Annotated in this window: 235 protein-coding genes and 2 tRNA genes (2 of these 237 running past the window's edge); 115 read left to right on the top strand and 122 right to left on the bottom strand. The window is 70.4% G+C overall.

The features are described from left to right. Window positions 1–165 carry the start of a peroxide stress protein YaaA gene (yaaA, locus tag IM787_RS19190; protein WP_193678305.1) on the bottom strand. Its footprint begins 612 nt before the window's first position, so the window shows 165 of its 777 coding nt (coding positions 1–165); its start codon is at window positions 163–165; its stop codon lies beyond the left edge, outside the window. Window positions 166–177: 12 nt separating this feature from the next. Further along, entirely contained in the window at window positions 178–456 is a 279-nt protein-coding gene (locus IM787_RS19185) for a hypothetical protein (protein WP_193678304.1), read from the bottom strand. Between the two features lie 84 nt (window positions 457–540). Between IM787_RS19185 and hemA the strand changes: the two genes are divergently transcribed. From hemA to IM787_RS19160, 5 genes are all read left to right on the top strand, one after another. Continuing rightward, the gene (gene hemA, locus IM787_RS19180) at window positions 541–1,812 is read left to right on the top strand and encodes a glutamyl-tRNA reductase (RefSeq protein WP_193678303.1); all 1,272 of its coding nucleotides are present in this window, start codon (window positions 541–543) and stop codon (window positions 1,810–1,812) included. A gap of 75 nt (window positions 1,813–1,887) precedes the next feature. Further along, window positions 1,888–2,985 (top strand): peptide chain release factor 1, encoded by a 1,098-nt coding sequence (gene prfA, locus IM787_RS19175; RefSeq protein WP_193678302.1) that lies wholly within the window; start codon window positions 1,888–1,890, stop codon window positions 2,983–2,985. Continuing rightward, entirely contained in the window at window positions 2,982–3,806 is an 825-nt protein-coding gene (gene prmC, locus IM787_RS19170; protein WP_193678301.1) for a peptide chain release factor N(5)-glutamine methyltransferase, read from the top strand. Before prfA ends, prmC begins: the two co-directional genes overlap by 4 nt. Before the next feature lie 45 nt (window positions 3,807–3,851). After that, entirely contained in the window at window positions 3,852–4,181 is a 330-nt protein-coding gene (gene grxD, locus IM787_RS19165) for a Grx4 family monothiol glutaredoxin (RefSeq protein WP_193678300.1), read from the top strand. A 151-nt stretch (window positions 4,182–4,332) separates the two neighbouring features. Continuing rightward, window positions 4,333–5,328, top strand: a complete 996-nt coding sequence (locus IM787_RS19160) for an AAA family ATPase (RefSeq protein ID WP_193678299.1) — start codon at window positions 4,333–4,335, stop codon at window positions 5,326–5,328. Between the two features lie 4 nt (window positions 5,329–5,332). Here IM787_RS19160 and IM787_RS19155 read toward each other — a convergent pair whose 3' ends face one another. Then, the gene (locus IM787_RS19155) at window positions 5,333–6,016 is read right to left on the bottom strand and encodes a lytic transglycosylase domain-containing protein (RefSeq protein ID WP_193678298.1); all 684 of its coding nucleotides are present in this window, start codon (window positions 6,014–6,016) and stop codon (window positions 5,333–5,335) included. Next, window positions 6,013–7,755 (bottom strand): proline--tRNA ligase, encoded by a 1,743-nt coding sequence (locus tag IM787_RS19150; protein WP_193678297.1) that lies wholly within the window; start codon window positions 7,753–7,755, stop codon window positions 6,013–6,015. The genes IM787_RS19155 and IM787_RS19150 overlap by 4 nt, the downstream gene beginning before the upstream one ends. A gap of 93 nt (window positions 7,756–7,848) precedes the next feature. Between IM787_RS19150 and IM787_RS19145 the strand changes: the two genes are divergently transcribed. Beyond that, window positions 7,849–8,499, top strand: a complete 651-nt coding sequence (locus IM787_RS19145) for an RNA pyrophosphohydrolase (RefSeq protein ID WP_193678296.1) — start codon at window positions 7,849–7,851, stop codon at window positions 8,497–8,499. Then, window positions 8,489–9,001, top strand: coding sequence for a CNP1-like family protein (locus tag IM787_RS19140; RefSeq protein ID WP_193678295.1), 513 nt, complete (start codon window positions 8,489–8,491; stop codon window positions 8,999–9,001). Before IM787_RS19145 ends, IM787_RS19140 begins: the two co-directional genes overlap by 11 nt. On the opposite strand, the gene proB is transcribed toward IM787_RS19140, so the two are convergent. The 4 genes from proB to rplU form a co-directional block, all read right to left on the bottom strand. Then, window positions 8,998–10,140: a glutamate 5-kinase gene (gene proB / locus IM787_RS19135; protein ID WP_193678294.1), complete on the bottom strand. Its 1,143-nt coding sequence runs from the start codon at window positions 10,138–10,140 to the stop codon at window positions 8,998–9,000. The two genes, IM787_RS19140 and proB, sit on opposite strands and share 4 nt — an antisense overlap. Then, complete coding sequence (gene cgtA / locus IM787_RS19130; RefSeq protein ID WP_193678293.1) at window positions 10,137–11,213, bottom strand: Obg family GTPase CgtA; 1,077 nt, start codon at window positions 11,211–11,213, stop codon at window positions 10,137–10,139. The genes proB and cgtA overlap by 4 nt, the downstream gene beginning before the upstream one ends. Window positions 11,214–11,278: 65 nt before the next feature. After that, complete coding sequence (rpmA, locus tag IM787_RS19125) at window positions 11,279–11,539, bottom strand: 50S ribosomal protein L27 (protein ID WP_193678292.1); 261 nt, start codon at window positions 11,537–11,539, stop codon at window positions 11,279–11,281. 12 nt (window positions 11,540–11,551) lie between these two features. Next, a complete protein-coding gene (gene rplU / locus IM787_RS19120; RefSeq protein WP_193678291.1) occupies window positions 11,552–11,863 on the bottom strand; it encodes a 50S ribosomal protein L21 in 312 nt (103 codons plus the stop codon). 224 nt (window positions 11,864–12,087) lie between these two features. On the opposite strand from rplU, the gene IM787_RS19115 reads away from it, so the two are divergent. From IM787_RS19115 to IM787_RS19080, 8 genes are all read left to right on the top strand, one after another. Continuing rightward, window positions 12,088–13,017, top strand: a complete 930-nt coding sequence (locus IM787_RS19115; RefSeq protein ID WP_193678406.1) for a polyprenyl synthetase family protein — start codon at window positions 12,088–12,090, stop codon at window positions 13,015–13,017. Between the two features lie 32 nt (window positions 13,018–13,049). Beyond that, window positions 13,050–13,126, top strand: a tRNA-Pro gene (locus tag IM787_RS19110). 221 nt (window positions 13,127–13,347) lie between these two features. Continuing rightward, the gene (gene pilB, locus IM787_RS19105; protein ID WP_193678290.1) at window positions 13,348–15,084 is read left to right on the top strand and encodes a type IV-A pilus assembly ATPase PilB; all 1,737 of its coding nucleotides are present in this window, start codon (window positions 13,348–13,350) and stop codon (window positions 15,082–15,084) included. 18 nt (window positions 15,085–15,102) lie between these two features. Next, the gene (locus IM787_RS19100) at window positions 15,103–16,314 is read left to right on the top strand and encodes a type II secretion system F family protein (protein WP_193678289.1); all 1,212 of its coding nucleotides are present in this window, start codon (window positions 15,103–15,105) and stop codon (window positions 16,312–16,314) included. Further along, on the top strand, window positions 16,314–17,183 hold the full coding sequence (locus IM787_RS19095) for a prepilin peptidase (protein WP_193678288.1): 870 nt from the start codon (window positions 16,314–16,316) through the stop codon (window positions 17,181–17,183). Before IM787_RS19100 ends, IM787_RS19095 begins: the two co-directional genes overlap by 1 nt. Before the next feature lie 4 nt (window positions 17,184–17,187). Next, the gene (gene coaE, locus IM787_RS19090) at window positions 17,188–17,790 is read left to right on the top strand and encodes a dephospho-CoA kinase (protein WP_193678287.1); all 603 of its coding nucleotides are present in this window, start codon (window positions 17,188–17,190) and stop codon (window positions 17,788–17,790) included. 40 nt (window positions 17,791–17,830) lie between these two features. Further along, entirely contained in the window at window positions 17,831–18,583 is a 753-nt protein-coding gene (zapD, locus tag IM787_RS19085) for a cell division protein ZapD (RefSeq protein ID WP_193678286.1), read from the top strand. A gap of 10 nt (window positions 18,584–18,593) precedes the next feature. Then, on the top strand, window positions 18,594–18,809 hold the full coding sequence (locus IM787_RS19080; RefSeq protein WP_193678285.1) for a DNA gyrase inhibitor YacG: 216 nt from the start codon (window positions 18,594–18,596) through the stop codon (window positions 18,807–18,809). Window positions 18,810–18,829: 20 nt separating this feature from the next. On the opposite strand, the gene IM787_RS19075 is transcribed toward IM787_RS19080, so the two are convergent. The 4 genes from IM787_RS19075 to IM787_RS19060 form a co-directional block, all read right to left on the bottom strand. Then, a complete protein-coding gene (locus tag IM787_RS19075; protein WP_193678284.1) occupies window positions 18,830–19,297 on the bottom strand; it encodes an NUDIX domain-containing protein in 468 nt (155 codons plus the stop codon). Next, window positions 19,294–20,169 carry an ATP-binding protein gene (locus IM787_RS19070; protein ID WP_193678283.1) on the bottom strand — a complete coding sequence of 292 codons (876 nt, stop codon included), beginning with the start codon at window positions 20,167–20,169 and terminating at the stop codon, window positions 19,294–19,296. Before IM787_RS19070 ends, IM787_RS19075 begins: the two co-directional genes overlap by 4 nt. After that, window positions 20,166–21,392, bottom strand: a complete 1,227-nt coding sequence (argJ, locus tag IM787_RS19065; protein WP_193678282.1) for a bifunctional glutamate N-acetyltransferase/amino-acid acetyltransferase ArgJ — start codon at window positions 21,390–21,392, stop codon at window positions 20,166–20,168. The genes IM787_RS19070 and argJ overlap by 4 nt, the downstream gene beginning before the upstream one ends. Window positions 21,393–21,513: 121 nt before the next feature. Beyond that, on the bottom strand, window positions 21,514–21,945 hold the full coding sequence (locus IM787_RS19060) for a rhodanese-like domain-containing protein (RefSeq protein WP_193678281.1): 432 nt from the start codon (window positions 21,943–21,945) through the stop codon (window positions 21,514–21,516). A 169-nt stretch (window positions 21,946–22,114) separates the two neighbouring features. Between IM787_RS19060 and IM787_RS19055 the strand changes: the two genes are divergently transcribed. The 6 genes from IM787_RS19055 to IM787_RS19030 all read left to right on the top strand — a co-directional run bounded on the left by IM787_RS19055 (window position 22,115) and on the right by IM787_RS19030 (window position 30,570). Next, on the top strand, window positions 22,115–23,233 hold the full coding sequence (locus tag IM787_RS19055; RefSeq protein WP_193678280.1) for a TRAP transporter substrate-binding protein: 1,119 nt from the start codon (window positions 22,115–22,117) through the stop codon (window positions 23,231–23,233). Window positions 23,234–23,310: 77 nt separating this feature from the next. Then, window positions 23,311–23,925, top strand: coding sequence for a TRAP transporter small permease subunit (locus tag IM787_RS19050; protein ID WP_193678279.1), 615 nt, complete (start codon window positions 23,311–23,313; stop codon window positions 23,923–23,925). Further along, window positions 23,922–26,015 carry a TRAP transporter large permease subunit gene (locus tag IM787_RS19045; RefSeq protein WP_193678278.1) on the top strand — a complete coding sequence of 698 codons (2,094 nt, stop codon included), beginning with the start codon at window positions 23,922–23,924 and terminating at the stop codon, window positions 26,013–26,015. Before IM787_RS19050 ends, IM787_RS19045 begins: the two co-directional genes overlap by 4 nt. A gap of 111 nt (window positions 26,016–26,126) precedes the next feature. Then, window positions 26,127–29,420, top strand: a complete 3,294-nt coding sequence (gene icmF / locus IM787_RS19040) for a fused isobutyryl-CoA mutase/GTPase IcmF (RefSeq protein ID WP_193678277.1) — start codon at window positions 26,127–26,129, stop codon at window positions 29,418–29,420. A 24-nt stretch (window positions 29,421–29,444) separates the two neighbouring features. Then, window positions 29,445–29,801, top strand: a complete 357-nt coding sequence (locus IM787_RS19035; protein WP_193678276.1) for a SpoIIAA family protein — start codon at window positions 29,445–29,447, stop codon at window positions 29,799–29,801. Window position 29,802: 1 nt separating this feature from the next. Continuing rightward, window positions 29,803–30,570 (top strand): alpha/beta fold hydrolase, encoded by a 768-nt coding sequence (locus IM787_RS19030; protein WP_435531172.1) that lies wholly within the window; start codon window positions 29,803–29,805, stop codon window positions 30,568–30,570. Between the two features lie 3 nt (window positions 30,571–30,573). Here the strand turns inward: IM787_RS19030 and glgX are convergent, their stop codons facing one another. Next, on the bottom strand, window positions 30,574–32,721 hold the full coding sequence (gene glgX / locus IM787_RS19025) for a glycogen debranching protein GlgX (protein ID WP_193678275.1): 2,148 nt from the start codon (window positions 32,719–32,721) through the stop codon (window positions 30,574–30,576). Further along, complete coding sequence (locus IM787_RS19020; protein ID WP_193678274.1) at window positions 32,721–33,098, bottom strand: DUF192 domain-containing protein; 378 nt, start codon at window positions 33,096–33,098, stop codon at window positions 32,721–32,723. The genes glgX and IM787_RS19020 overlap by 1 nt, the downstream gene beginning before the upstream one ends. Before the next feature lie 92 nt (window positions 33,099–33,190). Here IM787_RS19020 and IM787_RS19015 point away from each other — a divergent pair, with 92 nt between their 5' ends. Then, window positions 33,191–34,408: an MFS transporter gene (locus IM787_RS19015; RefSeq protein WP_354004450.1), complete on the top strand. Its 1,218-nt coding sequence runs from the start codon at window positions 33,191–33,193 to the stop codon at window positions 34,406–34,408. Here the strand turns inward: IM787_RS19015 and IM787_RS19010 are convergent. Continuing rightward, on the bottom strand, window positions 34,405–34,821 hold the full coding sequence (locus IM787_RS19010) for a response regulator transcription factor (RefSeq protein WP_193678273.1): 417 nt from the start codon (window positions 34,819–34,821) through the stop codon (window positions 34,405–34,407). The genes IM787_RS19015 and IM787_RS19010 overlap by 4 nt on opposite strands. Window positions 34,822–34,968: 147 nt before the next feature. On the opposite strand from IM787_RS19010, the gene IM787_RS19005 reads away from it, so the two are divergent. Then, entirely contained in the window at window positions 34,969–35,223 is a 255-nt protein-coding gene (locus IM787_RS19005; RefSeq protein WP_193678272.1) for a DUF6139 family protein, read from the top strand. A 12-nt stretch (window positions 35,224–35,235) separates the two neighbouring features. On the opposite strand, the gene IM787_RS19000 is transcribed toward IM787_RS19005, so the two are convergent. The 3 genes from IM787_RS19000 to IM787_RS18990 are packed head-to-tail and all read right to left on the bottom strand — an operon-like array spanning window position 35,236 to window position 41,037. Continuing rightward, window positions 35,236–36,609, bottom strand: coding sequence for an efflux transporter outer membrane subunit (locus IM787_RS19000; protein WP_227494476.1), 1,374 nt, complete (start codon window positions 36,607–36,609; stop codon window positions 35,236–35,238). 8 nt (window positions 36,610–36,617) lie between these two features. Further along, the gene (locus tag IM787_RS18995) at window positions 36,618–39,788 is read right to left on the bottom strand and encodes an efflux RND transporter permease subunit (protein WP_193678270.1); all 3,171 of its coding nucleotides are present in this window, start codon (window positions 39,786–39,788) and stop codon (window positions 36,618–36,620) included. 7 nt (window positions 39,789–39,795) lie between these two features. Next, window positions 39,796–41,037 (bottom strand): efflux RND transporter periplasmic adaptor subunit, encoded by a 1,242-nt coding sequence (locus IM787_RS18990; protein ID WP_193678269.1) that lies wholly within the window; start codon window positions 41,035–41,037, stop codon window positions 39,796–39,798. A gap of 99 nt (window positions 41,038–41,136) precedes the next feature. On the opposite strand from IM787_RS18990, the gene IM787_RS18985 reads away from it, so the two are divergent. Beyond that, a complete protein-coding gene (locus tag IM787_RS18985; RefSeq protein WP_193678268.1) occupies window positions 41,137–41,754 on the top strand; it encodes a TetR family transcriptional regulator in 618 nt (205 codons plus the stop codon). Window positions 41,755–41,757: 3 nt separating this feature from the next. Here the strand turns inward: IM787_RS18985 and IM787_RS18980 are convergent, their stop codons facing one another. Beyond that, on the bottom strand, window positions 41,758–42,237 hold the full coding sequence (locus IM787_RS18980) for a hypothetical protein (protein WP_193678267.1): 480 nt from the start codon (window positions 42,235–42,237) through the stop codon (window positions 41,758–41,760). Between the two features lie 122 nt (window positions 42,238–42,359). Between IM787_RS18980 and IM787_RS18975 the strand changes: the two genes are divergently transcribed. The 4 genes from IM787_RS18975 to IM787_RS18960 all read left to right on the top strand — a co-directional run bounded on the left by IM787_RS18975 (window position 42,360) and on the right by IM787_RS18960 (window position 46,052). Continuing rightward, complete coding sequence (locus tag IM787_RS18975; RefSeq protein WP_193678266.1) at window positions 42,360–42,869, top strand: cupin domain-containing protein; 510 nt, start codon at window positions 42,360–42,362, stop codon at window positions 42,867–42,869. An 8-nt stretch (window positions 42,870–42,877) separates the two neighbouring features. Then, window positions 42,878–44,089, top strand: coding sequence for an FAD-dependent oxidoreductase (locus IM787_RS18970; protein ID WP_193678265.1), 1,212 nt, complete (start codon window positions 42,878–42,880; stop codon window positions 44,087–44,089). A gap of 91 nt (window positions 44,090–44,180) precedes the next feature. Next, window positions 44,181–44,621 (top strand): DUF7673 family protein, encoded by a 441-nt coding sequence (locus tag IM787_RS18965; RefSeq protein ID WP_193678264.1) that lies wholly within the window; start codon window positions 44,181–44,183, stop codon window positions 44,619–44,621. 51 nt (window positions 44,622–44,672) lie between these two features. Continuing rightward, entirely contained in the window at window positions 44,673–46,052 is a 1,380-nt protein-coding gene (locus IM787_RS18960) for a hypothetical protein (protein ID WP_227494475.1), read from the top strand. Here IM787_RS18960 and IM787_RS18955 read toward each other — a convergent pair. Continuing rightward, the gene (locus tag IM787_RS18955; protein ID WP_193678263.1) at window positions 46,035–47,135 is read right to left on the bottom strand and encodes a metal-dependent hydrolase; all 1,101 of its coding nucleotides are present in this window, start codon (window positions 47,133–47,135) and stop codon (window positions 46,035–46,037) included. The genes IM787_RS18960 and IM787_RS18955 overlap by 18 nt on opposite strands. An 11-nt stretch (window positions 47,136–47,146) precedes the next feature. Beyond that, window positions 47,147–47,611, bottom strand: coding sequence for an AAC(3)-I family aminoglycoside N-acetyltransferase (locus IM787_RS18950; RefSeq protein WP_193678262.1), 465 nt, complete (start codon window positions 47,609–47,611; stop codon window positions 47,147–47,149). Between the two features lie 144 nt (window positions 47,612–47,755). On the opposite strand from IM787_RS18950, the gene IM787_RS18945 reads away from it, so the two are divergent. Next, complete coding sequence (locus IM787_RS18945; RefSeq protein WP_193678261.1) at window positions 47,756–48,208, top strand: RcnB family protein; 453 nt, start codon at window positions 47,756–47,758, stop codon at window positions 48,206–48,208. Window positions 48,209–48,236: 28 nt separating this feature from the next. Here the strand turns inward: IM787_RS18945 and IM787_RS18940 are convergent, their stop codons facing one another. Together IM787_RS18940 and IM787_RS18935 are read right to left on the bottom strand one after the other, a co-directional pair. After that, entirely contained in the window at window positions 48,237–49,325 is a 1,089-nt protein-coding gene (locus IM787_RS18940; protein WP_193678260.1) for an MBL fold metallo-hydrolase, read from the bottom strand. Between the two features lie 24 nt (window positions 49,326–49,349). After that, complete coding sequence (locus IM787_RS18935; RefSeq protein ID WP_193678259.1) at window positions 49,350–49,922, bottom strand: putative glycolipid-binding domain-containing protein; 573 nt, start codon at window positions 49,920–49,922, stop codon at window positions 49,350–49,352. A gap of 94 nt (window positions 49,923–50,016) precedes the next feature. Here IM787_RS18935 and IM787_RS18930 point away from each other — a divergent pair, with 94 nt between their 5' ends. Beyond that, the gene (locus IM787_RS18930) at window positions 50,017–50,223 is read left to right on the top strand and encodes a hypothetical protein (RefSeq protein WP_193678258.1); all 207 of its coding nucleotides are present in this window, start codon (window positions 50,017–50,019) and stop codon (window positions 50,221–50,223) included. A 10-nt stretch (window positions 50,224–50,233) separates the two neighbouring features. On the opposite strand, the gene IM787_RS18925 is transcribed toward IM787_RS18930, so the two are convergent. Genes IM787_RS18925 through IM787_RS18915 form a run of 3 tightly spaced genes read right to left on the bottom strand, consistent with a single transcriptional unit; the run spans window position 50,234 to window position 51,644 of the window. Next, a complete protein-coding gene (locus tag IM787_RS18925) occupies window positions 50,234–50,386 on the bottom strand; it encodes a hypothetical protein (RefSeq protein ID WP_193678257.1) in 153 nt (50 codons plus the stop codon). An 11-nt stretch (window positions 50,387–50,397) separates the two neighbouring features. Continuing rightward, window positions 50,398–50,667 (bottom strand): KTSC domain-containing protein, encoded by a 270-nt coding sequence (locus IM787_RS18920; protein WP_193678256.1) that lies wholly within the window; start codon window positions 50,665–50,667, stop codon window positions 50,398–50,400. A gap of 11 nt (window positions 50,668–50,678) precedes the next feature. Next, the gene (locus IM787_RS18915) at window positions 50,679–51,644 is read right to left on the bottom strand and encodes a helix-turn-helix transcriptional regulator (RefSeq protein WP_193678255.1); all 966 of its coding nucleotides are present in this window, start codon (window positions 51,642–51,644) and stop codon (window positions 50,679–50,681) included. 89 nt (window positions 51,645–51,733) lie between these two features. Between IM787_RS18915 and IM787_RS18910 the strand changes: the two genes are divergently transcribed. Continuing rightward, window positions 51,734–52,360, top strand: coding sequence for a LysE family translocator (locus tag IM787_RS18910; protein WP_193678254.1), 627 nt, complete (start codon window positions 51,734–51,736; stop codon window positions 52,358–52,360). A gap of 3 nt (window positions 52,361–52,363) precedes the next feature. Here the strand turns inward: IM787_RS18910 and IM787_RS18905 are convergent, their stop codons facing one another. Next, window positions 52,364–52,663, bottom strand: a complete 300-nt coding sequence (locus IM787_RS18905; protein ID WP_193678253.1) for a hypothetical protein — start codon at window positions 52,661–52,663, stop codon at window positions 52,364–52,366. A gap of 86 nt (window positions 52,664–52,749) precedes the next feature. Continuing rightward, window positions 52,750–53,073, bottom strand: a complete 324-nt coding sequence (locus IM787_RS18900; protein WP_193678252.1) for an NIPSNAP family protein — start codon at window positions 53,071–53,073, stop codon at window positions 52,750–52,752. Window positions 53,074–53,179: 106 nt separating this feature from the next. Between IM787_RS18900 and IM787_RS18895 the strand changes: the two genes are divergently transcribed. Next, window positions 53,180–53,896: an ArsR/SmtB family transcription factor gene (locus IM787_RS18895; RefSeq protein ID WP_193678251.1), complete on the top strand. Its 717-nt coding sequence runs from the start codon at window positions 53,180–53,182 to the stop codon at window positions 53,894–53,896. Then, on the top strand, window positions 53,893–54,417 hold the full coding sequence (locus tag IM787_RS18890) for a DUF1697 domain-containing protein (RefSeq protein ID WP_193678250.1): 525 nt from the start codon (window positions 53,893–53,895) through the stop codon (window positions 54,415–54,417). The genes IM787_RS18895 and IM787_RS18890 overlap by 4 nt, the downstream gene beginning before the upstream one ends. A 3-nt stretch (window positions 54,418–54,420) precedes the next feature. Here IM787_RS18890 and IM787_RS18885 read toward each other — a convergent pair whose 3' ends face one another. Genes IM787_RS18885 through IM787_RS18875 form a run of 3 tightly spaced genes read right to left on the bottom strand, consistent with a single transcriptional unit; the run spans window position 54,421 to window position 56,338 of the window. After that, complete coding sequence (locus tag IM787_RS18885; RefSeq protein ID WP_193678249.1) at window positions 54,421–54,732, bottom strand: ATPase with chaperone activity; 312 nt, start codon at window positions 54,730–54,732, stop codon at window positions 54,421–54,423. Between the two features lie 2 nt (window positions 54,733–54,734). After that, the gene (locus IM787_RS18880; RefSeq protein WP_193678248.1) at window positions 54,735–55,373 is read right to left on the bottom strand and encodes a GDSL-type esterase/lipase family protein; all 639 of its coding nucleotides are present in this window, start codon (window positions 55,371–55,373) and stop codon (window positions 54,735–54,737) included. Beyond that, window positions 55,370–56,338, bottom strand: coding sequence for a Bug family tripartite tricarboxylate transporter substrate binding protein (locus IM787_RS18875; RefSeq protein ID WP_193678247.1), 969 nt, complete (start codon window positions 56,336–56,338; stop codon window positions 55,370–55,372). The genes IM787_RS18880 and IM787_RS18875 overlap by 4 nt, the downstream gene beginning before the upstream one ends. Window positions 56,339–56,470: 132 nt before the next feature. Between IM787_RS18875 and IM787_RS18870 the strand changes: the two genes are divergently transcribed. Then, window positions 56,471–56,785, top strand: coding sequence for a hypothetical protein (locus IM787_RS18870; RefSeq protein ID WP_193678412.1), 315 nt, complete (start codon window positions 56,471–56,473; stop codon window positions 56,783–56,785). Between the two features lie 18 nt (window positions 56,786–56,803). On the opposite strand, the gene IM787_RS18865 is transcribed toward IM787_RS18870, so the two are convergent. Next, complete coding sequence (locus IM787_RS18865; RefSeq protein ID WP_193678246.1) at window positions 56,804–57,016, bottom strand: hypothetical protein; 213 nt, start codon at window positions 57,014–57,016, stop codon at window positions 56,804–56,806. 146 nt (window positions 57,017–57,162) lie between these two features. On the opposite strand from IM787_RS18865, the gene IM787_RS18860 reads away from it, so the two are divergent. Continuing rightward, window positions 57,163–57,588, top strand: coding sequence for a response regulator (locus IM787_RS18860; protein ID WP_193678245.1), 426 nt, complete (start codon window positions 57,163–57,165; stop codon window positions 57,586–57,588). Here IM787_RS18860 and glsA read toward each other — a convergent pair. The 6 genes from glsA to IM787_RS18830 all read right to left on the bottom strand — a co-directional run bounded on the left by glsA (window position 57,542) and on the right by IM787_RS18830 (window position 63,084). Next, on the bottom strand, window positions 57,542–58,477 hold the full coding sequence (gene glsA / locus IM787_RS18855; protein ID WP_193678244.1) for a glutaminase A: 936 nt from the start codon (window positions 58,475–58,477) through the stop codon (window positions 57,542–57,544). The genes IM787_RS18860 and glsA overlap by 47 nt on opposite strands. Window positions 58,478–58,631: 154 nt before the next feature. Continuing rightward, window positions 58,632–59,708 (bottom strand): glycerophosphodiester phosphodiesterase family protein, encoded by a 1,077-nt coding sequence (locus IM787_RS21830; RefSeq protein ID WP_255528565.1) that lies wholly within the window; start codon window positions 59,706–59,708, stop codon window positions 58,632–58,634. Between the two features lie 23 nt (window positions 59,709–59,731). Then, window positions 59,732–61,063 (bottom strand): ATP-binding protein, encoded by a 1,332-nt coding sequence (locus IM787_RS18845; protein ID WP_193678243.1) that lies wholly within the window; start codon window positions 61,061–61,063, stop codon window positions 59,732–59,734. Next, window positions 61,060–61,731 carry a response regulator transcription factor gene (locus IM787_RS18840; protein WP_193678242.1) on the bottom strand — a complete coding sequence of 224 codons (672 nt, stop codon included), beginning with the start codon at window positions 61,729–61,731 and terminating at the stop codon, window positions 61,060–61,062. Before IM787_RS18840 ends, IM787_RS18845 begins: the two co-directional genes overlap by 4 nt. 2 nt (window positions 61,732–61,733) lie before the next feature. Further along, window positions 61,734–61,973, bottom strand: a complete 240-nt coding sequence (locus IM787_RS18835; RefSeq protein WP_193678241.1) for a PepSY domain-containing protein — start codon at window positions 61,971–61,973, stop codon at window positions 61,734–61,736. 31 nt (window positions 61,974–62,004) lie between these two features. Next, a complete protein-coding gene (locus IM787_RS18830; protein WP_193678240.1) occupies window positions 62,005–63,084 on the bottom strand; it encodes a hypothetical protein in 1,080 nt (359 codons plus the stop codon). A gap of 106 nt (window positions 63,085–63,190) precedes the next feature. On the opposite strand from IM787_RS18830, the gene IM787_RS18825 reads away from it, so the two are divergent. After that, window positions 63,191–63,634: a hypothetical protein gene (locus tag IM787_RS18825; protein WP_193678239.1), complete on the top strand. Its 444-nt coding sequence runs from the start codon at window positions 63,191–63,193 to the stop codon at window positions 63,632–63,634. Here the strand turns inward: IM787_RS18825 and IM787_RS18820 are convergent. The 5 genes from IM787_RS18820 to IM787_RS18800 form a co-directional block, all read right to left on the bottom strand. After that, the gene (locus IM787_RS18820; protein ID WP_193678238.1) at window positions 63,543–63,884 is read right to left on the bottom strand and encodes an AtuA-related protein; all 342 of its coding nucleotides are present in this window, start codon (window positions 63,882–63,884) and stop codon (window positions 63,543–63,545) included. The genes IM787_RS18825 and IM787_RS18820 overlap by 92 nt on opposite strands. Before the next feature lie 7 nt (window positions 63,885–63,891). Next, window positions 63,892–65,235, bottom strand: coding sequence for an acyclic terpene utilization AtuA family protein (locus IM787_RS18815; RefSeq protein WP_193678237.1), 1,344 nt, complete (start codon window positions 65,233–65,235; stop codon window positions 63,892–63,894). Between the two features lie 33 nt (window positions 65,236–65,268). After that, window positions 65,269–65,520 (bottom strand): hypothetical protein, encoded by a 252-nt coding sequence (locus IM787_RS18810; RefSeq protein WP_193678236.1) that lies wholly within the window; start codon window positions 65,518–65,520, stop codon window positions 65,269–65,271. A gap of 136 nt (window positions 65,521–65,656) precedes the next feature. Continuing rightward, window positions 65,657–67,108, bottom strand: coding sequence for an amidase (locus IM787_RS18805; protein WP_193678402.1), 1,452 nt, complete (start codon window positions 67,106–67,108; stop codon window positions 65,657–65,659). Between the two features lie 93 nt (window positions 67,109–67,201). Next, entirely contained in the window at window positions 67,202–67,810 is a 609-nt protein-coding gene (locus IM787_RS18800; protein WP_193678235.1) for a YitT family protein, read from the bottom strand. Window positions 67,811–68,040: 230 nt separating this feature from the next. Between IM787_RS18800 and hppD the strand changes: the two genes are divergently transcribed. From hppD to IM787_RS18775, 5 genes are all read left to right on the top strand, one after another. Then, the gene (gene hppD, locus IM787_RS18795; RefSeq protein ID WP_193678234.1) at window positions 68,041–69,123 is read left to right on the top strand and encodes a 4-hydroxyphenylpyruvate dioxygenase; all 1,083 of its coding nucleotides are present in this window, start codon (window positions 68,041–68,043) and stop codon (window positions 69,121–69,123) included. Then, on the top strand, window positions 69,120–70,397 hold the full coding sequence (gene fahA / locus IM787_RS18790; RefSeq protein WP_193678233.1) for a fumarylacetoacetase: 1,278 nt from the start codon (window positions 69,120–69,122) through the stop codon (window positions 70,395–70,397). Before hppD ends, fahA begins: the two co-directional genes overlap by 4 nt. Before the next feature lie 174 nt (window positions 70,398–70,571). After that, window positions 70,572–70,880 carry a hypothetical protein gene (locus IM787_RS18785; RefSeq protein WP_193678232.1) on the top strand — a complete coding sequence of 103 codons (309 nt, stop codon included), beginning with the start codon at window positions 70,572–70,574 and terminating at the stop codon, window positions 70,878–70,880. A gap of 85 nt (window positions 70,881–70,965) precedes the next feature. Then, complete coding sequence (locus IM787_RS18780) at window positions 70,966–71,652, top strand: response regulator transcription factor (protein ID WP_193678231.1); 687 nt, start codon at window positions 70,966–70,968, stop codon at window positions 71,650–71,652. A gap of 132 nt (window positions 71,653–71,784) precedes the next feature. Then, on the top strand, window positions 71,785–72,138 hold the full coding sequence (locus tag IM787_RS18775; protein ID WP_193678230.1) for a hypothetical protein: 354 nt from the start codon (window positions 71,785–71,787) through the stop codon (window positions 72,136–72,138). Between the two features lie 3 nt (window positions 72,139–72,141). On the opposite strand, the gene IM787_RS18770 is transcribed toward IM787_RS18775, so the two are convergent. After that, window positions 72,142–72,891: a SapC family protein gene (locus IM787_RS18770; RefSeq protein ID WP_193678229.1), complete on the bottom strand. Its 750-nt coding sequence runs from the start codon at window positions 72,889–72,891 to the stop codon at window positions 72,142–72,144. An 8-nt stretch (window positions 72,892–72,899) separates the two neighbouring features. Beyond that, the gene (locus IM787_RS18765) at window positions 72,900–74,207 is read right to left on the bottom strand and encodes a hemolysin family protein (RefSeq protein ID WP_193678228.1); all 1,308 of its coding nucleotides are present in this window, start codon (window positions 74,205–74,207) and stop codon (window positions 72,900–72,902) included. 75 nt (window positions 74,208–74,282) lie between these two features. Between IM787_RS18765 and IM787_RS18760 the strand changes: the two genes are divergently transcribed. Both IM787_RS18760 and IM787_RS18755 read left to right on the top strand, forming a co-directional pair. After that, window positions 74,283–75,251, top strand: a complete 969-nt coding sequence (locus IM787_RS18760) for a DUF2971 domain-containing protein (RefSeq protein ID WP_193678227.1) — start codon at window positions 74,283–74,285, stop codon at window positions 75,249–75,251. A 2-nt stretch (window positions 75,252–75,253) separates the two neighbouring features. Then, the gene (locus IM787_RS18755; RefSeq protein WP_193678226.1) at window positions 75,254–76,090 is read left to right on the top strand and encodes a symmetrical bis(5'-nucleosyl)-tetraphosphatase; all 837 of its coding nucleotides are present in this window, start codon (window positions 75,254–75,256) and stop codon (window positions 76,088–76,090) included. A 44-nt stretch (window positions 76,091–76,134) separates the two neighbouring features. On the opposite strand, the gene IM787_RS18750 is transcribed toward IM787_RS18755, so the two are convergent. Beyond that, window positions 76,135–77,547, bottom strand: coding sequence for a DEAD/DEAH box helicase (locus tag IM787_RS18750; protein ID WP_193678225.1), 1,413 nt, complete (start codon window positions 77,545–77,547; stop codon window positions 76,135–76,137). 79 nt (window positions 77,548–77,626) lie between these two features. Continuing rightward, a complete protein-coding gene (ypfJ, locus tag IM787_RS18745; RefSeq protein ID WP_193678224.1) occupies window positions 77,627–78,490 on the bottom strand; it encodes a KPN_02809 family neutral zinc metallopeptidase in 864 nt (287 codons plus the stop codon). 25 nt (window positions 78,491–78,515) lie between these two features. Between ypfJ and pcp the strand changes: the two genes are divergently transcribed. The 7 genes from pcp (at window position 78,516) to IM787_RS18710 (ending at window position 84,288) form a co-directional block, all read left to right on the top strand. Beyond that, window positions 78,516–79,184, top strand: coding sequence for a pyroglutamyl-peptidase I (pcp, locus tag IM787_RS18740; RefSeq protein ID WP_193678223.1), 669 nt, complete (start codon window positions 78,516–78,518; stop codon window positions 79,182–79,184). Between the two features lie 112 nt (window positions 79,185–79,296). Then, window positions 79,297–80,094, top strand: coding sequence for a PHP domain-containing protein (locus IM787_RS18735; protein WP_255528576.1), 798 nt, complete (start codon window positions 79,297–79,299; stop codon window positions 80,092–80,094). Next, the gene (locus IM787_RS18730) at window positions 80,091–80,999 is read left to right on the top strand and encodes a DMT family transporter (RefSeq protein ID WP_354004449.1); all 909 of its coding nucleotides are present in this window, start codon (window positions 80,091–80,093) and stop codon (window positions 80,997–80,999) included. Before IM787_RS18735 ends, IM787_RS18730 begins: the two co-directional genes overlap by 4 nt. 3 nt (window positions 81,000–81,002) lie before the next feature. After that, the gene (locus IM787_RS18725; protein WP_193678220.1) at window positions 81,003–81,638 is read left to right on the top strand and encodes an L-threonylcarbamoyladenylate synthase; all 636 of its coding nucleotides are present in this window, start codon (window positions 81,003–81,005) and stop codon (window positions 81,636–81,638) included. Window positions 81,639–81,650: 12 nt separating this feature from the next. Next, complete coding sequence (locus tag IM787_RS18720) at window positions 81,651–82,319, top strand: site-2 protease family protein (protein ID WP_193678219.1); 669 nt, start codon at window positions 81,651–81,653, stop codon at window positions 82,317–82,319. A gap of 4 nt (window positions 82,320–82,323) precedes the next feature. Then, the gene (locus tag IM787_RS18715; protein WP_193678218.1) at window positions 82,324–83,619 is read left to right on the top strand and encodes a tryptophan--tRNA ligase; all 1,296 of its coding nucleotides are present in this window, start codon (window positions 82,324–82,326) and stop codon (window positions 83,617–83,619) included. Window positions 83,620–83,694: 75 nt separating this feature from the next. Then, a complete protein-coding gene (locus tag IM787_RS18710; RefSeq protein WP_193678401.1) occupies window positions 83,695–84,288 on the top strand; it encodes a response regulator transcription factor in 594 nt (197 codons plus the stop codon). A 10-nt stretch (window positions 84,289–84,298) separates the two neighbouring features. Here the strand turns inward: IM787_RS18710 and IM787_RS18705 are convergent, their stop codons facing one another. Then, complete coding sequence (locus IM787_RS18705) at window positions 84,299–85,750, bottom strand: sensor histidine kinase (RefSeq protein WP_193678217.1); 1,452 nt, start codon at window positions 85,748–85,750, stop codon at window positions 84,299–84,301. Between the two features lie 210 nt (window positions 85,751–85,960). Between IM787_RS18705 and IM787_RS18700 the strand changes: the two genes are divergently transcribed. The 8 genes from IM787_RS18700 (at window position 85,961) to IM787_RS18665 (ending at window position 90,908) form a co-directional block, all read left to right on the top strand. Continuing rightward, on the top strand, window positions 85,961–86,194 hold the full coding sequence (locus IM787_RS18700; protein WP_193678216.1) for a KGG domain-containing protein: 234 nt from the start codon (window positions 85,961–85,963) through the stop codon (window positions 86,192–86,194). An 84-nt stretch (window positions 86,195–86,278) separates the two neighbouring features. Next, window positions 86,279–86,623, top strand: a complete 345-nt coding sequence (locus IM787_RS18695; RefSeq protein WP_193678215.1) for a hypothetical protein — start codon at window positions 86,279–86,281, stop codon at window positions 86,621–86,623. 92 nt (window positions 86,624–86,715) lie between these two features. Continuing rightward, the gene (gene ku / locus IM787_RS18690; protein ID WP_193678214.1) at window positions 86,716–87,720 is read left to right on the top strand and encodes a non-homologous end joining protein Ku; all 1,005 of its coding nucleotides are present in this window, start codon (window positions 86,716–86,718) and stop codon (window positions 87,718–87,720) included. A 13-nt stretch (window positions 87,721–87,733) separates the two neighbouring features. Next, complete coding sequence (locus IM787_RS18685) at window positions 87,734–88,234, top strand: hypothetical protein (protein WP_193678213.1); 501 nt, start codon at window positions 87,734–87,736, stop codon at window positions 88,232–88,234. Between the two features lie 28 nt (window positions 88,235–88,262). Further along, a complete protein-coding gene (locus IM787_RS18680; protein WP_193678212.1) occupies window positions 88,263–88,727 on the top strand; it encodes a BON domain-containing protein in 465 nt (154 codons plus the stop codon). Window positions 88,728–88,753: 26 nt separating this feature from the next. After that, window positions 88,754–89,047 (top strand): hypothetical protein, encoded by a 294-nt coding sequence (locus IM787_RS18675; protein WP_193678211.1) that lies wholly within the window; start codon window positions 88,754–88,756, stop codon window positions 89,045–89,047. A gap of 117 nt (window positions 89,048–89,164) precedes the next feature. After that, window positions 89,165–90,301, top strand: a complete 1,137-nt coding sequence (locus IM787_RS18670) for a hypothetical protein (protein WP_193678210.1) — start codon at window positions 89,165–89,167, stop codon at window positions 90,299–90,301. A 382-nt stretch (window positions 90,302–90,683) separates the two neighbouring features. Continuing rightward, window positions 90,684–90,908 (top strand): hypothetical protein, encoded by a 225-nt coding sequence (locus IM787_RS18665; protein WP_193678209.1) that lies wholly within the window; start codon window positions 90,684–90,686, stop codon window positions 90,906–90,908. A 69-nt stretch (window positions 90,909–90,977) separates the two neighbouring features. Here IM787_RS18665 and IM787_RS18660 read toward each other — a convergent pair whose 3' ends face one another. After that, window positions 90,978–92,636 (bottom strand): DUF3455 domain-containing protein, encoded by a 1,659-nt coding sequence (locus IM787_RS18660; protein ID WP_193678208.1) that lies wholly within the window; start codon window positions 92,634–92,636, stop codon window positions 90,978–90,980. Window positions 92,637–92,650: 14 nt separating this feature from the next. After that, a complete protein-coding gene (locus tag IM787_RS18655) occupies window positions 92,651–93,502 on the bottom strand; it encodes a class I SAM-dependent methyltransferase (protein ID WP_193678207.1) in 852 nt (283 codons plus the stop codon). Between the two features lie 103 nt (window positions 93,503–93,605). Between IM787_RS18655 and IM787_RS18650 the strand changes: the two genes are divergently transcribed. The 4 genes from IM787_RS18650 (at window position 93,606) to IM787_RS18635 (ending at window position 98,455) form a co-directional block, all read left to right on the top strand. Continuing rightward, window positions 93,606–95,615, top strand: coding sequence for a transcriptional regulator (locus IM787_RS18650; protein WP_227494474.1), 2,010 nt, complete (start codon window positions 93,606–93,608; stop codon window positions 95,613–95,615). A 25-nt stretch (window positions 95,616–95,640) separates the two neighbouring features. Beyond that, window positions 95,641–96,861 carry an HTH domain-containing protein gene (locus tag IM787_RS18645; protein ID WP_193678206.1) on the top strand — a complete coding sequence of 407 codons (1,221 nt, stop codon included), beginning with the start codon at window positions 95,641–95,643 and terminating at the stop codon, window positions 96,859–96,861. A gap of 45 nt (window positions 96,862–96,906) precedes the next feature. Beyond that, window positions 96,907–97,581, top strand: coding sequence for a Vgb family protein (locus IM787_RS18640; protein ID WP_193678205.1), 675 nt, complete (start codon window positions 96,907–96,909; stop codon window positions 97,579–97,581). A 124-nt stretch (window positions 97,582–97,705) separates the two neighbouring features. Beyond that, window positions 97,706–98,455: an SDR family oxidoreductase gene (locus IM787_RS18635; RefSeq protein WP_193678204.1), complete on the top strand. Its 750-nt coding sequence runs from the start codon at window positions 97,706–97,708 to the stop codon at window positions 98,453–98,455. A 3-nt stretch (window positions 98,456–98,458) separates the two neighbouring features. Here IM787_RS18635 and IM787_RS18630 read toward each other — a convergent pair whose 3' ends face one another. Both IM787_RS18630 and IM787_RS18625 read right to left on the bottom strand, forming a co-directional pair. Beyond that, window positions 98,459–99,349 carry an SDR family NAD(P)-dependent oxidoreductase gene (locus IM787_RS18630; protein WP_193678203.1) on the bottom strand — a complete coding sequence of 297 codons (891 nt, stop codon included), beginning with the start codon at window positions 99,347–99,349 and terminating at the stop codon, window positions 98,459–98,461. Between the two features lie 44 nt (window positions 99,350–99,393). Further along, window positions 99,394–100,245 (bottom strand): AraC family transcriptional regulator, encoded by an 852-nt coding sequence (locus IM787_RS18625; RefSeq protein WP_193678202.1) that lies wholly within the window; start codon window positions 100,243–100,245, stop codon window positions 99,394–99,396. A gap of 136 nt (window positions 100,246–100,381) precedes the next feature. On the opposite strand from IM787_RS18625, the gene IM787_RS18620 reads away from it, so the two are divergent. Beyond that, window positions 100,382–101,260, top strand: a complete 879-nt coding sequence (locus IM787_RS18620) for an NAD(P)-dependent oxidoreductase (protein WP_193678201.1) — start codon at window positions 100,382–100,384, stop codon at window positions 101,258–101,260. Here the strand turns inward: IM787_RS18620 and IM787_RS18615 are convergent. Next, window positions 101,257–101,577, bottom strand: coding sequence for a winged helix-turn-helix transcriptional regulator (locus IM787_RS18615; RefSeq protein WP_193678200.1), 321 nt, complete (start codon window positions 101,575–101,577; stop codon window positions 101,257–101,259). The genes IM787_RS18620 and IM787_RS18615 overlap by 4 nt on opposite strands. A 135-nt stretch (window positions 101,578–101,712) precedes the next feature. On the opposite strand from IM787_RS18615, the gene IM787_RS18610 reads away from it, so the two are divergent. After that, window positions 101,713–102,060, top strand: a complete 348-nt coding sequence (locus IM787_RS18610) for a DUF4148 domain-containing protein (protein WP_193678199.1) — start codon at window positions 101,713–101,715, stop codon at window positions 102,058–102,060. A gap of 25 nt (window positions 102,061–102,085) precedes the next feature. Here IM787_RS18610 and IM787_RS18605 read toward each other — a convergent pair whose 3' ends face one another. Then, a complete protein-coding gene (locus IM787_RS18605; RefSeq protein WP_193678198.1) occupies window positions 102,086–103,054 on the bottom strand; it encodes a LysR family transcriptional regulator in 969 nt (322 codons plus the stop codon). Between the two features lie 108 nt (window positions 103,055–103,162). On the opposite strand from IM787_RS18605, the gene IM787_RS18600 reads away from it, so the two are divergent. The 4 genes from IM787_RS18600 to IM787_RS18585 all read left to right on the top strand — a co-directional run bounded on the left by IM787_RS18600 (window position 103,163) and on the right by IM787_RS18585 (window position 109,940). Further along, window positions 103,163–103,981, top strand: coding sequence for an alpha/beta hydrolase (locus tag IM787_RS18600; RefSeq protein WP_193678197.1), 819 nt, complete (start codon window positions 103,163–103,165; stop codon window positions 103,979–103,981). 87 nt (window positions 103,982–104,068) lie between these two features. Further along, a complete protein-coding gene (locus tag IM787_RS18595) occupies window positions 104,069–105,268 on the top strand; it encodes an efflux RND transporter periplasmic adaptor subunit (protein WP_193678196.1) in 1,200 nt (399 codons plus the stop codon). Then, the gene (locus IM787_RS18590; RefSeq protein ID WP_193678195.1) at window positions 105,265–108,495 is read left to right on the top strand and encodes an efflux RND transporter permease subunit; all 3,231 of its coding nucleotides are present in this window, start codon (window positions 105,265–105,267) and stop codon (window positions 108,493–108,495) included. Before IM787_RS18595 ends, IM787_RS18590 begins: the two co-directional genes overlap by 4 nt. Before the next feature lie 2 nt (window positions 108,496–108,497). Next, window positions 108,498–109,940 carry an efflux transporter outer membrane subunit gene (locus IM787_RS18585; RefSeq protein WP_354004447.1) on the top strand — a complete coding sequence of 481 codons (1,443 nt, stop codon included), beginning with the start codon at window positions 108,498–108,500 and terminating at the stop codon, window positions 109,938–109,940. A 151-nt stretch (window positions 109,941–110,091) separates the two neighbouring features. Here the strand turns inward: IM787_RS18585 and IM787_RS18580 are convergent, their stop codons facing one another. Next, a complete protein-coding gene (locus IM787_RS18580; RefSeq protein ID WP_193678194.1) occupies window positions 110,092–111,012 on the bottom strand; it encodes an EamA family transporter in 921 nt (306 codons plus the stop codon). 88 nt (window positions 111,013–111,100) lie between these two features. Between IM787_RS18580 and IM787_RS18575 the strand changes: the two genes are divergently transcribed. Beyond that, window positions 111,101–111,613, top strand: a complete 513-nt coding sequence (locus tag IM787_RS18575; protein ID WP_354004446.1) for an Lrp/AsnC family transcriptional regulator — start codon at window positions 111,101–111,103, stop codon at window positions 111,611–111,613. Here the strand turns inward: IM787_RS18575 and IM787_RS18570 are convergent. Both IM787_RS18570 and IM787_RS18565 read right to left on the bottom strand, forming a co-directional pair. Then, window positions 111,558–112,469 carry a pyridoxamine 5'-phosphate oxidase family protein gene (locus IM787_RS18570; RefSeq protein ID WP_193678193.1) on the bottom strand — a complete coding sequence of 304 codons (912 nt, stop codon included), beginning with the start codon at window positions 112,467–112,469 and terminating at the stop codon, window positions 111,558–111,560. The genes IM787_RS18575 and IM787_RS18570 overlap by 56 nt on opposite strands. Further along, a complete protein-coding gene (locus tag IM787_RS18565; RefSeq protein ID WP_193678192.1) occupies window positions 112,466–113,101 on the bottom strand; it encodes a glutathione S-transferase family protein in 636 nt (211 codons plus the stop codon). Before IM787_RS18565 ends, IM787_RS18570 begins: the two co-directional genes overlap by 4 nt. Before the next feature lie 108 nt (window positions 113,102–113,209). On the opposite strand from IM787_RS18565, the gene IM787_RS18560 reads away from it, so the two are divergent. Continuing rightward, a complete protein-coding gene (locus IM787_RS18560) occupies window positions 113,210–114,112 on the top strand; it encodes a LysR family transcriptional regulator (protein WP_193678191.1) in 903 nt (300 codons plus the stop codon). A gap of 6 nt (window positions 114,113–114,118) precedes the next feature. Here the strand turns inward: IM787_RS18560 and IM787_RS18555 are convergent, their stop codons facing one another. The 8 genes from IM787_RS18555 to glpD form a co-directional block, all read right to left on the bottom strand. Continuing rightward, window positions 114,119–114,892 (bottom strand): DeoR/GlpR family DNA-binding transcription regulator, encoded by a 774-nt coding sequence (locus IM787_RS18555; protein ID WP_193678190.1) that lies wholly within the window; start codon window positions 114,890–114,892, stop codon window positions 114,119–114,121. A gap of 132 nt (window positions 114,893–115,024) precedes the next feature. Then, window positions 115,025–116,755 (bottom strand): ABC transporter substrate-binding protein, encoded by a 1,731-nt coding sequence (locus IM787_RS18550; RefSeq protein WP_193678189.1) that lies wholly within the window; start codon window positions 116,753–116,755, stop codon window positions 115,025–115,027. Window positions 116,756–116,845: 90 nt separating this feature from the next. Beyond that, entirely contained in the window at window positions 116,846–117,154 is a 309-nt protein-coding gene (locus IM787_RS18545; protein WP_193678188.1) for a DUF2160 domain-containing protein, read from the bottom strand. A gap of 9 nt (window positions 117,155–117,163) precedes the next feature. Then, window positions 117,164–117,976 (bottom strand): carbohydrate ABC transporter permease, encoded by an 813-nt coding sequence (locus IM787_RS18540; RefSeq protein WP_193678187.1) that lies wholly within the window; start codon window positions 117,974–117,976, stop codon window positions 117,164–117,166. After that, complete coding sequence (locus IM787_RS18535; protein WP_193678186.1) at window positions 117,973–118,860, bottom strand: carbohydrate ABC transporter permease; 888 nt, start codon at window positions 118,858–118,860, stop codon at window positions 117,973–117,975. Before IM787_RS18535 ends, IM787_RS18540 begins: the two co-directional genes overlap by 4 nt. After that, window positions 118,857–119,933: an ABC transporter ATP-binding protein gene (locus IM787_RS18530; protein ID WP_193678185.1), complete on the bottom strand. Its 1,077-nt coding sequence runs from the start codon at window positions 119,931–119,933 to the stop codon at window positions 118,857–118,859. Before IM787_RS18530 ends, IM787_RS18535 begins: the two co-directional genes overlap by 4 nt. 3 nt (window positions 119,934–119,936) lie before the next feature. Then, complete coding sequence (locus IM787_RS18525; protein WP_193678184.1) at window positions 119,937–121,010, bottom strand: ABC transporter ATP-binding protein; 1,074 nt, start codon at window positions 121,008–121,010, stop codon at window positions 119,937–119,939. Further along, complete coding sequence (gene glpD / locus IM787_RS18520; protein WP_354004445.1) at window positions 121,010–122,557, bottom strand: glycerol-3-phosphate dehydrogenase; 1,548 nt, start codon at window positions 122,555–122,557, stop codon at window positions 121,010–121,012. Before glpD ends, IM787_RS18525 begins: the two co-directional genes overlap by 1 nt. A gap of 347 nt (window positions 122,558–122,904) precedes the next feature. Between glpD and IM787_RS18515 the strand changes: the two genes are divergently transcribed. Continuing rightward, window positions 122,905–124,041, top strand: coding sequence for an ABC transporter substrate-binding protein (locus IM787_RS18515; protein ID WP_227494473.1), 1,137 nt, complete (start codon window positions 122,905–122,907; stop codon window positions 124,039–124,041). A 21-nt stretch (window positions 124,042–124,062) separates the two neighbouring features. Here the strand turns inward: IM787_RS18515 and IM787_RS18510 are convergent, their stop codons facing one another. Beyond that, window positions 124,063–124,869: an IclR family transcriptional regulator gene (locus IM787_RS18510; RefSeq protein WP_193678182.1), complete on the bottom strand. Its 807-nt coding sequence runs from the start codon at window positions 124,867–124,869 to the stop codon at window positions 124,063–124,065. Between the two features lie 167 nt (window positions 124,870–125,036). Here IM787_RS18510 and IM787_RS18505 point away from each other — a divergent pair, with 167 nt between their 5' ends. Further along, on the top strand, window positions 125,037–125,840 hold the full coding sequence (locus tag IM787_RS18505) for a Crp/Fnr family transcriptional regulator (protein ID WP_193678181.1): 804 nt from the start codon (window positions 125,037–125,039) through the stop codon (window positions 125,838–125,840). Here the strand turns inward: IM787_RS18505 and IM787_RS18500 are convergent. Then, window positions 125,819–125,962, bottom strand: a complete 144-nt coding sequence (locus IM787_RS18500) for a hypothetical protein (protein WP_193678180.1) — start codon at window positions 125,960–125,962, stop codon at window positions 125,819–125,821. The genes IM787_RS18505 and IM787_RS18500 overlap by 22 nt on opposite strands. 37 nt (window positions 125,963–125,999) lie before the next feature. Then, the gene (locus IM787_RS18495; RefSeq protein ID WP_193678179.1) at window positions 126,000–126,755 is read right to left on the bottom strand and encodes an SDR family oxidoreductase; all 756 of its coding nucleotides are present in this window, start codon (window positions 126,753–126,755) and stop codon (window positions 126,000–126,002) included. Window positions 126,756–126,980: 225 nt separating this feature from the next. Between IM787_RS18495 and IM787_RS18490 the strand changes: the two genes are divergently transcribed. The 5 genes from IM787_RS18490 to IM787_RS18470 all read left to right on the top strand — a co-directional run bounded on the left by IM787_RS18490 (window position 126,981) and on the right by IM787_RS18470 (window position 131,286). Continuing rightward, window positions 126,981–127,874 (top strand): AraC family transcriptional regulator, encoded by an 894-nt coding sequence (locus IM787_RS18490; RefSeq protein WP_193678178.1) that lies wholly within the window; start codon window positions 126,981–126,983, stop codon window positions 127,872–127,874. Between the two features lie 81 nt (window positions 127,875–127,955). Beyond that, the gene (locus tag IM787_RS18485) at window positions 127,956–128,561 is read left to right on the top strand and encodes a TetR/AcrR family transcriptional regulator (RefSeq protein ID WP_193678177.1); all 606 of its coding nucleotides are present in this window, start codon (window positions 127,956–127,958) and stop codon (window positions 128,559–128,561) included. A gap of 88 nt (window positions 128,562–128,649) precedes the next feature. Next, window positions 128,650–129,351 (top strand): SDR family oxidoreductase, encoded by a 702-nt coding sequence (locus tag IM787_RS18480; RefSeq protein WP_193678176.1) that lies wholly within the window; start codon window positions 128,650–128,652, stop codon window positions 129,349–129,351. Beyond that, entirely contained in the window at window positions 129,348–130,721 is a 1,374-nt protein-coding gene (locus IM787_RS18475; protein ID WP_193678175.1) for an MATE family efflux transporter, read from the top strand. The genes IM787_RS18480 and IM787_RS18475 overlap by 4 nt, the downstream gene beginning before the upstream one ends. Window positions 130,722–130,785: 64 nt before the next feature. Further along, complete coding sequence (locus IM787_RS18470) at window positions 130,786–131,286, top strand: GFA family protein (RefSeq protein ID WP_193678174.1); 501 nt, start codon at window positions 130,786–130,788, stop codon at window positions 131,284–131,286. On the opposite strand, the gene IM787_RS18465 is transcribed toward IM787_RS18470, so the two are convergent. The 6 genes from IM787_RS18465 to IM787_RS18440 form a co-directional block, all read right to left on the bottom strand. Further along, the gene (locus tag IM787_RS18465) at window positions 131,270–133,003 is read right to left on the bottom strand and encodes a carboxylesterase/lipase family protein (RefSeq protein WP_193678173.1); all 1,734 of its coding nucleotides are present in this window, start codon (window positions 133,001–133,003) and stop codon (window positions 131,270–131,272) included. The two genes, IM787_RS18470 and IM787_RS18465, sit on opposite strands and share 17 nt — an antisense overlap. A gap of 79 nt (window positions 133,004–133,082) precedes the next feature. Further along, window positions 133,083–133,553, bottom strand: coding sequence for a hypothetical protein (locus IM787_RS18460; protein WP_193678172.1), 471 nt, complete (start codon window positions 133,551–133,553; stop codon window positions 133,083–133,085). A 50-nt stretch (window positions 133,554–133,603) separates the two neighbouring features. Beyond that, window positions 133,604–134,491 (bottom strand): sigma-70 family RNA polymerase sigma factor, encoded by an 888-nt coding sequence (locus tag IM787_RS18455; protein ID WP_193678171.1) that lies wholly within the window; start codon window positions 134,489–134,491, stop codon window positions 133,604–133,606. A 15-nt stretch (window positions 134,492–134,506) separates the two neighbouring features. Continuing rightward, entirely contained in the window at window positions 134,507–135,721 is a 1,215-nt protein-coding gene (locus IM787_RS18450) for an MFS transporter (RefSeq protein WP_435531173.1), read from the bottom strand. A gap of 54 nt (window positions 135,722–135,775) precedes the next feature. Next, complete coding sequence (locus IM787_RS18445; protein WP_193678170.1) at window positions 135,776–136,075, bottom strand: hypothetical protein; 300 nt, start codon at window positions 136,073–136,075, stop codon at window positions 135,776–135,778. 112 nt (window positions 136,076–136,187) lie between these two features. Beyond that, window positions 136,188–137,168: an AraC family transcriptional regulator gene (locus IM787_RS18440; protein ID WP_193678169.1), complete on the bottom strand. Its 981-nt coding sequence runs from the start codon at window positions 137,166–137,168 to the stop codon at window positions 136,188–136,190. A gap of 79 nt (window positions 137,169–137,247) precedes the next feature. Here IM787_RS18440 and IM787_RS18435 point away from each other — a divergent pair, with 79 nt between their 5' ends. Together IM787_RS18435 and curA are read left to right on the top strand one after the other, a co-directional pair. Beyond that, a complete protein-coding gene (locus IM787_RS18435) occupies window positions 137,248–138,480 on the top strand; it encodes an MFS transporter (RefSeq protein WP_193678168.1) in 1,233 nt (410 codons plus the stop codon). Next, window positions 138,473–139,498, top strand: coding sequence for an NADPH-dependent curcumin/dihydrocurcumin reductase (gene curA / locus IM787_RS18430; RefSeq protein ID WP_193678167.1), 1,026 nt, complete (start codon window positions 138,473–138,475; stop codon window positions 139,496–139,498). Before IM787_RS18435 ends, curA begins: the two co-directional genes overlap by 8 nt. Before the next feature lie 15 nt (window positions 139,499–139,513). Here curA and IM787_RS18425 read toward each other — a convergent pair whose 3' ends face one another. Continuing rightward, complete coding sequence (locus IM787_RS18425) at window positions 139,514–140,395, bottom strand: LysR family transcriptional regulator (protein ID WP_193678166.1); 882 nt, start codon at window positions 140,393–140,395, stop codon at window positions 139,514–139,516. Window positions 140,396–140,472: 77 nt separating this feature from the next. Here IM787_RS18425 and IM787_RS18420 point away from each other — a divergent pair, with 77 nt between their 5' ends. Next, entirely contained in the window at window positions 140,473–141,705 is a 1,233-nt protein-coding gene (locus tag IM787_RS18420) for an SGNH/GDSL hydrolase family protein (protein WP_193678165.1), read from the top strand. Continuing rightward, entirely contained in the window at window positions 141,702–142,379 is a 678-nt protein-coding gene (locus tag IM787_RS18415; protein WP_193678164.1) for an FMN-dependent NADH-azoreductase, read from the top strand. The genes IM787_RS18420 and IM787_RS18415 overlap by 4 nt, the downstream gene beginning before the upstream one ends. Here IM787_RS18415 and IM787_RS18410 read toward each other — a convergent pair. Then, window positions 142,363–142,953 carry a LysE family translocator gene (locus IM787_RS18410; RefSeq protein ID WP_227494472.1) on the bottom strand — a complete coding sequence of 197 codons (591 nt, stop codon included), beginning with the start codon at window positions 142,951–142,953 and terminating at the stop codon, window positions 142,363–142,365. The genes IM787_RS18415 and IM787_RS18410 overlap by 17 nt on opposite strands. A gap of 82 nt (window positions 142,954–143,035) precedes the next feature. After that, window positions 143,036–145,192: a DUF6351 family protein gene (locus IM787_RS18405; protein ID WP_193678163.1), complete on the bottom strand. Its 2,157-nt coding sequence runs from the start codon at window positions 145,190–145,192 to the stop codon at window positions 143,036–143,038. Between the two features lie 262 nt (window positions 145,193–145,454). Between IM787_RS18405 and IM787_RS18400 the strand changes: the two genes are divergently transcribed. Further along, the gene (locus IM787_RS18400) at window positions 145,455–146,591 is read left to right on the top strand and encodes an ABC transporter substrate-binding protein (RefSeq protein WP_193678162.1); all 1,137 of its coding nucleotides are present in this window, start codon (window positions 145,455–145,457) and stop codon (window positions 146,589–146,591) included. Between the two features lie 697 nt (window positions 146,592–147,288). Beyond that, the gene (locus IM787_RS18395; protein ID WP_193678161.1) at window positions 147,289–148,173 is read left to right on the top strand and encodes a phage exclusion protein Lit family protein; all 885 of its coding nucleotides are present in this window, start codon (window positions 147,289–147,291) and stop codon (window positions 148,171–148,173) included. A 106-nt stretch (window positions 148,174–148,279) separates the two neighbouring features. On the opposite strand, the gene IM787_RS18390 is transcribed toward IM787_RS18395, so the two are convergent. Further along, window positions 148,280–149,491 (bottom strand): helix-turn-helix domain-containing protein, encoded by a 1,212-nt coding sequence (locus tag IM787_RS18390; RefSeq protein ID WP_193678160.1) that lies wholly within the window; start codon window positions 149,489–149,491, stop codon window positions 148,280–148,282. A gap of 67 nt (window positions 149,492–149,558) precedes the next feature. Between IM787_RS18390 and IM787_RS18385 the strand changes: the two genes are divergently transcribed. Beyond that, window positions 149,559–150,377, top strand: coding sequence for a sterol desaturase family protein (locus IM787_RS18385; RefSeq protein WP_193678159.1), 819 nt, complete (start codon window positions 149,559–149,561; stop codon window positions 150,375–150,377). A gap of 40 nt (window positions 150,378–150,417) precedes the next feature. Here the strand turns inward: IM787_RS18385 and senA are convergent, their stop codons facing one another. Then, complete coding sequence (gene senA / locus IM787_RS18380) at window positions 150,418–151,608, bottom strand: selenoneine synthase SenA (protein WP_193678158.1); 1,191 nt, start codon at window positions 151,606–151,608, stop codon at window positions 150,418–150,420. Window positions 151,609–151,634: 26 nt separating this feature from the next. Here senA and senB point away from each other — a divergent pair, with 26 nt between their 5' ends. Further along, complete coding sequence (senB, locus tag IM787_RS18375; protein WP_193678157.1) at window positions 151,635–152,615, top strand: selenoneine biosynthesis selenosugar synthase SenB; 981 nt, start codon at window positions 151,635–151,637, stop codon at window positions 152,613–152,615. Between the two features lie 33 nt (window positions 152,616–152,648). On the opposite strand, the gene IM787_RS18370 is transcribed toward senB, so the two are convergent. The 3 genes from IM787_RS18370 to IM787_RS18360 all read right to left on the bottom strand — a co-directional run bounded on the left by IM787_RS18370 (window position 152,649) and on the right by IM787_RS18360 (window position 154,546). Beyond that, window positions 152,649–153,116 (bottom strand): MerR family DNA-binding protein, encoded by a 468-nt coding sequence (locus IM787_RS18370; RefSeq protein WP_193678156.1) that lies wholly within the window; start codon window positions 153,114–153,116, stop codon window positions 152,649–152,651. Window positions 153,117–153,571: 455 nt separating this feature from the next. Continuing rightward, window positions 153,572–153,662 (bottom strand) — tRNA-Ser (locus IM787_RS18365). Window positions 153,663–153,742: 80 nt separating this feature from the next. After that, a complete protein-coding gene (locus IM787_RS18360) occupies window positions 153,743–154,546 on the bottom strand; it encodes a beta/gamma crystallin-related protein (protein ID WP_193678155.1) in 804 nt (267 codons plus the stop codon). Window positions 154,547–154,748: 202 nt separating this feature from the next. Here IM787_RS18360 and IM787_RS18355 point away from each other — a divergent pair, with 202 nt between their 5' ends. Beyond that, the gene (locus IM787_RS18355) at window positions 154,749–155,528 is read left to right on the top strand and encodes a ZIP family metal transporter (RefSeq protein WP_193678154.1); all 780 of its coding nucleotides are present in this window, start codon (window positions 154,749–154,751) and stop codon (window positions 155,526–155,528) included. On the opposite strand, the gene serS is transcribed toward IM787_RS18355, so the two are convergent. Next, window positions 155,525–156,835, bottom strand: coding sequence for a serine--tRNA ligase (gene serS, locus IM787_RS18350; protein ID WP_193678153.1), 1,311 nt, complete (start codon window positions 156,833–156,835; stop codon window positions 155,525–155,527). The two genes, IM787_RS18355 and serS, sit on opposite strands and share 4 nt — an antisense overlap. 57 nt (window positions 156,836–156,892) lie before the next feature. On the opposite strand from serS, the gene IM787_RS18345 reads away from it, so the two are divergent. After that, window positions 156,893–157,312 carry a VOC family protein gene (locus tag IM787_RS18345; RefSeq protein ID WP_227494471.1) on the top strand — a complete coding sequence of 140 codons (420 nt, stop codon included), beginning with the start codon at window positions 156,893–156,895 and terminating at the stop codon, window positions 157,310–157,312. Here IM787_RS18345 and IM787_RS18340 read toward each other — a convergent pair whose 3' ends face one another. Genes IM787_RS18340 through IM787_RS18330 form a run of 3 tightly spaced genes read right to left on the bottom strand, consistent with a single transcriptional unit; the run spans window position 157,313 to window position 159,667 of the window. Next, a complete protein-coding gene (locus IM787_RS18340; protein ID WP_193678152.1) occupies window positions 157,313–158,254 on the bottom strand; it encodes a threonine/serine dehydratase in 942 nt (313 codons plus the stop codon). After that, window positions 158,244–159,182, bottom strand: a complete 939-nt coding sequence (gene ispH, locus IM787_RS18335) for a 4-hydroxy-3-methylbut-2-enyl diphosphate reductase (protein ID WP_435531171.1) — start codon at window positions 159,180–159,182, stop codon at window positions 158,244–158,246. The genes IM787_RS18340 and ispH overlap by 11 nt, the downstream gene beginning before the upstream one ends. Beyond that, the gene (locus IM787_RS18330) at window positions 159,182–159,667 is read right to left on the bottom strand and encodes an FKBP-type peptidyl-prolyl cis-trans isomerase (protein ID WP_193678151.1); all 486 of its coding nucleotides are present in this window, start codon (window positions 159,665–159,667) and stop codon (window positions 159,182–159,184) included. The genes ispH and IM787_RS18330 overlap by 1 nt, the downstream gene beginning before the upstream one ends. Before the next feature lie 42 nt (window positions 159,668–159,709). Between IM787_RS18330 and radC the strand changes: the two genes are divergently transcribed. Both radC and IM787_RS18320 read left to right on the top strand, forming a co-directional pair. Further along, window positions 159,710–160,387 (top strand): RadC family protein, encoded by a 678-nt coding sequence (gene radC / locus IM787_RS18325; RefSeq protein ID WP_193678150.1) that lies wholly within the window; start codon window positions 159,710–159,712, stop codon window positions 160,385–160,387. Next, window positions 160,384–161,019, top strand: coding sequence for a Smr/MutS family protein (locus tag IM787_RS18320; RefSeq protein WP_193678149.1), 636 nt, complete (start codon window positions 160,384–160,386; stop codon window positions 161,017–161,019). The genes radC and IM787_RS18320 overlap by 4 nt, the downstream gene beginning before the upstream one ends. Here IM787_RS18320 and IM787_RS18315 read toward each other — a convergent pair. From IM787_RS18315 to IM787_RS18245, 15 genes are all read right to left on the bottom strand, one after another. Further along, window positions 161,006–162,013: a M48 family metalloprotease gene (locus IM787_RS18315; RefSeq protein WP_193678148.1), complete on the bottom strand. Its 1,008-nt coding sequence runs from the start codon at window positions 162,011–162,013 to the stop codon at window positions 161,006–161,008. The genes IM787_RS18320 and IM787_RS18315 overlap by 14 nt on opposite strands. 20 nt (window positions 162,014–162,033) lie before the next feature. After that, window positions 162,034–162,627, bottom strand: a complete 594-nt coding sequence (locus IM787_RS18310) for a LemA family protein (protein ID WP_193678147.1) — start codon at window positions 162,625–162,627, stop codon at window positions 162,034–162,036. 50 nt (window positions 162,628–162,677) lie between these two features. After that, window positions 162,678–163,082: a group II truncated hemoglobin gene (locus tag IM787_RS18305; RefSeq protein WP_193678146.1), complete on the bottom strand. Its 405-nt coding sequence runs from the start codon at window positions 163,080–163,082 to the stop codon at window positions 162,678–162,680. A 22-nt stretch (window positions 163,083–163,104) separates the two neighbouring features. Further along, a complete protein-coding gene (locus IM787_RS18300) occupies window positions 163,105–165,627 on the bottom strand; it encodes an ABC transporter permease (protein ID WP_193678145.1) in 2,523 nt (840 codons plus the stop codon). Window positions 165,628–165,667: 40 nt separating this feature from the next. Beyond that, complete coding sequence (locus IM787_RS18295) at window positions 165,668–166,531, bottom strand: formate dehydrogenase accessory sulfurtransferase FdhD (RefSeq protein ID WP_193678144.1); 864 nt, start codon at window positions 166,529–166,531, stop codon at window positions 165,668–165,670. A 66-nt stretch (window positions 166,532–166,597) separates the two neighbouring features. Continuing rightward, window positions 166,598–167,206 carry a hypothetical protein gene (locus IM787_RS21795; RefSeq protein WP_354004444.1) on the bottom strand — a complete coding sequence of 203 codons (609 nt, stop codon included), beginning with the start codon at window positions 167,204–167,206 and terminating at the stop codon, window positions 166,598–166,600. Window positions 167,207–167,216: 10 nt separating this feature from the next. Next, the gene (locus tag IM787_RS18285) at window positions 167,217–168,449 is read right to left on the bottom strand and encodes a formate dehydrogenase subunit gamma (RefSeq protein WP_193678143.1); all 1,233 of its coding nucleotides are present in this window, start codon (window positions 168,447–168,449) and stop codon (window positions 167,217–167,219) included. Further along, the gene (locus IM787_RS18280; protein WP_193678142.1) at window positions 168,433–168,663 is read right to left on the bottom strand and encodes a hypothetical protein; all 231 of its coding nucleotides are present in this window, start codon (window positions 168,661–168,663) and stop codon (window positions 168,433–168,435) included. Before IM787_RS18280 ends, IM787_RS18285 begins: the two co-directional genes overlap by 17 nt. After that, complete coding sequence (gene fdh3B / locus IM787_RS18275; protein WP_193678141.1) at window positions 168,660–169,277, bottom strand: formate dehydrogenase FDH3 subunit beta; 618 nt, start codon at window positions 169,275–169,277, stop codon at window positions 168,660–168,662. Before fdh3B ends, IM787_RS18280 begins: the two co-directional genes overlap by 4 nt. 10 nt (window positions 169,278–169,287) lie before the next feature. Beyond that, on the bottom strand, window positions 169,288–172,257 hold the full coding sequence (locus IM787_RS18270) for a formate dehydrogenase subunit alpha (protein ID WP_193678140.1): 2,970 nt from the start codon (window positions 172,255–172,257) through the stop codon (window positions 169,288–169,290). A 17-nt stretch (window positions 172,258–172,274) separates the two neighbouring features. Further along, window positions 172,275–172,484 (bottom strand): twin-arginine translocation signal domain-containing protein, encoded by a 210-nt coding sequence (locus IM787_RS18265; protein WP_193678139.1) that lies wholly within the window; start codon window positions 172,482–172,484, stop codon window positions 172,275–172,277. A 206-nt stretch (window positions 172,485–172,690) separates the two neighbouring features. Next, complete coding sequence (locus IM787_RS18260) at window positions 172,691–173,308, bottom strand: TorD/DmsD family molecular chaperone (protein ID WP_193678138.1); 618 nt, start codon at window positions 173,306–173,308, stop codon at window positions 172,691–172,693. After that, complete coding sequence (locus IM787_RS18255) at window positions 173,305–175,392, bottom strand: 4Fe-4S binding protein (RefSeq protein WP_193678137.1); 2,088 nt, start codon at window positions 175,390–175,392, stop codon at window positions 173,305–173,307. Before IM787_RS18255 ends, IM787_RS18260 begins: the two co-directional genes overlap by 4 nt. Then, the gene (locus IM787_RS18250; RefSeq protein ID WP_193678136.1) at window positions 175,319–175,981 is read right to left on the bottom strand and encodes a DUF3306 domain-containing protein; all 663 of its coding nucleotides are present in this window, start codon (window positions 175,979–175,981) and stop codon (window positions 175,319–175,321) included. The genes IM787_RS18255 and IM787_RS18250 overlap by 74 nt, the downstream gene beginning before the upstream one ends. After that, window positions 175,974–176,525: a DUF3305 domain-containing protein gene (locus tag IM787_RS18245; protein WP_193678135.1), complete on the bottom strand. Its 552-nt coding sequence runs from the start codon at window positions 176,523–176,525 to the stop codon at window positions 175,974–175,976. The genes IM787_RS18250 and IM787_RS18245 overlap by 8 nt, the downstream gene beginning before the upstream one ends. Before the next feature lie 108 nt (window positions 176,526–176,633). Between IM787_RS18245 and IM787_RS18240 the strand changes: the two genes are divergently transcribed. Continuing rightward, a complete protein-coding gene (locus IM787_RS18240) occupies window positions 176,634–177,047 on the top strand; it encodes a hypothetical protein (RefSeq protein WP_193678134.1) in 414 nt (137 codons plus the stop codon). Window positions 177,048–177,051: 4 nt separating this feature from the next. On the opposite strand, the gene apbC is transcribed toward IM787_RS18240, so the two are convergent. Further along, window positions 177,052–178,140 (bottom strand): iron-sulfur cluster carrier protein ApbC, encoded by a 1,089-nt coding sequence (apbC, locus tag IM787_RS18235; RefSeq protein ID WP_193678133.1) that lies wholly within the window; start codon window positions 178,138–178,140, stop codon window positions 177,052–177,054. Window positions 178,141–178,215: 75 nt separating this feature from the next. Here apbC and metG point away from each other — a divergent pair, with 75 nt between their 5' ends. From metG to IM787_RS18190, 9 genes are all read left to right on the top strand, one after another. After that, a complete protein-coding gene (metG, locus tag IM787_RS18230) occupies window positions 178,216–180,303 on the top strand; it encodes a methionine--tRNA ligase (protein WP_193678132.1) in 2,088 nt (695 codons plus the stop codon). A gap of 9 nt (window positions 180,304–180,312) precedes the next feature. Continuing rightward, window positions 180,313–180,522 (top strand): hypothetical protein, encoded by a 210-nt coding sequence (locus tag IM787_RS18225; RefSeq protein ID WP_193678131.1) that lies wholly within the window; start codon window positions 180,313–180,315, stop codon window positions 180,520–180,522. A 15-nt stretch (window positions 180,523–180,537) separates the two neighbouring features. Further along, on the top strand, window positions 180,538–181,287 hold the full coding sequence (locus tag IM787_RS18220) for a YoaK family protein (RefSeq protein WP_193678130.1): 750 nt from the start codon (window positions 180,538–180,540) through the stop codon (window positions 181,285–181,287). A 69-nt stretch (window positions 181,288–181,356) separates the two neighbouring features. Next, window positions 181,357–183,018, top strand: coding sequence for a SulP family inorganic anion transporter (locus IM787_RS18215; protein WP_193678129.1), 1,662 nt, complete (start codon window positions 181,357–181,359; stop codon window positions 183,016–183,018). 30 nt (window positions 183,019–183,048) lie between these two features. After that, window positions 183,049–183,279, top strand: coding sequence for a DUF3460 family protein (locus tag IM787_RS18210; RefSeq protein WP_193678128.1), 231 nt, complete (start codon window positions 183,049–183,051; stop codon window positions 183,277–183,279). Window positions 183,280–183,293: 14 nt separating this feature from the next. After that, window positions 183,294–184,154: a segregation and condensation protein A gene (locus IM787_RS18205; protein ID WP_193678127.1), complete on the top strand. Its 861-nt coding sequence runs from the start codon at window positions 183,294–183,296 to the stop codon at window positions 184,152–184,154. Between the two features lie 19 nt (window positions 184,155–184,173). After that, complete coding sequence (nadB, locus tag IM787_RS18200; protein ID WP_227494470.1) at window positions 184,174–185,754, top strand: L-aspartate oxidase; 1,581 nt, start codon at window positions 184,174–184,176, stop codon at window positions 185,752–185,754. A 77-nt stretch (window positions 185,755–185,831) separates the two neighbouring features. After that, on the top strand, window positions 185,832–186,527 hold the full coding sequence (locus tag IM787_RS18195) for a hypothetical protein (RefSeq protein ID WP_193678125.1): 696 nt from the start codon (window positions 185,832–185,834) through the stop codon (window positions 186,525–186,527). Beyond that, entirely contained in the window at window positions 186,524–187,069 is a 546-nt protein-coding gene (locus IM787_RS18190) for a hypothetical protein (protein WP_193678124.1), read from the top strand. The genes IM787_RS18195 and IM787_RS18190 overlap by 4 nt, the downstream gene beginning before the upstream one ends. 3 nt (window positions 187,070–187,072) lie before the next feature. Here the strand turns inward: IM787_RS18190 and nadA are convergent, their stop codons facing one another. Continuing rightward, window positions 187,073–188,191 (bottom strand): quinolinate synthase NadA, encoded by a 1,119-nt coding sequence (gene nadA / locus IM787_RS18185; protein WP_193678123.1) that lies wholly within the window; start codon window positions 188,189–188,191, stop codon window positions 187,073–187,075. Then, on the bottom strand, window positions 188,188–189,054 hold the full coding sequence (gene nadC / locus IM787_RS18180; protein WP_193678122.1) for a carboxylating nicotinate-nucleotide diphosphorylase: 867 nt from the start codon (window positions 189,052–189,054) through the stop codon (window positions 188,188–188,190). Before nadC ends, nadA begins: the two co-directional genes overlap by 4 nt. Before the next feature lie 387 nt (window positions 189,055–189,441). On the opposite strand from nadC, the gene IM787_RS18175 reads away from it, so the two are divergent. Beyond that, complete coding sequence (locus tag IM787_RS18175) at window positions 189,442–189,759, top strand: thioredoxin family protein (protein ID WP_193678121.1); 318 nt, start codon at window positions 189,442–189,444, stop codon at window positions 189,757–189,759. Here IM787_RS18175 and IM787_RS18170 read toward each other — a convergent pair. The 5 genes from IM787_RS18170 to IM787_RS18150 all read right to left on the bottom strand — a co-directional run bounded on the left by IM787_RS18170 (window position 189,756) and on the right by IM787_RS18150 (window position 192,815). Beyond that, the gene (locus tag IM787_RS18170; RefSeq protein WP_193678120.1) at window positions 189,756–190,433 is read right to left on the bottom strand and encodes a hypothetical protein; all 678 of its coding nucleotides are present in this window, start codon (window positions 190,431–190,433) and stop codon (window positions 189,756–189,758) included. The genes IM787_RS18175 and IM787_RS18170 overlap by 4 nt on opposite strands. 89 nt (window positions 190,434–190,522) lie before the next feature. Beyond that, entirely contained in the window at window positions 190,523–191,527 is a 1,005-nt protein-coding gene (locus tag IM787_RS18165; protein ID WP_193678119.1) for an NAD(P)H-dependent glycerol-3-phosphate dehydrogenase, read from the bottom strand. A gap of 19 nt (window positions 191,528–191,546) precedes the next feature. Further along, complete coding sequence (secB, locus tag IM787_RS18160; protein WP_193678118.1) at window positions 191,547–192,020, bottom strand: protein-export chaperone SecB; 474 nt, start codon at window positions 192,018–192,020, stop codon at window positions 191,547–191,549. Window positions 192,021–192,122: 102 nt separating this feature from the next. Continuing rightward, on the bottom strand, window positions 192,123–192,386 hold the full coding sequence (grxC, locus tag IM787_RS18155) for a glutaredoxin 3 (protein ID WP_193678117.1): 264 nt from the start codon (window positions 192,384–192,386) through the stop codon (window positions 192,123–192,125). A gap of 21 nt (window positions 192,387–192,407) precedes the next feature. Next, window positions 192,408–192,815, bottom strand: a complete 408-nt coding sequence (locus IM787_RS18150; RefSeq protein WP_193678392.1) for a rhodanese-like domain-containing protein — start codon at window positions 192,813–192,815, stop codon at window positions 192,408–192,410. Window positions 192,816–192,911: 96 nt separating this feature from the next. Between IM787_RS18150 and gpmA the strand changes: the two genes are divergently transcribed. The 3 genes from gpmA to IM787_RS18135 all read left to right on the top strand — a co-directional run bounded on the left by gpmA (window position 192,912) and on the right by IM787_RS18135 (window position 196,557). Then, window positions 192,912–193,655, top strand: coding sequence for a 2,3-diphosphoglycerate-dependent phosphoglycerate mutase (gpmA, locus tag IM787_RS18145; RefSeq protein ID WP_193678116.1), 744 nt, complete (start codon window positions 192,912–192,914; stop codon window positions 193,653–193,655). Window positions 193,656–193,835: 180 nt separating this feature from the next. Next, complete coding sequence (locus IM787_RS18140; RefSeq protein WP_193678115.1) at window positions 193,836–195,278, top strand: S41 family peptidase; 1,443 nt, start codon at window positions 193,836–193,838, stop codon at window positions 195,276–195,278. 523 nt (window positions 195,279–195,801) lie between these two features. Continuing rightward, on the top strand, window positions 195,802–196,557 hold the full coding sequence (locus IM787_RS18135) for a HesA/MoeB/ThiF family protein (RefSeq protein WP_193678114.1): 756 nt from the start codon (window positions 195,802–195,804) through the stop codon (window positions 196,555–196,557). A 3-nt stretch (window positions 196,558–196,560) separates the two neighbouring features. Here IM787_RS18135 and IM787_RS18130 read toward each other — a convergent pair whose 3' ends face one another. Next, on the bottom strand, window positions 196,561–196,716 hold the full coding sequence (locus IM787_RS18130) for a hypothetical protein (RefSeq protein ID WP_193678113.1): 156 nt from the start codon (window positions 196,714–196,716) through the stop codon (window positions 196,561–196,563). 216 nt (window positions 196,717–196,932) lie between these two features. Between IM787_RS18130 and IM787_RS18125 the strand changes: the two genes are divergently transcribed. Then, window positions 196,933–197,313 (top strand): response regulator, encoded by a 381-nt coding sequence (locus tag IM787_RS18125; RefSeq protein ID WP_193678112.1) that lies wholly within the window; start codon window positions 196,933–196,935, stop codon window positions 197,311–197,313. Window positions 197,314–197,323: 10 nt separating this feature from the next. On the opposite strand, the gene IM787_RS18120 is transcribed toward IM787_RS18125, so the two are convergent. Then, entirely contained in the window at window positions 197,324–197,956 is a 633-nt protein-coding gene (locus IM787_RS18120; protein ID WP_193678111.1) for a response regulator, read from the bottom strand. A 110-nt stretch (window positions 197,957–198,066) separates the two neighbouring features. Here IM787_RS18120 and IM787_RS18115 point away from each other — a divergent pair, with 110 nt between their 5' ends. From IM787_RS18115 to IM787_RS18085, 7 genes are all read left to right on the top strand, one after another. Then, window positions 198,067–199,437 (top strand): CHASE3 domain-containing protein, encoded by a 1,371-nt coding sequence (locus IM787_RS18115; protein WP_354004443.1) that lies wholly within the window; start codon window positions 198,067–198,069, stop codon window positions 199,435–199,437. 165 nt (window positions 199,438–199,602) lie between these two features. After that, window positions 199,603–199,767, top strand: a complete 165-nt coding sequence (locus IM787_RS18110; protein WP_193678110.1) for a DUF1328 family protein — start codon at window positions 199,603–199,605, stop codon at window positions 199,765–199,767. A gap of 32 nt (window positions 199,768–199,799) precedes the next feature. Then, window positions 199,800–200,069: a glycine zipper domain-containing protein gene (locus IM787_RS18105; RefSeq protein WP_193678109.1), complete on the top strand. Its 270-nt coding sequence runs from the start codon at window positions 199,800–199,802 to the stop codon at window positions 200,067–200,069. 11 nt (window positions 200,070–200,080) lie between these two features. Beyond that, complete coding sequence (locus IM787_RS18100) at window positions 200,081–200,455, top strand: phage holin family protein (protein ID WP_193678108.1); 375 nt, start codon at window positions 200,081–200,083, stop codon at window positions 200,453–200,455. Window positions 200,456–200,480: 25 nt separating this feature from the next. Then, on the top strand, window positions 200,481–200,942 hold the full coding sequence (locus IM787_RS18095) for a hypothetical protein (protein ID WP_193678107.1): 462 nt from the start codon (window positions 200,481–200,483) through the stop codon (window positions 200,940–200,942). 95 nt (window positions 200,943–201,037) lie between these two features. Continuing rightward, window positions 201,038–201,355: a BON domain-containing protein gene (locus tag IM787_RS18090; RefSeq protein ID WP_193678106.1), complete on the top strand. Its 318-nt coding sequence runs from the start codon at window positions 201,038–201,040 to the stop codon at window positions 201,353–201,355. A gap of 103 nt (window positions 201,356–201,458) precedes the next feature. Beyond that, window positions 201,459–202,601, top strand: a complete 1,143-nt coding sequence (locus IM787_RS18085; RefSeq protein WP_193678105.1) for a zinc-binding metallopeptidase family protein — start codon at window positions 201,459–201,461, stop codon at window positions 202,599–202,601. A gap of 32 nt (window positions 202,602–202,633) precedes the next feature. Here IM787_RS18085 and IM787_RS18080 read toward each other — a convergent pair whose 3' ends face one another. From IM787_RS18080 to IM787_RS18070, 3 genes are all read right to left on the bottom strand, one after another. Continuing rightward, complete coding sequence (locus IM787_RS18080; RefSeq protein WP_193678104.1) at window positions 202,634–203,074, bottom strand: BON domain-containing protein; 441 nt, start codon at window positions 203,072–203,074, stop codon at window positions 202,634–202,636. A gap of 109 nt (window positions 203,075–203,183) precedes the next feature. Beyond that, window positions 203,184–205,646 carry a ligase-associated DNA damage response DEXH box helicase gene (locus IM787_RS18075; RefSeq protein ID WP_193678103.1) on the bottom strand — a complete coding sequence of 821 codons (2,463 nt, stop codon included), beginning with the start codon at window positions 205,644–205,646 and terminating at the stop codon, window positions 203,184–203,186. A 1-nt stretch (window position 205,647) separates the two neighbouring features. Next, the gene (locus tag IM787_RS18070; RefSeq protein WP_193678102.1) at window positions 205,648–206,169 is read right to left on the bottom strand and encodes a MarR family winged helix-turn-helix transcriptional regulator; all 522 of its coding nucleotides are present in this window, start codon (window positions 206,167–206,169) and stop codon (window positions 205,648–205,650) included. 84 nt (window positions 206,170–206,253) lie between these two features. Here IM787_RS18070 and IM787_RS18065 point away from each other — a divergent pair, with 84 nt between their 5' ends. Genes IM787_RS18065 through IM787_RS18050 form a run of 4 tightly spaced genes read left to right on the top strand, consistent with a single transcriptional unit; the run spans window position 206,254 to window position 211,190 of the window. Beyond that, complete coding sequence (locus IM787_RS18065) at window positions 206,254–207,201, top strand: tripartite tricarboxylate transporter substrate-binding protein (protein WP_193678101.1); 948 nt, start codon at window positions 206,254–206,256, stop codon at window positions 207,199–207,201. A gap of 14 nt (window positions 207,202–207,215) precedes the next feature. Continuing rightward, window positions 207,216–208,175, top strand: coding sequence for a Bug family tripartite tricarboxylate transporter substrate binding protein (locus IM787_RS18060; RefSeq protein ID WP_193678100.1), 960 nt, complete (start codon window positions 207,216–207,218; stop codon window positions 208,173–208,175). After that, window positions 208,175–209,506: a sulfatase family protein gene (locus tag IM787_RS18055; RefSeq protein ID WP_193678099.1), complete on the top strand. Its 1,332-nt coding sequence runs from the start codon at window positions 208,175–208,177 to the stop codon at window positions 209,504–209,506. Before IM787_RS18060 ends, IM787_RS18055 begins: the two co-directional genes overlap by 1 nt. A 31-nt stretch (window positions 209,507–209,537) precedes the next feature. After that, window positions 209,538–211,190 (top strand): SulP family inorganic anion transporter, encoded by a 1,653-nt coding sequence (locus IM787_RS18050; protein ID WP_193678098.1) that lies wholly within the window; start codon window positions 209,538–209,540, stop codon window positions 211,188–211,190. A 1-nt stretch (window position 211,191) separates the two neighbouring features. Here IM787_RS18050 and IM787_RS18045 read toward each other — a convergent pair whose 3' ends face one another. The 8 genes from IM787_RS18045 to IM787_RS18010 all read right to left on the bottom strand — a co-directional run. Then, window positions 211,192–212,265: a flavodoxin family protein gene (locus tag IM787_RS18045; RefSeq protein ID WP_193678097.1), complete on the bottom strand. Its 1,074-nt coding sequence runs from the start codon at window positions 212,263–212,265 to the stop codon at window positions 211,192–211,194. Then, window positions 212,262–212,654, bottom strand: a complete 393-nt coding sequence (locus IM787_RS18040; protein WP_193678096.1) for a DUF6841 family protein — start codon at window positions 212,652–212,654, stop codon at window positions 212,262–212,264. The genes IM787_RS18045 and IM787_RS18040 overlap by 4 nt, the downstream gene beginning before the upstream one ends. Before the next feature lie 79 nt (window positions 212,655–212,733). Next, window positions 212,734–213,102, bottom strand: coding sequence for a DUF2784 domain-containing protein (locus IM787_RS18035; protein WP_193678390.1), 369 nt, complete (start codon window positions 213,100–213,102; stop codon window positions 212,734–212,736). Between the two features lies 1 nt (window position 213,103). Continuing rightward, a complete protein-coding gene (locus IM787_RS18030; protein WP_193678095.1) occupies window positions 213,104–213,913 on the bottom strand; it encodes a DUF429 domain-containing protein in 810 nt (269 codons plus the stop codon). A 2-nt stretch (window positions 213,914–213,915) separates the two neighbouring features. Then, the gene (locus IM787_RS18025) at window positions 213,916–214,797 is read right to left on the bottom strand and encodes a DMT family transporter (RefSeq protein WP_193678094.1); all 882 of its coding nucleotides are present in this window, start codon (window positions 214,795–214,797) and stop codon (window positions 213,916–213,918) included. 13 nt (window positions 214,798–214,810) lie between these two features. After that, on the bottom strand, window positions 214,811–215,233 hold the full coding sequence (locus IM787_RS18020) for a BLUF domain-containing protein (protein ID WP_193678093.1): 423 nt from the start codon (window positions 215,231–215,233) through the stop codon (window positions 214,811–214,813). Between the two features lie 5 nt (window positions 215,234–215,238). After that, entirely contained in the window at window positions 215,239–215,970 is a 732-nt protein-coding gene (gene folE / locus IM787_RS18015; RefSeq protein WP_435531170.1) for a GTP cyclohydrolase I, read from the bottom strand. 91 nt (window positions 215,971–216,061) lie between these two features. After that, window positions 216,062–216,278: the 3' portion of a DUF4124 domain-containing protein gene (locus IM787_RS18010; protein ID WP_193678092.1), read on the bottom strand. Its footprint extends 584 nt past the window's final position; 217 of the gene's 801 nt are visible here — the last part of the coding sequence; its start codon lies beyond the right edge, outside the window; its stop codon occupies window positions 216,062–216,064.

Genomic DNA, 216,278 nt, shown 5'->3' with positions numbered 1-216,278 from the left:
CGGGTCGCTGATGTCCATCAGCGTCGCGATCTCCTGGGGCGACTTGCGCCGCAGCACTTCGATCAGGCGGGCGGCATCCTCGAGGAAGTGCGGCAGCGTGTGTGGGACGGGCGCAACGGGGGATGCGTAGTCGAGCGACTTGGCCGGCGAGAGGAGGAACAGCATGGGCGCGCGATTCTAGGCGCGCCAGGCCCGGCCGCTGAGCCACTGGACGGTCGCCACTGCCACCACCAGGGCGGCGTAGGTCGCCATCTTGCCGTCGCGCCCGAAATACCACAGGCCGGCCGCCAGCACGAGCAGGCCTGCTGCGAAATTGAGAGCAAAGGAGCTCCACCAGCCAAGGCGCTGGCCGCCGACGGGGAGGATCAGCGGGCGCGCCAGCGTGACCAGCAGGGCCACCGCGAAGGCCGGGGCGGCGAAGCTGAGCAGGTGGTTCAGGGAGTCGATGGGGCCCACGGGTTCGGCAAGCGGTTGATCCAGAGCAAGTGGAATCGAAGAAGGCCAAGTCCTTGATCTGGATCGAATTTTATAATTCGGAACATGGCAGTCTGGGCATTGGGCATCAACCACACGACGGCACCGCTGGATCTGCGGGGCCGCTTCGCGTTCGCGCTCGACCAGATCGCCCCGACGCTGGGGGCCTTGCGGGACAACGTCGGGCAGCGCGCCGGCCGCGCGCCGGAAGCCGCGATCCTCTCGACCTGCAACCGCACCGAGATCTATTGCGCGGGCGCGCAGCACGAGATCGACACCACCGTCGACTGGCTGGCGCACTCCGGGGGCGTCAGCCCCGGCCTGCTGCGCAGCCATGCCTATACGCTGCAGGACGCCGGCGTGGCCCGCCATGCCTTCCGGGTGGCGAGCGGCCTCGATTCCATGGTGCTGGGCGAAGCCCAGATCCTCGGCCAGCTGAAGGATGCGGTGCGCGTGGCCGACGAAGCCGGCGCCCTGGGCACCACGCTGAACCAGCTGTTCCAGCGTTCGTTCGCGGTCGCCAAGGAAGTCCGCACCTCGACCGAGATCGGTGCGCATTCCATCAGCATGTCCGCCGCGGCGGTGCGGCTGGCGGCGCAACTGTTCGAGGACCTGACGCAGGTGCGCGTTCTGTTCGTCGGCGCCGGCGAGATGATCGAGCTGGCGGCGACCCACTTCGCCGCGAAGAGCCCGAAGAGCATCGCCATCGCCAACCGGACCCTCGAGCGCGGCGAGAAGCTCGCCTCGCGTTTCGGCGGCGAGGTCCTGCGCCTGGCCGACCTGAGCTCGCGCCTGCACGAGTTCGACATCGTGGTGAGTTCCACGGCCAGCCAGCTGCCCATCATCGGCCTGGGCGCCGTCGAGCGCGCGCTCAAGGCGCGCAAGCACCGCCCGATGTTCATGGTCGACCTGGCCGTGCCGCGCGACATCGAGCCCGAGGTGAAGGCGCTCGAAGACGTGTACCTGTACACCGTGGACGACCTGGCGCACGTGGTGCAGACCGGCCACGCGAACCGCCAGGCCGCCGTCGCGCAGGCCGAGGCCATCATCGACGCCGGCGTGCAAAGCTTCGTGCACTGGATGGACCAGCGCCAGGTCGTGCCGCTGATCCAGCAGCTGAACCACCAGACCGAAGAGTGGCGCGCCGCCGAACTGGCGCGCGCCCGCAAGCTCCTCGCCCGCGGCGAGGACGTCGATGCAGTGCTGGACGCCCTGTCGAAGGGCCTCACGCAGAAGATGCTGCACGGCGCCATGGCGGAGCTGCGCGCCGGCGACGCCGAGTCGCGCCAGCGCGCCACCACGGCGATCGAGCACTTCTTCCTGCGCAAAGAGCGTTAGCGGCGGTTCCCACCCGCCCGCCGCGCACGGCCATCGGCCCGGCGCTTCCTTCCGCTCCCCGCTTCCAGCTCCTTCGTGAAACCCTTCCTCCGCCAGCAACTCGAGCGCTTCCCGGTCCGCCTGCAGGAGATCGACTTCTTCCTGTCGCAGCCGGACGTCGTGAACGACATGGAGCGCTACCGCGAGCTCACGCGCGAGCACGCCGAAGTGAGCACCGTCGCCGCGCTCTACCAGCGCTTCCTGCAGCGCGAAAGCGACTTCGCACAGGCCCGCGAGATGATGGAAGACCCGGAAATGGCGGAGATGGCGCGCGAGGAGCTCGCCGCGCTGGAGACCGAGATCCCGGCGCTGGAAACCGAGCTGCAGGCGCTGCTGCTGCCGCGCGACCCGGACGACGTGCGCAACACCTTCCTCGAGATCCGGGCCGGCACCGGCGGCGACGAGTCCGCGCTGTTCGCCGGCGACCTGCTGCGGATGTACACGCGCCATGCCGAGCGGCAGGGCTGGCGCACCGAGATCGTCAGCGAGAGCGAGGGCGAAGTCGGCGGCTACAAGGAGGTCGTCGTCCGCGTGGTCGGCGAGGGCAGCTACGGCAAGCTGAAGTTCGAATCCGGCGGTCACCGCGTCCAGCGCGTTCCGGCCACGGAAAACCAGGGCCGCATCCACACCAGCGCGTGCACGGTCGCGGCGCTGCCGGAACCCGACGAGGCCGCGGCGGTGCAGATCAACCCGGCCGACCTGCGCATCGACACCTACCGCGCCTCCGGCGCCGGCGGCCAGCACGTGAACAAGACGGACTCGGCCGTGCGTATCACGCACATCCCCACCGGCATCGTCGCCGAATGCCAGGACGACCGCTCGCAGCACCGGAACAAGGCCAAGGCCATGCAGGTGCTGGCCGCGCGCATCCAGGAGAAGGCGCGGTCCGAACGGGCCGCCAAGGAAGCGGCCACGCGCAAGGGCCTGATCGGCAGCGGCGACCGCTCGGATCGCATCCGCACGTACAACTTCCCGCAGGGCCGCATGACCGACCACCGCATCAACCTCACGCTGTACAAGCTGGGCGCGATCATGGAAGGCGACCTCGACGAGGTGATCGCCGCGCTGCTGCTGGCGCGCCGCGCCGAGCAGCTGGAGGAACTCGAGGTCGGCATGGGGGCCGCGCGCGCGTGACGCTGCAGCAGGCGCTCGCCGCCGCTGCTCGCCAGGGGCTGGCGCGGCTGGATGCGCAGTTGCTGCTGCTGCACGTCCTCGAGCGGCCGGCCGGCGACCGCGCCTGGCTGATCGCGCACGATGGCGACGCATTGCCGGCGCCGGCGCAGGAGCGGTTCGCTGCGCTTTGCGCGCGGCGGGCCGCCGGCGAGCCCGTGGCCTACCTCACGGGCGAGAAGGAGTTCTTCGGCCTGGCGCTGCAGGTGGATGCGCGCGTGCTGGTGCCGCGGCCGGACACCGAAACGCTGGTCGAATGGGCGCTCGAGGTGCTGCGCCCGGTGGCCGCGCCGCGCGTCATCGATCTCGGGACGGGCAGCGGCGCCATCGCGCTGGCCCTGCAATCGGCCCGCCCCGACGCCCGCGTGGAAGCCGTGGACCGCAGCGAGGCGGCCCTGGCCGTCGCTCGCGCGAACGGGCAGCGCCTCGGCCTGGCCGTGCACTTCCGCCAGGCCCGCTGGCTGGAGGGCGCGGAGGCCTACGACCTGGTCGTCTCCAACCCGCCCTATGTCGCCGCGGCCGACCCGCACCTGGCGGCCTTGCGGCATGAGCCCCTGGAGGCGCTGGCCGCCGGCGCCGACGGGCTGGAGGACCTGCGCGCCATCGTCGCCGCCGCGCCCGCCCACCTGCGGCCGGGCGGCTGGCTGCTGCTGGAGCACGGCTGGGACCAGGCCGAAGCCGTGCGCGCGCTGCTGGCGCAGGCCGGCTTCGCCGGCGTCGCCAGCCGGAACGACCTGGCCGGCATCGCCCGCTGCTCCGGCGGACGCCGACTTGAACTGGGATAATCCACCACAACGTTTCGGCAGAGTCCCTGCCCCAGGAGCATCCGCATGAGCGACGTCCAGCAACGCATCGATTCCCTCGTGAAGCAGAACGACATCCTGCTGTTCATGAAGGGCAACGCTTCCTTTCCCATGTGCGGCTTTTCCGGCCGCGCCATCCAGATCCTGAAGGCCTGCGGCGTCGACCCGAAGCAGCTCATGACGGTGAACGTGCTCGAGGACGACGAGATCCGCCAGGGCATCAAGGAATACAGCAACTGGCCGACCATCCCGCAGCTGTACGTGCGCGGCGAGTTCGTCGGCGGCTCGGACATCATGATGGAGATGTACCAGAGCGGCGAACTGCAGCAGGTGCTGGGCACCCCGGCCCAGAGCTGACCATCAGCACTCCGCGCGGCCGGCTGCCAACAGCCGCGGTTCCCGCGCCCACTGTCGACTCCTGCTGACAAGCTCGTGCGAACGGGCGTCCATCGGTTGCCTGGGTCAGCGGCCTATGCTGGAATAAAGCACAGTCGTGAAGGAGTGGCCGATGGAATCCCGTAGCCTGGTCCCGCAGACCCCCAGCCTCAAGCTGCCGATCGCCAACCTGCGCAGCGTCTTCCGACCGAACGACGTCGAGCGCAAGCTGGCCAAGCTGCCCGCGCGCGACCACGAGATGCTGCGCGCGACCTACGAGCGCATGCTCGAACGCGGCCCCGAGCGCTTCCAGGTCAAGCCCAGCGGGATCCCGGACATGGAAGCGCTGTACGAGCAGCTGCCCAACTTCGCCGATGCGCTCGACGACGTGAAGCGGCACGTGGCGCTCTCGCAGGATGCTTCCGACGGCATCGAGATCACGCCCATGCTGCTGCTTGGCCCGCCGGGCATCGGCAAGACCCACTTCGCGCGCCAGCTGGCGGAGCTGCTCGGCACCGGCATGAGCCTGGTGCCCATGAGTTCGATGACGGCCGGCTGGCTGCTCTCGGGCGCCTCCTCGCAATGGAAGGGCTCCAAGCCGGGCAAGGTGTTCGAAGCGATCGTCGACGGCCAGTACGCCAACCCGGTGATCGTCGTGGACGAGATCGACAAGGCCAGCGCCGATGCGCAGTACGACCCGCTGGGTGCGCTCTACGGCCTGCTGGAGCACGACACGGCGCACGCGTTCATGGACGAATTCGCGGAGGTCGCGATCGACGCGAGCCAGGTGATCTGGATCATGACGGCCAACGACGAGCGCTGCATCCCCGAGCCGATCCTCAATCGCATGAACGTGTTCGAGATCGACGCGCCTTCACTGGACCAGGCGCGCGCCATCGCGCGCAATCTCTACAAGGGCATCCGCGGCGAACACGGCTGGGGCCGCCGCTTCGACGACGAGCCGGCGGACGACGTGCTCGACTGCCTGGCCGAACTGGCGCCGCGCGAGATGCGGCGCGCGTTGATGACCGGCTTCGGCAACGCCCGCCTGGCGCACCGCGAAACCATCCTCGCGGAAGACCTGCCGTCCTGCGGCAAGGGCAAGTCGAAGATCGGCTTCCTGAACTAGCGGGTCAGGACGGACCGCCCGGCACGCGCCCGGGCGGGGTGCCGGGCACCGGCGAGGTCTCGCGCGGGCCCTCTTCCTTCCATTCCCAGTTCTTCGCGGCCGCGAACACGGCGTTCGGATACTGCGGCCTGCCGCGGCTGCCGTTGTAGCGGCCCAGCGCCATGTAGAGGTCGCCGCGCTCGCGGTCCAGGTAGTGCCGCAGGATCACGCAGCCGAAGCGCAGGTTGGTCTGCATGTGGAACAGGCTGGCCGGGTCGCCGTTGCCGATCACGCGCGTCCAGAACGGCATCACCTGCATGTAGCCGCGCGCGCCCACCGGGCTCACGGCGAACTTGCGAAAGGCGCTCTCGACCTGGATCAGGCCCAGCACCAGGCCCGTGTCGAGGCCCGCGCGGCGGCTCTCGTACCAGACGGTCTGCAGGAATTCCTTGCGCTCGGTCCAGTCGGTCTTGCGGCGCTGGAGGCGGCCGCTCATGGCACCCAGCCAGCGCAGGTACTTCAGGCGCTGGTCGGTGTCGGTGAAGTCCGGGACCGGCGGCGCGCTGTTGGCGATGGCGGAGCTGAGCGCCGTGCGCACGGAGTCGGCCAGCGGCTCCTCGAGCTGGCCGCCGGCACGGGCCGGCAGGCCCACGAAGGAAAGGGCCGCGCCGGCCAGCGCCGGCTGCAGCAACGCCCTGCGGGTGATCACGCGGCCAGCCGCGCCTTCAGGAAGGCGGCGATCTCGCCGGCCGGCACCTTGGTGGCGCCAGCATCGCGGCGATGCTGGTACTCCAGCTGGCCTTCCTTGAGGCCGCGGTCGGAGATCACGACGCGGTGCGGCACGCCGATCAGTTCCCAGTCCGCGAACATGGCGCCGGGGCGCTCGCCACGGTCGTCGAGCATCACGTCGACGCCGGCGGCCGCGAGTTCGTCGTGCAGCTTCTCCGCCGCCGCCTTCACTTCGGCGCTGCGGTCCATGCCGATCGGGCAGACCACCACCGTGAAGGGGGCGATCGCGTCCGGCCAGATGATCCCGCGCTCGTCGTTGTTCTGCTCGATGGCGGCCGCCGGCAGTCGCGTGATGCCGATGCCGTAGCAGCCCATCTCGAAGAACTTGGGCTTGCCGTCCTCGTCGAGGAAGGTCGCGTCCATGGCCTTGCTGTACTTCGTGCCCAGCACGAAGATGTGCCCGACCTCGATGCCGCGCTCGATCGCCAGCTTGCCCTTGCCGTCCGGCGAGAGGTCGCCCGCGACGACGTTGCGCAGGTCGGCCACCACGGGCTCCGGCACGTCGCGGCCCCAGTTGACGCCGGTGAGGTGGTAGCCCTCCTCGTTGGCGCCGCAGATCCAGTCGGCCATCACCGCCACCTCGCGGTCGGCGACGATCCTCACCGGCTGCTTCAGCCCGATCGGGCCCAGGTAGCCGGGTTTCGTGCCGAAATGCGCCTCGATCTCGGGGACGGTGGCGAAGCGGAAGCCGTTGTCGAGGCCGGGCACCTTGCCGACCTTGATCTCGTTCATGTCGTGGTCGCCGCGCACCAGGAGCAGCCAGACCTGCGTCTTCACGGGCTGGCCCTTGTCGTCCACGACATCGGTGGCCAGCACCAGCGACTTCACGGTCCGCGTCAGCGGCACCTTCAGCAGGTCGGCCACTTGCTCACAAGTGCTCTTGCCCGGCGTGGCCACCTTCTCCATCGGCTGCGTGGCGGCCCCGCGCGGCTGCGAGGGCGCCAGCGCCTCGGCCTTCTCCATGTTGGCCGCGTACTCGCTGTCCGGGCAGTACACGATCGCGTCCTCGCCGGTGGCGGCGATCACCTGGAACTCCTCGGACAGGTCGCCGCCGATGGCGCCGCTGTCGGCCGCCACGGCGCGGTAGCGCAGGCCGAAGCGGTCGAAGATGCGGCGGTAAGCCTGGGCCATGGCCTCGTAGCTCTTCTTCGCGCCGGCCGCGTCGCGGTCGAAGCTGTAGGCGTCCTTCATGATGAACTCGCGGCCGCGCATGAGGCCGAAGCGCGGGCGGCGCTCGTCACGGAACTTGGTCTGCACCTGGTACAGGTTCTTGGGCAGCTGCTTGTAGCTGCGCAGGTCCTGGCGGGCGATGTCGGTGACGACTTCCTCGCTGGTGGGCTGGACGACGAAGTCGCGGTCGTGGCGGTCCTTGATGCGCAGCAGCTCCGGGCCCATCTTCTCGAAGCGGCCGGATTCCTGCCAGAGTTCGGCCGGCTGCACCACCGGCATCGTGCATTCGACCGCCCCGGCGCGGTCCATCTCCTCGCGCACGATCGCTTCGACCTTGCGGATCACCCGCAGGCCCATCGGCATGTAAGTGTAGATGCCGGCGCCCAGCTTCTTGATCATGCCCGCGCGCATCATCAGCCTGTGGCTGGCGACCTCGGCGTCCGCGGGCGCTTCCTTCAGGGTGGAAATCAGGAACTGGGAGGCTCTCATCGAATTGGCGGTGCGGGTGGGAACGGCTGAGCCCTTCCGGCGCCAGGGAGCGCCGTGCATAATGAACTCAGTTCAAAGATTTGGGGTGTGATTATGCTGGACCGGGACGGCTTCAGGCCCAACGTCGGCATCATCCTGCTCAACCAGAGGAACCAGGTGTTCTGGGGCAAGCGCATCCGGACGCACAGCTGGCAGTTTCCGCAGGGCGGCATCGATCGCGGCGAGAGCCCCGAGCAGGCGATGTACCGCGAGCTGCACGAGGAAATCGGGTTGAAGCCGGAGCATGTGCGCATCGTCGCGCGCACGCGCGACTGGCTGCGCTACGAAGTGCCGGAACGCTACATCCGGCGCGACGCCCGCGGCCACTACAAGGGCCAGAAGCAGATCTGGTTCCTGCTGCAGTTGATCGGGCAGGACCACAACCTGAACCTGCGCGCCACCAACCACCCGGAGTTCGACGCCTGGCGCTGGAACGACTATTGGGTCCCGCTCGACGTGGTGGTGGAGTTCAAGCGCGGCGTCTACGAAATGGCGCTGCGCGAGCTCGCGCGCTACCTGCCGCGCAACGACCACCGCAACCGCTACCTGCGCAGCGGCATGCGCGCGCGCGACGACCAGGGGCCGCACGACCTGAACGGCGGCCCGCTGCCGTCGCCGCAGATGGAGCTGCCGCCCGGCGCCACCTTCGAACCCAATCCGCAAGGGCGGGCGCAGCCCGCCGCCAAGGGAAAGCATGCACCGTAGGATCCTCGCGCTGGCCCTCGCCTGCGCCGCCGGCGCGGCCACCGCGCAGTTCTCCACCCCCGACCCCGACTGGAAGGAACTCGAGACCCCGCCGCCCCCGGCGCTGCGCACGCAGGGCCTCATCGCACTGGACATCCCGGGCAGCAGCCTGCGCTTCGGCGTGGACCCCGGCTCCATCGTCGTCGGCACCGACGGTGTCGTGCGTTACGTGGTCGTGGCCACCAGTCCGAGCGGCACGGTCAACGGCATGTACGAAGGCATCCGCTGCAGCAGCGGCGAGGTCAAGGTGTACGCGCGGCACAACCCGGACAGCGGATGGGTGCAGGTGAAGAACAGCGACTGGCAGCCGCTGCACGGCGGCACCAACTTCCGCTACAGCCTCTACCTCGCCCGCAACGGCGTGTGCGTGGGCCATTCGAACAACGGCCCCGCCGTGCAGATCGTGCGCGACCTGAAGGCCCCGCACGACCGCCGCTTCGAGCGCGGCGGCGTGAACCGCTAGCGCGTCACCACCAGGTTCGTGCGGTGGATCATCTCGGGTTCGGCCATGTACCCGAGCAGCTTCTCGATCTCGCCCGAAGGCTTGCGGCACAGGATGCGCGCTTCGGCTGAAGCGTAGTTCGCGAGGCCGCGCGCGATCTCGGCGCCGGCCGGGTCCCGCACGGCGATGACGTCGCCCCGCGCGAAGTCACCCTCCACCGCCGTCATGCCGATCGGCAGCAGGCTCTTGCCTTCCGCCCGCAGCTTGGCGGCCGCGCCCGCGTCGACCGTCACCGCACCGCGCAGCTGCAGGTGGTCGGCCATCCAGCGCTTGCGCGCCTGCGACTTCTGCGTGGGCGCGACCAGCAGGGTGCCGACGATCTCGCCGCGCGCGACGCGCAGCAGGCAATCGGGCTCGCGGCCCCAGGCGATCACGGTGGACGCACCGGACCGCGCGGCGCGTCCGGCGGCCAGCACCTTGGTGATCATGCCGCCGCGGCCGATGCTGGAGCCGGCGCCGCCCGCCATCTGCTCCAGCGCGGGGTCGCCGGCACGGGCTTCGTGGATGAAGCGCGCCTCCGGGTCCTTGCGCGGATCGGCGCTGTACAGGCCCTTCTGGTCGGTGAGGATCACCAGCAGGTCGGCCTCGACGAGGTTGGCGACCAGCGCGCCGAGCGTGTCGTTGTCGCCGAACTTGATCTCGTCGTTGACGACCGTGTCGTTCTCGTTGATGACCGGCACGACCCGCAGCGACAGCAGCGTGAGCAGCGTCGACCGCGCGTTCAGGTAGCGCTCGCGGTCCGCGAGGTCCGCATGCGTCAGCAGCACCTGCGCCGAGCCCATGCCGTGCTCGCGCAGCTTGGTTTCGTACATCTGCGCCAGGCCCATCTGGCCCACCGCCGCAGCGGCCTGCAGTTCGTTGAGTTCGTGGGGGCGGCTGGTCCACCCCAGGCGCTTCATGCCTTCGGCGATGGCGCCGCTGGAGACCATGATGACCTCGCGCCCGTCGCCCGCCAGTGCCGCGAGCTGCCGGCTCCATTCGCCGATGGCGCGCTCGTCCAGGCCCCGCCCTTCGTTGGTCACCAGGCTGGAGCCGACCTTGACGACGATGCGCCGCGCCTCGCGCAGCGTCGCCGATGCCTTGCCGTTGTTGTCGCTCATGGCGCCGGATTGTCGCCGCCCGCGAAACGCGGATCGACCTCCGCCGGCGGCTGCTCCGCGACCTGCTGCGCGCGGATGTGCTGGTACACGGCCTGCACCAGGTGCTCGCAGCCTTCGCGCGTCAGCGCCGAGATCTCGAACACCGGGCCCTTGTGCTTGAAGCGCTTGACGAAGTCCTTCACGCGGGCGGCGCGCTCGTCCGCCGGCACCATGTCCAGCTTGTTCAGCACCAGCCAGCGCGGCTTGTCGAAGAGTTCCTTGTCGTACTTCTTCAGCTCGCCCACGATGGCCTTCGCCTGCGCCACGGGGTCGACCGTTTCGTCGAACGGCGCCAGGTCCACGATGTGCAGCAGCAGGCGCGTGCGCTGCAGGTGGCGCAGGAACTGGTGGCCCAGGCCCGCGCCTTCCGCGGCACCCTCGATGAGGCCCGGCACGTCGGCGATCACGAAGCTCTGCTCGGGGCCGACGCGCACGACGCCCAGGTTCGGGTGCAGCGTGGTGAACGGGTAGTCGGCGATCTTCGGCCGCGCATTGGAAACCGCGGCGATCAGCGTGGACTTGCCGGCGTTCGGCATGCCGAGCAGGCCGACGTCGGCCAGCACCTTCAGTTCCAGCTTCAGGCTCTTCTTCTCGCCGGGCCAGCCGGGCGTCTTCTGGCGCGGGGCCCGGTTGACCGAGCTCTTGAAGCGCATGTTGCCGAAGCCGCCGTCGCCGCCCTTGGCGATCAGGATCTTCTCGCCCGGCTGCAGCAGCTCGTACAGCACCTCGCCGGTCTCGGCATCGGTGAGGATGGTGCCCACCGGCATCTTGAGCACGACGTCGTGGCCCATGGCACCGAACATGTCGGAGCCCATGCCGTGCTCGCCCCGCCCGGCCTCGTGCCGGCGCGAGAAGCGGTAGTCCACCAGCGTGTTCAGGTTCGGGTCCGCCACCGCCCACACGTGGCCGCCGCGCCCGCCGCCGCCGCCGTTCGGCCCGCCGAACTCCTTGTACTTCTCGTGGCGGAAGGAGACGCAGCCGTTCCCCCCATCGCCGGCGGCGATGTCGATGAATGCCTCGTCGACGAATTTCATGGGAACCTCAAACGAAAAAAAAGCCCCGACAAGTCGGGGCTTCTTGTCAGCGGGATGAGCTTAGCTCAAGCCGCCGGGATCACGTTGACCGTGTGCTTGTTGAGCGAGCCCTGCACCTTGAAGTGCACGTGGCCGTCCACCAGCGCGAACAGCGTGTGGTCCTTGCCCACGCCGACGTTGGTGCCGGGGTGGAACTTGGTGCCGCGCTGGCGCACGATGATGGAGCCGGCGCTGATCAGTTCGCCGCCGAAGGCCTTCACGCCCAGCATCTTCGGCTGGGAGTCGCGCCCGTTTCGCGTAGAGCCGCCGCCTTTTTTCTGTGCCATTTCCTGTGCTCCTTAGCCGGCGATCGCACCGATCTGGAGTTCGGTGTATTGCTGGCGATGGCCCTGGTGCTTCTGGTAGTGCTTGCGACGGCGCATCTTGAAGATGCGGACCTTGTCGTGCTTGCCGTGCGCCACGATCGTGGCCTTCACCGTGGCACCGGACACCAGGGGGACGCCGATCTTCAGGTCGCCGCCGTTGCCGACTGCGAGAACCTGGTCGATCGTGATTTCCTGGCCGATGTCCGCAGCAATCTGTTCTACCTTGATCTTGTCGCCGGAAGCAACGCGATACTGCTTGCCCCCGGTTTTTATGACCGCGTACATGTTGACCTCACTATGGAAACGACCCCCAGCGGGGGTCATCGACTCTCCCGGACCCATTTCCGGAGAGCCCGCGACTATAGCATGGTTGGTGGACGCTCACAAGCGGGGCCGGGCCGCGCCGAAGGGCAGGCGGGGCTGTTTCTATAATCAGGCAAACCCCAGGCTCCCTCTTGACCGATTCCTCCCCCAGCGCCGCCTCCGTGCTCTCCCTGATTTCGGACGACATGCACGCGGTCGACCGGGTGATCGCCCGCCGCCTCGACTCCGGCGTGCCGCTGGTGGGGGAAGTCTCCCGCTACATCATCTCCTCGGGCGGCAAGCGCCTGCGGCCCGCCCTGCTGCTGCTGGTCTGCGGCGCCCTCGGCTACCGCGGAGAGCAGCACCACAACCTGGCCGCGGTGGTGGAGTTCATCCATACCGCCACGCTGCTGCACGACGACGTCGTGGACGAATCCACGCTGCGGCGCGGACGGGCCACGGCCAACGCGCACTTCGGCAACCCGGCCAGCGTCCTGGTGGGTGACTTCCTCTACTCGCGCGCTTTCCAGATGATGCTGGACGCGCACGACATGCGCGTCATGGAAATCCTGGCCGACGCGACGAACGTCATCGCCGAGGGCGAGGTCATGCAGCTGATGAACATGCACGACCCGGAGCTCGACGAGCGCGCCTACCTGCACGTGATCCGCTCCAAGACGGCCAAGCTGTTCGAGGCGAGCGCGCGGCTTGGGGCCGTCCTGTCCGGCGCGGACGGCGCGCTGGAAGCAGCGTGCGCGAGCTACGGCCAGGCGCTCGGCACCGCGTTCCAGGTGATCGACGACGTGCTCGATTACACCGGCAATGCGCAGGAACTCGGGAAGAACCTGGGCGACGACCTGCGCGAAGGCAAGGTCACGCTGCCCCTGATCGCGGCCATGCGGCTCGGCACGGCGGAGCAGCGCGCGCTGGTGCGCAAGGCCGTCGAGACCGGCGCGCTGGAAGAACTCGAACGCATCGTCGCCGTCGTGCAGGAAACAGGGGCACTCGAAGTCGCGCGCGACGCGGCGGCGGCGGAGGCACGGCGTGCCATGTCAGCCGCCGCACAGCTGCCGTCGAATCCGCATGCTCAGGCTTTGGTACAATTGGCGGCTTCACTGCTGCAGCGTCGCAACTGAGGTCCCCTCGGCACACGACACATCGCAGAAATCGGGGTGTAGCTTAGCCTGGTAGAGCGCTACGTTCGGGACGTAGAGGCCGGAGGTTCGAATCCTCTCACCCCGACCAGTTTCCTCCAGACGGACTGGTCCTTTCGCCGCGGAACTTTCCCGCGGCGGCGTAACAAGACTTTGCTTCATGGTGCCGGATGCACCATGCCGTGACTTCCTACCAACGCCAGGACGTCACAAACCCTTTGCGCATTTACATCAACTCGGCTTTTCGGGATGATGAGACCCGACCCTTGCAAGCCCGGGTCAGAGCTTTCCTTGTCCCCGAATTACCGATCCATGGCCGCAGTCGATCCCCTCACCGAAGCTTCCGCCGTCGCCCTCCCGGGCCTCGGCCGCGCCTTGGTGTCCGCCGGCAAGCTCGGCCAGCGGGCGGCCGAGGACATCTACAAGAAGGCGCAGGCCAACCGCACCAGCTTCATCGCCGAACTGACCGGCTCCGGCGCCGTGTCCGCGGCCGACCTCGCGCACACCATGTCGGGTGCCTTCGGCGCCCCGCTGGTGGACCTGGACGCGATCGACCTGCAGCGCCTGCCCCGCGGCCTGCTGGACACCAAGATCTGCCAGGCCTACCGGGTGGTGGTGCTGTCCAAGCGCAACAACCGCCTGATCGTCGCCACCGCCGACCCGTCGGACCAGCAGTGCGCCGAGAAGATCAAGTTCGCCACGCAGATGGGCGTGGACTGGGTGATCGCCGAATACGACAAGCTGTCCAAGGTGGTGGAGGCGCACGCCACCACGGCCACCGAGGCCATGGACAGCATCATCGGCGACGATTTCGAGTTCGACGAATCGACGATCGACAGCACGGCCGGCGAGGAGGACGACAAGGGCGCGACCTCCGACGTCGAGGACGCGCCGGTCGTCAAGTTCCTGCACAAGATGCTGCTGGACGCCATCGGCGCCCGCGCTTCCGACCTGCACTTCGAACCCTACGAGCACACCTACCGCGTGCGCTTCCGCATCGACGGCGAGCTGCGCGAGATCGCCTCCCCGCCGGTCGCCATCAAGGACAAGCTGGCCTCCCGCATCAAGGTGATCTCCCGCATGGACATCTCCGAGAAGCGGGTGCCGCAGGACGGCCGGATGAAGCTGAAGGTCAGCGCCGACCGCGTGATCGACTTCCGCGTCTCCACGCTGCCCACGCTCTTCGGCGAGAAGATCGTGATCCGTATCCTGGACCCGAGCAGCGCCCGCCTGGGCATCGACGCGCTCGGCTACGAGCCGGAGGAGAAGGCCCGCCTGATGGAGGCGATCGGCCGCCCCTACGGCATGATCCTGGTGACCGGCCCGACCGGCTCCGGCAAGACGGTGTCGCTGTACACCTGCCTGAACCTGCTGAACAAGCCGGGCGTGAACATCTCCACGGCGGAAGACCCGGCGGAAATCAACCTGCCCGGCGTCAACCAGGTGAACGTCAACGACAAGGCCGGCCTCACTTTCGCGGCCGCGCTGAAGTCCTTCCTGCGGCAGGACCCGGACATCATCATGGTCGGCGAAATCCGCGACCTCGAAACCGCCGACATCGCGATCAAGGCCGCGCAGACCGGCCACCTGGTGATGTCGACCCTGCACACGAACGACGCGCCCACGACGCTCACGCGGATGCGCAACATGGGCATCGCGCCGTTCAACATCGCGTCGTCGGTGATCCTGATCACCGCGCAGCGCCTGGCGCGGCGGCTCTGCCCGCAGTGCAAGGCGCCGCAAGACATCCCGTACGAAACGCTCATCGACGCCGGCTTCAAGGAAGAGGAAGTCGACGGCAGCTGGACGCCCTACCACCCGGTGGGCTGCTCCGCATGCAACAACGGCTACAAGGGACGGGTCGGCATCTACCAGGTCATGCCGATCAGCGAGGACATGCAGCGCATCATCCTGGCCGACGGCAGCGCCCTCGAGATCGCCCAGCAGGCCAAGATCGAAGGCGTGCGCAGCCTGCGCGAATCCGGCCTGCACAAGGTCAAGATGGGGCTCACTTCCCTCGAGGAAGTGCTCGCCTGCACGAACGAATAAGCAGTCAGAGGAGCCAACATGGCCACCGCAGCAGCAACGAAGGACTTCGTTTTCGAGTGGGAGGGACGGGACCGCAACGGCAAGACCGTCCGGGGGGAGACGCGCGCAGGCGGCGAGAACCAGGTGCGGGCCTCGCTGCGCCGCCAGGGCGTGTCGCCGACCAAGGTCAAGAAGCGCCGCATGCGCTCCGGCTCGCGCATCAAGCCCAAGGACATCGCGATCTTCACGCGCCAGCTGGCCACCATGATGAAGGCCGGCGTGCCGCTGCTGCAGGCCTTCGACATCGTGGGCCGCGGCAATGCCAACCCCAGCGTCACCAAGCTGCTGAACGACATCCGCACGGATGTCGAGACGGGCACCTCGCTGTCCGCCGCCTTCCGCAAGTACCCGCTGTACTTCGACAACCTGTACTGCAACCTGGTGGAAGCGGGTGAGGCGGCCGGTATCCTGGAAGGCCTGCTGGACCGCCTGGCGACCTACATGGAGAAGACGGAGGCCATCAAGTCGAAGATCAAGTCGGCGCTGATGTACCCGATCTCGGTGATGGTGGTGGCCTTCGTGGTGGTGACCGTCATCATGATCTTCGTGATCCCGGCGTTCAAGGAAGTGTTCACCTCCTTCGGCGCGGACCTGCCGGCACCGACCCTGTTCGTGATCGCCATGAGCGAGTTCTTCGTCCAGTGGTGGTGGCTGATCTTCGGCGGCATCGGCGGCGGGTTCTACTTCTTCATGCAGGCCTGGAAGCGCAGCGAGAAGGTGCAGCAGTTCATGGACCGCCTGCTGCTGAAGCTGCCGCTCTTCGGCAACCTGATCTACAAGTCGGTGATCGCGCGCTGGACGCGGACGCTGGCGACGATGTTCGCCGCCGGCGTGCCGCTGGTGGAAGCGCTGGATTCCGTGGGCGGCGCCTCGGGCAACTCGGTGTACGCGCTGGCGACGGAGAAGATCCAGCAGGAAGTCTCCACCGGCACCAGCCTGACGGCCGCCATGATGAACGCGAACGTGTTCCCGTCGATGGTGCTGCAGATGTGCGCGATCGGCGAGGAGTCCGGCTCCATCGACCACATGCTCGGCAAGGCCGCGGACTTCTACGAGGCCGAGGTCGACGACATGGTGGCGGGCCTGTCCAGCCTCATGGAGCCGATGATCATCGTGTTCCTCGGCACGCTGATCGGCGGCATCGTGGTCGCGATGTACCTGCCCATCTTCAAGCTCGGCGCCGTGGTCTGATGGGGCTGGCGGGCGGACTGGAGGCCGCGCTCGTCGCGGCCGTCCTCGGGCTGCTGATCGGCAGTTTCCTCAACGTGGTGATCCACCGCTTCCCGAAGATGCTCGAACGGGAGTGGGCGGCCGAGTGCGCGGAATTCAGCGGCCAGCCGGCGAAGGAGGAAGGCGAAGCCTTCAACCTCGTGGTGCCGCGCTCGCGTTGCCCGCACTGCGGCCACCAGATCCGCTGGTACGAGAACATCCCGGTCGTGAGCTGGCTGGCGCTGCGCGGCAAGTGCTCGCGATGCAAGGCGCCCATCAGCGTGCGCTACCCCCTGGTCGAATTGATCACGGCGGGGTTCTTCGCGCTGTGCGCCTGGCGCTTCGGCATCACGCTGCAGGCCGCGGCCTGGGCCGCCTTCGCGGCCTTGCTGATCTGCCTGTTCCTGATCGACATGGACACGCAGATCCTGCCGGACGACCTGAACTACACCCTGTTGTGGCTCGGCCTGCTCGCATCGGCCGTGGGCTGGACGGTGCCGCTGCATTCGGCGGTCTGGGGCGCGGCCCTCGGCTACCTGGTGTTCTGGGGCATCTTCCAGGCCTTCAAGCTGGCGACCGGCAAGGAAGGCATGGGCTACGGCGACTTCAAGCTCCTCGCCGCGCTGGGTGCCTGGCTGGGCGTGAAGTACCTGCTGGCGATCGTGCTGCTGTCCTCCATCGTCGGCGCCGTGATCGGCATCCTGCTGATCTTCATCGGCAAGCTCGCCCACAAGGACATCCCCATGCCCTTCGGCCCCTATCTCGCCGGCGCCGGGCTGCTGGCCCTGGCGCTCGGCCCCTCCGCCGTCCCGGCGCTGCTCCCCTTCGCGTTCCCCTTCGGCGCGCGCTGAAGCCGTGGCCCTGCGCATCGGGCTCACCGGCGGCATCGGCAGCGGCAAGAGCACGGTGCTCGCCATGCTGCGCGAACGCGGCGCGGCAGCGGTCGATGCGGATGCCATCTCGCGCGCGACGACCGCGCCCGGCGGCGCCGCCCTGCCCCTGATCGCCCAGCGCTTCGGCGCGGACTTCATCACGCCGGAAGGCGCCCTCGACCGAGTGCGCATGCGAGAGCAAGCCTACGCAAGACCCGAGTCCCGGCGGGAGCTGGAGCAGATCATCCATCCGCTCGTGGGCGAGGAGATCGCGAGCCAGGTCGAGGCCGCGCTGGCGGCCGGGGCGCGCTGCATCGTGTTCGACATTCCCCTGCTGGTTGAGACCGGCCGCTGGCGCGCGCAGCTCGATCGCGTGCTCGTCATCGACTGCGAGCCGGAAACGCAGGTCGCGCGGGTCGCGGCGCGCAGCGGGCTGTCCCCGGACGAGGTCCGCGCCATCATCGCGGCGCAGGCACCGAGGGGCCTGCGGCTCGCCGCGGCGGACATCGTGGTCTGCAACGAGGGGCTGTCGCTGGAAGCGCTCCGCAACGAAGTGGAACAGGCGGCGCGATCCTTCGGGCTATGATGGCGCCTCGCCGCCCATCAGCAAACGCCCTAACCCGCGCGTGATCCTCTACGAATATCCGTTCAACGAACGCATCCGGACCTACCTGCGGCTGGAACACCTGTTCCGCCGGCTGGGCGAACTGATCCCGCGCAGCCACCCGCTGGACCACCACTACGCGCTCGCCACGATCTTCGAAGTGATGGACGTCGCCGCGCGCGCCGACCTCAAGTCCGACGTGCTCAAGGACCTGGACCGCCAGAAGCAGGTGCTCAACGGCTATCGGGGCAACCCGGGCGTTTCCGAACGCGCGCTGGACGACGTCGTCGCGCACATCGAAAGCTGCTTCGCCGCGGTGAACGGCACGCCGGGCAAGGCCGGCCAGCCGCTCACCGAGAACGAGTGGCTCATGAGCATCCGCAGCCGTGCCGGCATCCCGGGCGGCACCTGCGAGTTCGACCTGCCCGCCTACTACGCCTGGCAGCACCTGCCGGCCGAACACCGGCGCGCGGACCTGGAGCGCTGGGCCGGCACCCTGGGGCCGCTCGCCGAATCCATCCACCTGCTGCTGAAGATGCTGCGCGACTCCGGCAGCCCCCAGAAGGTGATCGCCACCGGCGGCCAGCTGCAGCAGAACCTGCCGCAGGGCCGCACCTTCCAGCTGCTGCGGCTGCGCATCGCGCCCGAGCTCGGCGTGGTGCCCGAGATCAGCGGCAACCGCCTGATCGTGTCGGTGCGCCTGATGCGGCAGGACACCGACCGGCTCCAGGCGAGCAGCGACAACACCCCTTTCGAACTGACGCTCTGCGCCTGAGGCGAGGACCATGGCCACGCGTGCAGACAAGCCTGCCAAGCCGCGCATCGTGCGCTGCCCCGCCTGCGGCGGCGACAGCGTCTATGCGCCCACCAACGCGTTCCGCCCGTTCTGCAGCGAGCGCTGCAAGAACCTGGACTTCGGCGCCTGGGCCAGCGAAAGCTTCCGCGTCCCGGACGAGACGCCGCCCGACGACCTGCCCTTCGGCGACCCGAAGGAACGCTAGGCTCCCGTGCCCCCGCGCCGTCAGCCGTGCGTGGCGCCGGTGAACGCACGCTCCTGCGCGAACCACTGCAGCACCGGCACCGTGCCCGGGAGCACCGGTTGCACCGCGACGGGCAGCTGCTGCCACGCGAACTGCTGCCCCTCGTGCATGTGCAGCTCACCCGTCCAGTCGAACACCTTGCAGAAGTTCAGCCGCACCAGGGCGTGCGGATAGTCGACGCGCTCCACGCGCCAGGGCTGCACGGCGCCGATGGTCACGCCGATCTCTTCCTGCAGTTCGCGCCGCAGCGCCTGTTCGACGGTCTCGCCCGGCTCGACCTTGCCGCCCGGGAACTCCCAATAGCCTTCGTAGACCTTGCCCGGCGGCCTCGACGTGAGCAGGAAAGCACCGTCCCCGCGGATCAACACGCCGACGGCGACTTCCACTTCCTTGCGGTCCGGACCGCCCTCGCGCGGCCGTTCACCGTCGGCGACCAGGACGCGGTTCACCCGCGCTGCCGTCCCGCGTGGTCGCGCGCGAACTGGTAGGCGACGCGGCCGCTGCGCGAGCCGCGCTCCAGCGCCCACACCAGCGCCTCAGGCCGCGCGGCCTCGATGGCCGCCGGCGCCACGCCGAAGTGCGCCAGCCAGGTCGCGCAGATGTGCAGGTACTCGTCCTGGCTGAAGGGATAGAAGCTCACCCAGAGGCCGAAGCGCTCGGACAGCGAGATCTTCTCCTCGACCACCTCGCCGGGATGGACCTCGCCGTCCTCGGTGTGGGTGTAGGTGAGGTTCTCCTTCATGTACTCGGGCAGCAGGTGGCGCCGGTTGCTGGTCGCATAGATCAGCACGTTCGGCGTCGATGCCGCGACCGAGCCGTCCAGGATCGACTTGAGCGCCTTGTAGCCGGGCTCGCCTTCCTCGAAGCTCAGGTCGTCGCAGAACACCATGAACTTCTCGGGCCGGTTCGCCACGACGTCGATGATGTCCGGCAGGTCGACGAGGTCGGCCTTGTCCACCTCGATCAGGCGCAGTCCGTCCTTCGCGTACGCGTTGAGGCAGGCCTTGATCAGCGAGGACTTGCCGGTGCCGCGCGCGCCCGTCAGCAGCACGTTGTTGGCCGGATGGCCCTGCACGAACTGCAGCGTGTTGCGCTGGATCTTCTCCTTCTGCGGGTCGATCTCCTTCAGGTCGTCCAGTGTGATCGCGCCGACGTGCTTCACCGGCTCCAGGGCGCCATGGCCGCTGGAGCGCTTGCGGTAGCGCCAGGCGATGGCGCCGTTCCAGTCGGGCGCGCCCAGGGGCTGCGGCAGGATGGCCTCGATGCGCGCCACCAGCTGCAGCGCGCGCGCGATCAGCGCGTCGAAGTTCTTTTCGCTCATGAACGGTAGTCGGCGTTGATCGTCACGTACTCGTGGCTGAAATCGCAGGTCCACACCTGGTCGGCGGCATCGCCGCGGCCGAGGACCACGCGCACCGTGATCTCCGCCTGCTTCATCACGCGCTGGCCGTCTTCCTCGCGGTAGGCCGGGTTGCGGCCGCCCTGCCTGGCCACGTGCACGTCGTCGAGGTAGAGGTCGATCTTCGTCTGGTCCAGGTCGGCGATGCCGGCGTAGCCCACGGCGGCCAAGATGCGCCCGAGGTTCGGGTCGCTCGCGAAGAACGCGGTCTTCACGAGGGGCGAATGCGCGATCGCGTAAGCCACCTGGCGGCACTCCGCGCCGGTCTGCCCGCCCTCGACACGCACCGTGATGAACTTGGTGGCGCCTTCGCCGTCGCGCACGATGGCCTGCGCCAGCAGGCGTGCCACCTCCTGCATCGCGTCCTTCACCGCACGGCCCGCCGGCGTGTCGAAGGAGGCGATCTCCGCGTGCCGCGCCTTGTTCGTGGCGATCACGACGAAGGAGTCGTTGGTGGAGGTGTCGCCGTCGACGGTGACGCGGTTGAACGAGCCTTCCGCCAGCTCGAGGGCGAGCGCCGGCAGCAGCCCCGGCGCGATCTTCGCGTCGGTGGCCACGAAGCCCAGCATCGTCGCCATGTTCGGGCGGATCATGCCGGCGCCCTTGCTGATGCCGGTCACGGTGACGGTGACGCCGTCCACCTGCACCTGCCGGCTGAAGGCCTTGGGCAGCGTGTCGGTGGTCATGATGCCCTCGGCCGCGCGCAGCCAGTGCGCGGGTTGCGCGTCGGCCAGCGCCGCGGGCAGGCCCTTCTCGATGCGGTCGACCGGCAGCGGCTCCATGATCACGCCGGTGGAGAACGGCAGCACCTGTTCCGGCGCCACGTCCAGCAGGCGCGCGGCCGCGATGCAGGTGGTGCGCGCGCGCACCAGGCCGTCCTCGCCGGTGCCCGCGTTGGCGTTGCCGGTGTTGATCACCAGCGCGCGGACACCACCGTGCGCGAGGTGCTCGCGGCAGACCTGCACCGGCGCCGCGCAGAAGCGGTTCTGCGTGAAGACGCCGGCCACCGCCGCGCCTTCGTCAAGCAGGAAGACGGTGAGGTCCTTGCGGTTGGCCTTGCGGATGCCGGCTTCCGCCACGCCGATGCGCACGCCGGCGACGGCGTGCAGCGATTCCGCGCGCGGCGCGTTCAGGTTGACTGCCATGGTCTGCTCTCTCGTTGAAGTTCGCGGGATCTCTTTCCAGTGCCACCGCGGAACCGGCTTTGCCGGGCCGCTGGTGGCGCCCCCTTGAGGGGGACGCGGCGCGAGCCGCTTCGGGGGTGGGTCATCCCTGGCGCCACGGAAGGCCGCGGAAGCGCCAGCCGGCCTTGCGGTTGCGGTGGCCTTCCGCATCCGCGTCGCCCTCGAAGCCTTCGAGGATGTTGTAGGCCTCGAAACCGAGTTCGGCCGCGCGCTTCGCGGCCGCGATCGAGCGCACGCCGCTGCGGCACAGCAGCACGACCTTCCGGCCGGGCGGCACCGCTGCGCGCAGTCCTTCGTCGAAGCCCGCATTGGCCTGCATGCCGGGCCACTGCTTCCAGGCGAGCGGCACCGCGCCGGGCACGAACCCGACCCACTCGCGCTCGGCGTCCGTGCGCACGTCCACCAGCACCGCCTCGCCCGCCTGCCACCAGCGGCAGGCGAGTTCGGGACTGACGTCGCCGGCATAGCCTTCGGCGGGCCGGGGCTGGTCGGGCAGGGGCGTGGGCGCGTTCATGGGGCGATTTTGCCAGTGCGCGCGGCAGGGCCTCCAACGCCTCGACGCCGCCGGCCGACAGCGATCCGTCAGGTCCATGCGCGATCGCTCCGTGTAAACCCTATCACTGCTTGGGGGGGCGCCGCCGAGGATAGCTTGCTAACAATTTCACGCCACAGGAGACCCCTCGATGTCCGAAGCCAAGACCCCCCGCCGCCGCAGCCTGCTCAAGGGTGCCGCCGTTGCCGCCGGTGCCATGTCGGCGCCGATGGTCGCCGTCGCCCAGACCACCTCTTTCCGCTTCCAGAGCACCTGGCCGGCGAAGGACATCTTCCACGAGTACGCGCTCGACTTCGCCAAGAAGGTCAACGACATGGCGGGCAACCGCCTGAAGATCGAGGTGCTGCCCTCCGGCGCCGTGGTCCCGGCCTTCCAGCTGCTGGAAGCGGTCAACAAGGGCACGCTCGACGGCGGCCACGGCGTCGTCGCCTACCACTACGGCAAGAACTCGGCGCTGGCCCTGTGGGGCTCGGGCCCGGCCTTCGGCATGGACCCCAACATGGTCCTGTCCTGGCACTACTACGGCGGCGGCAAGGCGCTGCTGGACGAGATCTACAAGTCCATCAACATGGACGTGGTCTCCTACCTGTACGGCCCGATGCCCACGCAGCCGCTCGGCTGGTTCAAGAAGCCGGTCTCCAACGCCGCGCAGCTGAAGGGGCTGAAGTTCCGCACCGTGGGCCTGGCGGTCGACGTGTTCAAGGAACTGGGCGTGGCGGTGAACCCGCTGCCGGGCGGCGAGATCGTGCCGGCGCTGGACCGCGGCCTGATCGACGCGGCCGAATTCAACAATGCGTCCTCCGACCGCGTGCTGGGCTTCCCGGACGTCGCGAAGAACTGCATGCTGCAGTCGTTCCACCAGTCGGGCGAGCAGTTCGAGATCCTGTTCAACAAGCCGAAGTACAACGCGCTGCCGCAGGAACTGAAGTCCATCATCGACTACGCCGTGCAGGCCTCCAGCGCCGACATGAGCTGGAAGGCGATCGACCGCAACTCCAAGGACTACATCGAGCTGAAGACCAAGGACAAGGTCAACTTCTACAAGACGCCCGATTCCATCCTGAAGGCACAGCTGGATGCCTGGGACAAGGTGACGGCGGCCAAGGCCGGCGAGAACGCGTTCTTCAAGCGCGTGCTGGATTCGCAGCGCGCCTTCGCCGAGCGCGCGGGCCAGTGGCAGAACGATTACACCGTCGACTTCAAGATGGCCTACAACCGCTACTTCGCGAAGGGCGGCAAGAAGGCCTGACCGGCAGCGGCCGGCGGAAAGGGCGGCACCGGCCGCCCTTTTTTTGGGCCGCGCTGGCAGGGCAAAAGGGGCAAGCAATGCAGAAAGTACTACTGGCCATCGACCGGCTCTCCACCTGGATCGGGCAGCTGTTCGCCTGGGCCATCATCCTGCTGACGGCGTTCATCTCGTGGGAGGTGTTCTCGCGCTACGTCCTCGGCAAGCCGCACGCCTGGATGCTCGACGTGCAGATCATGCTGTACGGCGTGCTGTTCATGATGGCCGGCGCTTACACGCTGTCCAAGAACGGCCACGTGCGCGGCGACGTGCTGTACGGGTTCTTCCGCCCGCGCACGCAGGCCACGCTGGACCTCGTGCTGTACATCCTCTTCTTCCTGCCCGGCGTGTTCGCCATGACCTGGGCCGGCTGGACCTACTTCCAGGAATCGCTCGCGATCCGCGAGCACACCTTCAACGCGGACCCCATCCCCGTGTATCCCTTCAAGTTCTTCATCCCCTTCGCGGGCGCGATCCTGCTGCTGCAGGGCTTCGTCGAGATCGCCCGCTGCATCATCTGCATCCGCCAGGGCGAATGGCCGTCGCGCGAGCAGGACGTGGAGGAGGTCGACGTCGAGAAGCTCAAGGCGATGGTGCACGCCGACGACCACCGCGAGCTCGCCGCCCCGCCGGCGGAGAAAGGGAGCCCGCTGTGAAGATCCGCAAGGAACTCTGGTTCGGCTTCTCGCTGATGGCGGTCATCGTGGCCGCGGCGCTGATCATGCTGGTGAGCGTGGAGCGCATCGAACGCGGCCACATCGGCCTGCTGATGCTGTCGCTCGTGGTCGTCGCCATCATGCTCGGCTTCCCCACCGCCTTCACGCTGATGGGCATGGGGATGATCTTCACCTTCCTGGCGTACGGGGGGAACACCACCCAGACGCTGGACCTGATGGTGCAGGCGACCTTCAAGACGATGGGCAACGACGTCCTCATCGCGATCCCGCTGTTCGTGTTCATGGGCTACATCGTCGAGCGGGCCAACCTGATCGAACGGCTGTTCCGCAGCATCCACCTGGCGCTGGCGCGCCTGCCCGGCGCGCTGGCGGTGGCCACGCTCGTGACCTGCGCCATCTTCGCGACGGCCACCGGCATCGTCGGCGCGGTGGTCACGCTCATGGGCCTGCTCGCGATGCCCGCGATGCTGAAGGCCGGCTACAGCGTGCGGCTGACGGCCGGCTCGATCACGGCGGGCGGCTGCCTCGGCATCCTGATCCCGCCCTCGGTGCTGCTGATCGTCTACGGCGCGACGGCGGGCGTCTCGGTGGTGCAGTTGTACGCGGGCGCCTTCTTCCCGGGGCTGATGCTCGCCGGCCTCTACATCGTCTACGTGATCATCGTCGCGAAGATCAAGCCGTCTCTCGCGCCGCCGCTGTCCGCCGAAGACCGCTTCGTCCCGCTGCCGCCGCTGACGCAGAAGATCACGAACCCCAACGGCACCGGCCACGCCGTGCTGGGCCTGATCGCGGCCCTCAAGGGCAAGCGCAACCAGGACGTCCCGACGGGCTACCTGCTGCGCCAGCTGCTGCTGGTGTTCGCGCCCCTGCTCCTGTTCGTGTTCGTCTCGCTGTGGAGCTACCGCGCCGTCACGGAGCCGCTGGCCGCGGAAGCCACCTACGAGAACCTCACGCGCATGGGCGAGACCGGTGGCGGCGCCGAGCGCAGTGCCGCCACGGGCCTCGCCGAGCCGCCGGCGGCCGGCGGGCTGGCCGAACCCCCGGCCGCCTCCGGCACCGGACTCGCCGAGCCACCCGCCGAAGGCGGCCTGGCGGAACCTCCGGCTGCGGGAAGCCTCGCCGAGCCCCCGGCGGCCGGTGGCGCCCTGTCGGAGCCACCGGCCGCGAGCGGCGGCCTGGCCGAGCCGCCCGGGGCGGGTGGGGTGGCGGAACCGCCGGCAGCGGCACAGGCGCCCGCGGCTGGTGGCGTGCAGGAGCCCCCTGGTGCGGGCGGCAGCGCCGCGGCGACGCCCGCCCCGGCGGGCGCCGAACGGGAGGCGTCGCGGACGTGGTGGACGGTCTTCGCAGTGTTCGCCGCGCTGTTCGCGCTCTTCTACGGCATGCTGACCTTCGCCCGCCTCGAAGTGTTCAAGATGCTGCTCACCAGCTTCTTCCCGCTGATGGTGCTGATCCTGGCGGTGCTCGGCTCCATCGTCATGGGGCTGGCCACGCCGACGGAAGCGGCCGCGGTGGGGGCGCTGGGCGGATTCCTCCTCGCCATCGCCTACCGGCAGCTCACCTTCGAAGTGGTGAAGGAAAGCGTGTTCCTCACGGCGAAGACGTCGGCCATGGTGTGCTGGCTGTTCGTCGGTTCGGCGATCTTCTCGGCGGCGTTCGCGCTGCTGGGCGGGCAGGAACTGGTGGAGCGCTGGGTGCTGTCGATGAACCTGACCAAGACGCAGTTCCTGGTGCTGTCGCAGGTGATCATCTTCATCCTGGGCTGGCCGCTGGAATGGACCGAGATCATCGTGATCTTCATGCCGATCTTCGTGCCTCTGCTGGACAACTTCGGCGTCGACCCGCTGCTGTTCGGCCTGCTCGTGGCGCTGAACCTGCAGACCGCCTTCCTGTCGCCGCCGGTGGCCATGTCGGCCTTCTACCTGAAGGGGGTGAGTCCACCGCACGTGACGCTCAACCAGATCTTCATGGGGATGATCCCGTTCATGGGGATCCAGATCGTGGCGATCTTCCTGCTCTACATCTGGCCGCAGATCGGCCTGTGGCTGCCCTCGGTCCTGTACGCACGGTAGGCACGGAGCACGGGCGTGAAAAGGCGGCTGCGGCCGCCTTTTCCTTTGGCGATTCCATTGACGTTGACGTAAACGTCAATTAGGCTAGGCGCTCTCCTGGAGACATCCCCCATGACCGACCTGTCCGCCGAATTCAAGGCGCTGGCGAACTATCGCCCCACCCACAAGGTCCGCTTCGTCACCGCGGCGAGCCTGTTCGACGGGCACGACGCGGCGATCAACATCATGCGGCGCATCCTGCAGGGCATGGGCGCGGAGGTGATCCACCTCGGGCACAACCGCAGCGTCGACGAGGTCGTCACCGCCGCGCTGCAGGAGGACGTGCAGGGCATCGCGGTCAGCTCCTACCAGGGCGGCCACGTCGAATACTTCAAGTACATGGTGGACCTGCTGCGCCAGCGCGGCGGCGCGCACATCCGCGTGTTCGGCGGCGGCGGCGGCGTGATCGTGCCGGCCGAGATCCGCGAACTGCAGGACTACGGCGTCACGCGCATCTACAGTCCCGAGGACGGGCAGAAGATGGGCCTGGCCGGCATGATCGGCGAGATGGTGATGCGCTGCGACCAGGACCTCGCGCAGCACGCGCCGCGCGAACTCGCGGCGATCCAGGGCCACGGCGAGCCGCAGTGGCGCGCCCTGGCGCAGCTGATCACCGCGCTGGAGGGCGGCACGGCCGATGCGGCGCTGGTCCACGCCGTCCGCAAGGCGGCGGACACGCGCACCACCCCCGTGCTGGGCATCACCGGCACCGGCGGCGCGGGCAAGTCGTCCCTGACCGACGAACTGATCCGGCGGCTGCGGCTGGACCAGGACGACCGCCTGCGCGTGGCGATCGTCTCGATCGACCCCTCGCGGCGCAAGACCGGCGGCGCGCTGCTGGGCGACCGGATCCGCATGAACGCGATCGCACCGTGGCGGGACGGCCAGCGTGTCTACATGCGTTCGCTGGCCACGCGCGATTTCGGCAGCGAGATCAGCAAGGCCTTGCCCGACGTGATCGCCGCCTGCAAGGCCGCCGGCTTCGACCTCGTGGTGGTGGAAACCAGCGGCATCGGCCAGGGCGACGCGGCGATCGTGCCGCACGTCGACGTGCCGGTGTACGTGATGACGCCGGAGTTCGGCGCCGCCAGCCAGCTGGAAAAGATCGACATGCTGGATTTCGCCGAGTTCGTGGCGATCAACAAGTTCGACCGCAAGGGCGCGGCGGACGCGCTGCGCGACGTGGCCAAGCAGGTGCAGCGCAACAAGGAAGCCTGGGGCAAGCGTCCCGACGAGATGCCGGTGTTCGGCACCATGGCCGCGCGCTTCAACGACGACGGCGTGACGGCGCTGTACCAGGCGCTCAAGCCGCGCCTGGCGGAACTCGGCCTGCCGCTGCAGGACGGCAAGCTGCCGGCCGCGAACGTGCGCCACAGCACCAACCAGTCGCCGGTGGTGCCGCCGGCGCGCACGCGCTACCTGGCGGAGATCTCCGAGACCGTGCGCGGCTACAAGAAGCGCGTGCGCGAACAGGTGAAGCTGGCGCGCGAGGTGCAGCAGCTCAAGGAAGCGGCACGCATGCTCAAGGAGGAGAAGCCGGGCCGCGCGCCGGCGGCCGAAGCCTCCCTCGACCTCGCCGGCCAGCGGCTCGCGCGCATGGACAAGGACGCGCTGCACCTGCTCAAGCAGTGGCCGGACATGCAGCAGGCGTACGCCGGCGACGAGTACGTCGTGAAGATCCGCGACCGCGAGATCCGCACGAAGCTGACGTACACGTCGCTGTCCGGCACGGTGGTCCGCAAGGTCAGCCTGCCGCCGTACGAAGACCACGGCGAGATCCTGCGCTGGCTGATGCTGGAGAACGTGCCGGGCAGCTACCCGTATACCGCCGGCGTGTTCGCGTTCAAGCGCGAGAACGAGGACCCGACGCGCATGTTCGCGGGGGAAGGCGATGCCTTCCGCACCAACCGCCGCTTCAAGCTGCTGTCGGCCAACATGCCAGCCAAGCGCCTGTCCACCGCCTTCGATTCCGTCACGCTGTACGGCAACGACCCGGACCTGCGGCCGGACATCTACGGCAAGGTGGGCAACTCCGGCGTGTCGATCGCGACGCTCGACGACATGAAGGTGCTGTACTCCGGGTTCGACCTGTGCGATCCCGCCACCTCCGTGTCGATGACGATCAACGGCCCGGCGCCGACGATCCTGGCGATGTTCATGAACACCGCCATCGACCAGAACCTGGACAAGTTCAAGGCGGACAACGGCCGCGAACCCACCGAGACCGAAGCCGCGAAGATCCGCGAATGGGTGCTGGCCAACGTGCGCGGCACCGTGCAGGCCGACATCCTGAAGGAGGACCAGGGCCAGAACACCTGCATCTTCTCCACCGAGTTCTCGCTCAAGGTGATGGGCGACATCGCCGAGTACTTCGTCCACCACGACGTGCGCAATTTCTATTCGGTGTCGATCTCGGGCTACCACATCGCCGAGGCCGGGGCCAACCCGATCTCGCAGCTGGCCTTCACGCTGTCGAACGGCTTCACCTTCGTCGAGGCCTACCTCGCGCGCGGGATGCACATCGACGACTTCGCGCCCAACCTGTCGTTCTTCTTCTCCAACGGCATGGACCCGGAGTACACGGTGCTCGGCCGCGTCGGCCGGCGCATCTGGGCGGTGGCGATGAAGGAGAAGTACGGGGCCAACGAACGCAGCCAGAAGCTCAAGTACCACGTGCAGACCTCGGGCCGCAGCCTGCACGCCCAGGAGATCGCGTTCAACGACATCCGCACGACGCTGCAGGCGCTGATCGCGATCTACGACAACTGCAACTCGCTGCACACCAACGCCTACGACGAGGCGATCACCACGCCCACGGAGGAGTCGGTGCGCCGCGCGATGGCGATCCAGCTGATCATCAACCGCGAGTGGGGCCTGGCCAAGAACGAGAACCCGAACCAGGGCGCGTTCGTGATCGAGGAGCTGACGGAGCTGGTGGAAGAGGCGGTGCTGGCCGAGTTCGAGCGCATCTCCGAACGCGGCGGCGTGCTCGGCGCGATGGAGACCGGATACCAGCGCGGCCGCATCCAGGACGAGAGCATGCACTACGAGATGCAGAAGCACACCGGCGAGCTGCCCATCATCGGCGTGAACACCTTCCGCAACCCGCACGGCGACACCATCCCGGACAAGCTCGAACTCGCCCGCTCGACCGAGGAAGAGAAGCAGGGGCAGCTGAAGCGCCTGCAGGACTTCCACGCCCGCCATGCGGGCGAGGCGCCGGCCATGCTCGAGCGGCTGCGCCAGGCCGTGATCGCGGACGGCAACGTCTTCGCCGTGCTGATGGACGCCGTGCGGGTCTGCTCGCTCGGCCAGATCACGGGCGCGCTGTTCGAGGTCGGGGGCCAGTACCGCCGGAACATGTAGGGCGATCCGGGGCATACTTGCCGCGTGAGCTTCACCCTGCACCTCACCCATGGCCCCGCGTACGCCGTCGCGGAGATCTCGGCGCTCGCCTTCATGGAGGCGGCGCCGCCGGTGCTCCGCGCCATCTCGGAACAGACGCGGATGCACGGCGACCGGCGCCTGCTGATCAACCTGATCGACGTGGTCGGCACCTTCGGCGCCGAGGAGCAGCGCACCATCGGGCTGCTCGCGCACCAGCACCTGTCGCACCTGGAGAAGGTCGCCTCGCTGGTGCCGCCGGAGAAGCTGACGCGCGTGAGCGAAGCCGCCGCGCGCGCCCAGGGCATGGAACTGCGCGTCTTCACCGCGCTCACCGAGGCGATCGACTGGCTGGTGGCCTGAAGTGGCGTTCGCGGAACTGGGGGCGGCCGGCGCGCCGCTGCACATCGAGTACGAATGGGTGGGCCCGCCGGACGCCCCGGTGATGGTCTTCCTGCACGAGGGCCTGGGCTCCGTGGCGATGTGGCGCGACTTCCCGGCGCAGTTGTGCGAGGCGGCCGGCTTGCGGGGACTGGTCTACTCGCGCCCCGGCTACGGCAGGTCGACGCCGCGCCGGACCGAGGAGAAGTGGGCCCCCGACTTCATGCACCGGCAGGCCCGCGAGGTCTTGCCCGCGCTGCTGCGGGACCTCGGCGTGGCGCGGCCCTGGCTGTTCGGCCACAGCGACGGCGGCTCCATCGCCCTGCTCCACGCGGCCGCGTTTCCCGATGCGGTGAGCGGCGCCGTCGTGCTGGCGCCGCACATCCTGGTCGAGGACGTCTCCATCGCCAGCATCGCGCGGGCCCGCGCGGCCTACGTGGAGACGGACCTCCCGCAGCGGCTCGCGCGTTACCACGAGGACGCCGACTCGGCCTTCTTCGGCTGGAACGACGTGTGGCTGTCACCGGCATTCCGCGGCTGGAACATCACGGCGGAACTCCGCACGATCCGGTGCCCGTTGCTGGCGATCCAGGGGCTGGACGACGAGTACGGCACGCTGGAACAGATCCGCGGCATCGCGCGCGCGGTGCCGCAGGCGGACTTGCTGGAGCTGCCACGGTGCGGGCATTCGCCGCACAAGGACCAGCCGCGGGCGGTGATCGATGCGGTCACCCGCCTGGTCGCCGGCTGAAGCTCACTCCAGCGGGCACCGGAACAGCTTCAGCGACCGCGCCATCAGCAGCGTCTTCTCGCCGGGGGCATGCGACTCGGCGGCCTCGTCGTCGCTGGTGTCCACGACCACCTCCCACTGCCGGCAGCCGTGCAGGTCGGGCAGCGTGAACTCCAGGTCCTCGTGCGAGGACGACAGCATCAGCAGCAGGTGGTCGTCGTGCAGCGGGCGCCCCTGGCGGTCGGTCTCGCGCAGGCCGTTGCCGGCCAGGAACATCGCGAGCGACTGCGTGTGCGGGTTCTGCCAGTCCTCGTCGGTCATCTGTTCGCCGTCATGGCGGAACCACATCACGTCGTGCACGTCGCTGCCGCGGATCGGCCGGCCGGAGAAGAACTTCTGCCGGTGCAGCGCCGGGTGGCCCTTGCGGATGCGGATCAGCCGCCGCGTGAACTCGAGCAGCCGGTCGTCGACGGCGGACCAGTCGAACCAGCTGATCTCGTTGTCCTGGCAGTAGGCGTTGTTGTTCCCGTGCTGGGTGCGGCCGAACTCGTCGCCGGCCAGCAGCATGGGCGTGCCCTGCGACAGCAGCAGCGTGGCGAGCAGGTTGCGCTGCTGGCGTGCCCGCAGCCGGTTGACCTCTTCGTCGTCCGTCGGGCCTTCCGCGCCGCAGTTCCAGGACCTGTTGTCGTTGTGGCCGTCCTGGTTGTTCTCCTGGTTGGCCTCGTTGTGCTTGTCGTTGTAGCTCACGGTGTCGCGCAGCGTGAAGCCGTCGTGCGCGGTGATGAAGTTGATGCTGGCCGACGGCTTGCGGCCGTCGCCCTGGTACAGGTCGCTCGAGCCGGTCAGGCGGTAGCCGAGGTCGCTCGCCAGGCCGCCCTCACCCTTCCAGAACGCGCGGATCGAGTCGCGGTAGATGCCGTTCCATTCGGCCCACCGCACCGGGAAGTTGCCGACCTGGTAGCCGCCCTCGCCGACGTCCCAGGGCTCGGCGATCAGCTTCACGTGCGAGAGCACCGGGTCCTGGTGGATGATGGTGAAGAAGCCCGAGAGCTGGTCGACCTCGTGCAGGCCGCGCGCCAGCGTGCTGGCCAGGTCGAAGCGGAAGCCGTCGACGTGCATCGCCAGCACCCAGTAGCGCAGCGAATCCATGATCAGCTGCAGCGTCTGCGGGTGCCGCACGTTCAGCGTGTTGCCGGTGCCCGTGTAGTCGAAGTAGAAGCGCGGGTTGTCCGGCACCAGCCGGTAGTAGGTCGGGTTGTCGATGCCCTTGAAGCTGAGCGTCGGGCCCATGTGGTTGCCCTCGGACGTGTGGTTGTAGACCACGTCCAGGATCACCTCCAGGCCGGCGGCATGCATCGCCTTGACCATCTCCTTGAACTCGGCGATCGCACCGACGGCATCGCCCTTGCGGTAGGCCGCGCTGTAGCGGAGTTCCGGCGAGAAGAAGTTCAGCGTGGAGTAGCCCCAGTAGTTGGTGAGGCCCTTGTCCAGGAGGAAGGGATCGTCCAGGTGCGCGTGCACCGGCATCAGCTCCACGGAGGTCACGCCCAGCTTGCGCAGGTACTGGATCATCGCCGGGTGCGCCAGGCCGGCGTAGGTGCCGCGCAGTTCTTCCGGCACGTCGGGGTGCAGCATCGTCATGCCCTTGACGTGGGCCTCGTAGATGACCGTCTCGTGCAGCGGCGTGTTGGGCCAGCGGTCGCGGCCCCAGTCGAAGGCGTTGTCGATCACCACGCCCAGCGGCACGCCGCGCTGGTCCTGCTGGAGCATGGCGTGGTCCTCGTTCTCGTGGCCCAGCTCGTACGCGAAGACGCCGCGGTCGAAGTGCTCGGTGCTGTCCAGGGCGCGCGCGTAGGGGTCGAGCAGGACCACGTTCGGGTTGAAGCGCAGGCCGCGGTCGGGGTCGTAGGGCCCGTGCACGCGGTAGCCGTAGCGCTGCCCCGGCTGCAGGCCCGGCAGGTAGCCGTGCCACACGAAGGCCGTCTGCTCGCGCAGCGGCACGCGGGTCTCGCGCCCGTCGGCGTCGAACAGGCAGACTTCGACGCGGGTCGCGTTCTCGGAGTAGATGGCGAAGTTCACGCCTTCGCCGTCCCAGGTGGCGCCCAGCGGATACGGTTCGCCCGGGTGCACCAGGAATTCGGCGACACCCTGCAGGGCCGGGGTTCCGCGCATCACGCGCGCTCCAGGAACAGCGGGCCGGTCAGCCGGGCGCCTTCGCCGATGCCGCGCTGCGCGAACCAGCCCTGGTTGACCTCGAGCACGAAGCGCACCGGGTGCTCGGACGACTCCCCTTCCAGGTCGTGCGGCTCCAGGTCGGAGATCTTCAGGATGGTGCCGTCCTCGTCGAGGAAGGCGATCGACAGCGGCAGCGGGGTGTCCTTCATCCAGAACTTCAGCACGGCGCATTCGTCGCACATGAAGAGCATGCCTTCGTCCTCGGGCATCTCGCGCCGGAACATGAGGCCCTGCGCGCGCTCTTCGTCGCTGCGGGCCACGTAGACCTGGATCTGGTGCTCACCGGCGGTGAGGAAGACGCGTGGGAGGTTCATCCGGCTATGGTCGCGTGCCGCGGTGCTCCGGTTCGTAGGACGGCACCCACGGCTGGGGCAGAGCAGCCCGGCCGTGCGATGTAGGATCGCCCGTGCCCTCCCGCCCCGAGCCCTCCGCCGCCGCTGCCACGGGGTCCACCCGCTCCTCCGTCCTCGTGCTGGCGCTGGCCGCTTTCTTCAGCGGCGCCGCCCTGCGCATCTGTGACGGCCTGCTGCCCCGCCTGGCCGCCGACTTCGGCATCACGGCAGGCACGGCGGGCCAGGTGGTGCTCACGTTCGCGATCGCCTATGGCGTCTCCCAGCTGGTGTTCGGACCCCTGGGCGACCGCTACGGCAAGGCGCTGGTGGTCTGCTGCGCCCTGTTCGGCTGCGCCGGCGCGGCCCTCGCCTGCGCATTCGCCGGCGGCTTCGACATGCTCCTGCGCCTGCGCGTGCTCTGGGGCATCGCCGCGGGCGGCGTCATCCCGCTGGCGATCGCGTGGATCGGCGACGCGGTCCCCTACGAGGAGCGGCAGGCCACCCTGGCCCGCCTGCTCCTGGGCACGCTGTCCGGCATGAGCGCCGGGCAGCTGGGTGGCGGACTGTTCGCCGACTCCCCGCTGGGTTGGCGCGGTGCCTTCGGCGCGCTGTGCGCCGGCTACGTCGTGATCGCCGTGATGCTGCTCGCGCGGCTGCGCAGCATGCCGTCCGCGCCACCTGCGCAAGGCGGCCGGCTGGCCTTCTTCCCGCAGCTGGCGGCCGTCGCTGCCATTCCCTGGGCGCGGCTGGTCGTCGGCGCCGCGCTGCTCGAGGGCGTGTTCCTGATCGGCGCGCTGGCCTTCCTGCCTTCCTACCTGCACCAGCGCTTCGGCATCCCGCTCTCCGCCGCGGGTGCGCTGGTCGCCCTCTACGCCGTCGGTGGCCTGCTCTACGCGATGGCGGCGAAGCCCATCGTGCGGCGGCTGGGCGAGCGCCGGATGGTGCTGCACGGCGGATGGATCGTCGGCGCCGGCTTCGCCGCCTGGGCGGTGGCACCGGCCGCGTGGTGGGCGGGCCCGATCGCGCTGGTGGTGGGCTTCGGGACCTACATGTTCCACAACACGCTGCAGACGCATGCGACGCAAATGGCGCCGGCCATGCGCGGCAGCGGCATGGCGCTGTTCGCGTTCTGCCTGTTCCTCGGGCAGGCGATCGGCGTGTGGATGGCGGGCGCCAGCTTCGATCGCTTCGGGGCCCTGCCCTTGCTGCTGCTGCCCGCCGTGGCCTTGCCGCTGACCGGATGGGGTTTCAGCGCGGCGTTGCGGCGGCGCGCCGGGGCCGCCGCCGCCTAGTGCTTCAGCGCGCCCCGGTCGAGGATCAACTGGTCCAGGGTGGCCAGCAACGCTTCCGGGTCGACCGGCGCCACCATGTAGGCATCGGCGCCGGTTTCCATGCCGTGGACCTGGTCCTCCTGCGTCACGTACATCGCAGAGACGTAGACGACCGGCAGCGACGCCGTCCCGGCACGCCGCCGCAGCAGGCGGCAGACCTCGAACCCCAGGAGGTCGGGCAGGTGCACGTCGAGCACCACCGCCGAAACGTAGTCCACCAGTTCCAGCGCCTCCGCGCCCGCCGCGGCTTCGAGGGTGTTGAAGCCCGCTGCCCGCAGCGAACGGGAGGTGGCGTAGCGGGTGGACTCGTTGTCGTCCACCACGAGGATGCTGTGCTCGGCGCGGACGAGGGCGTGCAGGAAAGGAGCAGGCATGGCAACGCCAGTTTAGTCGCAACGGTCCCGCTGCTCCAGCGCCGCCCGCCCACGGGGGCCCGCCAGCCCATTGAAGGCGAAGTCCTACTTGCACGAAGGGGCATCTTGACCAGAATGGACCGCATCCCCGATGCAAAAGGAGCCCCGATGAAAGTCGACATCTACCGCCGCCCGGAGCCGCAGAACAAGTTCACCTACCTCATCGTCCCGGCGGGACAGCCGATCCCGGAGGAAGCGGTGAACTCGGACTGGCAGGCACGGCAGCAGGGCGTGAACGTGGACGAATCGCAGGAGCACCTGCACCCCTACGAGATCGACAACCCGCGCGCCCAGATCGACGAGAAGGGCTACGCCATCACCAGCGTGTACCACCAGGTGGAGGGGCAGGCCAACGCGCCCTGAGGGGCGCGGCCGTCAGGGCGCCGGCTCGGTCCAGCCGCCGCCCAGCGCGCGGTACAACTGCACCTGGTTCTGCAACCGGGCGAGCCGCACCTGCACCAGCCCCTGCTGCGCGGAAAAGAGCGAGCGCTGCGCATCGAGCAGGTCCAGGTAGCTCGCGATGCCGTTGTCGTAGCGCAGCCGCGCCAGGCGGAAGCGCACCGCTTCCGCTTCCACCACCGTGGCCTGCGCCCGCACCTGCTCGTCCAGCGTGCCGCGGCCGGCCAGCGCATCCGCCACGTCGCGGAAGGCCTGCTGGATGGCGCGCTCGTACTGCGCCAGCGCGATGTCGCGCGCGGCCTGTGCGGATGCGAGTCCCGCGCGGTTGCGACCCGCGTCGAAGATCGGCTGCAGCAGCGAGGGTGCCACGGTGTAGCCCCAGGAGCCGCTGCTGAACAGGCCGGACAGGTCGCTGCTCGCCGTACCGATGCCGGCCGTGAGCGAGATCCGCGGGAAGAACGCCGCCCGCGCGGCGCCGATGTTCGCGTTGGCGGCGACCAGTTGCTGTTCGGCCTGGCGCACGTCCGGCCGGCGCGTCAGCACCTCCGAAGGCAGGCCCGCCGGCACGTCCGGCAGCCGGATGCCCGCGGTGCGCACGTCGACCTGGTAGTTCGGGCCCACCGGTTCGCCGAGCAGCAGCCCCAGGGCGTTCAGGTCCACGGCACGCTGGCGCTGCAACTGCGCCAGCGTGGCACGCGCCGTCTCGGACAGCGACTGCGCCAGCCGGAAGTCGATCTCCGAGGAAGCGCCGTTCTCGAAACGCAGGCGCGTCAGCCGCAGCGACTCCTCGCGCGTGGCGAGCGCCTCCCGCGTGATCTCCAGCAGCTCCTCGTCCGCCGCGAGGTTCAGCCAGGCGTTGGCGACGCTCGCGACCAGCGCGACCTGCGCCGCCTTGCGGCCTTCCTCCGTCGCGAGGTACTGCGCCAGGGCCGCCTCGCCCAGGCTCGCGATGCGGCCGAAGAAGTCGATCTCCCAGGCGCTGATGCCCAGGTTCGCCTGTAGCGTGGTCGCCTGGTCGCCCTGCGTGTTCGGTGCCCGCGTGGCGCTGAGCGTGCCGCCCACGGTGGGGAAGCGGTCGGCATTGCGGATGTCGTATTGCGCGCGCGCCTGTGCGATGTTCAGCACCGCGATGCGCAGGTCGCGGTTGTTGCGCAGCGCCGTCGCGATCAGTGCGCGCAGCCGTGCGTCGCCGAAGAACTGGTCCCATGCCAGCTCGGAAGCCGGCACGCCGCCGGTCGCGGAGGGATAGGGGAATGTCGCCGGCACGGGCGCCTGCGGGCGCTCGTACTTCGGCATCATCGAGCAGCCCGCCGCCAGCAGTGCGGCGGCCAGCGGGGCAAGGATCTTCATGCGGGGTCTCATACCTGGTCTCCGGCCGTGGCGCCGGCGGGCAGTTCGCGGTCCAGTTCGTGGGTGTACAGCTTGCGCTGGCGCTCGTTGCCCTTGAAGTAGCCGCGCACGACCACGAAGAACACGGGCACGAAGAACAGGGCGAGCGCGGTGCCGGTCAGCATGCCGCCCAGCACGCCGGTGCCGATGGCGCGCTGGCTGGCCGAACCCGCGCCGCTCGCGATCGCCAGCGGCAGCACGCCCAGGCCGAACGCCATCGACGTCATCACGATCGGGCGGAACCGCAGGTGCGCCGCCGCCAGCGCCGATTCGATGACACCCTTGCCCTGCGCCTGCAGGTCCTTGGCGAACTCGATGATCAGGATGGCGTTCTTCGCCGACAGGCCGATGATGGTGATCAGGCCCACCTGGAAGTACACGTCGTTCGAATAGCCGCGCAGCAGCGTCGCCAGCAGAACGCCCAGCACGCCCAGCGGCACCACCAGGATCACGGCGAGCGGGATCGACCAGCTCTCGTACAGCGCGGCCAGGCACAGGAACACCGCCAAGATCGCGAAGCCGTAGAGGATCAGTGCCTGGGCGCCGGCGAGCTTCTCCTCGCGCGACTGCCCCGTCCACTCGTAGGCGAAGCCGGCCGGCAGTTGGCCCGCCAGGCGCTCCATCTCCGCCATCGCCGCGCCGGTGCTGTAGCCCGGGGCCGGTGCGCCGGAGATCCGCATCGCCGGATAGCCGTTGTAGCGCACCGTCTGCATGGCGCCGCTCACCCAGCGCGTGGAGGCGAAGGCCGACAGCGGCACCGGCTTGCCCGTGTTGCTGATGGCGTTCAGGCGCAGCAGGTCCTCCGGCTGCATGCGCGCGGGCGCGTCCGCCTGGACCACCACGCGCTGCAAGCGCCCGCGGTTGGGAAAGTCGTTGACGTAGGAAGAGCCCAGTGCCGTCGACAGCGTGCTGTTGATCGCCTCGAACGGCACGCCCAGCGCATTGGCGCGGTCGCGGTCGATGTCCAGCTGCAGCTGCGGCGCGTCCTCCAGGCCGTCCGGCCGCACCTGCGTCACGATCTTGCTTTGGCCGGCCAGGCCGAGCAGCTGGTTGCGCGCGGCGATCAGCGCCTCGCGGCCGTTGCCGCCGCGGTCCTGCAGGCGGAAGGTAAAGCCGGAGGCCGTGCCCAGTTCGGGGATCGGCGGCGGGCTCAGCGGGAAGATGAACGCATCGCGGATGCCCGAGAGCGCGCCGAAGGCGCGGCCCGCCAGCGACTGCGCGGATTGGCTTTCCTCCTCGCGCTCGTCCCACGGCTTGAGCGTGACGAAGGCAAGCGCGGCGTTCTGGCCCTGCCCCGAGAAGGAGAAGCCCAGCACGCTGACCATGCTCTGCACCTCGGGCTGCTTGAGCACCCAGCCTTCGACCTGCTCCATCACGTTGCGCGTGCGCTCCACGGTGGCGCCCGGCGGCAGCTGCACGTTCACCAGCATGTTGCCCTGGTCTTCCTGCGGCAGGAAGGAGGTGGGCAGGCGCGTGTAGACGAGCGCGACGACCGCGGCGATCACGCCGTAGATCACCAGCGCCCGGCCGGTGCGGCGCAGCAGCTTCGACACCATGCCTTCGTAGCCGTGCGCCGTGCGCCGGAAGAAGCGGTTGAAGCCGCCGAAGAAGCCGCGCTTCTCCACGTGGTGGCCGGCTTCCACCGGCTTCAGCAGGGTGGCGCACAGGGCCGGCGTCAGCGACAGCGCCATCAGGGCCGAGAACGCGATGGATGCCACCATCACCGCCGCGAACTGACGGTAGATGTTCCCGGTGGAACCGGCGAAGAAAGCCAGCGGCACGAACACCGAGATCAGCACCACGGTCACGCCGATGATGGCGCCGGAGATCTGCCCCATCGCCTTGCGGGTGGCTTCGCGCGGCGGCAGGCCTTCCTCGCTCATGATGCGCTCGACGTTCTCCACCACCACGATGGCGTCGTCCACCACGATGCCGATCACCAGCACCATGCCGAACATGGTCAGCACGTTGATGGAGAAGCCCAGCGCCAGCAGCGCGCCGAAGGTGCCCAGCAGCGCGACCGGCACGACCAGCGTCGGGATGATCGTGTAGCGCCAGTTCTGCAGGAACAGGAACATCACCAGGAACACCAGCGCCACCGCTTCCAGCAGCGTCTCGACGACCTGGCCGATGGAGATGCGGATGAAGCGCGAGCTGTCGTACGGGATGTCCCATTTCATGCCGCGCGGGAAGTAGGGCGCGAGCTCGCCCATGCGCTTGCGCACCGCGTCGGCCGTCGCCAGCGCATTGCCGGTAGGCGAGAGCTGCACGCCGATGCCGGTGGAGGGCTTGCCGTTCAGTCGTGCGGCGGTGGAGAAGTTCTGCGCGTTGAGCTCCACGCGGGCGACGTCCTTCAGGCGCACCGTGGAGCCGTCCGGGTTGGCGCGCAGCACGACGTCCTGGAACTGCTGCACCGTCCCGAGCTGGCCGTTGACCACCACCGTGGCGGCGATCCCCTGCCCCGCCACGTTGGGCAGTTCACCGATGGAGCCGGAGGAGACCTGCGCGTTCTGCGCGCGGATCGCGGCCGTCACCTCGGACGAGGACATGTTGAAGCCGACCAGCTTCTGCGGGTCGATCCAGACCCGCATCGCCGCCTCGGTGCCGAACAGCTGCGCCTGGCCGACGCCCGGCAGGCGCTGGATCTCGGGCAGCACGTTGCGCGAGGCGTAGTCGCCCAGGTCCACCGGCGTGAAGTTCGGGTCGTCGGAGGAGAGGATCGTGAACAGCAGGAAGTTCGAACGCGACTTCTCCACCCGCACGCCCTGCTGCGTCACGGCCGACGGCAGCCGCGGCGTCGCGCGCGAGAGGCGGTTCTGCACGTCCACCTGCGCCAGGTCGGCGTTGGTCCCGGGCTCGAAGCTGAGCGTGATCTGGCCGCTGCCGTTGGCCTGCGTCACCGACTCCATGTAGATGAGGCCGGGCGAGCCGTTCATTTCCTGCTCGATCACGCTGATCACGCTCTCCTCGAGCGTGCGCGCGGAAGCGCCGGGATAGACGGCGGAGATCACGATGGCGGGCGGCGCCACCGGGGGGTACTGCGCGATCGGCAGCTGCGTGATCGACACCGCGCCGAGCACGATGATGAACAGCGCGATCACCCACGCGAAGATGGGGCGGTCGATGAAGAACTTGGCCATGCGGTCCTCAGCTCTTCGCGGGCTGCGAGGCGGCGCTCGCCGGCGCCGACGCCGGCTGGGCGGGGGCCGCGGCGGCCGGCGCCGCAGGCGATCCCGCGGCCGCGGCGGTGGCCGTCCACGGCACGGGCTTGACCGGCGCGCCCGGGCGCAGCTTCTGGAAGCCGTCCACCATCACCTGCTCGCCGGGCTGCAGTCCGCCGAGCACGACCCACTTGCCGTCCTGCGAGCCGCCCACCTTGATGGTGCGCGGCGCGACCTGGCCATTGGCGCCGACCACCATCACGCTGTCGCCCTGGGGCGAGCGCGTCACGGCCTGCTGCGGCAGCAGCATCGCGTTGCTGGCCTTGGCCTGCTCCAGCCGCACCCGCACGTACATGCCCGGCAGCAGCATCGCGCGCGGGTTCGGCACCTCGGCGCGCAGGCTGACCTGGCCCGTGGCCTGGTCCACGCTCAGGTCGGCGAACAGCAGCTTGCCGACCTGCGGGTGCTCGGTGCCGTCTTCCAGCACGATGCGCACTTCAGCGCCATCGGCGCCGGCGCGCTTGAGGCGCCCTTGCTCCAGCGCGCGGCGCAGGTTCATGACCTCGCTGACCGGCTGCGTGAAGTTCACGTAGAGCGGGTTGATCTGCTGGATCACGGCCAGCGGCGTGGCCTCGCCCTGCCCCACCAGCGCGCCTTCGGTGACCAGCGCACGCCCGACGCGTCCGGAAATCGGCGCCGTGACCGAGGCATAGCCCAGGTTGATCTCGGACGTGCGCAGCGCCGCCCGTGCGGCGGCGACGTCCGCCTCGGCCTGCTTCTCCGCGGCGATCGCATTCGCGTATTCCTGCTTGCTGATGGCGTTGGCTTCCACCAGCGGCCGGTAGCGGTTGGCCAGCGCGGACGCCTGCGCGAAGTTGGCCTGGGCCTTGGCCAGGGCGGCCTGCGCGCTCTGCGTCGCGGCGGAGAGCGAGGACGCGTCGATGCGGTACAGCGCCTGGCCGGCCCGCACGTCGCTGCCTTCGCGGAACAGGCGCTGCTGGACGATGCCGGCGGCGCGCGCGCGCACCTCGGCCACGCGCGAAGGCTCCAGCCGGCCGGGCAGTTCCGTCACGATCCCGACTTCTCCGGTCGCTACCGTGACGACGCCGACTTCGGGCGGCGGCGGCGCGGCGCCCTGCGGTGCGGCCTGCCCGCCGCCCTTGCCGCAGGCGGCCAGCAGCAGGGTGGCAAGGAGGACAACGGAAACGTGCGGCACGCGAGCAGCCATGGATTCGCCTGGAAGTGAGGAGGACGGCCGGGCCTGGGACGACGACCCGAATGACAAGCCGGCGAGTATACATTCAAGTTTGAATGTATATTCGGAGCCATGGTCCGCCGCTCCAAGGAAGATGCCCTCGCCACCCGCAACAGCCTGCTGGATGCGGCCGAGCGCGTGTTCCTCGCGCAGGGCGTGGCGGGCACGTCGCTCAACGACATCGCGGTGGCGGCCGGCACCACCCGCGGCGCGATCTACTGGCACTTCCAGGACAAGGCGGACCTGTTCAACGCGATGATGGACCGGGTCGTGATGCCCCTGCAGATCGCCATGGAATCGGTCGACGGCGGTGGTGACGCCGACCCGCTGCCGCACCTGAAAGAGGCATTGCGCCAGGCCATGCACCAAACCGTGGCGGACCCGCAGACGCGGCGGGTCTTCGAGGTGGCCACGCACAAGGTGGAATACGTCGACAGCCTTTGCGCGATCCGCGAGCGCCACGTGCAGATGCGCAACGGCGCGACGGGCCATTTCCGCAAGGCGTTGCTGCGCAGTGCCGCGGTGCGGGGCGTGCGCCTGCCGGTGCCCGCCACCGTGGCGGCGCAAGGACTGCATGCGCTGGTCGACGGACTGATCCAGGACTGGCTGCTGGACCCCGGCGCCTTCGACCTCGAAGCCACCGGCCCGAAGGCGGTGGAGACCTACCTGCGCGGGCTCGGGCTGTCCTGAGGGTCAGGACTTGCCGGCCTTCGCCGGCTTGCCGTCCTCGCCCTTGCCGAAGATGCCGCCGGTGCTGTCGACCTTCTCGACGCGCGCCTGCCGCTCGGCCGCCTCGCGCGCCGCCTTGGCGCGGTCCTCGCACCGGTCCTCCGCGCGTCCCTTCAGGGCTTCGCACTTCACCATCTCTACCTCGTAGTTCGCCTCGGCCACCGCGAACTTCGCTTCCTGCACCGCTTCGGGGCTGGGCTTGTAGCGGGCCTCCAGCTTCGCCTTCTCCGCCTTGTCCCGACCCTCGGCCTGCGCCTCGCACAGTTCCTTCGCATGCCCCTTCGCCCGCTTGCAGGCGCGGTCGTCCGCCTTGCGCTGCGCCTCGATGCGCTTGAGCGCCGTCTCGTACGCCGCCTTGCCCATGCCTGCCTTCACCTCGGCGACCGCCGCGCCTGCGCCGGACAGGCCCAGCAGCGCCGCCATCCCGATGAGCTTCCACTTCATGCCGAACTTCCTTTCAGCCGGCAAGCCTAGGTGCGGATGGGCTGCCGGCGTGTCGGAGCGCGGCTCTTCCTGCGTCGGCGGTCCTGCCACGCGCGGCATCGGGAAGGTGTAGGCTGGCGCGCATGAGCGGCCACGACCACCCCCACCCGCACCCCCACCCGCATGGCGACGCCGGACGCTGGAAGCACGACGGCGTGCGCGTGATCCCCGGCGACCGCCTGGACCCCAACACGGCCCAGACGCCGGGCATGGACCGCAAGGCGGCGATCAACTTCGCGCGCGTGGGCGCGCAGAAGCTGTGGGCCGGCACGGTGACCATCCATGCCGACGCCAAGACCGGCGCGCACCACCACGGCCACCTGGAGAGCGTGATCTACGTGGTGCGCGGGCGGGCGCGCATGCGCTGGGGCGAGCAGCTGGAGTTCACCGCCGAGGCCGGCCCCGGTGACTTCATCTACGTGCCGCCCTACGTGCCGCACCAGGAGATCAACGCCAGCCGCACCGAAGCGCTCGAATGCGTCCTGTGCCGCAGCGACGGCGAGGCGGTGGCGATCAACCTCGACATCGAGCCGGTGGAAAAGCCCGAGCAGGTCCTCTGGATCGACCCCACCCATCCCGGCGGCGGCGTGTAGGCCTGGGCATGGCGACCCGCTGCTGCATCGCCGGGGGCGGACCCGCCGGCCTGGTCCTCGGTTACCTGCTGGCGCGCAGCGGCGTGCCGGTGGTGGTGCTGGAGAAGCACGACGACTTCCTGCGCGATTTCCGTGGCGACACCATCCACCCGTCGACGCTGCAGGTGCTGGAGGACGTCGGGCTGCTCGATCGCTTCCTGCGGCTGCCGCACCAGGAGATCGGCGAACTGACGGCCGACGTCTTCGGCGAAGTGGTCGTGATGGCGGACTTCCGCCACCTGCCCGCGCCGCGGCCTTTCCTCGTGCTGGTGCCGCAGTGGGACTTCCTCGACTTCATCGCCGACGAGGCCCGCAAGTTCCCGCATTTCGAGCTGCGCATGGGCGCCAGGGTCACGCGCGTGCTGGAAGAAGACGGGCGGGTGGCGGGCGTCGAGGTGTCGCAGCGCGGCGATACGCAGGAGATCCGCGCCGGCCTGGTGGTGGCCGCCGACGGCCGCCACACGACCGTGCGCACCAGCGCCGGCCTGCCGACGACGGACTACGGCGCGCCCATCGACGTCCTCTGGTTCCACCTGCCGCGCACGCCGGAGGATCCGTCCCGCACCGGCGGCACGATGCGGCCCGGTTCCATGCTGGTCACGCTGAACCGCGACACCTATTGGCAGTGCGCCTACGTCATCCCGAAAGGATCGCTGGAGGCGCTGCGCGCCCGCGGGCTGCCGGCGTTCCGCCGCAGCGTGGCGGAGATCTCCGGCTTCCTCGGCGACGTGGTGGACCGCATCGCGAGCTGGGACGACGTCAAGCTGCTGAGCGTGCAGGTCAGCCGCATGCCGCGCTGGTGGCGCGACGGCTTGCTTTGCATCGGCGACGCCGCGCATGCGATGTCGCCGATCGGCGGGGTCGGCATCAACCTGGCGATCCAGGATGCGGTGGCGGCGGCCAACCTGCTGGCCGCGCCGCTGCGGGAGGGGCGTCTGCTCCCCGCGCACCTCGAAGCGGTGCAACGCCGGCGGGAGTGGCCCACGCGCGTGACCCAGCGCATGCAGATCGCGCTGCAGGATGCCCTGCTCTCGCCGCTGCTCGCCCGCACGGACGTGCCCGCCGGCGTGCCGCTGCCCGTCCGCCTGCTGCAGCGGCTCCCCCTGCTGCGCCGGCTTCCGGCGCGGGCGATCGGCATGGGCGTGCGGCCGGAAAGGGTGCGGCTGCCGCCCGCGGGCTGAACGCAACACCGGCGTTTGCCCGCCTTACCCTTTGGCGCCGGCTGCAGTACAACGGGTGCACCGGACCGGCTCCACGCACGAGGGACACGCCATGAACCAAGCCGAACGCGAGCGCCGCCACCAGGCCAACCTCGAGAGGATCGCCCGGGTGCAGGTCGTCACGGGGCGGGCCGACAAGTCCCGCATCGACCACGAGGGCACCCTGTTCGAAAGGGCCCGGCTGATGGAGGAGGAACTCCGGTCGCACCGCGCCACGGAGCTCGGCCTCGCCGCCTTCGACCGGCTGCTGCGCACCGCGGAGGAACGCAGCTCCCCGCAGGCGCGCGACATCGTCGCCTTCGTCGGCGCGGTGTGGAACAACCGTCCGCTGCCCCTGCTCACGCTGCGCGGCTCCGACAGCGATGCGGGCGACGACATGCTGGCGGTGCTCGACGCCTTCCGCTACGCGCGGTTGAACCTGGTCGAGAACGTGCGCGGCGGCCCGCGCCGGGTCGGCCGCCTGCTGCAGCAATGGAAGCTGGCGAGCGCCTGAACCGGCCGCACGGGGCCATACTCGCCGCTGGCCCATCGCTTCGTCTCCCGCTTGCCGCCGCCCGCCCTGCTCCTTGCCGCCCTGCGTGACGCGCCGCGCCGTTACCGCATGCCGCCGCTGCCGGCGGACCTGCGAACGGCGGCAGCCGCCGATCCCGAAACCGCGCTGGCCTTCGCGATCGAGGCAGCGCGCACCGGCGGCGCCCCCGGCGCGCAGGATCTCTTCACCACGTCACTCGCCGCCCTGGTCGCGGAAGCACTCGCACCCGGGGCTGGCGATGCCGCTTTCCAGGCGCTCGTCCTGCGTGCGCAGGACGCCGACGTCGACGAGCACGTCCGGCTTTCGGCGCAGCACGTGGCGGACCGCCGGTCGGTCCGCACGGCGCTGGACACCGTCGCGCACCCCGGCAAGCTGCGCTTGCTGCCGCAGGGGCGGCTGCGCGACGAACTGGCGGCGTTGCACGCCCTCGCCGCGGGGGGCGGCTGGACGGACCTGCATGCCAGGGGCGCCGCCCTGCTGGGACAGGACGACCTGTCCGTGCCGTTGCGGGCCGTCCTCGACGACCTGATCGGGGGTGCCGCCCTGCGCCGGCTCGCGCGGGCCGAAACGCTGCGCACCCGGGCCGCAGTCCGCCAGTACCAGGCGCTGTGCGAACGCCGCGGTCCCGCGGCCGGCAGCGAGGCCGCCGCCGCGCAGGGCCGTGCCGCCGCGCGCACCGGCGACGCCGCCGAGCAGGACACGCTGCGCACCTTGCGCGCGGTCGCGCGATGTCTGCAGGAACGGGATGCAGCCGGGGGCACCTTCCGCGCAGCCGCAGGCCTGCGCACCCCGCGCGGCTTTCCCGGTGAAGCGGGCAAGGCCAAGGACGAATGGGACGTCGCCATCCTGCGCGAGGGCTCCCCGGGGGCAGGGGCCGACATCGTGCTGCTGGCCGAGGTGAAGGCCGCGCCGGCAGCGGCGACCTCCGACCTGGCGCGGCTGCTGCGCGGGCTGCAGCGGCTGGCGCAGGCGGACGCCGCGGGCAGCTATGCCTTTCCTGCCGCGGACGGCGAGTTGCGCATCGCCGGTGGCACGCTGCGCGAGCTGCAGCCGCACGGGCTCGCGCTGCCGCCGCACGTCATCTACTGTTCCGCGGCGCCGCCCGAAGGGCAGGTGCAGATGCTGAGCGCCGCGAGCAAGGCGGTGCTGCTGTCGGAACCCGCCAGCCTCGCGTTCGCGCACGCCCTCACGCGTGGCGAGACGCCTGGACCGGCCTTGCTGCTGCCGGTGTGGGAGGCGCTCCCACAAGCCCCGCAGCTCCGGTCCGCCCTGCACCAGTACGACACCGCCCGTGCCGCGCGCGAAGCGATGCTGCATCCGCAGGACCTGCTGCTGGCCGTGGAAGCCGCGGCCGCGGCCCTCCTCCAGGAATCCTCAACGGCTTGTGGATGAGCTGGGTGACACCCGGTCCGTGACGTCCGTCACGGCGGACGGTAAGCGCTGCACGCCGGCCTCGGCCGCCGACCAGCCGGGTGGCGGCACGTCCTCGCCCTGCAGGCGCTGCCAGAGCCAGCCCAGCGCCGCGCGGACGTCGCCGCGGGAACCCTGGTTGCGCGGCACCAGCGGCACCCAGCGGGCGCCGTCGGCGCGGGCCACGACGAAGGCGAAGGCGTAGTGCGGCTCCTGCCCCATGCGCAGGTCCGTCACCCAGGCGTGGTTGCGGCGTACGTGCACCGTGTAGAAGCCGTGGGTGAAGCGCGCCAGCCGCTGCACGGGCTCCAGCCGGGCGAGGCCGGCACGCTCGGGAACCGTGCCCTCGAACCGGCGCAGCCGCAGCGGGCGGCCGCCGTCCAGGAGCGAATAAAAACCTTCGTCGTAGCTGCCGTCCGGATGCATCGCCACCACGCGCCACAGCACGGTGTTGAAGGGGGTCGGCGTCACCAGCAGCGGGACGTCGCGCGCACCCGTCGCCGCGAGCGCCTGCTGCGCCACGCCGCGGACATGCCACTGTGCGCCCACGCTCCAGGCCAGGTAGGCGGTGGAAAGCAGCAGTCCCGCATGGTTCCAGCGCAGGCCGCGCGCGTCGCGCCGCGCCAGGACCACGGCGAGGCCCGCGAGCAGCGGCAGGGTGTAGAGCGGATCGATGATGAACACGCTGCCGACCCCGAAGGGATGGTCCGTGAAGGGCAGCAGCAGCTGGGTGCCGTACACGGTCATCGCGTCGAGCAGCGGATGCGTGACGAGCGCCAGCCAGATCGCCAGCCACCAGCGCGCGAAGTGCTCGCGCTGGCGGTGCAGCGCGGCCGGCGCGGCGGCGAGCACCGGCGATGCGAGCGTCAGCCAGAACAGCGCATGGCTGAAGCCGCGGTGCATCGTCATGTTGCGCAGCGCGTCGCCGTGGTCGATGAAGACGTCCAGGTCCGGCAGCGTCCCGGCGATGCCGCCCCAGAGGACGGCCTTCCATGCCGCCGTGCGGCGGCCCATCACCGCCACGCCGACGGCCGCGCCCAGTGCGATCTGCGAGAGGGAGTCCACGGGATGCCGGGTCAGCGCACGGGGATGTCGAAGTGCAGCACGTCCTCGCGCGTGCCGAGCTTGGTGTACAGCGCGATGGCGGGCGGATCCACATGGTCGGCCTGCACGAAGATCACCCAGGCTCCGCGTGCCTCGCCGAGGCGGCCGAGCTCGCCGATGAGCCGCGTGGCGATGCCGCGGCGCCGGTGCGTGGCCGCCACGGCCAGGTCGTAGATGTAGATCTCGCTGCGCTCCTGCTCGAACTTGCGCAGCTCGTACGCCGCGAGCCCGCCGACGACGGCATCGCCGTCCAGGGCCACCAGCGCGATGAAGGTCTCGCTGGCCAGCAGGCTGCGCAGGTACTCCGGCCGGGGCCGCCGCGCCGAATACGTCGCGGCGTCGTCGAAGGCCTCGCCGAACAGGGCGAGCAGGCCGTCCATCCACGGCAGGTCGTTCGCGGTGAGCTGGCGGATGCCGGATGCGGTGTCGTCGTTCATGCGCGAGATTCTCGCAGCGGCGGGCGCGCCCCGCGCGCGTAGGACGCCGGCGCCGATACACCGCTTTGCAACTCTCTACACGCCCTTCGCCTGCGCGAAGCACGGTGCCGCGAGCATGGGGTCTCCCTTTCGACGGAACCCGACATGCACACCAAGACCCTTCTTTGCACCCTCGCCATCGCTTCCCTGGGCTTCAGCTCGGCCTCGTTCGCGCAACCCTCGCGGCAGGACGCGCGGCAGGACGCACGCGAGGCGCGGCAGGACATCCGCGAAGCGCAACGCGACCTCCGCCGCGCCGATGACCGGCGCGATGCCCGCGAGGCGCGGCAGGACCTGCGCGAAGGCCGCCGCGACCTGCGCGAAGCCCGCGAGGACCGGCGCGAGGCGCGCCGCTACGACAACGCCCGCGGGGCGGAGTTCCGCCGCGGCGGCCGGCTGCCGGCCGAACTGCGCGACCGCCACTACGTGGTGAACGACTGGCGCGGCCACCGCCTTTCCGCGCCCCCGCGCGGCTACCACTGGGTGCAGGTCGGCCCCGACTACGTGCTGGCCGCCGTGGCCACCGGCCTCATCGCGAACCTGATCCTCAGCCAGTAAGCAGAATGGCGGGCCGCGCGGCCCGCCATCAGCGCAGCCCTTCCCACCACTTCCGGTTCTCGCGCGGGCGCCCGAGCGTCAGCACCTCGCCGATCTCCGGCGTCGCCAGCGCGATGCCGCGTTGCTGCGCGAGCGCGGCGACGCGTTCCAGCGGGTCGCGCCAGCCGTGGAAGGCCAGGTCGAAGGTGCTGTTGTGCACCAGGTAGAGGGTGCGCGCGCCGAGGTCCTGGAACGCCTGCACCGTCTCCTCCGGCGTCATGTGCACCGTGGGCCAGTAGGTGTCGTACGCGCCGTTCTCCATCAGCGCGATGTCGATCGTGCCGAGCCGCTGGCCGATCTCGCGGAAGCCGGGGAAGTAGCCGGTGTCGCCGCTGTAGAAGATGCGCTCGCGCCCGCTCAGGAGCGACCACGAGGCCCAGAGCGTCTTGTTCCGGTCCCACAGGGTGCGGCCGGAGAAGTGCTGCGCCGGCGCGGCCGTCACCACGACCTCGCCCCACTTGCGCTGCTCCCACCAGTCCATCTCCTCGATGCGGTCGGCCGGCACGCCCCATTCCTGCAGCCGGCGGCCGACGCCGAGCGGCACGAAGTAGCGCTGCACGCGGCCCTTGAGCGCCTCGATCGTGGGCACGTCGAGGTGGTCGTAATGGTCGTGCGACAGCACCATGCCCTCGATCGGCGGCAGGTCGGCCAGTGCCACGGGCGGCGCGTGGAAGCGCTTCGGTCCCGCCCAGGACAACGGCGAGGCGCGCTCGCCGAACACGGGGTCGACCAGCCACCACTTGCCGCGCAGCTTCAGCAGGTGCGACGAGTGGCCGAGCCGGATGATGTGGTTCGCGTCGCGGTCGAGGGCTTCGAGCGCCGCGGCATCGAGGTGGCGCACCGGCACCGCGTCGACCGGTACCGTGCCCTGCTTGGCCTCCAGCAGCACGCGCGACCAGATGGCCCAGGTGGAACGGTGCGGCTTGGCGTCGGGGTTGGGCGGGTTGCGGAAGGTGCAGTCCTGCGCCACGAACTGCGGCGACTTCGCGAAGCGCGGATCGCAGGTTTCGGCGCCGGCCCCCTGCGCCGCGCACGCGGCCAGCAGCGGCAGCACCCAGCCGCGGGCAAGGCGAATCATGGAGGCCCCTCGTTCTTCTGGAGCTCAGAGCATAGCGGGCGGCGGTGACAGGCGCTCGAACAGGTGCTCGTAGCGCAGGACCAGCCCGTGCCCGTCGACCTCCAGGTCGGCCTCGAAGCCGGCGGACAGGCCCAGGTCCACGAAGCGCAGGCGGCCGGGCCCCTGCCGCTCGTAGCGCTGGCGCGAGCGGGTGACCTCCAGCGTGTCACCGTCGATGAACGCCGTGTCCAGGGCCAGCGACGCGCCCGCGGCCGCGGGCGCCCGGCGGATCGGGAAGGTGTTGCAGAAGGGGGTGACCGACAGGTCGGGCTCCTCCGCCCCATCCAGGTCGGGCCGCGCGGCGCCGTCCACGCGCCAGCCGTTGCCGCTGCGCTCCAGCCGCAACAGGCGGTGGCCCGCCGTGCCCCACCGCTCCACGACGACGGACTGCGCGCGCCAATGCCGATCGAGTTCCCAGCGGTGATCGAGCCGGAAACCGCCGGATTCCAGGCACAGCACGGTCGACCGTGCGGCCACGCGGTCGGCCCCGATCTCGAGCTCGAGGCGCTCGAGGCCCTCGACATCGGTGCGCCGCCAGAACAGGATCGATGGGTCCATGCGTCCTCCAGGGTGGCATGGTTTGTACAGGACCACGGCGGATTCGGGTGGGTCCTACAACCGGGCCGCGCCGGCGTCTCCATACTGGGACCCCATGCGAGCAGCGGACGAACAGACGGGGGATGCGAAGCAGCCCGACGAGGGCCCGGGCCTGCAGCCCTCCGACCAGCCGGGGCGCCGTTCGGGTGCCGGCGCCGAAAGCGTCGCCGACCAGATGCGCAAGGACCAGCAGCGCAACAGCAACGAGCGCAGGGTGCGCGACGACGACTTGCCGACGCCCGCGCGCGATTCGACGGCCTAGGGGGGCAGCCTCAGGGCGCCGACACGGCGTGGTAGCGCTCGACCTGGCAGGCGTACGACGCCTCGCCGAGCGCGCAGGCCGAAGCCCCGGCCTGCGGCCGCGGCGCCGCGGCGCATCCCGCCAGCGCGAAGAGCAGGAAGAGGATGCCGGTGCGGGTGGCCATGTTCGCTCCTGTCAGTCCTTCCCGAAGAGGTCGCCGGGCGGCCTGCCCGCGGCCGGGACGGCGGCGCCGCTGCGCGGCGTGCCCTTCGGATACTCCTCGGCGATGCGGTCTTCCCAGTAGGTCGCCGGGTTCGGCGCGCTGCACAGCCGCCGGAACACTTCTTCGGGCACCGACTTGTACGCGAGCACCTTGCCGCCCTCCCAGTGCAGGTCCAGCTGCCGCGAGGCCGCGTCGTAGTCGGCCCGCCGGATGCGGCCGCTGGTGAAGGTCCGGGTGGGCATGCCGCGCCAGTTTACGCCCGGTACGCCCGCGCGGCGGCGGTGCTGCGGCGCCGCAGTTCCTGCCGCAGCTCGGGGGGTTCCAGCGCCTCCACCTCCGGGAACAGGCGCAGCAGTTGGCCCGCCGCATGCGGGACCGATTCGATCGGCATCCGCACGTGGCTGCGTCCGCCCGCGCGCGCCGGCGGCGTCGCGCGCGCCACGGCCAGCGCCAGCGCGGCATTGATGCGCCGCAGCTCGACCAGCCCGCGCGGGGTGGCGGCGACGAGCGCTTCACCGGTGTACACGCCCGCCTCGAAGCGGCGCACCGCATCGCGCCAGTAGGCGGCCAGGTCGAAGCCCTTGGGGCGCAGCACCGGCTTGTCCTGCAGCACCGCTTCCTGAATGCTGGAGATGCGCCAGGTGCGCACCTTGCGTTCGCGCGCCGCCACCAGGTACCAGATGCCGGCCTTCAGGACGAGCCCGAGGGGATGCACGGTCCGCCGCCCGGTCTGCGTCCAGCTCTCGTAGGTGATCGCCAGCTGCCGTCCTTCCCACACCGCCGTCGCCGCCAGCGGCAGGTGCGGCACGGGGTCCGGCTCGCGGTACCACTCCACGGGGTCGAGGTGCAGCCGCGAGCTGATGCGCTGCGCGTCGCCGCGCATCGGCGCGGGCAGCGCGGCGAGCAGCTTGAGCTGCGCGCTTTCGACCTTGGTGGCCAGGCCCAGGTCCGCCGCCGGACCCGCGAGTCCCGCCAGGAACACCACCTCGGACTCCGCGGGCGTCAGGCCGGTGAGCGTCGTCTTCCATCCCGGCATCAGCTGGAAGCCGCCGGCCCGCCCGCGCTCGGCGTACACGGGGACGCCGGCCGTCGTGAGTTCGTCGATGTCGCGGTGCAGGGTGCGCACCGACACCTCGAGGGCCCGGGCGAGCGCCGGGGCGCTCATGCGGCCGTGCGTCTCCAGCAGCATCTGGATGGACAGGAGCCGGCTCGCACGCATGGGGACAGTCTAGGCCAAATACATGCCGCAGGTTGGCATGTATGCCGCCGCAGACTGCCTTCCTTCACCTGCAAGGAAGGAAGCCCCCCATGGACCATCTCTGGCTGTTCGCGCTGTTCGTCTTCGGCATCATCGTCATCCCCGGCATGGACATGGCCTTCGTGCTCTCCAGCGCGCTCGTCGGCGGGCGCCGGACGGGCCTCGCCGCGGTTGGCGGGCTGGTCGCCGGCGGCATCGTCCACACCGCCATGGGCGCCCTGGGCGTGGGGTTGCTGCTGCAGCTCTTCCCGGCCGCGTTCAACGCGATCCTGGTGGCCGGCGCGCTCTACGTCGCCTGGATGGGCATCGGCCTCTGGCGTTCGCCCGCGACCATGACCGACGTCGAAACCGGCCGGCCGCGCACCATGCGGTCCGCCTTCACGCGCGCCATGGTCACGTGCCTGCTGAACCCGAAGGCGTACGTGTTCATGGTCGCGGTGTTCCCGCAGTTCATCCGGCCGGGACAGGACACGCTGCTGGCGCAGGTGGTCGCGCTCGGCGCGATCATCGCGGTGACGCAGGTGCTGGTGTACGGCGCCGTGGCCTTCGGCGCCGCGGGGCTGCGGGCCAACCTGCGGGATTCCGTCGGCGCCCAGTCCGTGCTGGGACGCGGGGTGGCCGCGCTCCTGGTGGGCACGGCCGCCTGGGCCCTCTGGACGGGCTGGGCCGCCGCCTGAGCGCTAGACGGCGGTGGCGAGGTGCCTGGCGATGGCCGCGACGTGCGCGTCCTGCAGCGCCTGCGGCTTCACTTCGTCCTCGGCCGCGGTCTCGTCCTCGTGCCCCTGCACCGCGGCGCGCATCTCCTCCACGCTTTCCCACGTGATGATCTGCCCCTTGGGGCAGAGATGGCGCAGCGTGTGGTACCAGTAGTAGCCGTCGGCGCCGCCGAACAGGCGGTCGATGCCGGCGAGGTCGTTGGGCTTGACGCCGTGCTTCTGCAGCACTTCGTCGAGCACCTTGTGGGAGAGGATGAGGCTCATGGGCGAGGGCATTCTACGGCGCGAGCAGGCCCATGGAGGTCCGCGATCCGCAAAGTCCAGCGCCCGACGCGACGCGCCCCTCCCGATCAGCTGGGTGCGAAAGTGCCGGGCACCGCCTCGCAGAAGGTGCGCTCCTCGCGCAGGATGAATTTCTGCCGCTGTGCCAGTGCGAAGTTGTCGCGCCCTTCGGGGTCCGCGCGCAGCCGGGCCCGGTAAGCCTCGTAGTCTGCCAGGCTGTCGAACCCGATCAGCCCCCAGGCGATGTCATTGGTGCCTTCGTGCGGCAGGAAATAGCCCAGCAGGCGGCCGCCGCAGCGCGGGATGATGCGGCCCCACTGGGCTGCATAGGCCGCGAAGGCCTCGCGCTGGAACGGGTCGATCTGGTAGCGGATGAAGCAGGTGACGCGCATGGGGTCCTCCAGGGAAAGGGAAGACCCGATGGTGGGGGGCGCACCGCTGCCGATGCTTCGCTGCGCGACGAAACGTGGCGCCGCCCGCTGGTGCAAACTCGCGGGCATGAACACCAACCAGGTCGCCCGCATCGCCGCGCTGGTCGGCGAGCCGGCGCGGGCCGGCATGCTGCTCGCGTTGATGGACGGCCGCGCCCTCACCGCCAACGAACTCGCGGCCGCCGCGAACGTGGCGGCGCCGACGGCGAGCCGGCACCTCGCGCTGCTGGTCGAGGGCGGGCTGCTGCGGCTCGACCGCCAGGGCCGGCACCGCTACCACCGGCTGGCATCGGCGGAGGTGGCGCGGGTGCTCGAAGGGATCATGCAGCTGTCGGTGGCGCCCGCCGCTCCGCCGGTGAGCACGGGGCCGCGAGACCCCGCCATGCGGCTGGCGCGCACCTGCTACGACCACCTGGCCGGGCGCATCGCCGTCGCGATCGCGGACCGGCTGGTCGAGGACGGCGCCGTCGTGATCGAGGACGAAACGGCGGTCCTCACGGCCAGAGCCGCTTCGCCGTTGCAGGCCCTGGGCCTCGCGCTGCCCTCCACCCTCGCCGCGCCGGCGTCCCGTCCGGCGTGCCGGCCGTGCCTGGACTGGGGTGAACGCCGCATGCACCTGGCCGGGCGCCTCGGCGCCCTGCTCTGCACGCATTGCCTCGACCAGGGCTGGCTGCTGCGCAAGCCGCGCGTGCGCACGCTCGCGTTGACGCCCGCCGGCGCGGCGGCCTTCCGCGACTGGCTGGGGCTGGCCCGCTGGCAGCGCGTGATGGAGCCCTCCGCATGAAGCGCCATGCGGCCTTCCTGCGCGGCGTGAACCCGATGAACTGCCGCATGGCCGACCTGGCGCGGGCCATGGAAGCCGCGGGCTTCACCGGCGTGAAGACGGTGCTCTCCAGCGGCAACGTGGTGTTCGGCGCCACCGGCACGCCGCGCGCCATCGCGCGCAAGGCCGAAGCGGCGATGCAGGAGCACCTGGGGCGCAGCTTCCTCACCATCGTGCGCCCGGTCGCGGCCTTGCAGGCGATGCTGGAGGCCGACCCGTACCGCGCCTTCCGCCTTCCGGCGGGCGCCAAGCGCGTCGTCACCTTCCTGGCTGCCGCACCGGCGGACGCACCGGAGCTGCCCGTGCGGTCGGATGGCGCCAGCATGCTGCGCCTGGAGGGACTGGAGCTGTACAGCGCCTACGTGCCCGGACCGAAGGCGGCCGCCTTCATGGGGGTGATCGAGCGTGCCTTCGGCAAGGACGTGACCACGCGCACCTGGGACACCGTGCGCAAGGTCTGCGCCGCGGGCCAGGCGGACTGAGTCCTAGCCGTCCTCCGGCTGCGGCCACCCGAGCAGCTCGGCCAGGCGGCGCACCACCCACTGCGCCTCGCGCGGTTCGACGGCCGAGCCGTCCACCGACAGCGCCGCCTGCATCTTGCGCAGCACCACGGACTCGGCGTCGCCGGTGCGGAACTGCGCCGCGGCCGCCTGTTCGGTGAGCGCCTGCGCCAGGTCCTCGCAGAGCTCGTAGCGTTCCCGCACGAAGGAGATCGGCTCCGTCAGGCGCAGGCCCGAGGGCGTGGCGAACAGCGCGAGGAACGAGGGCGGCACCTCAATCTGGTTGGGATCGTCCATGCTCATGCCGGGACCAGGCCGATCTCGCGCAAGTAGTCGGCCAGGCCGCGCGCGAACTTCCCGTAGCCCGCGCCATTCGCATGGATCGGGTCCGAGCGCAGCGCGGGATCGCTGAGCACCGCCGCCCAGCCTCCGGCATACAGCGGCAGCTTCATTTCCGCCGCCAGTTCCGCATACATCGCATGGTCCGCGAGCGATCGCGCCAAGGCCGCCATCGCATTCGCCTCCGGCACGGCAACCAGCACCACCTGCGCGCCGGCGGTCACGGCCGCCTCGCAGATGCTGCGGAGGTTGGCGCGCGTCTCCGCCAGGGGCAACCGGCGCAGGAAATCGTTGCCGCCGATGCTCACCAGCACCAGGGCGGGAGCGTGCTCCTGCAGCAGCGCGGGAAGCCGCGCCAGTGCACCGGCCGAGGTGTCGCCGGGGACGCCCGCGTTCACCACCTTCCACCCGGTCAGCCCGGCGAGCACCGACGGATAGCTCGCCTCGGTGCCGGCCCCGGTGCCGAAGGTGATCGAGTCGCCCAGCGCGAGCACCGGCGTGCCCGCCGGCAGCGCCGCCGCCTTCTTCGGCTTGCGCCCGCAGGCCGCCAGCAGGGCCGCCGCGAGCGGCGCGAGCAGGACGGCGCGGCGCCGCGTCACTGCGGTTCGATCTTCGCGTCGCGGATCGCCTTGGCCCACTTGGCCGTCTCGAGCTGCGTGCGGCGCGCCAGCGCTTCCGGCGTGCCCGGCTCGACGACGAAGCCGATGGGCGCGAACTTCTCCTGCAGCTCCTTGCTGTTGGCGGCGGCGTTGATGGCCTGGTTCAGCTTCGCCACGATCTCGGGCGGCGTGCCGGCCGGGGCGAACATCGCGAAGTAGGCGATCAGCTCGTAGTCCTTCAGGCCCAGCGCCTCGTTGACCGTGGGCAGTTCGGGGATGGCCGCGGAGCGCTGCGTCGAAGTGACGGCCAGGCCGCGCACCTTGCCGCCCTTCACCTGCGGCAGCATCACGGCGAAGTCGGCGGTGAACAGCATCACCTGGCCGCCGATCAGGTCGGTCATCGCCGCCGGGCCGCTCTTGTACGGCACGTTGGTCATCTGCACGCCGGCCATGCTGGCGAGCATCTCGGTGGAGACCAGCTGCGAGGTGCTGGCGCTGGCGAAGGTGACGTGGCCAGCCTTGGTCTTGGCCAGGTTCACCAGCTCGCGCAGGTTCTTCGCGGGCACGTCGTTGTTGACGGCCACGATCAGCGGCACCGAGCCCATGTAGCCCAGCGGCGCGAAGGCGGTGTCCTGGTTGTACGGCAGCTGCTTCATCAGGCTCTTCAGCGCCGCGTTGGTGCTGTTGGTGCCGATCAGGATCGTGTAGCCGTCCGGCGCGGCCTTGGCGACCTCCGCGGCCCCGAGCATGCCGTTCACGCCGGGCTTGTTGTCGATGACGATCGGCTGGTTGAGCACCTTGGCCATCTCCGCGGCGAACGCCCGCCCGATCTGGTCGGTGGCGCTGCCGGGCGCGAACGGCACGACCGCGCGGATCGGCTTGCTGGGCCAGGCTTGCGCCGTGGCGGCAGTGGTGAAGAAGGAGGCGGCGGCCAGGACGGCCAAGGACAGGAAGGTGCGGCGCACGTGGGTCTCCAGGGTGTTTGCGGCGGATTGTAGGGCGCGCCCCTGCGCTCCTACACCCGCTCCCGCCTTCCGCTTGCCCCGGCCGCGTTGCGGAGGGAGAACACTCGCGGCATCCCATCGCGGAGGTCCCTCATGATCAAGATCCTGCTTCCCATCGCCGCGTGTGCCGCCCTGGCGGGTTGCGTCGGCTACGGCGATCCGTACGGCAGCTACGGCTACCACGGCCAGCCCGGCGTGTATGCCTCGCCGGGCGGCTACTATCCCGGCCCGGTCTACGGCGGCGTGTATGGCAGCTATCCGGTGTACCGCACCGACGTGCAGCGGCGCGACGGCCGCAACCGGGACCGCGACGGCGACGGCCTGCGCAACCGGGTCGATCCGGACCGGGACAACGACGGGGTACCGAACCGCCAGGACGCGCGGCCGAACAACCCGCGGCGGCAGTAAGCCGCAGGGCGGCTGCCGCTACAGCTGCGACAGCAGCGACGCGCCGAGGTGCCGCACCAGCTGCCGGCGACGGTCGCGGGCCAGTTCGTGGTTGCGATAGGCCTCGTCGACGACGTGGGCGGGAGCCTTGTCGCGCGCGAGCGCCAGGGCCAGGCGCAGCCACCCGGTTTCGCGCCGGGCGGCGTCGTCCAACTCTTCCTTGAGGGTGAGCAGGGGGTCGAGCGGGTCCATGGCGTCGGAGAAGTCCGGACGCCAGTCTATGCATTCCGGGACGCGCCGTGGTGCCTTCCGGAGTGAAGAAAAAAACGATTCGATGCACCGATGTCCGCCGGCCCCGGCCGACAGTGACAATGGCGTGACCACTTCACGGAGGACCGGTGGAACTGAGGGTGTTCCTGCTCGAGGACCTGCGCGGCATGCGCCTGCTGCTGGACGACCTGTTCGCGTCCATGGGGCAGTACCGCGTCGTCTCCGCCTTGAGCACCGAAGCCGAGGCCAAGTTGTGGCTGGAGGAACACCCGGGCGGCTGGGATGTCGCGATCGTCGATCTCGTGCTCGACGAAGGCACGGGCATGAACGTGCTGCGGGCCCTGAAGGCGGCGCCGGACGCGGGCGCGGTGGCGGTCTTCAGCGGCTACGCCACCGGCGGCGTGCGCCAGCACTGCATGAACCTCGGCGCCGATGCCGTGTTCGACAAGACGCAGACGAGCGATTTCATCGCGTGGCTCGTGCAAGTGGCGCAGCAGCGCGGCGCCCTCATCGATCGAACATCCCCAGCCGCCACTGCGCCGACCACGACCTGAAGACCTCCACGCCGCGCACGCTGTGGCCGTGCGCGTCGAGCCGCGGCGAGTAGACCGCCAGTCCCATGCGACCCGGCACCACCGCCAGGATGCCGCCGCTCACGCCGCTCTTGGCGGGAAGGCCGACGGTATAGGCCCACGCGCCGGAGGAGTCGTACATGCCGCAGGTGAACATCAGCGTGAGCACGTCGCGTAGGTGGTCGCGCCCGATCGCGCGGCACCCCGTGCGCGGCTGCACGCCGCCATTCGCCAGCGTCGCCGCCATCATCGCGAGGTCCGCCGTGTCGACCGCGACGACGCACTGGCGCGCGTAGAGCGACAGCGCGCCTTCGATGTCGTCGCCGATCACCTCGAAGTGCCGCAGCAGGTGCGCGATGGCGCGGTTGCGGTGGCTGCCGCCCAGCGCGCCCGCGTCCACCGCTTCGTGCAGCCGCGCCTCACGCCCGAGATACGCCCCGAACATCGCCATGATCTGCTCCGCCGCCCCCTCCGGCGCCGCATGGTGCAGCAGCGCGGACATGGCGATCGCGCCGGAGTTGATCATCGGGTTGTACGGCAGGTGGTCCTCTTCCAGCTCGATGATCGAGTTGAACGCTTCGCCCGTGGGTTCCACGCTCACCTTGCGGTGCACGTCGGCACGCCCGAAGCGGTCGAGTGCCAGGCCGTAGATGAAGGGCTTGGACATCGACTGCAGCGTGAACGCGTGCCCGTGGTCGCCGGCGCAGGCGAGTTCGCCGTCCACGGTCGCCACCGCCACGGCGAAGGTCCCCGGGTCGGTTGCCCCGAACTCCGGCAGGTAGTCGGTGAGCTTGCCTTCCTCGTTCGCGCGGTGGCGTTCCAGCAGTCCCTGGAGGAAAGCCTGGGCATCGGCGGGCAGCTTGCGGTCCATCGCGGAACCTTAAGGCCTTTGCGCGCGGCCGGGGCGCGGCGCCGCTCCGCGCGCCGCAAAAAAAAGGCCCCCTCGCGGGGAGGGGGCGCAGGAAGATCCCGAAAGAACTCTCTCTAGTCCACGTCGCGCCGCAATGGCGTTTCGTGCAGCCAGTCTAGGCGGCCGGGCGCCCGCGCGCAGCGGGGAAAACACCGGCGGATTCCTGCTCTGCAGGCGGGAACCCTGCCGACCGCCTGCGGTCCAAACCGGCACCTAGCGCGAGCGTCCGAGCGCCCGCCCCAGCCACTGCACCTCGTCGGTCCAGACGCCACCCTGCCACCCTTTCGGCAAGGTCCGCAGGTCTTCCGGCGTGTCCAGCCCCTGCGTGAAGCCGCCGCCCCAGCGCCCGAGCACAAACACGGCGCTGCCGGTGCTCCAGGCGCTGCACCAGCGCGTGCGGCCAGCCCCACATCCAGTGCGTGTAGTTCAGCGGCAGCAGCAAGATCATGCGCTGGCATGGCTCAGGCATCCAGCCGGTCCAGCCCAGGGCGAGATAGCGCAGGCCGCAGGCCTTGATCTGCGAGCGGCTGGTGGTCAGCACGTCCGGCACCCGGGCCCGCACGACGGCCACCGGCACGTCGCCGCCGTACACGGCCAGGAAGCGCCGCTGTTCCGGCGCGAGCGACAGCAGCCAGCCGGCGAGCCGCTCGCCCTCCTGCGCGTCGTTGCTCTTCACGTTCAGCAGGATCGCCTGGCGGGGCAGCGCGGCGAGCACCTCGCGCAGCGAGGGCATCAAGCCGACACCCCTGCCGCGCAGCGGGAACGTGCGGCCGCCGTCGTGCGTGTAGCCATGGCCGATGTCCAGCGCCTTGAGCGCGGCCATGGCGTGGTCGCGGGTGCGGCCCCGGCCGTTGGTGCGGCACTCCAGGGTCCAATCGTGGAACACCGCGAACTCGCCGTCGGTGGTGGGATGGATGTCGACCTCCACCACGTCGGCGCCCGCGCGCACCGCCGCCTGCAGCGAGGGAATCGTGTTCTCCAGGAAGGCATGGGCCGGCGGATGGATGCGCGCGGCCGTGCAGGTGTCGCCGGTGACGCCCGCGGACGGGAAGGTCTGCGCGATGCCCCGGTGCGCGAGCACCACGGGCGCCCGCCCGGCACCGGTGGCCGTGAACGGGGACGGCGGCGCGGCGCGCGCGGGGAGCGCGCCCGCCAGCAAGGCGAGCAGGAGGAAGGCGACCCGGAAGTCCATGGTGCGGTGGCGACGCTGCACGCTCAGGGCGCGGGCAGCACGATGCGAACGCGCCCGCCGCCGAGGTCCGAGCGCGTGAGCTGCAGCTCGCCGCCGTGGCTCGCCACCAGGTCGTTCACCACCGCCAGCCCGACGCCGTGACCCGGCACCCGCTCGTCGCCGCGCACGTGCAGGCCCAGCACCGCTTCCGTGTCGCTGAAGCCGGGCCCGTCGTCGTCGACCTGCAGCACCAGCCTGCCCTGCTCGAGGCCGGCCCGGACGGCAACGCGGCTGCGGGCCCACTTGGCGGCGTTGTCCATCACGTTCCCCATCATCTCGAAAGTGTCGCCTTCGTCGATGCGCCAGCGCAACTGCGGCGGGCCGTCCACCGTGAGGGCCAGGCGCTTCTCGGCATAGACCTTGGCCAGCGCGTCGCGGATGCGGTCGATCACCGGCAGCAGTTCCAGCGGCCGGGCGAAACGCGTGGCGCCGCCGGCCGCCGCGCGCCCCAGCTGGTGCTGCACGATGTCGTCCATGCGCGCCACCTGCTGCTCCACGGCGGCCGGCAATTGCGCCGGCTCCGCGAGGGCATTGCGCAGCACCGCGAGGGGCGTCTTCAGGCTGTGCGCGAGGAAGCTCAGGGCCTCCTTGTAGCGCACCTGCCGCACGCGCTCCTGCCGCAGCAGCGTGTTCAGGTTGCCGGTGAGCCCGGTGATCTCCGTGGGGTAGCTGCCTTCGATGCCTTCCTGCTCGCCGGCCTCGATGCGGCGGATCTCGCCGGCCACGCGGCGCAGCGGCGACAGCGCCCAGCGCAGCAGGAGCAGTTGCGCCATCAGCAGCAGCACGCCGGCGCTGCCCAGCCAGGCCCAGAGCGTGCGCGCGAAGATGCGGATCTCGGCATCGAAGGTCGCCCGGTCCTCCAGCACGGACAGCACCAGCGGCACCGCGCCGTTGCGGCCGGCCCAGTTCACCGAGTAGGTGACGCCCAGCCAGCCCTTGCCGTCCCCGTCGAGGTCGTCGTAGCGCCACTCGCCGACCGGCTGCGCGCGGCGAAACGGCGGCTGCTGTCCCAGCGACGACGGCGAACGCCATTGCTCCCCGGCGCCGGGGCTGGCGATGCTGGCGTACAGGCCGGAAGCCGGCAGCATGAGGCGAGGCTCGGCCAGGCCGGCCGGCATGGTCAGCGCACCCGCCGCGTCGACCTCCGCGCCGGCGAGCAGCAGGTAGACGGTGCCCTGCAGGCGGCCGAAATGCACGGCGCGCACGCTGTCCGCATGCGCGCGCTGCACGGCCAGGCCGGCACCGACGAGGAAGGCCACCAGCACCAGCGCCGCGCCCAGCAGCAGGCGTGCGCGGATGGAGTAGCCCGGGCTCATCCCAGCGTGAAGCGGTAGCCCCGCCCGCGCACGGTCTCGATCGGGCCCAGCTTGCCGTCGGGGTCCAGCTTGCGGCGCAGGCGTCCCATCAGCACCTCCAGCACATTGCTGTCGCGGTCCTCGCCGTGCGGGTAGAGGTAGTCCGAGAGTTCCTGCTTGGTCACCACGCGGTCGCGATGGCGCACCAGGTACTCCAGCATGCGGTACTCGAAGGTGGTGAGTTCCAGCGCTTCGCCGTGCAGCCGGACCTTCTGGCCGGCCAGGTCGATCCCCAGCGGCCCGAGCGTGAGCACGTCGCTGGTGGCCTGGATGGAGCGGCGCAACAGCGCCTTCACGCGCGCGGCGAGCTCCTGGTATTCGAAAGGCTTGACGAGGTAGTCGTCGGCGCCCGACTCGAGCCCCGCCACCTTGTCCTGCCAGCTGCCGCGGGCCGTGAGGATCAGGATCGGCAGCGGCCGCCCTTCCTTGCGCAGGCGCTGGACGATGGCGATGCCGTTGAGCTTCGGCAGGCCCAGGTCGACGATCGCGAGGTCGACCGGGTACTCCTGGGCGATGAAGAGGCCTTCCTCGCCGTCCGCCGCCTGGTCGACGCGATAGCCTTCCGCTTCGAGCTGCCGGGCCAGGCCCGTGCGCAGCGCCGCGTCGTCCTCGATCAGCAGCAGGCGCATGCCTAGAGCGGCCGGCCGGTGGCCGCGTCGATCAGGATCACGCGCACCTCGCCCGAGGGCGTGAGCACCTTCACCCGCCACGCCGGGCGGTTGTCGGCATCGGCGCGCTCGACCGCCAGCACCCGGCCCGGGCTCACGCGCTGGGCGGCGGCGGCCGCGCCGTCGCGGCTCACCTGGGCCCAGGCGCCGGCGCTGGCCACCGCCAGGGCCAGTGCGCAGATCAGCTTGCGGGTGGGTTGCATGGCGGTCCTTCCTTCACGCGATGGTAGTGCCTCAGCCGTGCCGCAGGCGCAGGCGGGTTTCCGCAGTCTGCGCGCCGGTGGTGGAGATCAGCCGCATCTGGTAACCCGTGCCCGTCATCCGCAGGTTCGGGTTCAGCAGGCGGGGCACCACGGCGAAGTTGCCGTTCGCATCCGCGCGCACCGTGGTGTCGGCAATGGTCTGCTGGGTGCCGCCGCCGTTCATTTCGCTCACCGCGTCGACCAGCACGCGCACGGTGGCGTGCGGGAATGTGCGGCCGCGGATCGGGTGCGGGTTGTGGATGTCCCAGACGGCGTCGACCGGATGGCTCATCACCTCGATGGCCGGCGCCGTCGGCGCGACCGCCACCGGCGGAAGGACGGGCACGGGCACCGGCACCGCGCCGACCGGCGGGCTGGCGCGGCCGCGCTCCACAACGTCGAAGCTCCACGACTGCCGCGCGGTGCGGCCGGCGCGGTCGCGCACCGACAGTTCGGCGGTGTGGCGGCCGCGCGGCAGGTTCGCGCGGTACTCGATCTCGTCGCGTTCGATGCGCGCATCGCCGGTGACGTCGCGGCCGTCGACGCGCAGGGTCACGTCCTCGATGCGGCGGTTGTCGCGCAGCTTGGCGGCGATGCGCACGCGGCCGTCGTCGTCCACCCGTGCGCCGTTGGCGGGCGTGACCTCGACGATCTGCGGGCCGCCGTTGCCGCGGCCCGGACGGTCGTCGTCGCGGTCGCGCAGGGCCACGCGCGCCGTCACGCGCTGGCCGTTGTCCTGCAGCGAGGCGACGGCACGTTCGAAGTCGCGGCGGTCGTCGCGCCGGCGGATCACGTACTCGCCTTCATAGACGCCGCGGCGGGTCTCGCGCAGCTCCAGCTGGGTGACGTTGGGGATCTCGACCCAGGCGCGCGCATTGGGGGTGCCTTCCAGGCGGAAGCGCAGCTCGCGGCCCGGCTCGAAGCGCTCGCCACCGCCCCGGACCTCGAAGCTCTCGATCTGCGGCGCCCGCGCGAACCGCGACTGGGCCGCGGCGGGAGCGGCGACGAAAGCGGTGGCGGCGGGGACCAGCAGCATCAGGGCTGCCACATGGGTACGGACTCGGTTCTGCATAGCACCTCCTGTAGGGGATGGAGAGACTGTACGGCCGGGCACGTGAACGCATCCTGAACGGACCGCGCGATGCTGCGTCAGAATCGGCCGGCCCCGCCTGCCACCCGTGAACAAGTTCCGCCTTCCCCTCGCCGCCCTCGCCCTTGCCGTGCTGGCCCTGCTCGCCTGGGAATTCCAGTGGCGCTGGCGGCATGCCCTGCTCAAGCCGCCCGCGCCATCGGCGGACGCGGCGTGGGTGGCGGAGGTGCGCGCCCTGCCCGCGGGCGCCGCGCCCGGCGACCGCGGTGTCTTCCTGCGCGGCGAGCATGCGTGGCTGCGCAGCCTGCAGCCTCGGCTGGTGTTCGCGGGCGATTGCGAGCAGGTCGAGACGCGGTGGTTCGGTGCGCGCCGCCTGGTGATCGATTGCGAATTGCGGGCCGGCGAGCCGCGGCTGCTGCAGCCGCTCGTCGGCGACGTCGTCATCGAGCTGGTGGTGCAGCGGCAGTTCGCGCGGGCACCGTCATGGCCAGCAGGTGGAACGACAGCGCCTTGCCGTGCATGTCGAGGTTGAGCGAATCGTTCACGCCGCCGTCCAGCACCTCGTCGAGCACGAAGTTCATGGCCCCCAGGCGCGGCAGCAGATAGCGGCGCACCGCGGCCGGCTGCCGATGGCCGAACCACGCGGCCACGCGGGCCTCGGTGACCTCCTCGACCAGCCAGTCGTAGTCCTCCGCCCGGTAGGCGATGAGGCTGATGTTGATGCGGTTGCCCTTGTCGCCGGTGCGGGCGTGTGCCACTTCGTGCAGTGGGATGGTCGGCATGGCGGCCTCAGGCGAAGTGGAAGCGCGGCTGCAGCAGCTCGCGCGGAACCAGGCAGGCGCGGCTGGACAGCCGCGGGCGTTTCGCCGTGCGCACGCCGCCGCCGCCGGCGGGCCCGCAGGTCCACATCGCCGTCATTTCCTGCAGCAGGCGGTCGACCGGTTCGGCCAGGGCATGCTTGCCGGCGACGCGCAGGCGCACGTCCAGCGCCGACCCGGCGGGGATGCCGCGCAGGTGCCCGTTGGCGTCGTCGCCGAACAGGCTGCTGACGCCGATCAGGTCGCAGCGCAGCGGCAGCACGCCCGCCATCCGCGCCTGCATCACCTGCATCGCCAGCCGGGCCCGCGCTTCGGCGTTCGGGCCGGCATAGGAGATCTCGGCTTCGCCCAGCCAGCCGCCGTCGAAGAAGGCCAGCGCCTTGAGCGTGCCGGTGCGCGGGTGGCCCTTCACGCCGCGCAGGCGCACGCGGTCGCGGCCGACCTGCCCCAGCTCCGCTTCGCCGATGTCGGCCACGACGTCCGGCGTCAGGTAGGCCGCGGGATCGTGCACCTCGTACAGCAGCTGCTCCTTCACCGTCCGCAAATCGACCAGGCCGCCGGTGCCGTCCGCCTTGCCGACGATGCAGCTTCCGTCGGCCGCGATCTCGGCGATGGGGAAGCCGACGTCGGCGAGGTCCGGCACGTCCTTGCAGCCGGGGTCGGCGAAGTACCCGCCGGTGACTTGCGCGCCGCACTCGAGCAGGTGGCCCGCCATGGTCGCGCCGGCCAGGCGGTCCCAGTCGTCGAGGGACCAGCCGTGGTGGGCCAGCGCCGGGCCGAGCACCAGCGAGGGATCGGCCACGCGGCCGGTGACCACGACCTGCGCGCCGGCGCGGATGGCGTCGGCGATCTCCGCCGCGCCGAGGTAGGCGTTGGCGCAGACGAAGCGATCCGCATCGAAGCCGCCTTCCAGCCGCTCGCGCACGATGGCGCGGCCGCGCTCGTCCGAGAGATCGTCGCCCTGCACCACCGCCACGCGCGGGCGCGGCAGCCCGAGTTCGGCGGCGAGGGCGTGGATCGCCTGCGCCGCGCCCTGCGGGTTGGCGGCACCGAAGTTGCCGACGATGGTGATGCCGTGCCGCAGGCAGTCGGCCAGCACGGGCCGCAGTTCCTGCCGCAGCAGCGGTTCGTAGCCCAGCGCCGGGTCGCGCCGGCGCGCCAGGTGCTGCAGCGCCAGCGTGCGTTCCGCGAGGTTCTCGAAGATCAGCGCCGCCGGCCCGCCGCGCGCCACCAGCGTGCGCACCACGGGCCCGGCCGCGTCGACGCGGTCGCCGGAAAAACCGGCACCGCAGCCCACCGCCAGCGCCTCAGCCATGCATGTCTCCTGTCATCGGAGACGCATTGTTGCCTAGCCGGCGCGCAGTGCCCCGAGATCCTGCTCCAGGCTGCGGAACCAGCCCGACCCGGCGGCATAGCTGCCCACCCAGCCGCGCGCGGTGACGAGCGTGATGCGCGGCAGGTCGTCCCCGTCGAGGGCCGCTTCCGGCAGCTCCAGCTGCGAGACGCACACGTGGCGCGCGGCCATGCCGCTGCGGCGCACGGCCTCGGCGACCGCGAGGCGGTCGCCCGGCGGGAAGGCTGCGAAAGGTATGTGCTTCATGGTCCCCACTTCCTGTTGGCGGGGCCAATCTAGCAAGCGGTCCGCGACGGCCAATGTCGCTTGTGTAAACGCCGGCGCGCGGCGCGCCGGAATGCGCTTTCGTGCGCGCCGCAGGGTGCAACGTCAGGGCGCGCGCTTACGCCGGTCCCGCCAGTGGCGGCGGCTGGCGCACGTTCCACGGCGCGATCGCCTCGAACGCATGGGCCAGCGCGAGCACGCGCAGGTCGCCGCGCGGCGGGCCCGCCAGCTGCATGCCCATGGGCAGTCCGCCGTCGCCGAAGCCCACCGGCACGCTCGCCACCGGCAGGCCGGCGAGCGTGAAGGGCGTGACGATCTCCATCCACCGGTGGTAGGTGTCCATGGAGACCCCTGCGATCGCCCTCGGCCAGCGCTCGTCGGCGGCGAAGGGGAACACCTGCGCGCTGGGCGCGGCCAGGACATCGAATCGCTCGAACAGCCGCCGCAGCGCGTGGTAGACCTCCGTGCGCTGCGCCGACGCCTGGTATAGCTGCGCCGCGGTGAGTTGCAGGCCCTGCTCCACTTCCCACACGGCTTCCGGCTTCATCAGCGCGCGCAGTTCGGGTTGCGCATACGTCGCCCGCAGCTTGCCGCCGGTGAGCATCTGCCGCAGCACCAGCCAGGCGTTCCAGTTCACGTCGCGGGGCACGTCCAGCGTGCACGGCTCGACGACGTGCCCGGCCTCCTGAAGCCGGCGCAAGGCCTGCTCGCACAGCGTGGCGATGCCGGGCTCCAGCGGCAGGTCGCTCCAGAGGCTGCCGAGCCAGCCGATGCGCTGCCCCCGCGGCGGCCCGGCGAGTTCCAGGCTGCCGGGCTCGGGCAGCGGGTCGGCGAGCGACAGGGGCGCACGCTCGTCCCAGCCCGCCATCGTGCACAGCAGGCGCGCCGCATCCATCGTGGTGCGGGCCATCGGGCCCTCGGTTCCGAGCTGCGCGAAGAAGGCATCCTCCGCCGGCACCGCCGGCACGCGCCCGCGCGAAGGGCGGAAGCCGACCACGTTGTTGAAGGCCGCCGGATTGCGCAGCGAGCCGCCGAAGTCGCTGCCGTCGGCCACCGGCAGCATGCCCAGGGCCAGTGCCACCGCCGCCCCACCGCTGCTGCCGCCCGCCGAGCGCGCCGGGTCCCATGCGTTGCGGGTGGTGCCGAAGACCTCGTTGAACGTGTGCGACCCGAGCCCGAACTCCGGCGTGTTCGTCTTGCCGATGACGATGCCGCCGGCCTTCTTCATGCGCTGGACGAACAGGGCGTCGCCGGACGCGATGCGGCCGGCCGTCGTGCGCGACCCCTGCGTGGTGGGAAGGCCCTGCGCATCGCTCAGGTCCTTCACGGCCAGCGGGAACCCGTGCATCCAGCCGGTGGCCTCGCCGCGCACCAGTGCGGTGTCGCGCAGGTCCGCTTGCGCCAGCAGGTCTTCTTCGCTGCGCAGCGAGACGATGGCGTTGTGCACCGGGTTCAGCGCGTGGATGCGGTCCAGCGTGGCGCGCATCAGCTCGCGGCACGAGACTTCGCGGGCGGCGATGCGGCGCGAGAGCGCGCCGGCGTCGAGCGCCAGCAGGGCGGAAGGCGTCAGGTGGCGGGCGTTTTCCAGGATGTCCCCTCCTCGCGGCCCTCCATCATTGCAGCAAAGGCGCAGGCGCGGGGCGCGGGCGGGCGTGGTGCGCGCTCAGGCCGGCCGGTACCGGCCGGGCCGGTGGTTGTAGACCAGCGCCAGGTTCACGGCCACGACGGCAAGCACCGACAGCGCCAGCCGACCCGCGTCGCCGGCCCACCATCCGCCGGCCAGGACGATGGCCGCGTCCACCGCCATCTGCACCTTGCCCGCGGGCCAGCCGAAGCGGTCCTGCAAGCGCAGCACCAGCACGTTGAGGCCGCCGAGGCTGGCCCCGTGGCGAAACAGGATCAGCATGCCGGCGCCGCACAGGAGTCCGCCCAGCACCGCGGCGAAGGCGCCGTCCACCCGCTGCAGCGTGACCAGCCGCGGCAGCCAGGCCGCCAGCAGCGACAGCAGCGTGACGGCGAGCGCCGTGCGCAACGCGAAAGCGCGCCCCATGCGCAGCCACGCCAGGCCGTGGAACGGCAGGTTCACCAGGAACAGCGCCAGGCCGAGGTCCACGCCGCCCGCATGGTGCGCGAGCAGCGCGATGCCGACCGTCCCGCCGGGCACGAGGCCCGCGTTCTGCATCAGGAACACGCCGAAGGCAGCGAACAGGGTTCCGGTGAAGAGGCCCTGCAGGTCGTCCTGCAGCAGGCTGGCGAGGGAAGGACGCGGCATGCCGCGACGCTAAGCCGCGCCGTGCCGGCTGTCCTTGACGCAGGTCAGCAGCGGGCGCGGCCGCCGCCAACGAGGCACAATGCACTCCTCCATGCACGGCTTTGCCCTCTTCATCGGCGACCACCTCGCGCGCAGCGTGCGGGGCGTCCCCGGTGCGCCTCCTGCCTGACGAAGCCGGCCGCGCGCGCGGCCACCGGTCTTTCGTCCATCCACCCGCCAGGAGTACCGCAATGGCTGATCTGTTCGACAACCCCATGGGCCTCATGGGGTTCGAGTTCGTCGAGTTCGCTTCCCCCGTTCCCAACCTGCTCGAGCCGCTGTTCGAGAAGATGGGTTTCACCCTCGTCGCGAAGCACCGCTCCAAGGACGTGCTGCTCTACCGGCAGGGCGACATCAACTTCATCGTCGACCGCGACCCGAAGAGCCAGGCGCAGTATTTCGCCGCCGAGCACGGGCCTTCGGCCTGCGGCCTCGCCTTCCGCGTGCGCGACGCGCACAAGGCCTATGCCCGCGCGCTGGAGCTGGGCGCGCAGCCGATCGAGATGCCGACCGGCCCGATGGAGCTGCGCCTGCCGGCGATCAAGGGCATCGGCGGCGCCCCGCTGTACCTGATCGACCGCTTCGAGGACGGCAAGTCGATCTACGACATCGACTTCGAATGGCTGCCCGGCGTGGACCGGCATCCGCGGGGCCACGGCCTCAAGGTCGTGGACCACCTGACGCACAACGTCTACCGCGGCCGCATGGCGCACTGGGCGGCGTTCTACGAGCGGCTGTTCAACTTCCGCGAGATCCGCTACTTCGACATCAAGGGCGAGTACACCGGCCTCACCTCCAAGGCGATGACCGCGCCCGACGGCATGATCCGCATCCCCTTGAACGAGGAAGCGGGCAAGACCTCGGGCCAGATCGAGGAATTCCTGATGAAGTTCAGCGGCGAAGGCATCCAGCACGTGGCGCTGCTCTCGGACGACCTGGTCGCCACCATCGACCGGCTGCAGATGGCGGGCGTGCCGCTGATGACGGCCCCCAACGAGGTGTACTACGAGATGCTCGAGGAACGCATGCCCGGCCATGGCGAACCGGTGGGCGAGTTGCAGGCGCGCGGCATCCTGCTCGATGGCGACACCAGCGGGGGCCAGCCCCGCCTGCTGCTGCAGATCTTCTCGGAGCCGGTCCTCGGCCCGGTGTTCTTCGAGTTCATCCAGCGCAAGGGCGACGACGGCTTCGGCAACGGCAACTTCAAGGCGCTGTTCGAATCGCTCGAGCGCGACCAGATCCGCCGCGGGGTGCTGCAGGTGGAGAAGGCATGAGCGCCGGCACGCCCGGCCTCGACCCCGCGCTGCGCAGCTGGGTCGACAGCGCCAACGACCCGGCGTGCGACTTCCCGATCCAGAACCTGCCCTTCGGGCGCTTCCGCCGCGACGAAGGGGAGGAGCTGCGCATCGGCGTGGCGATCGGCGACCGGGTCGTCGACCTCGAGGCGGCCGGCCTGTTCCCGCACCAGCAGATGAAGCAGCTGTTGCGTACGTCCCCCTTCGAGCGGCGCGCGCTGCGGCACGCCCTGGTGGAAGGCCTGCAGCACGGCAGCCCCCAGCGGGGGACGCTCGAACGCGCGCTGCTGCCGCTGGCGTCCGTGCAGATGGGCCTGCCTTGCGACATCGGCGACTACACCGACTTCTACGTCGGCATCCACCACGCGACCGCCGTCGGCAAGCAGTTCCGTCCCGATGCGCCGCTGCTGCCGAACTACAAGTGGGTGCCCATCGGCTACCACGGGCGCGCCTCCACGATCAACGCGAGCGGCGCCGCGTTCCGGCGTCCCGTGGGCCAGGTGAAGCCGCCGGACTCCGACACGCCGGTGCTGCGGGCGAGCGCGCGCCTGGACTTCGAACTCGAGCTGGGCATCTTCATCGGGCGCGGCAACGCGCAGGGCGAACCGATCGCGCTCGACGGCGCGGAGGACCACGTCTTCGGCCTTGCGCTGTTCAACGACTGGAGCGCGCGCGACCTGCAGGCGTGGGAATACCAGCCGCTGGGACCGTTCCTGTCGAAGAACTTCGCCAGCACCGTTTCGCCCTGGATGGTGACGCTGGACGCCCTGGAACCCTTCCGGCGTCCGTGGCAGCGCGCGGCCGGTGAGCCGCTGCCTCTGCCTTACCTGGACGGCGAGGCGAACCGCGCACGCGGCGCCTTCGACGTGCACCTGGAGGTCTGGCTGCAGACCGCGCAGATGGCCGCCGCCGGCCATGCGGGCGAGCGCATCAGCCGCTCCAGCTTCGCCGATGCGGCGTACTGGACGGTCGCCCAGCTCGTCACCCATCACACGGTCAACGGCTGCCGGCTGGAAGGCGGAGACATGTTCGGGTCCGGCACCCTGTCGGGGCCCTTGCCGGACCAGGCCGGTTCCCTGCTGGAACTCACGGCCGGGGGCAAGGCGCCGCTTCGTCTGCCCAACGGGGAAACGCGCACCTTCCTCGAGGACGGCGACACGGTCATCCTGCGCGCGTCCTGCGAGCGCGAAGGCGCGCGCCGCATCGGCTTCGGCGAGTGCCGCGGCACCGTGCTGCCCGCACCAAAGATGTAGGCGGCTGCCGCGCTTCCACGGGGCGACGGGGCGGCGGCGGGCTTGGCGGACGGCGGGGACGCCGCGACTCCTACAAGGGCCCTCCCGGCCGAGGCGCACGATCCCTTCCGTAGCGCAGTCCTTCAGTCCTTCATCCCGAAACTGCAGTCGCGCTCAAACCATCTGGAGTCAGAGATGAAAGCCGTTGTGTTCTGCGCCGCGCTGGCCACCTTTGCCGTGGCTCCCGCCTTCGCCCAGGAACTCGTGGCCCGCCAGGGCGACGACTCCGTGCGCCTGTCCGACACCGCCTGCAAGAGCGACCTGGTGCTGGGCCGGCTCGACCCGTCCGCGGCCGCCGAATACCGGCAGGCCTCCGCCGTCTTCCAGGGCCAGCGCTTCAACGCGTGCTGGCGGATGGTCGGCGGTGCCGCGCACCTCGTGTACGAGGACGGCGACCAGGGCATCATCCCGGCGACCGAGCTGAAGCCGGAACTGACCGCCTGATCCGCCCACAGGCGCTGCGCGTGATAACGCAGCGTTACACGCGGCTCATGCACAATCGCCGGGAGGGCCCTGCGGCCCCCCGAAAATGACCCGCGTTCTGATCGTTGAGGATGACCCCACCACCGCCGCCATGATGGTCGGCGTGGTTCGCCGACAGCAGTGGGAAGCGCAGCACTGCGCGGACCTCCATTCGGGGTGGCAGGTGTTGTGCAGCGAGCCGGTCGACCTGCTGCTGCTCGACCTGCAGCTGCCCGACGGCGAAGGCACGGACCTGCTGCGCAAGCTCAGGCGTTCGCTGGCGCCCGCGTTGCCGGACCCGAAGACGCCGGTGCTGGTGATCTCCTCGCGCGCGCAACTGCAGACGCGCCTGGCCGCGCTGGACCTGGGCGCGGACGGCTACGTCATCAAGCCCGTGCACCTGGAGGAAGTCGCCGCGGTCATGCGCGCCCTGCTGCGGCGGCGCAGCACCCTGCAAGCGGGGCAGATCCGGCACCAGGACCTCGTCGTGGACCCGAACAGCCGCTTCGTTCAGCAGAAGGGCGTGCCGGTCGAACTGACCGAGCAGGAGTTCACGGTGCTGCTGGCGCTGCTGGAGGACCGGCCCAAGGCCCTGAGCCGCGCCGAGATCCAGGCCCGCACCGGCAACCGGGTGGGCGACGGCGGCGCCGTCGAGGTCCACGTGCACCACCTGCGCAAGAAGCTGGGCGACGGCGTCATCCAGACCGTGCGCGGCATCGGCTACTGCATCGGGCCCGAGCCCGCTCAAACCTAACCCGAACGTTCGCAACCCGGACGGAGGATGACCTTCCGTCCGGTTTGTGGCAGGACAGCGTAGGGAAAGGCGCTAAGGACGCGCTGCCTTTCCCTTATCTCGAGATGCTCATCCGTGTAAGACACTGTATGCATGCTCACAATGACGCTTGACACGATCCGCCGGGTGCTGTCCCTGACCCGGCGCGACGCAGCGGACTCCGAAGGCTTCCCGGCCTCGCGTCCCGCCGCCGGCAATGGTCAGGGCGCCGACCTCATCTTCCGCCTCAAGGCGTGGCCCCAGCTGCCCGAGTCGGGGCGCACCGCCGAGATCTACCGCATGCTGTCCGTGATGAGCAGCCAGCCCGTCACCCGCCAGTGGCTGCTCGCCCGCTGCAGCATGGCCCCGCGCCAGCTCGATGCGCTGCTCGAGCACCTGGTCGCCGACGGCGCCCTCGAGGTGATCGACCCCGCGTTGTTCGCGGGCCGGCAGCCCGCGCGCGCCTGAGCGTCAGCCGCCGGGCCGCGGCGCCGGCGGCAGGGCAGGGTCGCGCTGCGCCAGCCGGTCGACCAGCGCCTGCATGTTCGACAGGGACGCGAGGTGCATGGACACGAGGTGCAGTTCGCCGGCGCGGAACAACGACAGCGCCGCCGCATCCGGCAGCGCCATCAGCTTCTTCTCGTCGACCACCATCAACCCGTTGACCGTGAAGCTGCGCCCGTCCACCAGGTCGGCGCGCGCATCCATTTCCACCAGCAGTCCCGCCTGGTCCAGCCGCCGGCAGAACGCCTCGGTGCGCACGTACTCGCCCTGGTACTGCGTCAGGAAGTCCACCGCATGCCGCAGGAACGGCGTGTCCCGCCCTTGCGCGTCGAACAGCGCCTCCCCCTCGGCGTCGCCGACGCCCGGGCAGGCTTCGTCGATGCACAGGGCCATCGACTGCCCGGGGAGTTCGGCCAGCACGAACGGGTAGCGCCGCACGAACGCGGGCACGTAGCGCGCGTCCCAGCGGCCGCCGGCGTCGACGAACAGGTTCTCGCGGCTGCGCAGTCCCAGCATGGCCAGCGGCAGGACCTTGCCGCCGGTGCGGCTGAAGACGATGGCGTATTCCTTGAAGGCCTCGCCGAACTCCGCCCCGGCCAGGTACAGCGCATTGGCCTGGCGCGCGAAACCGTAGCCGCTGCCCGGCCGCACGCGGCGCGCGCGGTGCTTCACGCGGTCCAGCAGCACCGGCTTTTCGTAGTAGACAAGGTCGGACATTGGAGCGCTCAATCCCCGGTCGCGGCGTCGGCAGCTTCGGGCACCGGCGTGGCCAGCACCTTGTCGATGCGGCGGCCGTCGAGGTCGACGACCTCGAACACCCACTCGCCGCAGTCGATGCGCTCGCCCGGGCCCGGCAGCTGGCCGGACACCGCCATCAGCAGGCCCGCCACCGTGTTGTAGCGGCCCTTGTCCTCCTCGGGCAGTTCGCGGATCTCCAGCCGCTCCTTGAGTTCCGACACGGGCATCAGGCCGTCGAGCAGCCAGGAACCGTCCTCGCGCTGCGTAGCCCAGGCCTCGTCCTCCTCGGCCGGCTGCAGTTCGCCGGTGATGGCCTCCAGCAGGTCGTGCGGCGTGACCAGGCCCTGCACGACGCCGTATTCGTCCACCACGAACACGAAGCGCGCGGAGTGGGTGCGGAACTGCTCCAGCAGCTCCATCCCGGTGAGCGTCTCCGGCACGAACACCGCGGCTTCCGCGTGCGGCTCCACCGGCCCTTCGTGCTGCGGCCCCAGCGAGATCAGCTTCGAGACGCTGACGATGCCGACGACGTCGTCCAGCGAGCCCCGGCACACCGGGTACCAGGAGTGCGCCTCGCCCTCGCCGGCGCGGCGCAAGCCCTCGCGCACGCTCAGGGTGGCGTCGATCCACTGCACGTCCGAACGCGGCACCATCATGGAGGTGAGCGGCCGGTCGTCGAGGTGGAACACGTTGCGCACCATGCGGTGCTCGTGCGCCTCGATCACGCCGGCGTCCACGCCCTCTTCCAGGCTGTGGGCGATCTCCTCCTCGGTCATGCCGCGCGGCGTGGTGGTGTCGATGGCCAGCAGCCTGAGCGTGGTCTGCGTGGACACCGACAGCAGTCCCACGAAGGGACCGGCTGCCTTCGACAGCCAGCGCATGGGCCGCGCGGCCCAGCGGGCCACCACTTCGGGATAGAGCTGCCCGATGCGCTTGGGCACCAGTTCGCCGAACACGATGGTGATGTAGGTGATGAACAGCACCACGATCGCCGTCGCGGCGATGGGCGCGATGCGCTCGGGCACCTTCCATTCCCGCAGGGCCACGGCGAGGTCCGCGCTGAAGGCCGCCTCGCCGACGATGCCGTTGATCAACCCGATGGAGGTGATGCCCACCTGCACGGTCGAAAGGAACTGCGTCGGCTGCTCCATCAGCTTGAGGGCCGCGCGCGCGCCGCCGTCCCCGCCCTCCGCCATCGCGGACAGCCGCGCCTTGCGGCTGGTGGACAGCGCCATCTCGGACATCGCGAACAGGCCGTTGAGCAGCGTCAGCAGCGCGATCAGCAGGAAATCCATGAATCAGGACAGAATCGCAAGCATCGCACTGTACTGCAACGCCGCAGCGGCCCGGCCGCCGCCCCCCAGGACCCCATGCCCGACACCGCAGAGCCCCTGTCGCCCCTCGACCGCGTGCTGTGGTCCGACATGCAGCCGCAGCCCGCCCCCGGCCAGCTGCCGCTCCTGGCGCACTACACCTCCATCGGCACGCTGGAGCGGATCTCCCAGACCGGGGAGATCTGGTTCTCCAACCCGCTGTACATGAACGACGTGGACGAACTGCGCTACGGCATGAACCTGGGGCTGCACGCGGTGCGCAGCCACGCCGGGCTGCGCGAGGCCTGCCCGCCGGACCACTACAACGCGCTGCTGGACGCCTTCGACCTGCTCTACACGACCTTCGACAACGATTCGGCCTTCGACGTCTATGTCTTCAGCTGCTCGGAACACGACGAAGAGATCGGCGACGACGGGCTGCTCTCCATGTGGCGCGGCTACGGCGGCGACGGCAACGGCGTGGCGATCGTCTTCGACATGGCGCCGTTGGTGGCGGCGGGCACGCCGCTGCTGGTGCGCCAGGTGCAATACCTCTCCTACGAGGCCAGCGAGGCGTGGATGGACGCCAAGCTGCAGCAGTTCTCGCTGCAGCTGCAGCGCGTGGGCGGGCCGGTGGCGTCGATGAAGGACGCTGCCGCGGCGCTGTTCGAACGCATCAAGCTGTTCGCCCTGTTCACCAAGCACCGCGGCTTCCACGAAGAGCGCGAGTGGCGCATCGTCTACCTGCGCGAGCTGGACCGCGACGGCCTGTTCACGCAGCAGCTGCACTACGCGATCGGCGGGCGCGGCATCGAGCCGCGGCTGCGCTTCACCACCGGCGCCTTCGCCGCCGAAGCGGCGCGCAAGCCGCTGCTGGAGTCCATGGTGCAGCGGATCATCCTCGGGCCGGTGCTGGCGACGCCGCTGGCGCTGCGTTCGGTGCAGCGGATGCTGGAGCTGTACCAGCCGGCGTGGGCGGACCGCGTCGCACGTTCCAGCACCCCCTACCGCGCGCAGCGTCCCTGAAGATGGCGCACTACCTCGTCGGCGACGTCCAGGGCTGCGATGCCCCGCTCGGAAGGCTGCTGGAGAAGGTCGGCTTCTCGCCGAGCCGCGACACGCTGTACCTGCTGGGCGACCTGGTGAACCGCGGCCCCGCATCCGCCGCCGTGCTGCGGCGCCTGATGGCGTACGGCGACGCCGCGCAGTGCCTGCTGGGCAACCACGACCTCAGCCTGCTCGCCACCGCCCACGGACACCGCGCACCGCACCGCAACGACACCATGGACGACATCCTGCGGTCGCCGGAGCGCGAGGCGATGCTGGACTGGCTGCGGCACCGCCCGATGGCGCTGCACGCGCACGGCCTGCTGATGGTGCACGGCGGCGTGCTGCCGCAATGGGACCTGCGGCAGGTGCTGCAACTCGCCGGCGAGGTCGAGTCCGTGCTGCGCGGGCCCGGGCTGGTGGATTTCCTCGCCCGCATGTGGGGCAACCAGCCGGACCGCTGGGACGACGCCCTCGCGGGGGCCGATCGCCTGCGCGTGGTGGTGAACGCGCTCACGCGGCTGCGCTTCTGCACGCCGGAGGGCGTGATGGACCTGCGCGCCTCGGGCGGCCTGCACCAGGCGCCGCCGGGAACGCTGGCCTGGTTCGACGTGCCGGACCGCCGGACGGCGGGCGTGTGCATCGCCTTCGGCCACTGGTCGACCCTGGGATACGTCCGCCGCCCGGACGTGATCGGGCTGGACACGGGCTGCGTGTGGGGCGGCTGCCTCAGCGCGCTGCGCCTGGACGCCAGCGGCGCCGGCGCGCACGAACTCCTCCAGGAGAACTGCGAACAGGCGCAGGCGCCGGGGGAGTAGCACCCCCGCGCGTCATCCCCGCCTGCGGGGGGATGACGAGGTGTCTATTCGCTCTTGAACAGCGCCGCGACCTTGCGCTTGGGCTTGATGTTGGCCGACACGCGCGTGGAAGCCGGCTTGTTGGCTTCCCACGCCGGCGCTTCTTCGCGCGCCGGCGGCTCGTAGGGTTGCTCGAAGAACGGGTCCTTCGGCGCCGACGGTGGCCGGGCGTCGCGCCGGAAGTCCTGGCGCGGCTCGCGGCGTTCGTCGCGGCGCTCGTCTTCCTCGCGCCAGGCCCGGCGGCCGTCGTTGATGCGGCCGCGCGGACGCTCGTCGTCCCACTCGATGGCCTCGATCTCGATCTTGCGCTTGAGGAGCTTCTCCAGGTCGGCCATCAGGCGCGTGTCGCTCGGCGACACCAGCGTCACCGCCAGCCCGGAAGCGCCGGCGCGGCCCGTGCGGCCGATGCGGTGCACGTAGTCCTCGGCGTTGAACGGCACGTCGAAGTTGAACACCGCCGGCACGTCCTTGATGTCCAGCCCGCGGGCCGCGACGTCGGTGGCCACCAGCAGGTCGACCTCGCCCTTCTTGAAGGCGTCGAGCGCCTTCAGGCGCTCGTCCTGGCTCTTGTCACCGTGCAGCGCCGTGGTCTTGAGGCCTTCGCGCTCCAGCGAGCGGGCCAGGCGGGCGCAGCCCAGCTTGCTGTTGACGAAGACGAACGCCTGCGTGATGCCGCGCTGGCGCACGATCTGGCGCACCGCGCGGCGCTTGTCGTCGTCCGGCACGCTGTAGAAATGCTGTTCGACCGTGGAGGCGGTGGTGTTGGGCCGCGACACCTCGATGGTCACCGGGTCCTGCAGGTAGCTGCTGGCCAGGCGCTTGATCTCGGGCGAGAAGGTGGCCGAGAACAGCAGCGTGGTGCGCTGCTTGGGCAGGTACGAGAGGATGCGCTGCAGGTCCGGCAGGAAGCCGATGTCCAGCATGCGGTCGGCTTCGTCGAGCACCACGTACTCGACCTGGTTCAGCACCGCGTTCTTGGCTTCGATGTGATCCAGCAGGCGGCCGGGGGTCGCCACCAGCACCTCGACGCCGCGTTTCAGTTCGGCGGTCTGCGGCTTCATGTCCATGCCGCCGAACACCACCGCACTGCGCAGGTTGGTGTGCTTGGCATAGAGCTTGACCTGCTGCGCCACCTGGTCGGCCAGTTCCCGCGTGGGCAGCAGCACCAGCGCGCGCACGGGGTGGCGGGCCGGCGACGTGGACGCGTTCTCGTGCTTCAGCAGGCGCTGCAGCAGCGGCAGGGAGAAGGCGGCGGTCTTGCCGGTGCCGGTCTGGGCGGCGCCCATCACGTCGCGGCCGGCGAGGACCACGGGGATGGCCTGCTCCTGGATGGGCGTCATGGACTCGTAGCCCATCTCCGCCACGGCGCGGGCGAGCGGTTCGGCCAGGGAGAGTTTGGAGAATGCGGAATCGGACATCAACCCGGGATTGTCGCATTGCCGCAAAAATCGAGCCAGGGGGCGCCGAAGTCCCCCTGGCCCAGCCGTTTCGCCCGGGTTACAGGTTGCGCGCGCTGAAGGTGTCGCAGGCCTTCACGCTGCCGGTCTTCAGGCCGGTCATGAACCAGCGCTGGCGCTGCTCGCTCGAGCCGTGCGTGAAGCTCTCCGGCACCACGGCCCGGCCCGAAGCCTGCTGCAGCGCGTCGTCGCCGATCTTGGAGGCGGCGTTCATGGCCTCCTCGATGTCGCCCTGCTCCAGGATCTGGCGCTGGTTCTGCGCGTGGTGGCCCCAGAGCCCCGCGAAGCAGTCGGCCTGCAGTTCCAGCCGCACGCTCAGGTCGTTGGCGTTGCCGGCGCGGCCGGCCCGCGCGCGCTCCACCTGGTCCGTGATGCCCAACTGGTGCTGCACGTGGTGGCCGACCTCGTGCGCGATCACATAAGCCTGCGCGAAGTCGCCGGGCGCGCCCATGCGGCTCTTCAGGGTCTCGTAGAAACTCAGGTCGATGTAGACCTTCTGGTCGGCAGGGCAGTAGAACGGACCCATGGCCGCCTGGCCGGCGCCGCAGGCGGTGCGCACCGAACCGCGGAACAGCACCAGCTTGGGCTCGACGTAGTTCGCCCCGCCCTGCTGGAACTGCTGCTTCCAGACGTCCTCGGTGTCCGCCAGCACGGTGGACACGAACTGCGCCATGCGGTCGTTGGCCGGAGGCGCCGGTGCGTTCTGCACCTGGGGGGCAGGACCGCCGCCGCCGCTCAGGATGCCGAGCAGCGTGAGGGGATTGATGCCCAGCACGGCGCCGCCGATCAGGGCGACGACGATGGTGCCGATGCCGATCGTGCCGCCGCCGATGCCGAAGCCGCCGCCCCCGCCGCTGCGGGCGTCCTGGACGTTCGTGGATTGCCGGTTGCCTTCCCAACGCATGTCGTTCTCCCTGTAGAGTGAGCCCATGCTAGACCGTGACAGCCCAGCCGGACGTAAGCCAGCAACGGTTTTGGTCACCGGCTTCGATCCCTTCGGGGGCAGCCCGACCAACCCGAGCTGGCATGCGGTGCACGCCCTCAACGGCCGAACCCTCGAGGGGCGGCGCGTGGTCGGGGCGGAGATCCCGACCGTGTTCGGCACCTCGCTGGACCGCCTGGCCGAGCTGATGGTGGAGCACCAGCCCGAGCTGGTGGTCTGCACCGGCCAGGCCGCCGGGCGGTCCGCCATCTCGCTGGAGCGCGTGGCGATCAACGTGAACGACGCCCGCATCCCGGACAACGCCGGCCGCAAGCCCATCGATACGCCCGTGGTGAAGGACGGCCCGGCCGCCTACTTCACCAAGCTGCCGATCAAGGCCATGCTCAAGGCGCTGCTGGACGAAGGCATCAACGCCGAGGTGTCCCAGACCGCCGGGACGTTCGTCTGCAACCAGGTCTTTTACGGACTGATGCACCTGCTGGACCAGCGGCAATGGGACGGCGTCCGTGGCGGCCTGATCCACGTGCCCTGGCTGCCGGAGCAGGGGCAGCCCTCGATGCGGCTGGAGGAAATCGTCCGCGGGCTGGAACTGGCGATCACCTGCGCCCTGCGCACGGAGCACGACATCCGCAAGGAAGCAGGCGCCCTGAACTGAGGCGCTTGGCAAGGGCGTGCGCGGGCGGGGGAAAGACCCGCGGCCCTAGAATCGCAGGGTGTCCATCCTCAACGCCGACCTGCACTGCCACTCCGTGGTGTCCGACGGGACGATGACGCCCGAGGACCTGGCGGCGCGCGCCGCGCAGAACGGCGTCGAGCTGTGGGCGCTGACCGACCATGACGAGATCGGCGGCCAGCGCCGCGCCGCCGAAGCCGCGCGTGCACACGGCATGCGCTACCTCACCGGCACCGAGATCTCCGTCACCTTCGCCGGCGAGACCGTGCACATCGTCGGCCTCGGCTTCGATCCGGACGACGCCGGCATGCGCCACGGCCTGGTCGAGACCCGGGGTGGCCGCGGCGCGCGCGCCCTCGAGATCGCGGCCGGCCTCGCGCAGGTCGGCATCAGGAACGCCTACGAAGGCGCGCTCAAGTACGTGGGCAACCCGGAACTGATCTCGCGCACGCACTTCGCCCGCTTCCTGGTGGAGACCGGCGCCTGCCGCGACACCAGCGAGGTGTTCCGGCGCTACCTCACCGAAGGCAAGCCGGGCTACGTGCCGCACCGCTGGGCCTCGCTGAAGAACGCGGTGCAATGGATCACCGACGCCGGCGGCCTGGCGGTCATCGCACACCCCGCCCGCTACAAGTTCACGGCCAACGAGGAATACGCCCTCTTCACCGAGTTCAAGGCGCACGGCGGGCGCGGCGTCGAGGTCGTGACCGGCAGCCACACGGCCGCCGAGTACGTGAAGTACGCCGAGACGGCGAAGGAATTCGGCCTCGCCGCCTCGCGCGGCAGCGACTTCCACAGCCCCGGCGAAAGCCACACCGACCTCGGCCGCCTGCCCTACCTTCCGGGCGAGCTGACGCCGGTGTGGGAACTGCTGGCCGACCGCATCCAGTGAGCGCGCTTCCCGGCGCCCGGGCGCTGCGCACTCCCAACGCCCTGGCCGGCATCGCGCTGGTGCTGGGCGCCAGCGCCTGCTTCTCGGCCCTGGACACCACCACCAAGTACGTGAGCGCCTCGGTGCCGCTGCTGATGGCGCTGTGGTTCCGCTATTTCTTCCAGGCGGCGGCCACGACGCTGGTCGTCGTCCCGCTGCGCGGCCGCACCATCTGGCGCACGCGGCGCCTCGCCTGGCACCTGCTGCGCGGCCTGCTGCTGCTCACCAGCAGCCTGCTGGCCTTCGCCAGCCTGCGCTACATGCCGGTCGGCGAGTTCACGGCCATCGTGATGATCACGCCGCTGGCGGTGACCGTCCTGGCCGCCACGCACCTGAAGGAACACGTCTCGCCCCTGCGCTGGCTGCTGGTGGCCGGCGGCTTCGCCGGCACGCTGGTCATCATCCGGCCGGGCGCCGAGACCTTCGGCTGGAGCAGCCTGCTGCCGCTGGCGCTGGTCGCCAGCAACGCCAGCTTCCAGGTGCTCACCAGCAAGCTGGCGCGCACCGAGGACCCGGTGACCATGCACCTCTACACCGGCTGGACGGGGACGCTGCTGTCGGCGCTGGCCCTGCCCTACGTCTGGACCTCGTTGCCAAACGGGTGGCTGTGGGCCTGCCTCTGCTTCATGGGGCTGATGGCCACCGTCGGCCACTTCATGCTGATCCTCGCCTATTACCGCGCGCCGGCGGCGACCCTCACGCCCTACCTCTACAGCCAGATCGGCTTCGCCATGCTCGGTGGCTGGCTGGTGTTCTCGCACATGCCCGACACCCTGTCGCTGGCCGGCATCGGCATGATCGCGGTCTGCGGCGCCGCCGGTGCCTGGCTCACGGTGCGCGAGCGGCGCGCGGCGGGCGCCGCCTGACCCATGGCCCAATACTTCGAAGTCCATCCCGACAATCCGCAGCCGCGCCTGCTGAAGCAGGCCGTGGCCATCCTGTCCTCGGGGGGCGTGATCGCCGTCCCCACCGACTCGAGCTACGCGATCGCCTGCCACCTCGACGACAAGGCGGCCGCCGACCGCCTGCGCCAGATCCGCCGGGTCGACGACAAGCACCACCTCACGCTGCTGTGCCGCGACCTGAGCGAGCTCTCGAACTACGCGCGCGTGGACAACAAGCAGTACCGGCTGCTGAAGTCGGTCACGCCCGGCCCCTTCACCTTCATCCTGGACGCGACGCGCGAGGTGCCGCGCCGCGTCAGCCATCCGCAGCGCAAGACGATCGGCCTGCGGGTGCCCGATCACGCCGTGCTGCAGCAGCTGCTGGAGCTGCACGGCGCGCCGCTGCTGGCCACCACGCTGATCGACCCGCAGGACAGCGAGCCGCTGAACGATCCCGAGCAGATCCGCAGGCGTTTCGAGAAGCAGCTCGCCGCCGTGATCGGCGCCGGGCCCTGCCCGGACCAGCCCACCACGGTGGTGGACCTCACGCCCATGGGCACCGGCGACGATGCGGTGCTGGTGCGCCAGGGACGCGGCGACGCCTCGCTCCTGGGCCTCTGAGACAATGGGCCGGTGGATTTCAACGACACCATCCAGACCATCCTGATCTACGCGCTGCCCGTGCTCTTCGCGATCACGGTGCACGAGGCGGCGCACGGCTACGTGGCGCGGCACTTCGGCGACAACACCGCGTACATGCTCGGGCGCGTGACGCTCAACCCGGTAAAGCACATCGACCCCATCGGCACCATCCTGATGCCGCTGATGCTGTACTTCGCCACCTCGGGCGCCTTCCTCTTCGGCTACGCCAAGCCGGTGCCGGTGAACTTCGGGCACCTGCGCAACCCGCGCCGCCACAGCATCTGGGTGGCGCTGGCGGGGCCGGCCTCGAACTTCATCCAGGCGATCGGCTGGGCCATCGTCTTCGTCGTGCTCACGGCCAGCGGGGTCGGAGAGCGCTTCTTCCTCGAGATGGCGCGCGCCGGCGTGCTGGTGAACCTGGTCATGTGGGCCTTCAACCTGTTTCCCCTGCCGCCGCTGGACGGCGGCCGCGTGCTGGTGGGCCTGCTGCCGCCCCGCCAGGCCTACGCGCTCTCGCGCGTGGAGCCCTGGGGCTTCTTCATCGTGCTGGCCCTCGTGCTGGCCGGGCTGGTCGGCACCTACTGGCTGCGGCCGCTGATGTCGGCCGGCTACTGGGTGCTGGCGCACCTGATGGCGCCGCTGAACCTCCTCTTCCAATGACCCCATGAGCGCTCCCGTCGTCCGCTACCTCACCGGCATCACCACCACCGGCACTCCGCACCTGGGCAACTACGTCGGCGCGATCCGCCCGACCGTCCAGGCGAGCCGGCGTGCCGGCAGCGAGAACTTCTACTTCCTGGCCGACTACCACGCGCTGATCAAGTGCGACGAGCCGGCGCGCATCCAGCGCTCCACGATGGAGATCGCGGCCTGCTGGCTGGCGGCGGGGCTGGACCCGCAGCACGCGTTCTTCTATCGCCAGTCGGACATCCCCGAGATCCCCGAGCTGACCTGGCTGCTGACCTGCGTGACCGGCAAGGGCCTGCTCAATCGCGCGCACGCCTACAAGGCGCAGGTCGACAAGAACGCGGCGGCCGGCGTGGACGTGGATGCCGACGTCAGCGCGGGCCTCTTCATGTACCCGGTGCTGATGGGCGCGGACATCCTGCTGTTCAAGGCGCACAAGGTGCCGGTGGGCCGCGACCAGATCCAGCACATCGAGATGGCGCGCGACATGGGCGCCAGCTTCAACCACCTGTACGGCGAGCACTTCGTGCTGCCGGAAGCGCAGGTCGACGAGCACGTGGCGCTGCTGCCGGGCCTCGACGGCCGCAAGATGAGCAAGAGCTACGACAACGTGATCGGCCTGTTCGCGCCGCGCGAGCAGGTCCGCAAGCAGATCTTCTCGATCGTCACCGATTCGCGCGCGCCCGGCGAGCCGAAGGACACCGAAGGCTCCGCGCTGTTCCAGATCTACCAGGCCTTCGCCGCGCCCGAGGAGACGCAGCAGCTGAGGCGGGCCTACGCCGAGGGGATCTCCTGGGCGGACGCCAAGCAGGTTCTCTTCGAGCGCATCGACCGCGAGATCGCGCCGATGCGCGAGCAGTACGAGCACCTGGTGGCCCATCCGCAGGAGATCGAGTCGGTCCTGATGCTGGGCGCCGCCCGCGCCCGGGAACGTGCCACGCCCTTCATTCGCGAGCTGCGGCACGCCGTGGGCCTGCGCAACCTGGCGACCGGCGCCACCGCCGCGAAGAAAGTGCAGGCCAAGGCGCAACTGCCCAGCTTCAAGCAGTACCGCGAGGCGGACGGCCTCTTCTATTTCAAGTTCGTGGATGCGCAGGGCCGGCTGCTGCTGCAGAGCCAGGGTTTTGCCTCGCCGCGCGAAGCGGGCCAATCCATCGCGGCGCTGAAGCAGGGCCAGGCGATGCCGGCCGACGGCAGCGCCACCCTCGCCGCGGGTGTTGCCGCTGCCGAGGTGGAAGCCGCCCTGAAGGCCCTGGCGGACGCCGGGAACTAAGGGCTTAGTACGGAGGTGCGCATGGCCGAACCTGTATCCTCGGGGCAACCGATGGAAAAGCCTTTGTCCAAACTCATGACCCTGTACGTCATCGACGACCACCCGCTGATGCGGGAAGCCGTGGTGATGCTGCTGCGCCGCATGCGCCCCGGGGCCAACGTCGTCGAACTCGAGCGCCTCGGCGGCATCGAGGCGGCGGTCAAGCAACACGGCGCGCCGGACCTGATCACGCTCGACCTGAAGCTGCCCGACACCACGGGCACTTCCGGCATCCATGAGCTGAAGAAGCGCTTCCCCGAGACCCCGCTGGCGGTGCTCTCCGCCTCGCCCGCCGCGGACGCGGAGGAGCAGTGCATCGAGGCCGGCGCCGACATCTACATCGAGAAGTCGTCCGGCGGCCTGGAGATCGGCAACGCGCTGCGCGCGCTGCTCTCCGCCGACGGCCAGTTCGAGGAACTCGCGCCGACCGACAACAAGCTGTCCAAGCGCCAGAAGCAGCTGATCGTGATGCTCGATCGCGGCCTCTCCAACCGCGAGATCGCCGACGAACTGGGCATCAGCGAACACACGGTGAAGGTGCACCTGTGGCGCCTGTTCCGCCGGCTGGGCGTGAAGAGCCGCACGCAGACCATCCACTTCGCCCGCACGCACGGCCTGCTGGCGAGCTAGCGCGGCGCCGTTACGTCGCCGGCCCGCGCAGCGGGCTCGGGGCCCGCGGGCGGCCCGGCAGCATCTGCGCGACCGACGCCACGGCGCGCTCCTGCGCCGCGCGCGCATCCGTCGGCTCCAGCAGCAGCCGGAACACCGTGCCGCGCCCGACGCGCGAGTGCAGCGTCAGCGGGTGGCCCAGGATGTGCGTGAGCCGGCCCACGATGTAGAGGCCCAGCCCGAAGCCGTCCTCCGTGCCGCCGTGCGTCGGCACCTTGTAGAACTCGCGGAAGATCTCGCGCTGGTGCGCCGGCGCGATGCCCACGCCGGTGTCCCAGATCTCGATGCGCGGACCGCGGGCGCCGCGGCGTGACGCGAGGAGGATGCCGCCGCGCTGCGTGTACTTGATCGCGTTGGCGACCAGGTTGCCCAGCGTGCGCTGCAGCAGGATCGGGTCGGACACCGCGGTGCCGGGCTGCACGCGCAGCCGGAACTCCAGGCCCTTCGCCTCGCACACCGGCCGGTACTGCAGTTCCAGCTCGCGCAGCAGCTGCGCGACGTCCACCGTGGCGATGTTCAGCCGGATCTTTCCCGAGTCGAGGCGCGCCAGGTCGAACAGCGAATCGAAGAGCCGGTTCACCGCCTTGGTCGATTCGACGATCTTCGGCGCGAGTTCGTGCACCAGCTCCGGCTCGCTCCCGAGCCAGTCGGCATAGAGCCCCAGGGCGTGCACGGGCTGCCGGATGTCGTGCGCCGCGCTGGCGAGGAAGCGGTTCTTGATCTCCACCGCGTCCAGCGCCGCCTGCGTCTGCCGGGTCAGCGAGTCGATCAGCTGGCTGTTGCGGGACTGCAGCTCGAAGTTGCGCCTGTGCGTCTCGTGCAGCCGCCGGCCGCCCTGGCGCAGGGCCAGCCAGAACACCAGCAGCAGGGCCACCTGCCACCAGTGGTAGGGCGGCCCCATCAGGTGCAGTTCGGCGACCATGCGCCACAGCATGACCGCCAGCGCGGTGGCGGCGAACGTGTCCAGGTAGGCGCGCATGGCCGGGAGGCTGGCCGACAGGCTGTTGACCGACAGCATGGCCAGCCCGCCCAGCGCCAGCCAGCACACGTACTGGTCGCCCAGCGAGGTGCGGTCGAAGAACAGGACGGCAGTGAGCCCCCACACCAGGGCGGAGAAGGGCCAGACGAAGCGGTGCCGGCGGAAGAAGTCCAGGTGTTCGCCGGTGCCGCGGTGCACGACTTCGCGGTCGTAGCGCTGGAGGACCCACCAGCGCCACCCCGCCGCCACGGCGGCGATGGCCAGCCACGCGAGGGTCCGGACCGGGGGCACGTCCGTCCAGAGGACGCCCACGACGATGACGGCCATCGCCAGCCCGACCCACGTCGTGTGCCGCTGCGTGCGCATGAGGCCGCGCACCAGTTCGCCTTCGACCCACTGGGCCTCCGCGGCGAGGTGCGGCGGCGGCACGGTCTCCGGTTTCATGGCGGCGAGTCTAGAACATCGCTTCCGCTGGAGCCCGCGAGGCGGAAGGACGTGACCGACAAAGCTATGGGCATCGTCCTACAAGCCCCACCGGGGAACACGAACAGACTCTGCCGTTGCGTTGACCTGACGCCCACCAGCCGGCAGCGCACCCCAGGACAGCCGGCGCGCGTGCCCAGTTGTTCGCAGACCAACCTAGATGAGGACCCCATGGATTCCCAAACCGCCCACGACACCGACAATGTGAAGCCCGCTCCCAAGAAGTCCCTGCGCGGTTTTGCCGCGATGGACCCGCAGCGCCAGCGCGAAATCGCCAGCCTGGGCGGCCGTGCGGCGCACCAGAGCGGCCATGCCCACGAATTCACCAGCGAAGAAGCCCGCGCCGCCGGCAAGAAGCGCCACGCCCGCGCCGCCGCCGCCTCGAGCGAAGCCCCCCGCGCCTGAACTGACAGGCCGTAGGACGCGGCGGTCCGCGGCTGGGCCAGGGGGCTGACAGCCTCCCCGCCGCCCCCTTCCTAAGATGGCGCCATGCCATCCCACCCGGAAGCCGCCACCGCGCCGTCCCCCACCGCACACCCGCCGGCGCTGGCGCAAGCCTCGCCGGCGGCGCTGCTTGCGCAGGCCAACCGCGCCCTCTGGGCCGCGACCCTTTCCCTGATGGCGGCCTTCATGCAGACCGCGGCGCCCGCCCACCGGTACCTGCTCGCGCGCCGCATCGCGCGCAATTTCGACACGCTCTCCCGCCAGGAATGCTTCGACGCGCCGAGCCGCGCCAGCTTCGGCCGCCTCGCCGGGCGCTGGCAGCGCAACGCGCAGCAGCACGCGCCCGAACCGGCGCCCGCGCCGAACTTCCTCGCCCGCCTTTTCTCCTGACGCGCCGTCCTACAGGACCGTCTGGGCACGTCCGACAGGGCGTGAACCTGCGGCTTCGCACACTGCCGTGAAACATCCGGACGCATCACGCAATGGCAGAAACCAAGGGCATGGCCAAGACCTCCACGCGGTCGCTGTGGAAGGGGGCCATCACGTTCGGCCTCGTCCACATCCCGATCGGGCTCTACTCCGCGACGGAGGAGAGCGACGTCGACTTCGACTGGCTGGACAAGCGCACCATGGACCCGGTGGGCTACAAGCGCGTCAACAAGCGCACCGGCCGGGAGATCGACAAGGAGGACGTCGTCAAGGGCGTGGAATACGAGAAGGGCCACTACGTCGTCGTCTCTCCCGAGGAGATCGAGGAAGCCTATCCGCGCACCACGCAGACCATCGAGATCGCGGCCTTCATCGACGTCGACGAGGTGCCTTTCGTCTATCTCGAGAAGCCCTACTACACCGCACCGATCAACAAGGGCGAAAAGGTCTACGCGCTGCTGCGCGAGGCGCTGCGCGACACCGGCAAGGCGGCGCTCGCCCGCGTGGTGATCCGCAGCAAGCAGCACCTGGCCGTGGTGCTGCCCTGCGGGCCGGCGCTGGTGCTGAACCTGCTGCGCTGGGGCGGCGAGATCCGCTCCTGGGACGGGCTGGCGCTGCCGCCGCAGGGCAAGGCCGCCGGCATCCGCGACGCCGAAATGAAGATGGCCAAGCAGCTGATCGGGGACATGAGCGGCCACTGGAGCGCCCAGGAGTTCCGCGACGAGTTCCACGACGCCGTGATGAAGCTGGTGGCGGCGAAGGCCAAGGCCGGCGAAGGCGAAGTGGTCGAGCCGCTGGAGGAAGCGCCGGACGCCAAGGGCGCCGATGTCATCGACCTGACCGAACTGCTGCGCCGCAGCCTGCGCGGCGGCGCCAGGGACGCCGAGGCGCCCGCGCCCAAGGCACCGGCGAAGAAGTCCGCGGCGAAGGCCGCGAAGGCCGCCCCGGCACGCAGCCGCAAGGCCGCGCCGGAGCGGGCCGCCGCCTCCGCCGGCCGCAAGCGCAGCACCGCCGCCAAGGCGCCCGCCAAGACCTCGCGCGCCAGGCGCGCGGCCTGAGGAGGCACGGCGGATGGACCCGACGACCTACCTGGCCGCCTGGCTGGTGCTGGCCCTCGCCGGGGTGGCGGGCATCAGCTGGCTGCTCGCGCGCCACCACCGCCGCCACGACCTGCGCCGCGTCCAGGCCCGCCGCCTGCTGGCGGCCCTCCAGCGCTATTCCGGATGGGTCAGCGCGCAACGGCTCGCCGCCGTCTACCAGGGCGAAGGCGCCGAAGCGGCCGCCGCACTCGACGAAGCCTGCACCATCCGCCTGGCCGCGTTCCCCGAGCTGGCCGGCGAGATGGCCGAACTGCTGGCCGTGCACAACCGGCTGCTGCACTTCCTCGGCACGCAGCAGCAGCTGTGGCTGCGCGACCCCGAACATTGGCTGGAGTCGGAGCACGACAAGCGCTTCATGGCGCTGTGGCGGCAGCACCGCTTCGCCCTGGAGGCCCTGCTCGCCCGTCTCGAGCAGGCCGCCAGCGTCCGCATCCAGACCACGGCGCCCCGGCGCGAATCGACCTATGCCTGAATCCCTTCCATCCGAAGCAGAGGACGCCATGAACAAGCCCCTGGGCGCGCTCGGTGCCGCGGCGGCCGGCGCCGTGGCGATGTACTACCTGGACCCGGAGCTCGGCGCCCAGCGCCGCGCGCTGCTGGCCGAGCTCGTGCGCGGCGGGCTGCCGGGCGGCGAGCGGCGGTCGCACGGGCGCGGACGCTACGCCCGGCGGGCCTACCACCCGCCGATGCCGGCCGATGGGCGCAGCGACGCCGAACTGCGCGACCGCATCCAAACGCGCCTCGGGCGGATGGTGAGCCATCCGCGCGCGATCCGCGTCGACGTGGAAGACGGCGTGGTCCACCTGAGCGGCCGCGTGCTCGCCAAGGAGCACGAAGGCCTGCTCGAGCAGGTGCGGCAGATGCCCGGCGTGCAGCGGCTGGAGAGCACCATGAGCGCGCACGACTTCCCGCACGAGATCGCCAGCCGGCGTTCCGTGGTTCCCCTGCAGGCCGCGAGCCGTTAGCATCGGGGCGGCTTCCCCCCGCCGCCATGACCCGCTCCACCCGCCTGATCGCCGTCGCCGCCGTGGTGCTGGCCGCGCTGCTGGCGCTGTCCGCCTACCTGCGGTCCTGGGGCGGCGTCGCGCTCGTCGCCCTGGGCGCCGCGGCCTTCGCCTGGTACCGCGTGCAGGTGGCCAAGGGCGCGGAAGACGATGCGTTCTTCGGCGATGCCGGCGAGGACACCCGCCTCACCAGCTTCCAGGCCGGCTCGCCCAGCGAGATGCCGGTGGACCGCGGCGGCACGCGGCCGGGGCCCCTGGCCCGCGAAGACGACCGCCGCTGAAGCGCGGGTGCCCCACCACGCGGGTGCGCTCCCACGCGCGCCCCGGGACGCTGCCTACACCTGCGCCGGCGCAGCCGACCTAACTTGGCGGCAGCTGAACTCCGGAGGACCTTCCTCATGCAAGCCAAATTGCGTTCCACCGTCGCCGCGGCGATGCTGCTCGCGCCCGCGGCCCTGACCTTCCTGGCCGAACCCGCCGCCGCCCAGCAGCGTGCCGCGGCGCAGCCAGCCATCACCAACATGGCCCTCAATTCCGACGCGGGACTTTCGCCGGGCGCCACGCTGCGGGTGCAGGTGCAGGCGACGCCCCACGCGCGCCGCGCGACGATCGCCCTGGGCGACAGCGGCATCACCGTGCCGCTGCAACAGCAGTCGCCGGGCCAGTACGCGGGTTCGTACGTCATCCGCCGCAGCGACCGCATCGATCCGATGCAGCTGATGACCGCCCGCCTGACCTACGGCGAGCGGGTCTACAGCCGCCAGTTCAACTTCCCGCCGGCTTTCCAGGCCCTGTCGATGGGTGCGCGCGGCGAACCGCGCGAGGAGGTGCGCAACGCCCGGCGCGACCAGCAGTCGCCCGACATCACCGACCTGACACCGGCCAACGGCGAACGCATCGGCGAGCGCGGCAACGCCCGTGTCTCGGCCCGGCTGTCCGACGAGGGCAGCGGGGTCGACCCGTCGTCCGTGCGCGTGCGCATCAACGGCCGCGACGTCAGCGCCGACGCGCGCGTGACCGACGACCGCGTCGTGTTCCGCGAGGACCTCGAGCCGGGGCGCTACGTGGCCGAAGTGAGCGTGCGCGACAAGGTCGGCAACCTGACCCGCAAGTCGTGGAACTTCGAGGTGGCCGAGCGCGGGCGGGACCGCTACGGCGAGAACGAACGCGGCCGGGACCGGGCCGGCGAGAACCGCGACCGGTACGCGGGCAGCGGCCCGCTGCCCCTGCAGGTCACCAGCCAAGGCGACAACATGGTGGTCGGCGCCAACGGCAACCTGGTGATCCGCGGCCGCACCGTGCCCTTCGCCACCGTGCGCCTGCAGGTGGAGTCGGTCGTCCGCGCGCCGGGGATGTTCGGCATCAGCACGCCGGTCGCCGACCGCACGGTGCAGGCCGACGGCAACGGCCACTTCGAGGCGAACGTGAGCCCGCGCGGCCTGCCGCTGCCCGGGACGCGCTACGACGTGCGCGTCACGGCCACCAGCGGCAGCGAGACGGCCGAAGAGCGGCTGACGCTGCAGCAGCGCGGCTGAGCGCGGCGCGCTCCGGGAAAGCGGCCTGCGGGCCGCTTTCGTCATGGGCGACTCCACGCCGGTGTGCAGGATCTCACGCCTGGACCCCCTTGGAGGGGACGAGCGGCAGCATCGGCGCCTCCGGGCGGACTTGGCACATGCTTCTCCGTCTCTGATACTTCTTGCAACAGTTCTCACGAGTTGTGGCTCTCCAGGCGATCGGGAGCACGGCCGCAAGTGGGATGTCGTTGGGGGAAGGCCCTGGGCAAGCAGGGCCTCATTTGGGGTAGCCCCGCGCAAGCGGGGCTTTTTTTTGGTGTGGCGCGGATGGGCCACCCCGTCGCCGGTTCCTTGATGCACGCGCTGGCTTTGACAATAATGCGGCGCAGGAAGAGGAGACGCGATGAAGTTGACGGCCTGTGATTGCCGCGCCGCGTACTACGCACGCGTGAAGAGGAGCCCCTGGATGCACCTGGCGTTCGGGCGCAAGCTGTACCGCTGCCATGCCTGCGAGGCACTGATGCTCCTCGACCCGTCGGACGTCACCGTGCGGCGCAACACCGAACTCGGGACGGACGACACCGTGCCCGACATGTTCCCGGAAACGGTCGCCCACTACCGGTCCTGAACCGGCCCCTCCCGAAGAAAACCCGCCGGCCGGCGGGTTTCGCGCCTGGCGCCGGCCCGGCGGGACTTCTCACGAGGCGTAGAGCACGTAGTCCGCGGTGTACGGCACCGTCTCCTGGTCGCCCACCGTGCCGGCGGTGCAGGGCCGCCCCGGGGCCAGGCCGCCGCGCGTGTTGATGCGCTGTACGCTCGTCACCTTCGCGAAGCGTCCCGCGTTGCCGACCGAGCGCGCGGACAGCAGCAGCCACGGGATGGCATCGACCTGCGGCGCATCGGCGCGCGCTTCCACCGCGCCGACGATCCTGCTGCCGTCCGCCGCCTCCCAGTGCGGTCCGCCGTAGTGCTTGCCCGCCGGCGCGCCGGTCGCGTCGAACAGCTCCGCCTCCGGCGCCACGAACACCCAGCGGGCGCCTCCCGGCGCGGCCGCATCGGCCTGGCAGGCATAGATCTGCACGCCACGCGCGGCGATGCGCTCCAGCGCCTGCTGCGCGCCGCGCGGGGCCAGCGCCTGCGTCACCGCGCCAGCGGGCGACTGCGCCACGCGGGTGGCGGCCAGCGCACCGATGCGGCGCCCCATCGCGAGGCCGACCTCGGTCGAAGTGCGGTAGTGGATGCCTTCCCACACGCGGGCGTCCGCCACTTCCTGCATGAACGCTTCGACGCTGTTCCACCGCCGCGTGGCGCCTTGGGCGGTGGGACTGCTGGTGGCGAGTTCCGGCATGCGGCCCTGCCCCACTTCCGCCTTCAGCAGCGTGCCGAGGGCACCCGCGAGGATGCTGTGCGCGCTCGGGTACTCCGGGTGCGTGGGGTTCTCGATCAGCGGAGCCCAGCCCGCGTCCATCTCGGTGGCCGGGTTGTCGTCGCGGTCGCCGTTGCGGATGGCCGTGACCGGCCGCCAGAAGCCGTAGTGGTACTTGGCCTCGAGCACCGCGATCAGTCCGTCGTCCATGGCCTGGCTGGCCGCCGCGAACAGGCGTGCGTTCTGCGCCAGCGTGCGGCCGGGGGCCAGCGCGACCGAGCGCACGACCGCGTGGTAGATCGGCGGCAGCGAGTACTCCCAGAAGCGCGCGGCCTCGGTCTGTTCGGCGCTGCGGCGCGTGCTCGCCTTCGCCCCGAACGCCTTCACCTCGTTGTAGTCGCGCGCCCATTCGGCGGAGCCCAGCGCGGGCGGCGGCCCCGGGCGGAACTGCGCGGCATCGGCCATCAGCCACGGCTTGCGCTGCGGCCACTGGGGAGCGGCCACGCCGGCGGTGGGCACGTACGCGCCGGGCGCGGCGTGCGGTCGGTAGCGGTCGGCGCCATCGGCACCGTCCTGCGCGCGCCAAGCCAGCACGCGCGCGGCAGCGCCTTCGCCGGCGGCGATGCCGGCCAGCGCCGCCGGGCCCTCGCCCAGCTTCGCGACCGCGGCGCGGTAGGCCGCGGTGATCGCGGCTTCCTGCTGCGGCAGCAGCCGCGCGAGCGTGGCACGGTTGGCGGCGGCGACCGCCGCTTCGGCCGCGAGCGCCCCGGCGTCGCCGCGCTGCTGCGCCTGCGCGGCATCGACCGCCTCGTGGACGGCGGTCTGCACGATCGCCATGATGCGCGTGGCGGGCGGCGTGCCGATCCGGGCCTGCACCAGCAGGTTGCCGGCGACGGTGTTCCAGTCGGTGACGGCGTCGGCGCGCACCTGCGGCGCGGCGGCGAAGGCTGCGGCGATGCAGGCCGCCGCAATCTGTCTTGCGTGTTTCATGGTCGTGTCCTGGTTCAGCGGCGGGTGATGACGATCTCGAGGTAGTCGCTGGGGACCACCAGGCCGCGGCCCTCGCCGCGGTCGAAGCGGTGCATGAGCGCCACCAGTTCCTCGCCCAGCGCATGCTGCGCGCCACCCTCGAGGGCGGCGAACGCCTTGAGGATCGGTCCGTAGTAGCTGCGGAAGACTTCCAGCATGTGCTCCGGCGAGCGGTAGCGGAAGACGAATTGGCGCGTCGCGGTGGTGATGTCCGAGGCGGAAGCGCCGAACAGTTCCACCATGCGGTCGCGCGTGCCCCACAGCGCGGGCGAGCTCACCCCGGCGGGCGGCGGCACGTGCTTGCCCACCGTCCGGAAGACCTGGCCGATGAAGCCTTCGGGCGTCCAGTTGGCCATCGCGATCCGGCCGCCGGGCCGGCAGACGCGCAGCAGTTCGCTGGCGACGCGCGCCGGGTTCGGGGCGAACATGCAACCGAACGTGGAGAGCACGGCGTCGAAGCTCGCGTCGTCGAAGGGCAACGCCTCCGCGTCCGCCTCGCGGAACTCGATGCCGTGCAGGCGCTCGGCCGCGGCGCGCTCGCGGCCGCGCTCCAGCAGCGCGGAGACGTAGTCGGTCGAGGTGACTTCGCACCAGCGGCGCGCGGCCGCGAGCGTGGCGTTGCCGTTGCCGGCCGCGACGTCCAGCACGCGCTGGCCGGCGCGCAGGTCGGCCGCCTCGCACACGGTTTCACCGACGATTTGCAAGGTGGTGCCGACCACGGCATAGTCGCCGGAGGCCCAGGTGGCCTTCTGGCGGGTCTTGATGGCCGCGAAATCGGGGGCTGCGGCGGAAGCCGGGGCGGCGACGGCGGCGGACGATGCATTCATGGAATTGCTCCAGGGAAAGTTGTCGAGGCCCGCACTTTCCGCGTCCCTCGTGGATGCTGGCGTGGTGGCAGGCGTGGGAATGGGCGTGGAAATGCGAACGCGGATGCAGACGGACTCGCCGGCGGCCTCGGGGCTCGCCGTGCGGCTGTTCGGCCCGCCGGAGCTGCGCCGCGACGGCGTGCCGGTGGCACTGCCGCCCTCGCGCAAGGCCCGCGCCCTGCTTGCCTACCTGGCGCTGTCTTCCCGCCCCGCCAGCCGCAGCCATCTCTGCGAGCTGCTGTGGGACCTGCCGAGCGATCCGCGCGGCGAATTGCGCTGGTGCCTGAGCAAGCTGCGGACGGTGCTCGACGACGACGGGCGCGGGCGCGTGGTCACCGACGGCGAAGGCGTGGCCGTCGACCTGCGGGATGGCACCATCGACGCCGTGCAGGTGCAGGACGCGCTGCGCGCGGGGCTCGCCACCTTGCCGGCGGAGCGCCTGCAGGCGCTCGCGGAACTGCTGGCCCGCGGCGAACTGCTGGAGGGACTCGACCTGCCGCGCAGCCCCGCTTTCACCGGCTGGCTGGTGGCGGAGCGCCGGCGCTTCCGCGCGGCCCATGCCGCGGTCCTCGAACACCGGGTGCGGACGCTGGAGGTCGGCAGCGACGCGGCCCTGGCCGCGCTGGAGCGCTGGCTCGCCGTCACGCCGTTCGACCGCCAGGCGCACGAGCAGCTGCTGCAGGCCCTGGCCGCACGCGGTCGCATCCGCGAAGGCGACGAGCACGTCGCGGCCGCCGCGCGCCAGTACGAAGCCGAAGGACAGGACTGGGCGCCGATCGGGCGCGCCTGGCAGCAGGCGAAGGCGCGCCACGCCTTCGCGCAGGTGCCCGTCATCCAGACCCTTGCGTCCCCGATCGAGGCTGCAGCCGCGCCAGCGGCACCGGCCCGCCGCGCGTCCCTGGCGGTCCTGCCCTTCTCGGACCGCTCTCCAGGGGTGCCCCTGCGCGGCGGCCTGGCCGACGGGATGGCGCACGACATCATCACGCGCCTGGCCAAGCTGCGCAGCATGTTCGTGATCGCCGAAGGCACGATGTTCGCGCTGGCGGAACGGCGCGTCGACTCGGACGATTCGGGCCGCCGCCTCGACGTCGACTATGTCGCCAGCGGTTCCCTGCGGCGAACCCCCGGCGGCCACCTGGCGGTGTCGGTGCAGCTGGCCGAGACCCGCAGCGCGCAGGTGGTGTGGGGAGAGGAGTTCTCCGGCCGCATCGACGACACCTTCGCGGTGCTGGACGAGATCGGCAACCGCATCGTCACCGCCATCGCCCACCAGGTGGAAGTCGCCGAGCGCAACCGCGCGATCCTCAAGAACCCGGCTTCGCTCGATGCCTGGGAGTCGCACCACCGCGGCCTCTGGCACATGATGCGCTTCCACCGCGAGGACAACGAGCAGGCCCGCCAGTTCTTCCGCGCGGCGGCGCGGCTGGACCCGACCTTTGCGCGGCCGCTCGCGGGGCTCTCCTTCACGCACTTCCAGGACGCCTTCCTGGGCTGGGGCGATCGCAGGGCCGCCATCGAGCAGGCGTACCGCGCCGCGGCCGACGGCGTGATGGCCGACGAACACGACCCGGCCTCGCACTGGGCGCTCGGCCGCGCCATGTGGCTGCGCAACAGCGAGGACGACGAGGCGCTGCGCGAATTGCGCGCCGCCATCGAGCTGAGCCCCAACTTCGCGCTGGGGCACTACACGCTCGGCTTCGTGCATGCGCAGTCCGGCGATCCGGAGACGGCGATCGCCGAGGCGGACCATGCGCGCGCGCTCAGCCCGCTCGATCCCCTGCTGTTCGGCATGCTGGCCTCGCGCGCGCTGGCGCTGGCGCGCCTCGGCCGCTACGACGAGGCCGCCGACTGGGGCGCCCGCTCCGCGGCCCGGCCCAATGCGCACGTCCACATCCAGGCCATCGCGATGGTCTGCGTGGCCCTGGCCGGCCGCAAGCAGGAGGCGCAGGCCTTCGCCACGGCGATCCAGCGCGCGCAACCGGGCTACGGCATCGACGCCTTCCTGCAGGCGTTCAAGTTCGGGGGCGATGCGGAGAGCCTGGTGCGCCAGGCGATGCGGAGCGTAGCCGCTTGAAGCCGTCGTCGCAGCGGGATCGCCGGTGGACTCGCTGATCGCGGCGTCCGCACGGGCGCTGGCTGGCGGGGACGCGCTCGGCGCGCTCAAGCGCGTCGCGCTGCGCGAGGACCCGCCGGCGCTGGCGCTGCGCGGGATCGCGATGGCGCAGCTGGGCGAGCACGCCCGCGCCCGCGAACTCCTGCGCCGGGCGGCGCGCGGCTTCGGTGCGCACGAGGAGGTGGCGCGCGCCCGCTGCGTCGTCGCCGACGCGGAAGTGGCCCTGGCGATGCGCGACTTCGCGGGAGCGCCGCGCGCGCTCGCGCAGGCGGCGGCCACCCTCGACGTGCAGGGCGACGCCGCGAATGCCGCGCAGGCGCGCCTCGTCGGCGTCCGCAGGCTGGTCCTGCTCGGCCGCCTGGACGATGCCGCGGCCGCCCTGGCGGGCATCGACCTGCGCCCCCTGCATCCGTCCCTGGCGGCGGTGGCCGAACTGGCGGGCGCGGAACTCGCGCTCCGTTCCCTGCAGACCGCCGTGGCGCGCGCCGCAATGGAACGCGCATCGGCGCTGGCGCAGCGCGCGGGCGTGCCCGCGCTGCAGGCCGAGGTGACGGAGGCAGCGCTCGCCCTCCAGCGCCCCGCGGCCCGGCGCATCCGTGCCGATGGCGAGCAGCGCCTGCGGCTGGAAGAAGTGGCCGAGGTCCTCGCATCGGACGCGCTGGTCGTCGACGCCTGCCGCCGGCGGGTGAGCATCCGCGCCCATGCCTGCGACCTGGCCCGCCGGCCGGTGCTCTTCACGCTCGCGGCGGCGCTGGCCCGGGCGTGGCCCGCGGACGCGGAGCGCGACACGCTGATCGCCGAAGCCTTCCGCACGCGGCACCCGGACGAGACGCACCGCGCGCGGCTGCGGGTCGAGATCGGCCGCCTGCGCGCGCTGCTCAGGCCCCTGGCCCGCATCGAAGCGACGGCGCGCGGCTTCTCCCTGCGTGCGGCGGCGGGACGCGAGGTGGTGCTGCTCGCGCCGCCGATCGCGGGCGACCAGGCCTCGCTGCTCGCCCTGCTGTCCGACGGCGAGGCGTGGTCGACGTCGGCGCTTGCACTGGCCCTGGGCGCGAGCCAGCGGACGGTGCAGCGTGCGCTGGCCGAGCTGGAGGCGGCGGGGCGCGTCCGTTCCGTCGGCAAGGCGCGCGCCCAACGCTGGCTCTCGCCGCCGCTGGCGGGATTCACGACGATCTTGTTACTCCCGGCCGCGCTCTCCCCTGGCTAGAGTCCGGGTCATGGCGCCGACACCGACGCGCCGCAAGGAACAGCGATGAACAAGCAGCAGGGCCTCCCTGAAGTCCCCATGGAAACCGCGGAGATCGTGCGCGAGCTCGGTCCCTTCCCCGGCGCCAGGAGCGTGGCCGGCGTGACGCACGACGGTCGCCACGTGTGGGCCGCGACCGGCGAGGCGCTGCTGGCGCTCGATCCGCAAAGCGGCGCGACGGTCCGCACGCTCGACGTGCCGTGCGATGCCGGCACCGCCTTCGACGGCAGGTACCTGTACCAGATCGCCGAATCGCGCATCGACAAGATCGACCCGGCCACGGGCGCCGTCGTGCGATCGATCCCCGCGCCCGGCCAGGGCGGCGACTCGGGGCTCACCTGGGCGGAAGGCAGCCTGTGGGTCGGCGAGTACCGCGGCCGCCGCATCCACCAGGTCGATCCCGAAACGGGCGCCGTGAAACGCACCATCGAATCGAACCGCTTCGTCACCGGCGTCACCTGGGTCGACGGCGAGCTGTGGCACGCCACATGGGAAGCGGAGGAGAGCGAGATCCGCCGCATCGACCCGGAGAGCGGCGCGGTGCAGGAACGCTTGCGCATGCCCCAAGGCACCTTCGTGAGCGGCCTGGAGTCCGACGGTGCCGACTTGTTCTATGCCGGCGGCGGCGCGAGCGGCACCGTCCGCGCCGTGCGCCGTCCGAAGCGCGCGCGCGCCGCCTAGCGGCTGGCCGGAAGCGGACATCCTTTCCGGGAACGCGCGTCCGGAATCGGCGCGCACCACGGCGCCTGTCCTCTTACTGTCCCTGTCCCGCCCGCATCGGGCATGAACGACAGGACGAGATTCCATGGACAGGTTGCAAGGCAAGCGCGCGCTGGTCACCGGCGCGACGACGGGCATCGGTTTCGCCATCGCGCAACGCTTCATCGCGGAAGGCGCGCGGGTGATCATCACCGGCGAGAACGAGGCGCGGCTTGCGCAGGCCCGGCAGGCGCTGGGGCCGGACACGCTCGCCGTGCGTTGCGACGCCGGCGACGTGCCCGCCCAGCAGCGGCTGGGGCAGCGCGTGCGCGATCACTTCGGCGGCCTCGACGTCGCCGTGCTCAACGCGGCGATCGGCGTGTTCCGGCCGCTGGACGCGTGGGACACGGAGACCTTCGACCGGTCCTTCGCGGTGAACTTCAAGGGCCCGTTCTTCCTGCTGCAGGCGCTGCTGCCGCTGCTGGCGGACCCGTCCTCGGTCGTGCTGGTCAGTTCGGTGAATGCGCACATCGGGATGCCGAACTCGAGCGTCTACTCGGCCTCCAAGGCGGCGCTGCGCTCGCTCGCGCGGACGCTGTCCGGCGACCTGCTGCCGCGCGGCATCCGGGTCAACACCCTGAGCCCGGGGCCGGTGACGACGCCCATCTACGAAAAGCTGGGCCTGCCGGGGGACGACCTGCGGGCGATGAAGGAGGCGCTGACCGCCCAGATCCCCGCGCGGCGCTTCGGCACGCCCGACGAGATCGCGCTGGCGGCGGTCTACCTCGCGTCGGACGAATCGGCCTATGCGGTCGGCAGCGAAATGGTGCTGGACGGCGGCTTCCTCGCGGTCTGACCTTCAGGCGTGCGCGTCGAGCTCGAAGGGCGGGACCTGCCGCCCGTCGATGTCCGTGAACGCGTAGCTGCGCGCCAGGTCGCCCACGCGCAGCACCTGTCCCGTGCGCGCGAACACCTGCGGATCGGCAGCGAGGGCGGCCACCGCGCGCCCGAGGTAGCGCGGCGACTCGGTGCGCGCCAGCGCGGGCTTCTCTCTCCAATGCGCCTCGTCCGTGTGGTGGCCCGCCAGCACGAACTCCGTGCGCATCCATCCCGGCGTCACCGCAACGGAAGCGACGCCGTGCGGCCGCAGCTCCTGCGCCATGCCGAAGGCCAGCCGCGTCATCGCGGACTTGGCCAGGTCGTAGAACAGGTTGCCTTCCATGTAGCGGTCCCGGTCCCAGAAGGTCGTGGTGACGATCAGGCCGCGGCGGCGGCGAACCATCCACGGTGCGGCGATGCGGCTCGCCAGCAGGTGGTTGCGCACGCCGCGGTTGATGAACGGGTCCCACTGCTCCATGCCGCGTTCCCAGAACGGTGCCTGGAACACGCCGTCGAACACCTCGTGCCCACCCCAGGCGTTGTTGACGAGAAGGTCGATCCGCCCCTGCTCCTGCTCCACGCGCCGGAACAACGCGGCGACGTCCGCTTCGTCGGTGTGGTCGCAGCGCACCGCGATGCCGCGCCCGCCGGCCGCCGTCACCTCCTCGGCCGTGGCCTCGATGCTGCCGGGCAAGCGGTCCATCCCGGACAGCGACAGGATCTGTCCGTAGGCCGGCGCCGGCTGCGCCCGCGTGCTGCGGCCGGTGACGTACACCGTCGCGCCCGCCGCGCCCAGCTCCACCGCGATGCCGCGGCCCGCGCCGCGCGTGGCCCCGGTCACGACGGCGATGCAATCCTTCAGGTTCCCCATGGCTCTTTCCTTGGTTCCGACATGCCGCGCACCTTAGCGCGAGCTCAGGACGCCGTCTTGGAAAAACCCGAAGCCGCCCGCTCGGCCAGGAACTGCCCCGGCGTGCAGGCGCAGATGGCGCGGAAGGTGTTCGACAGGTGGGCCTGGTCGTGGAACCCGGCCTCCACGGCCAGCTCGGCCCAGGACACGGAGGTGCGGTCGCGCAGCAGCCGCAGGCATTCGTGGAACCGTGCGAGCCCGTGCCACGCCTTGGGCGCCAGGCCGGTGTGCTCGCGAAAGAGCTGCTGCAGCCGGCGCTCGCCCACGCCGAGCGCGCGTGCAGCGTCCGTGACGGGGCGTACCGCCCGGCTGTGCCGCAGCACCCGCATGGCGTGCGCGACTCTTTCGCTGCTGTCCGGACCATCGGTTGGCAGCCGCGCCTGCAGGGCCTGGAACACGACCGCCATGCGCGCGTGCGGCGAACGTGCCTCCAGCAGCCTGACCCCGATGCCTCGGACCGCGAGCGGCGCGACGTCGTCCCAGGCGTGATCTGCATCGGTGAGTTCGTGCGCGGCCAGGCCGAGCAAGGCCAGCGACGCGCCGGGCCGCAGCGTGACCGAGAGGCCACGCATCTCGCCGCGATGCGTGAGCAGCACCGCGCGCGTGCTCGCACCGGCGACGCGCGCCGTCACGCGGTCGCCCTGGAAATCGAAGATCAGCCGAAGCGCGCCGTCCGGCAGCACGCGTTCGGTGACTTCGAGACCGGGCGCGATTGCGTCCTGGTAGCTCATCGCATTGGCGACGTAGGGGGCCAACGCGCGGGGCACTGCCAGGTCCTGCATCGTGCCGGCCGGCACGGTCGTCTCCGGCGCGTACAACGGGTCGTCGGCGAGGCGCAGGAAGAGGCGGTCGGCCATGGCGTGATTGTGCCTACACGAGGCGCACGGGGGGAGCGGGTGCTTACCGAAAGTTCAGCACCTGACAAGTGTGTCAGTGCTTGTGGCGCCCGGGCGCGGCCGCGAGCATCGCCCTCCTCTACACAAGGAGTTGACGATGCAAGTCTCGGTGATCGGCCTCGGTTCCATGGGCGCCACGCTCGCCCGTCTGCTGCTGGCCGCCGGCCACGACGTCACGGTCTGGAACCGTTCAATGGCGAAGGCAAGCGAGCTGGTCGGCGCAGGCGCACGGCCCGCCGGCAGCGCGGCCGAAGCGGTGGCGGCGAGCGGCGTGACGCTGATGTGCGTGTACGACTACGCCGCGGCCGCGGCCATCCTGCACGACGCGGCGGTCGAGGCGGCGATCCGCGGCAAGGTGCTGGTCCAGCTCACGACCGGCAGCCCGCAGGACGCGCTCGAAGCAGCCGAATGGGCGACACGCCACCGCGCGGGGTATGTCGAAGGCGCGATCCAGGCGGCGCCCAGCCAGATGGGACAAGCCGACACGCCGTTGCTGTTGTCCGGCGACCGGGCCGCTTACGAGCAAGTCGCCGGCCTGCTGCGCGTCATCGCCGGCAACCTGGTCTACCTCGGCCCCGCGATCGACGCGGCGGCCACCATGGACTTCGCCACGCTCTCGTACGTGTACGGCGCGTATGCCGGATTCATGCATGGCGCGCGGCTGGCGGAAGTGCGCGGCGTGGACATCGTCCGCTACGGCGACATCGTCCAGTCGATCGCGCCGTCCTTCGGTGCCTTCTTCCGCCACCAGGCGGGGGTGATCGCGTCCGGAGACTTCCGCGTCAGCGAAAGTCCGCTGCGCATTTCGGTGGTGGCCACGCAGCGCATCCTGGAAGCCTCGGCCGATGCCGGCATCGACACGCGCGTGCCGCGCCTGTTCGCTTCGCTGCTGGCGCAGGCCCATGACGCGGGTCTTGCGGATTCGGAACTTGCCGCGCTGATCCAGGTGTTCCGCGTCTCCGCGCGCCCGGGCTAGGGCCGCGCGCGCTCGTAGCGCTCGCCCCAATCGGCGAGCGGCGCGAGCGCCGCACTGAGCGAAGCGCCCAGGGGCGTGACCGAATACTCGACATGCGCCGGGACCACCTCGAGCACGCGCCGCGCGACGAGCCCCGCGGCTTCCAGCTCGCGCAGCTGCTGCGTGAGCATCTTCTCGCTGATGCCGGGCACCAGGCGCCGCAGCTCGCCGAAGCGGCGTGGCTGCGCCTGCATCTCCCACAGGAGGCTCGCCTTCCACTTGCCGCCGATCACCTCGAACGCGGGGCCGATCCCGCAGCCGTACGGCTTGCCGCCCATGCCGATTGCTCCTCATTCCCAGCTAACAGAGCGCTCAGAGTTGCCTAAGGCGCGCTTCCTACATTACATGCACGGCCGGCGCACCCACCAGGCAGCGAGACCGGAACCTGACCCACCACCCACAAGGACTCCATCATGAATGCCAAGATCGCCCTCACCTCCCTCGTCCTCGCCGCCGGTTTCGCCGGTTCCGCGTTCGCCGAGTCGCCCACCGTCGTCAACGACAACTTCGCCGGCAAGCTGACGCGCGCCGAAGTCCAGGCCGAACTCGCCGCCTACAAGAAGGCCGGCGTGAACCCCTGGTCCACCACGTACAACCCGCTGCGCAGCTTCCGCAGCGCGGCGACCCGCGACGCGGTCGTGGCCGACTACATCGCTTCGCGCAACGAAGTGCGTGCCTTCACCGGCGAGGACAGCGGCTCGCAGTACCTGGCCCAGCGCCAGCTGCCGGCTTCCACGCAGCTGGCTCACACCGCCCGCTGAGCGTCCGCCACTGCGCCGCCGCGCCTCAGGCTGCGAGCTCCGGCTCGCGCCGGGCCGGCGGCGCAGCCACGTCACGCACCGCGCGCCCGCCGGCCATCCCATGCTGCGCGAACAGCTCCGCCGCCCACTCCACGAAGGCGCGCACGCGCGCGCTCAGGTGCCGGTTGGGCGGATACACCACGTGCATGGGGATCGGCGGATGGCGCCACCCGGGCAGCACTTCCACCAGCTCGCCGCTTGCCAGGTGCGGCTGCGCGGCGAACTCGGGCACCTGCGAGATGCCCAGGCCGGCCAGAACGGCCGCGAGATGCGCATTGCTCTCGTTGACCGACACCTTGTAGCGCCCGCTTACCTCGATGTGCTGGCCGTCCTTCTCGAAGATGTGCGGATAGGGCCGGCCCGTGCGTGGCGAGAAATAGTTGACCATGGTGTGCCGAGCCTCGAGCTCCTGCGGATTCGCCGGCGCGCCATGCTGCGCCAGGTACACAGGGGTGGCCACCGTCACCAGCGCCAGGTTGCCGATGCGCCGCGCCACCAGGGACTGCTCGATGAGGTCGCCGCCGCGGATCACGCAGTCGACGTTGTCGGTGATCAGGTCCACGGGCCGGTCGCCCACGCCCAGGTCCAGCTGGATGTCCGGGTAGCGGCGATAGAAGTCCTGCAGCGCCGGCACGACGATCAGCAGCGCCACCGACGAACCGACGTCGACGCGCAGGCGTCCGCTCGGCTTGCCGCTGGCCTGCGTCATCGCGGCATCCATCTCGTCGAGGTCGTTGAGCAGCCGCGACGCCCGCTCGTAGTAGGCGGCGCCGTCGGGCGTCACCGTCACCCGCCGCGTGGTCCGGTTCAGGAGCTTCACCCGCAAGCGGGTCTCCAGCTGCTGCACCAGCTTGGTCGCGGAACCCTTGGGCATGTCGAGCGTCTCGGCGGCTCTCGTGAAGCTGCCGGTCTCGACCACCCGCGCGAAGACGCGCATCGCCTGGATCTGGTCCATCCCTCAAGTTTCCTTCGTTCTTGTGAGCGCGATTGTTCATGCGAACGAAACAGAGAACTGGCGGGGGGCCTGTTTATCCGTACGAACTTCATGCCTATATTCCGTCGCATGCCAAGTTCCGCATCCGCCGCCCTCGCCGCCAGTCCCCTGGTGCTGCCCGGCCACGCCCCGATGCCGGTGCGGCTGGACGGCCGCCGGCCCCGCGGGCAGACGGTGCCGCTCGTCCTGCACCTGCACGGCGGCGCCTTCACCAGCGGCGGCGTCGACAGCGGCGAGTGCCTGGCCACGCTGCTCGCGGAAGCGGGCGCGGTGGTCGTGACGATCGGTTACCCGCTCGCACCGGCGAATCCTTTCCCCGATGCGGTGGAGGCCAGCTACGCCGCGCTCGAATGGGTGAACGGCGCCCGCGCCCGCCTGGCCGGTGCCCGCGCACCGCTGTTCCTCGCGGGCGAAGAAGCCGGCGGCAACATCGCCGCGGGGGTGGCGATGATGGCGCGCGACCGCGCCGGCCCCACACTGGCCGGACTGGTGCTGGTCGCGCCGATGCTCGACCCGTGCACCGCCACGGCTTCACAGCGCGAAGCCACCCGCGAACAGGTCGAATGCAAGTGGAGCGCCGGCTGGCGGCAGTACCTGCGGCGGCCGCTCGATGCGGAACATCCCTATGCCGTGCCGGCGCACGCGCAACGGCTGGCCGGACTGCCGCCCACGCTGGTGCTGGCGGGTGAAGACGACCCGATGCGCGACGAGGCGATGGCTTTCGCGAACCGCCTCGCGCACGCGGGCATCCCGGTGCGCACCGGCATGGTCCCCCTCACGGGTTGGCCGGAGTCGCTCGAAAAACCGCTGCATCCCTGTCCCTGCGCCGAAGCCGTGCGCAAGCAGCTCGAAGGCTTCCTGACCGCGCCGACGCCGCCACCTTCCTAGCGTCTTCGCGACCCGTTCCCGTCTTTCCGATCCCGGTGCGCGCCACCGGGCAGGACCCGTGCATCCCGAAAAAGAGGAAAAGAAACCATGCAAGAAGAAAACCTGAAGAAGTCCGGCCGCCGGCCGTGGTCCGTCTGGACGGCGGCCGGTGCCGCCGCCGGCCTCTCCGTCATCGCCGCCGGCGTCATCGCGCTGCAGGGCGACCGCGCGCAGGCCACCGCGAACAGTGCGCCCCCCGCGCCGCAGGTCTCGGTGGCGGTCGTCACCGAGCGCGAGATCACCGCCTGGGACGAGTTCTCCGGCCGCCTGGAAGCCGTCGAGCGCGTCGAGGTGCGCTCGCGCGTCTCGGGCGCGGTCCACTCGGTGCACTTCCGCGAAGGCGCGCTGGTGCGTCCCGGCGACCTGCTGATCACCATCGATCCGGCGCCCTACGCCGCCGAGGTCGAACGGGCGGAGGCGCAGGTCGCCGCCGCGCAGGCGCGCCAGGCGCAGGCCCAGAGCGAGCTCGTGCGCGCGCAGCGGCTGTGGGAGGAAAGCGCGATCGCCCAGCGTGAACTCGAGGAACGCGCCAACGCGGCGCGCGAATCGGTGGCCAACCTGCGTGCCGCGCAGGCGCAGCTGCAGGGCGCGCGCCTCAACCTGCAGTACACGCAGGTGCGCGCGCCGGTCGCCGGCCGCATCGGCAAGCTGGAAGTCACGCCCGGCAACCTGGTGGCGGCCGGCCCCGGCTCGCCCGTGCTGACGACGCTGGTGTCGGTCAACCCGATCTACGCCAGCTTCGACGCGCACGAGCAGGTCATCCTGCGCGCGCTGAAGGACATGCCCGGCGGCGCCAGCGCGCGCGGGCTGATCGAGCGCATCCCGGTGCAGATGGGCACGACGGCGACCGCCGACACCCCGTACCAGGGCCGGCTGCAGCTGATCGACAACCAGGTGGATGCCAAGAGCGGCACGATCCGCCTGCGCGCCTCCGTGGACAACCGCGACGGCAGCCTGATCCCCGGCCAGTTCGTGCGCGTGCGCATGGGCCAGGCGCGCACCACCCGCGCACTGCTGGTGAGCGACCGCGCAATCGGCACCGACCAGGACAAGAAGTTCGTGCTGGTGGTGGGCGAAGGCAACAAGGCGGAATACCGCGCGGTCACCCTGGGCGCGACCACCGACGGCCTGCGCATCGTCGAGAGCGGCCTGAAGCCCGGCGACCGCATCGTCGTCAACGGCCTGCAGCGCGTGCGCCCCGGCGCCGTGGTGCAGCCGCAGGTCGTCACGATGGAAGCACGCGCATGAACATCTCCCGCTTCTTCATCGACCGGCCGATCTTCGCCGGCGTGCTGTCGCTGCTGATCTTCCTGGCCGGCCTGGTCGCACTGCGCGGGCTGCCGATCTCCGAATATCCGGAGGTCGTCCCGCCGACGATCGTGGTGCGCGCGAACTACCCCGGCGCCAACCCCAAGGTGATCGCCGAAACGGTGGCGACGCCGCTGGAAGAGGCCATCAACGGCGTCGAAGGCATGCTCTACATGGGGAGCCAGGCCACGACCGACGGGCTGATGACGCTCAGCGTCACCTTCCGCCTGGGCACCGACCCGGACAAGGCGCAGCAGCTCGTGCAGAACCGCGTGGCGCAGGCCGAGCCGCGGCTGCCCGAGGAAGTGCGGCGCCTGGGACTGTCCACCGTCAAGAGCTCGCCCGACATCACGATGGTGGTGCACCTCGTGTCGCCGAACGGCCGCTACGGCATGGACTACCTGCGCAACTACGCGGTGCTGAACGTGCGTGACCGCCTGGCCCGCATCGCGGGGGTGGGCGAGGTTGCCATCTGGGGCGGCGGGGAGTACGCGATGCGCGTCTGGCTGGACCCGCAGAAGGTGGCCCAGAGCGGCCTGTCCGCCAGCGACGTGGTGCGCGCGATCCGCGAGCAGAACGTGCAGGCCGCGGCCGGCGCCGTGGGCTCCTCGCCGGGGCTGCCGGGCGTCGACCTGCAGCTCTCGGTCAACGCCCAGGGCCGCCTGCGCAACGAGCAGGAGTTCGGCGACATCATCATCAAGGCCGGCACCGACGGTGCCGTCACCCGGCTGCGCGACGTCGCGCGGCTGGAGCTCGGCGCCGCGGACTATTCGCTGCGCTCGCTGCTGAACGACGACGCGGCCGTCGGCGTCGGCGTGTTCCAGGCGCCCGGCTCCAACGCGCTGGAAATCTCCTCGCAGGTCCGCGCGACCATGGAGGAGATCAAGAAGAGCATGCCGGAAGGCGTGGAGTACCGCATCGCCTACGACCCGACGCAGTTCGTGCGGGCCTCGATCGAATCGGTCGTGCACACGCTGCTGGAAGCCATCCTGCTGGTGGTGCTGGTGGTGATCCTGTTCCTGCAGACCTGGCGCGCCTCCATCATCCCGCTGCTGGCTGTCCCCGTCTCGGTGGTGGGAACGTTCGCGGTGCTGCACCTGCTCGGTTTCTCGATCAACGCACTGAGCCTGTTCGGCCTGGTGCTGGCGATCGGCATCGTGGTGGACGACGCCATCGTGGTGGTGGAGAACGTCGAGCGCAACATCGAGGCCGGGCTCTCGCCGCGCGAAGCGACGTACCGCGCCATGCGCGAAGTGTCCGGGCCGATCATCGCCATCGCGCTGGTGCTGGTGGCGGTGTTCGTGCCGCTGGCCTTCATCAGCGGCCTGACCGGCCAGTTCTACCGGCAGTTCGCCGTCACCATCGCGATCTCGACGGTGATCTCCGCCTTCAACTCGCTGACGCTGTCGCCGGCCCTGGCCGCCCTGCTGCTGCGCGGCCACGACGCGCCCAAGGATGCGCTCACCCGGGGCATGGACCGCGCGTTCGGCTGGCTGTTCCGCGGCTTCAACCGCGTGTTCAAGCGCGGCGCCGAGAACTACGGCGGCGGCGTCAAGCGCGTGCTGGCGCGCAAGGGCCTGATGCTGGGCGTGTACGCGGTGGTGGCGGTGGCGACCATCGGCCTGTTCAAGGTGGTGCCGGCCGGCTTCGTGCCCGCGCAGGACAAGCAGTACCTGATCGGCTTCGCGCAGCTGCCCGATGGCGCCACGCTGGACCGCACGGAAGCCGTGATCCGCAAGATGGGCGAGATCGCGCAGAAGAACCCGAACGTCGAGAGCACGCTCGCCTTCCCCGGCCTGTCGATCAGCGGCTTCACCAACAGCTCCAACTCGGGGATCGTGTTCGCCATGCTCAAGCCGTTCGACGAGCGCAAGCGCGCGGACCAGAGCGGCGGCGCGGTGGCCGGGCAGCTGAACCAGGCCTTCGCCGGCATCCAGGACGCGTTCATCGTGATGTTCCCGCCGCCGCCCGTGCAGGGCCTGGGCACCACCGGCGGCTTCAAGCTGCAGCTGGAAGACCGCGGCTCGCTCGGCTACGAAGCGATGGACGATGCCGTCAAGGCCTTCATGGGCAAGGCCTACCAGACGCCGGAGCTCACCGGGATGTTCACGAGCTGGCAGCTGAACGTGCCGCAGCTCTACGCCGACATCGACCGCACCCGCGCGCGCCAGCTGGGCGTGGCCGTGCCGGACATCTTCGACACGCTGTCGATCTACCTGGGCAGCGCCTACGTCAACGACTTCAACCAGTTCGGCCGCACCTACACCGTGCGCGTGCAGGCGGATGCCGCGTTCCGCGCGCGCGCCGAGGACATCGGCGCGCTCAAGGTGCGCTCCAGCTCCGGCGAGATGGTGCCGCTGTCGGCCCTGATGAACGTCAAGCCCAGCTTCGGCCCGGAGCGTGCCATGCGCTACAACGGCTACCTCACCGCCGACATCAACGGCGGGCCCGCGCCGGGGTTCTCCTCGGGGCAGGCACAGGAAGCGGTGAAGCGCATCGCCGCCGAGACGCTGCCGCAGGGCATCACCTTCGAGTGGACGGAGCTGACGTACCAGGAGATCCTGGCCGGCAACTCGGCGATGTGGGTCTTCCCGCTCGCGATCCTGCTGGTGTTCCTGGTGCTCGCCGCGCAGTACGAGAGCCTGACGCTGCCCCTGTCGATCATCCTGATCGTCCCGATGGGCGTGTTCGCCGCGATGACGGGCGTGTGGCTGTCCGGCAGCGAGAGCAACGTGTTCACGCAGATCGGGTTGATGGTGCTCGTCGGGCTGTCGGCCAAGAACGCGATCCTGATCGTGGAGTTCGCGCGCGAGCTGGAGTTCGCCGGCCGCACGCCCGTGCAGGCCGCGATCGAGGCGAGCCGCCTGCGCCTGCGCCCCATCCTGATGACCTCGCTGGCGTTCGTGATGGGCGTGCTGCCGCTGGTGTTGTCCACCGGCGCCGGCTCGGAGATGCGCCGCGACATGGGCATCGCCGTCTTCAGCGGGATGATCGGGGTGACGGCCTTCGGCCTGTTCCTCACGCCCGTCTTCTACGTCGTGCTGCGCCGGCTGGCCGGCAACCGGCCACTGCGCCAGCACGGCCAGGCCCCGCACTTCGAAGGCTTCGCCGGCGGCGCCGATGCGCGACCGCTCCCCGCCGCGCCGCGCCACTCCTCGGAGGACTGAACGTGCCCATTCCCAGACTTCTCCCCCTGGTCGCCGCCCTGCTGCTGGCCGGCTGCGCGACCGCCTTGCCCGAGCTGCCCGCGCAGCCGGAGCCGCCCGTCGCCTTCAAGGAAGCCGGCCGCTGGACCCAGGCCGCGCCCGCGGAGGCGCAGGACCGCGGCCGCTGGTGGCAGGCGTTCGCCGACCCGGTGCTCGACGCGCTCGTCGCGCAGGCCGCGGAGCGCAACACCAGCATCCAGGAAGCCGCGGCGCGCGTGGCGCAGGCCCGTGCACTGGTGCGGGCCGCCAATGCTGATCGTCTGCCGCAGGTGGGTGCGGGCGCGGGTGTCGGCCGGCAGGCCGGCGCCAACACCGCCACCGGCGCCGCCCCCGCCACCCTGTGGCAGGCGGGCGTGCAGTTCGCCTACGAGCCCGACCTGTTCGGCCGCGCGACCGGCCGCCGCGACGCCGCCGCGCTCGATGCGCAGGCGCGCGAGGCCCTGCTGCAAAGCACGCGCTTGCTGGTGCAGGCGGAGACGGCGCAGGTCTACCTGGCACTGCGCGCGATCGACGTCGAACGCGCCATCGTGCGCGAGACCGTGCAGGCGCACCGCAGCACGCTCCATCTCACGCAACGCCGCCATGCCGCCGGCGACCTGGCGGAGCTCGACGTCGTGCGCGTGGAGGCGGAGGTCGCCGCCACGGAGGCCGACGCCCTGGCGCTGGACCGGCAGCGCGCCACGCTGGAACACGCATTGGCGGTGCTGGTGGGCGATGCGGCATCCCAGTTCGCCCTGGCACCGGCCGACTGGAAGGCGCAGCTGCCGGTGATCCCGCCCGGCGTGCCGGCCACCGTGCTCGCCCGGCGGCCCGACGTGGCGGCTGCGCAATCCTCGCTGCTCGCCGCGCAGGCGCGCGTCGGCGTGGCCCGCGCCGCCTGGTTCCCGGACCTGTCGCTCACGGGCAGCGGCGGCTTCGCCTCGCCCGAGCTGGGCGACCTGCTGCGCTGGTCGGCGCGCGCGTGGACCGTGAGCGCGCTGCTGTCGCTGCCGATCTTCGACGGCGGGCGGCGCGAGGCCGGCGTGCAGCAGGCCCAGGCGGAACTGGATGCCGCCCTGGCCCGGTACCGCGGCGAAGTGCTGGTCGCCTTCCGCGAGGTGGAAGACCAGCTCGCGTCGCTGCGCTTGCTGCACGAACAGGCGCAGGCCCAGGGCCGCGCGGTCGATGCCGCGCGGCGCGCGACGACGCTGTCGGACACGCGCTACCGCAACGGCCTGGTCAGCCAGCTCGAACTGCTGGATGCGCGGCGCAGCGAGCTGCGCAACCGGCGGCAGGCGCTGCAGGTGCGGTCGGCCCAGTTCCAGGCGACGGTCGCCCTGGTCCGCGCGCTGGGTGGCGGCTGGGACGGACCGCTGCGCGGCGACGCCAGCCCGCCGGCCACCGAACTCGCCCGCACGCGCCCCTGAACCGATGCCACGCCGAAAGTGAAACCGCATGCTGGATCCTGGTTCGCTGGCGATCGTCTGGGGCGGGCTCTCCGTCCTGGTGCTGGGCGCCACCGCACTCGTGCTGGTCCTGGCGGGCCGCGCCGACCGCCGCCGGCGCAGAGGTTGCCCCTCAGGCCCGGCGGCCCGCAGGCGCGCGCCCTGCCTGCGCCCCGGACGTGCCGGCGGGCCGGTGCAGGGCCACGCCCGCGACCACGAGCAACACGCCGAAGCCTTCGAGCGCGCTGAGCCGCTGCCCCAGCACCAGGTAGCCGATCACCACGGCCACCGCCGGCAGCAGCGCGAGGAACAGCGAGAAGGATGCGCGTGGCAGGCGGCGCATGGCCAGCTGGTCGCAGAGGTACGGCACCACCGAGGATGAGACCGCCACCCCGGCCGCCGCGGCGAACAGCCCGGGATCTCGCAGCGCCGGCAACGCATCCGCGCCACCGAAAGGCAGGCTGGCGAAGGCCGCGACGACCATGGCACAAGCCAGCCGCTCCACCGCGGTCGTGTCCCTTGCGGTGGATGCGAGCCGGTGCCCGACCACCACGTACGCGGCGAACAGCGCCGCGTTCGCCAGCGCATAGCCGAAGGCCAGCGGTTCCTCGGGCAGCCGAAGCTGCACCAGGCAAAGGAGCCCGGCGACGGTGGTCACGAGCGCCCAGGCGTTGCGCGACGAACGCACCCCGAGCACGGCCAGGACGACGGGGCCGATGAACTCGATGGCGCCGACGGTCGCCAGCGGCAGCTGCGCGATCGCCAGGTAGAACACGCCGTTCATGCCCGCGAGCACGATGCCCAGCAGCACGACGAGGCGGAGCTCGCCCGGTGCCAGGCGGGCGAGCAGGCGCCACGGCCGCGCCCATGCCGCCAGCAGGGCCGCGGCGATGGCGATCCGCAGCCAGGCGACGCCGAGGGGCGCCACCTGCGCGAACAGCAGCACGGCGAAGGACGGTCCGAGGTAATGGAACACGGCGCTCACGGCGAAGTACGCGTGGGGCGGCACCGCATCGATGAGGCTGCGCGTCGCGCTCGCCGGGCTGGAAGGCATCGGGGTATTCTTCCGCGTGCCCTGGTCCGGGTCCATGCACTTTGCGTCGCCCCGCAGGCTTCTTTCGCTTCGAATCGAAGGTGATCCCGTGCATCCACTTGCCCACAAGCTGCTGCAGGACAGCCGCAACGTCGAACTGGTGCAGCGACTGCAAGCCGAACCGCGCGCCGCGATCGCCGACCTGGCGCGCGGCATGGGGTTGTCCGCCCCCACCGTGCGCGAGCGGCTCGCGCGGCTGGAAGAGGCCGGCGTCATCCGCGGTTACCGCGTGGAGCTGGACCCGGTCGCGCTGGGCTGGCCGCTCACGGCCTACGTGCGGGTGCGGCCGGCGCCGGGCCAGCTCGCCCGCATCGCGGAGCTCGCCGGCGCCCTGCCGCAGGTCGCCGAATGCCACCGCGTGACCGGCGAGGACTGCTTCATCCTGAAGGTCTACCTCGAGAGCGTCGAACGGCTCGACGAACTGCTGGACCGCTTCCTGCCCTACGGCCAGACCACGACCTCGCTGGTCCAGTCCACGCCCGTGCCCCTGCGCGCGCCGCCTCTCCTCAAGCCGGCAGCCAGCGCAGCGGCAGGCCGCCGGTCGTCCGCCGCACTTCGCTGACGGACAGGCGCAGCACGCGCAGCGCACCGGGCAGCGCTTCGCGCTCGGGCCCCTCCCACAGCACCTCGCCGCGCGCGACCAGGTGCAGCCGCTCGCCGGTGGCGAAGTCGATGAACAGCAGCGCGCAGCGCGGCTCCAGCTGCAGGTTGCCGAAGGTGTTGAAGAAGGAGTTGCCGACGTAGTCCGGCACCAGCAGCGTGGCCGCGTCCTGCACGCGCACGAAACCCGCCGGGCCACCGCGGTGCGAGACGTCGACGCCGGCAACCGGGTCGTCGCTGCGCAGCGCGTCGGGGTGTGCCGTGGCGATGAAGAAGGTGTCCGCCGCCGCGACGAGGGCCTGGCCCGCGGCGTCCAGCGCACCGTGCGTCGCATGCTCCACGGGACCGCCGGCCGCGCCATGCACCGCTTGCCGCGGGTGGATGTACTTCGGGCAGTTGCCGAAGCTCTGGCCGACGCGCACCGCGAAGCCGCGATCGTCCAGGGCTTCGATCCACCCGTTCATGCGGTTGCGACGCCCCGTGTGCGCCTCGATCCCGAGCAGCCCCACAGGCGCGCCGACGGCCAGGTCTTCGTCCGCGTGCCCGCGCGCGCCCGCCGCCGCATCGACGCGCAGCACCCTCGGCTGGGGCGAGTGCGCGAAGCCCGGCGCGCCGGTGAACAGCGACACGCGCGGCTGGCCGCTGGCATCGACCGTCCCCGCCAGCAGGAAAGGCAGCAGCGTGAAGAAGGACCGGTGCTGGTCGGGCATGTGGTCGCGCAGCACGCGGCTGCCGACGTCCGCCATCCGCGCGGAGACCCCGGCCCGTGCCTGCAAGGCACGCTCGCCCGGGTGCCAACCCGGCGCCGCCGTGTTCATGCGGCCAGCCCGATCGGGCTGCGCGCGAAGGGCACGAAGCCGGGCAAGGCCTCCAGCCGCTGCAGCCAGTCGCGCAGGCGCGGGTATTCCTGCAGCGACACGCCGCCTTCCGGCGCCCGTGCCACGTAGGCATAGTTCGCGAGGTCCGCCAGCGTCGCCGCGTCGCCGGCCAGCCAGGGGCGTGACGCCAGCTCGCCTTCCATCACGGCGAGCAGCTGGCGGCTGCGGGCCACGTAGGGCGCGGGATCGTCGGGCCGGCCGAACAGCGCGATCACGCGGGCGACCGCAGGTCCGTACGCCAGCGGGCCCGCCGCGACGGAGAGCCAGCGCTGGACCTGCGCCGCCGCCACCGGGTCGCGCGGCATCCAGCTGCCCGGTGCGTAGCGCCCTTCCAGGTACACCAGGATGGCGTTGGAATCGGCCAGCGTGAGCTCGCCGTCCTCGATGACGGGCACCTGGCCGAAGCAGTTGCGCGCCAGGAAGGCAGGTTGCTTGTGCTCGCCGGCCTTGATGTCCACGTCGACCAGTTCGTACGGCAGTCCCAGCAGGGACAGCAGCAGTTCGACGCGGTGGCAGTGGCCGGACAAGGCCATGCGGTACAGCTTGATGGGCTTGGTAGGTTGGGCGGTCATGGGAGGTCCTTTTCCGTGGAGTGCGGGCGGATTCTGTTTGCTCCGGCATCCTGAATAAATGGCGCTGCTTGCAGGAGACTGCTGCGCTTCGAAGCAATAATCCCCGGCATGGACAAGTTCAAGGCGATGCAGATCTTCGTGCGGATCGCCGATGCGGGCAGCCTGACCGGCGCGGCGCGCGAACTGGGCAGCTCCCTGCCCGCCGTCGTGCGCTCGCTGGCGGCCTACGAGGCGCAGCTCGGCGCGCGGCTGTTCCACCGCACCACGCGGCGCATCACGCTCACCGAGGAAGGGAGGCAACACCTCGAACGCTGCCGCCAACTGCTGGCCGGCCTCGACGAGGCCGAAGCCGCGCTGCGGGCGGAAACCTCGGCGCCGACGGGGCACCTGCAGATCACCGCGCCGGTGCTGTTCGGGCAGATGCACGTGGCGCCGGTCGTCACGCGCTTCGTGCAGCGCCATCCCGGCCTGCGCTGCACGACGCTGCTGCTGGACCGCGTGGTCAACCTGCTGGAGGAAGGCCTCGACCTCGGCATCCGCATCGGCAACCTGGAGGACTCTTCACTGGTCGCGCAGAACCTCGGGCACATCCGCCGCGTCGTGGTCGGCACGCCGGCCTACCTGCGCAGGCACGGCACGCCGCGGCACCCGCGCGAGCTGGCGCGGCACAACTGCGTGCGCATCGTGGGCGCCAGCCGCACCACCTGGGGCAACTTCCAGGAGGGCGGACGCGTGTTCCAGGTCGCGGTCACCGGCAACCTGGAGTTCAACCACGTGTGGCCCACGGTGCAGGCCTGCGCCGAAGGCGCCGGCCTCGGGATGTTCTTCTCGTACCAGGTGGAGCAGCTGGTGCGCGAGCGGAAGCTGCGCGTCGTGCTGGAGGATTTCGAGCTGCCGCCGCGGCCGATCAGCATCGTCTACCCGCACGCACGCCTGCTGCCGGCGCGCACCCGGGCGTTCATCGACTTCGCGCGCCAGGAGATCCTGCAGTTCCGCGCCGATGGGCGCTGAAGCGGGTCAGGCCTCGCGGGCGACGTCGCAGCGGACCTGGGCTTCTTCGAGCAATGCCGGGAAGGGCTCGGGCGGCGGCGCGTCCGTGAACAGCCGGTCGATCTGGTCCAGCCGCGCCAGTTCGACCATCGCGGGGCGGTTGAACTTGCTCTTGTCCGCGGCCAGCCACACCTCGCGCGAACGCTCGATGATGGTTTGCGCCACCTTCACCTCGCGGTAGTCGAAATCGCGCAAGGTCCCGTCGGTCTCGATGCCCGAGATGCCGACGATCGCGATGTCCACCTTGAACTGCCGGATGAAGTCCACCGCCGGCTCGCCGATGATGCCGCGGTCGCGGCTGCGCACCATGCCGCCGGCGACGATCACTTCGCATTCGGGGTTGCCGCAGAGGATGGCCGCGACGTTCAGGTTGTTGGTGATCACGCGCAGCCCGCGGTGGTGCACTAGCGCACGGGCGATCGCTTCGGTCGTGGTCCCGATGTTCAGCATGAGGGAGCAGCCGTTCGGCACCTGGCTCGCCACCAGCCGCGCGATGCTGGCCTTGCCGGCGGCGTTGATGCTTTCCCGCTGCTGGTAGCCGAGGTTCTCGGTCGTCGAGCCCGGCGTGCGCACACCGCCGTGGAAGCGTGCCAGCAGGCCGGCGTCCGCCAGCCGCTGCACGTCGCGGCGCACCGTCTGCAAGGCGACCCCCAGGCGTTCGGCCAGCTGCTCCACCGTCGCCGAGCCGCTCTCCTGCACCACGGCCAGCAGCTTCAGCTGCCTCGGATTGGTGCCGTTCACGACCGGGCTTTCCGTCCTGCGGGGATCATGTAAGCGACTGTAGCGAGAACCGCGCCAGGGCCGTGACAGGGAAAACTCGGCCCGCGCGAGAGCGGCCTCGCAGGCGCGGCTCTCGCGGGGCCGAGGCCGCGCCTAGCGGGCGCGCCCTTCCTTCCACGCGCCCAGCAGCTTGTCGTAGGCGATGGTCTGGCCCTTCGGCTTCTCGTTGGCCAGCTTGGCCCAGGGCGCCGACTTGTCGCTCAGGTACTTCTTCGGGTCCCCCTTCGGATTGAGCTTGGGCGCGCAGCGCGCCATGCCGGCGCGTTCGAGGCGGGCCATCACCTGGTCCATCTCCTCGGCCAGCGTGTCCATCGCGGCCTGCGGCGTCTTCTCGCCCGTGACGGCTTGCGCCACGTTCTTCCACCACAGCTGCGCGAGCTTCGGGTAGTCGGGCACGTTGGTGCCGGTGGGCGACCACGCCACGCGCGCCGGGCTGCGGTAGAACTCCACCAGGCCCCCGAGCTTGGGCGCCATGTCGGTCATCGCCTTGGACTGGATGTCCGACTCGCGGATCGGCGTCAGGCCCACCAGCGTCTTCTTCAGCGACGTGGACTTGGCCGTGATGAACTGCGCGTACAGCCACGCCGCCGCCGTGCGGTTCTCGTCGTGGTTGGCGAAGAAGGTCCACGAGCCGACGTCCTGGTAGCCGTTCTGCATGCCCTGCTTCCAGTACGGGCCGTTCGGGCCGGGCGCCATGCGCCACTTCGGCGTGCCGTCCTCGTTCACGACCGGCAGGCCCTTCTTGGTCATGTCCGCCGTGAAGGCGGTGTACCAGAAGATCTGCTGCGCGATCTGGCCTTGCGCGGGCACCGGACCGGCCTCGCCGAAGGTCATGCCGGTCGCTTCCTTGGGCGCGTACTTCTTCATCCAGTCCACGTACTTGGTCAGCGCGTAGACGGCGGCCGGCGAGTTGGTCGCGCCGCCGCGGGCCACCGAGGCACCCACCGGCGTGCACTTGTCGTCGGCCACGCGGATGCCCCACTCGTCGATCGGCAGCCCGTTCGGCGCGCCGATGTCGGCGGTGCCTGCCATCGAAAGCCAGGCGTCCGTGAAGCGCCAGCCGAGCGAGGGGTCCTTCTTGCCGTAGTCCATGTGGCCGTAGATCGGCTTGCCGTCGATGGTCTTCACGTCGTTGGTGAAGAACTCGGCGATGTCCTCGTAGGCGCTCCAGTTCAGCGGCACGCCCAGGTCGTAGCCGTACTTCGCCTTGAACTTCTGCTGCAGGTCCGGCCGCGCGAACAGGTCGGCGCGGAACCAGTACAGGTTGGCGAACTGCTGGTCGGGCAGCTGGTACAGCTTGCCGTCGGGCGCCGTGGTGAACTTCAGCCCGATGAAATCCTTCAGGTCCAGCCCGGGGTTGGTGTACTCCTTGCCCTTGCCGGCCATGTAGTCGGTCAGGTTCAGGATCTTGCCGTAGCGGTAGTGCGTGCCGATCAGGTCGCTGTCGCTGATCCAGCCGTCGTAGATCGAACGCCCGGACTGCATCGAGGTCTGCAGCTTCTCGACCACGTCGCCTTCCTGGATCAGGTCGTGCTTGACCTTGATGCCGGTGATCTCCTCGAAGGCCTTGGCCATCGTCTTCGACTCGTAGTCGTGCGTGGTGATGGTCTCGGAGACGACCGAGATCTCCTTCACGCCCTTGGCCTGCAGCTTCTTCGCGGCCTCGATGAACCAGCGCATCTCGGCCATCTGCTGGTCCTTCGAGAGGGTCGAAGGCTGGAACTCGTTGTCGATCCACTTCTTCGCCTCGGGCTCGCCGGCCCAGGCGGGGCTGCCGGCCAGGCAGGCCGCCGCGAGAGCCAGCGCCGTGTAACGCATCTTCATGGGAATCTCCTCGTGTTCGCTTCCCCGACGTGCAGTGAGGTCCGGACGGCCCCCGGGGAAGCACCCGGGCCGCATCCCTGTCGCTTGCGGTCAGCCGCGCCGCATGACCAGCGCCAGCACCGCCATCGAGACGACGAAACTGATCCAGATGCTGGGTTCCTGCTCCAGCGAGAACCACTGGGCGAACTTGCCCGCCAGCCCGATGAAGGCCAGGTTGATGTAGCCCGCGGTGAGCAGGCCGATGAACAGCCGGTCGCCGCGGGTGGTGGCGATCGGCAGGAACCCCTTGGTGAGGCGGGTGGGCGACTTCAGCTCCCACACCGTCATGCCCGCGAGCAGCAGTGCGATGCAGGTGAAGAACACCGCCACCGGCGTCGTCCAGACCATCCAGTCGAACATCGCTTGCTCCTAGACCCGGCCCATCGCGAAGCCCTTCGCGATGTAGTGCCGCACGAACCAGATGACCACCGCGCCGGGCACGATCGTCAGAACGCCGGCGGCGGCCAGCGTGGCCCAGTCCATGCCGGAGGCGGAGACCGTGCGCGTCATGGTGGCGACGATCGGCTTGGCGTTGACGCTGGTGAGCGTGCGCGCCAGCAGCAGCTCGACCCAGCTGAACATGAAGCAGAAGAAGGCGGCCACGCCCACGCCGGCCTTGATCAACGGCAGGAAGATCGTGAGGAAGAAGCGCGGGAAGGAATAGCCGTCGATGGCGGCGGTCTCGTCGATCTCGCGCGGGATGCCGCTCATGAAGCCTTCCAGGATCCACACCGCCAGCGGCACGTTGAACAGCAGGTGCGCCAGCGCCACGGCGATGTGCGTGTCCATCAGGCCCACGGTGGAATACAGCTGGAAGAACGGCAGCAGGAACACCGCCGGCGGCGTCATGCGGTTGGTGAGCAGCCAGAAGAACAGGTGCTTGTCGCCCAGGAAGCTGTAACGCGAGAACGCATAGGCCGCGGGCAGCGCCACCGCGATCGAGATCACCGTGTTGATCGCGACGTAGATCAGGCTGTTGATGTAGCCGGAGTACCAGGCCGGGTCGGTGAAGATCGTCCTGTAGTTGGCGAAGGTGAAGTCGCGCGGCCACAGCGTGAACGCGGAGAGGATCTCCTCGTTCGTCTTGAAGCTCATCATCGCCATCCAGTAGATGGGCAGCAGCGCGAACAGCAGGTACGCGAGGAGGAACAGCGAGCGGGCCCGCCAGCGCGGCTTCGTCATTGCGGCGCCTCCTGCCCGGTGCCGACGCGCTGCATCCAGTTGTAGAGGATGAAGCAGAGCAGCAGGATGATCAGGAAGTAGATCAGCGAGAACGCCGCCGCCGGCCCGAGGTCGAACTGGCCCACCGCCTTCTGCGTGAGGAACTGCGACAGGAAGGTCGTCGCGTTGCCCGGACCGCCGCCCGTGAGCACGAACGGCTCCGTGTAGATCATGAAGCTGTCCATGAAGCGCAGCAGCACGGCGATCATCAGCACGCCGCGCAGCTTGGGCAGCTGGATGTAGCGGAAGACGGCCAGCCGGCCGGCGCCGTCGATGCGCGCCGCCTGGTAGTAGGCGTCGGGAATGGAACGCAGGCCCGCGAAGCAGAGCAGCGCCACCAGCGGCGTCCAGTGCCAGACGTCCATCACCAGCACCGTCAGCCAGGCATCGCGCGCGTTGCCGGTGTAGCTGTAGTCGATGCCCAGACGCTGCAGCGTGGCGCCGAGGAGGCCGATGTCGGCCCGCCCGTAGATCTGCCAGATGGTGCCGACGACGTTCCAGGGGATCAGCAGCGACAGCGCCACCACCACCAGCACCGCGGAAGCTTTCCAGCCTTCGGACGGCATCGACAGCGCGAGGAGGATGCCGAGGGGGATCTCCACCGCCAGCACCGCGAGCGAGAACCCGAGCTGCCGCCACAGTGCGGCGTGCAGTTCCTCGTCGCGCATCACGGCGGCGAACCATTCGGTGCCGACGAACACCCGCCGCTCGGGCGAGATGATGTCCTGCACCGAGTAGTTCACCACGGTCATCAGCGGCAGGATGGCCGAGAAGGCCACGCACAGCAGCACCGGCAGCACCAGGAGCCAGGCGCGCTGCTGCACGGGTTTGTGGATGCCGTTCATGCGACGAGCTCCTCGTTGGCGTAGAAGCAGGTGTGCTCGCCGACCACCTGCAGCCAGGTGGTCTCGCCTTTCGCGGGCACCGCGAGCCCGGGTGCGAGCCTCGCCTTCAGCGGCTGGCCGCCGGCTTCGGCGGTGAGCAGCAGGTGGGTGCCGACGTCCTGGATGCGCGTGACGGTCGCCGGCAACGCGCCCGGCGCCAGCGGCTGCGCCAGGGTGACGTACTCGGGCCGCACGCCCAGCTTGTAGTCGCCGTCGGCCAGCGCGCGACCCGCCGGCAGCGAAAGGTCCACGCCGGGCACCTGCAGGCGTCCGCCTTCGGCCCGCGCCTGCAGGAAGTTCATTCCCGGCGAGCCGATGAAGTGGCCCACGAAGGTGTGCTGCGGCCGCTCGAACAGCGCCTCGGCGGTGCCGACCTGCACCGAGCGCCCTCGCGTCATCACCACCACCTGGTCGGCGAAGGTGAGCGCCTCCACCTGGTCGTGCGTCACGTAGACCAGCGTGAGCTTCAGCTCCTGGTGGATCTGCTTCAACTTGCGGCGCAGCTGCCACTTCAGGTGCGGGTCGATCACCGTCAGCGGTTCGTCGAACAGCACCGCCGACACGTCCGGCCGCACCAGCCCGCGGCCGAGCGAAATCTTCTGCTTGGCATCGGCCGACAGTCCCGAAGCGCGCCGGTCCAGGTCGCCGGAGAGGTCCAGCATCTCCGCGATCTCGGCGACGCGCCGGCGGATCTGGTCTTCCGGCACCTTGCGGTTGCGCAGCGGGAAGGCCAGGTTCTGGGCCACGGACATCGTGTCGTAGATGACCGGGAACTGGAACACCTGCGCGATGTTGCGCTGCTGCGGCGAGGCGTGCGTGACGTCCGCGCCGTCGAAATGCACGGTGCCCTGCGAGGGCGACAGCAGGCCCGAGACGAGGTTCAGCAGCGTCGTCTTGCCGCAGCCCGAGGGGCCGAGCAGCGCATAGGCGCCGCCGTCCTCGAAGCGCATCTTCAGCGGCAGCAGCGCGTAGTCGCTGTCTTCCCGCGGGTTCGGGCGGTAGGCGTGGGCAAGGTCGAGGTCGATGCGGGCCATGTGTCAGGCCTCCGTGGCGCGGCGCGGCGCCACCAGCAGGTTGCCGGCCGCGTCGAAGACATAGGCCTGGGTGGGATGCAGGTACAGCGTGACCTCCTCGCCGAGCACGAAGCGGTGCACGCCCGTGAGCTGCGCGACCATCTCGCCCACCGGCGTGTGCACGTGCACGAAGGTGTCGGAGCCGGAGATCTCCGCCAGTTCCACCCGGCCCTGCAGGGCGACGTCGCCTTCGCGCCGCTGCACGCGCAGGGCGCTGGCGCGCAGCCCGATGGTGAGCGCCTTGGACGCGGCATCCGGCAGCGGGATGGAGAGGTCGGGACCGGCCTGCAGCCGCACCCCGATCGAGGCGGTTTCCGCCGCCAGCAGGTTCATCGGCGGATCGCTGAAGGCACGCGCCACGCGCAGCGACGCTGGCGCATGGAACACTTCGGAGGTCGGCCCGTACTGCAGCAGCTCGCCCGCGTCGAGGACGGCGGTGTAGCCCCCGAGCAGCAGCGCCTCGCCCGGTTCGGTGGTGGCGTACACCACTGTCGATTCACCGCCGGCGAAGAGCATGGCCAGTTCGTCGCGCAGTTCCTCGCGCAGCTTGTAGTCCAGGTTCACGAGGGGTTCGTCCAGCAGCATCAGCGGCGCCTGCTTGGCGAGCGCCCGCGCCAGGGCGACGCGCTGCTGCTGTCCACCGGAGAGCTCGGCCGGATAGCGGTCCAGGAACATGTCGATGTGCAGGCGCTCGGCGAGCTCGCGCACCCGCCGTGCCGCATCCTGCGCACCGCGCAGCTTGAGCGGCGACGCGATGTTCTGGGCGACCGTGAAGGACGGATAGTTGATGAACTGCTGGTAGACCATGGCCACGTCGCGCTCGCGCACGGGCCGGCCGGTCACGTCCTGGCCGTCCACCCGCACGCTGCCGGTGGTGGGCTGGTCGAGGCCGGCCATGATGCGCATCAGGCTGGTCTTGCCGGCCTGCGTGGCACCCAGCAGCACCGTCACCGCGCCGGGCCGGGGGGCCAGGCTCATCTCGTGCAGCCAGGGCTGCGCCCCGACCTTCTTGCTGATGCGTTCCAGCGCGAGCTGCATCACGCAGCCTCCCGCCAGCCCGCGGCATGCGCGGCCAGCCAGGACGCGACGCGTTCGCGTTCCGCGGCGGTGTAGTGCAAGCCCAGCTTGCTGCGCCGCCACAGCACGTCGTCGGCCGTGCTCGCCCACTCTTCACGGCACAGGTACTGCAGTTCCGCTTCCCACAGGCCCGGCGCGACTTCGGCACCCATCGCGCGCTGCGACACGTGCAGCACGCGGTCGACGCGGCTGCCGTACGCACGCGCCAGCCGGCGTGCGGCGGAAGGGGCGAGCCAGCCGTAACGGCGCTGCACCGCGGCGACCATCCGCTCGAAGTCCAGGTCCGGCCGTTGCGGCCGGCCGATCCAGCCGGAGAAGTCGCCGCCGGGCAGTGCCGCCCGCGCGGTCCACGCCGCGCGTCCATCGCCGAGCGCCCGGCCCAGCCGGCTGGCCGCTTCCTCCGAGAGCTTGCGCGCGGTCGTGAGCTTGCCGCCCCAGACCGACAACAGCGGCGCGCCGGCGGTATCGAGGTCCAGCAGGTAGTCGCGGGTGACGGCGGACGGGTCGGCGCTCTCGTCCTCCAGCAGCGGGCGCACGCCCGAGAAGCTCCACACGACGTCGGTCTCGCGCACCGGGGTGCGGAAGTAGCGGCTGGCCTGTTCGCAGAGGTAGGCGGTTTCGGCGGCATCGATGCATGGGCTGCGCGCCTCGCCCGGGTGCTCGACGTCCGTGGTGCCGATCAGCGTGAACGCCCCTTCATACGGGATGGCGAAGACGATGCGCTTGTCGGTGGTCTGCAGCAGGTACGCGTGGTCGTGCTCGAAGCAGCGGCCCACCACGATGTGGCTGCCCTTCACCAGCCGCAGGCTGCGCGGCGCGGGAGCTTCGGCGCCGCCGGCGCGCACGGAGTCCCGGAGGAATGTCGCCGCCCAAGGTCCTGCAGCGTTCACCAGTGCGCGGGCGCGCAGGATGCGTCGGGCGCCGGCCGCGGGCTGCACCGCCACGTCCCAGCCGTGCTCGCCGCGTACCGCCTGGGTGACGCGGGTGCGGGTGAACACCTGCGCGCCGCGCACGCCCGCATCGACGGCATTGAGGGCCACGAGGCGCGCGTCGTCCACCCAGCCATCGGAGTAGACGAAGCCCCGCCGGAACCGCGGTTGCAGCGTGGCGCCTGCCGAATGCGCCTGCAGGTCCACCGCGCGCGATCCGGGCAGGACTGCGCGCGCGGCGAGGTGGTCGTAGAGGAACAGCCCGGCCCGCACCAGCCAGGCCGGCCGCAGCGAAGCGTCGTGCGGCATCACGAACCGCAGCGGCCGGATGATGTGCGGCGCGCTGCGCATCAGCACTTCGCGTTCCTGCAGCGCGCGCCGCACCAGCCCGAACTCGAGATGCTCCAGGTAGCGCAAGCCGCCGTGCACGAGCTTGGTCGAGGCCGACGACGTATGCGAGGCCAGGTCGTCCTGCTCGCAGAGGGCAACGCGCCAGCCGCGGCCGGCGAGGTCGCGGGCGATGCCGGTGCCGTTGACCCCGCCGCCGACCACGAGCACGTCGAGTTCGGGACCGCCCACCGGGGATGGAGAGGCGGAAACGGCGGCGGAAAGGGGCGAAGCGGTCAATCGAAGCCTTGCGGTTTGCTGAATCGCGGCGGATTCTTGGTTCGCAATGGCGCGGTTTGACTCCTTGTTTACCCTCGGTTTGTTCGTTTTGTTTCGTTTGAAGGTCGCCGACGTGACGTGGCGCGGCGGGAAGTCACCTCGGCGACTCGAAATCCCTGCCGCCCCTTAGGTATTCCGCTTAACGGAACGCGGCCGTGGGGAAGCGCGGGATGTTCCGCGTGGGAAGGCCGCACGGCAGTCCACAGAATGGACCGCACTGCGGAACGACGTTCCGCGGATCCAAGAGAAGGAGGGACGTCATGGGCTGGATGAAACTGCTGGGAGCGTGCGCGCTCTGGGCCGCCGCGGCGGGCGCGGGCGCGGGCGCCGCCGACGACATCGTGCTCGGCCAGGTCGCGCCGCTCACGGGCACGATCGCGGGCACGGGCGACGAGTACGTCGCGGGGGGCGCCGCCTACTTCGCGCACGTCAATGCGAACGGGGGCATCCTCGGCCGCAAGATCCGGGTCGTCACCAAGGACGACAGCTACAAGCCGGAACAGACCCTGGCGCACACGCGCGCGCTGCTGGCCGACGACAAGCCGCTCGCCCTGTTCGGCTACGTGGGCACGGGCAACGTGCTGGCCCTGAACAAGAACAAGGTGCTCGAGGAAGCGGGCATCGCGCTGATGGCGCCCTACACCGGCGCGCAGGACCTGCGCGAGCCGATGAACCCGCACATCTTCCACATCCGCGCCAGCTACACCGACGAGACCTCGCGCATGGTGGAGCACCTGCACACCATCGGCCTGCGGCGGTTCGCGGTGATGTACCAGGACGACCCCTTCGGCAAGAGCGGCCTGGCCGGCGCCGAGCGCGCGCTGGAGAAGCTGGGCATGAAGCTGGTCGCGCAGGGCGGCTACGACCGCACCAAGCCGGAGGAGATCGGCGCCGCGGTCAAGGCGATTGCCCCGAGCAACCCGGACGCGATCATCATGGTGTCGGTGAATCGCGCGTCCGCGGCCTTCATCAAGGAGCTGCGCAAGACGGGCAGCAGCGCCCGCCTGTTCAGCATCTCCGTCGTGAACTTCAAGGAGCTGCTGAAGAACGCCGGCGAGGACACGGTGCGCGGCGTCGGCATCTCGCAGGTGATGCCCTACCCCTACTCGCCGATGCTGCCGGTGGTGCGCGAATTCCGCGAACTCATGGCGCGATACCAGCCCAGCAAGACGATCTCGTACGCCAGCATGGAGTCGTTCGTGGCCGCGAAGGTGCTGGTCGAGGCGATCCGGCGCGCGGGCCCGAACCCGACCCGCCAGAAGGTGATGGCGCAGCTGGAAAGCCTCGTCAATCACGATGTCGGCGGCTTCCACGTGGGCTTCGGGCCCGGCAACCGCGTCGGCTCCCGCTTCGTCGAAGTCACGGTGATCGGCCAGGGCGGCCGGCTGATCCGCTGAGGCGGCGACCGCCGCCAGCCCTCAGGCGGCGGCGGGCCGCCCGTTGCGGATCGCCTGCTGGATGCGCAAGGCGGCGGCCGCCAGGCGCGGCCCCAGGTCGTCCACCAGCCGCTGGCGCGTGAGCACCGTCGAGGGCCCGCCGATGTTCAGCGCGTAGGGTTCGCCGCCATGGCCGACATCGACGGCGGCCCCGACCGCGCTGATGTCCGAGTCCCACTCGCCGAGACTGGTGACGTAGCCGACCTGGCGGTACTGCTCCGCGGCGCGCTGCAGCGACGCCTGCGTCGCCTTCCAGCGCTCGCCCAGCTTCTGCTGCAGCTGCGCATAGACCTCCGAGCGCTTGTATTCCGGCAGCGCGCACAGGAACGCGCGGCCCATCGAGGTGCTCTCGATCGGCAGCCTCGCGCCGACGTCGAGCGACAGGCTCAGGCGCGCGTGGCCGCGCGCGTGCGCGATGTAGACCATCGACAGCTGGTGCCGCACCCCCAGGGAGACCGCGGCGCCGGAAGCGCCCGCCAGCTCCTCGAGCACCGGCCGCGCGATGCTGGAGACGTCGTCGTTCGCCAGCACGCGCAGGCCCAGGGTGAGGCCGCCCGGGCCGAGCGCATAGGCGCCGCGCGCCGGGTCGTGCACCAGGTAGCCGAGGCTGCAAAGGGTGAAGGCCAGGCGGGACACGGTGGCCTTGGGCAGCTGCGAGCGCCGCGTCAGCTCCTGGTGCGCCAGCCAGCGTTCGCCCCAGCGGAAGCTGTGCAGCAGTTCCATGCCCCGGGCGAGCGCGGTCACGTAGCGGCGGTCCTGCGCCGCGCTGGGGTCGACAAACTGGGGCATGGCACTCTCCGTTCCGATCAGCGGAACGATACCCGGAAGAAGGGGAAGGCGCGCCCGAACAAACCCCCATGCACTCCCTTTGGCACTGGCTACGATGGCAGGAAGCCACAGGGATGCTCCATTGTTCCGCCAAGCGAAACGACCATCCCGCCACGCAGGAGATCCGCATGGACGATCCCGTCCTCTTGCCCGAAGAACGCCAGGCCCTCAACGGCGGCCATTGGTTCGCATCGCTGTCCCCCTCGCTGCGGCACGACCTCGTGCGCCACGGCAGCGTGCGCCGCTTCGCCGACGGCGAGCCGATCTTCCTGCGCGGGCAGGACGCCACCTGCTGGGCGGCCGTCGTGCGTGGCAACGTGCGGGTCAGCACCTCGCATCCGGGCGGCAAGCAGCTGACCCTCTGCTACATGCGTCCCGGCCTCTGGTTCTGCGACGTCTCGGTGCTGCACGACGAGCCGCGCAGCTACGACGCGCATGCGCACGGTCCCGCCGCCATGCTGATGGTGTCGCTGGAGCACGCGCAGGGCATGCTGCGGCAGCACCAGGAGCTGTACGGCGCCCTGCTCAAGCTGCATGCCGCGCGCACCCGCCAGCTGTTCGAACTGCTGCAGGACCTGCAGACGCTGTCGCTGCGCGAGCGCATCGCCAAGCAGTTCACCCTGCTGGCCCGCCGCTACGGCGTGCCCTCGCTGCGCCAGGCCGGCGAGATCCGCATCGGCCTGCGGCTCGGGCAGGAGGAACTTGCGCAGCTGGTGAGCGCCTCGCGCCAGCGCGTCAACCGCGAGCTGCAGGAGCTGCGCGCCGAAGGTCTGCTGGGGACGGACCAGGGCCGCTGGCTGGTGCGCGACCTCGCGGGTTTGCAGTGCGTGGCGGGTGGCGAGCAGGCCCGCGCGCTGCCGCGGCCCGGCCGCGCGGCCGAAGCGCCTCGGCGCCCGAACGCCGAGACGGGCTACGCGCTCGCCGCCGCCTGAGCGCGCGGGCGGGCGAGGCCCGGCTCGTCCCAGGCCAGCGCGATGACGATGCTCGCCAGGACGGCGCCGCACGCAAGGGCGCCGTAGACCTGGATCAGCGCGGCGGCGGACACGGCGGTCAAGGTCGGCTCCCCTCGTTCGGCTGCAGCGCCGCGGTCATCAGATCACCTGCCCGCCGGACACCTCGATGCGCTGGCCCGTGACCCACCGGTTGTCCGGCGACAGCAGGCTCGCGATCATCGGGCCGATGTCGTCCGGCACGCCCACGCGGCCCAGCGCGATCATGCCGGCGAAGGCCTGGTTCAGGTCCGGCGTGTCGCGCACGGCGCCGCCGAGGAAATCGGTTTCGATCGCGCCCGGCGCCACGGTATTGACGGTGATGCCGCGGCCGCCGAGCTCCCGGGCCAGGCAGGCGCTCAGCACTTCGACCGCGCCCTTGACGGACGCGTACGCCGAGAACCCGGGGTAGGTCACCCGCGTCAGCCCCGTCGAGAGGTTGACGATGCGGCCGCCGTCCGCCAGCAAGGGCAGCAGGGCCTGGGTCAGGAAGTACACGCCCTTGAAGTGCACGGCCACGAGGCCGTCGAACTGCTGCTCGGTGGTCTGTTCGATCGGCGCCATCTCGCCGTGCCCGGCGTTGTTGACGAGGTGGTCGAAGGTGTCGCGCCGCCAGACCTCGCGCAGCGCGTGGCGCACCTCCTGCGCGAAGCCGGCGAATCCGGCGACGACCGCCGTGTCGAGCTGCAGCGCCACCGCCTGGCGTCCCAGGGCCCGGATCTCGCCCACCACGGCTTCGGCCTCCTCGCGGCGGCTGCGGTAGGTGACGATCACGTCGCCGCCGCGACGGGCGATGTGCAAGGCGGTGTTGCGGCCGAGGCCGCGGCTGGACCCGGTGACGATGGAGAGAGTGGTCATGGAGTGCTCCTGTTGGGGGGTGGATACGAGCGGTCGATGCTAGGAGCCGCAAGCCCCCGAGGCATTGCCTGGAACTCGCCGTCCCTTGCCCGTTCCTGCAAAGCGTGCGACGCGTGCCGCCGCGGGCGTTGCACCCGCAACGGCGGCTTGCCGAATGCTCCTCGCTCCTTGCCCATTCCTCCAGGGGCCATGGCGCGAAGCGCCCGCCTCCGCTAGGGTTGCGGCATGCCCGACACCCTGCTCCACGTCGTCGCCCGCCATGCCGCGGCGCATGCCGATCCGGCCGGGCTGGCGCTCACGCCGGTCCCGGGCCTCACCACCATCCGCGCCACCGCGCCCACGGGACTCGTGCACGCCATCACGAAGCCGATGGTGTGCATGGTCCTGCAGGGCACCAAGCACGTGGCCCTGGGCGCGCAGACCTTCACCTTCGGGGCGGGCGACTCGCTGCTGGTGACGGCCGACGTGCCGTGCGTCAGCCAGATCACGCAGGCCAGCGTCGAGGCGCCCTACCTGTCGGTGGTGCTGGAGCTGGACCTGGCGCTGATCGCCGAACTCGTGCTGGAGATGAAGGCGGTGCCGGCAGATGAAGGCGCGGCCGTCCGCGTGGAGCCGACCGACGCGGAAGTCGCGGACGCAGCGCTGCGGCTGATGCGCCTGGTCGAACGTCCCGCGGCGATGCCCATCCTGCATGCGCAGCTGTTGCGGGAACTGCACTACTGGCTGCTGGCAGGCCGGCATGGCCCCGCGATCCGCCGGCTGGGCTGGCCACAGGCGCCGGGCCAGCGCATCGCCCGTGCCATCGCGCTCGTGCGGGCGGAGTTCACGCGTCCGCTGCCGGTCGAACGGCTGGCCGCGGAAGCGAAGATGAGCGTTTCGTCCTTCCACCAGCACTTCCGAGCGGTCACCTCGTTGTCGCCGCTGCAGTTCCAGAAGCAGCTGCGGCTGATCGAGGCACGCCGCCTGGTCACCTCGGAGGGCCGCTCCGCCAGCAGCGCCGCCTTCGCCGTCGGGTACGAGAGCGTCTCGCAGTTCACCCGCGAGTACGGCCGGATGTTCGGCCGTTCGCCGATGAAGGACGCCGCGGAAACGCGCGGCGCGCTGGACACCGTCGCCTGAAAAACCCGGGCCCGGAAGGGGCAATGCAAGCCTCGCGGCGCATCTGTATGATGACCGTCATATTCAGTAGGACACCCGCAGATGCCCCTCGATCCCGCCACCAGCTCCGAACGCAAGCTGCAGACGCACGACCGCATCCTCGACACGGCCGCGGGCGTGCTGCGCCGCGACGGCTTCAGCGGCGTGGGCGTGGCGGACATCATGAAGCGCGCGGGCCTCACGCATGGCGGGTTCTACGCGCACTTCGCTTCGCGTGACGCCCTGTTGGCGGCCGCCCTGGAGCGCGCCGGCCAGGACAGCCAGGCGCGCCTGCAGCGTTCGCTGGACCAGGGGGAGGCGAGCGCCGGCAACCGCTTCCGCGCACTGGTCCAAAGCTACCTGTCCGAGCGCCACCTGCGCTCGCCCGAGCGGGGCTGCCCCGTGGCCGCGCTGGCCTCGGAGATGCCGCGCCAGAGCGACGAGGTCCGTGCCGCCGCCGCCGCCCGCGTCGAAGCCCTCACCGCGCGCGTCGCGTCGACGCTGGGCCCTGCGCAACCGCCGGAGGCGGCCGCCATCGTTGCCTCGCACCTGGTCGGCGCGCTGCAGGTCGCACGCGCGCTCGGCGACAACGCGAAGGGGCGGCGCCACCTCGAGGCCAGCCGCCGCTTCCTGCTCGCGCAGTTCGACCATCCGGTCCCGGCCGCCTGATGACCTTCCTTTCCCTGCGCGCCTTCGGGGCGCGTTCCTTCCGCGACCGTCGATATGACGGTCGTCATATTCAAGCCGGAGTCCGCCCATGAAGCTTGCCCATGCCGTCGTCCTGATCACCGGTGCCAACCGCGGCATCGGCGCCGCCTTCGCCCGCGAGGCCCTCGCCCGCGGTGCCCGACGCGTCTACGCCGGGGCACGCGATCCTTCTTCCGTGCAGATCCCCGGCGTGCAGGCGATCGCGCTCGACGTCACCGATCCCGGGCAGGTGGCACGCGTCGCCAGCGCGTGCGGCGACGTCACCCTCGTCATCAACAACGCGGGCATCGCGCAGCCCGGCGGCTTCCTGCAGGACGGCGCGCTGGAGAACACGCGCCGCCAGCTGGAGGTGAACTTCTTCGGCATGCTGCGCATGGCGCAGGCCTTCGGGCCGGTGCTCGCGGCCAACGGCGGCGGCGCGCTGCTCAACGTGCTCTCCATCGCCAGCTGGGTCCACCGCCCCCTGCTGGGCACCTACGGCGCGACCAAGGCCGCCGCCTGGGCGCTGACGAACGGGCTGCGGCACGAGCTGCGCGCCCAGGGCACGCAGGTGTCCGCGCTGCACATGGGCTTCGTCGACACGGACCTCACCCGCGGCATCGAGATGCCGAAGTCCTCGCCCGAAGCCATCGTGCGTTTCGCGCTCGACGGGCTCGAGGCCGGCGTGGAGGAGATCCTGGCCGACGACGCCACGCGCCAGGTAAAGCAATCGCTGTCCCTGGCGGTGCCGGCCTACCTGGCGGCCGCATGAACGCGCCGGCCCTGGCCGCCGCGCCGGCGACGCAGCGCATGCTGCGCGGCCCCGTCTTCCCCACGCTGCTGCGGCTGGCGACGCCGAACGTCCTGGGCCTGTTCGCCAACACCGTGGTGATCGGCTTCGACGGCTACATCGTCGGGCGGCTGGGTGCCGACGCCCTGGCCGGCGTCGCCGTCGTGCTGCCGCTGGCCATGCTGATGCTGCACATGTCGGCGGGCAGCCTGGGCGGCAGCACGACGGCGGTCGTGGCGCGGGCGCTGGGCGCCGGCGACGCCCCGCTGGCCGCGCAACTCGCGCGCAACGCGGTCCTGCTCGGCCTCCTCGCATCCGTGCTCTTCACGCTGTTGTGCGCCGGCCCCTGGTTGTACGCCGCGCTGGGCGCGCGCGGGCCGGTGCTGGAGCAGGCGCGTGCTTACGCAGCGGTGCTGTTCGGCGGTGCCGCCGCGATCTGGTCGGTGAACGTGCTCGCCGGCGTGGCGCGCGGCTCCGGGCAGATGGGTGCCGCGGCGCTCGCGCTGGTGGGCACCACGGCCATGCACCTGCTGCTGTGCCCCGTGCTGGTGTTCGGGGCGGGCCCGGTGCCGGCGCTGGGTGTCGCCGGCGCGGCGACGAGCACGGTCGTCACGAACGGCGTGGGGGCACTGGCACTGCTGGCCTGGCTCTCGCGCCGCGGCAGCCCGGTGCGGCCGCTCGCGCCGGCCGCGCGTGCCGGGGACGGGGCCTTCCGCCGCATCCTGCAGATCGCCCTGCCCTCGGCGATGAGCCCGGTCCTGAGCAACGGCGCCATCGCCGCGGCCACGGGCTACGTGGCCGGCTTCGGCGGCCTCGCGATCGCAGGCTACGGCATCGCCGCGCGGCTCGAGTACATCCTCGTGCCGATCGCCTTCGGCATCGGCAGCGCCCTCACGGCGATGGTGGCCGCGAACCTCGGCGCGCAGCAGCCCGAGCGGGCCAAGCGCATCGCCTGGACGGGCGCGGGCGTGGTCTGGCTGGTCACCGGGCTGATCGGCGTGTGGGCCGCGGTGTGGCCGGCTGCGTGGATGGGCCTGTTCACCGCGGACGCGGCGGTGCAGCAGGCCGGCAGCACCTACCTGCGCATCGTGGGGGGCAGCTACGGCTTCTTCGGACTCAGCCTCGCGCTGTTCTTCGCGTCCCAGGGGGCCGGCCGCCTGAAATGGGCCCTGCTCGCCAGCGGCGCGCGGCTGGCCGTCGTGGTCGTCGGCGGCGCCGCCGCGCTGCGGATCGCGTCCGGCGCACCCGAGGCGCTGTACTTCGTGGTCGCCGCCAGCCTGCTGGTCACCGGCGTCACCCTGGCCGCCGCGACGTACCTCGCCGACTGGTCGCCGCGGGGGCGGGCCGCGTAACACCTCGATGCGCGCAGCCACGGCATAGTGGCGCCTGTCCCCAGCCACACCGAAGGAGCGTGCCGTGCACCTGGAAGGCTCATGCCATTGCGGCAAGGTGAAGTTCAGCGTCGAATCCGGGGAGCCCGTGCCCTTCATGCGGTGCTACTGCTCCATCTGCCGCAAGACCGCCGGCGCGGGCGGCTACGCCATCAACCTGGGCGCCGTCACGCGCACGATGAAGGTCAGGGGCAAGCAGCACCTGCGCATCTATCGTGCGCGGCTGCCGAAGGAAGGCGGTCGCGGGACGCGGCTCAGCACGGGCCGCCGCTACTTCTGCGCCGGCTGCGGCAGCGCGCTGTGGCTGTGGGACCCGACCTGGCCCGACCTCGTGCATCCGCACGCGGGCGCGATCGACACGCCGCTGCCGGAGGCGCCGGAGCACATGCACTGCATGGTCGGCTCCAAGGCCGCATGGGTGAAGGTCGAGGGCGGTGCGCAAGACCCGCGCTTCGACCGCTACCCGGACCTGTCCCTGGCCGAATGGCACGAGCGCCACGGCCTGGCTTCTACTCCGCACGGATGACCGCACGGGCCGGATCGGCGTCGAACACGATGCGCCCGGGCCACGCCGGCCAGCGCGTGCCCAGGGCCGGCGTGTTGGGGTCGCCCGTCGCGGCGAAAGCCCCCAGCGACTGCATCATGGCGCGCGACAACGCGAGCCGGCCGGGTTCGTTGCCGCGCGTGAAGGCGATCCTGGAGTAGAGGCTGGGCCCGAAGTTGCCGAACACGAACGGCAGGTCGAAGGTGTGCGCGGCGCCGAAGATCGTGTCGAAGGGCGTTGGCAGTTCGTCCCAGTCGAAGCGGTAGCTCCACACCTCCGGCTGGCGGGAGCGGACCGCGTTCAGCACGTCGTCGCGGATCGCCTCGAACCACAGCCGGTTCAGCTCGCGCGTCCTCGCATCGAAGCCGGTCACGGGCCGGTCCGTCGGCAGGTAGGCCGCGGGAACCCAGTCCTCGATGCGCGTGGCCGGCGCGGCTTGCGCGTCGTAGCGGTACGCGATGCGGAACACGTCGGCATCTTCGAGCAGCCGTCCGCTCACGCCGCCGAGCGCCGGGCGGATGGCGAGCAGTTGCGGGAACAACTTGGTCTCGTCGCGCGTGATGCCCGCGAGCACGGGCACCTTCGCGTAGCGACCGGCACGGATGGCGGCGATGGGGTCGGCGGCGAGCACGGTGCCGTCGGGGATCGGGTTGGACGCCGACATGCCGCGCGGCGCGAGCCGCGTGCGCACGACACCCAGCAGTTCGTCGGCGGATTTCGCCCGCAGGTAGCGCGCATGCTCCGCCGCCGGCCGCGCGCCCGCGAGGGCCGTGGCCGCCGCCGCGTCCGCCGCCGAGCGGTCCGACAACAGCGCGCCCTCGAGCAGCGCCTGCCCGCGCGTCGTCCACACCGTGCGCGGCAGCACGCCCGGGATCGCACCTGCAGGCAACGAGGCCGCGGTGGAGATGCCGCCGCTGAGCGCCACGACCCGATGGAACAGCGGCTGCGCGCGCGACGCCACCAGCGGCGAACCCAGGAGCGCGTACACGTTCACCGCGCCGGCGGATTGCCCCATCAGGGTCACGCGACGCGGATCGCCGCCGAAGCTGGCGATGTTCGCCTGCACGAACTCCAGCGCCTTCAGGATGTCCAGCAGCGCGAAGTTGCCGGAATCGTCCAGCGCGTCGCCGGTCTTCAGCGCCGGCAGGTCGAGGAAGCCGAAGATGCCGAGGCGATAGTTGACGGTCACGACCACCGCGCCGGCAGCGCGGGCCAGGGCGGCGCCGTCGTACAGCGGATCCGCGGTGTAGCCGGTGATGTTGCTGCCGCCGTGGACGAACACGATCACCGGGCGCGGCCCGGCGCCTTGCGCGGGCTGCCAGACGTTCAGGTACAGGCAGTCCTCGGCGCCCAGCGTCTGCCCGAGCGTGCTGCCGATGGTCTCGTCGAAGCGGTTGTTCAGCCCCGGGCCGTAGAGGCGGCCCGTCTGCACGCACGCCGCCGCGAACCGGTCCGCCGCACGGGGCTGGGTCCAGCGCGCCGCATCGGCGGGCGCCTTCCACCGCAGCGCGCCCACGGGCGCTGCCGCGAAGGGGAGGCCCTTCCAGCTGTACGTGCCGTCGCTCGCCGAGGCATCGACGCCGACCACCGGGCCGAGGGTGGTCGCACGTTGCAAGGCGGCGGGGCCGCCGGGACCGGCGGCGCAGCCGGCGAGCAGGAGCGCCGAGGAGAAAGCGATGCAGGCGAAAGTGCGCGTCATGGCGCGACGATAAGCACGGCCATCATTCCTGGAAAATCCAGAATGCTGATGGCGCGATCACTTCCGGTGATCGCGTCCGCTACGGTCCCAGCGTCGTGACCTGGACGGCGACGCGGTAACGGCCAGGCGCCGCGCCGCGCGAGATCGGCAGGCGCAGCGGCGCCGTCACCGTGTGGCGGCGCAAGCCGCGTCCCCCCGGCACATGCCAGGCCTGCGATCCGTCTTCCGCCAGGACCCGGCCGGGCTCGCAAGGAGCGGTGGCGCACGCGAGCTCCAGTTGCAGGCCGTCGCGCAGGTTGGTCAGGACTTCGACGGTGAAAGGGGCGTCGGGCGTGGCAAACCCACGGGCCACGTCGGCTGCGGACAGTTCCACGTCCACGTGGTGCGCAGGCAACTTGAGGAGGGTGACGGCGGGAACGGCGACGCGGATGGTCAAGGTGGCCGATGCCGTTTCCGCCGCCGCGGGCACCGACGCGCACGCCAGCGAGAGTGCGATCGCGGCGCTTCCCGCTGCGGCTGCACGACGGGAGAACGCTTCGAGGGACGGCATGGAGATCGAGTCTCCCGCTTCGACCCCGCGCTGGGCAGTGAGCGAATTTCCTAGGCAGTTCCCTTAGCCACGAAAGTATCCGCCACGTACCGCGCATAGCGGAAGTCGCGGATGGCCACCAGCCGGTCGCCGGCACCCCAGTCCAGCACGATGGGATACGCCCCGCCGCCCGGCCCACCCTCGTGCACCCACAGGCCCGCATGCCCTTCGAAGGCCGTGGCTTGCGCCCGCAAGCCCTGCAGCCTGGCGTAGTTGGAGAAGTAGCCGACCACCTCGCGGCTGCCCTGCACGTCGACGCGGCCGGCGACCTGCAGCCGCACTTCGTCGGCGAGCAGCGCGCGAAGCCCGTCGAAGTCGCGGGCGTTGAAGCGCTCGGCATACAGCTGCGCGAGCACGAGCAGCCGGGGCGGCAGCTGCGCCTGTGGCGGGATCTCGCCCTCGCGGCCGAGGGCGCGCAGGCGGGTGCGCCCCCGGTGCAAGGCAGCTTTCACGGCGGGCACGGTGGTCTGCAGCGTCCCGGCGATCTCCTGCAGCGCATGGCCGAGGACGTCCGCGAGGATCACCGCGCTGCGCTGCGTGAACGGCAGGTGCATGAAGGTGGCCAGTGCCGCCGCCGTCGCCTCGGCGCCGGCGTGGGGGTCGACGGCATCCTGCAGGTCCGGGCCCGTCTCCTCGTCGGCCGGGCTGAAGACCTGCCGCTCGAGCGAGCGGCGGCGCAGGAAGTCCAGTGCGGCATTGTGCGCCACCCGGAACATCCACGCCTTCGGCTCCCGCACCAGTTCGCCGTCGTAGTGCAGCGCGGCCTTGGCCAGCGCGTCCTGCACCACGTCCTCGCCGTCGAGCGCGGAGCCGACCATGCGCGCGCAGTACCGGTGCAGGCGCGGACGCAGGTCGGCCGCCAGGTTGGCGAAGCTGTCGTTTCCGGTGTCCGCAGGCATGGCGTGCGCGCTCCCTCAGGCCGCGGCCGGCGCCAGGCGCGGCGCGACGGCCGGTCCGCGCGGAAACGCCAGCGCGATCGCCGCCGCCGCGAGGCCGACGCCCAGCGAACCGATGTAGAGCCACGCATAGCTGCCATAGCGGTCGTACAGCCAGCCGCCCAGCAGCGGCCCCAGCGCCATGCCCATGCTGGACACCAGCGACGCCGCGCCGAGCACCGTCCCGAGGATGCGGGGGCCGAACGCTTCGCGCGCCAGGGTGGCGTAGAGCGGCATCACGCCGCCGTAGGCGAGGCCGAAGACGATCGCCACCGCGTAGAAGCCCCCGAGCTGGTTCACCATCAGGTAGGACGCCGCGGCGAACGCCTGCACCAGGAGGCCGGCCACGAGCACGCGCTTGGCGCCGACGCGATCGGCCAGCACGCCGAACAGCAGCCGGCCGCCGAGTCCGGCGGCGCCTTCCATGCTGTAGATCGTGACGGCGCTCACCATCGGCAGGCCACAGCCGATCGCGTAGCTGACCGTGTGGAAGATCGGCCCGGAATGGGCGGCGCAGCAGGCGAAGAAGGCGGCGGCGAGCAGGATGAACGCACGCGAGCGCAAGGCCTGGCCCGCCGTCATGTCCGGCTCCGCGGCCTGGGCGGACGCCGCGCCGCGGCCCTGCGGCGCCGGCGACCGCCGGATGAACCACACGGCCGGCAGCAGGACCACCCACACGGCCACGCCGATCATGAGCTGCGTCGTGCGCCAGCCGTGCAGCGTGACGAGCCAGGCGGCGAGCGGCGCGATCGTCATGGGCGCGACCCCCATGCCCGCGGACACCAGCGACACCGCCAGGCTCCTGTGCCTGTCGAAGGACGCCGCCGTGGCGGCCATCACCGGCGCGATGAAGCTGCCGGCGGCCACGCCCGTCAGCACGCCGAACAGGAGCTGGAAGGCCGGCAGGCTGGACGCACGGCTGGCGAGCACCGTCGCCAGCCCGAGCAGCACGATGCCGCACAGCACGACCCGCCGGGGCCCGATGCGGTCGCTCAACGCGCCCCAGCCGAAGCCGGCGAAGCCCATGCTGACGAAGGCCAGCGTCATGGCGCCGCTGATCCCGGCTCGCGACCAGCCGGTGTCGGCGGCCATCGGCTCCAGGAACACGGCCAGCGAGAACACGACGCCGATCGCGGCACACGTCATCAGCGCGCCCGCGGCCACCAGCGGCCAGTTGCGATCGATGGGAGGAATGGATGCGGCAGTGGCGCTCACGGTTGCTCCTGGGAACAGGCGGGGGAAAGGCGGTCAGCCGGCATAGCGGCCCAGCAGCATCGATTCGAGCGGCGCCGGCGGCTCCGCGCAGCGCGTGCGGATGCCGGCGACGAAGGCCTGGAAGGCCGGCAGCGACGTCAGCGGGTGCACGGGCAGCGTTTCGTCCACCGAGACCACATGGATGAAGCTCACGCCGTCCGGCGCGCGCAGCGCCTCGTAGTGCAGCCCCGCCGGCCGCGCCTGGGCGAGCGCGCGGAAGACCTCGCCGACCAGGGCGGCGTTCTCCTCGGCATGCTGCGGATGGGTGCGGTAGCGGACGATGGAAGTCTTCATGGCCGTTCCTTTCCTGGGAAGATGCTGCAAAGACCCCCGGCGCGGTCCAAAGGATGCGGTGCCCCGGACTTTTTTTTCGGCCCGCGGAAGCCTTGGCACACTTCTTCGGCGCCTAGGCGCGCGCAGCAGAGCCACGCACCGGCTGCGTGCGCCGCGCCCGCGCCGCGCTCGGCGCAGCGCCCATGATGCGCTTGAAGGCGCGGCTGAACGAGGCTTCGGATTCGTAGCCCAGGCGATCCGCCGCGACGCCGACGCGCATGCCGCCGGCGGCCATCCACTCGCTGGCCTGGAACATGCGAAGGCGCGCGATGTACCTGGCCGGCGTTTCGCCCACCGCCTGCTTGAACGCCGAGGCGAAGCCCGAGCGGGAGCTGCCGCTCAGCCGCGCGAGCGCCGGCACCGACCAGTCCTGCGCGGGATCCGCGTGGATGGCGGCCAGGGCCTTGCCGACGACGGGATGGTTCAGCGCGGCGATCCAGCCGGTGGTGTCGCTGCACACGCATTCGACCCAGGCACGGATGGTCGTCGCCGCCAGGACGTCCGCCATCCGCGCCACGATGCCGCATGCGCCGACGCGCTCCTGCATCACCTCGCGCTCCATGGCCTCCAGCAGCGCGGGCACGGTGGGATCGCGCCGGGCGAGCGCGCCGGCCCGGATGACGTCCGGCATCATCGCCAGCAGCGGATGCCTCGCATCGAGGTTGAAGCGCAATGCGGCGCAGAACATCGTGTGGGTCGACGCTTCGCCGGCATGCTGGCCGCCGCCCACCAGGTGGATCGCTTCGGACACCGCGACCCGCGGCAGCGAAGCGATGTCCACGGCGGGGACGTCCGGAGCACTCGCCAGCACGTGCGTGGTGCCGCGCGGCACCAGGACGGCATCGCCTTGCTGCAGGCGCACCCAGTCGGCGCCGCCCGTGCGCAGCCATGCATCGCCGCGGCCGACGAAGTGGAACCGGGCCACCGACGGCCCCGGGAACGCCACCGCCCAGGGCGCGCTCCATTCGCAGCGGCCGTACTCCACGCCGTGGAGCCGCAGATTCAGCAGGACCTGGGTGAGCGGATCGGGTCCGCGAGCGGAAGTGTCAAGCATTTTGGCTTTTGGGCCATTCCAGGGGCCGGATGCTATGCCTAAGCTGGTCAACCCCTCGAACCACAAGGCTTCCCTTTCCATGTCCTCTTCCTGCAGTGCCTGCATCGACGCGGCCGGTGCGCCGCCCGACGCGCACGATGCCCGCTGGACCGCCGTGGCGTCCCTCGGCCTCGGCGTGTTCGCCCTCGTGACCGCGGAGTTCCTGCCCGCCAGCCTCTTGACCGCGATTTCGACCGACCTGCGCGTGAGCGACGGCGGTGCCGGCCAGACCGTGACCGCCACCGCGCTCGTGGCGGCGGTCGCGGCTCCCGCCTTGCCGCTGCTCACGCAACGTTTCGACCGCAGGTCGGTGCTGCTCGCCCTGACCGCGCTGCTGATCGCCTCGAACGTGCTCGCCGCCACGGCCTCGTCGCTGGCCGTGCTGCTGGCGGCGCGCGTGCTGCTGGGCGTGGCGCTCGGCGGGTTCTGGTCCATGGCGGCGGCGCTGTCGATGCGCCTCGTGCCGGAACACCTCTTCGCCCGCGCCATGTCGGTGGTGCTCACCGGCGTGTCGGTCGCGACGGTGTGCGCCGCGCCCCTGGGTGCGTGGATGGGCGGGCTGTGGGGTTGGCGCAGCACCTTCGCGGCCGCCGCCGTGCTGAGCGCACTCACGTTCGCGGTGCAGTGGGCCGCGTTGCCCGCGCTGCCACCGCGCGACCGCCCCAACCTGCGCGTGCTGGGCGGCCTGCTCCGACGGCCCGCCGTGCGCGTCGCGCTGGTCGCCGTCGTCCTCGTCATCTCGGGCCACTTCGCCGGCTTCACCTACATCCGCCCGGTGATGGAGAAGGTCGCGCAGCTGTCGGTGGAGGCGGTCTCCGCGGTGCTGCTGGCGTACGGCATCGGCGGCTTCGCCGGCAACTTCGTGGGCGGCTGGATCGCGCAACGCAGCGAGCGCTGGGCGATCGTGGCCGGCGGCGCCTGCATCGCCTTGCTGGCGCTCGCGCTGCTGGCGGCGGGAAGCTCCGCGGCGGTGACGGCGGTCGCGGTCACCCTGTGGGGCTTCGCCTTCGGCGCCTTTCCGGTCGGGTTCCAGACCTGGATCGTCCGGGCCGCCCCGGACCAGGCGGAAGGCGCCGGAGGCCTGCTGGTCGCCGCGTTCCAGGTGGCGATCGCCACCGGCGCGATCGGCGGCGGCCTGCTGGTGGACCGCGTCGGCCCGCTGGGTGCACCCGCGTTCGCCGCAGCGGCGATGGCCCTGGGAACGGCCCTCACGTGGCGCAGCGGTCCCAGGGTGCAGCCGTCGCATGCCACCGGAGGAGCGAGCCATGCGTGAACCCGCCAACCGCCGCATCGTGCTGGCCGCGCGCCCGCAGGGCCTGCCGACCTTGCAGGACTTCGACATGGTGACCGCGCCGGTGACGCCGCCGGGCCCGGGCGAGGTCCTGCTGCGCACGCTGTACCTCTCGCTCGACCCATACATGCGCAACCTGATGGACCCGGTCGGGCCCGGTTATGCGCCACCCGTGGCCATCGGCGCGACGATGGTCGGGGGCACGGTCAGCCGCGTCGTGGCTTCCCGCCACCCCGGCTTCGCCGAGGGCGACCTCGTGCTGGCGAACGCCGGCTGGCAGGACCATGCGTTGTCGGACGGCAGCGACCTGGTGCCGCTCGGCGACCTCGCGCAACCCTCGCTTGCGCTCGGCGGCCTCGGCATGCCCGGCTTCACCGCGCACGTGGGCCTGCTGGACATCGGCGCGCCGCTTCCGGGCGAGACGGTGGTCGTCGCGGCCGCCACCGGCGCGGTCGGGTCCGTCGTCGGCCAGGTCGCGAAGATCCGGGGCGCGCGCGTCGTCGGCATTGCCGGCGGCAGCGGGAAGTGCCGCGTGGCCGTCGAGGAGCTCGGCTTCGACGCATGCGTCGACCACCGCGATGCGCATTTCGCGGAGCGCCTCGCCGCGGCCTGCCCGCAAGGCATCGACGTGTACTTCGAGAACGTCGGCGGCGCGGTGCTCGATGCCGTCCTGCCGCACCTCAACGTCGGGGCACGCGTCCCGGTCTGCGGCTTCATCGCGCACTACAACGACACGGCGCCGCAGGGCCCGGACCGGCGGCCGGAGCTGCTGGCCGCCGTGCTGCAGAAGCGCATACGCATGCAGGGCTTCATCATCCTGGACCACTACGGCCCGCGCTTCGACGCGTTCCGCCGCGAGATGGGCGAGTGGGTCGCAGCGGGCCGCGTCAAGCTGCGCGAAGACCGCGTGGAGGGCCTGGAGCAAGCGCCGTCGGCCTTCATCGGCCTGCTGCAGGGGCGCAACGCGGGCAAGCTCGTGGTGCGCGTCCACGCCGACTGAAGGCGCGGATCTCCCTCACCAGGTCGGCACGGCGGCGACCAGCGCCTCCATGACGGCCTGCACCCGCGCCGGCAGGCGGCGGCGCGGCGCGTGCACGAGGTGCGCCGTCTGCGCCGGCCCGGTCCACTGCGGCAACAGGCGCACCAGCCGGCCCTGGCGCAGCAGGGCATCCACCATCCACGACGGCTGCAGGGCGACGCCGGCGCCGCCCTGCACCGCCTCCAGCAGCGCGATGGCGCTGTTCACGCGGTAGCGCGAATCCAGCTCCAGGGTCATGCTCCCCTTCCGCCCGGTCAGGGTGACGATTTCGTCGCTGCCCGCGTAGCGCAGGTACGCATGGTCCCGCAGGTCCTGCGGCCGACGCGGGCGCCCGCTCGCCCGAACGTACGACGGAGCGGCCACGAAGTAGCGTGGCCAGGCCGCGAGCTGGCGTGCCACCAGGTCCGGCGGGAGCGTGCCGCCGATGCGGACCATCAGGTCGATGCGCTCCTCCACCGGATCGACGAAGCGGTCCTCGAGGAGCAGTTCGACCTGCACCCGAGGCAGCTTCGCCAGCACCTGCAGCATCAGCCGGTTCAACCGCAATTCGCCCAGCGCCACCGGCGCCGACAGCCGCACCAGGCCGCGGGGCTCGCGCACGCCACCGGCGATGTCGTCCAGCGCCTCCTCGTAGTCCTCCAGCAGCCGCCTGGCGCTCGCCAGGAAGCGCGCGCCCTCCTCCGTGGGCAGCACGCGCCGGGTGCTGCGTTCCAGCAGGCGTGCGCCCAGCTCGCGCTCCAGCGCAGCGACCAGCTTGCTCACCGTGGGCTGCGTGGTGCCCAGCTCGCGGGCGGCGGCGGACAGGCTTCCGAGTTCGACGGCACGCACGTACGCGCCCATGGCTTTCAGCCGGTCCATGTCATTCCAATATCGAATGGGTCGTCTTCCATTCTCGCGTCTTCCGCGCCGTTCCGGAAGAAGCCACAGTGCTCGCCATGCACACACATCTCACCCGATGGGCGATCGCGGCGCTGCTGGCCGGTGCCGCGAGCGTCTCCGCCGCCCAGCACTGGGCCGCCACCTGGACCGCCCCACCGCAACCCGCCTGGGCCGACGACTTCGTGCTGCCGCTCGGCATGCCGCGGCACCTGGACAACGTGACCTTGCGGCAGGCACTGCGCACCAGCATCGGCGGCGACCGCCTGCGCCTCGTGGTGAGCAATGCGTACGGCGAAGCGCCGCTGCGCATCGGCGCCGCGCACGTCGGCCTGGACGGATCGGACGCGGGCATGCCGGTCACCTTCGAGGGCAGCAAGGACGTCGTCGTGGCGGCAGGCGCCACGGCCGTGAGCGATCCGGTCGCACTGCGCACGGCCGCCGGCGCGCGCCTGGTGGTCGACGTGTACCTGCCGACACCGTCGCGGCTGGCGGGATTCCATTGGGATGCCCGCGAGCAGGCCCTGCTGCAGCGGGGCGACACCACGGGGCGGAAGGATGCCACCGCCGGCGAGAAGCTGCCCACCCGTGCCTTCCTTTCCGCCGTGCTGGTGGAGTCCGCGCGTCGTCCGGTCGCGGTCGTGGCGCTCGGCGATTCGATCACCGACGGCAACGGCTCCACGCCGGGCGCGGACCGCCGCTGGCCGGACCACCTCGCGCGCAGGCTGGCGGCCCGGGGCGTGGCCGTGTTGAACGCGGGCATCTCGGGCAACCGGCTGCTGCGCGCCGGCATGGGCGAGAGCGCGCTGGCCCGCCTGGACCGCGACGTGCTGCAGCAGCCCGGGGTCCGCGCGGTGATCGTCCTGCTGGGGACCAACGACATCGGCTGGCCCGGCGGCCCTTTCGCGCCGCACGAAGCCCTCCCATCGACGGCCGACATCGCCGCCGGCTTTCGACAACTCGTGCAACAGGCGCGCCTGCGCGGCGTGCGGGTGATCGGGGCCACGCTCCCGCCCTTCGAGGATGCGCTGCAGGGAACACCGCTGGAAGGGCACCACAGTCCGCGCAAGGAAGCGATCCGCCAGGCGGTGAACGAGTGGATCCGCCACGCGGGCGCCTTCGATGCCGTCGTCGACTTCGATCGGCTGCTGCGCGACCCGGCGCGGCCGAGCCGCATGCGCCCTGACTTCGATTCCGGCGACCACCTGCACCCCGGAGACGCCGGGTACCGCGCGATGGCCGACGCCATCGACCTGCAAACCCTCTTCGAGTCCTCCCGGAGCATCCCATGAACCTTCTCGTCGTGAACGCGAGCCCGCGCCGCGAACGCTCCCTCTCCCGCCGCCTCGGCGCGGCCTTCGTCGCCGAGTGGCTGGCCCTGAGGCCGCACGACGGCGTCGTGCAGCGCGACGTCGGCATCGAACATCCGCCGCTGCTGACCGAAGCCTGGATCGCGGCATGCTTCACGCCGGACGAACAGCAGACGCCGGAGCAACGCGAAGTGCTGGCCTATTCCGATGCCGCGATCGCGGAACTCGCCCGCGCGGACCTCGTCGTCATCGCGACACCGCGCTACAACTACGGCATGCCCGCCGCATTGAAGGCCTGGTTCGACCAGGTGATCCGCATCCGGCGCACCTTCCGCTTCGACCGCGCGGAGAAGACCTGGCCGCTGTCGCCGCTGCTTTCCGGCAAGACGCTGGTGCTGCTGTCCTCCTCTGGGGAGTTCGCCTTCGGCCCCGGCGGGCTGCGCGAGCGGTGGGAGCACCTGGAGCCGCACGTGCGCACGTGCGCGCGCTACCTCGGTGTCGCCGACGGCCACCTGCACCATGTCGCCATCGAGTACCAGGAATTCGGGGACGAACGCCATTCCGCGTCGGTGCGCGACGCGCTCGACGGCGCGCAGGAGCTGGCCCGCCGGCTTGCACGCAGCGAACCCGCCCCCGGCGTCAGAGCAACAGGCTGATGGCGAGGGCGAGCAGGCCCAGGCCCATCGCTGCGTTGAACAGCCGCACGCGGCGCGGCGTATCGAGGACGCGGCCGATCGCCACCCCGAACATCGCCCAGACGGAAATGAGCGGGAAGCCCACCGCCAACCCGACCGTGGCGACGGTCAACGCACCCAGCGCGGGATGCACGCCCGCGGGCATGAAGACGGAAGCCAGCGTCGCCGCCTTCATCCAGCTTTTCGGGTTCACCAGCTGGAAGGTCGCGCCATTGACGAAGGAGAGCGGCTGGCCGACCTTCGCCGTCGCCGCCAGGCGGGCGCCGGCCAGCTTCCACGAGAGATACACCAGGTACAGCGCGCCGACGATCTTCAGCACGCCGTGGACCTGCGGGTACCGCGTGAACACCGCGCCCAGCCCGAGGCAGACCACCAGCGTCAGTCCGAACACGCCGGCATTGATGCCCAGCAGGTAGGGCAGCGTCCTCCGGTAGCCGAAGTTCGCGCCCGATGCGGCCAGCATGACGTTGTTGGGCCCCGGCGTCCCCGACATCAGGGCGCAGTAGGTGGCGAGCGGCATCAGGCCTTCGATCATGGGGCCAGCCTACCGCCCGGCGGCCGCCGCCCACCGGCACAGCAAACCGCGTGCTGTACTGGCGCGCCCGGCGATACAGCGCCTAGAAGCCGGCGGGCCGCCCCTGGTCCGGCTGGCCGTAGTCGCACACGCCCTGCGGGAAGACGTTGGCGAGCCAGGCCTTCTGCGCGTCGGTGAACGTCGCGCCGCCGTAGGTGCCGTCGCCCAGCGCGGTCGCGAGCGGCTTGAGCGCGCACTTGAACATGTCGCCGCGGAAGGAATCGCCGGCCACCATGCGCGGGCTGGACTTGATCGGGTAGGCCTGCGTGCAAGCACCGGCCGCACCGCCCTCCAGCACGCCGGCCCAGACGCCGTCGCCGGAAGCGATGCGCGCACCCCCCGGGCCGAAGCACTGGTCCACGAAACCGAGGACGGCGCGCTGCGCATCCGTTTTCGGTTCGGGAAAGGCAAGGTACCCGTCGAGCACGGCGAGCGCTTCGCCGATGCGCGCAGGCAGGTCCGCCGCGGCGTTGGTGAACCAGATCACCTGCCGTTTGGCGGCCTGGCCCCCGTTCGCCTGCAGCCGCGCCCGGGCGGAGAAGGACTGCCGCGAGTTGTGCATGTCGAGCTTGGCCTCGAGATAGGGGCGCAGGTCGATCAGCGGGATGTCCAGTGTCTTGCCGGTGAACACGTGCCCCGAGCTGTAGGCGGCGCGCATCGCACCCGAGTCCCCCGTGCGGCGCGGGGCGGGGGCCGCCGAATCGGTGCGGCAGGTCGCACTGCGGCGCATGTTCGCCGAGTCGAAGGGATCGCCCGCCATGTTCCATGAAACGAAGTCGGCCTGCTCCTTCCATGCGCCCGCGCAGGCATTGATCTTCAGGAACTCGGCGGCGTCGATGTCCCCGCTCTTGAGCGCGGCCAGGCCGTACTGCACGCCCACGTTGTCCCAGGGGATGGGCGCGAAGCCTTGCGCGTCGGTGCCGTAGATGTGGGCCAGGTCGTTGAAGTGCGTCCACTTCACGTTGGCGAAGGCATCCAGGTTCCAGCCATAGCTGGTGGCCACCGTGAAGAAGCGCGGATCGACGAACTTCGGGTTGAGCACCAGCGGCGCGGCGCTGCCCCAGCCCTTGATGCATTCGGACGACCCGGGCCGCCGCGTGAGCGGATTCGTCTCCGTGTCGCTGGTCGCCAGGCCCTCGACCAGCGAACGCCGGCTCCACGTGGCCCAGGGCGACGCCGGGTTCGCCGTCACGTCCTCGAGGAAGTACTGCTCCAGCAGGTTGCAGTCGGCCACGTAGATAGCCTGCGTCACCATGTCCGGATAGGACTGGATGGGGATGCCCGCATCGAACAGGCCCTGGTGGTTCTGCGCGTACACGTACTGCTGCACCGCGCCGCCCGAGATGCCGAGCGCCACCGTGTACTTCGGCGCGCCGTAGGTCTGCACGAAGTGCTCCTTCACCTTCACGGCGGTCTCGCCGCCGAGGCGCAGGTTGTAGTGCACGCCGGTTTCGTTGCCCGAGGACGAGGCGATCGCATAGCCCTGCGCGAGCAGCTGCGGCACCGTCGCCTTCTCCTCGCTCCACAAGCCGCCGGTGAACATGGCGGTGCCCTGCTGGCGCCCGATGCCGACGCCTCCGCGCATGTAGTACACCAGCTTGCGGTTCCAGGCGCTGTTGTCCAGCGCCTCGGGCGTGCCGGTCGCTTCCGGCTGCGGCGCCAGCATGGCGATGGCATAGGCGAAGCGGTTGATCGTGCCCGCTTCCACGCGGATCACGAACGGCTTGGTGACGCCGCCCACGACGGTGGTCCGCAGGTCCGCCGGCGGCGTCGCGAACTGCGTGGCCGGATCGAAGGGCCTGAAGTCCGTGCCGTTCCAGTAGAAGTACGCGAGCCGCGTCTTCACGCCGCAGGTGCTGCTGTAGCCCACGACGCGGCTGCGCGTGTCGCCGGGGATCTCGAAGACCGGCTGGCCGATGCCGTCCTGGTTGTCGACCTCGGGCTGCCCGAGGTTGCTTTCCAGCGTGCGGCAGATGAAGGGCTGCTGCTGCGCGCCGCTGTACTCGGTGGGCGCGGAGGGGCCGACCTCGCCGACCCAGAAGTCCAGGCCCGCGAGCGAGATCTGCGGCGGCGCAGGCGGCGGCACGACCGCCGGCGGTGGCGGCGTGACGGTCAGGGGTGGGGCGTCGGAACCGCCGCAGCCGGCAAGGAAGGCGGAAAGCAGCAACGGCCAGGCCGCCGCGAGGAAGGGCTTGCGCATGGGGGCTTGTCTCCTGTGGACGCACTCGCGTGCATCGTCTTCGTGGTCTTGCGCGGACGATGCTAGCGGTGCACGCGCCAGCCGGTGTGCCGGGACGTCAGGAAGGATGATGGGGAAGACCCGCGAAGAAGAAAGGCTTCGGGGCCGCTGCTTGCGTCGGTCGTGCGAAGGCCTGACGCACTGGCGACAGCCCTAGGGAAATTCTGTAGGGTGCGCGGCGGTTACGGCTCGTAACGTGGCTCGACCATTCCAGGAGTCCGCCATGCCGTTCGATGCAGGTTTCAAAGTCAGCCGGCGCTTCGTGCTCTCCGCCCTCGCCGTGCCCATCGCCACCTACGCCGCACCCGCCCGCGAAGGGACGCTGCTGGTCGGCCAGAGTGCCCCGCTCAGCGGCGCCATGGCGCCCACCATGGTGGGCGTGCTGGCCGGGCAGCAGATGGCGATCGACGAGGCGAACCGCTCCGGCGGCATCCACGGCCGGCGCCTGGAACTCGTGATGCTGGACGATGGGTTCGACCCCGCGCGCACGCTGGAGAACGCGCGCACGCTGGTCGAGCAACGCCAGGTGGTCGCGCTGTTCGGCAGCGTGGGCACCACGCAGACCGCCGCGCTGCTGCCGTACGTGGCCGAGAAGAAGGTGCCGCTGATCTCGGCGTACACCGGCAGCCCGGCGCTGCGCACGAAGCACAACCCCTTCTTCTTCACCACGCAGGCCAGCTACGCGGACGAACTGGTGCGCATGGTGCGCAACCTGAAGTCGGTGCAGTCCACGCGCATCGCCGTCGTCTACCAGAACAACGAGTTCGGCAAGCTGCTGCTGCCGGTCGCGGAAAAGGTGATCGCCGCCGAGGGCTGCGAAGTGACGGTGGCCAGGCCGCTCGAGGTGTCGGGCGGCGATGCGGTGGCCGTGGCACAGGCGGTGGCTGCGAGCCGGCCGCAGGCGGTGGTCATGATCGTCGCCGGCCCCGCCGTGGTCGCCTACGTCAAGGCGAACCGCGCCCATGCGGGCGTGCCCATCTACACCTTCTCGCTTTCGGTGGGCTCCGCGATCCTCAAGGCGCTGGGGGAAGACGCGCGCGGCCTGGCCGTATCTCGCGCCACGCCCTACCCCTGGCGCGCGACGACGGCGCTGGCCCGCACCTTCGCGCAGCAGATGGCCGCGGCGGGCAAGCCGGTGGACTACGACCATTTCGCCGGCTACATCAACGGGCGCGTGCTCGTCGAAGGCCTGCGGGCGGCGGGGAAGAACCCGACGCCGGCCGGCGTGGCGAAGGCGATGGAGAAGATGGGCCGGCTCGACCTGGGCGGCTATGCCTTCGAGTTCTCGCCGGAGAACCACCACGGGTCGAACTTCGTGGAGATCACGGTGGTGGGGCCGAACGGGAATTTCATGCGGTGAGGCGCGGGCGCGGCCACGTCAAGTCAGAATCGGAAAAGGGATTTCAGGATCGAGGCCGTTCTCCTTGTACCGCCACTCGCTTTCGTGCGCACAAGGATAGCCGCCGCACGCAGCCGCATGCGAACTGGACGGCAGACACGTTGGCTTCCGTCGTCGGCCAATCGGGATGCCGTCAAAAGCAGCGTAGGAATAAGCTGCAGGCCCCAGCGGAGGAACATGTCCCGGACAGTTGATGAGTCCCCTTGCTAGTCATGCGCGAGTTGACATAGACGTGGGGAATTCAGTCATGCACAGAAGGCGACTTTGAGCGAGGAGATCCAGAATGTCATGGAGGACAGTTGAACAAGAGCTAGAGCGGATTGGAGGTCGAGCAACGTTCATAGAGGAACGGGCGGACGACAACTCGTGGATCTGGGTGGCTGTCGACGCACTACGAACTGCGGCCAGGAGCCCGATTCCTCCGCCGCCCGGTCAAAGTACTCGGCGAATCGAAGCCGTGCTTTTTGATCGTACCAACGCATCACCATACGCAACCGTATGCGTCGATGAGCGAGGGCAGCTTGTTGACTTCATAGGCTTGCCATGGCCCGTGGTGGTCAACTTAGGAAACTACTTTCGCGAGCACCTTCGGCTTCCTGGCGTCATGGAGACTATGAGACAGGATGAGACTGGAGTTTACCTCGATGATGGTGCGGGCATGTCCGTGGATTCGGAAGTGTTGTTGCTGCTCTATCTCGCAGTAAATTTCATCGTGGCGCATGAGTACAGCCACCTTGCAAACTCACATCTTGAGTACTTGAACACGCAACGCGCGATGGCGGAAGCTGCAGACGTGGATCCATTCACGAGTCAAGTTCTGGATCTTGAAAGCTACGCACTCGAACTCGATGCTGATTGTGGCGCCCTCACGTTCACGATCGCACGGCTCTTGACCCAATGCGCAGATATCAAGCTTGGTCGCAGTGCCTATCTCAATCCATTCTTCTCCGAATCGTCGCTCCGGGTTCTTGGCTCGGAGCGTCTCATCGCCCGCTACTTCGGCGTCGCTCTACGCCTCGCGTTCGAAGTTCTCCTGCGCGATCTCTCGTCGCCGTTCGGTGGACGCACTCACCCGGCAAGCCGCATCAGAGGGCAGTGGTGTATGACACTCGTGATGGATCACGCTCGCGAGGGTCGTACACCACGCGAGTTCAGTCATTGGTGCTTCCATGGTTGGTACCACGCCTTTATCTTTGCTCACAAAGGCCGGGGCATCACCCCTCCATATTCGGACGCCGAAGAAATTCACCGCGTTGCCGGCGGTCCCTTAGCTGCTCGCATGTATGCGAAGTGGGCATCCATTCGGCCGTCGCTCAAGCTGATGCAACGCGGAAATCGTGAGCCAGCAAGAGCTACGGTCTGGGGGGAAAATTGGCTGATGGTCTCAAGTGTCGACATGTGCCAAGACTGTGAAGGACTTATCGACGCAGTCAGAACAACGCCCCATCCGTCCTGCCTAGTCAAGATGCTCGATGACGTCGCAGGTGCGTCTGTGTATCGTTGTCGCAATTGCGGAACGGTGTGGCAAGTGCTAACTGAGTGATCCGACGTTTTTCGGGCAGGGCGGCGCACGCGATCCTCCAGTGCGTCCCCCACACCGGGCCTTTCGGTCTCCGGAAGAGCGTTGGCGCCCTGATGGAAGGTGCCCGCTATCCCGAGGCGCGCGCTTCGCCGGACGCATGTGGAACCTGCTCGAGTTCAGCCCGGAACTCGGTCGGCGTCTTGCCGTACCGTTGCCGGAACGCGCGGTTGAAGGGTCCGATGGAGCCGAAGCCCGCCTCCAGGGCGAGCGAGAGGATGGGACGTTTCGCCCATCGAGGATCCCGGAGACGCCCTTCGACCTCACGAAGGCGATGCTCATTGACGTAGGCGGCGAAATTCCGGTAGCCCAGTCGTTCGTTGATGAGGCGACGCAGGGCGTACTCGGGGACGCCGGCGCGCTTCGCCAGGATCTGCACGGACAGGTCGGGATCGAGGAAGGCCCTCTCGTCCTCCATCAACTCCCGCAAACGGGCCAGCATCCGGGCATCGCTTCGTGCCGATGGAATCGGAGCAGGTAGGGGCTCGTCCGCACATGCTTCGACTGCGGGTGCAGGTTCAGGTGCTGCCGGCGGACTGGGAGCAAAGAGCGTCTCCAGGGCCGCACTCCGAAGTTGAATGAAATAGAGCAAGGTCACCCACAACGTGCTGCCGATCGCCCCTGCGTTCACCAGGTCCAGCCAGGCGGGGGGCCGCTCGCCGAGAAGGTAGACCTCGCCGGCCATGACGATGAGCCCGTAGCCGCCCAGATAGGCCATCAGCCACCAACGCAGCCGCCTTCGCGGTTCGACCAGGTCGCCGTCCCAGCTTCGCCAGGCCGCCACCAGGGCACCGGCCACGAAGCCCAGGGCCACCAGCTTGTTCGCCACGGCAGATCCCGTCCGCAAGGCTTGCGGTGCGGGTCCATAGTCCGGCGCGGCGACGGCCGCGGTCAGGAGCAGGAATCCCAGCCCGCTCCATGCCCAGGCGGGAACCGCGTGGTCGTCCTCCAGCGCCACACGCGCCAGGCGCCAGAACGCGAAAGGGAAGCCGGCCGCGCCGAGCAGCAGCGGCAGGGTCAGTGGGGTCGAACAGCACGGCCGTGATGGCGCCGAGCACACCAGGTAAGCCACGGTACAGGCGATGAGCAGCAACAGGTCGGCACGGCGTCGCCATCCCTGCGAAAGGGCCACGGCCAGCAGGAAGACCAGCCCGATGGTGACGCCCGCGACGCGGACCAGGATGTCTGGAGGAAGGTTCATGGCTCCAAGCTTCGTGCGCGGCGCTCGCGGCATCTCGCCGAAACCCGGAATCTCGGGCCGTTTTCGGAAAACGGCAAGCATCCGCGGCTTCCGGCAAGACCTCTTCGACCGCTATCGCCACAGTTCGCGCACTCGAGGAGGGCATCCCATGTGCATCGAAGACATCCTGGCCACCGCCGCGCAGGCCTGGCCCATGATCTGGCTCCTGGACCTGCTCCGCTACCTGCTGGGCGTGGCGGCCGTGGCCGCCGTGCTCGACCTGGCGTCGCAGCGATGGCTCGCCCCGCGCTCGGTCCGCATTCGCACGGTGGCGCAGGACCAGCGCTGGAAGGAGTTCCTGCGCTCGCTGCGCACCGTCGTCGTGTTCTCCGCCGTCGGGACCACGGTGTTCCTGGGCTATCGCCTGGGGCTCAACCGGTTCTACGAGGCGCCGGGGGAATACGGCTGGACGTGGCTGGTCGCCAGCTTCCCCGTGCTCCTCGTCCTGCACGACGCATGGTTCTACTGGACCCATCGACTCCTGCACCACCGGAAAGTCTTCACCGGCGTCCACCGCACCCACCACCTTTCGGTCGCCCCCACGGTCTGGACCGCGTATGCGTTCTCGGTTCCGGAAGCGTTCGTGCAGGCCCTGTTCCTGCCGGTCGTCCTCCTCGTGGTGCCGCTCCATTCGTCGGTGGTGTTCGCCTGGCTGCTGTGGATGGTGCTGCGCAACGTGATGGGCCACAGCGGCATGGAGCTGCTTCCCCGCCGGTGGCTGGCGGGCTGGTGGGGGCGCTGGATGACGACCACCCTGCACCACGAAATGCACCACGCCTACGGGCACACGAACTACGGGCTCTACTTCACCTGGTGGGACCGCTGGTGCGGCACCGAACACCCCGCCTATGCGAGCCGACTGGCCCAGCTGGTGGGGGACCTGGGCGATGGGAAGCCCTCGCCCCGGCCCGCGGCGACGGCTCGCTAGGTGCAGCGTGGCAGCGGCCTCGGAAGACCGGGCTGCACGCTCACAGGCTGGCCGCCGTCCGGAAGCCGGCGAAGATGTCGTTCCGGTGCGGCTGGAAGAAGTTGCGGTAGCGCACGTCGTGCATGCGCGGTTGCGTGGCGAAGGATCCGCCCCGCAGTTCGCGATGGTTGTCGAACCAGGGCGCCGAGTAATCGCGGTAGGGGCCGGGCGCAAAGCCGGGATAGGGCCGGAACGCGTCGGCGGTCCATTCCCACACGCTCGAACCCCATTGGAATCCGTCGTGGCTGGCGGCCGCATGCTCCCACTCCGCTGCGCTCGGGAGGCGCCGCCCCTTCCAGTGTGCATACGCTTCCGCTTCCCAGGCACTCAGGTGGATCGCGGGCTGGTCCGGATCCAGCGGAAGCCACCGGTCGAACCATCGCGCCTGCCATCCGCCCGGCGCTCGACGCCAGCGCGCCGGATGGTCGAGTCCGTGAACCAGGCGCCACCGCGCCGCCTCGCCCGGCCACCACCTCGGAGCATCGTAGCCCCCGGATTCGACGAATTGCAGGTAGTCGCCCGCGCTCACGGGGCGCGTGTCGATTTCGTAGGCGGCCAGGTGCACGACATGGGCGTCGCGTTCGTTGTCGAACGCAAAGCCAGCGCGCCCCGGGGGCCATCCGATGCAGGCGTGGACGGCATCGATCTCGATCGATGACGACCGGGTCTGAGCCGCCAGATGCAGGCCTTCGGGTGCGGCGTACCCCAGCGTGGCCCGCATCCAGGCGAACGCCTCGGTGTGCATGTCTTCATGGAACAGCGCCAGCCGATGGAAGTAAAGGGAGGCGTCGTCGCCATCGGCCGCGTCGAGATCCGCCAGCAACGCGAGAAGCTGCGCGTCCAGCTGGTCGGCCAGTTCGGCGCGCGAGGGGAGCGCGGCAGTCCACCGCGCGGCATGTCCCAAGCGGGCCGAATCGAACACCCGGTCCGGTCCGCCGATGCGAGGCGGTCCCGCGGCCTGGACGAGACCGCCGTCATCGACGGAATGCAGGCCCCTCAGAACCCAGAACTCGCCGAACCACACGAGGTGTCCGAGTTCCCAACCCGGAAGGTTCACGCCTGCCTGACAAGGCACCCGCCATTGCGCGTCACTCAGGTCGAAGGTCCAGGCGCGCGTACGGCTGCGCGCATCCCGCAGCGCGTCGGCCAGCGCGCCACCCGCGAGCGCCCGGGCATCGACGATGCGACTCATGTCGGGTGTCCTGCCAGAATCGGCTCGTGAGCAAGCCCCGCGTCCTCATCGTCTCGCCGGCCCTGGCCCAGGACAACAACGGCAACTGGCGAACCGCATCGCGCTGGCAAGCTTTCCTTTCGGCGGTGGCACGGGTCGAGATCGCGCGCACCTGGGACGGCACGCCGTGCGACGCGATGATCGCGCTGCACGCGCGCCGTTCGGCGGATCCGGTCGCACGGATCGCCATCGAACGGCCCGGCACGCCGATCGGCCTGGTCCTGACGGGAACCGATGTCTATCGCGACATCCTGCAGGACGAATCGGCGCGGCATTCCCTGGAGTGTGCCAGCGGACTGGTGGTCTTGCAGCCCGATGCGCTGGAACGCCTGGCGCCGGCGCACCGAGCCAAGGCGCGTGTCATCCTGCAGTCCGCGACGGCCTGGCGGCCCCGGCCCCGGGCGCGATCCATCGACTTCGTGGCCGTCGGGCATCTACGGGATGAGAAGGACCCACGGACGCTGATGGAGGCAGCCGGTCACCTGGCCCCCGACCTGGGCGTGCGCATCATCCACATCGGCGAGGCGCTGGATCCTGCCCTGGCGGAGCAGGCACGACGCACCATGGCGCGGTGTCCGCACTACCGGTGGCTCGGAGGCGTCCCGCGCGAGAAGGCACGCGCATGGATCGCGAGCGGGCGGGCGCTGGTGCATATGAGTCGGATCGAGGGCGGTGCCCAGGCAGTCATCGAGGCGGTGCGCTCCGGCGTGCCCGTCCTGGCCAGCCGGATCGGGGGCAATGTCGGCTTGCTGGGCGAAGACTATGCCGGCTACTTCGAAGCGGGCAACAGCCTGGCATTGGCCGCGTGCATGCGGCGTTTTGTCCTGGAGCCGGACTACGCTGCGCAGCTCTCCAAACAATGCGGACGCAGGGAGCCTCAGTTCAGGCCGGAGGTCGAGCGCGCGCTGGTGCGGCAGTGGATCGCGGACCTTCTCGACGGGTCGAAGCGGCGCGTCCAGGCGCGTTGAACCACCATGATGCGGCGCCTCGCGCCGAGCGCGTCAGCCGCAGCAGCCGCGCGCCCGAGGCTTCTTCGCCGAAAGACTCGCGTCGCCCAGGTCCTTCAGGATCGCGCACTGCGGCGCCGGCCCGCCAGCGCATTCCGAATTGCAGGCCTCGACGAAACCAGCCAAGCTCGCTTCCAACGCGCGCATCTCCACGAGCCTGTCGCGCACCGCGTCGAGGTGCACCTGCGCGACGTCGCGCGCCTCGACGCAGTCGCGGTCCGGGCTCGCCGCGAGCGACGCCAGCGTCCTGGTGTCCTCGAGCGAGAAGCCGAAGTCGCGGCAACGGCGGATCAGCGTCAGGAGGAGCTCGGCCTCCCGCCCGTAGACACGGTGTCCGCTCGGCTTGCGCGACGCCTCGGGGACCAGGCCGATCTCCTCGTAGTAGCGGATGGCGGACACGGCCAGCCCCGTCCGCACGGAGAGCGTCCCGATGGTCATTTGCTGCACGTCGACATTTTTCATGCGGACCCCTTGCATCTCAAGTCACTTGAGGTTCTAGAGTCAGTCTACGGCATCGGCCGGAGCACACATGGAACCATCATGAAGAAGCCACTTCTCGCGGGCGTCGGCGTCGTCGGAGCGTGCGCGGCCTGTTGCGCCGTTCCCCTGGCAATCCCCAGCCTCTCGGGCCTCTCCGCTGCGGGCTTCGCCAGCGCGCTGGGCTGGGAGCAACTCTCCGGCGGCGCGCTGGCAGGCATCGCCGTGGGCGCCGCTGGAGCGATGGGAGGTCTGGGTTTGTGGATTGCCAAACGGGCGAGGCCTCCGGCGCCAACCTGCGGAATGCCCGCCGCGGGACAGAAGGCCGGGAGCTGCGGTTGCGGTCCCAGGAGCGCGGCGTGAGGCGGTCGGTGGAGAAGGGATCTGATTCCGCTGCACGCTAACGGCACCAAGGTGCTCGTTAGCGGGGGGATCGTCTTTGGCGGAGCAGGAGGGATTCGAACCCTCGATACGGTGAAACCGTATACCGGATTTCGAGTCCGGCGCATTCGACCACTCTGCCACCGCTCCTGAATTCGGTTCGCGTGGTGCGAAGCCGGTGATTTTAGCGCATTCGGGAGGGCTGCCGCGGGCCGCCCTCCCGGCAGGGCTTACATGCGCGGTTCGCCGCGCTCGTTCACGATGATCGTGTTGCCGGCGGGCGGGGCGCTCATCTGCACCGTGTGCAGCGCGCCGCGGAAGTTGTACGTCACTTCGTAGTGCGAAGGCGTGCCCTGCACCGTCTCGCAGCGCTGGACGTCCTGCGTGGCATAGCCGGGCGCCTGGTTGCGGCCGACGTTGTTGCCGACGATCGCGCCGCCGACCACGCCCGCGCCGGTGGCCAGGTCGCGGCCGCTGCCGCCGCCGACCTGGTGGCCCAGGATGCCGCCGACGATGGCACCGATCACGGCGCCGCCGGCGCTGCCCTGGTTCGCGACCGGGACGGCCTGGCGTTCCACCCAGCAACGCTGGCCGGACGCGCCCATGATCGCGCGGACGTCGCGGATCGGCACTTCCTGCGTGCGCTCGCTGGCGCGGCGGCGGTACGCGTAGTCGCCATTGCCGGCGGCAGCCTGCGGCTCCATGTCGTAGCGTCGGCCTTCACGCGCCGGGCGGATGGAGGCGATGTTCCATTGCATGCCCGTGCCGCGCAGGTCCGGATAGTTGCCGCGGCGCAGGACGGCGCAGCGGCCCTGGAAGCGCGGTTCCTCGCACACTTCCCAGCGGCCGCGCTCGACCACTGCGGATGCGGCGGTGTCGCCGAGTGCGCGGCGCTCCACGTTGCGCACTTCACGGTCGACGACGACGGAGCGGCCGCGGAAGCCCTCGCGTTCGTACAGGACGATCTGCGCCATCGCCTGCGAGGCGAGGACGATGGAAGACACGGCGAATGCCGCCTTGAGGATTGGTTTCATGGGGACTCCTTGGTCACGCGAAAAGCGACTCGAACGGTCGCGTAGGCCCATGGTGGGTGACCAGCCCATCGGGACCATGTAGGCCACGACCGCTGAGCCGTGTCAGCGCGCCATCTTTACGTGAACGGCTTCCGCCCGCAGGCGGCCCCGAAGCCACGCGCGGCACCGCAGAATGCGGCTCCCTGCACCCGAGCCCACGTCCATGGACTTCGCCCTGCTGTTCGGCATCGCCCTCGCGGGCGCCCTCGCTTCGCCGATCGGCGGGGCGCTGTCGCTGCTGCGCAAGCCCACCACCCTCGCCCTGTCGCTGTCGGTGGGCTTCGCCGCCGGCGCCCTGCTGGGCGCCTTCGCGTTCGAGATGCTGCCCAAGGCGGTGGAGCTGGCATCGCTGGCGCGCGCGGTGCTCGGCTTCGTGCTGGGCTTCGCCTTCCTCTACGCGCTCGACCTGTTCGTCCATCGCGGGGCCAGTGCCGGCGACAAGGCGCAGCAGCGCGACTGGGTGCGCAGCGTGCAGCGCCGGCGCAAGCAGCGCGGCGACGAGGTGACGGTGCTGGCGGGCGGCACCAGCGCGGAGGAGCTCGTGGAAGGGCTCACCATCGGTGTGAGCGCGGCCACCGATCCCTCGCTGGGCCTCATCGTGGGCCTGGCCATCGTCATCGACAATGTGAGCGAGTCGCTCAGCATCGGCCACCTGGTGCACGAGCAGGGCGGCGAGCACCCGACCCGCCGCATCCTCGGCTGGACTTCGCTGATCGGCCTGGCGCTCTTCCTGTCGGCGATGGCGGGCTGGTTCTTCCTGCGCGACCTGCCGAAGGAGACGCTGGGGCTGCTGCTCGCCTCCGGCGCCGGCGCGATGTTCTACCTGACCACCACCCAGCTGGTGCCCGAGGCCGAGAGCCACCAGTTCCAGCAATCCGCCGCCGTGGCCGCGGGCACCGGGCTGCTGGTGATCTTCACCCTGTCGAACGTCGCGGCCCGTTAGGCGGCCAGACGCTCCACGCCCCCCATGTACGGGCGCAGCGCCGGCGGCACCGTGACGCTGCCGTCGGCGTTCTGGTAGTTCTCCAGGATCGCCACGAGCGTGCGGCCGACGGCGAGGCCGGAGCCGTTGAGCGTGTGCACCAGCTCGTTCTTGCCCTGCGCGTTCTTGAAGCGGGCCTGCAGCCGGCGCGCCTGGAACGCCTCGCAGTTGGAGACCGAGCTGATCTCGCGGTAGGTGTCCTGCGCCGGCAGCCACACCTCGAGGTCGTAGGTCTTGGCGGCGCCGAAGCCCATGTCGCCGGTGCACAGCAGCATCACGCGGTACGGCAGCCCCAGCTTCTGCAGGATGGCCTCGGCGTGGCGCGTCATCTCTTCCAGCGCCTCGTAGCTCTTCTCCGGGTGCACGACCTGCACCATCTCCACCTTGTCGAACTGGTGCTGGCGGATCATGCCGCGCGTGTCGCGACCGGCGCTGCCCGCCTCGGAGCGGAAGCACGGCGTGTGCGCGGTCAGCTTCAACGGCAGCTGCGCCTCGGCCAGGATCTCGTCGCGGACGAAGTTGGTCAGCGTCACTTCGCTGGTGGGGATCAGGTACAGCGCCTGCTGTTCCTCGGACGCGAGGCCCTCCTGGCCGCCCTTGCTCACCGCGAAGAGGTCGGCTTCGAACTTGGGCAGCTGCCCCGTGCCGCGCAGCGTCGCCTCGTTCACGACGTACGGCGTGTAGCACTCGGTGTAGCCGTGCTCCTGCGTCTGCACGTCCAGCATGAACTGCGCCAGCGCGCGGTGCAGCCGTGCGACCTGCTGCTTCATCACCGTGAAGCGCGCGCCACTGAGCTTCACGCCGGTCTCGAAGTCCAGGCCGAGCGGCTGCCCGACGTCCACGTGGTCCTTCACCGCGAAGTCGAACTTGCGCGGCTCGCCCCACCTGCGCACTTCCACGTTGCCGTGCTCGTCGCTGCCGCTCGGCACGCTCTCGTGCGGCAGGTTGGGCACGGCCAGCAGCAGGCCCTGCATCTCGGGCTGGATCTGTTCCAGGCGCGCAGCCGACTGTTCGAGTTCGACCTTCGCCTGCGCCACCTCCGCCATCACGGCGTCGGCGGACTCGCCCTTGGCCTTGAGCTGACCGATCTGCTTGGACAACTGGTTGCGGCGGGCCTGGAGCTCTTCCGTCCGCGTCTGGATGCTCTTGCGCTCCGCCTCCAGGCGCTGGAAGGCGTCGACGTCCAGGAAGGCCTGGGGCGACTTGCGGGCTTCCAGCCGGGCCACCACGGCCGGGAGGTCTTTTCGTAACAGGTTCACGTCGAGCATGAGCTGATTTTATGCGGCGGACTGCATACGATAGTTGCCCCCAAAAGGAGAACGACCATGGCCGTGCAACTCGACTGCTACCTGAGCTTCGACGGCAATTGCGAGGAAGCGCTGAACTTCTATGCCCAGTGCCTGGGTGGGAAGGTCACCCTAATGCGCTTCGAGACCGCGCCCAAGGACAGCGGCATGGAAGTGCCGCCGGGATGGGAGAAGAAGGTGATGCACGGCACGCTCGATGCCGAAGGCGCGCAGATCATGGGCAGCGACGTGCCGCCCAACATGGGCAGCGGCGGCAAGTTCGCCGGGTTCACCGTGTCGGCGTGGGTGAAGGAAGGCCCCGACCGCGCGCGCAAGGTGTTCGACGCGCTCGGCGCCGGCGGCAAGGTGGTGATGCCCTTCGCGCCGCCGTTCTGGGGCGGCCACTTCGGCATGCTGGAGGACAAGTTCGGCGTGCCGTGGATGGTCAGCTGCGAGTGATCACGCGAGCGTGGCGGGGTCCACGTTCGCGCCGCAGATGACCAGCGCCACCGTCTCGTCCCTGGCGGGCCGGTAGGCCCCGGTCCGCAGCGCCGCCAGGCCCAGGGCCGCGGCCGGCTCCACCGCCAGCTGGAAATCCTTCCACAGCGCCAGCTGCGCCTGCCGGATCGCGGCATCCGGCAGCAGCGGGGCCTGCGGCACGTGACGCTGCGACACGTCCCACGCGATCGCGCCGATGCGCTTGGCGCCCAGCGCATCGGCGGCAACGCCGCCGACGGAAACGTCCACCGGCTCGCCCGCCTCGCGCGCGCGGAACAGGGTCGGCGCCAGTTCCGGCTCCAGCGCCACCACGCGGCTGCGGGCTTCGAACCAGGCCGCGATGCCGGCGATGAGCCCGCCGCCGCCCACGCTGACCAGCGTGGTGTCGGGACAGCGGCCGCCCTGCTCCTCGATCTCCATCGCCAGCGTGCCGGCGCCGGCCACGACCTCCGGCTGGTCGTAGGCGTGCGTCATCAGGGCACCGGCCTCGCGCTGGCGCGCGACGCACGCCTCCAGCGCCTCGGCATACGCGGCGCCGGTCACCACCACCTGCGCGCCCAGCTCGCGCAGCTTCGCCTGCTTGGCCGGGCTGCTGACCGTCGGCACGAACACTTCGCACCGCACGCCCAGGGCTTGTGCCGCGGCCGCGGTCGCGATGCCCGCGTTGCCGCCGGAGGCGACGATCACGCCGCCGTCGGGGATCGGGTTCGACAGCAGCCGGTTGTACATGCCGCGGGCCTTGAAGCTGCCCCCGACCTGCAGGTGTTCCAGCTTCAGCCAGACCTGCGCGCAGTCCACGCCGAGAGCGGCGCCGGGCAGTTGCCACAGCGGCGTGCGCCGCACGAAGCCGCGGCCGTCGCCCGCGAAGCGCTGCGCCGCCTGCGCGATGGCGTCACGGTTCAAGCCGCAGCCCCTTCGGCAACGGGAACTTCACCGTTTCCTGGATGCCGTCGACCTTGCGGACGGCGACGGCGCCCAGCGCCTTCAGGCGGGCAACGACTTCCTGCACCACGACCTCCGGCGCCGAGGCGCCGGCCGTCAGGCCGACGCGCGTCTTGCCTTCCACCCATTCGGGCCGCAGCTCCCCGGGGTGGTCCACCATGTAGCTGTCCACGCCCAGCTTGCGCGCCAGTTCGGCGAGCCGGTTGCTGTTGGAACTGGTCGGGCTGCCGACCACGATCATCACGTCGACCTCGGGCGACAGCATCTTCACCGCGTCCTGCCGGTTCTGGGTGGCGTAGCAGATGTCCTGCTGCTTCGGCTCGCGGATCGTCGGGAAACGCCGCTTCACCGCCGCGGTGATCTCCGCCGCGTCGTCCACCGACAGCGTGGTCTGCGTCACCACGGCGAGCCGCTCGGTCTGGGCCGGCTGCACGCGGGCGACGTCTTCCACGTCCTCCACCAGGTGGATGCCGGCGTCCAGCTGGCCCATGGTGCCTTCCACTTCCGGATGGCCCTTGTGCCCGATCATGATGAACTCGTAGCCCTCCTTCGCGAGCTTCGCCACCTCCACGTGCACCTTGGTCACCAGCGGGCAGGTGGCGTCGAACACCTGGAAGCCGCGCGCGGCGGCCTCGTTCTGCACCGCCTTGCTCACGCCGTGGGCCGAGAACACCAGCGTGGCGCCCGGCGGCACGTCGTCGAGGTCCTCGATGAAGATCGCCCCCTTGGCCTTGAGGTCGTTCACCACGAAGGTGTTGTGCACGATCTCGTGCCGCACGTAGATCGGCGCGCCGAACTTCGACAGGGCGCGCTCCACGATGTCGATGGCGCGGTCGACCCCCGCGCAGAACCCGCGCGGCTCGGCCAGCAGGATTTCGTTCGGTCCCATCAGAGCACCCCGATCACGTTCACCTCGAAGATGACCGGCTGGCCCGCGAGCGGGTGGTTGAAGTCGAACAGCACCGCGTCGGGGTGGCCGTCGCCATCCTTGTCCTCGCCCAGCTCGCGCACGGCGCCGGCATAGGAGCCGCGCCCGTCGGGCGTGGGGAACTGCACCACGTCGCCAACGCCATAACGCTCGTCGGGGTCCCCCATTCGAACGAGGAGCTTGCGCGCGACCCACTGCACCATGTCCGGGTTGCGCTCGCCGAAGGCCTCGCCGGCCGGGATCTCGAAGCGGGCGCTCGCGCCCTCCTCCAGCCCCAGCAGGCGCTGCTCCACGGCGGGCGACAGTTCGCCGGTGCCGAGCGTCAGCGTCGACGGCTTGCCGGCGAAGGTGTTGATGATGTCGCCCGCCGGCCCCGCCAGGCGGTAGTGCAGCGTGAGGAACGAGCCCGGTCGGACGCGGGGCGCGGAGGTGGCCATGGAAGTCATAAACTGGGTCCATTGTAAAAAGACGGGCCGAAGGGCATTGTGATGGCGCTCAAAGACCTGCCGGCGGACGCGCGGCCGCGCGAAAAGCTGCTGTCCCGCGGGCCGGCCGCGCTGAGCGACACCGAACTGCTGGCGCTGCTGCTGCGCACCGGCACCCAGCGGCAGGGCGTGTTCCAGATGGCCGAATCGGTGCTGGAACGCTTCAGCGGCCTGGCCGGCCTCCTGCACGCCTCCGGCGAAGAACTGCGGCAGGTGCACGGCCTGGGCGGCACCGCCAAGCGCTCGCAACTGATCGCGGTGCTGGAACTCGCGCGCCGCGCGGTGGCTGAACAGCTGAAGGCGCGCGAGGTCTTCGGCTCCCCCGAGGCCGTGAAAAATTACCTGCAGCTCCACCTCGCCCACCGCCCGCACGAAGTCTTCGCCGCCCTGTTCCTCGACGCGCAGAACCGGCTGGTGGCGATGGAAGAACTCTTCCGCGGCACGCTGACTCAGACTTCCGTGTACCCGCGCGAAGTCGTCCTGAAAGCCCTGCACCACCACGCGGCCGCCGTGGTGCTGGCGCACAACCATCCCAGCGGCACGGTGCAGCCCTCGCGCGCCGACGAAGCGCTCACGCAGGCGCTGAAGGCGGCCCTGGCACTGGTCGACGTGCGGGTGCTCGATCACGTCATTGTCGCGCCGGGGCAGGCACTGTCGATGGCGGAGAGAGGTCTCTTGTGAAGGCGAATTCCCTGCGCGACCTGCAAGCCATCCGCCAGCAGGTGGCCGAGCGCGAACGCGTGGCGCGCGAGCAGGCGGAGAAGCGCGCGCTGGAGCAGAAGCGGCTGGAGGCCGAGCGCAGCCTGTTCGAACGCGCGGCCGGCAAGGTCGAACGCCTGCCGGCCCATGGCCGCGTGCACCACGTGCCCGAACCGCCCGCGCCCATCCCCGCGCAGCGCCAGCTCGACGACCAACGCGTGCTGCGCGAATCCATCAGCGACGAATTCGACGCCTCCACGCTGCTGGAGGTCGACGACGCGATGAGCTTCCGCCGGCCCGGCATCGGCATCGACGTGGCCCGCAAGCTGCGGCGCGGCCACTGGAGCATCCAGTCCGAGATCGACCTGCACGGACTGCGGCGCGACGACGCGCGCGAGGCGCTGTCCGCCTTCCTGCGCGACGCGGTGCGCCAGGGCCTGCGCTGCGTGCGCGTCGTGCACGGCAAGGGCCTGGGCTCGCCGGGCAAGACGCCGGTGCTGAAGGGCAAGGTGCACGGCTGGCTGGTGCAGAAGAGCGAGGTGCTCGCCTTCGTGCAGGCGCGCGGCGACGAAGGCGGCGCCGGCGCGGTGGTGGTGCTGCTCAAGCCGGCGTAGCGGGCTGCGTGTCGTCCTGCACGAGCGGCAGCGGCGCCATGCTGCGCCCGTAGATGCGGCGGATGCGGACGGCCAGCGGCGGATGCGAGTCCAGCCAGCCGCCGTGCTCCGCGAGGTGTCCGAGCAGCAACAGGTGGTCGACCGCGATCGGCCAGGCCGGATCCGACGGGCGGTTCGCATCCGCGCGCTGCGTCATCGCCTTGCGCAGCACGCCGCCCAGGCCGTCACGGCTGCGCGTCCACTGCACCGCGCGCGCATCGGCCAGGAACTCGCGCTCGCGCGACACCGCCGCCTGCAGGCAGCGGCCGGCCAGCCAGCCGATGGAGCCCACGGCCATGATGGCCGTGCCGAACACCGTGGCGAGGCCGCGTTTCTCGCGGAGGATGTCTCCGAAGTCCCACACCATCTCCAGCCCGAACACCATCCCGGCCAGCTGCATGTTCAGGCGGGTGTCCCCTTCGTGGATGTGGCTGCACTCGTGCGCCACGATGCCCTGCAGCTCCTCGCGCGTCAGCAGGTCGAGCGCGCCCTGCGTCACGGCGACGACCGCGTCGTCCTCGTCCCACCCCGTGGCGAAAGCGTTGATCGCGTCGTGCCGCGGCATCACCATGACGGTCGGGCGCGGCATGTGGGCGGCGATGCAGACCTCGTCGACGATGTTGCACAGGCGCTGTTCGCCCATCGAGGTGCCCGGCCGCGCCTCGCGCGCGCCGATGCGGCGGGCCAGCCGCTCGGCCCCGCCCGCCATCTTCAGGTTGGAGGTCTCGATCCACCAGCCGCCCAGCACCAGCAGGAGCGTCACGCCCACGTTCACCGCGAAGAAGGAGCGCGGGAACCCGATCTCCACCGGGCCGAGGAACCAGTTCAGCGTCCACCAGCACAGCGCCAGCGCCAGGTGCACGCCCAGCGCCGTGCCCGCCACCGCCAGCGCGAACAGCAGCACCAGGCGCGTCGTGCGCGCACGGGCCTGCTGCTGGAGTTCGAAGAAGCGCATCGCCGGCTGCCGGCGTCCGGTCAGAAGGCCAGGCGGGGCGCTTCGCGCTCCTGCGCGCTTTGCGTGGACTGCAGCATCGCCGCGGGGGCGAAGCCGCTGACCCGCGCCACGAGCAGCGCAGGGAACTGGCCGACGGCGTCGTTGTAGGCCAGCACTTCGTCGTTGTACGCCTGGCGGGCGAAGCCGATGCGGTTCTCGGTGGAGGTGAGCTCCTCGCTCAGCGAGGCCATCGTCGCATCGGCCTTGAGGTCCGGATAGCTCTCGGCCAGCGCCATGAGCCGGCCCAGGCTGCCGCCCAGGGCCTGCTCCGCAAGGGCCAGCGTGCCGACGGCGGCGGCATCGGTGGGCCGTGCCCGCACCGCGGCGGCCGCATCGAACGCGGTGCCGCGCGCGCGGGTCACCGCCTCCAGCGTGGACGCTTCATGGGCGAGGTAGCGCTTGGCGACCTCGACCAGGTTGGGCACCAGGTCGTAGCGGCGCTTCAGCTGCACGTCGATCTGCGAGAACGCATTGGCGATGCGGTTGCGCTTCTGCACCAGCCCGTTGAACACGGCCACCGCCCACAGGACGACGACGGCCACGACCGCCAGGGAAATCCAGCTTGCAACGCTCACGCGGGCCTCCTTTTTCGGACCCGGCCATTATGGGCGCTCCGGAGGCAAGCTCAACCGTGCGTATTTCGCATCCAGTCGGCGGTTCCGGCGAAGGATTCGCGCAACCGGGCGCGGAGCCCCTCGTCTACCCCGACCTCGCCCATCGCCTGGTCCATGCACGCCACCCACTGGTCGCGTTCCTTGATGCCGATGCGGAAAGGCATGTGGCGCATGCGCAGGCGCGGATGGCCGAAGCGCTCGGTGTAGTGCTGGGGACCGCCCAGCCAGCCGCACAGGAACCAGAACAGGTTCTGGCGGGCCCGTTCCAGCTCGGTGCCGTGCGCGGCACGCAGCTCCGCGTACCTGGGCTCCAGGTCCATCAGGTCGTAGAAGCGGTCGACCAGCGCCTGCACCTTCTCCTCGCCGCCGATCCAGGCGAAAGGGGTGGCGTGCGGCGGCTTCTCTTGCGGTTCCATGCCCGCGATTGTCGCCCGCCGGCTATTCGGCGGCCTTGCGCAAGGTTTCCACCACCGGCCGGCTCAGCACCTCGCGCAGGCCCCACCACCCGGCGGCGAGCGCCAGCAAGGCCCCCGCGGCGGCACCGGCCAGCGGCACGAAGGGCGACGCGGTCCAGGTGAAGTCGAAGGCGTACTTCGCCAGGCCCCAGCCGACCACCGAGGCGACCATGCTCGCCAGGAAGCCGGCCAGCAGGCCGACGCCCACCAGTTCCGCCCGCTGCACCTGCCGCAGCAGCGCGCCGCGCGCGCCCATCGCGCGCATGATCGCGAACTCGCGCGCGCGCTCCTCGCGCGTCGCGGCCACCGCGGCGAACAGCACGACGAGGCCGGCGGCGAGCGTGAAGCCGAACAGGAACTCCACCGCGCGGATCACCTTGTCCAGCACGCCCTGCACCTGCGTGATGGTCGCGGACATGTCCACGTTGGTCACGTTCGGGAAGCTGCGCACCAGCTGGTTGTCGAAGCCCTTGCTCTCCGGCGCGCGGAAGGCGCCCATGTAGGTGAAGGGCACGTCCGGCAGCTCGCTCACCGGGTACATCACGAAGAAGTTCGCGCGCATCGAACCCCAGTCCACCTTGCGCAGCGACGTGACCTTCGCCTCGTTGGTCATGCCGCCGACGTCGAAGCGCAGCGTGTCGCCCAGCTTGAGTCCCAGCGTGGTGGCGATGCCCTCCTCCACGCTGACGGCGCCCTTCTCTTCCGGCTGCCAGCGCCCGCCCACCACCTGGTTGTGCGGCGGCTGTTCGGCGGCGAACGACAGGTTGAACTCGCGGTCCACCAGGCGCTTGGCGCGGTCTTCCACGTAATCGTCGGGGCCGACGCTGCGGCCGTTCACGGCCACCAGGCGGCCTCGGAACATCGGGTACCAGTCCATGCGCTGCACGCCGGCACCGCGCAGCGCCTGCACGAAGGCCTGGCCTTGCTCCGGCATCACGTTGATCACGAAGCGGTTCGGCGCGTCCGGCGGCGTGGCCTGGCGCCAGCTGGCGATGAGGTCGGTGCGCAGCAGCACCAGCAGCACCAGCGCGAGCAGGCCGACCGCCAGCGCGCTGGTCTGCACCACCGCGTAGACCGGACGCGCGCTGATCTGGCGCGTGGCCAGCACCAGCCAGCGCGGCGCGGTGGCTTCGTTGACCAGGCGGCGCAGCAGCTTGACGGCCACCCAGCTCAGGCCCGCGAACACCAGCACCGCGCCGGCGAAGCCGCCCACCGCGATGCCCCCGAGCTTGAGGTCGCTGCTCGCGGCCAGCAGCAAGGCGGCGAAGCCCGCGACGCCCACGCCCAGCACCAGCAGCGAGGCCGGCTTGAGGTTGCCGACGTCGCGGCGGATCACGCGCAGCGGCGGCACCTGCGCCAGCTGCAGCACCGGCGGCAGGCCGAAAGCGAACAGCAGCGTGAGGCCCATGCCCAGGCCGAAGGCCAGCGGCCAGAGGCTGGCGGCGGGCAGCGACGCCTCGACCAGTCCCGCCAGCAGCGCGACGAAGACGAAGTGCACGGCGAAACCGATGGCCACGCCGAGCAGGCTGGCGAAGACGCCGATGATGGCGAACTCGAAGGCGTAGCTCCAGGCGATCGTCCGCTGGCTCTGCCCCAGCACGCGCAGCATGGCGCAGTCGTCGAGGTGGCGGCCCGCGAAGCCGCGCGCCGCCAGGGCCACCGCCACGGCACTCAGCAGCGCCGCGAGCAAGGCGACCAGGTTCAGGAATTTCTCCGCGCGGTCCAGCGTCTGGCGCATCTCCGGCCGGCCGCCTTCGAGCGACTCGACGCGGACGCCCCGCACCTCCGCCTTCTTCACCTCGGCGTCCGCCCAGTCGGCGAAGCGCCGCACCGCGCGGTCCTCACCCGCCACGGCGAAACGGTAGCCGACGCGGCTGGCCGGCTGCACCAGGCGCGTCGCGGCCAGGTCCGCGGCGTGGATCATCACGCGCGGCGCGAACGACATGAAGCCGCTGCCGCGGTCGGGTTCCACCGTGATGATGCGCACGATGCGCAGCTGCGCGTCGCCGAGCAGCAGGGGGTCGCCCATCTTCAGGCCGAGCGCGTCGAGCAGGCCGCTGTCGACCCAGGCTTCCCCTGGACGCGGCACGTCGCGCGTGGGGCTGCCCGCCACTTCGGGCCGGTCCGTGGTCTGCAGTCCGCCCCGCAAGGGGTAGCCGTCCTCCACGACCTTCAGCGCCACCAGCCGGCCCGCGCCGCCTTGCGCCTCGCCGGCCCGTCCCATCGACGGGAAGGTGAGCGTGGTCACGCTCTGGAGGCCCAGCGACTTCGCGCGCTCGATGAAGGCTTGCGGCGTCGGCTGGTCGCTCACGACGACGGCATCGCCGCCGATCAGTTGCCGGGCGTCGCGGGCCAGGCCGCCCTTCAGCCGGTCGGCGAAGAAGCCCACGGCCGTGAGCGCGGCCACGGCCAGCGTGACGGCGACGATCAGCAGGCGCAGTTCGCCCGCGCGCAGGTCGCGCCAGAGCGTGCGCCAGCCCAGGGACCAGGCGGAATTCAGGAGCATGGGTGCATCGTGCCGGAAAAGTATGAGGCGGGCGTGAGGCTCAGGAGGCCGCGCCGGCCGAACGCAGGCGCTCGCCGGCGAGTTCGGGCTGCAGCAGCAGCCGTTCCGGCGCGGTGTAGCAGAGGAAGTGCTTGCCGGTCGCGCGGCCGACGGTGCACAGGCCCACGCGCTGCGCGATCTCGTGGCCCATCTGCGTCATGCCGCTGCGCGAGATGACGATGGCCACGCCCATCTGCGCCGACTTGATCACCATCTCGCTGGTGAGCCGGCCGGTCGTGTAGAACACCAGCGGCGTGTCGCTGGCGTCCAGGCGCGCGGGCTCCTGCAGCCACATCCACCCGGCGATGGTGTCGATCGCGTTGTGGCGGCCGACGTCCTCGACGAACAGCAGCATCTCCTCGCCGCGGAACAGCGCGCAGGCATGCACCGAGCCGGCGGACTTGTACGTGCTCTCCTGGACGCGGATCGCGTTGACGATGGCGTAGAGCTGCGCCTGCGACAGGCGCGCGTCGGGGAGCTGCACGTTCTCGATCTCGTCCATCAGCGCTCCGAAGACGGTGCCCTGGCCGCAGCCTGTGGTGACCACGCGATGCGCGGTGCGCTCCTCGATGCGGTCGATGCCGTCGTGGGTCTTCACGGCGGCGGCGCCGACGTCCCAGTCGACCGTCACGGATTCGACGGCGTCGACCGAGCGCACCAGCCGCTGGTTGCGCAGGTAGCCCAGCACCAGCCATTCGGGATGGGCGCCCAGCGTCATCAGCGTGACCAGCTCGCGCTTGTCCACGTAGACGGTCAGGGGCCGCTCGGCCGGGATCGAGATCGTCTCCACCTGCCCGTGGGCGTTCAGCACCTCGACGCTGCGGGTCAGCGGCGCATGCGCCTGGGTCAGGACGGGGCGGGACATGGCGCCTAGGCTACCGCAAACGAAAAAGGCCGGCGCAAGGCCGGCCTCCGATCGGGCAGTCGAAGCTCAGGGCTTGGTGGTCGCCTGCTTCGACTTTTCGGTCGTGGCGCCGGCCGGGGCCATCTGGGCCGATTCCGGGCGCACGCTCGGTGGCGCGGCCGCATTGCCGGCCGGCGAGTGCGCGCCGGAAGTCTCCAGCGGCGTCTGCGGCGCCGGGTTGTAGGCGAAGGGGCCCGGGTCCGCGCAGGCCGGCAGCGTGGGGGCGGTGGCCACGTTGGCCACCGGCGTGCCGCCGGCTTGTGCCGTGGTGGTCGGGTTGCCGGAGTTCGACGGCGTCGTCGGTGTGGCTGCCGCGGCGGTGGTGGCCGCCGCAGGCGCCGCGGCTGCTGCAGGCGCCGCGGCGCCCGTGGCGGCCGTGGTGGGCATCGAGGCGGGCACCATGCCCGCCGTCGTCGTCGCGCCGGCCGGGCGGCTGCCTGCCTTGCCGCGGTACTGAGACGCGATGCGGTCCTGCACCTTGCACAGCTGGAAAGCGTCCACCTTGGCCTGCCACGCGGCCTTGGCGGCGGTTTCCGCGGCCTTGGCCTTGGCGGCATCGTCCAGCGGCGGCAGCTTGGCGAGCGCCAGGCCGGAAGCGGCGAGGGCGCAGGCGGTGAGTACCAGTTTCTTGCTCAAGCGGATCTCCTCAGACGGGACGCACGCGCTGCGTGTCGTCGACGATGGTCATGGCCTTGCTGCGCTGGGCGGGGATCTTGCCGGCCTTGATGTCCTCGTACCAGTACTCGTGGTGCTCCCGGGCCCACTCCTCGCCGACGTAGCCACGGCGCATCGCGCCGTAGGCGCCGCGCATGCCGATGGTGCCGATGTAGATGTGCCCCAGGAACACGGCCATCATCAGCATGGCCGCAACGGCGTGGATCATGTGGGCCTGCTGCATGGTCGCGCGCTCGTACAGAAGGCCGGGCAACAGCTTGTCCAGCACCAGGCCGGAAGCGACGACGATGGTTCCCAGCAGGAACACGCCGCCCCAGAACACGGCCTTTTCGCCGGCATTGAAGCGGTGCGACGGCACTTCGGGGCCCTTGCCCATCAGGCCTCCCAGCTTGACCAGCCAGCGCAGGTCGCCGCGCTGCGGGAAGTTGTCGCGCAGGAAGGTGAGGAAGATGATCACCAGCGACACCACGAACAGCGGGCCGACGAAGTTGTGCAGGTTCTTCAGCAGGTACGTGAAGTAGCCGAACAGCGTCTGGCCGATCACCGGCAGCAGGAAGAACTTGCCGAAGGCCATGATGATGCCGGACACCGCCAGGATCACGAAGGCGATGGCGTTGGACCAGTGGGCGGCGCGCTCGAAGGGCGTGAACCGCTCGATCCGGCCCGTGCCGGCCGTGACGTCGGCGTGGCCGAGCTTGCCCTTGGTGAAGTAGAAGATCGCCAGCGCCAGCACCACGATCAGCAGCAGCGCGCCACCGTACGGCACGATCCAGTGGTTGCGCACCTGCCGCCAGGCCTCGCCCGCGGTGGTGAACTTCGAGCCCGGATACTGCACCTGGCCCTGGATCAGGTTGCCCGCCTCGGGGTAAGGCAGCGTGGTGAAGCCGGTCACGCCGTTCTTCACGTCGCGCCACATGGGCGAATTGTTGCCGGGCTGCACGGCGTTGCGCTGGCCGTTGCTCTGCTGCATGTAGCCGGCCTCGGACGAAGCGTCGCGCTTCACCTCGGGCTTCACGTCGAAGATGTTCTGGCCCTGGATGCCGCCGGTGGCGGGCGCCGGGTCGTCGGCCGGCGTGGCCGGCGCGCTGGTGGTCGTCGAGGCACCGCCGCCGGCAGGCGCGGACGCGTTCGACTGCGCCAGCGCGATGCCCGCGGCCCCGAAGGTCAGTGCCGCCGCGACGACGAGGTCAAGGAACCTTGGCATAGTCGTTCTGTCCCTGCACGGTCCGCACCTTCAGGTGCGATTCCCAGGCGGCGCGGTCGCCCGGCTTCCAGCCGGGCGCCATGTACGGCGGCTGCCGGTTGGTGCCCTGGAAGGCCTGCTGGTCGCTCTTGATCCCGGTTTCGGTCTGCTCGCGCTCGGCGCAGCCGGCCAGCGCCAGCGTGCCCAGGGCGATGAGGAGCGCGCCGCGGATCACGACTTCGCTCCCTGCGGCTGGCCGGCCTGCTTGGAACCGTAGGCGGTGCCCCAGCCCCACACTTCGGCGCCCTTGCCGCGCTTGAGCACGCGGTTGCGGAAGATGTCCGCGACCACGTCGCCGTCGCCGCCGAGCAGCGCCTTGGTGGAGCACATCTCGGCGCAGGCGGGCAGCTTGCCTTCCGCCAGGCGGTTGCGTCCGTACTTCTCGAACTCGGCCTGCGAGCCGTGGGCCTCGGGGCCGCCGGCGCAGAAGGTGCACTTGTCCATCTTGCCGCGCACGCCGAAGGTGCCGGCCGCGGGGAACTGCGGCGCGCCGAACGGGCAGGCATAGCTGCAGTAGCCGCAGCCGATGCAGGTGTCCTTGTCGTGCAGCACCACGCCCTCTTCGGTGCGGTAGAAGCAGTTGACCGGGCAGACCGCCATGCAGGGCGCGTCGGAGCAGTGCATGCAGGCCACCGACACCGAGCGCTCGCCGGGGACGCCGTCGTTGAGCGTGACCACGCGGCGGCGGTTCACGCCCCAGGGCACCTCGTGTTCGTTCTTGCAGGCCGTGACGCAGCTGTTGCACTCGATGCAACGCTCGGAGTCACAGATGAATTTCATTCGTGCCATGTCAGTCTCCTCACGCGACCTTCTCGACGTTGCAGATCGTCGTCTTCGTCTCTTGCATCATGGTCACGGAGTCGTAACCGTAAGTGGTGGCGGTGTTCACCGCCTCGCCGCGCACCACCGGCGCCGCGCCGGACGGGTAGTACGCCAGCATGTCGGCGCCCTGCCAGCGGCCGGAGAAGTGGAAAGGCATCCAGACCGTGTCCGGCCCGACGCGTTCGGTCACCATCGCCTGCACGTTCAGCTGCGCGCCGGTGGGCGACTTCAGCCACACGCGGTCGCCGTTGCGGATGTTGCGCGCGGCGGCCGTCTTCGGGTTGATCTCCACGTAGGCTTCCTGCTGCAGTTCCGCCAGCCAGGGATTGGCGCGCGTCTCCTCGCCGCCGCCTTCGTACTCCACCAGGCGGCCGGAGGTGAGGATCAGCGGGAACTTCTCGTGCAGCTTGTCGGCGATGTTCTGCTGCTGCAGGGTCTTGTACAGCGTGGGCAGGCGCCAGAAGGCCTTCTTGTCGTCGTGGCTGGGGTACTTGGCGACCAGGTCGGGCCGGGTGCTGTACAGCGCCTCGCGGTGCTGCGGGATCGGGTCCGGGAAGTTCCAGACCACCGCGCGCGCCTTCGCATTGCCGAACGGGTGCACGCCGTGGTTCTTCATCACCACGCGGATCAGGCCGCCCGACGGGTCGGTCTTCCAGTTCTTTCCTTCGGCCAGGGCCTGTTCGGCGGGCGTGAGCTCGTTCCACCAGCCCAGCTTCTTGACGAAGACGTGGTCGACTTCGGGATAGCCGGTGGTGATGTCGGAGCCGACCGAATGCGAGCCGTCCTCGGCCAGCAGGTTCACGCCGTCCTTCTCCACGCCGAAGTTGGCGCGGAAGCAGCCGCCGCCGTCCATCACGTGCTTGGTGGTGTCGTACAGGTTCGGCGAACCGGGGTGCTTGAGCTCGGGGTTGCCGAAGCAGGGCCACGGCAGGCCGAAGTAGTCGCCGGCGATGTCGTAGCCGGTGACCGGGTCCTTCACGCTGGCCTTGGCCTTGAGCGTCTTCACGTCGAAGTGCGCCATGAGCTTCATGTGCGCCTTCAGCCGCTCGGGACTCTGGCCCGTGTAGCCGATGGTCCAGACGGACTTGTTGATCTCGCGCAGGATGTCCTCGGGCACGGGCTCGTCCATGCCCTTGACCTTCTGCATCTTGTAGTTCTTGACCAGTTCCTTGCCGAAGCCGAGCTTGTCGGCCAGCTGGTACATGATCATGTGGTCGCTGCGGCTTTCCCACAGCGGCTCGATCACCTTCTCGCGCCACTGGATCGAGCGGTTGGACGCCGTCACCGAGCCGCTGGTCTCGAACTGCGTCGCGGCGGGCAGCAGGTACACGCCGCGGTTCGGGTTCTGGTCTTCGGGCTTGCCCGGCATGGCCGCCATGGCGGCGGTGGCGGACGGGTACGGGTCGATCACGACCAGCAGGTCCAGCTTGTCCATGGCCTTCTTCATCTCGAGGCCGCGGGTCTGCGAGTTCGGCGCATGGCCCCAGAACACCACCGCCTTGAGGTTGGGGTCCTGGTCGATCATCTCGTTCTTCTCGAGGATGCCGTCGATCCAGCGGGAGACCGTGATGCCGGGCTTGGACATCATCCCGGGGTTGGAGAAGCGGCCCTTGATCCAGTCGTAGTCCACGCCCCAGACGCGGGCGAAGTGGCGCCAGGAGCCTTCGACGATGCCGTAGTAGCCGGGCAGCGAATCCGGGTTCGGCCCGACGTCGGTCGCGCCCTGCACGTTGTCGTGGCCGCGGAAGATGTTCGCGCCACCCCCGGAGACCCCGATGTTGCCCAGCGCCAGCTGCAGGATGCACGAGGCGCGCACCATCGCATTGCCAATGGTGTGCTGCGTCTGGCCCATGCACCACACGATGGTGGACGGACGGTTCATCGCCATGGTCTGGGCGACCTTGAACACCTCGGCCTCGGGCACGCCGCAGGCCTCCTCGACCTTGTCCGGCGTCCACTTCGCCATGACGTCCTCGCGCACCTTGTCCATGCCGAAGACGCGGTCGTTGAGGTACTTCTTGTCCTCCCAGCCGTTCTTGAACACGTGGTACAGCACGCCGAACAGGAACGGGATGTCGGACCCGGAGCGGATGCGCACGTACTGGTCGGACTTCGCGGCGGTGCGCGTGAAGCGCGGGTCGACCACGATCATCTTCGTGCCCGTCTCCTTGGCATGCAGCATGTGCAGCATGGAAACGGGGTGCGCCTCGGCGGCGTTCGAGCCGATGTACAACGCAGCCTTGCTGTTCTGCATGTCGTTGTACGAGTTGGTCATGGCGCCGTAGCCCCACGTGTTCGCCACGCCGGCCACCGTGGTGGAGTGGCAGATGCGGGCCTGGTGGTCGCAGTTGTTGCTGCCGTACAGGCTGACGAACTTGCGCATCAGGTACGCCTGCTCGTTGTTGTGCTTCGAGGAGCCGATCCAGTACACGGCGTCGGGCCCGCTCGCCTTGCGGATCTCGTTCAGGCGCGCGACGATCTCGTTGTAGGCCTGGTCCCAGGGGATGCGGACGTACTTGCCGTCCACCAGCTTCATCGGGTAGCGCAGGCGGAATTCACCGTGGCCGTGCTCGCGGATCGCCGCGCCCTTCGCGCAGTGCGCGCCCAGGTTGATGGGCGAGTCGAACACCGGCTCCTGGCGCACCCACACGCCGTTCTCGACGACCGCGTCGATCGCGCAGCCCACCGAACAGTGCGAGCAGACCGTGCGCTTGACCTCGATGCGCCCTTCGCCGACCGCCGGGCCCTTGCCGTCGGCGGCCTTCGCCTTCTTCACCAGGGTCAGCGAGCCCGCGGCGATGCCGACGCCTACGCCGAGGCCGGAGCGGCGCAGGAACGCGCGCCGGTCCATGGTGGGGATCGCGGAGGTCAGGCCGCGCTGCAGGCTGTGGACGAACGGCGAGCGCGGGTGGGCCGAGGCCGCTCCCGACTTCTTCGTGAGCAACATGGAACTCTCCAGCGAAATCAGATCAGCGTGGTCTTGTAGTACTGCTTGACGTGTTCCGTCAGGCGGTAGCCGCCGCCGTTCGCAGGCGCGGGCGGCGTCTGTTCGGCGGTGGGGGCTTGCTCGCCCTCGACCTTGGGCAGTGCGACGACTGCGGCAGTGGCTGCGCCGGCAACGGCGGCCCCCAACATGAAACCCCGGCGGGAGGGCTTCGGCTTGCTTTCGGACATGTGCGTCTCCTGGCTCGCTCAGCTTATGAACTACGTTTCATACTGTAGTGGACGCGATACAGGGCGGCAATCGTTGGCATGCAAAAAGACGCGGCGCACGCCTAGGGAAAACGCGGAGAAGACAGCAGCACGACAGGATCCGTCGCAAAAAGCGACACGCGCGCAGGGCGCGTGCAAGCATCGTGTCAGCGTGCGGCGCCTCGCGCTCAGGCGAGCATGTCGAAGCCTTGCGCCTCGACGGAGACGAAAGCTCTCGTGAAGCCGGCGAGCGCCGCATAGAAGCGGGCGCGGGGGTGCGCGCTTATTGCATCGCACAAATCATTGGCCCAGGGCAGCAGGTGCGCGGAGAAGAACTCGCGCTGCTTCGTGAGGTTGGCCACCGCGGCATCGTCGCCGGCGATCAGGTAGCGCATCACCTCGCACAGGTACGCGATGTGGTCCTCGGTCTCGGGCATGGCTTCGTCGCGCGCGAGGCCCAGCTCCGCCAGCGTGTCGCGCAGCTGCGAGAGCGGGCGCTCGTTCAGGAAGCCACTGAGGTAATGCGACCCGAACAGGTAGACGTCGGGCTTGCCCACGCCGCCGAAGAGCGCGTCGTACTCGTCGCGGATCGCTTTGGCGTCCAGGGCGCGCGCCGATGCCACGACTTCGCGCCAGGGCTCCTCGAGGAAGGCGCCTTGCGCCGGTGCCTCCGTCACGGCCACGCGCAGCGCAGCGAGCGTCTCCTCGGGCGGCGGCGCGTAATAGAGATGCGCCAGCAGCCCGTAGATCTCGGCACGCGCGGTTTCCTCGTCCAGCGCGCTGGACGTCGGCAAGGGATCGTTCATAGGTCGGTGATGCGCGATTCGTTCTCGGCTGAATAGATGTCGATCACGCGGCAGTCGCCGCACATCTTCAGCCGGTCCAGCGCCGCGCCCTGGAACATGGAGTGGCCGGCGAGCTTGCCGAGCATGTTCTCGATGCCCTTCAGCGTGCCGAACGGCTTGCTGCAGCGGATGCAGGAGTAAGGCTTGGCTTCGTTCAGCACGCGCGGCTGCTTGCGCTCCGGCGTCAGCAGCAGCCGCGGCTGCAGCGTGATCGCCTGCTCGGGGCAGGTCTTGGCGCACAGGCCGCACTGCACGCAGTTCTTTTCCACCAGCCGCAATTGCGGCGCCTGCGGGTTGTCCTGCAGGGCGCTGGCCGGGCAGGCGCTCACGCAACTGAGGCACAGGGTGCACTTGTCCTTGTCGACGAGGATCTGGCCCACCGGGGCGCCCGCCGGCAGCGCGATGCTCTCCGGCTGACGCGGCGCGTGCTCGACGAGGTGGTCGAGCGCGAGCTCCAGCGTCGTGCGCTTCTCCGCGGCGACCGCATAGCGGGCGCGCTCGCGCGGCGCGGCGCCGCGGCGCCTGGCCAGCAGCTGCAGGTCCTGGTCCAGGTCGGACGGGCTGCGGCTGCGCAGCAGGCTGAAGTGCGTGCCCTCGTAACCCAGGCCTTCCAGGATGGCCTGCGCCACCTGCATCTGCGTCTCGAGCGCGTCCAGGTACTGCGGCGCTTCCTCGTGGGTCGCGAGCAGCGCGACGTGCGAAGCGCCCTGCGCCACCGCCGTCAGCCACAGCTCGATGCCCGTGCTGGCGACGTGCCAGACCGGGAAGGGGATCACGTTGGCGGGCACGCCGGCACCGGCACCCACGCGGGCGGCGCGGCCCAGCTCCTCGACCAGCGCCTGGCCGCGCTCCTGCGAGTGCAGCAGCAGCACGGGCGCGGCGCCGCCGGCTTTCTCGTAGGTGTTCAGCAGCGTGCGCACCTTCGTGCCCTGCTCGCCCGCGCGCGGATAGGCATAGGTGAGCGCGCCCGTGGGGCACACGGTGGTGCAGGCCCCGCAACCGACGCACAGGTTCGGGTTCACCTTGATCTGCTGGCGGGCCTTGTCGCTGGAGATCGCCTCGGCGGAACAGATGTCGACGCAGGCGTTGCAGCCCACTTTCTCGTTGCGGCTGTGCGCGCAGAGCTTCTGCTTGTACGCGAAGAACTTCGGCTTCTCGAACTCGCCCACCAGTTCACGCAGCTTGATGACCACATCCAGCGCGCGCGGGCCGTTCTCCTGCTCCGGCGGCAGGTGGAAGTAGCCCTGCGGCGGCGCGTGCTGCAGGAAGCCGGGCTGGCGGCGCAGGTCCAGCACGAGGTCGAAGGTGTCGTCGTGCGCGACGGGCTCGCGCGCGAAGTCGATGGCGCCGGCAACGTCGCAGGCCCTCACGCAGTCGCGATGGCCCTTGCAGGCCTGCAGGTCGACCTGGTAGTCCAGGCCGATCGCCTGCTCCGGGCAGGCGGCCACGCAGGCATTGCAGCGGGTGCACAGGTCCAGGTCGATCGCGTTGTCCTGCGACCATTTCAGCTGGAAGGCGCCGAGCCAGCCGGTGAGGCTCTCGATGCGGCCGCCGACCACGGGGTACTTGCGTTCCTGCGCGCCGCTGCCGCCGCGCGAGAAGATCACGACGTCCAGCGCGTCGCCGACCACCGCGGCGAAGCGCTCGGCTTCCTCCAGCGGACCGATCACCAGCAGGCGGCCGGCGCTCTTGTAGGTGACGGTGGGCACCGGCTCGGGCTCCGGCAGCTTGGCGGCCGCGAGCAGCGCGGCCAGCTTGGGCATGGCGCTCTTGGCGTCGCGGCTCCAGCCGCCGGTTTCGCGGATGTTGACGAAGCGGATCGGCGAGATCGCGCCTTCGATCTGCGTGCCCAGCTCGGCGAACAGCCGCTTTTCCTGGGTGCAGGCCACCACCACGTCGGCGCCGGTCTTCACGGCCTGCTGGAACGCGCCGGCTTCGCGGCGGCACAGCGTGGAGTGCAGCGTCAGGTCTTCATCCAGAGCCCGCCCCAGGCTCTTCGCGTCCAGGGGCATCGTCTTGTTGCAGTCGCAGATCAGGGTCGGCATGGTCTTCGGCCGGCGGTAATGCTTGCTCGGTCCGGTTGCTGGACTGTGCCACGGATTCGGGTGCCGGGTCATCCGCGACTTCCCGGGCCGTGGGGCCTTTGCCCTCCCGCGCGAGGCGTTCGCGCTCTTCCTGCTCCTCGTCCTCGCGGAAGAGGTTGAGGAACTTCGCGCTGGCCAGCTGCCGCAGCATGGCGGGCGGGATCGGGTCGGGCTTGCCGTAGTCGTCGATGTAGGTGTCCAGCCGGTCCATCACGTTGAAGTGCGGGTCGGCAAAGAGCTTCTTGACGGCGGCGTTCCTCACCTCCGGCGCCACGCCGGGCTGGACGAAGCGGGTGAAGTCGGAGGCGGGGGTAAGGGATTCGGTGTCGGCGAGGGTGGGGAGGGGGGACTGTTCCGTCGCCGGCGTGCCCCCACCCTGGCCCTCCCCCAGGGGGGGAGGGAGGACTGCGGCTTCGCTCCCTCCCCCTCCGGGGGAGGGCTGGGGTGGGGGCACCGCGGCAACAACCTTCTCCGGCTCCGCCGGCACGGCCTCCCCCTTGCGCACCGCCTCCTTGCGCTTCGCCCAGCGCCCCAGGAATCCGTCAGCCACCTTCGCCCCCGCCGTACTTCTTGCCGGTGGACACCGAAGCCGGATTGCCGAAGCGGTCTTCCAGGCGCCTGAAGCTTTCCGGGCGCTTGCGCTTGCGCGGCTCCGGCACGTAGTGCGCATCGGCGAATTCCTGGGCCCACGCAAGCACTTCGCCGGGCGCGGGCACGTTCTCCACCGTTTCCTGCGCGTCCAGCCAGCGGCCGGCCTCGTGGTAGCTCAGCGTCACCACCACCGGCCGGGCGATCGGCTCGTCGGCGACCGTCGGCTCTTCTTCCATGCGCCACATCACGAACCAGGCGGGCGCGTCGGTCGTGAGGTTCAGGTGGTAACCCTCGGCCTCGTCGCGGAACAGTTCGACCCGCAGGGCGGGATGCAGCCACTGTTCGGCGCCGCTGGGCTCCCGCTGCAGCAGGCGCGGTTCGGTACCGAAGGATTCCTCGTGGCGCACGACCTCCGCCAGTTCCCAGCGGAACGGCTGCCACTTGCTGGAGGTGGGGACCTTCCGCATCACCACGGCAACTTCGATGTGGGGGCGCGTCGTCATCGTTCCCATTGTGCAGCAGCCCCGCCCGCCCCCCGCTGTGCAGGAATGAAGCGCACAATCGCGCCCTGCGCGTGGAATCCGTCCCGGCATCCAACCGGAAGGACTTCCATGAGCGAATCGCACGGCGCGCCGCCGGCCTGGTGGGCGGGCCTGACCGCCAGGCATTCGAGACCCCTCGCCGTCGGGGCCGTGGTCGGCGCCTTCGGTGCCGTGCTGGCAGCCTTTGCGCTGTGGCCCGAAGCCGCCCCGCAGATGCCCTCGTCCCCACGGGCCACCGCGCCGACGGGCACGCAGCTCCACCCGCAACTGTTGCCGCCCAGGGCGCGCTGCGAAACCTGCGGCGTCATCGAGAGCATCCGGCAGATCGAAGCCAAGGGCGACGCCGCCGCCTCCTACGAATTCGCCGTGCGGCTGCCGGACGGCACCCTGCGCTACAGCCGCGACCCGCAGCCGGGCCGCTGGCAGGTCGGCGACGCGATGCAGCTGATCGGCGGTGGCCGGGCCTGGAGCAGTTCGCCCTAGCCGCTCAGGTGTTCTTGGACACCGTGATCGTCGGGAACTTGGTCGAGAAGTCCTTGGCCTTGGTGGCGATCTTGATCGCCACCTGCCGCGCGACGCTCTTGTAGATGCCCGCGGCTTCGCTGTCCGGGTCCGCCACGACCGTCGGCTTGCCGCTGTCGGCCTGCAGGCGGATGCGCATGTCCAGCGGCAGCGCGCCGAGGTAGTCGATGCCCTTTTCCTGCGCGTAGCGCTTGCCGCCGCCCTCGCCGAAGATGTGTTCCGCATGGCCGCAGTTGCTGCACACGTGCACCGCCATGTTCTCGACGACGCCGAGGATGGGCACGCCCACCTTCTCGAACATGGTGACGGCCTTCTTGGCGTCGATCAGGGCGATGTCCTGCGGCGTGGTCACGATGACGGCGCCGGTCATGGGCACGCGCTGGGACAGCGTGAGCTGGATGTCGCCGGTGCCCGGGGGCATGTCGACGATCAGGTAGTCGAGGTCCTGCCAGTTGGTTTGGCGCAGCAGCTGCTCCAGCGCCTGGGTGGCCATGGGGCCGCGCCAGATCATGGCCTCGTCCTGGTTGATCAGGAAGCCGATGGACATGACCTGGATGCCGTGGTTCTCCAGCGGCTCCATCGTCTGGCCGTCGTCGCTCTCGGGCCGGCGGTCGATGCCCAGCATCATGGGCTGGCTGGGGCCGTAGATGTCGGCATCGAGCACGCCCACCTTGGCGCCCTCGGCGGCCAGCGCCAGCGCCAGGTTGGCGGCGGTGGTGCTCTTGCCGACGCCGCCCTTGCCGGAGGCGACGGCGATGATGTTCTTCACGTTGGGCATCAGCTGCACGCCGCGCTGCACGGCATGCGCGACGACGCGGGTGGTGATGTTCACGGAGACGTTCTCGACGCCGGCAACGCCCTTGGCGGCGGCCACCAGCGCCTTGCGCAGGGCGGGCACCTGGCTTTTCGCCGGGTAGCCCAGTTCCACGTCGAAGGAGACGTCGCCGCCTTCCACCTGCACGTTCTTCACCGCCTTGGTGCTGACGAAATCCTTGCCCGTGTTCGGGTCCTTCACGCTCGCCAGGGCGGCGAGCAGCTGTTCGGGGGTGGCCATGACGCTTGTCTCTCGGAGTTGGGCGGAGTGTACCGACCCCGAATAAAATCGCGGGTTCCCCCTGGAAATCCCCCCATGCCCCAGCGCAAGCTCTTCGTCACCACCGCCCTGCCGTACGCCAACGGCAGGTTCCACATCGGCCACATCATGGAATACATCCAGGCCGACATCTGGGTGCGCCACCAGCGCATGGGCGGGCACATGGTGCATTTCGTGGGCGCCGACGACGCACACGGCGCGCCGATCATGATCGCGGCGGAGAAGGCCGGCAAGACGCCGCAGGCCTTCGTGGGCGAGATCGCCGCCGGCCGCAAGGAATACCTGGACGGCTTCCACATCCGCTTCGACAACTGGCATTCGACCGACAGCGCGGAAAACACCGAGCTCGCCCAGCAGATCTACCGCGACCTGAAGGCCAACGGCCTCGTCGCCAGCAAGACCATCGAGCAGTTCTTCGACCCGCAGAAGAACATGTTCCTGCCCGACCGGTTCATCAAGGGCGAATGCCCGAACTGCCACGCGAAGGACCAGTACGGCGACAACTGCGAGGTCTGCAGCAAGGTCTACAGCCCCACGGACCTCATCAACCCGTACTCGGCGTTGTCCGGCGCCACGCCGGTCCTGAAGACCTCCGAGCACTTCTTCTTCAAGCTGTCCGATCCGCGCTGCATGCAGTTCCTGCGCGAGTGGACGGCCAGCGGCACCGTGCAGCCCGAGGTGCTGAACAAGATCAGCGAATGGCTGGTGCCCGGCGAGGACGGCCAGACGGCGCTGGGCGACTGGGACATCAGCCGCGACGCGCCCTACTTCGGCATCGAGATCCCCGACGCGCCGGGCAAGTACTTCTACGTCTGGCTGGACGCGCCGGTGGGCTATCTCGCCTCGCTGAAGAACTACTTCGACAAGGGCGGCGCGAAGGCCGCCGGCGAGACCCGCTCCTTCGCGGAGTTCATGGCCGACCCGGCGACGGAGCAGTACCACTTCATCGGCAAGGACATCATCACCTTCCACACGCTGTTCTGGCCGGCCATGCTGTACTTCAGCGGCCGCAGGACGCCCAACGCCGTCTTCGTCCACGGCTTCCTCACCGTCAACAACGGCGAGAAGATGAGCAAGAGCCGCGGCACGGGGCTGGACCCGCTCAAGTACCTGTCGCTGGGCATGAACCCCGAGTGGCTGCGCTACTACATCGCCGCCAAGCTCAATGGCCGCAACGAGGACATCGACTTCAACCCCGAGGACTTCATGGCCCGGGTCAACAGCGACCTGGTGGGCAAGTACGTCAACATCGCGAGCCGCGCGGTGAAGTTCGTGCCGGGCGGCAAGCTGGTGGCGGCCCGCCCGCTGGCGGCCGTCGACCCGAAGGCCTTGCTGCAGGCCGTGCGGGGCCTGTACGAGAGCCGCGACTACGCCAAGGCGCTGCGCGAGATCATGGCCGCCGCGGACCAGGTGAACACCGCGTTCGACGCCGCGGCGCCATGGAAGCTGGCCAAGGAAGGCAAGGGCGAGGAAGCCGCCGCCGTGGGCAGCTGGTGCCTGCAGATGTTCCGCGTGCTGAGCGCTTGCCTGCGTCCCGTGCTGCCGGCACTGGCCGCGCAGGCCGAGGCGTTCCTGCAATGCGGTCCGCTGGACTGGGTGAGCGCGACGGAGCCCCTCCCGGCCGGCCACCAGGTCGGCGAGTACAAGCACCTGATGCAGCGGGTGGATGCGAAGCAGCTGGATGCGCTGTTCGAGGTCCCGGCGGAGGCAGTGGCCGTGCCCCCACCCCAACCCTCCCCCGGAGGGGGAGGGAGCGGAGAACCCGGGGGCGAGGCTCTCGCCGCGGAGATCACGATCGACGACTTCACGAAGATCGACCTGCGGATCGCCAGGATCGTGGAGTGCAAGGCGGTCGAAGGCTCGAAGAAGCTGCTGCAGCTCACGCTGGACGTCGGCGAAGGGCGGCACCGCAACGTGTTCTCCGGCATCGCCTCGGCCTACCAGCCGGCCGACCTGGTGGGCAAGCTGACGGTGCTGGTCGCCAACCTCGCCCCGCGCAAGATGAAGTTCGGCGTGAGCGAAGGCATGGTGCTGGCGGCGAGCCACGCCGACGAGAAGTCGAAGGCAGGGATTTACGTCCTGAATCCGTGGCCGGGTGCCGAGCCGGGCATGCGCGTGCGCTAAGCTGGGACCATGCAGCACCTCGTCCGCGCCGCCATCCTGGTCTTGGGCGCCGCCTCCCTCGGCGGCTGCGCCGTGGTGACCGTCGCCGGGGCCGCGACCTCCCTGGCGGTGACGGCAGGATCCCTGGCGGTCGATGCCGCCGTGGGCACGGTGAAGATCACCGGCGCGGCAGCCGGGCTGGCGGTGGATGCCGTGCTGCCTTCGAACGAAGAGAAGTAGGGCGAAGCGCCGGCGATGTTCGCCTTCATCCGCGGCTGGACCGATGTCGACCGCACCACGCAGGCCAACGTCCGCCTCGGCGCCTTCCTGGCCTTCGTCGCCGGCGCCACCAATGCCGGCGGATTCCTCGCGGTGGGCCAGTACACCTCGCACATGACCGGGCTGGTCTCGTCCGTCGCCGACAACCTCGTCCTGGGCAACCTGGCGCTCGCGGCCTCCGCCGCCGGCGCCATCCTCTCCTTCGTGGCCGGCGCCATGACCACGGCGGTGCTGGTGAACTGGGGCCTGCGCCGGCGCCTGCACAGCGCGTACGGTCTGCCGCTGCTGCTCGAATCCGGCGCGCTGCTGCTGTTCGGGGTGGCCGGCGCCTCCATGGGCGCCTTCGAGCCGCTGTTCCTTCCGCTCACCGTCCTGCTGCTTTGCTACATCATGGGCCTGCAGAACGCAGTCATCACCAAGATCTCCAGGGCGGAGATCCGCACCACCCACGTGACGGGGCTCGTCACCGACATCGGTATCGAACTGGGCAAGCTGCTGTACATCAACCCGCGCGACGGGGCCGACCCGGTGCTCGCCAACCGCCACAAGCTGCGGATCCACGCCGTGCTGGTGTCCTGCTTCTTCGTCGGCGGCGTGGCCGGGGCACTGGGGTTCAAGTACGCGGGCTTCATTTCGACCGTGCCCCTCGCCATCGGCCTCTGGGTGCTGGCGCTGCGGCCCCTCCTGCGGGATGTGCGCCAGCGGCTGGTGTCGACCGCCCCATAGGCCTGCGTTGCCCCCGCCCCACAACGGGCTCGCCCCCTGCGGGCAGCGGGTGCAAGAATGGCCCGCACGATGTCCCCGCCGGTCTCCCTCGCCCCGTTCCGGCCGCGCCTGCTGACGGCGGTGCGGGGCTACGACCGCAACCGCTTCTTCCGCGACCTCGGCGCCGGCCTGACCGTCGGCGTCGTCGCCCTGCCGCTGGCGATGGCGTTCGCGATCGCCAGCGGCCTCAAGCCCGAAGCGGGCCTGTGGACGGCGATCATCGCCGGCCTCCTGATTTCGCTGCTGGGAGGTTCGCACGTCCAGATCGGGGGGCCTGCCGGCGCCTTCATCGTCATCGTCTACGGCATCCTGGAGCGCTACGGCCTGGCCAACCTGCTGATCTCCACCGCCTGCGCCGGCGTCCTGCTGTTCGCGATGGGCCTGCTGCGGCTCGGGCGGCTGGTGCGCTACGTGCCGGTCAGCATCGTGGTCGGCTTCACCAACGGCATCGCCGTGCTGATCGCCGCCTCCCAGGTGAAGGACTGGCTGGGCCTGGACATCGCGAAGATGCCGGCCGACTTCTTCGCGCAGCTCTCGGCCCTCGGGGCCAACCTCCACAGCTTCAACCTGCACGCCTTCGCACTGGGCACGGCATGCATCCTCGGGCTGTTCGCCTGGCCACGTCTGTGGAACGCGCGGCTGCCGGCCCGGCTGGCGGTGGGAGTACCGGGCCTGAAGCAGGCGAGCGAGGTGGGGGCCCGGGTGCCGGGCCCGGTGGTGGCGCTGGTCACGCTCACGGCCCTGGCGACCCTCCTGCAGCTGCCGGTGGAAACCATCGGCAGCCGCTTCGGCAGCATCCCGCAGGGCCTGCCGGCGTTCGCGCTGCCGGCCTTCGGCTGGGAGACCGTGAAGCTGCTGGTGACGCCCACGCTCACCATCGCGCTGCTGGGCGCCATCGAATCGCTGCTGTGCGCGCGGGTGGCCGACCAGCTCGCGCCGCTGCCCCGGCACGACCCCAACCAGGAGCTGATGGCGCAGGGCGTCGCCAACTTCGTGGTGCCCTTCTTCGGCGGCATGCCGGCGACCGGCACCATCGCGCGGACGGTGACGAACATCCGCTCCGGGGCGACCTCGCCCGTCGCCGGGGTGATCCATGCGCTCACCATCGCGGCGGTGGTGCTCGTGGCGGGGCCTCTGGCGCTGCTGGTACCGCTGTCGGTGCTGGCGGGCATCCTGGTGTTCGTCGCCTGGAACATGGGCGAATGGCGCGAATTCGCCCACCTGCGCCGCTACGGCGTCCACTACCGGGTGCTGATGCTCGGCACCTTCGTGCTGACCGTGGTGTTCGACCTGACGGTGGCGGTCGAGGTCGGCCTGGTGGCCGCCTGCTTGCTGTTCATCCAGAAGATGGGGGCGCTGTTCCGCGTGGAGCCGGTGCCGGGCGACGGCGCGCAACTGCGCTACCGGCTGTACGGCGCGCTCTTCTTCGGGGCGGCGGCGAAGATCGATGCCATCGTGGAAACGGTGGAGAACGCCGCGCAGGCGCCCGACGTCGTGCTCGACGCGCTGCAGCTCGTGCACCTGGACACCTCGGGCCTGGACGCCCTGCGCCAGCTGCACAAGGCCGTGCTTGCCCGCGGCGGCCGCCTGCGCATCGACCACCTGCAGGCCCAGCCGCGCGAGGTGATCGTGCGCGCCGGATTCGACGGGGAAATGGCGCAGCGGCTGCCCTCGCCCGAGGTCGCGGCCTAGCCCGGCGGCCCCGCCGGTAAAATGCCCCCCATGGCCAGTTTCCTGCAGCGCATCTTCCGGCGCCCCGACTACAAGTCCGACGTCACCCAGTTCATCGAGCAGCTCAAGACCGAGAAGCCCGACCTGGAGGCGCAGCAGCGGGCCGGCCGTGCGCTCTGGTGGGACAAGAACCTGGACCGGGAGCAGATCTCCGAGTGGAAGCAGGCCCGCGTGCCGCAGAAGCCGTACGTGTACGGCGACGACCCGCGCCAGCGCCGCTGAAGCCTGCCGCGGCCATGGACACCGGCGAGACCGTCCTGCCCGAACTCCCCGAGCCCCCGGCCGCGGAAGAGACCGGCTTGCCGCAGGTGGTGGACCAGGTGGCGCTCGCCCGCCTCTATGGCGAACCGCTGTTCGCCATGCCGCAGGACCTGTACATCCCGCCGGACGCGCTGGAGGTCTTCCTCGAGGCCTTCGAAGGGCCGCTGGACCTGCTGCTGTACCTGATCCGCAAGCAGAACTTCAACATCCTCGACATCCCGATGGCGGCGGTCACCCGCCAGTACCTCACCTACGTCGACGAGATCCGCGAGCGCAACCTGGAGCTCGCCGCCGAATACCTGCTGATGGCGGCGATGCTGATCGAGATCAAGTCGCGCATGCTGCTGCCGCCCAAGAAGACGGCCGAGGGCGAGGAAGCCGAGGACCCGCGGGCCGAGCTGGTGCGCCGCCTGCTCGAATACGAGCAGATGAAGGCCGCGGCCTTCCGCCTCAACGAAATTCCGCAGCTGGGGCGCGACGTGCTGCGCGCGCAGGTCTACATCGAGCAGTCGCTGCAGCCCCGCTTTCCCGACGTCCACGTCGCGGACCTGCAGGAGGCCTGGCGCGACATCCTGCGCCGCGCGCGCCTGATCCAGCACCACAAGATCACACGCGAGGAACTGTCGGTGCGCGAGCACATGAGCATGGTGCTCAAGAAGCTGCAGGGCCGCCGGTTCGTCGAATTCGAGCACCTGTTCGACCCGGCCAAGGGGGTGCCGACGCTGATCGTCACCTTCATCGCCACGCTGGAGCTCGCCAAGGAAACCCTGATCGAGGTGACCCAGGCCGAAGCCTATGCCCCGATCTACGTGCGCCTGGCCTACCAACCTGCATAACAACGAAGAAGGGGCTCCCTTGAGCCAAGCCATCCCCCGCGATTTCGACGTGCTGATCGTGGGCAGCGGCCTCGCCGGCCTGTCCGCCGCCCTGCACCTCGCGCCCACGCACCGCGTCGCCATCCTCACCAAGCGGGCCATGAGCGACGGCTCCAGCGGCTGGGCGCAGGGCGGCATCGCCGCCGTGATGGACAAGACCGACAGCTTCGACGCGCACGTCGACGACACGCTGGTGGCCGGTGCCGGCCTGTCGGACCCGGCGGCAACACGCTTCGTGGTGGAGCATGCGCCCGAAAGCGTAGCCTGGCTGCGCGAGCTCGGCGTGCCCTTCTCCGAGGAGGACGGGCACCTGCACCTCACGCGCGAGGGCGGCCACAGCGCCCGTCGCATCGTGCACGTGACCGACGCCACCGGCGCGGCCGTGCAGCAGACGCTGATCCAGCGTGTGAAGCACACCGCCAACATCACCGTCTTCGAGCAGCACATGCTCGTCGACCTGATCATGGCCGCCAAGCTGGGACAGCAGCCGAACCGCTGCCTGGGCCTGTACGCGCTGGACGAGGCGACCGACGAGGTCATCACCTTCCGGGCGCCGCACACCATCCTGGCCACGGGGGGCGCGGGCAAGGTGTACCTGTACACGACCAACCCCGACACCGCCACGGGCGACGGCATCGCCGCGGCCTGGCGCGCCGGCTGCCGGGTGACGAACATGGAGTTCATCCAGTTCCACCCGACCTGCCTGTACCACCCGCACGTCAAGAATTTCCTGATCACCGAGGCGGTGCGCGGCGAAGGCGGCCGGCTGCTCCTGCCGGACGGCACCCGCTTCATGCCGAACCACGACCCGCGGCTGGAACTCGCGCCGCGCGACGTGGTCGCCCGCGCCATCGACTTCGAGATGAAGAAGCACGGCCTGGACTGCGTGCACCTGGACATCTCGCACCAGCCGCCGGAGTTCGTGCGCGAGCACTTCCCCAACATCCACGCGCGCTGCCTGCAGCTGGGGATCGACATCACGCGGCAGCCGATCCCGGTGGTGCCGGCGGCGCACTACACCTGCGGCGGCATCCACACCGACCTGGCGGGCCGGACCGACGTGCCGGGGCTGCACGCGATCGGCGAGACGGCCTACACCGGCCTGCACGGCGCCAACCGCCTGGCCAGCAACTCGCTGGTGGAGTGCATGGTGTTCGCGCGGTCCGCCGCCAACGACATCCTGGCGACGCGGCTGCCGGCGCCGCCGGACGTTCCGCCCTGGGACGACAGCCGCGTGACCGACGCCGACGAGGCGGTCGTCATTTCCCACAACTGGGACGAGCTGCGCCGCTTCATGTGGGACTACGTGGGCATCGTGCGCACGAACAAGCGCCTGGACCGCGCGGCGCACCGCATCACGCTGCTGCAGCAGGAGATCCAGGAGTTCTACAGCGCCTTCCACGTCACGCGCGACCTGCTGGAGCTGCGCAACCTGGTGACCGTGGCCGACCTGATCGTGAAGTCCGCGCAGTCCCGGCACGAGAGCCGCGGCCTGCATTTCAGCCGCGACTACCCGCAGATGGCGGCGGTCGCCGTTCCGACGACGCTGCAGCCGGCCTAGTCCATCCTCCGCACGGCGCGTGCCGCGCGCGCAACGAAGCCCTGTTCGCCGGGGGCCGGCCTTGCTATAAGGACGCCATGGTCCGCCTCAGCCGTTTCGTGTCCGCCGCCCTCCTCTCCGCCGTGCTCGCACCGGCGGGGGCGATGGAGTTCCACCCGGTGGGCGAGACGCTGGTCCTGTCGGGCCCCGTCGCCAGCGACGACCTGGTGCGGCTGCGCAACCACCTTGCCGCGCAGCGCTTCAAGCTCGTGCTGCTGCACGAGAGCCCCGGCGGCGACCTCTGGAACGGCTACCAGCTCGGCAACCGCATCCGCGAGGAAGGCCTGCCCACGGCGCTGTCCGGCAAGTGCGAATCCGCCTGCGGCCTGATCTTCCTGAGCGGCACCGAACGCGCGTTCAGCGACGGCCGCCCGCTGGCGCAGACGATGGTGGGCCTGCACGGGGCGCATGCGATCGACACCAAGCGGCCGCTGCCGGAGCTGTCGCCGCGCATGGCCTACATGATCCGCACCATGACCGGCCGCAAGTACCCCGCCGACCTGCTGGAGCGCACGGTCTACCCGCGCAACGCCGAGGACATCGTCTACGCCTTCCACCCGGGCCGCTACGACCAGCCCGGGCGCGGCGTCGTCGAATGCCTGAAGCAGCCGGACATCAGCTTCAAGTGCACCATGCTCCCGGGGCACGACGCGCTCGGGATCGGCGTGATCACCACGCCGGAAGTGCTGTCCCTGCCGCCCGAGGTGAAGGAACTGCTGGAACGGCTGTCGTGAGCGACGCTCCGCTGCCCCTGCTGGCGCTGGCGCTGCTGGCGGCCCTGCTGCTCACCGCCGCCTGGCACCGGCACCGCCGGTACCGGCTGGCCGAGCGCCCGGACCGGGAGTCGGCGCTCAACCAGCCGGCCAGCGACTGGCTGCGCCAGTCCGGCGACTTCGACCGCGTCAAGCTGGATGCCGAAGTGCCCCGCGAGACGGTCTACCTGCCCGGATGGCGGGCGCGCTGGCTGCTGGTGACGAACCGCCGCGTGCTGCTGTTCGCGGCGTCCGGCAGCGAGCGAAGGCTCCAGAGCGAATGGCCCCGCCGGGCCGTGGTGTTCGCCGGCCCGCCGGGTGCCTCGGGGGCCGCTTGGCTGCGCCTGCTGCGTCCGGCGCGCAACCTGGCGCTCACCTTCACGACGGGGACCACCCTGCACCTGCGCTGCGCGAGCAGCGTGACGGCGCGGCGGGTCGCCCAGCTCCTGATGTCCTCGCCGGCCCTGCCCGAGGAAAGCTTCCAGGCCCCGGCCCACTTCACCGTGGCGCGCCGCGGCCGCTGAAGCTCAGGCCGCCCCGATGTCCGGCACCAGGGCGCCGGCGGGCTGCCCCGCCTTGAGCGCCGCGGTGAAGGCCAGCATGCGGTCGATCGGCACGCGGGCGCGTTGGCCCAGCGCCGGATCCACGAACACCTCGTTGGCGCCCGTCTCCAGGACATGCGCCAGCCCCGCCAGGCCGTTCATCGCCATCCAGGGGCAGTGCGCGCAGCTCTTGCAGGTGGCGCTGTTGCCCGCCGTCGGCGCCTCGATGAAGACCTTGCCCGGGTTCAGCGTGCGCAGCTTGTGCATCATGCCGTTGTCGGTGGCCACGATGAACTCCCTGGCGTCCATCTCGCGCGCCGCCTTGAGGATGGCCGAGGTCGAGCCGACCGCGTCGGCCAGCGCCACCACGTCGGCGGGCGACTCGGGGTGCACCAGCACCTTTGCCTTCGGATACTGCTTCTTCAGGTCGACCAGCTCGAAGGCCTTGAACTCGTCGTGGACGATGCACGACCCGTTCCAGAACAGCATGTCGGCCCCGGTCTCGCGCTGGATGTAGCTGCCCAGGTGCTTGTCGGGGGCCCACAGGATCTTGTGGCCCTTCGCCTTGAGCGCGCCGACGATGTCCAGCGCGCAGCTGGAGGTGACGAGCCAGTCCGAGCGCGCCTTCACCGCCGCCGACGTGTTGGCATACACCACCACCGTGCGGTCCGGATGCTGCTTGCAGAAGGCGTCGAATTCGTCGGCGGGGCAGCCGAGGTCGAGCGAGCAGGTCGCGTCCAGGTCCGGCATCAGCACGCGCTTTTCCGGCGACAGGATCTTGGCCGTCTCGCCCATGAACTTCACGCCGGACACGACCAGGGTCTGCGCCGCGTGGTCGCGGCCGAAGCGCGCCATCTCCAGCGAATCGCTGACGATGCCGCCCGTCTCCTCCGCCAGGTCCTGCAGATCGGGGTGCACGTAGTAGTGCGACACCATGACGGCGTTGCGTTCCTTCAGCAGCTGCTTGATCCGTTCCTTGAGTGCGATGCGCTCGCCGGGGGACGGTTCGACCGGGACGCGGGCCCAGGCGAACTTCGTGTCGCAGGTGCTGCCGGGCAGCGGGTGCTCGTACTCGACTTCCTTCAGGGGGATGACGGCGCTCATGGTGTTTCCTTCAGGCGCATCGAGAAATCGGTGGCCTTCACGTCCTTGGTCAGCGTACCGATGGAGATGCGGTCCACGCCGGTTTCCGCAAGGGCGCGCAGGCGCTCCAGCGTGACGCCGCCGGAGATCTCCAGGATGGCGCGCCCCGCGTTGATGCGCACGGCCTCCCGCAACGTGTCCATGTCCATGTTGTCCAGCAGGACCATCTTCGCGCCGGCGTCCAGCGCCTCGCGCAGCTGGTCCAGCGTCTCGACCTCGATCTCGATGAAGCTTGCCTGCGCCGCGACCCGTTGGGCCGCCTGCAGGACGGCCGTGACGCTGCCCGCCGCGGCGATGTGGTTTTCCTTGATCAGCACGGCGTCGTACAGGCCGATGCGGTGGTTGGTGCCGCCGCCGGTCTTCACCGCGTACTTCTGCGCCAGGCGCAGCCCGGGCAGCGTCTTGCGCGTGTCGACGATGTGGGCACGCGTGCCGCGCACGGCCTCCACGTAGGCCGCTGTCTTCGTCGCCACCGCGCTGAGGAGTTGCAGGAAGTTCAGCATCGTGCGTTCGGCGGTCAGCAGCCCGCGCGCCGTGCCTTCCACCTGCAGCACGACCTGGTCCGCTGCGCAGCGCTGGCCTTCGCCGACCAGCCATTCGATCCTGGCGCCGGGCTCCACCTGGCGCAGCGCGGCCTCGGCCCAGGGCGCCCCGCAGATCACGGCGCTTTCGCGGGCGAGCACGCGGGCGTGGGCGCGCCGGGACGGGTCGACGAGCGCCGCGGTGAGGTCACCGCCGCCCACGTCTTCCGCGAGCGCGCGGGCAGCATCGGCGCGGGCGAGTTCGGCGATGGACGCGGGGGAGAAGTCGAACACGGATGGCATGGGGGGAGCATAGCGGGTGGGGGGACGTCCTGCTGACGGGGTCGTCCTTTGTGCACGCGGGTTCAGGGCGAGGTCGGGGGCCGGGGCGGAGCGGGAAATGTCGAGGGTTCGAGCGCCGCTGGCCCAGGGACGGGGGTTCGGGTTCCCGATCGCAGGGACGATTCGCTCCCCCATGGACAGGATTGCACCAAGCCGCTCGTCCGCATTGGAGGCGCATGTTCTCCATGACCGGCAATAGAGCGAGCCTGGACCGGAGAGCGGGTGCCCGGACCCCCGTCCCGCCCTGTCACTCATAGCGGCAAAGCGGCAAAGCCGCGCCAACCCCTCCCACACCCGGACCCGGACCGCTCCGACGCACGTCCTCCCCCGGGCGCCGACAATGCAGGCATGGAAACGACCTATGCCCCGACCGAACCCTCGCGAACCGAGGTCGATGCGCTGGCCGGCGCGACGGTGCTGGAATTCGGCACCCCGTGGTGCGGCTGGTGCCGTGCGGCCCAGCCCCTGATCGCGGGTGCCCTCGCCTCCCAGGCCGACGTGCGCCACCTGAAGGTGGAGGACGGACCGGGCCGGCCGCTGGGCCGCAGCTTCCGCGTGAAGCTCTGGCCGACCCTGGTGTTCCTGAAGGACGGCCGGGAGCTCGCGCGCGTCACGCGCCCGCAGAACCTCGACGAGGTGCGGGACGCGCTGGCGAAGATCGCCTAGTTCGCCGCGAAGCAGTACAGCAGGCCGCCGCCGCCGGTGGCGCGCAGGGCGTCCATGCCGCAACCGCGCGTACCGTGCGACGAGTTCCAGGAGCGCGACGGCTCGTCGTCGCGCAGGCCGACCCGGTCATGGTGGCCGACGATCGCCGAGCCCTCGCCGCTGCGCGTCCAGTTGCCGCAGGTGGTGTCCTGCGTGCCACCCACGGTGGCGCGTCCGTCGGGCGTGGAGCCGGTCAGGATGTCGTGCAGGTTCGGCGTGTCGCCCCGGCCGTTGACCAGCGCCGCCCGCTCGGTCACCGCGGTCTGCTTGGTGAGCTGGTTGGTGCCGTGCAGCTCGTCGACGTTGCGGGCGATCGTCACGCCGTTCGCGTTCACCCAGGGACCGCGGCCGATGCGGTCGCGCGCGTTCACGGTGCTGCCGGCGCCCGTCGTGCTCAGGTAGGCGCGCCAGGTCTTGCCGCCGGCGCCGACGGCGGTCGCCAGCGCCTGGCAATGGCGGTCGGCGCCCGCCAGGCCGCCCAGGTCGGCACCCCGGCCGGGGTTCGTGCTGGTGACGAAGAAGCTCATGCCGGAGGCGGCGGAACCGCCGGAGGGGCCCGCGCCCATGCCCGCGCAGGCGGTCAGGAGGGCGGCGATGCCGGCAAGGAGGGCGATGGCGGGAAGGCTGCGGCGCATGGAGTGCTCCGTTGTTGTTGGGAGCCCGAGTCTCGGCCCGCCGGACCCATCGCGGGGGTGGGAAGGTCCCTATGCCGGGATGGGAACTTTCAGCCTGCTTCCGAGGCAGGCTGCCGCGCCATCAGCAGGGCCACCGCTTCGGCGGGCGCCACCTTGCCGTCCAGCAGGTCCACCACCGCTTCGGCGATCGGCATGCGCACCCCGAGCCGGCGGGCGCGTTCGACCACCGTGCGCGCGCTGTAGACGCCCTCGGCGACGTGCCCGAGGGACGCCACCGCCTGCTGCAGGGTGCGGCCTTGCGCGAGCAGGAGGCCGACGCGGCGGTTGCGGCTCAGGTCGCCGGTGGCCGTGAGCACCAGGTCGCCCAGGCCCGACAGGCCCATGAAGGTTTCCGGCCGCGCGCCCAGCGCGACGCCCAGCCGCGTCATTTCGGCCAGGCCGCGGGTAACGAGCGCGGCGCGCGCATTGAGGCCCAGCGCGAGGCCGTCGCACAGGCCCGTGGCGATGGCCAGCACGTTCTTGACGGCGCCCCCCACCTCCACTCCCGGCAAGTCTTCGTTGGCGTACACGCGCACGGACGGACTGTGGAAGGCGGCGACCAGCGCGTCGCGCACTTCCGCGGATTCGCTCGCGGCGACCAGGGCCGTCGGCTGCCCCGCGGCCACCTCCTGGGCGAAGCTGGGGCCGCTCAGCGCACCGGCCGCGAGCGCCGGGGCGACCTCGGCGCGCACCTCGTGTCCCAACAGGCCATAGGACCGCGTCCAGGGAGCCTCGAAGCCCTTGCACAGCCAGGCGAGCGGGCGCCCGCATGCGCCCAGGGCGGCCAGCATCTCGCGCAGGGCCGCCATCGGCGTGGCGACGATGACCAGGTCGTGGCGGCGCGCCAGGGCGGGGAGGTCCGCCACGGCTTCAGCCGACAGCGCGACGGCCGGCGGCAGCTGGAACCCGGGAAGGTATTTGGCGTTGACGCGCGCGGACGCGATGGCCTGGGCCTGCGCGGTGTCGCGCGCCCAGAGCGTCACGGCGTGGCGCGTGCCCGCGCTGATGGCGAGCGCCGTGCCCCAGGCGCCGGCCCCGAGCACCAGGATGTCCATGGGGCCCGCGCCTCGCGCCTTACGCGGAGGTGATGATGCGCGAGGCGCCGCCGGCCTGCTGCTGTTGCTGCTCGGCCTGCTGCTGCTCGTACATCGCCTGGAAGTTGATCTCCGCCAGGTGCACCGGCGGGAAGCCCGCGCGCGTGACGATGTCGGCGACGTTGCCGCGCAGGTAGGGATAGACGATCTGCGGGCAGGCGATGCCCATGATGGCCTGCATCTGGTCGCCCGGGATGTTGCGGATCTCGAAGATGCCGGCCTGCTTCACTTCGACCAGGAAGACCGTCTTGTCCTTGATCTTGGTGGTGACGGTGGCCGAGACGGCCACTTCGAACATGCCTTCGGCGGCCTGCTGCGCCTCGACGCCCAGCTGGATGTCGACGCTGGGCTGCTCCTGCTCCAGCAGGATGGCCGGGGAATTCGGCTGCTCCAGCGAGGCCTCCTTCATGTAGACGCGCTGGATCTGGAAAACGGGATCGTTGTTGTCGGCCATGGCCCTTGCCTTTCGGTGCGAATGAAAAAGCCCGCCGGAACGCTCCGCGCGGGCGCAATGTGCGTGCAGCCGGCGATTATCTCAGGCCGGCGGGGGGTGGTCTCAGGCGGCCCCGTTGAGCAGCGGGACAAGGCCGCCGCGGCCGTCGAGGGCGATCAGGTCGTCGCAGCCGCCCACGTGCGTGTCGCCGATGAATATCTGCGGCACCGTGCGGCGGCCGGTGATCTCCATCATCTTCATGCGCTCGTCCGGCTGCATGTCGATGCGGACTTCCTCGATGGCTTCGACACCCTTGGACTTGAGGATCTGCTTGGCGCGGATGCAGTAGGGGCAAACGGCCGTGGTGTACATCTTGACGTGCTGCATGGTCTCCATCTTGGGGCGGGTTCAGGACTTTTCGACCGGCAGGTTAGCCTCTTTCCACGCCCGCAGCCCGCCACCCAGGACGACAGCCTTTTCGTACCCCAGGTTTTTCGCCACGCCCAGTGCACGGTTCGCGCGGGCACCGTTCGGGCAGACCAGGATGACCGGCAGCGCCTTGTTCTTCACCAGCTGGGGCAGCTTCTGCTCGAGTTCGCCCACGGGCGCGTTGCGCGCACCGGTGACGTGGCCTGCGGCGAACTCCTCGGCCTCGCTCACGTCCACGACCACGGCCTTCTCGCGGTTGATCAGCTGCACGGCACCCTCCGGCGAGATCCCGGAGCGGGCGCTTTTCGCGATCCCCGGCCACAGCAGCATGGCACCGGAGACGAAGGCGATCAGCAGCAGCGCCCAGTTCTGCACCACAAACGGCATCAGATCCATTCCAACCTTTCCATGAACCCGGTCTCGCCGGGCAACCCGCGATTCTAGAATGCCGGGTTCGCCCCTTCACGTTCCGTTTCCATCACCATGCACAAGCTCGTCCTGATCCGCCACGGCGAATCGACCTGGAACCTCGAAAACCGCTTCACCGGCTGGACCGACGTGGACCTGACGCCCACCGGGCTGCAACAGGCGATCCAGGCCGGCCGGCTGCTGAAGGCCGAGGGGTGGGACTTCGACCTCTGCTACACCAGCGTGCTCAAGCGCGCGACCCGCACGTTGTGGCACGTGCTGGATGAAATGGACCGCACCTGGCTGCCGGTGGTGCATTCGTGGCGGCTGAACGAACGGCACTACGGCGCGCTGCAGGGCCTGAACAAGGCCGAGACGGCGAAGAAGTTCGGCGACGAGCAGGTGCTGGTCTGGCGGCGCAGCTACGACGTGCCGCCGCCGGCCCTGGACCCGAACGACCCGCGCAGCGAGCGCGGCGACGTGCGCTACGCGAAGCTGCAGCCCGAGGACATTCCGCTGACCGAGTGCCTCAAGGACACCGTCGCCCGCGTGCTGCCCTTCTGGAACGAATCCATGGCGCCGGCCATCCGGGCCGGCAAGCGGGTGGTGGTGGCCGCGCACGGCAACTCCATCCGGGCGCTGGTCAAATACCTGGACGGCATCTCCGACCAGGACATCGTCGGCCTCAACATCCCGAACGGCATCCCGCTCGTTTACGAGCTGGACGCAAACCTGAAGCCCCTGCGCCACTACTATCTCGGAGACGCCGAGGCGGCCGCCAAGGCCGCCGCCGCCGTGGCGGCGCAGGGCAAGGCCTGAACGAGCGTGGTGCGCGGAAGAGGCATGTGGCGCGCCCGTGACGCGTTGTAGGACGCTTCCTGCGCCAATCCGCGTTTTTTTCACATGGCACGGCGGGTGCTTCGGGAACCCCAGGTGCTCCGGGGCGTCAGAGAGCTTTCCCAGGTGTATATTGACCACGAGAGGACTTGGACACCCCCCATGAGCCACAAACTCAAGATTGCCGGCTGGATTTCCGTAGGCGCCCTGGCCGGAGCGCTGACCACGGTCTCGTTGCAGACCGTTGCCCGTGGCTCCCTCGCGCCCCTGCCGCTGGAAGAACTGCAGCAGCTGGCGGCCGTGTTCAGCATGGTGAAGACCGACTACGTCGAGCCGGTCGACGAGAAGAAGCTCATCACCGATGCCATCTCCGGCATGGTGGCCAGCCTCGACCCGCATTCGCAGTACTTCGACAAGAAGTCCTTCAAGGAATTCCGTGAAGGCACGTCCGGCCGTTTCGTCGGCGTGGGCATCGAGATCTCGCAGGAAGACGGCCTGGTCAAGGTCGTTTCGCCCATCGAAGGGTCCCCGGCCTATCGCGCCGGCCTGAAGACCGGCGACCTGATCACCAAGATCGACGACACCGCCGTCAAGGGCCTCACGCTGTCCGAAGCCGTCAAGCGCATGCGCGGCGAGCCGAACACCCGCGTGATGCTGACGATCTACCGCAAGGACGAGAACCGCACCTTCCCGGTGACGATTACCCGCGAGGAGATCAAGACCCAATCCGTCAAGGGCAAGGTCGTCGAGCCGGGCTACGGCTGGATCCGCCTGTCGCAGTTCCAGGAACGCACCGTGGAAGACTTCGTCCGCAAGGTCGAGGAGATCTACAAGAACGACCCGAACGTGCGCGGCCTCGTGCTGGACCTGCGCAACGACCCGGGCGGCCTGCTGGACGCGGCCGTGGCGATCTCCGCCGCCTTCCTTCCGGAAGGCGTGCCGGTGGTCTCCACCAACGGCCAGCTGCCGGAGAGCAAGTTCGTCTACAAGGCGTCGCCGGAGTTCTACCAGCGCCGCGCCGGTGCCGATCCGCTCAAGCGCCTGCCGCCGCAGATCAAGAACGTGCCGCTGGTGGTGCTGGTGAACGAAGGCTCCGCCTCGGCTTCCGAGATCGTGGCCGGCGCGCTGCAGGACCACAAGCGTGCGACCGTCCTGGGCAGCCAGACTTTCGGCAAGGGCTCCGTGCAGACCGTGCGTCCGCTGGGTCCCGACACCGGCCTCAAGCTGACCACGGCCCGGTACTACACGCCCAGCGGCAAGTCGATCCAGGCCAAGGGCATCGTGCCCGACGTGCTGGTGGACGAGAGCGAGGAAGGCAACGTCTTCTCCGTGCTGCGCACCCGCGAGGCCGACCTCGACAAGCACCTGGGCTCCGGCCAGGGTGCCGAGGTGAAGGATCCGGCCCGCGAGGCGGCGCGTGAAGCGGCCCGCAAGCGCGCCGAAGACGAAGCCAAGAACGGCAAGTCCGCCAGCCGCACGCCGCCCGAGTTCGGCAGCGACAAGGACTTCCAGCTGGTGCAGGCGCTGAACCAGCTGAAGGGCCGGCCGGTGCTGGTCTCCAAGACGCAGGTCGTGGAGAACAAGGAAGAGAAGAAGGAGAACTGATCTCCTTCCGACGCGAAGAAGCGGCCTGCGGGCCGCTTCTTCTTTGGGCGCCCTCCTCGCCCCGTCCTTCCCGCAAAGCGGGGATCCAGGGCTCCCGCATTCCATCGGGGTGCGTCGCGGCAGGCGGCGGGCAGTACCGTCCCGCGGTGCCTCGCCCTGCACTCCGCTGTCGCTCGTTCCGGGTGCGCTGGAAGGCTGCTCCCGGCGGCGATCCGGCCTAACTCACTTCCGAGTTTGCCGCGCGCGGCAAACTCTCCGTTCAAACAGAAGCCCGGAAATCAGTGCACAGTCGCAGCGCTCGATACGCACTACGCGCTCTCGTAGCCCTGCTTCGCCGCCGGGAACAGCCTTCCAGCCGAGGCCCCTGACTGCGGGCCGGCACCGCCCGCCGCCTGCCGCGACGTTCGAAGGCGGAGGTGGGCCTGCCGGCCCACGGTGCGCAAGCCCTGGATCCCCGCCTTCGCGGGGATGACGGAGGGCGGGTTGCGGAGTGCGTCCTCGCGTTTGCGCCGAAAATGCACGCATGACCGACGACCAGCTGCTTCGCTATTCACGGCACATCCTCCTCGACGAACTCGGCGTCGAAGGGCAGGAGAAGCTGATGGGGTCGCACGCTTTGGTGGTCGGCGCGGGCGGGCTCGGCTCGCCGGTGGTGCTGTATCTCGGGACGGCCGGCGTCGGGCGCATCACCCTGGTGGACAACGACGCGGTCGACGTCACCAACCTGCAGCGGCAGATCGCGCACAACCTGCAGCGCGTCGGCATGCCGAAAGCCGAATCGGCCCGCGAAGCCGTGGCGGCCATCAACCCGGACGTGTTCGTGCGGCCGCTGGTGCTGCGCGCCGAAGGGCAGGAGCTCGACGAACTGGTGCCGCAGGCCGACGTGGTGATCGACTGCTGCGACAACTTCGCGACGCGGCAGGCGATCAACAAGGCCTGCTTCCGGCACGGCAAGCCGCTGGTGTCGGGGGCGGCGATCCGGTTCGACGGACAGATCAGCGTGTACGACCCGCGCGCGGCGGCGAGCCCGTGCTACGCCTGCGTGTTTCCGCCGGACCAGGAACTGGAGGAGACGCGGTGCGCGACGCTGGGCGTGTTCGCGCCGCTGGTGGGCATCATCGGCGCGATGCAGGCGTCGGAAGCCCTGCGCCTGCTGGTGGGGGTGGGCAGCTCGCTCGCCGGGCGGCTGCAGATGCTGGATGCGCGCAGCATGGAATGGACCGAGCTGCGCATCCGCCGCGACCCGCTGTGCCGGGTGTGCGGCACACGGGGCGCGTGACGCCTACTGGGACAGGCCCAGCAGGCCGACGATCTCGACGGCCGGAGCGGCCTGCACGGCCATCTGCACCTCGGCTTCACCGGGGGCCCCGAGCGCGACCAGCGCGGCGGCGATGAGCGTGCCGAAGAAGATCATGGAGGATTGGAGAAGCAACTTCATGGTGTTTGGCGGGCGTGAAACTGCATCGCCCTGAAGAGCACTGTTCCAGAACGTAAACGCCGCGTCCGTCGGCCCGCTGCGGAGGAGCGCGTGGTCCCGCGCCTACATCCGGCACCGTAGGACACTTCCTACCGGTGGGCCCAGGGGCCGCTGGCACAATCGCGCCGGACCCGGAGGGACCCCGCGCTTTACAGTGCGGGCCGCAGGACATCGCGAGTGGAACTCAGAACCTATATCGTCGAAGACAACGTCACGATCCGCGACAACCTGATCGAGACCTTGCAGGAACTGGCGTCCGTGCGCTCCCTCGGCTGGGCGGATACCGAAAACGAAGCGCGGGATTGGCTCGCCGCGCACCAGGGCCAGTGGCACCTGGTGATCGTCGACCTGTTCCTGAAGCAGGGCAGCGGCATCGGCGTGCTCGAGGCCTGCCAGCAGCGCGGCCGGGGACAAAGGGTGGTGGTGCTCAGCAACTACGCAACCGCCGACATGCGGCGGCGGTGCTCCGACCTGGGGGCAGATGCGGTGTTCGACAAATCGAACGAGATCGACGCGCTCGTGGACTACTGCCTGGCCCTGTCCGAGCGCCCCGCCTGAGCGGCGGGTTTCAGTCGATCAGCTTGTTCTTCAGCGCGTAGTACGTGAGGTCGCTGTTGGAGGAGAGGTTCATCTTCTCCATCAGGCGCGTGCGGTACGTGCTCACCGTCTTCACGGACAGCGACAGCGCCTTGGCGATGTCGCCGGCGGTTTCGCCCTTGGCCAGCTTCAGGAACACCTGGAACTCGCGTTCGGACAGCTGCTCGTGCGGCGCGCCGCCTTCCTTGCGATTGAGCTGCTGCGCCAGCAGTTCGGCCACGGCCGGCGAGATGTAGCGGCGGCCCAGCGCGATGGTGCGGATCGCGTTGACGATCTCCATCGGCTCGCATTCCTTGTTCAGGTAGCCGCTCGCGCCCTGCCGGATCAGGTTCATCGCGTAATGCTCTTCCGGGTAGCCGGAGAGGATCAGGATCCCGACGTCGGGTGCTTTCGCACGGATCATCCCCAGCGCGTCGATGCCGCTCTGCCCCGGCATGGAGAGATCCATGACGAGGACGTCCATCTCGGTCGTCCTCACGAGGTCGATGGCCTCGCGACCGCTCGATGCCTCGCCGACGACCCGCAGGTCGACTTGCTCGGAAAAGAACTGTTTGAGGCCCGACCGCACGATGGCGTGGTCGTCCACAATGCCCACTTTGATCATGCTTCACCTTCTACGTCAAGCTGTTTCATTGTGCCCCACTTCCGGATGGAAATGGCCTACCCTTGAGTCATGACGTGCGCGGATTTTATTCACATCAGTGAGTCTTTAGGGTGAAACTGCCGTCATCTTTCCGCTCCACCCGTGGGGCGATCAGCCTCGTCCTGGCGCTGCTGGCCGCTCTCGTGCTCATCGGTATCAACGAAACCGGGTACCACCAGTCCGCCCGGGCCCTGGAAAGAATCGAAGAGTACACCCGCACGCGGGACTCGGTGAACCAGCTGCTGCAGAACGTCCTGGACGCCGAGACCGGCTCCCGCGGCTACCTGCTGACGGGCGACCCGCGCTACCTGGAGCCGTACAACGCGGCGGTGGCCGAACTCAGCCACAACCTGGAGAAGATGCGCAGCAACTACCCGGCCGAGGCGCCGGAGTCCGCGACCCTCGCCCAGCTCACGCGCAACGTGCAGCGCAAGCTCGCCGAGATGGACCTGTCGGTGCGCATGCGCAAGCAGGGCAACGAGGAGGCGTGGAAGTTCGTGCTGATGACCGACATCGGCAAGGAACACATGGACGCCATCCGCAGCCAGGCGGGGCGCCTGACCCAGAGCGCCACGGCTTCGATGGACAGCGCGCAGTCGCAGGTGCACCAGTCCCTGCGCCTCGCCCGGCTCGGCATCGCGCTGGTGGCGGCGGCAGCGCTCTTCGCCTTCGCGCTGTACCTGCGGCAGACCACTCGCCTCAAGCTCGCCGACGAGCAGCAGCAGGCCGCGCTGCAGCAGGAGCGCGACCTGCTGGAAAGCCAGGTGCGCGAGCGCACCGCTTCGCTGGCGCAACTGGCCACGCACCTGCAGCAGGTGCGCGAGGAGGAGCGCGGCCACCTGGCCCGCGAACTGCACGACGAACTCGGCGCGCTGCTCACGGCCGCCAAGCTGGATGTCGCGCGCCTCAAGTCCAAGCTGGGCACGCCGCAACCGGAGATCACGCAGCGGTTGCAGCACCTGACGGAAACCCTCAACAGCGGCATCGCGCTGAAGCGCCGCATCATCGAAGACCTGCGGCCGTCCTCGCTGGCCAACCTGGGGCTGACCGCCGCGCTCGAGATCCTCGCGCGCGAATTCTCGGAACGCTCGGGCATCGAGGTGGCGAGCAGCCTCGAGGCGGTGGAGCTCGACGAACAGGTGCAGCTCACCGTGTACCGCATCGTGCAGGAGTCGCTGACCAACGTCGGCAAGTACGCGGAGGCGACGCAGGTCGGCATCAGCCTGCGCGACTACAGCAACCACGTGGAAGTCGAGATCCGCGACAACGGGCGCGGCTTCGACGTCGGCACCATCCGGCCTTCCACGCATGGCCTGGCCGGCATGCGGCATCGCGTCGAAGCCGCCGGCGGACGCCTGACCGTGCACTCCCGGCCGGGCACGGGCGCGCGCATCCTCGCATCGCTGCCCAAGCCCGCCGCGCAGGCCGCTGCCGCCGCCTGACCGGGCCGGCCGTAGTCGCCGTCCTACGCGGGGACCTAGGAGACCGACTACACGCGGTCACGCCCGGCCCTGATCTTGGCGTCGGCGCATATGCCTAAGCTAGCCGCAGGCACGAACTTGCCTGCGTGCCTGTGCGCAGAACCTGATCTTCCGAGGAGAGCCCCCGTGTTGCATTACGCCGTCGTCTTCCTGGTCATCGCCCTCATCGCGGCGGTGCTGGGCTTCGGCGGCATCGCGGCGGGCGCGGCGAGCATCGCGAAATTGCTGTTCTTCGTGTTCGTCGCGCTGGCGGCCGCCGCCTTCGTGATCAGCCTCGCGCGCAAGTCCTAGGCCCAGCCCCACCAACAAACAGAGGACCCGACATGAACGACATCCATCCGCTCGACAGCACCCGCAAGTTGGCTTCCGATGCGCTGGAACGCGCCAGCAGCACCATGAGGGATCTGCGGTCCGGCGTGTCGGACCGCGCCTCCGTCGCTTCCCGCTACATGGGCGACTACGCTCGCACCGGCAAGGACTACGTCGCCGAGCACCCGCTGAAGTCGGCGCTGGTCGCCGCCGCGGTCGGTGCCGTCGTGGCCGGTGTCGTGATCGCGCTGCGCCACCGCCGCGACAACGCCCGCTACTTCTGAGTCCGGGCCCCATGCTGCATCCGATCTTCTCCGTGCTCGTGGCCAAGCCCGAGCTGGTGATGGAACACGTGGCGGGATACGCCTCGCTGATGCGCGAGGAAGCGTCGTCCGTCGGCAAGGAGGTGGCCAAGCGGGCCGTCGCCTGGGGCGTGACGCTGTTTTCCGCCCTGGTGTTCCTGATCCTGGCGGGCGTGGCCGTGATGCTGGCGGCGATCCAGGACCAGTTCCACTGGGCCTTCGTGCTCGTGCCCGCGATCCCGCTGGCGCTCGCACTGGTCGGGTTCAGCGCGGCGCGCAAGCCGCTGCCGGAGAAGGCCTTCACCGAGCTGAAGGCGCAGCTCGACGCCGATGCGCAGGCCCTGCGCGCGATCGGTGCCCGTTCATGAGCGCCGCACAGAGGGAGGTTCTCGCATGAGCGAGGCTTCGGACAAGCTCGCGCGCAGCCGGCAGGCCATCATGGAGCACGTGGCCCGGCGGCAGCGCCACCATGACCCGCGCGAGGAAACCACGCAGGGCTTCGCCACCGGCGCCGACGACGACTGGCGCGACGACGAACCCTACGAGCCCGGCGGCGGCTGGTTCGGCCACCTCAAGCACGTGGTGCGCACCTGGTGGCGCTACCACCCCGCGCAGATGGCGGTCGAACTCGCTTCCCCGCTGATGCGCGGCTACGCCCGGCGCAAGCCGGTGCAGCTGCTCGCCATCTCGCTGGCGGCCGGCGCGGCACTGACCTTCGTGCGCCCGTGGCGGCTGATCTCGCTGACGACCCTGTTGGTGGCGCTGCTGAAGTCCTCGCAGATGTCCCACCTCTTCACCGCGGCGATGTCCGCGGCCGACTACCGGAAGGACGCGCAGCGTCCGGAATGGAAATGAGTGAAACGCAGGCCGGGAAGAACGGTGCGGCTTCCCGGCCTGCTCCCTGCAACCACCGCACTGACCTACAAACGACCCAAGGAAGGGAGTTCCCCATGAAACAGACCCGCGCCATCGCTCTCGCGATCCTCACCGGCATCACCGTCATCGGCACCACGGGCTGCGCAGTCATGCGCGGCCAGACGGACGCCGCGACGTACGTCGACGACCGCGCCATCACCACCGCCGTCAAGGCCAAGCTGCTCGAGGACAAGAGCACCGGCGGCCTGTCGATCAACGTCGACACGCTGAACGGCACCGTGGCCCTGTCGGGCTTCGCGAAGTCGCAGACCGAGAAGGACATGGCCGGCCGCATCGCCGCCAGCACCAAGGGCGTGCGCGAAGTGCGCAACAACCTGGTCGTCCGTCCGTAAGGCACGTTGCAGTACCACGGGCGGCCCCGGCCGCCCGGGCAAGAGGCAGGCGGCCGTCCGGGCGCCTGCCTTTTTCCTTTTGTGTGCCACGAAAAGGAAGAAGATGAAGACCTTCCATTGCCAGTTCTGCGGCCATCCCGTGTTCTTCGAGAACGTGAGCTGCCTGCAGTGCGAGAGCGCCCTCGCCTTCCTGCCGGACCGCCTGAACATCGCGGCGATCGAGCCCGTGGCCGGGGACGGCCAGGAACTCTGGCGTCCCCGCGTGCGCGGCAGGAAGGCCGCGCCGGCGCGCTACCGCCGCTGCGGCAACCATGCGCAGAACGGCTGCAACTTCGCCGTGCCGGCGAATGACCCCAACGCGTTCTGCGTCGCCTGCCGGCTGTCGCGCACCATCCCCGACCTGTCGCAGCCGGAGAACCCCGGGCGCTGGGTGAAGGTCGAAACCGCCAAGCGCCGGCTGTTCTACACGCTCGCGAAGCTGGGCCTGGTCGCGACCTGCCCGCCGGACGGCGCCGCCGACGGCCCGCAGTTCGACTTCCTCGCGGACCTGCCCGGCCAGCCGGTGATGACGGGCCATGCCGCCGGTCTCATCACGATCAACGTGGCCGAAGCGGACGACGACGAACGGGTGCGGCGCCGGCTGCAGATGCACGAGCCCTACCGGACCCTGCTCGGGCACTTCCGGCACGAATCCGGCCACTACTACTGGGACCGGCTGATCGACGAAGGGGGCCGCACCGAAGCGTTCCGGCAGGTCTTCGGCGACGAGCAGCAGGACTATGCCCAGGCCTTGCAGGCGCACTACGAGCGGGGCGGCACCACCGAGGGATGGCAGGACCGCTTCGTGAGCCAGTACGCCACGGCGCACCCCTGGGAGGACTGGGCCGAGACCTGGGCCCACTACCTGCACATGGTGGACCTGCTGGAGACGGCCGCCTCGTACAACATGCGCCTCACGGTCCCGGGCCAGGACCTGGAGGTGGAAGACGTGGTCAATCCGCTGGAGACCGGCCAGCCCGATTTCGACGTGCTGGTGGAGCAGTGGGTGCCGCTCACGCTGCTGGTGAACAGCCTGAACCGCAGCCTGGGCCAGGAGGACGCCTATCCGTTCGCGCTCTCCCCCGGTGCGCTGGAGAAGCTGCGCTACGTGCACGACGTGATCTGCGAGACGCGCTCCGCGTCGCGTTCGCAGGGCGCGCAGCCGCAGCAGGGTGCGTCGGCCACGCCCGTGAAAAAGGCCGCTTGAGCGGCCTTCTCGCGGGTTGCGGGCGGGCGCCCTCAGCCGAGCGTGAGCTGGTTGTCCACGCCCTTGACCTCGCGCACGCTGCGCGCGATGTCGGTGGCGCGCTCCTTGGCCGCCGGGTCCGGCGCGCGGCCGCGCAGCGTGACTTCGCCGTCCTCGCTGTGCACGTCGATCTTCAGCGCGCCGAAGTCCGGGTTGGAGGCCAGTGCCGCCTTCACCTGCTCCGCGATCAGCACGTCCGGGTCCATCACGCTCGTGTCGCCCACGCCCATTCGAACGGCACCGTCGTTGTCCACGCCGGCGGCGGCTTCGGATTGCTTCGCGCCGTCCATGCCCTGCCGGTTGATCTCCACGTTCGCCTGCTCGGGCACCGGCATGTCGGTGTCCTCGATGCGGTCGCCGCATGCGCCCAGCGCCAGCAGCACCGCCAGCGACGACGCTCCCAGCGCCATCCGGCCCAGATCCTTGAACTGCATCTTCTTGCTCCCGACAACGTTCCTTCGTTGACGCCACTCTAGGCACGGGGTGCGGGGGCGCGGGTCGGGGCACGGATGAACCGGCTGTAGGAGAAGCGCAGAGCCGCGGTCAGGCGGAGGCGTCGCCTTCCATGTCGCGCAGGATCCGGTCGAGGCGTTGCGACAGCTGCTCGGTCGACAGCTTCTCGCGGAAGCGCTCCACCATCAGCGGCAGGCTCATCGGGCTGGGGTGGCGCAGCGCGACGAAGTCCAGGCGCTTCGCGCGCATGCGTTCCAGCGTGCCCGCCAGGCGGGAGATCTCCAGCTCCTGGCTCAGCACTTCCTTCTCCGCCTGGGTCAGCAGCAGGTTGCCGGCGTCGTACTTGCGGAATACCTCGAAGAACAGCGCGCTGGAGGCCTGCAGCTGGCGCGTGCTTTTCGGCTGCCCGGGATAGCCGGTGGAGATGAGCCCGGCCACCCGCGCGATCTCGCGGAAGCGCCGCTGCGCGAGCTCCGAGGAGTTGAGCGAGGCCAGCACGTCGTGCAGCAGGTCGGTGCCGGAGAACACGGCCTGGCTCGTCACCGGCTCCACGTCGAAGGGCTCGGCGCTCACCAGTTCGAAGCCGTAGTCGTTGATGGAGATGCTGAAGGTGTTCGGCTTGTCGCGCGCCAGCCGCCAGGCGAGCAGGCTTCCCAGGCCCAGGTGCACGTTGCGGCCCGCGAAGGGATAGATGTACAGGTGCTGACCTTCGCGCGAACGGAAGCCTTCGACCAGCAGCGTATGCGGCGTGGGGATCTTCGACAGCCGCTGCTGCGTCAGCAGCATGGGCCGCGCCGCCTCGAGCTCGGGTTCGTGGAAGTCGCCCTGGGCCGCATCCTGCATCATCTCCAGCACCGCATCGCTCAGCTCGGTGGACAGCGCCATCTTGCTGCCCATCCAGGTCGGCACGGTCCCCTTGTTCTTCGTCGCCTTGCGCACGTAGGCGGCCATGTCGCGCACCCGCACGAACTCCAGCAGGCGGCCGGCGAAGAAGAAGCAGTCGCCGGGCTTCAGCCGGGCGATGAAGCCCTCCTCCATGGTGCCGATGCTGGCGCCCGTCAGGTACTTCACCGAGATCGCCGCGTCGCTGACGATGGTGCCCACGCCGAGGCGGTGGCGGCGCGCGACGCCCGTGTCCCGGACGCGGTACACGCCCTCTGCGTCGGCCACGATGCGGTGGTACTCGGGATAGGCGCCGAGGCTGTCGCCGCCCTGCTCGCAGAAGGCCAGCGCCCAGTCGAACTCCGCGCGGGTGAGCGTCCGGTAGGTCCACGCGCTCGCGACCTCGGCATACAGCGCGTCGGCGCGGAAGCCGCCGCCCAGCGCCACGGTGACCAGGTGCTGCACCAGCACGTCGAGCGGCTTGTCGGGCGGGATGCGCTTCTCCACGCGCCCGGTGCGCGCGGCCCAACGGGCCGCCGCGGCCTCGATGATCTCCATCGTGTTGGTCGGCACCAGCGTGACGCGGCTCGCCCGCCCCGGCGCATGGCCGCTGCGGCCCGCCCGCTGCATCATGCGCGCGACTCCCTTGGCCGAGCCGATCTGCAGCACGCGCTCCACCGGCAGGAAGTCCACGCCCAGGTCGAGCGACGACGTCGCGACCACCGCGCGCAGCGTGCCTTCCTTGAGCCCCTGCTCCACCCACTCCCGGGTCGCCTTGTCCAGGGATCCGTGGTGCAGCGCAATGTGGCCGGCCCAGTCCGGCCGCGCCTCCAGCAGCAGCTGGTACCAGACCTCGGCCTGCGAGCGCACGTTGGTGAACACCAGCGTGGTCCCCGAACGCCCGATCTCCTCCACCACGGGCAGCTGCATGCGGGCGCCGAGGTGGCCGGCCCAGGAATACTTGCCCGGGTCGGGCGGGATCAGCGTGTCGATCACCAGCGTCTTGTCGATGCGGCCCTGCACCAGCCGCGGCGCCGGCACGGGGTCGGGCGCGCACAGCACCTCCATCGCGTTCTCGAGGTTGCCGAGGGTGGCACTGAGCCCCCAGGTCACCAGGCCCGGGTGGAAGGTGCGCAGCCGCGCCAGCGCCAGCTGGGCCTGCACGCCCCGCTTGCTGCCGATCAGCTCGTGCCACTCGTCGATCACGACGTACTCGACGCCGGACAGCTCGTCGCGCGCGTGTTCGCGGGTCAGCATGAGCGTCAGCGACTCGGGCGTCGTCACCAGCACGGTGGGCATGCGCCGGTCCTGCCGCGCACGCTCCGCCGAAGGCGTGTCGCCGGTGCGCAGGCCGATCGTCCAGGCCGGGGCCAGGTCGCGCAGCGGAGCGGCCAGCGCCTTCGCCGTGTCCGACGCAAGCGCGCGCATCGGCGTCAGCCAGATCACGCGCAGCGGTTCGGCGCCACGGCCCCGCGGATGCGCGCGCAGCAGAGCGTCCAGCATGCCGAGCCACACCGCGTAGGTCTTGCCCGAGCCGGTGGTGGCATGCAGCATGCCGCTGCGGCCTTCCGCAATGGCTTGCCACGCCTCCTGCTGGAACGGGAAAGCGGTCCAGCCCTTCCCCTGCATCCATGCTTCGGCGAAGGCACCGGGGGCGTCCGGGGACCCCATCTCAGCCCATCTCCGAGCGCGGACGCGCTCCACGCCGCCGGTTCGCCTTCGGCAATTCGGCGGCGGCGACCATGCCCTCGGCGCGCTCCTGCAGGGTCGACAGCATCGCGTCGAGGCGGCGCACGTCCTGTGCCGCCAGCCCGGACAGGAGCCCCTGGTTGATCTCGGCCACCAGCGGGAAGAGTTCCTCGTGCAGGCGCAGTCCCCGCTCCGTGAGCGCGAGCCGGGCCTGGCGGCGATCGGAAGCGCCCGCTTCGCGCCGGACGAGCTTCTTCGTCACGAGCGAGGTGACCGCCCGCGAAGTACGTGCGCGGTCGAGCTGGATGCGCTCGGCCAGTTCGGAAGACAGCAGGTCCTGCTCCTGCGCCAGCCGCGCGATCACGCGCCACTCGCGGCGGGTGATGCCGAAGCGCCCTTCGCACAGGCGGATGACCATGCTGCCGCCGACCGACACGAGCCGGCCGAGCTTGTACAGCAGCAGGTCGTCGAGCCCCGCGGGGGCGCGCAGGCGCGGCACGGTCATCAGGGTTTGCGCGGACGATGATTGATTTGAACAATCGATTGTCGCCGGAATACAGTGGGCTGGCCCCGTGCCGAGGAGACCCGCATGAACCGAAGGACCGCCCTCGCCGCCCTGCTCGCAACCGCCGCCGGCGGCGTGCTGGCGCAGGAGGCCCCGTTGCGCATCGTGTCGGGCTACGCGCCCGGCGGCTCCACCGACCGCGTTGCGCGCATCGTCGCCGACAGGCTGCAGGCGAGGCTCGGCACGCCCGTGGTGGTGGAGAACCGGCCCGGCGCCGGCGGCCGCCTGGCCGCGCAGCAGCTGAAGTCCGCGCGCCCCGGCGACAACGTGCTGATGATCGGCAACCCCGCGGTGATGGTGGTGGCGCCGCTGGTCTTCCGCGACAACGGCTACGACCCCGAACGCGACTTCGTGCCGGTCGCGCACGTCAACGACTACGAGTTCGCGCTGGCGGTGGCGACCGCGGTGCCGGTGCGCGAACTCGCCCACCTGCTCGCGTGGCTGCGCGCCAATCCCGAGAAAGCCAATTTCGGCGTGCCGGCCACCGGCAGCCTGCCGCACTTCTTCGCGCTGATGACGGGCGAGAAGGCGGGCGTGAAGGCGCAGGTGGTGGGCTACCGCGGCTCCGCTCCCTTGCTCAACGACCTCCTCGGCGGCCAGGTGCCGGTGGCTTTCGACACCTTCGAGACCCTGCTGCCGCAGCACGAGGGCAGCAAGCTGCGCATCCTGGCGACGTCGGGCGCGAAGCGTTCGCCCCATGCGCCGGGGGTGCCGACGTTCAAGGAAGCCGGCCTCGACCTCGTGGCCACGGGGTGGAACGCATTCTTCGCACCGGCCGCGATGCCCGCGGCGCGCGTGGCACAGTACTCGGAGTTGATCCACCAGGTGATGCGGGAGCCGGACACGCAGCGCCGCTACGCCGAACAGAAGATGACGCCGGTGGCGGCCACGCAGGCCCAGACCGTCGCCATGCTCAAGGCCTACCGCGCGCAATGGGCGCCGGTGGTGCGCCAATCGGGCTACCAGCCCTGAACCATGGAAGCGAGATGAACCGACTGATCGCCGCGGCGGCACTGGCCGCCGCCTGTGCCGCCGCCCCCGCCTTCGCCCAGGGCAGCTGGCCCGCCAAGCCCGTGAAGATCGTCAACAACTTCCCGCCCGGCGGGCCGTCGGACACGATCGCGCGCTCCGTCGCCGACGTGCTGCAGCAGCAGCTGAAGCAGCCCTTCGTGGTGGAGAACCGGGCGGGCGCCAGCGGCAACATCGGCGCCGATGCGGTTGCCAAGGCGGCCGCCGACGGCCACACCGTCCTCTTCGGCATCGACACGACCTTCACGGTCAACCCGCACATCTACAAGGGCCTGCCTTTCAAGCCGGCGGACCTGCGTCCGGTGATGGTCATGGCCTCGTCCGGCCTTCTCGTGGGCGTGAACCCCTCCACCGGCTTCCGGAGCCTGCAGGACCTGGTGGCCGCCGGCAAGGCGCGTCCGGTCACCTTCAGCTCCGCCGGCAGCGGCAGCCCCGGCCACCTGGCCGCAGAAGTGATCACGGATGCCGCCGGCGTGAAGATCACGCACGTGCCGTACAAGGGCAACACGCCCGCCGTGACCGCGGTGCTCTCCGGCGAAGTCGACGCCGGCGTGCTGGCCACGCCGGGCATGCTGCCGCACGTCAAGGCGGGCAAGATCACCGCGCTGGCCGTGACCAGCCGCAAGCGGTCGACGCTGGCGCCCGAGATCCCGACCGTCGCCGAAGCGGGCCTGCCGCAACTGGAGCAGGAAGTCCTCTACGTGGCGATGGTGCCGGCCGCGACGCCCGAGCCCGTGGTGCAGGCCCTGCAGAAGCACCTGGCCGATGCGCTGGCGAGGCCGGATGTGCGGGCCCGCCTGCAGAACCTGGACCTGTTCTACGAGGGCCTCACCGGCGCCGCCGCGTCCAGGCGGATGGCAGACCTCTCGGAACGCTACGGCAAGGTGATCCGCGCCACCGGCATGAAGGTGGAATGATGGCGGCCCGGCGTCCCAACATCGTCTTCATCGTCGCCGACGACCTCGGCTTCGCGGACCTGGGCTGCTACGGCGGCCGCGATGCCGGCTTCGGCCCGGTCTCGCCGAACCTCGATGCGCTGGCGGCCGGCGGTATCCGCTTCACGCAAGGCTACGCGAACTCGCCGGTGTGTTCGCCCACGCGCTTCGCGCTGATGACGGCGCGCTACCAGTACCGGCTGCGCGGCGCGGCGGAAGAGCCGATCAGCAGCAGGAGCCGCGGCAGCACCACCCTGGGCCTGCCGACGGACCACCCGACGCTGCCGTCCCTGCTGAAGGCAGCGGGCTATCGCACCGCCCTCGTCGGCAAGTGGCACCTGGGGTACCCGCCCACGTTCGGCCCGCTGCGCTCCGGCTACGACGAGTTCTTCGGCCCGATGTCGGGCGGCGTCGACTACTTCACGCACTGCAGCTCGAACGGCCAGCACGACCTGTGGTTCGGCGAGGCGGAACGGGCGGAGGAAGGCTACCTCACCGACCTGCTGTCGCGGCGCGCCGTGGAGTACATCGACCGCATGGCCACCGGCGCCGCGTCGGACGCACCCTTCTTCCTCAGCCTGCACTACACGGCGCCGCACTGGCCCTGGGAAACGCGGGACGACGCCGCGCTGGCGCAGGAAGTGAAGTCCAACCTGTTCCACCTGCACGGCGGCAACATCCACACCTACCGTCGCATGATCCACCACATGGACGAAGGCATCGGCTGGGTGATGGACGCCCTGCGCCGCCACGGCCTCGCCGACGACACGCTCGTGGTCTTCACCAGCGACAACGGCGGCGAACGCTTCTCGGACAACTGGCCGCTCGTGGGCGGCAAGATGGACCTCACCGAAGGCGGCATCCGCGTGCCCTGGATCGCGCACTGGCCGGCGCGCATCCGCCCGGGGCTGGAGAGCGCGCAGCCCTGCATGACGATGGACTGGTCCGCCACGATGCTCGAAGCCTGCGGCGCGCCGGCGGACCCGGCCTATCCGCTGGACGGCGTTTCCCTGCTCCCGGTGCTGGACGATCCCGCGCGAGCCTTCGCACGGCCGCTGTACTGGCGCATGAACCATCGCGGCCAGCGCGCCTACCGCGACGGCCCGTGGAAGTACCTGCGCGTCGACGGGCACGACTACCTGTTCCACTTGCCCGCCGACGAAAGGGAGCGCGCCAACCTGGCGGGCCGCGACCCGCAGCGCCTGGCGGCCATGCGCGAGGCGTGGGAGGAATGGAACGCGACGATGCCGCCCATCCCGGAGGATGCGACGGTCAGCCTCGGCTACTCCGTCAAGGACATGCCGCAACGCTGACGCCGGTGCGGCCAAGGCATACTCGGCGGCGATGTCCAAGCTGACCCGCTGGTTCCCCTTCCTCGCCTGGCCCCGCCCCGATGCGCGCCTGCTGCGCGGCGAGACCATCGCGGCCCTCACGGTGGCGGTGGTGATGATCCCGCAATCGGTCGCCTATGCGGGCCTTGCCGGCATGCCGCTGGTGACCGGCCTCTACGCCACCTTCCTGCCCGCCCTGGTCGCGGTCCTCTTCAGCGCTTCGACCCGCCTGTCGGTCGGGCCGTCGGCCCTCAGCAGCGTGCTGGTCAGCGCCTCGCTGCTGGGCATGGCGCAACCGGGGAGCGCCACGTGGGTGATGCTCGCGGTCTGGCTCGCGTTGATGGCGGGCGGGATCCAGCTCCTGGTGGGGCTCACGCGTTCAGCCTGGGTGCTGAACCTCGTGAGCTCGCCGGTGCTCGCCGGCTTCAGCCAGGCCGCGGCCCTGCTGATCATCGCCTCGCAGCTGCCGACGCTGTTCGGCCTGCAGGGCCCGCTCTCCACGCTGCTGGAGGGCCCGCGCTTCGATTTCCAGGCCATGGCCTACGGGCTCGTGAGCCTCGCGCTCTTCATCGGCGCGCGGCGCGTGGCACCGCGCTTTCCCATCATGCTGGTGGCGCTCGCCGTCGGCGGGCTGGTCGCGCTGCTCACCGGCTATTCGCGTTCGGGCGCGGTGGTCGGCCCGCTGCCGCAGGGCCTGCCCGCGTTCTACTGGCCCGGCTGGCCGGGCTGGGAACAGTTCTCCACCCTGATCGCGCCGGCGCTGGTGCTGACGCTCGTGAGTTCGCTGGAGATGGCGGCCAGCGCCAAGATCGAGAACCAGCGCGAAGGCCGCCGCTGGGACGCGAGCCAGGACCTGGTGGGACAGGGCGCGGGCAAGCTCGCCTCGGCGTTCTCCGGCGCGTTCGCCACCAGCACGTCCTTCTCGCGGTCGGCGCTCACGCTCTATGCCGGCGCGAAGACCGGCTGGGCCACGGTCATCGCCAGCGGCTTCGTGCTGCTGGTGCTGCTGCTGCTCACCCCCGCGCTGTCGCACGTTCCCCAGGCGATCCTGGCCGCGGTCGTCGTCGCCGCGGTGTCCAGCCTGTTCAAGCCGCGCACCCTGCTCGCGCTGTGGCAGGTCGACCGCGTCGAAGCGATGACCGCGGGGGCGACGTTCCTCATCACGATCCTCACGGCGCCGCGCATCTACTGGGGTGTGCTCACGGGGGTGCTGCTGGGCCTGTCGCATTTCCTGTACCTGCGGCTGCACCCGCGCATCATCGAGGTGGGGCTGCACCCGGACGGCAGCCTGCGCGACCGCCACCTGTGGAAGCTGGCGCCGCTGGCGCCGCAGCTCTATGCGCTGCGCATGGATGCCGAGCTCGACTTCGCCTCGGCCACCGCCATGGAGCGCGAGATCGTGGAGCACCTGGCGGCGCATCCCGACGTGCGGCACGTCTGCCTGTTCGCGCAGCCGATCAACCGCGTCGACGCCACCGGCGTGGAAATGTTCGCGCAGTTGCGCAAGCTGCTGTCCGAGCGCGGCGTGACCCTGCACATCGTCGGCATCAAGCTGCCCGTGGAGCGCGTGCTGGCGCGCGCCGGCGCGCTCGACGAAGGCCCGCTGCTGAAGACCTACCGCACGGACACCGAGGCGCTGCTGGCCTTCGGCCGCCTCGGCCCCTGAGTCACTTCGGCCGCGGCGCGGGCAGCCGGCTGCCCGGCGCGCTGAGTTCGCCGCGCCGCAGCTGCGCCACCGCGTCCACCAGTGCGCGCGCGGCGTTGCGGACTTCCTCCTGCACGGCCTCGTCCGCATCCAGCGCGGCGTGGCTCGTGGCATAGGGTTCGTAGTAGCCGATGTAGCGGTCCAGGCGCGCCTTCGGGCCCGCGTCCACCAGCCCCATCCAGTCCAGCCAGTCGCAGGTCGCGCGGCGCGTGCCTTCGATGCCGGCCACGTCGCCGTGCACCACGACGCCATACGCGCGTCCCGCGAGGTGTTTCGGGTAGTCCCAGCCTTCGAGCTCCAGCGCCTTCGCCCTGGCAGGGTCCTTGCCGCCGGTGCGGGTGGGATCGGGATTCCCGCCGTCCGCGCAGACCAGGCGGTCCATCATCAGCTTGAGGGGGCTCGCCACCTGGTACCAGTGCGTCGGGGTCACGAGCAGCACGCCGTGCGCCGACACCCAGCGTTCGTAGATCTCGTTCATCCAGTCGTTCACCTGGCCCTGCCCGTGGTTCGGATAGCAGCTGCACGGCCAGTGGCACAGGGGCATGGCGGTGGAAACGCAGCCCTTGCACGGGTGGATGTGGCGGCGGTAGTCGGAGGTGAGCAGGCTCAGGTCCAGGAAGTCGCATTCGATCCGCGCGGACTCCACTTCGGCCTGCGCGATGCGCGCGAGCCGCCAGCTCTTGGACGCTTCGCCCGGGCAGGTGCCGTCGTTGCGCGAGGCGCAGTTGACCACCAGGATGCGCGACGGCGTGGCCGCTTCGCCCCATCGGGCCTGCGCCGCGCGCAGCTTCTCGCGCGCCTCGTACCACTCGACGGACAGGTCGTAGTCGGGGTCGGCGAACTCCGGGCCGGCCTTGCGCGTGAGCGGCGCCTTGCGGCCCTCGTGGAAGGCGTCCCACGCGATCGCCTCGATGCGGTCCAGCGCTTCGCCTTCCGCGCGGAAGGCCGGATCGACGAAGTTGGCGAGGAAGCGGCGGCGGAATTCCTCGCGCGGATGGGGCGGCGGCGCCTGGCCGGTGCGGACATCCGGCTTCACGTGGCGCCCAGCATCGTGACGGCGCAGATCTTCGCCGCGTCGCCCGTCAGGCGCACGAGGTACACGCTTTCCTCCGCGCGCCCGACGTCGCGCCCCTGCGCGTCGAGGTAGGGCCAGCGCACGCGCACGGCCGCGAGCCGGGGCGTGTACCACTCGGTGTGCTGCACGTCCGCCCGCGTGCCGGTGACGCCCTGGCGCGTGTACTGCTCCGTGGCCCCGCCGAAGAAGGCGGCGACCTCGTCCAGCGTGGCGACGGCGCGGCTGCCGTCTTCCGCGACCACGAGGGCCGGGACCTCCCAGCACGCAGCGGCGCCCGGACCGTCGCCGGTCGTGAACGCTTGCGCGAAGCGCTGCAGCAGGGTGCGCACGGCCTCGTCGTTGCCCTTCATGGCGGTCTCCTTGCGATGACGGCAAGGCTAGCGGAAACCGGCCCGGCGGTGGGGCCGCCGTAACAGCCGTGCAGCCTGCTCAGCCGCGGCGCAGCGGGCGCCAGGCGAGCAGCGCATAGACCGCCAGGTTGAAGGCCACGAGGCCGGCCCCCAGGGTCCATTGCAGCTCGCGCGTCAGCCCGGCCGGGTAGAGCACAGGCAGCAGGTAGTGCTCGACGAAGCCGCCCGCGTAGGCTTCCGCGCCCGCGGCGGCCCGCAGGTGGTTCTCGAGGGGCGTCAAAGGGCAGATGCGCCCGGAGAATTCGACGAAGGCGGCCCAGCCGAGCGCCGGCAGGTGCAGCCAGGGCACCCAGCGCCAGCGGAACGCCAGCAGGCCGCCGCCCACCGCGAACGCGACGAACAACAGGTGGAACAGCACCACCGCGTCGGCGAGCACGCGCCAGGCCATGTCAGGCACTCACGATCCAGCCTTCGAGCGGATCGAGGTCCTCCGGCAGGCCATAGCGCGGCGCGCCGTGTTGCGCGGCCCAGGCGGCCTGCACCAGGCACAGCACCGCGTCCAGGCTGTCGCCGCTCGCGTCTTCCGCCAGCGCATCGCGTTGCGCATGGGTCAGCTTCAGGCGCAGGCCGAGGCGCGTGCGGCCCTGCTCCAGCGCGGTGACCAGGTCCTTGCGCGCGATCAGGCGCTCGGGTGTCTGCTTGGCCTTCTCGTCGCTCTTGTAGCTGCGGCGGCCGATCAGTTCGCGCGCGAGCAGCCCGGGATAGGCCTCGAGCGCCACCCGCTGCGGGTCGCCTTCGTGCAGCCCGGGGATGTGCACGCCGGCTTCGAGCAACAGCGGCACGGCGGCGTGCAGCATGTACGCCACCGGCGGGTTCACCCACTTCATCGAGGGGCTGGAACCGGCGAGCTTGTCGAAGCGGCGATGCGCGAACTTGGAACCCGCCGGCCGCGCGGCGCAGTACGCCGCGAAGGTCTCGCGGATCTGCGGACGCGTGAGGCTGGCGTAGTGGCGCATGCACTCCCGCCAGCCGGTGGGCCAGCCGAGATGCTCCACGAGTTCGCGCGGCAGGCCGAAGGGGAAGTCGAAGCCGCCGACCCAGGCTTGCGGTTCGCGCAGCCAGGCACCGAAGGCCGGCAGCGACCCGATCTTCTCCAGCCGCGTGAGCTGCACGCGTCCCGCGGCGGCCGTGCCGATGGCGAGCACGACCGGCTTGCGCCGCGTCGGCGTGCTGGAGAAGTCGCAGCCCAGGAGCATCATGGCTAGCCCAGCGCGAGCGCCATGACGCCGGCGGCGATGCAGGTCGCCCCCAGCAGGCGCAGCCAGCGGTCGCCCTCGCCGAGGAGCTGCCCGCCGATCAGCGCCGCGAACAGCATCGAGACCTCGCGCGCGGGCGCGACGTGCGACAGCGGCGCCACCTGCATGGCATACAGCACGAGCACGTACGAGATGGGGCTCACGATGCCGACGAACAGCGCGTACTTCCATTGCGCGCGCCAGTGCACGCGCGCGGCGGGCAGGTCGCGCGCCACGGAAGGCGCGAGCACGAAGATGCGCAGCACGGCGCCCATGTAGTCGACGAGGATCGGCGAGATCAGCGCGATCTTCACCGCGTAGCCGTCCACCACCGTGTAGGCGGCGATGAAGGCGCCCGTGACGACGCCGTAGACCATCCCCTTGTGCAGGCGCTCGCGCGCCGCGGGGTCATGGCCGCGCCGCCACAGCGCCGGCCCGCCCGCCACCAGGAACACGCCGCCCACCACGGCCACGATGCCGAGCGCGCCGAGCGCGGAGATGCGCTCGCCCAACAGCACGATGGCGGCGACCGACGACATCAGGGGCCCGGAGCCCCGCGCCAGCGGGTACACCACGGTGAGGTCGGCCTTGCGGTAGCCGCGCAGCAGGAACAGGTAGTACGCGCTGTGCAGCAGCGCGCTGGCGGCGACGAGGGCCCATTCCCTGGCGCCCCAGCCCGGCACGTGGCGCCAGGCCAGCCAGACGCCCAGCGGGCCCCAGGCGACGATGACGATGGCGGTGGTGAAGGCGGCGAAGCGGATGTCGCCGCCGGCCTTCTTGGCCGCGATGTTCCAGCTGGCGTGGATCAGCCCGGCCAGCAGCACCAGGGCCAGCGCGCCGGGCGGCATGCGGCGCGGGGCTTCAGCTGCGGCCGCAGATCGCGGCGGTGGCCATCAGGTCCTCGAGCAGCGCCAGCGAGACCTTGCCGGACACGGCGTAGGGGTCGAGCTCCGGCTTCTCCGAGTACTTCAGCAGGATCGAGTGATTGAGCTTGGAGATGTTCACCTGGCCCATCGTCCAGCCGCCGAAGCGCCGCTCGAGAATCTCCTCGTAGTGCAGCAGCGCGACGTCCTTGTGGCGCGGGTCCTTCTGGATGGTGCCGAACAGCTCGCTCACCTGCATGCGGCCGCCCTCGATGGCCTGCAGGAAGATGCCGCCGCCGTAGCAGAGGATGCCGGTGATGCCGCTGACCGGGTTGTGCTCGCGCGCCTTGTCGAGGATCGCCTCGATGGCGGCGGGGCTGCTGTCGACGGCGCGGCTGCAATAGAGAAGGCGGACGAGCATGAGCATCAATCCTTGTTCGGGATCAAGGCGAGGAATTCGCGCCGCAGCGCGGAGTCCTTCAGGAACGCGCCGCGCATCACCGAGTTGATCATCTTGCTGTCCAGGTCCTTCACGCCGCGCCAGGCCATGCAGTAGTGCCGCGCCTCCATCACGATGGCCAGGCCGTCCGGCTGCGTCTTTTCCATGATCAGGTCGGCCAGCTGCACCACGGCCTCTTCCTGGATCTGCGGCCGGCCCATGATCCATTCGGCCAGGCGCGCGTACTTCGACAACCCGATGACGTTGGTGTGCTCGTTGGGCATCACGCCGATCCACAGCTTGCCGATGACCGGGCACAGGTGGTGGCTGCAGGCGGAACGCACGGTGATCGGGCCGACGATCATCAGCTCGTTCAGGTGTTCGGCGTTGGGGAACTCGGTGATCGCCGGCGCCTTGACATAGCGGCCGCGGAACACCTCGTTCAGGTACATCTTGGCCACGCGCCGCGCGGTGTCGGCGGTGTTGTGGTCGTTGGTGGTGTCGATGACCATGCTGTCCAGCACGGCCTGCATCTTCTGCTCCACCTCGTCGAGCAGCGCTTCCATCTCGCCCGGCTCGATGAATTCGGCGATGTTGTCGTTCGAATGGAAACGCTTGCGCGCCGCCACGACGCGCTCGCGGATCTTGACCGACACCGGCGTGCCTTCATCGGGCGTGCCGGGGGTGAGCTGGCTGGACGGATCGGCTTTCATGAGCATGGGGAACTGTAACACCGCCTTGCTTCCCGGCAGCGGGACGGGTCAATGGGTGGCGAAGGGCCCGGATATTGGACGGAGCGCTACAACAATCCTAGCGCCTCGGGGCGCCGTGGATCCTCTCCAGGGCTTCCCGGTCCGTCATCCGCGGCGGCCTGGCGGCCGCGGCCGCATCCGGCGCGGGTTGATGGTCCACCCCGAACAGGCGGTGCATCGACGCGTTGCAGTCATCATAGTCCCCGGCGGACGGCCGCGGCTGGCGCCGCGCCGCTTCGTCCCGCAGGTAGCTCATGATCGACTGCGGATCCTCG

The organism is Ramlibacter pallidus (assembly GCF_015070875.1).
Classification (GTDB): domain Bacteria; phylum Pseudomonadota; class Gammaproteobacteria; order Burkholderiales; family Burkholderiaceae_C; genus Ramlibacter; species Ramlibacter pallidus.
The sequence above is the reverse complement of the archived record's forward strand: the minus strand, read 5'-3'. Positions and strand labels throughout refer to the sequence as shown.

What these genes read in the sequence shown, in the direction of transcription:
- hemA (WP_193678303.1), top strand. Translation starts at nt 541, where the DNA reads ATGGCAGTCTGGGCATTGGGCATCAACCACACGACGGCACCGCTGGAT.
- grxD (WP_193678300.1), top strand. Translation starts at nt 3,852, where the DNA reads ATGAGCGACGTCCAGCAACGCATCGATTCCCTCGTGAAGCAGAACGAC.
- IM787_RS19160 (WP_193678299.1), top strand. Translation starts at nt 4,333, where the DNA reads ATGGAATCCCGTAGCCTGGTCCCGCAGACCCCCAGCCTCAAGCTGCCG.
- IM787_RS19150 (WP_193678297.1), bottom strand. Translation starts at nt 7,755, where the DNA reads ATGAGAGCCTCCCAGTTCCTGATTTCCACCCTGAAGGAAGCGCCCGCG.
- IM787_RS19145 (WP_193678296.1), top strand. Translation starts at nt 7,849, where the DNA reads ATGCTGGACCGGGACGGCTTCAGGCCCAACGTCGGCATCATCCTGCTC.
- IM787_RS19140 (WP_193678295.1), top strand. Translation starts at nt 8,489, where the DNA reads ATGCACCGTAGGATCCTCGCGCTGGCCCTCGCCTGCGCCGCCGGCGCG.
- proB (WP_193678294.1), bottom strand. Translation starts at nt 10,140, where the DNA reads ATGAGCGACAACAACGGCAAGGCATCGGCGACGCTGCGCGAGGCGCGG.
- cgtA (WP_193678293.1), bottom strand. Translation starts at nt 11,213, where the DNA reads ATGAAATTCGTCGACGAGGCATTCATCGACATCGCCGCCGGCGATGGG.
- rpmA (WP_193678292.1), bottom strand. Translation starts at nt 11,539, where the DNA reads ATGGCACAGAAAAAAGGCGGCGGCTCTACGCGAAACGGGCGCGACTCC.
- rplU (WP_193678291.1), bottom strand. Translation starts at nt 11,863, where the DNA reads ATGTACGCGGTCATAAAAACCGGGGGCAAGCAGTATCGCGTTGCTTCC.
- IM787_RS19115 (WP_193678406.1), top strand. Translation starts at nt 12,088, where the DNA reads ATGCACGCGGTCGACCGGGTGATCGCCCGCCGCCTCGACTCCGGCGTG.
- pilB (WP_193678290.1), top strand. Translation starts at nt 13,348, where the DNA reads ATGGCCGCAGTCGATCCCCTCACCGAAGCTTCCGCCGTCGCCCTCCCG.
- IM787_RS19100 (WP_193678289.1), top strand. Translation starts at nt 15,103, where the DNA reads ATGGCCACCGCAGCAGCAACGAAGGACTTCGTTTTCGAGTGGGAGGGA.
- IM787_RS19095 (WP_193678288.1), top strand. Translation starts at nt 16,314, where the DNA reads ATGGGGCTGGCGGGCGGACTGGAGGCCGCGCTCGTCGCGGCCGTCCTC.
- IM787_RS19080 (WP_193678285.1), top strand. Translation starts at nt 18,594, where the DNA reads ATGGCCACGCGTGCAGACAAGCCTGCCAAGCCGCGCATCGTGCGCTGC.
- IM787_RS19070 (WP_193678283.1), bottom strand. Translation starts at nt 20,169, where the DNA reads ATGAGCGAAAAGAACTTCGACGCGCTGATCGCGCGCGCGCTGCAGCTG.
- argJ (WP_193678282.1), bottom strand. Translation starts at nt 21,392, where the DNA reads ATGGCAGTCAACCTGAACGCGCCGCGCGCGGAATCGCTGCACGCCGTC.
- IM787_RS19060 (WP_193678281.1), bottom strand. Translation starts at nt 21,945, where the DNA reads ATGAACGCGCCCACGCCCCTGCCCGACCAGCCCCGGCCCGCCGAAGGC.
- IM787_RS19055 (WP_193678280.1), top strand. Translation starts at nt 22,115, where the DNA reads ATGTCCGAAGCCAAGACCCCCCGCCGCCGCAGCCTGCTCAAGGGTGCC.
- IM787_RS19050 (WP_193678279.1), top strand. Translation starts at nt 23,311, where the DNA reads ATGCAGAAAGTACTACTGGCCATCGACCGGCTCTCCACCTGGATCGGG.
- icmF (WP_193678277.1), top strand. Translation starts at nt 26,127, where the DNA reads ATGACCGACCTGTCCGCCGAATTCAAGGCGCTGGCGAACTATCGCCCC.
- glgX (WP_193678275.1), bottom strand. Translation starts at nt 32,721, where the DNA reads ATGCGCGGAACCCCGGCCCTGCAGGGTGTCGCCGAATTCCTGGTGCAC.
- IM787_RS19020 (WP_193678274.1), bottom strand. Translation starts at nt 33,098, where the DNA reads ATGAACCTCCCACGCGTCTTCCTCACCGCCGGTGAGCACCAGATCCAG.
- IM787_RS19010 (WP_193678273.1), bottom strand. Translation starts at nt 34,821, where the DNA reads ATGCCTGCTCCTTTCCTGCACGCCCTCGTCCGCGCCGAGCACAGCATC.
- IM787_RS19005 (WP_193678272.1), top strand. Translation starts at nt 34,969, where the DNA reads ATGAAAGTCGACATCTACCGCCGCCCGGAGCCGCAGAACAAGTTCACC.
- IM787_RS19000 (WP_227494476.1), bottom strand. Translation starts at nt 36,609, where the DNA reads ATGAAGATCCTTGCCCCGCTGGCCGCCGCACTGCTGGCGGCGGGCTGC.
- IM787_RS18995 (WP_193678270.1), bottom strand. Translation starts at nt 39,788, where the DNA reads ATGGCCAAGTTCTTCATCGACCGCCCCATCTTCGCGTGGGTGATCGCG.
- IM787_RS18990 (WP_193678269.1), bottom strand. Translation starts at nt 41,037, where the DNA reads ATGGCTGCTCGCGTGCCGCACGTTTCCGTTGTCCTCCTTGCCACCCTG.
- IM787_RS18985 (WP_193678268.1), top strand. Translation starts at nt 41,137, where the DNA reads ATGGTCCGCCGCTCCAAGGAAGATGCCCTCGCCACCCGCAACAGCCTG.
- IM787_RS18980 (WP_193678267.1), bottom strand. Translation starts at nt 42,237, where the DNA reads ATGAAGTGGAAGCTCATCGGGATGGCGGCGCTGCTGGGCCTGTCCGGC.
- IM787_RS18975 (WP_193678266.1), top strand. Translation starts at nt 42,360, where the DNA reads ATGAGCGGCCACGACCACCCCCACCCGCACCCCCACCCGCATGGCGAC.
- IM787_RS18970 (WP_193678265.1), top strand. Translation starts at nt 42,878, where the DNA reads ATGGCGACCCGCTGCTGCATCGCCGGGGGCGGACCCGCCGGCCTGGTC.
- IM787_RS18965 (WP_193678264.1), top strand. Translation starts at nt 44,181, where the DNA reads ATGAACCAAGCCGAACGCGAGCGCCGCCACCAGGCCAACCTCGAGAGG.
- IM787_RS18950 (WP_193678262.1), bottom strand. Translation starts at nt 47,611, where the DNA reads ATGAACGACGACACCGCATCCGGCATCCGCCAGCTCACCGCGAACGAC.
- IM787_RS18945 (WP_193678261.1), top strand. Translation starts at nt 47,756, where the DNA reads ATGCACACCAAGACCCTTCTTTGCACCCTCGCCATCGCTTCCCTGGGC.
- IM787_RS18940 (WP_193678260.1), bottom strand. Translation starts at nt 49,325, where the DNA reads ATGATTCGCCTTGCCCGCGGCTGGGTGCTGCCGCTGCTGGCCGCGTGC.
- IM787_RS18935 (WP_193678259.1), bottom strand. Translation starts at nt 49,922, where the DNA reads ATGGACCCATCGATCCTGTTCTGGCGGCGCACCGATGTCGAGGGCCTC.
- IM787_RS18930 (WP_193678258.1), top strand. Translation starts at nt 50,017, where the DNA reads ATGCGAGCAGCGGACGAACAGACGGGGGATGCGAAGCAGCCCGACGAG.
- IM787_RS18925 (WP_193678257.1), bottom strand. Translation starts at nt 50,386, where the DNA reads ATGGCCACCCGCACCGGCATCCTCTTCCTGCTCTTCGCGCTGGCGGGA.
- IM787_RS18920 (WP_193678256.1), bottom strand. Translation starts at nt 50,667, where the DNA reads ATGCCCACCCGGACCTTCACCAGCGGCCGCATCCGGCGGGCCGACTAC.
- IM787_RS18915 (WP_193678255.1), bottom strand. Translation starts at nt 51,644, where the DNA reads ATGCGTGCGAGCCGGCTCCTGTCCATCCAGATGCTGCTGGAGACGCAC.
- IM787_RS18910 (WP_193678254.1), top strand. Translation starts at nt 51,734, where the DNA reads ATGGACCATCTCTGGCTGTTCGCGCTGTTCGTCTTCGGCATCATCGTC.
- IM787_RS18905 (WP_193678253.1), bottom strand. Translation starts at nt 52,663, where the DNA reads ATGAGCCTCATCCTCTCCCACAAGGTGCTCGACGAAGTGCTGCAGAAG.
- IM787_RS18900 (WP_193678252.1), bottom strand. Translation starts at nt 53,073, where the DNA reads ATGCGCGTCACCTGCTTCATCCGCTACCAGATCGACCCGTTCCAGCGC.
- IM787_RS18895 (WP_193678251.1), top strand. Translation starts at nt 53,180, where the DNA reads ATGAACACCAACCAGGTCGCCCGCATCGCCGCGCTGGTCGGCGAGCCG.
- IM787_RS18890 (WP_193678250.1), top strand. Translation starts at nt 53,893, where the DNA reads ATGAAGCGCCATGCGGCCTTCCTGCGCGGCGTGAACCCGATGAACTGC.
- IM787_RS18885 (WP_193678249.1), bottom strand. Translation starts at nt 54,732, where the DNA reads ATGGACGATCCCAACCAGATTGAGGTGCCGCCCTCGTTCCTCGCGCTG.
- IM787_RS18870 (WP_193678412.1), top strand. Translation starts at nt 56,471, where the DNA reads ATGATCAAGATCCTGCTTCCCATCGCCGCGTGTGCCGCCCTGGCGGGT.
- IM787_RS18865 (WP_193678246.1), bottom strand. Translation starts at nt 57,016, where the DNA reads ATGGACCCGCTCGACCCCCTGCTCACCCTCAAGGAAGAGTTGGACGAC.
- glsA (WP_193678244.1), bottom strand. Translation starts at nt 58,477, where the DNA reads ATGGACCGCAAGCTGCCCGCCGATGCCCAGGCTTTCCTCCAGGGACTG.
- IM787_RS21830 (WP_255528565.1), bottom strand. Translation starts at nt 59,708, where the DNA reads ATGGACTTCCGGGTCGCCTTCCTCCTGCTCGCCTTGCTGGCGGGCGCG.
- IM787_RS18845 (WP_193678243.1), bottom strand. Translation starts at nt 61,063, where the DNA reads ATGAGCCCGGGCTACTCCATCCGCGCACGCCTGCTGCTGGGCGCGGCG.
- IM787_RS18840 (WP_193678242.1), bottom strand. Translation starts at nt 61,731, where the DNA reads ATGCGCCTGCTGCTGATCGAGGACGACGCGGCGCTGCGCACGGGCCTG.
- IM787_RS18835 (WP_193678241.1), bottom strand. Translation starts at nt 61,973, where the DNA reads ATGCAACCCACCCGCAAGCTGATCTGCGCACTGGCCCTGGCGGTGGCC.
- IM787_RS18830 (WP_193678240.1), bottom strand. Translation starts at nt 63,084, where the DNA reads ATGCAGAACCGAGTCCGTACCCATGTGGCAGCCCTGATGCTGCTGGTC.
- IM787_RS18820 (WP_193678238.1), bottom strand. Translation starts at nt 63,884, where the DNA reads ATGCCGACCATCCCACTGCACGAAGTGGCACACGCCCGCACCGGCGAC.
- IM787_RS18815 (WP_193678237.1), bottom strand. Translation starts at nt 65,235, where the DNA reads ATGGCTGAGGCGCTGGCGGTGGGCTGCGGTGCCGGTTTTTCCGGCGAC.
- IM787_RS18810 (WP_193678236.1), bottom strand. Translation starts at nt 65,520, where the DNA reads ATGAAGCACATACCTTTCGCAGCCTTCCCGCCGGGCGACCGCCTCGCG.
- IM787_RS18800 (WP_193678235.1), bottom strand. Translation starts at nt 67,810, where the DNA reads ATGCCGCGTCCTTCCCTCGCCAGCCTGCTGCAGGACGACCTGCAGGGC.
- hppD (WP_193678234.1), top strand. Translation starts at nt 68,041, where the DNA reads ATGGCTGATCTGTTCGACAACCCCATGGGCCTCATGGGGTTCGAGTTC.
- fahA (WP_193678233.1), top strand. Translation starts at nt 69,120, where the DNA reads ATGAGCGCCGGCACGCCCGGCCTCGACCCCGCGCTGCGCAGCTGGGTC.
- IM787_RS18785 (WP_193678232.1), top strand. Translation starts at nt 70,572, where the DNA reads ATGAAAGCCGTTGTGTTCTGCGCCGCGCTGGCCACCTTTGCCGTGGCT.
- IM787_RS18780 (WP_193678231.1), top strand. Translation starts at nt 70,966, where the DNA reads ATGACCCGCGTTCTGATCGTTGAGGATGACCCCACCACCGCCGCCATG.
- IM787_RS18775 (WP_193678230.1), top strand. Translation starts at nt 71,785, where the DNA reads ATGCTCACAATGACGCTTGACACGATCCGCCGGGTGCTGTCCCTGACC.
- IM787_RS18770 (WP_193678229.1), bottom strand. Translation starts at nt 72,891, where the DNA reads ATGTCCGACCTTGTCTACTACGAAAAGCCGGTGCTGCTGGACCGCGTG.
- IM787_RS18765 (WP_193678228.1), bottom strand. Translation starts at nt 74,207, where the DNA reads ATGGATTTCCTGCTGATCGCGCTGCTGACGCTGCTCAACGGCCTGTTC.
- IM787_RS18760 (WP_193678227.1), top strand. Translation starts at nt 74,283, where the DNA reads ATGCCCGACACCGCAGAGCCCCTGTCGCCCCTCGACCGCGTGCTGTGG.
- IM787_RS18755 (WP_193678226.1), top strand. Translation starts at nt 75,254, where the DNA reads ATGGCGCACTACCTCGTCGGCGACGTCCAGGGCTGCGATGCCCCGCTC.
- IM787_RS18750 (WP_193678225.1), bottom strand. Translation starts at nt 77,547, where the DNA reads ATGTCCGATTCCGCATTCTCCAAACTCTCCCTGGCCGAACCGCTCGCC.
- ypfJ (WP_193678224.1), bottom strand. Translation starts at nt 78,490, where the DNA reads ATGCGTTGGGAAGGCAACCGGCAATCCACGAACGTCCAGGACGCCCGC.
- pcp (WP_193678223.1), top strand. Translation starts at nt 78,516, where the DNA reads ATGCTAGACCGTGACAGCCCAGCCGGACGTAAGCCAGCAACGGTTTTG.
- IM787_RS18735 (WP_255528576.1), top strand. Translation starts at nt 79,297, where the DNA reads ATGACGCCCGAGGACCTGGCGGCGCGCGCCGCGCAGAACGGCGTCGAG.
- IM787_RS18725 (WP_193678220.1), top strand. Translation starts at nt 81,003, where the DNA reads ATGGCCCAATACTTCGAAGTCCATCCCGACAATCCGCAGCCGCGCCTG.
- IM787_RS18715 (WP_193678218.1), top strand. Translation starts at nt 82,324, where the DNA reads ATGAGCGCTCCCGTCGTCCGCTACCTCACCGGCATCACCACCACCGGC.
- IM787_RS18710 (WP_193678401.1), top strand. Translation starts at nt 83,695, where the DNA reads ATGACCCTGTACGTCATCGACGACCACCCGCTGATGCGGGAAGCCGTG.
- IM787_RS18705 (WP_193678217.1), bottom strand. Translation starts at nt 85,750, where the DNA reads ATGAAACCGGAGACCGTGCCGCCGCCGCACCTCGCCGCGGAGGCCCAG.
- IM787_RS18700 (WP_193678216.1), top strand. Translation starts at nt 85,961, where the DNA reads ATGGATTCCCAAACCGCCCACGACACCGACAATGTGAAGCCCGCTCCC.
- IM787_RS18695 (WP_193678215.1), top strand. Translation starts at nt 86,279, where the DNA reads ATGCCATCCCACCCGGAAGCCGCCACCGCGCCGTCCCCCACCGCACAC.
- ku (WP_193678214.1), top strand. Translation starts at nt 86,716, where the DNA reads ATGGCAGAAACCAAGGGCATGGCCAAGACCTCCACGCGGTCGCTGTGG.
- IM787_RS18685 (WP_193678213.1), top strand. Translation starts at nt 87,734, where the DNA reads ATGGACCCGACGACCTACCTGGCCGCCTGGCTGGTGCTGGCCCTCGCC.
- IM787_RS18680 (WP_193678212.1), top strand. Translation starts at nt 88,263, where the DNA reads ATGAACAAGCCCCTGGGCGCGCTCGGTGCCGCGGCGGCCGGCGCCGTG.
- IM787_RS18675 (WP_193678211.1), top strand. Translation starts at nt 88,754, where the DNA reads ATGACCCGCTCCACCCGCCTGATCGCCGTCGCCGCCGTGGTGCTGGCC.
- IM787_RS18670 (WP_193678210.1), top strand. Translation starts at nt 89,165, where the DNA reads ATGCAAGCCAAATTGCGTTCCACCGTCGCCGCGGCGATGCTGCTCGCG.
- IM787_RS18665 (WP_193678209.1), top strand. Translation starts at nt 90,684, where the DNA reads ATGAAGTTGACGGCCTGTGATTGCCGCGCCGCGTACTACGCACGCGTG.
- IM787_RS18660 (WP_193678208.1), bottom strand. Translation starts at nt 92,636, where the DNA reads ATGAAACACGCAAGACAGATTGCGGCGGCCTGCATCGCCGCAGCCTTC.
- IM787_RS18655 (WP_193678207.1), bottom strand. Translation starts at nt 93,502, where the DNA reads ATGAATGCATCGTCCGCCGCCGTCGCCGCCCCGGCTTCCGCCGCAGCC.
- IM787_RS18650 (WP_227494474.1), top strand. Translation starts at nt 93,606, where the DNA reads ATGCAGACGGACTCGCCGGCGGCCTCGGGGCTCGCCGTGCGGCTGTTC.
- IM787_RS18640 (WP_193678205.1), top strand. Translation starts at nt 96,907, where the DNA reads ATGAACAAGCAGCAGGGCCTCCCTGAAGTCCCCATGGAAACCGCGGAG.
- IM787_RS18635 (WP_193678204.1), top strand. Translation starts at nt 97,706, where the DNA reads ATGGACAGGTTGCAAGGCAAGCGCGCGCTGGTCACCGGCGCGACGACG.
- IM787_RS18630 (WP_193678203.1), bottom strand. Translation starts at nt 99,349, where the DNA reads ATGGGGAACCTGAAGGATTGCATCGCCGTCGTGACCGGGGCCACGCGC.
- IM787_RS18625 (WP_193678202.1), bottom strand. Translation starts at nt 100,245, where the DNA reads ATGGCCGACCGCCTCTTCCTGCGCCTCGCCGACGACCCGTTGTACGCG.
- IM787_RS18620 (WP_193678201.1), top strand. Translation starts at nt 100,382, where the DNA reads ATGCAAGTCTCGGTGATCGGCCTCGGTTCCATGGGCGCCACGCTCGCC.
- IM787_RS18615 (WP_193678200.1), bottom strand. Translation starts at nt 101,577, where the DNA reads ATGGGCGGCAAGCCGTACGGCTGCGGGATCGGCCCCGCGTTCGAGGTG.
- IM787_RS18610 (WP_193678199.1), top strand. Translation starts at nt 101,713, where the DNA reads ATGAATGCCAAGATCGCCCTCACCTCCCTCGTCCTCGCCGCCGGTTTC.
- IM787_RS18605 (WP_193678198.1), bottom strand. Translation starts at nt 103,054, where the DNA reads ATGGACCAGATCCAGGCGATGCGCGTCTTCGCGCGGGTGGTCGAGACC.
- IM787_RS18600 (WP_193678197.1), top strand. Translation starts at nt 103,163, where the DNA reads ATGCCAAGTTCCGCATCCGCCGCCCTCGCCGCCAGTCCCCTGGTGCTG.
- IM787_RS18595 (WP_193678196.1), top strand. Translation starts at nt 104,069, where the DNA reads ATGCAAGAAGAAAACCTGAAGAAGTCCGGCCGCCGGCCGTGGTCCGTC.
- IM787_RS18590 (WP_193678195.1), top strand. Translation starts at nt 105,265, where the DNA reads ATGAACATCTCCCGCTTCTTCATCGACCGGCCGATCTTCGCCGGCGTG.
- IM787_RS18580 (WP_193678194.1), bottom strand. Translation starts at nt 111,012, where the DNA reads ATGCCTTCCAGCCCGGCGAGCGCGACGCGCAGCCTCATCGATGCGGTG.
- IM787_RS18570 (WP_193678193.1), bottom strand. Translation starts at nt 112,469, where the DNA reads ATGAACACGGCGGCGCCGGGTTGGCACCCGGGCGAGCGTGCCTTGCAG.
- IM787_RS18565 (WP_193678192.1), bottom strand. Translation starts at nt 113,101, where the DNA reads ATGACCGCCCAACCTACCAAGCCCATCAAGCTGTACCGCATGGCCTTG.
- IM787_RS18560 (WP_193678191.1), top strand. Translation starts at nt 113,210, where the DNA reads ATGGACAAGTTCAAGGCGATGCAGATCTTCGTGCGGATCGCCGATGCG.
- IM787_RS18550 (WP_193678189.1), bottom strand. Translation starts at nt 116,755, where the DNA reads ATGAAGATGCGTTACACGGCGCTGGCTCTCGCGGCGGCCTGCCTGGCC.
- IM787_RS18545 (WP_193678188.1), bottom strand. Translation starts at nt 117,154, where the DNA reads ATGTTCGACTGGATGGTCTGGACGACGCCGGTGGCGGTGTTCTTCACC.
- IM787_RS18540 (WP_193678187.1), bottom strand. Translation starts at nt 117,976, where the DNA reads ATGACGAAGCCGCGCTGGCGGGCCCGCTCGCTGTTCCTCCTCGCGTAC.
- IM787_RS18535 (WP_193678186.1), bottom strand. Translation starts at nt 118,860, where the DNA reads ATGAACGGCATCCACAAACCCGTGCAGCAGCGCGCCTGGCTCCTGGTG.
- IM787_RS18530 (WP_193678185.1), bottom strand. Translation starts at nt 119,933, where the DNA reads ATGGCCCGCATCGACCTCGACCTTGCCCACGCCTACCGCCCGAACCCG.
- IM787_RS18525 (WP_193678184.1), bottom strand. Translation starts at nt 121,010, where the DNA reads ATGCAGCTCGCGCTGGAACGCATCAGCAAGAAGGTCGGGGCGCAGCCC.
- IM787_RS18515 (WP_227494473.1), top strand. Translation starts at nt 122,905, where the DNA reads ATGGGCTGGATGAAACTGCTGGGAGCGTGCGCGCTCTGGGCCGCCGCG.
- IM787_RS18510 (WP_193678182.1), bottom strand. Translation starts at nt 124,869, where the DNA reads ATGCCCCAGTTTGTCGACCCCAGCGCGGCGCAGGACCGCCGCTACGTG.
- IM787_RS18505 (WP_193678181.1), top strand. Translation starts at nt 125,037, where the DNA reads ATGGACGATCCCGTCCTCTTGCCCGAAGAACGCCAGGCCCTCAACGGC.
- IM787_RS18495 (WP_193678179.1), bottom strand. Translation starts at nt 126,755, where the DNA reads ATGACCACTCTCTCCATCGTCACCGGGTCCAGCCGCGGCCTCGGCCGC.
- IM787_RS18490 (WP_193678178.1), top strand. Translation starts at nt 126,981, where the DNA reads ATGCCCGACACCCTGCTCCACGTCGTCGCCCGCCATGCCGCGGCGCAT.
- IM787_RS18485 (WP_193678177.1), top strand. Translation starts at nt 127,956, where the DNA reads ATGCCCCTCGATCCCGCCACCAGCTCCGAACGCAAGCTGCAGACGCAC.
- IM787_RS18480 (WP_193678176.1), top strand. Translation starts at nt 128,650, where the DNA reads ATGAAGCTTGCCCATGCCGTCGTCCTGATCACCGGTGCCAACCGCGGC.
- IM787_RS18475 (WP_193678175.1), top strand. Translation starts at nt 129,348, where the DNA reads ATGAACGCGCCGGCCCTGGCCGCCGCGCCGGCGACGCAGCGCATGCTG.
- IM787_RS18465 (WP_193678173.1), bottom strand. Translation starts at nt 133,003, where the DNA reads ATGACGCGCACTTTCGCCTGCATCGCTTTCTCCTCGGCGCTCCTGCTC.
- IM787_RS18460 (WP_193678172.1), bottom strand. Translation starts at nt 133,553, where the DNA reads ATGCCGTCCCTCGAAGCGTTCTCCCGTCGTGCAGCCGCAGCGGGAAGC.
- IM787_RS18455 (WP_193678171.1), bottom strand. Translation starts at nt 134,491, where the DNA reads ATGCCTGCGGACACCGGAAACGACAGCTTCGCCAACCTGGCGGCCGAC.
- IM787_RS18445 (WP_193678170.1), bottom strand. Translation starts at nt 136,075, where the DNA reads ATGAAGACTTCCATCGTCCGCTACCGCACCCATCCGCAGCATGCCGAG.
- IM787_RS18440 (WP_193678169.1), bottom strand. Translation starts at nt 137,168, where the DNA reads ATGCTTGACACTTCCGCTCGCGGACCCGATCCGCTCACCCAGGTCCTG.
- IM787_RS18435 (WP_193678168.1), top strand. Translation starts at nt 137,248, where the DNA reads ATGTCCTCTTCCTGCAGTGCCTGCATCGACGCGGCCGGTGCGCCGCCC.
- curA (WP_193678167.1), top strand. Translation starts at nt 138,473, where the DNA reads ATGCGTGAACCCGCCAACCGCCGCATCGTGCTGGCCGCGCGCCCGCAG.
- IM787_RS18425 (WP_193678166.1), bottom strand. Translation starts at nt 140,395, where the DNA reads ATGGACCGGCTGAAAGCCATGGGCGCGTACGTGCGTGCCGTCGAACTC.
- IM787_RS18420 (WP_193678165.1), top strand. Translation starts at nt 140,473, where the DNA reads ATGCACACACATCTCACCCGATGGGCGATCGCGGCGCTGCTGGCCGGT.
- IM787_RS18415 (WP_193678164.1), top strand. Translation starts at nt 141,702, where the DNA reads ATGAACCTTCTCGTCGTGAACGCGAGCCCGCGCCGCGAACGCTCCCTC.
- IM787_RS18410 (WP_227494472.1), bottom strand. Translation starts at nt 142,953, where the DNA reads ATGATCGAAGGCCTGATGCCGCTCGCCACCTACTGCGCCCTGATGTCG.
- IM787_RS18405 (WP_193678163.1), bottom strand. Translation starts at nt 145,192, where the DNA reads ATGCGCAAGCCCTTCCTCGCGGCGGCCTGGCCGTTGCTGCTTTCCGCC.
- IM787_RS18400 (WP_193678162.1), top strand. Translation starts at nt 145,455, where the DNA reads ATGCCGTTCGATGCAGGTTTCAAAGTCAGCCGGCGCTTCGTGCTCTCC.
- IM787_RS18395 (WP_193678161.1), top strand. Translation starts at nt 147,289, where the DNA reads ATGTCCGTGGATTCGGAAGTGTTGTTGCTGCTCTATCTCGCAGTAAAT.
- IM787_RS18390 (WP_193678160.1), bottom strand. Translation starts at nt 149,491, where the DNA reads ATGCTTGCCGTTTTCCGAAAACGGCCCGAGATTCCGGGTTTCGGCGAG.
- IM787_RS18385 (WP_193678159.1), top strand. Translation starts at nt 149,559, where the DNA reads ATGTGCATCGAAGACATCCTGGCCACCGCCGCGCAGGCCTGGCCCATG.
- senA (WP_193678158.1), bottom strand. Translation starts at nt 151,608, where the DNA reads ATGAGTCGCATCGTCGATGCCCGGGCGCTCGCGGGTGGCGCGCTGGCC.
- IM787_RS18370 (WP_193678156.1), bottom strand. Translation starts at nt 153,116, where the DNA reads ATGAAAAATGTCGACGTGCAGCAAATGACCATCGGGACGCTCTCCGTG.
- IM787_RS18360 (WP_193678155.1), bottom strand. Translation starts at nt 154,546, where the DNA reads ATGAAACCAATCCTCAAGGCGGCATTCGCCGTGTCTTCCATCGTCCTC.
- IM787_RS18355 (WP_193678154.1), top strand. Translation starts at nt 154,749, where the DNA reads ATGGACTTCGCCCTGCTGTTCGGCATCGCCCTCGCGGGCGCCCTCGCT.
- serS (WP_193678153.1), bottom strand. Translation starts at nt 156,835, where the DNA reads ATGCTCGACGTGAACCTGTTACGAAAAGACCTCCCGGCCGTGGTGGCC.
- IM787_RS18345 (WP_227494471.1), top strand. Translation starts at nt 156,893, where the DNA reads ATGGCCGTGCAACTCGACTGCTACCTGAGCTTCGACGGCAATTGCGAG.
- ispH (WP_435531171.1), bottom strand. Translation starts at nt 159,182, where the DNA reads ATGGGACCGAACGAAATCCTGCTGGCCGAGCCGCGCGGGTTCTGCGCG.
- IM787_RS18330 (WP_193678151.1), bottom strand. Translation starts at nt 159,667, where the DNA reads ATGACTTCCATGGCCACCTCCGCGCCCCGCGTCCGACCGGGCTCGTTC.
- radC (WP_193678150.1), top strand. Translation starts at nt 159,710, where the DNA reads ATGGCGCTCAAAGACCTGCCGGCGGACGCGCGGCCGCGCGAAAAGCTG.
- IM787_RS18315 (WP_193678148.1), bottom strand. Translation starts at nt 162,013, where the DNA reads ATGCGCTTCTTCGAACTCCAGCAGCAGGCCCGTGCGCGCACGACGCGC.
- IM787_RS18305 (WP_193678146.1), bottom strand. Translation starts at nt 163,082, where the DNA reads ATGGAACCGCAAGAGAAGCCGCCGCACGCCACCCCTTTCGCCTGGATC.
- IM787_RS18300 (WP_193678145.1), bottom strand. Translation starts at nt 165,627, where the DNA reads ATGCTCCTGAATTCCGCCTGGTCCCTGGGCTGGCGCACGCTCTGGCGC.
- IM787_RS18295 (WP_193678144.1), bottom strand. Translation starts at nt 166,531, where the DNA reads ATGTCCCGCCCCGTCCTGACCCAGGCGCATGCGCCGCTGACCCGCAGC.
- IM787_RS18285 (WP_193678143.1), bottom strand. Translation starts at nt 168,449, where the DNA reads ATGCCAAGGTTCCTTGACCTCGTCGTCGCGGCGGCACTGACCTTCGGG.
- fdh3B (WP_193678141.1), bottom strand. Translation starts at nt 169,277, where the DNA reads ATGGCACGAATGAAATTCATCTGTGACTCCGAGCGTTGCATCGAGTGC.
- IM787_RS18270 (WP_193678140.1), bottom strand. Translation starts at nt 172,257, where the DNA reads ATGTTGCTCACGAAGAAGTCGGGAGCGGCCTCGGCCCACCCGCGCTCG.
- IM787_RS18265 (WP_193678139.1), bottom strand. Translation starts at nt 172,484, where the DNA reads ATGTCCGAAAGCAAGCCGAAGCCCTCCCGCCGGGGTTTCATGTTGGGG.
- IM787_RS18260 (WP_193678138.1), bottom strand. Translation starts at nt 173,308, where the DNA reads ATGAACGATCCCTTGCCGACGTCCAGCGCGCTGGACGAGGAAACCGCG.
- IM787_RS18255 (WP_193678137.1), bottom strand. Translation starts at nt 175,392, where the DNA reads ATGCCGACCCTGATCTGCGACTGCAACAAGACGATGCCCCTGGACGCG.
- IM787_RS18245 (WP_193678135.1), bottom strand. Translation starts at nt 176,525, where the DNA reads ATGACGACGCGCCCCCACATCGAAGTTGCCGTGGTGATGCGGAAGGTC.
- IM787_RS18240 (WP_193678134.1), top strand. Translation starts at nt 176,634, where the DNA reads ATGAGCGAATCGCACGGCGCGCCGCCGGCCTGGTGGGCGGGCCTGACC.
- apbC (WP_193678133.1), bottom strand. Translation starts at nt 178,140, where the DNA reads ATGGCCACCCCCGAACAGCTGCTCGCCGCCCTGGCGAGCGTGAAGGAC.
- metG (WP_193678132.1), top strand. Translation starts at nt 178,216, where the DNA reads ATGCCCCAGCGCAAGCTCTTCGTCACCACCGCCCTGCCGTACGCCAAC.
- IM787_RS18225 (WP_193678131.1), top strand. Translation starts at nt 180,313, where the DNA reads ATGCAGCACCTCGTCCGCGCCGCCATCCTGGTCTTGGGCGCCGCCTCC.
- IM787_RS18220 (WP_193678130.1), top strand. Translation starts at nt 180,538, where the DNA reads ATGTTCGCCTTCATCCGCGGCTGGACCGATGTCGACCGCACCACGCAG.
- IM787_RS18215 (WP_193678129.1), top strand. Translation starts at nt 181,357, where the DNA reads ATGTCCCCGCCGGTCTCCCTCGCCCCGTTCCGGCCGCGCCTGCTGACG.
- IM787_RS18210 (WP_193678128.1), top strand. Translation starts at nt 183,049, where the DNA reads ATGGCCAGTTTCCTGCAGCGCATCTTCCGGCGCCCCGACTACAAGTCC.
- IM787_RS18205 (WP_193678127.1), top strand. Translation starts at nt 183,294, where the DNA reads ATGGACACCGGCGAGACCGTCCTGCCCGAACTCCCCGAGCCCCCGGCC.
- IM787_RS18195 (WP_193678125.1), top strand. Translation starts at nt 185,832, where the DNA reads ATGGTCCGCCTCAGCCGTTTCGTGTCCGCCGCCCTCCTCTCCGCCGTG.
- nadA (WP_193678123.1), bottom strand. Translation starts at nt 188,191, where the DNA reads ATGAGCGCCGTCATCCCCCTGAAGGAAGTCGAGTACGAGCACCCGCTG.
- nadC (WP_193678122.1), bottom strand. Translation starts at nt 189,054, where the DNA reads ATGCCATCCGTGTTCGACTTCTCCCCCGCGTCCATCGCCGAACTCGCC.
- IM787_RS18175 (WP_193678121.1), top strand. Translation starts at nt 189,442, where the DNA reads ATGGAAACGACCTATGCCCCGACCGAACCCTCGCGAACCGAGGTCGAT.
- IM787_RS18170 (WP_193678120.1), bottom strand. Translation starts at nt 190,433, where the DNA reads ATGCGCCGCAGCCTTCCCGCCATCGCCCTCCTTGCCGGCATCGCCGCC.
- IM787_RS18165 (WP_193678119.1), bottom strand. Translation starts at nt 191,527, where the DNA reads ATGGACATCCTGGTGCTCGGGGCCGGCGCCTGGGGCACGGCGCTCGCC.
- secB (WP_193678118.1), bottom strand. Translation starts at nt 192,020, where the DNA reads ATGGCCGACAACAACGATCCCGTTTTCCAGATCCAGCGCGTCTACATG.
- grxC (WP_193678117.1), bottom strand. Translation starts at nt 192,386, where the DNA reads ATGCAGCACGTCAAGATGTACACCACGGCCGTTTGCCCCTACTGCATC.
- IM787_RS18150 (WP_193678392.1), bottom strand. Translation starts at nt 192,815, where the DNA reads ATGCCGTTTGTGGTGCAGAACTGGGCGCTGCTGCTGATCGCCTTCGTC.
- gpmA (WP_193678116.1), top strand. Translation starts at nt 192,912, where the DNA reads ATGCACAAGCTCGTCCTGATCCGCCACGGCGAATCGACCTGGAACCTC.
- IM787_RS18140 (WP_193678115.1), top strand. Translation starts at nt 193,836, where the DNA reads ATGAGCCACAAACTCAAGATTGCCGGCTGGATTTCCGTAGGCGCCCTG.
- IM787_RS18135 (WP_193678114.1), top strand. Translation starts at nt 195,802, where the DNA reads ATGACCGACGACCAGCTGCTTCGCTATTCACGGCACATCCTCCTCGAC.
- IM787_RS18130 (WP_193678113.1), bottom strand. Translation starts at nt 196,716, where the DNA reads ATGAAGTTGCTTCTCCAATCCTCCATGATCTTCTTCGGCACGCTCATC.
- IM787_RS18120 (WP_193678111.1), bottom strand. Translation starts at nt 197,956, where the DNA reads ATGATCAAAGTGGGCATTGTGGACGACCACGCCATCGTGCGGTCGGGC.
- IM787_RS18105 (WP_193678109.1), top strand. Translation starts at nt 199,800, where the DNA reads ATGAACGACATCCATCCGCTCGACAGCACCCGCAAGTTGGCTTCCGAT.
- IM787_RS18100 (WP_193678108.1), top strand. Translation starts at nt 200,081, where the DNA reads ATGCTGCATCCGATCTTCTCCGTGCTCGTGGCCAAGCCCGAGCTGGTG.
- IM787_RS18095 (WP_193678107.1), top strand. Translation starts at nt 200,481, where the DNA reads ATGAGCGAGGCTTCGGACAAGCTCGCGCGCAGCCGGCAGGCCATCATG.
- IM787_RS18090 (WP_193678106.1), top strand. Translation starts at nt 201,038, where the DNA reads ATGAAACAGACCCGCGCCATCGCTCTCGCGATCCTCACCGGCATCACC.
- IM787_RS18085 (WP_193678105.1), top strand. Translation starts at nt 201,459, where the DNA reads ATGAAGACCTTCCATTGCCAGTTCTGCGGCCATCCCGTGTTCTTCGAG.
- IM787_RS18080 (WP_193678104.1), bottom strand. Translation starts at nt 203,074, where the DNA reads ATGCAGTTCAAGGATCTGGGCCGGATGGCGCTGGGAGCGTCGTCGCTG.
- IM787_RS18075 (WP_193678103.1), bottom strand. Translation starts at nt 205,646, where the DNA reads ATGGGGTCCCCGGACGCCCCCGGTGCCTTCGCCGAAGCATGGATGCAG.
- IM787_RS18070 (WP_193678102.1), bottom strand. Translation starts at nt 206,169, where the DNA reads ATGACCGTGCCGCGCCTGCGCGCCCCCGCGGGGCTCGACGACCTGCTG.
- IM787_RS18065 (WP_193678101.1), top strand. Translation starts at nt 206,254, where the DNA reads ATGAACCGAAGGACCGCCCTCGCCGCCCTGCTCGCAACCGCCGCCGGC.
- IM787_RS18060 (WP_193678100.1), top strand. Translation starts at nt 207,216, where the DNA reads ATGAACCGACTGATCGCCGCGGCGGCACTGGCCGCCGCCTGTGCCGCC.
- IM787_RS18055 (WP_193678099.1), top strand. Translation starts at nt 208,175, where the DNA reads ATGGCGGCCCGGCGTCCCAACATCGTCTTCATCGTCGCCGACGACCTC.
- IM787_RS18050 (WP_193678098.1), top strand. Translation starts at nt 209,538, where the DNA reads ATGTCCAAGCTGACCCGCTGGTTCCCCTTCCTCGCCTGGCCCCGCCCC.
- IM787_RS18040 (WP_193678096.1), bottom strand. Translation starts at nt 212,654, where the DNA reads ATGAAGGGCAACGACGAGGCCGTGCGCACCCTGCTGCAGCGCTTCGCG.
- IM787_RS18035 (WP_193678390.1), bottom strand. Translation starts at nt 213,102, where the DNA reads ATGGCCTGGCGCGTGCTCGCCGACGCGGTGGTGCTGTTCCACCTGTTG.
- IM787_RS18030 (WP_193678095.1), bottom strand. Translation starts at nt 213,913, where the DNA reads ATGATGCTCCTGGGCTGCGACTTCTCCAGCACGCCGACGCGGCGCAAG.
- IM787_RS18025 (WP_193678094.1), bottom strand. Translation starts at nt 214,797, where the DNA reads ATGCCGCCCGGCGCGCTGGCCCTGGTGCTGCTGGCCGGGCTGATCCAC.
- IM787_RS18020 (WP_193678093.1), bottom strand. Translation starts at nt 215,233, where the DNA reads ATGCTCGTCCGCCTTCTCTATTGCAGCCGCGCCGTCGACAGCAGCCCC.
- folE (WP_435531170.1), bottom strand. Translation starts at nt 215,970, where the DNA reads ATGCTCATGAAAGCCGATCCGTCCAGCCAGCTCACCCCCGGCACGCCC.